General features: G+C 43.5%; 224 protein-coding genes, 11 tRNA genes, 3 rRNA genes, 11 pseudogenes and 3 riboswitches (2 of these 252 running past the window's edge). Of the genes and pseudogenes, 67 read left to right on the top strand and 182 right to left on the bottom strand.

Features of this window, described 5'->3' with window-relative positions; translation table 11 throughout:
- On the top strand, window positions 1-1,887 hold the 3' portion of the coding sequence (locus NSS75_RS03640; RefSeq protein ID WP_339235980.1) for an NB-ARC domain-containing protein. The gene continues 621 nt to the left of window position 1, outside the view; the window shows 1,887 of its 2,508 coding nt (coding positions 622-2,508); the start codon falls outside the window, past its left edge; the stop codon is at window positions 1,885-1,887.
- A gap of 90 nt (window positions 1,888-1,977) precedes the next feature.
- Here NSS75_RS03640 and NSS75_RS03635 read toward each other — a convergent pair whose 3' ends face one another.
- From NSS75_RS03635 to groES, 4 genes and pseudogenes are all read right to left on the bottom strand, one after another.
- A complete protein-coding gene (locus tag NSS75_RS03635) occupies window positions 1,978-2,601 on the bottom strand; it encodes an alpha/beta hydrolase family protein (protein WP_127696914.1) in 624 nt (207 codons plus the stop codon).
- Window positions 2,602-2,811: 210 nt separating this feature from the next.
- Window positions 2,812-3,135, bottom strand: a pseudogene (locus NSS75_RS03630) (abhydrolase domain-containing 18); the annotation flags it as partial.
- Between the two features lie 813 nt (window positions 3,136-3,948).
- Window positions 3,949-5,583, bottom strand: a complete 1,635-nt coding sequence (groL, locus tag NSS75_RS03625; RefSeq protein WP_010333214.1) for a chaperonin GroEL — start codon at window positions 5,581-5,583, stop codon at window positions 3,949-3,951.
- A 46-nt stretch (window positions 5,584-5,629) separates the two neighbouring features.
- Window positions 5,630-5,914 (bottom strand): co-chaperone GroES, encoded by a 285-nt coding sequence (gene groES / locus NSS75_RS03620; RefSeq protein WP_003155970.1) that lies wholly within the window; start codon window positions 5,912-5,914, stop codon window positions 5,630-5,632.
- Between the two features lie 238 nt (window positions 5,915-6,152).
- On the opposite strand from groES, the gene NSS75_RS03615 reads away from it, so the two are divergent.
- A complete protein-coding gene (locus NSS75_RS03615; RefSeq protein WP_024120411.1) occupies window positions 6,153-6,887 on the top strand; it encodes a type II CAAX endopeptidase family protein in 735 nt (244 codons plus the stop codon).
- The gene (locus tag NSS75_RS03610) at window positions 6,884-7,075 is read left to right on the top strand and encodes a DUF4305 domain-containing protein (RefSeq protein WP_024120410.1); all 192 of its coding nucleotides are present in this window, start codon (window positions 6,884-6,886) and stop codon (window positions 7,073-7,075) included. Before NSS75_RS03615 ends, NSS75_RS03610 begins: the two co-directional genes overlap by 4 nt.
- A 44-nt stretch (window positions 7,076-7,119) precedes the next feature.
- On the opposite strand, the gene tatC is transcribed toward NSS75_RS03610, so the two are convergent.
- Genes tatC through moaC form a run of 4 tightly spaced genes read right to left on the bottom strand, consistent with a single transcriptional unit; the run spans window position 7,120 to window position 9,236 of the window.
- Window positions 7,120-7,878, bottom strand: coding sequence for a twin-arginine translocase subunit TatC (tatC, locus tag NSS75_RS03605; RefSeq protein WP_081638244.1), 759 nt, complete (start codon window positions 7,876-7,878; stop codon window positions 7,120-7,122).
- 6 nt (window positions 7,879-7,884) lie between these two features.
- On the bottom strand, window positions 7,885-8,058 hold the full coding sequence (tatAY, locus tag NSS75_RS03600; protein WP_010333210.1) for a sec-independent protein translocase protein TatAY: 174 nt from the start codon (window positions 8,056-8,058) through the stop codon (window positions 7,885-7,887).
- Between the two features lie 21 nt (window positions 8,059-8,079).
- Window positions 8,080-8,727 carry a redox-sensing transcriptional repressor Rex gene (locus NSS75_RS03595; protein WP_010333209.1) on the bottom strand — a complete coding sequence of 216 codons (648 nt, stop codon included), beginning with the start codon at window positions 8,725-8,727 and terminating at the stop codon, window positions 8,080-8,082.
- The gene (gene moaC, locus NSS75_RS03590) at window positions 8,724-9,236 is read right to left on the bottom strand and encodes a cyclic pyranopterin monophosphate synthase MoaC (RefSeq protein WP_010333208.1); all 513 of its coding nucleotides are present in this window, start codon (window positions 9,234-9,236) and stop codon (window positions 8,724-8,726) included. Before moaC ends, NSS75_RS03595 begins: the two co-directional genes overlap by 4 nt.
- A gap of 126 nt (window positions 9,237-9,362) precedes the next feature.
- On the opposite strand from moaC, the gene NSS75_RS03585 reads away from it, so the two are divergent.
- Complete coding sequence (locus NSS75_RS03585; RefSeq protein ID WP_339235977.1) at window positions 9,363-11,291, top strand: ABC-F family ATP-binding cassette domain-containing protein; 1,929 nt, start codon at window positions 9,363-9,365, stop codon at window positions 11,289-11,291.
- Between the two features lie 226 nt (window positions 11,292-11,517).
- Here NSS75_RS03585 and tsaD read toward each other — a convergent pair whose 3' ends face one another.
- From tsaD to NSS75_RS03525, 12 genes are all read right to left on the bottom strand, one after another.
- The gene (tsaD, locus tag NSS75_RS03580; protein ID WP_059335927.1) at window positions 11,518-12,558 is read right to left on the bottom strand and encodes a tRNA (adenosine(37)-N6)-threonylcarbamoyltransferase complex transferase subunit TsaD; all 1,041 of its coding nucleotides are present in this window, start codon (window positions 12,556-12,558) and stop codon (window positions 11,518-11,520) included.
- On the bottom strand, window positions 12,551-13,006 hold the full coding sequence (gene rimI, locus NSS75_RS03575; RefSeq protein WP_024120406.1) for a ribosomal protein S18-alanine N-acetyltransferase: 456 nt from the start codon (window positions 13,004-13,006) through the stop codon (window positions 12,551-12,553). The genes tsaD and rimI overlap by 8 nt, the downstream gene beginning before the upstream one ends.
- A 9-nt stretch (window positions 13,007-13,015) precedes the next feature.
- Complete coding sequence (tsaB, locus tag NSS75_RS03570; RefSeq protein ID WP_024120405.1) at window positions 13,016-13,705, bottom strand: tRNA (adenosine(37)-N6)-threonylcarbamoyltransferase complex dimerization subunit type 1 TsaB; 690 nt, start codon at window positions 13,703-13,705, stop codon at window positions 13,016-13,018.
- Window positions 13,686-14,162: a tRNA (adenosine(37)-N6)-threonylcarbamoyltransferase complex ATPase subunit type 1 TsaE gene (tsaE, locus tag NSS75_RS03565; RefSeq protein WP_044152848.1), complete on the bottom strand. Its 477-nt coding sequence runs from the start codon at window positions 14,160-14,162 to the stop codon at window positions 13,686-13,688. Before tsaE ends, tsaB begins: the two co-directional genes overlap by 20 nt.
- 14 nt (window positions 14,163-14,176) lie before the next feature.
- Window positions 14,177-15,154 (bottom strand): thiamine-phosphate kinase, encoded by a 978-nt coding sequence (gene thiL / locus NSS75_RS03560; protein ID WP_024120403.1) that lies wholly within the window; start codon window positions 15,152-15,154, stop codon window positions 14,177-14,179.
- 180 nt (window positions 15,155-15,334) lie between these two features.
- Window positions 15,335-15,411 (bottom strand) — tRNA-Asp (locus NSS75_RS03555).
- Between the two features lie 9 nt (window positions 15,412-15,420).
- Window positions 15,421-15,497, bottom strand: a tRNA-Met gene (locus NSS75_RS03550).
- A 22-nt stretch (window positions 15,498-15,519) separates the two neighbouring features.
- A 5S ribosomal RNA gene (gene rrf, locus NSS75_RS03545) occupies window positions 15,520-15,635 on the bottom strand.
- Window positions 15,636-15,689: 54 nt separating this feature from the next.
- A 23S ribosomal RNA gene (locus tag NSS75_RS03540) occupies window positions 15,690-18,617 on the bottom strand.
- A 169-nt stretch (window positions 18,618-18,786) separates the two neighbouring features.
- Window positions 18,787-20,336: ribosomal RNA gene (locus NSS75_RS03535) — 16S ribosomal RNA — on the bottom strand.
- The 16S, 23S and 5S rRNA genes sit together here with 4 tRNA genes alongside, the layout of an rRNA operon.
- Window positions 20,337-20,504: 168 nt before the next feature.
- Window positions 20,505-20,578, bottom strand: a tRNA-Gly gene (locus tag NSS75_RS03530).
- Window positions 20,579-20,591: 13 nt separating this feature from the next.
- A tRNA-Arg gene (locus tag NSS75_RS03525) sits at window positions 20,592-20,668 on the bottom strand.
- 335 nt (window positions 20,669-21,003) lie between these two features.
- Here NSS75_RS03525 and NSS75_RS03520 point away from each other — a divergent pair.
- Entirely contained in the window at window positions 21,004-21,858 is an 855-nt protein-coding gene (locus NSS75_RS03520) for a manganese catalase family protein (protein ID WP_024120402.1), read from the top strand.
- A gap of 57 nt (window positions 21,859-21,915) precedes the next feature.
- Here NSS75_RS03520 and NSS75_RS03515 read toward each other — a convergent pair whose 3' ends face one another.
- From NSS75_RS03515 to NSS75_RS03480, 8 genes are all read right to left on the bottom strand, one after another.
- On the bottom strand, window positions 21,916-23,004 hold the full coding sequence (locus NSS75_RS03515) for a glycoside hydrolase family 26 protein (protein ID WP_024120401.1): 1,089 nt from the start codon (window positions 23,002-23,004) through the stop codon (window positions 21,916-21,918).
- A 16-nt stretch (window positions 23,005-23,020) separates the two neighbouring features.
- Window positions 23,021-23,971 carry a mannose-6-phosphate isomerase, class I gene (gene manA / locus NSS75_RS03510; RefSeq protein WP_101861412.1) on the bottom strand — a complete coding sequence of 317 codons (951 nt, stop codon included), beginning with the start codon at window positions 23,969-23,971 and terminating at the stop codon, window positions 23,021-23,023.
- Window positions 23,968-24,867, bottom strand: a complete 900-nt coding sequence (locus NSS75_RS03505; protein ID WP_185848232.1) for an ROK family protein — start codon at window positions 24,865-24,867, stop codon at window positions 23,968-23,970. Before NSS75_RS03505 ends, manA (NSS75_RS03510) begins: the two co-directional genes overlap by 4 nt.
- Window positions 24,868-24,895: 28 nt before the next feature.
- A complete protein-coding gene (gene gmuR / locus NSS75_RS03500) occupies window positions 24,896-25,609 on the bottom strand; it encodes a transcriptional regulator GmuR (RefSeq protein ID WP_024120398.1) in 714 nt (237 codons plus the stop codon).
- Window positions 25,610-25,769: 160 nt separating this feature from the next.
- On the bottom strand, window positions 25,770-27,167 hold the full coding sequence (locus tag NSS75_RS03495; protein ID WP_339235967.1) for a glycoside hydrolase family 1 protein: 1,398 nt from the start codon (window positions 27,165-27,167) through the stop codon (window positions 25,770-25,772).
- A gap of 18 nt (window positions 27,168-27,185) precedes the next feature.
- Window positions 27,186-28,511 (bottom strand): PTS cellobiose transporter subunit IIC, encoded by a 1,326-nt coding sequence (gene celB / locus NSS75_RS03490; protein ID WP_024120396.1) that lies wholly within the window; start codon window positions 28,509-28,511, stop codon window positions 27,186-27,188.
- Window positions 28,512-28,528: 17 nt separating this feature from the next.
- Window positions 28,529-28,861: a PTS lactose/cellobiose transporter subunit IIA gene (locus NSS75_RS03485; protein ID WP_024120395.1), complete on the bottom strand. Its 333-nt coding sequence runs from the start codon at window positions 28,859-28,861 to the stop codon at window positions 28,529-28,531.
- Window positions 28,861-29,172: a PTS sugar transporter subunit IIB gene (locus tag NSS75_RS03480; protein WP_024120394.1), complete on the bottom strand. Its 312-nt coding sequence runs from the start codon at window positions 29,170-29,172 to the stop codon at window positions 28,861-28,863. The genes NSS75_RS03485 and NSS75_RS03480 overlap by 1 nt, the downstream gene beginning before the upstream one ends.
- Before the next feature lie 179 nt (window positions 29,173-29,351).
- A riboswitch (purine riboswitch) is annotated at window positions 29,352-29,451 on the top strand.
- Window positions 29,452-29,505: 54 nt separating this feature from the next.
- Here NSS75_RS03480 and pbuE point away from each other — a divergent pair.
- Complete coding sequence (gene pbuE / locus NSS75_RS03475; RefSeq protein WP_151174784.1) at window positions 29,506-30,672, top strand: purine transporter PbuE; 1,167 nt, start codon at window positions 29,506-29,508, stop codon at window positions 30,670-30,672.
- Between the two features lie 15 nt (window positions 30,673-30,687).
- On the opposite strand, the gene NSS75_RS03470 is transcribed toward pbuE, so the two are convergent.
- Together NSS75_RS03470 and NSS75_RS03465 are read right to left on the bottom strand one after the other, a co-directional pair.
- Complete coding sequence (locus NSS75_RS03470) at window positions 30,688-31,254, bottom strand: YdhK family protein (protein ID WP_216394943.1); 567 nt, start codon at window positions 31,252-31,254, stop codon at window positions 30,688-30,690.
- A gap of 220 nt (window positions 31,255-31,474) precedes the next feature.
- Entirely contained in the window at window positions 31,475-32,452 is a 978-nt protein-coding gene (locus tag NSS75_RS03465) for an HD domain-containing protein (RefSeq protein WP_339235961.1), read from the bottom strand.
- A gap of 322 nt (window positions 32,453-32,774) precedes the next feature.
- On the opposite strand from NSS75_RS03465, the gene phoB reads away from it, so the two are divergent.
- Both phoB and NSS75_RS03455 read left to right on the top strand, forming a co-directional pair.
- The gene (gene phoB / locus NSS75_RS03460) at window positions 32,775-34,163 is read left to right on the top strand and encodes an alkaline phosphatase PhoB (RefSeq protein WP_095714196.1); all 1,389 of its coding nucleotides are present in this window, start codon (window positions 32,775-32,777) and stop codon (window positions 34,161-34,163) included.
- 64 nt (window positions 34,164-34,227) lie between these two features.
- Window positions 34,228-34,935, top strand: coding sequence for a DUF4352 domain-containing protein (locus tag NSS75_RS03455; RefSeq protein ID WP_339235956.1), 708 nt, complete (start codon window positions 34,228-34,230; stop codon window positions 34,933-34,935).
- Window positions 34,936-35,468: 533 nt separating this feature from the next.
- Here NSS75_RS03455 and NSS75_RS03450 read toward each other — a convergent pair.
- The 4 genes from NSS75_RS03450 to NSS75_RS03435 all read right to left on the bottom strand — a co-directional run bounded on the left by NSS75_RS03450 (window position 35,469) and on the right by NSS75_RS03435 (window position 40,921).
- Window positions 35,469-36,797 (bottom strand): collagen-like protein, encoded by a 1,329-nt coding sequence (locus NSS75_RS03450; RefSeq protein ID WP_339235954.1) that lies wholly within the window; start codon window positions 36,795-36,797, stop codon window positions 35,469-35,471.
- Between the two features lie 389 nt (window positions 36,798-37,186).
- Window positions 37,187-38,371: a macrolide family glycosyltransferase gene (locus tag NSS75_RS03445; protein WP_024120385.1), complete on the bottom strand. Its 1,185-nt coding sequence runs from the start codon at window positions 38,369-38,371 to the stop codon at window positions 37,187-37,189.
- Between the two features lie 474 nt (window positions 38,372-38,845).
- On the bottom strand, window positions 38,846-40,108 hold the full coding sequence (locus NSS75_RS03440; RefSeq protein WP_339235949.1) for a glycoside hydrolase family 18 protein: 1,263 nt from the start codon (window positions 40,106-40,108) through the stop codon (window positions 38,846-38,848).
- 138 nt (window positions 40,109-40,246) lie between these two features.
- On the bottom strand, window positions 40,247-40,921 hold the full coding sequence (locus tag NSS75_RS03435; RefSeq protein ID WP_024120383.1) for a GntR family transcriptional regulator: 675 nt from the start codon (window positions 40,919-40,921) through the stop codon (window positions 40,247-40,249).
- Window positions 40,922-41,173: 252 nt separating this feature from the next.
- On the opposite strand from NSS75_RS03435, the gene NSS75_RS03430 reads away from it, so the two are divergent.
- The gene (locus NSS75_RS03430; protein WP_106020855.1) at window positions 41,174-41,911 is read left to right on the top strand and encodes a sulfite exporter TauE/SafE family protein; all 738 of its coding nucleotides are present in this window, start codon (window positions 41,174-41,176) and stop codon (window positions 41,909-41,911) included.
- Window positions 41,912-41,952: 41 nt separating this feature from the next.
- On the opposite strand, the gene NSS75_RS03425 is transcribed toward NSS75_RS03430, so the two are convergent.
- The 3 genes from NSS75_RS03425 to NSS75_RS03415 all read right to left on the bottom strand — a co-directional run bounded on the left by NSS75_RS03425 (window position 41,953) and on the right by NSS75_RS03415 (window position 44,402).
- Window positions 41,953-43,158 (bottom strand): Bcr/CflA family efflux MFS transporter, encoded by a 1,206-nt coding sequence (locus tag NSS75_RS03425; protein WP_024120381.1) that lies wholly within the window; start codon window positions 43,156-43,158, stop codon window positions 41,953-41,955.
- Between the two features lie 198 nt (window positions 43,159-43,356).
- A complete protein-coding gene (locus NSS75_RS03420) occupies window positions 43,357-43,680 on the bottom strand; it encodes an AzlD domain-containing protein (RefSeq protein ID WP_024120379.1) in 324 nt (107 codons plus the stop codon).
- Window positions 43,677-44,402 carry an AzlC family ABC transporter permease gene (locus NSS75_RS03415; protein WP_024120378.1) on the bottom strand — a complete coding sequence of 242 codons (726 nt, stop codon included), beginning with the start codon at window positions 44,400-44,402 and terminating at the stop codon, window positions 43,677-43,679. Before NSS75_RS03415 ends, NSS75_RS03420 begins: the two co-directional genes overlap by 4 nt.
- A gap of 118 nt (window positions 44,403-44,520) precedes the next feature.
- Between NSS75_RS03415 and NSS75_RS03410 the strand changes: the two genes are divergently transcribed.
- The 3 genes and pseudogenes from NSS75_RS03410 to NSS75_RS03400 all read left to right on the top strand — a co-directional run bounded on the left by NSS75_RS03410 (window position 44,521) and on the right by NSS75_RS03400 (window position 46,299).
- Window positions 44,521-45,078, top strand: a complete 558-nt coding sequence (locus tag NSS75_RS03410; RefSeq protein ID WP_044161601.1) for a helix-turn-helix domain-containing protein — start codon at window positions 44,521-44,523, stop codon at window positions 45,076-45,078.
- A gap of 82 nt (window positions 45,079-45,160) precedes the next feature.
- Window positions 45,161-45,654, top strand: a pseudogene (locus tag NSS75_RS03405) (MarR family transcriptional regulator).
- 15 nt (window positions 45,655-45,669) lie between these two features.
- Window positions 45,670-46,299, top strand: a complete 630-nt coding sequence (locus NSS75_RS03400) for a nitroreductase family protein (RefSeq protein ID WP_038954157.1) — start codon at window positions 45,670-45,672, stop codon at window positions 46,297-46,299.
- Between the two features lie 40 nt (window positions 46,300-46,339).
- Here NSS75_RS03400 and NSS75_RS03395 read toward each other — a convergent pair.
- From NSS75_RS03395 to NSS75_RS03385, 3 genes and pseudogenes are all read right to left on the bottom strand, one after another.
- A pseudogene (locus tag NSS75_RS03395) lies at window positions 46,340-46,634 on the bottom strand (SDR family oxidoreductase); the annotation flags it as partial.
- A 37-nt stretch (window positions 46,635-46,671) separates the two neighbouring features.
- Window positions 46,672-49,329: an MMPL family transporter gene (locus NSS75_RS03390; protein WP_213418352.1), complete on the bottom strand. Its 2,658-nt coding sequence runs from the start codon at window positions 49,327-49,329 to the stop codon at window positions 46,672-46,674.
- Complete coding sequence (locus NSS75_RS03385; protein WP_024120373.1) at window positions 49,326-49,784, bottom strand: MarR family transcriptional regulator; 459 nt, start codon at window positions 49,782-49,784, stop codon at window positions 49,326-49,328. The genes NSS75_RS03390 and NSS75_RS03385 overlap by 4 nt, the downstream gene beginning before the upstream one ends.
- Window positions 49,785-49,951: 167 nt before the next feature.
- On the opposite strand from NSS75_RS03385, the gene dinB reads away from it, so the two are divergent.
- From dinB to abc-f, 3 genes are all read left to right on the top strand, one after another.
- Complete coding sequence (dinB, locus tag NSS75_RS03380; RefSeq protein ID WP_339235938.1) at window positions 49,952-50,461, top strand: damage-inducible protein DinB; 510 nt, start codon at window positions 49,952-49,954, stop codon at window positions 50,459-50,461.
- 178 nt (window positions 50,462-50,639) lie between these two features.
- Window positions 50,640-52,019, top strand: a complete 1,380-nt coding sequence (locus NSS75_RS03375; protein WP_095714186.1) for an amino acid permease — start codon at window positions 50,640-50,642, stop codon at window positions 52,017-52,019.
- Window positions 52,020-52,357: 338 nt separating this feature from the next.
- Window positions 52,358-54,007: an ABC-F type ribosomal protection protein gene (gene abc-f, locus NSS75_RS03370; RefSeq protein WP_101860707.1), complete on the top strand. Its 1,650-nt coding sequence runs from the start codon at window positions 52,358-52,360 to the stop codon at window positions 54,005-54,007.
- Window positions 54,008-54,061: 54 nt separating this feature from the next.
- On the opposite strand, the gene NSS75_RS03365 is transcribed toward abc-f, so the two are convergent.
- From NSS75_RS03365 to NSS75_RS03350, 4 genes are all read right to left on the bottom strand, one after another.
- Window positions 54,062-54,883, bottom strand: a complete 822-nt coding sequence (locus tag NSS75_RS03365) for a sugar phosphate isomerase/epimerase family protein (RefSeq protein ID WP_339235930.1) — start codon at window positions 54,881-54,883, stop codon at window positions 54,062-54,064.
- Window positions 54,884-54,898: 15 nt separating this feature from the next.
- Window positions 54,899-56,242, bottom strand: coding sequence for a sugar porter family MFS transporter (locus tag NSS75_RS03360; protein WP_213418349.1), 1,344 nt, complete (start codon window positions 56,240-56,242; stop codon window positions 54,899-54,901).
- Between the two features lie 82 nt (window positions 56,243-56,324).
- The gene (locus NSS75_RS03355) at window positions 56,325-57,329 is read right to left on the bottom strand and encodes a LacI family DNA-binding transcriptional regulator (protein WP_103671992.1); all 1,005 of its coding nucleotides are present in this window, start codon (window positions 57,327-57,329) and stop codon (window positions 56,325-56,327) included.
- 92 nt (window positions 57,330-57,421) lie between these two features.
- Window positions 57,422-58,447: a Gfo/Idh/MocA family oxidoreductase gene (locus NSS75_RS03350; protein WP_106020875.1), complete on the bottom strand. Its 1,026-nt coding sequence runs from the start codon at window positions 58,445-58,447 to the stop codon at window positions 57,422-57,424.
- 427 nt (window positions 58,448-58,874) lie between these two features.
- Between NSS75_RS03350 and NSS75_RS03345 the strand changes: the two genes are divergently transcribed.
- On the top strand, window positions 58,875-58,949 hold the full coding sequence (locus tag NSS75_RS03345) for a hypothetical protein (protein WP_223203925.1): 75 nt from the start codon (window positions 58,875-58,877) through the stop codon (window positions 58,947-58,949).
- Between the two features lie 175 nt (window positions 58,950-59,124).
- Here the strand turns inward: NSS75_RS03345 and NSS75_RS03340 are convergent, their stop codons facing one another.
- The 4 genes from NSS75_RS03340 to NSS75_RS03325 form a co-directional block, all read right to left on the bottom strand.
- A complete protein-coding gene (locus NSS75_RS03340; RefSeq protein ID WP_185848246.1) occupies window positions 59,125-59,598 on the bottom strand; it encodes a GNAT family N-acetyltransferase in 474 nt (157 codons plus the stop codon).
- Between the two features lie 128 nt (window positions 59,599-59,726).
- Entirely contained in the window at window positions 59,727-60,071 is a 345-nt protein-coding gene (locus NSS75_RS03335; protein WP_024120363.1) for a DoxX family protein, read from the bottom strand.
- Window positions 60,068-60,667, bottom strand: coding sequence for a TetR/AcrR family transcriptional regulator (locus NSS75_RS03330; protein ID WP_024120362.1), 600 nt, complete (start codon window positions 60,665-60,667; stop codon window positions 60,068-60,070). Before NSS75_RS03330 ends, NSS75_RS03335 begins: the two co-directional genes overlap by 4 nt.
- A 159-nt stretch (window positions 60,668-60,826) precedes the next feature.
- Window positions 60,827-61,162, bottom strand: a complete 336-nt coding sequence (locus NSS75_RS03325; RefSeq protein ID WP_024120361.1) for a thioredoxin family protein — start codon at window positions 61,160-61,162, stop codon at window positions 60,827-60,829.
- A gap of 329 nt (window positions 61,163-61,491) precedes the next feature.
- On the opposite strand from NSS75_RS03325, the gene NSS75_RS03320 reads away from it, so the two are divergent.
- Window positions 61,492-62,076, top strand: coding sequence for a DUF421 domain-containing protein (locus NSS75_RS03320; RefSeq protein WP_339235922.1), 585 nt, complete (start codon window positions 61,492-61,494; stop codon window positions 62,074-62,076).
- Between the two features lie 291 nt (window positions 62,077-62,367).
- Here NSS75_RS03320 and NSS75_RS03315 read toward each other — a convergent pair whose 3' ends face one another.
- Entirely contained in the window at window positions 62,368-62,787 is a 420-nt protein-coding gene (locus tag NSS75_RS03315) for an Lrp/AsnC family transcriptional regulator (protein WP_024120359.1), read from the bottom strand.
- Window positions 62,788-63,069: 282 nt separating this feature from the next.
- Between NSS75_RS03315 and NSS75_RS03310 the strand changes: the two genes are divergently transcribed.
- Window positions 63,070-63,831, top strand: a complete 762-nt coding sequence (locus NSS75_RS03310; RefSeq protein ID WP_339235918.1) for an MBL fold metallo-hydrolase — start codon at window positions 63,070-63,072, stop codon at window positions 63,829-63,831.
- An 86-nt stretch (window positions 63,832-63,917) separates the two neighbouring features.
- Here the strand turns inward: NSS75_RS03310 and NSS75_RS03305 are convergent, their stop codons facing one another.
- Window positions 63,918-64,691 (bottom strand): GNAT family N-acetyltransferase, encoded by a 774-nt coding sequence (locus NSS75_RS03305; protein ID WP_213418345.1) that lies wholly within the window; start codon window positions 64,689-64,691, stop codon window positions 63,918-63,920.
- Window positions 64,692-65,059: 368 nt separating this feature from the next.
- On the opposite strand from NSS75_RS03305, the gene NSS75_RS03300 reads away from it, so the two are divergent.
- The gene (locus NSS75_RS03300; protein ID WP_216394953.1) at window positions 65,060-65,941 is read left to right on the top strand and encodes an alpha/beta hydrolase; all 882 of its coding nucleotides are present in this window, start codon (window positions 65,060-65,062) and stop codon (window positions 65,939-65,941) included.
- An 83-nt stretch (window positions 65,942-66,024) separates the two neighbouring features.
- Here the strand turns inward: NSS75_RS03300 and NSS75_RS03295 are convergent, their stop codons facing one another.
- Window positions 66,025-67,473 (bottom strand): PLP-dependent aminotransferase family protein, encoded by a 1,449-nt coding sequence (locus tag NSS75_RS03295; protein ID WP_268545320.1) that lies wholly within the window; start codon window positions 67,471-67,473, stop codon window positions 66,025-66,027.
- A gap of 133 nt (window positions 67,474-67,606) precedes the next feature.
- On the opposite strand from NSS75_RS03295, the gene NSS75_RS03290 reads away from it, so the two are divergent.
- The gene (locus tag NSS75_RS03290) at window positions 67,607-68,506 is read left to right on the top strand and encodes an EamA family transporter (RefSeq protein WP_101860714.1); all 900 of its coding nucleotides are present in this window, start codon (window positions 67,607-67,609) and stop codon (window positions 68,504-68,506) included.
- 197 nt (window positions 68,507-68,703) lie between these two features.
- On the opposite strand, the gene NSS75_RS03285 is transcribed toward NSS75_RS03290, so the two are convergent.
- From NSS75_RS03285 to NSS75_RS03270, 4 genes are all read right to left on the bottom strand, one after another.
- Entirely contained in the window at window positions 68,704-69,129 is a 426-nt protein-coding gene (locus NSS75_RS03285; protein WP_024120353.1) for a MaoC family dehydratase, read from the bottom strand.
- Window positions 69,130-69,654: 525 nt separating this feature from the next.
- Window positions 69,655-70,602, bottom strand: a complete 948-nt coding sequence (manA, locus tag NSS75_RS03280; protein ID WP_103671986.1) for a mannose-6-phosphate isomerase, class I — start codon at window positions 70,600-70,602, stop codon at window positions 69,655-69,657.
- 15 nt (window positions 70,603-70,617) lie between these two features.
- Window positions 70,618-72,552: a PTS fructose transporter subunit IIABC gene (locus tag NSS75_RS03275; RefSeq protein ID WP_268545319.1), complete on the bottom strand. Its 1,935-nt coding sequence runs from the start codon at window positions 72,550-72,552 to the stop codon at window positions 70,618-70,620.
- A 148-nt stretch (window positions 72,553-72,700) separates the two neighbouring features.
- Complete coding sequence (locus NSS75_RS03270; protein ID WP_198097673.1) at window positions 72,701-74,653, bottom strand: BglG family transcription antiterminator; 1,953 nt, start codon at window positions 74,651-74,653, stop codon at window positions 72,701-72,703.
- 558 nt (window positions 74,654-75,211) lie between these two features.
- Between NSS75_RS03270 and NSS75_RS03265 the strand changes: the two genes are divergently transcribed.
- A complete protein-coding gene (locus NSS75_RS03265; protein WP_024120349.1) occupies window positions 75,212-75,670 on the top strand; it encodes a GNAT family N-acetyltransferase in 459 nt (152 codons plus the stop codon).
- A gap of 138 nt (window positions 75,671-75,808) precedes the next feature.
- Here NSS75_RS03265 and NSS75_RS03260 read toward each other — a convergent pair whose 3' ends face one another.
- Together NSS75_RS03260 and NSS75_RS03255 are read right to left on the bottom strand one after the other, a co-directional pair.
- Window positions 75,809-76,699 (bottom strand): Virginiamycin B lyase, encoded by an 891-nt coding sequence (locus NSS75_RS03260; RefSeq protein ID WP_198097674.1) that lies wholly within the window; start codon window positions 76,697-76,699, stop codon window positions 75,809-75,811.
- A 219-nt stretch (window positions 76,700-76,918) separates the two neighbouring features.
- Window positions 76,919-77,791 (bottom strand): YitT family protein, encoded by an 873-nt coding sequence (locus tag NSS75_RS03255; RefSeq protein ID WP_024120347.1) that lies wholly within the window; start codon window positions 77,789-77,791, stop codon window positions 76,919-76,921.
- A 382-nt stretch (window positions 77,792-78,173) separates the two neighbouring features.
- On the opposite strand from NSS75_RS03255, the gene NSS75_RS03250 reads away from it, so the two are divergent.
- Both NSS75_RS03250 and NSS75_RS03245 read left to right on the top strand, forming a co-directional pair.
- Window positions 78,174-78,503, top strand: a complete 330-nt coding sequence (locus NSS75_RS03250) for a winged helix-turn-helix transcriptional regulator (RefSeq protein ID WP_024120346.1) — start codon at window positions 78,174-78,176, stop codon at window positions 78,501-78,503.
- Window positions 78,504-78,586: 83 nt separating this feature from the next.
- Window positions 78,587-79,159: an alpha/beta hydrolase gene (locus tag NSS75_RS03245; protein ID WP_339235900.1), complete on the top strand. Its 573-nt coding sequence runs from the start codon at window positions 78,587-78,589 to the stop codon at window positions 79,157-79,159.
- A 59-nt stretch (window positions 79,160-79,218) separates the two neighbouring features.
- Here the strand turns inward: NSS75_RS03245 and NSS75_RS03240 are convergent.
- Window positions 79,219-79,639, bottom strand: a pseudogene (locus NSS75_RS03240) (MaoC family dehydratase).
- Window positions 79,640-79,901: 262 nt separating this feature from the next.
- Complete coding sequence (locus NSS75_RS03235; protein WP_268498531.1) at window positions 79,902-81,293, bottom strand: PLP-dependent aminotransferase family protein; 1,392 nt, start codon at window positions 81,291-81,293, stop codon at window positions 79,902-79,904.
- Window positions 81,294-81,445: 152 nt separating this feature from the next.
- Between NSS75_RS03235 and NSS75_RS03230 the strand changes: the two genes are divergently transcribed.
- Window positions 81,446-82,309 (top strand): DMT family transporter, encoded by an 864-nt coding sequence (locus NSS75_RS03230; RefSeq protein ID WP_268545317.1) that lies wholly within the window; start codon window positions 81,446-81,448, stop codon window positions 82,307-82,309.
- Between the two features lie 442 nt (window positions 82,310-82,751).
- Here the strand turns inward: NSS75_RS03230 and NSS75_RS03225 are convergent, their stop codons facing one another.
- From NSS75_RS03225 to NSS75_RS03205, 5 genes are all read right to left on the bottom strand, one after another.
- The gene (locus NSS75_RS03225; RefSeq protein WP_339235893.1) at window positions 82,752-83,321 is read right to left on the bottom strand and encodes a flavin reductase family protein; all 570 of its coding nucleotides are present in this window, start codon (window positions 83,319-83,321) and stop codon (window positions 82,752-82,754) included.
- Window positions 83,322-83,891: 570 nt separating this feature from the next.
- On the bottom strand, window positions 83,892-84,737 hold the full coding sequence (locus tag NSS75_RS03220; protein WP_095714165.1) for a MerR family DNA-binding transcriptional regulator: 846 nt from the start codon (window positions 84,735-84,737) through the stop codon (window positions 83,892-83,894).
- A 577-nt stretch (window positions 84,738-85,314) separates the two neighbouring features.
- Window positions 85,315-85,932, bottom strand: a complete 618-nt coding sequence (locus tag NSS75_RS03215) for an FMN-binding negative transcriptional regulator (protein ID WP_268498529.1) — start codon at window positions 85,930-85,932, stop codon at window positions 85,315-85,317.
- 23 nt (window positions 85,933-85,955) lie between these two features.
- A complete protein-coding gene (locus NSS75_RS03210; RefSeq protein WP_268498528.1) occupies window positions 85,956-86,480 on the bottom strand; it encodes a GNAT family N-acetyltransferase in 525 nt (174 codons plus the stop codon).
- A gap of 19 nt (window positions 86,481-86,499) precedes the next feature.
- On the bottom strand, window positions 86,500-86,952 hold the full coding sequence (locus tag NSS75_RS03205; protein ID WP_103671974.1) for a MarR family transcriptional regulator: 453 nt from the start codon (window positions 86,950-86,952) through the stop codon (window positions 86,500-86,502).
- Window positions 86,953-87,066: 114 nt separating this feature from the next.
- On the opposite strand from NSS75_RS03205, the gene NSS75_RS03200 reads away from it, so the two are divergent.
- Both NSS75_RS03200 and NSS75_RS03195 read left to right on the top strand, forming a co-directional pair.
- Window positions 87,067-87,711 carry a YitT family protein gene (locus NSS75_RS03200; RefSeq protein WP_339235887.1) on the top strand — a complete coding sequence of 215 codons (645 nt, stop codon included), beginning with the start codon at window positions 87,067-87,069 and terminating at the stop codon, window positions 87,709-87,711.
- Window positions 87,712-88,043: 332 nt separating this feature from the next.
- Complete coding sequence (locus tag NSS75_RS03195; protein WP_339235884.1) at window positions 88,044-88,745, top strand: hypothetical protein; 702 nt, start codon at window positions 88,044-88,046, stop codon at window positions 88,743-88,745.
- 209 nt (window positions 88,746-88,954) lie between these two features.
- Here the strand turns inward: NSS75_RS03195 and NSS75_RS03190 are convergent, their stop codons facing one another.
- Both NSS75_RS03190 and NSS75_RS03185 read right to left on the bottom strand, forming a co-directional pair.
- The gene (locus tag NSS75_RS03190) at window positions 88,955-89,548 is read right to left on the bottom strand and encodes a YdeI family protein (RefSeq protein WP_339235881.1); all 594 of its coding nucleotides are present in this window, start codon (window positions 89,546-89,548) and stop codon (window positions 88,955-88,957) included.
- Window positions 89,549-90,055: 507 nt separating this feature from the next.
- The gene (locus NSS75_RS03185; protein WP_339235878.1) at window positions 90,056-90,529 is read right to left on the bottom strand and encodes a hypothetical protein; all 474 of its coding nucleotides are present in this window, start codon (window positions 90,527-90,529) and stop codon (window positions 90,056-90,058) included.
- A 109-nt stretch (window positions 90,530-90,638) separates the two neighbouring features.
- Between NSS75_RS03185 and NSS75_RS03180 the strand changes: the two are divergent.
- Window positions 90,639-90,816 (top strand): annotated as a pseudogene (locus NSS75_RS03180) (T7SS effector LXG polymorphic toxin); the annotation flags it as partial.
- 65 nt (window positions 90,817-90,881) lie between these two features.
- Here NSS75_RS03180 and NSS75_RS03175 read toward each other — a convergent pair.
- Together NSS75_RS03175 and NSS75_RS03170 are read right to left on the bottom strand one after the other, a co-directional pair.
- Entirely contained in the window at window positions 90,882-91,259 is a 378-nt protein-coding gene (locus NSS75_RS03175) for a hypothetical protein (RefSeq protein WP_339235875.1), read from the bottom strand.
- Between the two features lie 208 nt (window positions 91,260-91,467).
- Window positions 91,468-91,669, bottom strand: a pseudogene (locus NSS75_RS03170) (tetratricopeptide repeat protein); the annotation flags it as partial.
- Between the two features lie 89 nt (window positions 91,670-91,758).
- Between NSS75_RS03170 and NSS75_RS03165 the strand changes: the two are divergent.
- The 4 genes from NSS75_RS03165 to NSS75_RS03150 all read left to right on the top strand — a co-directional run bounded on the left by NSS75_RS03165 (window position 91,759) and on the right by NSS75_RS03150 (window position 93,786).
- Window positions 91,759-92,142: a VOC family protein gene (locus NSS75_RS03165; RefSeq protein WP_339235872.1), complete on the top strand. Its 384-nt coding sequence runs from the start codon at window positions 91,759-91,761 to the stop codon at window positions 92,140-92,142.
- Between the two features lie 130 nt (window positions 92,143-92,272).
- Window positions 92,273-92,611 (top strand): MmcQ/YjbR family DNA-binding protein, encoded by a 339-nt coding sequence (locus NSS75_RS03160; protein WP_024120329.1) that lies wholly within the window; start codon window positions 92,273-92,275, stop codon window positions 92,609-92,611.
- Between the two features lie 229 nt (window positions 92,612-92,840).
- On the top strand, window positions 92,841-93,302 hold the full coding sequence (locus NSS75_RS03155) for a CarD family transcriptional regulator (RefSeq protein ID WP_024120328.1): 462 nt from the start codon (window positions 92,841-92,843) through the stop codon (window positions 93,300-93,302).
- A 343-nt stretch (window positions 93,303-93,645) separates the two neighbouring features.
- Window positions 93,646-93,786 (top strand): BC1881 family protein, encoded by a 141-nt coding sequence (locus tag NSS75_RS03150; RefSeq protein WP_103672005.1) that lies wholly within the window; start codon window positions 93,646-93,648, stop codon window positions 93,784-93,786.
- 421 nt (window positions 93,787-94,207) lie between these two features.
- Here NSS75_RS03150 and cspC (NSS75_RS03145) read toward each other — a convergent pair whose 3' ends face one another.
- Both cspC (NSS75_RS03145) and cspC (NSS75_RS03140) read right to left on the bottom strand, forming a co-directional pair.
- The gene (cspC, locus tag NSS75_RS03145) at window positions 94,208-94,411 is read right to left on the bottom strand and encodes a cold shock protein CspC (RefSeq protein WP_010333137.1); all 204 of its coding nucleotides are present in this window, start codon (window positions 94,409-94,411) and stop codon (window positions 94,208-94,210) included.
- A gap of 806 nt (window positions 94,412-95,217) precedes the next feature.
- Entirely contained in the window at window positions 95,218-95,421 is a 204-nt protein-coding gene (cspC, locus tag NSS75_RS03140) for a cold shock protein CspC (protein WP_010333136.1), read from the bottom strand.
- A 936-nt stretch (window positions 95,422-96,357) separates the two neighbouring features.
- Between cspC (NSS75_RS03140) and NSS75_RS03135 the strand changes: the two genes are divergently transcribed.
- Window positions 96,358-97,386 (top strand): fatty acid desaturase, encoded by a 1,029-nt coding sequence (locus tag NSS75_RS03135; protein WP_339235867.1) that lies wholly within the window; start codon window positions 96,358-96,360, stop codon window positions 97,384-97,386.
- A 443-nt stretch (window positions 97,387-97,829) separates the two neighbouring features.
- Here the strand turns inward: NSS75_RS03135 and NSS75_RS03130 are convergent, their stop codons facing one another.
- The 10 genes and pseudogenes from NSS75_RS03130 to lrpA form a co-directional block, all read right to left on the bottom strand.
- Entirely contained in the window at window positions 97,830-98,183 is a 354-nt protein-coding gene (locus tag NSS75_RS03130) for a hypothetical protein (RefSeq protein WP_024120326.1), read from the bottom strand.
- Complete coding sequence (locus NSS75_RS03125; RefSeq protein WP_003240464.1) at window positions 98,180-98,413, bottom strand: helix-turn-helix transcriptional regulator; 234 nt, start codon at window positions 98,411-98,413, stop codon at window positions 98,180-98,182. The genes NSS75_RS03130 and NSS75_RS03125 overlap by 4 nt, the downstream gene beginning before the upstream one ends.
- A gap of 189 nt (window positions 98,414-98,602) precedes the next feature.
- On the bottom strand, window positions 98,603-99,175 hold the full coding sequence (locus tag NSS75_RS03120; RefSeq protein WP_339235864.1) for a class D sortase: 573 nt from the start codon (window positions 99,173-99,175) through the stop codon (window positions 98,603-98,605).
- A 6-nt stretch (window positions 99,176-99,181) separates the two neighbouring features.
- Window positions 99,182-103,864 carry an isopeptide-forming domain-containing fimbrial protein gene (locus NSS75_RS03115; protein WP_339235862.1) on the bottom strand — a complete coding sequence of 1,561 codons (4,683 nt, stop codon included), beginning with the start codon at window positions 103,862-103,864 and terminating at the stop codon, window positions 99,182-99,184.
- A 784-nt stretch (window positions 103,865-104,648) separates the two neighbouring features.
- Window positions 104,649-105,173 carry an NAD(P)H-dependent oxidoreductase gene (locus NSS75_RS03110; RefSeq protein WP_101860325.1) on the bottom strand — a complete coding sequence of 175 codons (525 nt, stop codon included), beginning with the start codon at window positions 105,171-105,173 and terminating at the stop codon, window positions 104,649-104,651.
- Between the two features lie 197 nt (window positions 105,174-105,370).
- On the bottom strand, window positions 105,371-105,490 hold the full coding sequence (locus NSS75_RS03105; RefSeq protein ID WP_268498518.1) for a phosphatase: 120 nt from the start codon (window positions 105,488-105,490) through the stop codon (window positions 105,371-105,373).
- Window positions 105,447-105,584 (bottom strand): annotated as a pseudogene (locus NSS75_RS03100) (tetratricopeptide repeat protein); the annotation flags it as partial. The pseudogene NSS75_RS03100 and the gene NSS75_RS03105, both read right to left, overlap by 44 nt.
- Window positions 105,585-105,667: 83 nt before the next feature.
- A complete protein-coding gene (locus NSS75_RS03095; RefSeq protein WP_339235851.1) occupies window positions 105,668-106,978 on the bottom strand; it encodes an MFS transporter in 1,311 nt (436 codons plus the stop codon).
- A 225-nt stretch (window positions 106,979-107,203) separates the two neighbouring features.
- Window positions 107,204-107,968: an MBL fold metallo-hydrolase gene (locus NSS75_RS03090; protein WP_339235848.1), complete on the bottom strand. Its 765-nt coding sequence runs from the start codon at window positions 107,966-107,968 to the stop codon at window positions 107,204-107,206.
- A gap of 346 nt (window positions 107,969-108,314) precedes the next feature.
- A complete protein-coding gene (gene lrpA / locus NSS75_RS03085; protein WP_339235845.1) occupies window positions 108,315-108,725 on the bottom strand; it encodes a transcriptional regulator LrpA in 411 nt (136 codons plus the stop codon).
- 262 nt (window positions 108,726-108,987) lie between these two features.
- On the opposite strand from lrpA, the gene NSS75_RS03080 reads away from it, so the two are divergent.
- Together NSS75_RS03080 and NSS75_RS03075 are read left to right on the top strand one after the other, a co-directional pair.
- Window positions 108,988-109,989 (top strand): LLM class flavin-dependent oxidoreductase, encoded by a 1,002-nt coding sequence (locus tag NSS75_RS03080; RefSeq protein ID WP_339235842.1) that lies wholly within the window; start codon window positions 108,988-108,990, stop codon window positions 109,987-109,989.
- Window positions 109,990-110,124: 135 nt separating this feature from the next.
- Window positions 110,125-110,229, top strand: a pseudogene (locus NSS75_RS03075) (hypothetical protein); the annotation flags it as partial.
- Between the two features lie 99 nt (window positions 110,230-110,328).
- Here the strand turns inward: NSS75_RS03075 and NSS75_RS03070 are convergent.
- The 8 genes from NSS75_RS03070 to NSS75_RS03035 all read right to left on the bottom strand — a co-directional run bounded on the left by NSS75_RS03070 (window position 110,329) and on the right by NSS75_RS03035 (window position 111,623).
- A tRNA-Leu gene (locus tag NSS75_RS03070) sits at window positions 110,329-110,412 on the bottom strand.
- 80 nt (window positions 110,413-110,492) lie between these two features.
- Window positions 110,493-110,574: transfer RNA gene (locus NSS75_RS03065), tRNA-Leu, on the bottom strand.
- A gap of 11 nt (window positions 110,575-110,585) precedes the next feature.
- Window positions 110,586-110,661, bottom strand: a tRNA-Lys gene (locus tag NSS75_RS03060).
- 27 nt (window positions 110,662-110,688) lie between these two features.
- Window positions 110,689-110,763, bottom strand: a tRNA-Gln gene (locus NSS75_RS03055).
- A gap of 12 nt (window positions 110,764-110,775) precedes the next feature.
- Window positions 110,776-110,847, bottom strand: a tRNA-Glu gene (locus tag NSS75_RS03050).
- A gap of 29 nt (window positions 110,848-110,876) precedes the next feature.
- Window positions 110,877-110,967, bottom strand: a tRNA-Ser gene (locus NSS75_RS03045).
- A gap of 5 nt (window positions 110,968-110,972) precedes the next feature.
- A tRNA-Asn gene (locus NSS75_RS03040) sits at window positions 110,973-111,047 on the bottom strand.
- Window positions 111,048-111,170: 123 nt separating this feature from the next.
- A complete protein-coding gene (locus tag NSS75_RS03035) occupies window positions 111,171-111,623 on the bottom strand; it encodes a SprT family protein (RefSeq protein ID WP_024120307.1) in 453 nt (150 codons plus the stop codon).
- 103 nt (window positions 111,624-111,726) lie between these two features.
- Here NSS75_RS03035 and cmpA point away from each other — a divergent pair, with 103 nt between their 5' ends.
- On the top strand, window positions 111,727-111,840 hold the full coding sequence (gene cmpA / locus NSS75_RS03030; RefSeq protein ID WP_003225207.1) for a cortex morphogenetic protein CmpA: 114 nt from the start codon (window positions 111,727-111,729) through the stop codon (window positions 111,838-111,840).
- Between the two features lie 9 nt (window positions 111,841-111,849).
- Here the strand turns inward: cmpA and NSS75_RS03025 are convergent, their stop codons facing one another.
- From NSS75_RS03025 to acpS, 17 genes and pseudogenes are all read right to left on the bottom strand, one after another.
- A complete protein-coding gene (locus NSS75_RS03025; protein WP_101860319.1) occupies window positions 111,850-114,009 on the bottom strand; it encodes a Tex family protein in 2,160 nt (719 codons plus the stop codon).
- 93 nt (window positions 114,010-114,102) lie between these two features.
- A complete protein-coding gene (locus NSS75_RS03020) occupies window positions 114,103-114,546 on the bottom strand; it encodes a MarR family transcriptional regulator (protein WP_024120305.1) in 444 nt (147 codons plus the stop codon).
- Window positions 114,530-114,969, bottom strand: a pseudogene (locus tag NSS75_RS03015) (EVE domain-containing protein). Before NSS75_RS03015 ends, NSS75_RS03020 begins: the two are co-directional and overlap by 17 nt.
- Complete coding sequence (locus tag NSS75_RS03010) at window positions 114,966-115,391, bottom strand: hypothetical protein (protein WP_038954149.1); 426 nt, start codon at window positions 115,389-115,391, stop codon at window positions 114,966-114,968. Before NSS75_RS03010 ends, NSS75_RS03015 begins: the two are co-directional and overlap by 4 nt.
- A gap of 110 nt (window positions 115,392-115,501) precedes the next feature.
- Window positions 115,502-116,101 (bottom strand): phosphoserine phosphatase RsbX, encoded by a 600-nt coding sequence (gene rsbX, locus NSS75_RS03005; protein ID WP_024120304.1) that lies wholly within the window; start codon window positions 116,099-116,101, stop codon window positions 115,502-115,504.
- Window positions 116,101-116,889, bottom strand: a complete 789-nt coding sequence (gene sigB / locus NSS75_RS03000; RefSeq protein WP_024120303.1) for an RNA polymerase sigma factor SigB — start codon at window positions 116,887-116,889, stop codon at window positions 116,101-116,103. The genes rsbX and sigB overlap by 1 nt, the downstream gene beginning before the upstream one ends.
- Window positions 116,855-117,337 (bottom strand): anti-sigma B factor RsbW, encoded by a 483-nt coding sequence (gene rsbW, locus NSS75_RS02995; protein WP_024120302.1) that lies wholly within the window; start codon window positions 117,335-117,337, stop codon window positions 116,855-116,857. The genes sigB and rsbW overlap by 35 nt, the downstream gene beginning before the upstream one ends.
- Complete coding sequence (rsbV, locus tag NSS75_RS02990) at window positions 117,334-117,663, bottom strand: anti-sigma factor antagonist RsbV (RefSeq protein ID WP_024120301.1); 330 nt, start codon at window positions 117,661-117,663, stop codon at window positions 117,334-117,336. The genes rsbW and rsbV overlap by 4 nt, the downstream gene beginning before the upstream one ends.
- A gap of 60 nt (window positions 117,664-117,723) precedes the next feature.
- A complete protein-coding gene (gene rsbU, locus NSS75_RS02985; protein WP_339235835.1) occupies window positions 117,724-118,731 on the bottom strand; it encodes a phosphoserine phosphatase RsbU in 1,008 nt (335 codons plus the stop codon).
- Window positions 118,732-118,742: 11 nt separating this feature from the next.
- Window positions 118,743-119,144, bottom strand: coding sequence for a serine/threonine-protein kinase RsbT (gene rsbT, locus NSS75_RS02980; RefSeq protein WP_024120299.1), 402 nt, complete (start codon window positions 119,142-119,144; stop codon window positions 118,743-118,745).
- 3 nt (window positions 119,145-119,147) lie between these two features.
- Entirely contained in the window at window positions 119,148-119,513 is a 366-nt protein-coding gene (gene rsbS / locus NSS75_RS02975; RefSeq protein WP_003225190.1) for an RsbT antagonist protein RsbS, read from the bottom strand.
- Between the two features lie 4 nt (window positions 119,514-119,517).
- Window positions 119,518-120,342 (bottom strand): RsbT co-antagonist protein RsbRA, encoded by an 825-nt coding sequence (gene rsbRA / locus NSS75_RS02970; RefSeq protein ID WP_081638235.1) that lies wholly within the window; start codon window positions 120,340-120,342, stop codon window positions 119,518-119,520.
- Between the two features lie 114 nt (window positions 120,343-120,456).
- Window positions 120,457-120,807 (bottom strand): type II toxin-antitoxin system endoribonuclease NdoA, encoded by a 351-nt coding sequence (gene ndoA / locus NSS75_RS02965; protein WP_003156187.1) that lies wholly within the window; start codon window positions 120,805-120,807, stop codon window positions 120,457-120,459.
- Window positions 120,808-120,811: 4 nt separating this feature from the next.
- Window positions 120,812-121,093 (bottom strand): type II toxin-antitoxin system antitoxin EndoAI, encoded by a 282-nt coding sequence (gene endB / locus NSS75_RS02960; protein WP_003225183.1) that lies wholly within the window; start codon window positions 121,091-121,093, stop codon window positions 120,812-120,814.
- Between the two features lie 117 nt (window positions 121,094-121,210).
- Complete coding sequence (alr, locus tag NSS75_RS02955; protein ID WP_024120297.1) at window positions 121,211-122,380, bottom strand: alanine racemase; 1,170 nt, start codon at window positions 122,378-122,380, stop codon at window positions 121,211-121,213.
- Between the two features lie 116 nt (window positions 122,381-122,496).
- A complete protein-coding gene (locus NSS75_RS02950) occupies window positions 122,497-123,513 on the bottom strand; it encodes an outer membrane lipoprotein carrier protein LolA (RefSeq protein WP_082687822.1) in 1,017 nt (338 codons plus the stop codon).
- A gap of 165 nt (window positions 123,514-123,678) precedes the next feature.
- Window positions 123,679-124,044 carry a holo-ACP synthase gene (gene acpS / locus NSS75_RS02945; RefSeq protein ID WP_024120295.1) on the bottom strand — a complete coding sequence of 122 codons (366 nt, stop codon included), beginning with the start codon at window positions 124,042-124,044 and terminating at the stop codon, window positions 123,679-123,681.
- A gap of 94 nt (window positions 124,045-124,138) precedes the next feature.
- Here acpS and NSS75_RS02940 point away from each other — a divergent pair, with 94 nt between their 5' ends.
- Entirely contained in the window at window positions 124,139-124,738 is a 600-nt protein-coding gene (locus tag NSS75_RS02940) for a rhomboid family intramembrane serine protease (RefSeq protein ID WP_024120294.1), read from the top strand.
- Here the strand turns inward: NSS75_RS02940 and NSS75_RS02935 are convergent.
- From NSS75_RS02935 to NSS75_RS02915, 5 genes are all read right to left on the bottom strand, one after another.
- The gene (locus tag NSS75_RS02935) at window positions 124,735-126,216 is read right to left on the bottom strand and encodes a PH domain-containing protein (RefSeq protein ID WP_024120293.1); all 1,482 of its coding nucleotides are present in this window, start codon (window positions 126,214-126,216) and stop codon (window positions 124,735-124,737) included. The two genes, NSS75_RS02940 and NSS75_RS02935, sit on opposite strands and share 4 nt — an antisense overlap.
- Entirely contained in the window at window positions 126,206-126,685 is a 480-nt protein-coding gene (locus tag NSS75_RS02930) for a PH domain-containing protein (protein WP_024120292.1), read from the bottom strand. The genes NSS75_RS02935 and NSS75_RS02930 overlap by 11 nt, the downstream gene beginning before the upstream one ends.
- A gap of 183 nt (window positions 126,686-126,868) precedes the next feature.
- On the bottom strand, window positions 126,869-128,353 hold the full coding sequence (cshA, locus tag NSS75_RS02925) for an ATP-dependent RNA helicase CshA (RefSeq protein WP_044161742.1): 1,485 nt from the start codon (window positions 128,351-128,353) through the stop codon (window positions 126,869-126,871).
- Between the two features lie 423 nt (window positions 128,354-128,776).
- The gene (murF, locus tag NSS75_RS02920) at window positions 128,777-130,150 is read right to left on the bottom strand and encodes a UDP-N-acetylmuramoyl-tripeptide--D-alanyl-D-alanine ligase (protein ID WP_103671957.1); all 1,374 of its coding nucleotides are present in this window, start codon (window positions 130,148-130,150) and stop codon (window positions 128,777-128,779) included.
- A 74-nt stretch (window positions 130,151-130,224) separates the two neighbouring features.
- The gene (locus NSS75_RS02915) at window positions 130,225-131,310 is read right to left on the bottom strand and encodes a D-alanine--D-alanine ligase (RefSeq protein ID WP_095714122.1); all 1,086 of its coding nucleotides are present in this window, start codon (window positions 131,308-131,310) and stop codon (window positions 130,225-130,227) included.
- A gap of 153 nt (window positions 131,311-131,463) precedes the next feature.
- Here NSS75_RS02915 and NSS75_RS02910 point away from each other — a divergent pair, with 153 nt between their 5' ends.
- Complete coding sequence (locus tag NSS75_RS02910) at window positions 131,464-131,784, top strand: thioredoxin family protein (protein WP_010333104.1); 321 nt, start codon at window positions 131,464-131,466, stop codon at window positions 131,782-131,784.
- 14 nt (window positions 131,785-131,798) lie between these two features.
- On the opposite strand, the gene NSS75_RS02905 is transcribed toward NSS75_RS02910, so the two are convergent.
- Entirely contained in the window at window positions 131,799-132,671 is an 873-nt protein-coding gene (locus tag NSS75_RS02905) for a cation diffusion facilitator family transporter (RefSeq protein WP_024120288.1), read from the bottom strand.
- A 249-nt stretch (window positions 132,672-132,920) separates the two neighbouring features.
- Here NSS75_RS02905 and NSS75_RS02900 point away from each other — a divergent pair.
- Window positions 132,921-133,086: pseudogene (locus tag NSS75_RS02900) on the top strand (Fur-regulated basic protein FbpA).
- Window positions 133,073-133,219, top strand: coding sequence for a Fur-regulated basic protein FbpB (gene fbpB / locus NSS75_RS02895; protein ID WP_010333101.1), 147 nt, complete (start codon window positions 133,073-133,075; stop codon window positions 133,217-133,219). Before NSS75_RS02900 ends, fbpB begins: the two are co-directional and overlap by 14 nt.
- 24 nt (window positions 133,220-133,243) lie before the next feature.
- Here the strand turns inward: fbpB and NSS75_RS02890 are convergent, their stop codons facing one another.
- From NSS75_RS02890 to dctS, 9 genes are all read right to left on the bottom strand, one after another.
- Window positions 133,244-134,389 (bottom strand): acyl-CoA dehydrogenase family protein, encoded by a 1,146-nt coding sequence (locus NSS75_RS02890; RefSeq protein ID WP_339235821.1) that lies wholly within the window; start codon window positions 134,387-134,389, stop codon window positions 133,244-133,246.
- A gap of 128 nt (window positions 134,390-134,517) precedes the next feature.
- Window positions 134,518-134,853 (bottom strand): hypothetical protein, encoded by a 336-nt coding sequence (locus NSS75_RS02885; RefSeq protein ID WP_003225151.1) that lies wholly within the window; start codon window positions 134,851-134,853, stop codon window positions 134,518-134,520.
- Between the two features lie 95 nt (window positions 134,854-134,948).
- On the bottom strand, window positions 134,949-135,716 hold the full coding sequence (locus NSS75_RS02880; RefSeq protein WP_024120284.1) for an ABC transporter permease: 768 nt from the start codon (window positions 135,714-135,716) through the stop codon (window positions 134,949-134,951).
- Window positions 135,709-136,635 (bottom strand): ABC transporter ATP-binding protein, encoded by a 927-nt coding sequence (locus NSS75_RS02875; protein WP_095714118.1) that lies wholly within the window; start codon window positions 136,633-136,635, stop codon window positions 135,709-135,711. Before NSS75_RS02875 ends, NSS75_RS02880 begins: the two co-directional genes overlap by 8 nt.
- Before the next feature lie 90 nt (window positions 136,636-136,725).
- Window positions 136,726-137,964, bottom strand: coding sequence for a dicarboxylate/amino acid:cation symporter (locus tag NSS75_RS02870; protein WP_024120282.1), 1,239 nt, complete (start codon window positions 137,962-137,964; stop codon window positions 136,726-136,728).
- A gap of 72 nt (window positions 137,965-138,036) precedes the next feature.
- A riboswitch (cyclic di-AMP (ydaO/yuaA leader) is annotated at window positions 138,037-138,168 on the bottom strand.
- Window positions 138,169-138,217: 49 nt separating this feature from the next.
- Entirely contained in the window at window positions 138,218-139,270 is a 1,053-nt protein-coding gene (locus NSS75_RS02865) for an AI-2E family transporter (RefSeq protein ID WP_024120281.1), read from the bottom strand.
- A gap of 147 nt (window positions 139,271-139,417) precedes the next feature.
- Window positions 139,418-140,683: a C4-dicarboxylate transporter DctP gene (dctP, locus tag NSS75_RS02860; protein WP_059353128.1), complete on the bottom strand. Its 1,266-nt coding sequence runs from the start codon at window positions 140,681-140,683 to the stop codon at window positions 139,418-139,420.
- 118 nt (window positions 140,684-140,801) lie between these two features.
- Entirely contained in the window at window positions 140,802-141,482 is a 681-nt protein-coding gene (locus tag NSS75_RS02855) for a response regulator (RefSeq protein ID WP_216394877.1), read from the bottom strand.
- Window positions 141,472-143,079: a two-component system sensor histidine kinase DctS gene (dctS, locus tag NSS75_RS02850; RefSeq protein ID WP_339235815.1), complete on the bottom strand. Its 1,608-nt coding sequence runs from the start codon at window positions 143,077-143,079 to the stop codon at window positions 141,472-141,474. Before dctS ends, NSS75_RS02855 begins: the two co-directional genes overlap by 11 nt.
- A gap of 71 nt (window positions 143,080-143,150) precedes the next feature.
- Here dctS and NSS75_RS02845 point away from each other — a divergent pair, with 71 nt between their 5' ends.
- Window positions 143,151-144,203, top strand: coding sequence for a TRAP transporter substrate-binding protein (locus NSS75_RS02845; protein ID WP_339235813.1), 1,053 nt, complete (start codon window positions 143,151-143,153; stop codon window positions 144,201-144,203).
- A gap of 84 nt (window positions 144,204-144,287) precedes the next feature.
- Window positions 144,288-145,109, top strand: a complete 822-nt coding sequence (locus tag NSS75_RS02840; protein ID WP_024120276.1) for a manganese catalase family protein — start codon at window positions 144,288-144,290, stop codon at window positions 145,107-145,109.
- A gap of 39 nt (window positions 145,110-145,148) precedes the next feature.
- Here the strand turns inward: NSS75_RS02840 and NSS75_RS02835 are convergent, their stop codons facing one another.
- From NSS75_RS02835 to NSS75_RS02815, 5 genes are all read right to left on the bottom strand, one after another.
- Window positions 145,149-145,535: a VOC family protein gene (locus tag NSS75_RS02835; RefSeq protein ID WP_024120275.1), complete on the bottom strand. Its 387-nt coding sequence runs from the start codon at window positions 145,533-145,535 to the stop codon at window positions 145,149-145,151.
- Between the two features lie 138 nt (window positions 145,536-145,673).
- Window positions 145,674-146,033, bottom strand: coding sequence for a YdbC family protein (locus tag NSS75_RS02830; protein ID WP_024120274.1), 360 nt, complete (start codon window positions 146,031-146,033; stop codon window positions 145,674-145,676).
- Window positions 146,027-146,368 (bottom strand): cupin domain-containing protein, encoded by a 342-nt coding sequence (locus tag NSS75_RS02825; RefSeq protein WP_024120273.1) that lies wholly within the window; start codon window positions 146,366-146,368, stop codon window positions 146,027-146,029. The genes NSS75_RS02830 and NSS75_RS02825 overlap by 7 nt, the downstream gene beginning before the upstream one ends.
- A 146-nt stretch (window positions 146,369-146,514) precedes the next feature.
- Window positions 146,515-146,886 (bottom strand): glucose starvation-inducible protein GsiB, encoded by a 372-nt coding sequence (gene gsiB, locus NSS75_RS02820; RefSeq protein WP_010333086.1) that lies wholly within the window; start codon window positions 146,884-146,886, stop codon window positions 146,515-146,517.
- Window positions 146,887-147,015: 129 nt separating this feature from the next.
- Window positions 147,016-147,834, bottom strand: a complete 819-nt coding sequence (locus NSS75_RS02815) for an EcsC family protein (protein WP_024120272.1) — start codon at window positions 147,832-147,834, stop codon at window positions 147,016-147,018.
- Between the two features lie 117 nt (window positions 147,835-147,951).
- Between NSS75_RS02815 and NSS75_RS02810 the strand changes: the two genes are divergently transcribed.
- From NSS75_RS02810 to NSS75_RS02795, 4 genes are all read left to right on the top strand, one after another.
- A complete protein-coding gene (locus NSS75_RS02810; protein ID WP_024120271.1) occupies window positions 147,952-148,404 on the top strand; it encodes a DUF2188 domain-containing protein in 453 nt (150 codons plus the stop codon).
- A gap of 77 nt (window positions 148,405-148,481) precedes the next feature.
- A complete protein-coding gene (locus tag NSS75_RS02805; protein WP_010333083.1) occupies window positions 148,482-148,739 on the top strand; it encodes a GlsB/YeaQ/YmgE family stress response membrane protein in 258 nt (85 codons plus the stop codon).
- A gap of 231 nt (window positions 148,740-148,970) precedes the next feature.
- Window positions 148,971-150,248 carry an Nramp family divalent metal transporter gene (locus NSS75_RS02800; RefSeq protein ID WP_049809886.1) on the top strand — a complete coding sequence of 426 codons (1,278 nt, stop codon included), beginning with the start codon at window positions 148,971-148,973 and terminating at the stop codon, window positions 150,246-150,248.
- A 107-nt stretch (window positions 150,249-150,355) separates the two neighbouring features.
- Window positions 150,356-150,625: a hypothetical protein gene (locus NSS75_RS02795; protein ID WP_010333081.1), complete on the top strand. Its 270-nt coding sequence runs from the start codon at window positions 150,356-150,358 to the stop codon at window positions 150,623-150,625.
- Window positions 150,626-150,891: 266 nt separating this feature from the next.
- Here the strand turns inward: NSS75_RS02795 and NSS75_RS02790 are convergent, their stop codons facing one another.
- The 10 genes from NSS75_RS02790 to lrpC form a co-directional block, all read right to left on the bottom strand.
- On the bottom strand, window positions 150,892-152,616 hold the full coding sequence (locus NSS75_RS02790; protein ID WP_095714111.1) for a pyruvate oxidase: 1,725 nt from the start codon (window positions 152,614-152,616) through the stop codon (window positions 150,892-150,894).
- A 62-nt stretch (window positions 152,617-152,678) separates the two neighbouring features.
- Window positions 152,679-153,131 carry an NUDIX domain-containing protein gene (locus tag NSS75_RS02785; protein ID WP_024120268.1) on the bottom strand — a complete coding sequence of 151 codons (453 nt, stop codon included), beginning with the start codon at window positions 153,129-153,131 and terminating at the stop codon, window positions 152,679-152,681.
- A 56-nt stretch (window positions 153,132-153,187) separates the two neighbouring features.
- Window positions 153,188-155,011, bottom strand: coding sequence for a potassium transporter KimA (gene kimA, locus NSS75_RS02780; protein WP_024120267.1), 1,824 nt, complete (start codon window positions 155,009-155,011; stop codon window positions 153,188-153,190).
- Window positions 155,012-155,200: 189 nt separating this feature from the next.
- A riboswitch (cyclic di-AMP (ydaO/yuaA leader) is annotated at window positions 155,201-155,345 on the bottom strand.
- A 135-nt stretch (window positions 155,346-155,480) separates the two neighbouring features.
- Window positions 155,481-157,592 carry a cellulose biosynthesis cyclic di-GMP-binding regulatory protein BcsB gene (locus NSS75_RS02775; protein ID WP_339235801.1) on the bottom strand — a complete coding sequence of 704 codons (2,112 nt, stop codon included), beginning with the start codon at window positions 157,590-157,592 and terminating at the stop codon, window positions 155,481-155,483.
- 5 nt (window positions 157,593-157,597) lie between these two features.
- On the bottom strand, window positions 157,598-158,860 hold the full coding sequence (locus tag NSS75_RS02770; protein WP_003240289.1) for a glycosyltransferase family 2 protein: 1,263 nt from the start codon (window positions 158,858-158,860) through the stop codon (window positions 157,598-157,600).
- Window positions 158,853-160,583: a DUF2334 domain-containing protein gene (locus tag NSS75_RS02765; protein ID WP_339235795.1), complete on the bottom strand. Its 1,731-nt coding sequence runs from the start codon at window positions 160,581-160,583 to the stop codon at window positions 158,853-158,855. The genes NSS75_RS02770 and NSS75_RS02765 overlap by 8 nt, the downstream gene beginning before the upstream one ends.
- Entirely contained in the window at window positions 160,573-161,424 is an 852-nt protein-coding gene (locus NSS75_RS02760; protein WP_103671944.1) for a diguanylate cyclase, read from the bottom strand. Before NSS75_RS02760 ends, NSS75_RS02765 begins: the two co-directional genes overlap by 11 nt.
- A complete protein-coding gene (locus tag NSS75_RS02755) occupies window positions 161,405-162,499 on the bottom strand; it encodes a lipoprotein YdaJ (RefSeq protein ID WP_339235792.1) in 1,095 nt (364 codons plus the stop codon). Before NSS75_RS02755 ends, NSS75_RS02760 begins: the two co-directional genes overlap by 20 nt.
- A 195-nt stretch (window positions 162,500-162,694) precedes the next feature.
- Window positions 162,695-164,878 (bottom strand): DNA topoisomerase III, encoded by a 2,184-nt coding sequence (locus NSS75_RS02750; protein WP_339235789.1) that lies wholly within the window; start codon window positions 164,876-164,878, stop codon window positions 162,695-162,697.
- Between the two features lie 64 nt (window positions 164,879-164,942).
- Complete coding sequence (gene lrpC, locus NSS75_RS02745) at window positions 164,943-165,377, bottom strand: transcriptional regulator LrpC (RefSeq protein WP_010333071.1); 435 nt, start codon at window positions 165,375-165,377, stop codon at window positions 164,943-164,945.
- Window positions 165,378-165,559: 182 nt separating this feature from the next.
- On the opposite strand from lrpC, the gene NSS75_RS02740 reads away from it, so the two are divergent.
- Together NSS75_RS02740 and NSS75_RS02735 are read left to right on the top strand one after the other, a co-directional pair.
- Window positions 165,560-165,850 (top strand): DUF3817 domain-containing protein, encoded by a 291-nt coding sequence (locus NSS75_RS02740; RefSeq protein WP_010333070.1) that lies wholly within the window; start codon window positions 165,560-165,562, stop codon window positions 165,848-165,850.
- A gap of 124 nt (window positions 165,851-165,974) precedes the next feature.
- Window positions 165,975-166,412 (top strand): carboxymuconolactone decarboxylase family protein, encoded by a 438-nt coding sequence (locus NSS75_RS02735; RefSeq protein ID WP_024120261.1) that lies wholly within the window; start codon window positions 165,975-165,977, stop codon window positions 166,410-166,412.
- Window positions 166,413-166,450: 38 nt separating this feature from the next.
- Here NSS75_RS02735 and amj read toward each other — a convergent pair whose 3' ends face one another.
- From amj to NSS75_RS02710, 5 genes are all read right to left on the bottom strand, one after another.
- Complete coding sequence (gene amj / locus NSS75_RS02730) at window positions 166,451-167,260, bottom strand: lipid II flippase Amj (protein ID WP_024120260.1); 810 nt, start codon at window positions 167,258-167,260, stop codon at window positions 166,451-166,453.
- A gap of 511 nt (window positions 167,261-167,771) precedes the next feature.
- Window positions 167,772-168,194 (bottom strand): pyridoxamine 5'-phosphate oxidase family protein, encoded by a 423-nt coding sequence (locus tag NSS75_RS02725; RefSeq protein WP_024120258.1) that lies wholly within the window; start codon window positions 168,192-168,194, stop codon window positions 167,772-167,774.
- A 77-nt stretch (window positions 168,195-168,271) separates the two neighbouring features.
- Window positions 168,272-168,823 carry a GNAT family protein gene (locus NSS75_RS02720; protein ID WP_024120257.1) on the bottom strand — a complete coding sequence of 184 codons (552 nt, stop codon included), beginning with the start codon at window positions 168,821-168,823 and terminating at the stop codon, window positions 168,272-168,274.
- An 89-nt stretch (window positions 168,824-168,912) separates the two neighbouring features.
- A complete protein-coding gene (gene lyxE / locus NSS75_RS02715) occupies window positions 168,913-169,416 on the bottom strand; it encodes a D-lyxose ketol-isomerase (RefSeq protein WP_024120256.1) in 504 nt (167 codons plus the stop codon).
- Window positions 169,417-169,430: 14 nt separating this feature from the next.
- Window positions 169,431-170,291 (bottom strand): SDR family oxidoreductase, encoded by an 861-nt coding sequence (locus NSS75_RS02710; RefSeq protein ID WP_106022297.1) that lies wholly within the window; start codon window positions 170,289-170,291, stop codon window positions 169,431-169,433.
- A gap of 152 nt (window positions 170,292-170,443) precedes the next feature.
- On the opposite strand from NSS75_RS02710, the gene NSS75_RS02705 reads away from it, so the two are divergent.
- Entirely contained in the window at window positions 170,444-171,040 is a 597-nt protein-coding gene (locus tag NSS75_RS02705; RefSeq protein ID WP_024120254.1) for a class I SAM-dependent methyltransferase, read from the top strand.
- Between the two features lie 16 nt (window positions 171,041-171,056).
- On the opposite strand, the gene NSS75_RS02700 is transcribed toward NSS75_RS02705, so the two are convergent.
- From NSS75_RS02700 to NSS75_RS02685, 4 genes are all read right to left on the bottom strand, one after another.
- Window positions 171,057-172,568 (bottom strand): class I adenylate-forming enzyme family protein, encoded by a 1,512-nt coding sequence (locus tag NSS75_RS02700; RefSeq protein WP_185848272.1) that lies wholly within the window; start codon window positions 172,566-172,568, stop codon window positions 171,057-171,059.
- A gap of 210 nt (window positions 172,569-172,778) precedes the next feature.
- Window positions 172,779-174,863: a transcription antiterminator gene (locus NSS75_RS02695; protein ID WP_339235778.1), complete on the bottom strand. Its 2,085-nt coding sequence runs from the start codon at window positions 174,861-174,863 to the stop codon at window positions 172,779-172,781.
- A 190-nt stretch (window positions 174,864-175,053) separates the two neighbouring features.
- Window positions 175,054-175,956: an aldo/keto reductase family oxidoreductase gene (locus tag NSS75_RS02690; RefSeq protein WP_095714100.1), complete on the bottom strand. Its 903-nt coding sequence runs from the start codon at window positions 175,954-175,956 to the stop codon at window positions 175,054-175,056.
- A gap of 97 nt (window positions 175,957-176,053) precedes the next feature.
- Window positions 176,054-178,060, bottom strand: a complete 2,007-nt coding sequence (locus tag NSS75_RS02685; protein WP_339235775.1) for a penicillin-binding transpeptidase domain-containing protein — start codon at window positions 178,058-178,060, stop codon at window positions 176,054-176,056.
- 150 nt (window positions 178,061-178,210) lie between these two features.
- On the opposite strand from NSS75_RS02685, the gene NSS75_RS02680 reads away from it, so the two are divergent.
- Complete coding sequence (locus NSS75_RS02680; RefSeq protein WP_024120249.1) at window positions 178,211-178,501, top strand: antibiotic biosynthesis monooxygenase; 291 nt, start codon at window positions 178,211-178,213, stop codon at window positions 178,499-178,501.
- 2 nt (window positions 178,502-178,503) lie between these two features.
- On the opposite strand, the gene NSS75_RS02675 is transcribed toward NSS75_RS02680, so the two are convergent.
- The 9 genes from NSS75_RS02675 to NSS75_RS02635 form a co-directional block, all read right to left on the bottom strand.
- Window positions 178,504-178,749, bottom strand: a complete 246-nt coding sequence (locus NSS75_RS02675; protein WP_010333057.1) for a YczI family protein — start codon at window positions 178,747-178,749, stop codon at window positions 178,504-178,506.
- 172 nt (window positions 178,750-178,921) lie between these two features.
- Window positions 178,922-179,563: a GDSL-type esterase/lipase family protein gene (locus NSS75_RS02670; protein WP_024120248.1), complete on the bottom strand. Its 642-nt coding sequence runs from the start codon at window positions 179,561-179,563 to the stop codon at window positions 178,922-178,924.
- A gap of 63 nt (window positions 179,564-179,626) precedes the next feature.
- The gene (locus NSS75_RS02665; protein ID WP_339235770.1) at window positions 179,627-180,379 is read right to left on the bottom strand and encodes an IclR family transcriptional regulator; all 753 of its coding nucleotides are present in this window, start codon (window positions 180,377-180,379) and stop codon (window positions 179,627-179,629) included.
- 16 nt (window positions 180,380-180,395) lie between these two features.
- Window positions 180,396-181,403, bottom strand: coding sequence for a biotin-dependent carboxyltransferase family protein (locus tag NSS75_RS02660; RefSeq protein ID WP_326365721.1), 1,008 nt, complete (start codon window positions 181,401-181,403; stop codon window positions 180,396-180,398).
- Window positions 181,404-181,405: 2 nt separating this feature from the next.
- Entirely contained in the window at window positions 181,406-182,128 is a 723-nt protein-coding gene (gene pxpB, locus NSS75_RS02655) for a 5-oxoprolinase subunit PxpB (RefSeq protein ID WP_101860993.1), read from the bottom strand.
- 44 nt (window positions 182,129-182,172) lie between these two features.
- On the bottom strand, window positions 182,173-182,964 hold the full coding sequence (locus NSS75_RS02650) for a putative hydro-lyase (RefSeq protein WP_255004771.1): 792 nt from the start codon (window positions 182,962-182,964) through the stop codon (window positions 182,173-182,175).
- A 5-nt stretch (window positions 182,965-182,969) separates the two neighbouring features.
- The gene (locus tag NSS75_RS02645; RefSeq protein WP_103671939.1) at window positions 182,970-184,184 is read right to left on the bottom strand and encodes an NRAMP family divalent metal transporter; all 1,215 of its coding nucleotides are present in this window, start codon (window positions 184,182-184,184) and stop codon (window positions 182,970-182,972) included.
- Window positions 184,185-184,202: 18 nt separating this feature from the next.
- Window positions 184,203-184,970 (bottom strand): 5-oxoprolinase subunit PpxA, encoded by a 768-nt coding sequence (pxpA, locus tag NSS75_RS02640; RefSeq protein WP_322012379.1) that lies wholly within the window; start codon window positions 184,968-184,970, stop codon window positions 184,203-184,205.
- A 206-nt stretch (window positions 184,971-185,176) separates the two neighbouring features.
- Entirely contained in the window at window positions 185,177-185,926 is a 750-nt protein-coding gene (locus NSS75_RS02635) for a Cof-type HAD-IIB family hydrolase (RefSeq protein ID WP_024120241.1), read from the bottom strand.
- 131 nt (window positions 185,927-186,057) lie between these two features.
- Here NSS75_RS02635 and NSS75_RS02630 point away from each other — a divergent pair, with 131 nt between their 5' ends.
- The gene (locus NSS75_RS02630; RefSeq protein WP_024120240.1) at window positions 186,058-186,222 is read left to right on the top strand and encodes a hypothetical protein; all 165 of its coding nucleotides are present in this window, start codon (window positions 186,058-186,060) and stop codon (window positions 186,220-186,222) included.
- A 35-nt stretch (window positions 186,223-186,257) separates the two neighbouring features.
- Here the strand turns inward: NSS75_RS02630 and NSS75_RS02625 are convergent, their stop codons facing one another.
- The 7 genes from NSS75_RS02625 to NSS75_RS02595 all read right to left on the bottom strand — a co-directional run bounded on the left by NSS75_RS02625 (window position 186,258) and on the right by NSS75_RS02595 (window position 192,078).
- Complete coding sequence (locus NSS75_RS02625) at window positions 186,258-186,650, bottom strand: 3-hydroxyacyl-ACP dehydratase FabZ family protein (protein WP_339235757.1); 393 nt, start codon at window positions 186,648-186,650, stop codon at window positions 186,258-186,260.
- Between the two features lie 56 nt (window positions 186,651-186,706).
- Window positions 186,707-187,267, bottom strand: a complete 561-nt coding sequence (gene lepB, locus NSS75_RS02620; protein ID WP_339235754.1) for a signal peptidase I — start codon at window positions 187,265-187,267, stop codon at window positions 186,707-186,709.
- A 124-nt stretch (window positions 187,268-187,391) separates the two neighbouring features.
- Window positions 187,392-188,456: a tartrate dehydrogenase gene (locus tag NSS75_RS02615; protein ID WP_339235751.1), complete on the bottom strand. Its 1,065-nt coding sequence runs from the start codon at window positions 188,454-188,456 to the stop codon at window positions 187,392-187,394.
- An 88-nt stretch (window positions 188,457-188,544) separates the two neighbouring features.
- The gene (locus NSS75_RS02610) at window positions 188,545-189,666 is read right to left on the bottom strand and encodes a mannitol-1-phosphate 5-dehydrogenase (RefSeq protein ID WP_213418313.1); all 1,122 of its coding nucleotides are present in this window, start codon (window positions 189,664-189,666) and stop codon (window positions 188,545-188,547) included.
- A gap of 1 nt (window position 189,667) precedes the next feature.
- The gene (locus tag NSS75_RS02605; protein ID WP_059291950.1) at window positions 189,668-190,099 is read right to left on the bottom strand and encodes a PTS sugar transporter subunit IIA; all 432 of its coding nucleotides are present in this window, start codon (window positions 190,097-190,099) and stop codon (window positions 189,668-189,670) included.
- Window positions 190,100-190,123: 24 nt separating this feature from the next.
- Window positions 190,124-191,557 (bottom strand): PTS mannitol transporter subunit IICB, encoded by a 1,434-nt coding sequence (locus tag NSS75_RS02600; protein WP_024120234.1) that lies wholly within the window; start codon window positions 191,555-191,557, stop codon window positions 190,124-190,126.
- A 167-nt stretch (window positions 191,558-191,724) separates the two neighbouring features.
- A complete protein-coding gene (locus tag NSS75_RS02595; RefSeq protein ID WP_268497197.1) occupies window positions 191,725-192,078 on the bottom strand; it encodes a hypothetical protein in 354 nt (117 codons plus the stop codon).
- A 162-nt stretch (window positions 192,079-192,240) separates the two neighbouring features.
- Between NSS75_RS02595 and NSS75_RS02590 the strand changes: the two genes are divergently transcribed.
- The 3 genes from NSS75_RS02590 to NSS75_RS02580 are packed head-to-tail and all read left to right on the top strand — an operon-like array spanning window position 192,241 to window position 195,107.
- A complete protein-coding gene (locus NSS75_RS02590; RefSeq protein WP_213418311.1) occupies window positions 192,241-192,813 on the top strand; it encodes a DeoR family transcriptional regulator in 573 nt (190 codons plus the stop codon).
- A gap of 34 nt (window positions 192,814-192,847) precedes the next feature.
- Window positions 192,848-194,473 carry a copper resistance CopC/CopD family protein gene (locus tag NSS75_RS02585; protein ID WP_339235744.1) on the top strand — a complete coding sequence of 542 codons (1,626 nt, stop codon included), beginning with the start codon at window positions 192,848-192,850 and terminating at the stop codon, window positions 194,471-194,473.
- Between the two features lie 13 nt (window positions 194,474-194,486).
- Window positions 194,487-195,107, top strand: coding sequence for a DUF1775 domain-containing protein (locus NSS75_RS02580; protein ID WP_339235741.1), 621 nt, complete (start codon window positions 194,487-194,489; stop codon window positions 195,105-195,107).
- A 43-nt stretch (window positions 195,108-195,150) separates the two neighbouring features.
- Here NSS75_RS02580 and gdh read toward each other — a convergent pair whose 3' ends face one another.
- The 4 genes from gdh to gabT all read right to left on the bottom strand — a co-directional run bounded on the left by gdh (window position 195,151) and on the right by gabT (window position 199,716).
- A complete protein-coding gene (gdh, locus tag NSS75_RS02575) occupies window positions 195,151-195,936 on the bottom strand; it encodes a glucose 1-dehydrogenase (protein WP_044161863.1) in 786 nt (261 codons plus the stop codon).
- Between the two features lie 18 nt (window positions 195,937-195,954).
- Entirely contained in the window at window positions 195,955-196,818 is an 864-nt protein-coding gene (gene glcU, locus NSS75_RS02570) for a glucose uptake protein GlcU (protein ID WP_024120228.1), read from the bottom strand.
- Window positions 196,819-196,943: 125 nt separating this feature from the next.
- The gene (gene gabD / locus NSS75_RS02565; RefSeq protein ID WP_024120227.1) at window positions 196,944-198,332 is read right to left on the bottom strand and encodes a succinate-semialdehyde dehydrogenase; all 1,389 of its coding nucleotides are present in this window, start codon (window positions 198,330-198,332) and stop codon (window positions 196,944-196,946) included.
- Between the two features lie 70 nt (window positions 198,333-198,402).
- Window positions 198,403-199,716: a 4-aminobutyrate--2-oxoglutarate transaminase gene (gene gabT / locus NSS75_RS02560; RefSeq protein WP_339235736.1), complete on the bottom strand. Its 1,314-nt coding sequence runs from the start codon at window positions 199,714-199,716 to the stop codon at window positions 198,403-198,405.
- A gap of 105 nt (window positions 199,717-199,821) precedes the next feature.
- On the opposite strand from gabT, the gene NSS75_RS02555 reads away from it, so the two are divergent.
- Window positions 199,822-201,261, top strand: coding sequence for a PLP-dependent aminotransferase family protein (locus NSS75_RS02555; protein WP_339235733.1), 1,440 nt, complete (start codon window positions 199,822-199,824; stop codon window positions 201,259-201,261).
- Between the two features lies 1 nt (window position 201,262).
- Here NSS75_RS02555 and NSS75_RS02550 read toward each other — a convergent pair whose 3' ends face one another.
- Window positions 201,263-201,577: a metalloregulator ArsR/SmtB family transcription factor gene (locus NSS75_RS02550; RefSeq protein WP_103671931.1), complete on the bottom strand. Its 315-nt coding sequence runs from the start codon at window positions 201,575-201,577 to the stop codon at window positions 201,263-201,265.
- 140 nt (window positions 201,578-201,717) lie between these two features.
- On the opposite strand from NSS75_RS02550, the gene NSS75_RS02545 reads away from it, so the two are divergent.
- From NSS75_RS02545 to NSS75_RS02530, 4 genes are all read left to right on the top strand, one after another.
- Window positions 201,718-202,005 (top strand): putative quinol monooxygenase, encoded by a 288-nt coding sequence (locus tag NSS75_RS02545; protein ID WP_003225015.1) that lies wholly within the window; start codon window positions 201,718-201,720, stop codon window positions 202,003-202,005.
- Between the two features lie 16 nt (window positions 202,006-202,021).
- The gene (locus tag NSS75_RS02540; RefSeq protein WP_010333031.1) at window positions 202,022-202,771 is read left to right on the top strand and encodes an NADPH-dependent oxidoreductase; all 750 of its coding nucleotides are present in this window, start codon (window positions 202,022-202,024) and stop codon (window positions 202,769-202,771) included.
- A gap of 162 nt (window positions 202,772-202,933) precedes the next feature.
- Complete coding sequence (locus NSS75_RS02535; protein WP_103671929.1) at window positions 202,934-203,812, top strand: TetR/AcrR family transcriptional regulator; 879 nt, start codon at window positions 202,934-202,936, stop codon at window positions 203,810-203,812.
- 18 nt (window positions 203,813-203,830) lie between these two features.
- Window positions 203,831-205,249, top strand: a complete 1,419-nt coding sequence (locus NSS75_RS02530) for an MDR family MFS transporter (protein ID WP_095714088.1) — start codon at window positions 203,831-203,833, stop codon at window positions 205,247-205,249.
- A gap of 48 nt (window positions 205,250-205,297) precedes the next feature.
- Here the strand turns inward: NSS75_RS02530 and NSS75_RS02525 are convergent, their stop codons facing one another.
- From NSS75_RS02525 to yclN, 4 genes are read right to left on the bottom strand one after another with little or no spacing between them, the layout of a single operon-like run.
- The gene (locus NSS75_RS02525) at window positions 205,298-206,251 is read right to left on the bottom strand and encodes a siderophore ABC transporter substrate-binding protein (RefSeq protein WP_024120219.1); all 954 of its coding nucleotides are present in this window, start codon (window positions 206,249-206,251) and stop codon (window positions 205,298-205,300) included.
- 21 nt (window positions 206,252-206,272) lie between these two features.
- Window positions 206,273-207,031, bottom strand: coding sequence for a petrobactin ABC transporter ATP-binding protein YclP (yclP, locus tag NSS75_RS02520; protein WP_024120218.1), 759 nt, complete (start codon window positions 207,029-207,031; stop codon window positions 206,273-206,275).
- Window positions 207,025-207,972, bottom strand: a complete 948-nt coding sequence (gene yclO / locus NSS75_RS02515; protein WP_024120217.1) for a petrobactin ABC transporter permease YclO — start codon at window positions 207,970-207,972, stop codon at window positions 207,025-207,027. The genes yclP and yclO overlap by 7 nt, the downstream gene beginning before the upstream one ends.
- Window positions 207,965-208,915 carry a petrobactin ABC transporter permease YclN gene (yclN, locus tag NSS75_RS02510; protein WP_010333025.1) on the bottom strand — a complete coding sequence of 317 codons (951 nt, stop codon included), beginning with the start codon at window positions 208,913-208,915 and terminating at the stop codon, window positions 207,965-207,967. Before yclN ends, yclO begins: the two co-directional genes overlap by 8 nt.
- A 385-nt stretch (window positions 208,916-209,300) precedes the next feature.
- Here yclN and NSS75_RS02505 point away from each other — a divergent pair, with 385 nt between their 5' ends.
- From NSS75_RS02505 to NSS75_RS02495, 3 genes are all read left to right on the top strand, one after another.
- Window positions 209,301-210,665, top strand: a complete 1,365-nt coding sequence (locus NSS75_RS02505; protein ID WP_101860981.1) for an aspartate kinase — start codon at window positions 209,301-209,303, stop codon at window positions 210,663-210,665.
- Between the two features lie 150 nt (window positions 210,666-210,815).
- Complete coding sequence (locus NSS75_RS02500; RefSeq protein WP_024120215.1) at window positions 210,816-210,926, top strand: YjcZ family sporulation protein; 111 nt, start codon at window positions 210,816-210,818, stop codon at window positions 210,924-210,926.
- A gap of 146 nt (window positions 210,927-211,072) precedes the next feature.
- Window positions 211,073-211,165 carry a YjcZ family sporulation protein gene (locus tag NSS75_RS02495; RefSeq protein ID WP_024120214.1) on the top strand — a complete coding sequence of 31 codons (93 nt, stop codon included), beginning with the start codon at window positions 211,073-211,075 and terminating at the stop codon, window positions 211,163-211,165.
- Between the two features lie 104 nt (window positions 211,166-211,269).
- Here the strand turns inward: NSS75_RS02495 and NSS75_RS02490 are convergent, their stop codons facing one another.
- The 4 genes from NSS75_RS02490 to NSS75_RS02475 all read right to left on the bottom strand — a co-directional run bounded on the left by NSS75_RS02490 (window position 211,270) and on the right by NSS75_RS02475 (window position 214,787).
- Window positions 211,270-211,392: a PhrC/PhrF family phosphatase-inhibitory pheromone gene (locus tag NSS75_RS02490; RefSeq protein WP_024120213.1), complete on the bottom strand. Its 123-nt coding sequence runs from the start codon at window positions 211,390-211,392 to the stop codon at window positions 211,270-211,272.
- Window positions 211,376-212,524 (bottom strand): response regulator aspartate phosphatase RapC, encoded by a 1,149-nt coding sequence (rapC, locus tag NSS75_RS02485; protein ID WP_339235722.1) that lies wholly within the window; start codon window positions 212,522-212,524, stop codon window positions 211,376-211,378. Before rapC ends, NSS75_RS02490 begins: the two co-directional genes overlap by 17 nt.
- Window positions 212,525-212,692: 168 nt before the next feature.
- Window positions 212,693-214,117, bottom strand: coding sequence for a HAMP domain-containing sensor histidine kinase (locus NSS75_RS02480; protein ID WP_213418306.1), 1,425 nt, complete (start codon window positions 214,115-214,117; stop codon window positions 212,693-212,695).
- Window positions 214,104-214,787 (bottom strand): response regulator transcription factor, encoded by a 684-nt coding sequence (locus NSS75_RS02475; RefSeq protein ID WP_103671924.1) that lies wholly within the window; start codon window positions 214,785-214,787, stop codon window positions 214,104-214,106. Before NSS75_RS02475 ends, NSS75_RS02480 begins: the two co-directional genes overlap by 14 nt.
- Window positions 214,788-214,999: 212 nt before the next feature.
- On the opposite strand from NSS75_RS02475, the gene NSS75_RS02470 reads away from it, so the two are divergent.
- Both NSS75_RS02470 and NSS75_RS02465 read left to right on the top strand, forming a co-directional pair.
- Window positions 215,000-216,454: an ABC transporter permease gene (locus NSS75_RS02470; protein ID WP_326365678.1), complete on the top strand. Its 1,455-nt coding sequence runs from the start codon at window positions 215,000-215,002 to the stop codon at window positions 216,452-216,454.
- 15 nt (window positions 216,455-216,469) lie between these two features.
- On the top strand, window positions 216,470-217,150 hold the full coding sequence (locus NSS75_RS02465) for an ABC transporter ATP-binding protein (RefSeq protein WP_103671922.1): 681 nt from the start codon (window positions 216,470-216,472) through the stop codon (window positions 217,148-217,150).
- A gap of 102 nt (window positions 217,151-217,252) precedes the next feature.
- On the opposite strand, the gene NSS75_RS02460 is transcribed toward NSS75_RS02465, so the two are convergent.
- From NSS75_RS02460 to gerKA, 3 genes are read right to left on the bottom strand one after another with little or no spacing between them, the layout of a single operon-like run.
- Entirely contained in the window at window positions 217,253-218,377 is a 1,125-nt protein-coding gene (locus NSS75_RS02460) for a spore germination protein (protein WP_101863982.1), read from the bottom strand.
- A gap of 22 nt (window positions 218,378-218,399) precedes the next feature.
- On the bottom strand, window positions 218,400-219,623 hold the full coding sequence (locus NSS75_RS02455; RefSeq protein WP_103671921.1) for a Ger(x)C family spore germination protein: 1,224 nt from the start codon (window positions 219,621-219,623) through the stop codon (window positions 218,400-218,402).
- Entirely contained in the window at window positions 219,613-221,241 is a 1,629-nt protein-coding gene (gene gerKA / locus NSS75_RS02450; protein WP_024120205.1) for a spore germination protein GerKA, read from the bottom strand. Before gerKA ends, NSS75_RS02455 begins: the two co-directional genes overlap by 11 nt.
- 126 nt (window positions 221,242-221,367) lie before the next feature.
- On the opposite strand from gerKA, the gene NSS75_RS02445 reads away from it, so the two are divergent.
- On the top strand, window positions 221,368-221,589 hold the full coding sequence (locus NSS75_RS02445) for a hypothetical protein (protein ID WP_024120204.1): 222 nt from the start codon (window positions 221,368-221,370) through the stop codon (window positions 221,587-221,589).
- 16 nt (window positions 221,590-221,605) lie between these two features.
- Here NSS75_RS02445 and NSS75_RS02440 read toward each other — a convergent pair whose 3' ends face one another.
- On the bottom strand, window positions 221,606-223,360 hold the full coding sequence (locus NSS75_RS02440) for a right-handed parallel beta-helix repeat-containing protein (protein WP_024120203.1): 1,755 nt from the start codon (window positions 223,358-223,360) through the stop codon (window positions 221,606-221,608).
- Between the two features lie 279 nt (window positions 223,361-223,639).
- Between NSS75_RS02440 and NSS75_RS02435 the strand changes: the two genes are divergently transcribed.
- On the top strand, window positions 223,640-225,118 hold the full coding sequence (locus tag NSS75_RS02435; RefSeq protein WP_044161897.1) for a peptide MFS transporter: 1,479 nt from the start codon (window positions 223,640-223,642) through the stop codon (window positions 225,116-225,118).
- Between the two features lie 35 nt (window positions 225,119-225,153).
- Here the strand turns inward: NSS75_RS02435 and NSS75_RS02430 are convergent, their stop codons facing one another.
- The 5 genes and pseudogenes from NSS75_RS02430 to NSS75_RS02410 all read right to left on the bottom strand — a co-directional run bounded on the left by NSS75_RS02430 (window position 225,154) and on the right by NSS75_RS02410 (window position 228,819).
- Window positions 225,154-225,999, bottom strand: coding sequence for an alpha/beta hydrolase (locus NSS75_RS02430; RefSeq protein ID WP_326365675.1), 846 nt, complete (start codon window positions 225,997-225,999; stop codon window positions 225,154-225,156).
- A 74-nt stretch (window positions 226,000-226,073) separates the two neighbouring features.
- Window positions 226,074-226,538 (bottom strand): pyridoxamine 5'-phosphate oxidase family protein, encoded by a 465-nt coding sequence (locus NSS75_RS02425; protein ID WP_326365720.1) that lies wholly within the window; start codon window positions 226,536-226,538, stop codon window positions 226,074-226,076.
- Entirely contained in the window at window positions 226,535-226,762 is a 228-nt protein-coding gene (gene bsdD, locus NSS75_RS02420) for a phenolic acid decarboxylase subunit BsdD (RefSeq protein WP_326323752.1), read from the bottom strand. Before bsdD ends, NSS75_RS02425 begins: the two co-directional genes overlap by 4 nt.
- Window positions 226,763-226,779: 17 nt before the next feature.
- Complete coding sequence (gene bsdC / locus NSS75_RS02415; protein ID WP_024120198.1) at window positions 226,780-228,201, bottom strand: phenolic acid decarboxylase BsdC; 1,422 nt, start codon at window positions 228,199-228,201, stop codon at window positions 226,780-226,782.
- Between the two features lie 2 nt (window positions 228,202-228,203).
- Window positions 228,204-228,819: pseudogene (locus NSS75_RS02410) on the bottom strand (non-oxidative hydroxyarylic acid decarboxylases subunit B).
- 88 nt (window positions 228,820-228,907) lie between these two features.
- Between NSS75_RS02410 and bsdA the strand changes: the two are divergent.
- Window positions 228,908-229,780: a transcriptional regulator BsdA gene (gene bsdA / locus NSS75_RS02405; protein ID WP_095714077.1), complete on the top strand. Its 873-nt coding sequence runs from the start codon at window positions 228,908-228,910 to the stop codon at window positions 229,778-229,780.
- 115 nt (window positions 229,781-229,895) lie between these two features.
- On the top strand, window positions 229,896-230,686 hold the 5' portion of the coding sequence (gene tcyA, locus NSS75_RS02400; RefSeq protein WP_095714076.1) for a cystine ABC transporter substrate-binding lipoprotein TcyA. Its footprint extends 16 nt past the window's final position; 791 of the gene's 807 nt are visible here — the first part of the coding sequence; the start codon lies at window positions 229,896-229,898; its stop codon lies off the right edge, out of view.

The raw sequence follows: 230,686 nt of genomic DNA, 5'->3' as shown, positions 1-230,686 counted from the left end.
ACGACAACTGCTCTAGAAGCAGCCTATTCCTGTATCGGCGATTCCTCAGATTGGCCGGCATTCAACAGCATCATCTGGCTCAGTGCTGATTGGAAAGGATTAAGCTTTAGCGATTTTTTAAATACGATTGCATACCAGCTCGGACGCGCTGAACAAATCGATAAATCAATCAATGAAAAACGATTCGTCGTCCGCAATGCGTTAGCCAATTACACCAGAGAAAAACCGATACTGCTGATCGTGGACAGCATAGACACTGCTGAAAGAGACATTCACGAATTTATCACCAGCCTGCCCCAAGGCGTGAAAGTCCTCCTCACAGCACGTGAAAACTTGAAGCAAACCTATCGGGAAGGCTTCGGAGAAATGGTAACTATCCAGCTGAGCGGCCTTGAACAAACAGATGCCCTGGAATATTTTCATCAAGAAGTGAACCGCTGCCTGCAAATGTGCAACGATCCAACTAAACAAGCAAAGCTAGCGCAGCTGCTGGAACTATCTCCAGAACTGAAGAGCGAGTTCATTTCAGCGACTGCCGGAAACCCGAAAGCCATGGCACTCAGCATCGCCTATATGTCAGACGATGACATGCCCGCTCAGCAGCTGATTCATGAGCTCGGAAAAGCAGGCTACTCACTATTAGATCTGTTTGATTTTCTATTTGGGCGCACATGGCACAGATGCAATGAAGACACCCGGAAGCTATGGCAGGTGCTATGCTTTTTCAGCAAGCCGCCAGATGAAAAAAGCCTGGCGGCAGCAGCCGGATTAGACGCTCGCTGTTTTCATTACGCAGTTGAACAAATGCGATCTTTTGCTCTGATTCAGCCCGAACGAAGCAAAGGAAGTACACAGTACTTAGCCCATCAAACCGTTGTCGCATACGGAGAACAGCACTTATCCGAAAATCAGAAGTATGAAAAAGAAGCCCGCAGCCGCTGGGCGCACTATTATATTGATTATGCCGAAGCCCATTTAAAGCGAGAACAGCCCAACTCTATCTATTGGAGCTATCTGCTGGGACGGAATTTAGATCAAATGAAAAAAGAATGGCCAAACATCTTAAAGGTCATCAAATGGGCAAGCGAAACCGGACAAAATGAAATCCTAAATGAACTCATCACCCGCATCAGCCATTTTCTAAGCAGAATCAACCTGCCCCTGCGAATCGAATACGGACGTAAAGCCGCCGACGCCGCCCATCAATTAGGCCAACACACACGAGAAGCATTCTTCCGAATCGACACAGCAGGCTGGGCACTCATGGAAGTCAATGATTTAGACAGGGCGCTTCAACAAATTGAAGCCGGCCTGAAAACTCTGGAACAATCAGACACTGGAGAGCAAGACGTTCACGATCTAAAGGTATGGGGACTCGCACTGCAATCGAGGCTGTATTTAAAAGCCGGAAGTCATGAAAAAGCAGAAGCGATTTTAACCGAAATCAAAGATGAACCGATTTCCCCTGCGATTCAGCACAGAGTTCTATTGGTTCGCGGAGATCTGAGCTTTGTGAAAGGTCATAATGAAGAAGCCATTCAATTATACGAAGCGGCAAATCAAATCAGCTCCACGTATGGAGGCGAAAAAACGATAGAAGCCTATTTTAATTTAGGTGTGGCTTACGTGAAATGTGATCAGTTTGAGAAAGCGGAAGAAGCTTTTGAGCAGATGCTCTATGATAAACATAACGCGAATCAGGTTGAACTGATTTATTATTATTATGGGATGGCGCAGCTGTTGCATCGTAAAGGAGAGAAAACGAAAGCGATGGAAGCTAATCAGAAAGCGATTCGTTTGATTGATTCGTGGGAGCCTGCTATTGGGATTCGGGGAGACGTGGAAGAACTGGCAATGGTGATTAAAGAAAACGACTATTACTCATAGTTGTTCTGTCAGCAATCTCATGCTGTTTCTTTATTATAAATAGGAAAGGCCAACTGAAGTCGCAGTTGGCCTTTCGTTTCTTATTAAGGTCTACAAATGTACTGAACCAGGTTTTCCCGTATGTATTCTTTCTCGTATAAAGGAAAGCGTATCATTTGCCAGCTTTTTGCGACAAAGAACAATACCGGAATGACCACAATTGTAGACATATCTTGTGGGCTTCCCCCAACTTTCCCATAAATAATCTGCATCTTTTAAGTCAATATATTGATCGTGTTTAGCTGAAATCAGCAGAATGTTATCTTTATTAACTTTTGGCAAGGCTTGACTAGGATCTGTGATATTCCAATATTTCACTAAATCTTCATAGGTCACACTATTTTGTTCTAATTCCTCTCTTATAAATTTACCCGGGATCGTGTTCCATATCGAATAAGAAAGGCGATTGGCATAAAAGATTGATACCACTACATCAATTTGAGAATCTAAGGTAGCAATTAGATTAGTAACCCATCCCCCTAAGCTTACTCCCGCTATGATAACAGGGCCTTTTTTATTTGCTTTTATCCAGTGAATTAACGCCCGTAAATCTACAATAGACTGTCTTGTCGACTCAATTGTACGATCAATGTTTGCACTAATCATCAACTCGCCACTATACAGTGAATTTTCCGGTTCTCTTTCAAAATGGTATGGTAGAGAATAATAATACATGTTCCAGCCTAAATCGTTCATTATACGATTATGAAATATTTTTTTGATTCTATCGAACGAATCCATGCGCCAGCCGTGTACAAAGATAACATTGGGTTGATCTATATCATTTTCATTTAAAAAAACCTCCCCTTTTAAAGTGTCATTAACAGGATTCCCAGATTGCATTAAAGATTCATAGCTAAATGTTCCAACCTTATAATTTTTTCCTGACTCATTCAAATCAATTGAAACATCAGCTATATTTGCACTGTAAAATTCTTCTCTATCATCTATATCGGCTGTAAAAGCAGCAGAAAAATGTTTATCTTTGCTTCTTTTTCTGTGTAAATCATATAAAGCCAAGCGATCTATCATTTTTGAGAAATGCACTATTAAGTCCTCCTTGATAATCAAAAAAACTAATATTAGAGTTGATAATTGGATTGTCTGTCTCCATAGAGTCGGGACGGATTTTATCAAGAATCTAACTTCATCGACAGTGAATTTTTGGGGATCAGATGTCATTATTCTGTCTCTCTTTATTCTTAACAAAAAAGACGAGTTCCTTATTGCAAGGAAAACATCGTCTTTTAGTAGCTAAAAAAAGCAGCACAAATAGACATTTTAACAGGATTTCTCTTTGACAGTGCTTTCCTAGAGGAAACCGTCTAAAAGTGTTGGTGGCACTATTTATCTAGATAACGGGGTCTTTTTTTGTCGTATGAGAGTATACCAATATTGTCTCCTGTCTGCAATAGAGAGAAAGGTAACAGAGGTTGGGACGAATAATTTTCAACCCCATAAGTGAATGGATATAGAAAATGACCAAAAATAAATAACTCAATGCCCTTCCTCTTTGTGGATAAGGGCTCTTATTATTTCAATTACTTATTGTTTCACTTTTATTTTGGTCGGGCTCATAATATCATGGATAAGCCCAGAATAGGCTGGAACCTTCTCGCTGCATTCCAAATAATGCCTCGTGTTATTTTTTGAGACGATGGAATTCAACTCACTTCTGGTTTTCAGCAGTCGAAGACGAGGTCCTGCGCGTCCTTAAAAATCACAAAGTAAATCAAAACAAAGTCAAGATGCAAATAAAGCATGAATTGTATGATGAGAATTTTGTATTTTAGTCGATAGAATAGTCTATATCGGGGTTACATACCGTTTATCAAAACTATTGAGTATCGATATAAAACAGTGCTAAAAAAATCAAACCACAAAAGACAGAAAAAAAGAAGCCTCTCACAAGTTCGGTGAACTCATGAGAAGCCTCGAAAATTTATAAATGGCATCAAAAGGGCATCAAAAATGACGTCCGTTGCCGACAAACCCTTGTTTATCAAGGGTTTTTTGTCGGTGTTACATCATGCCGCCCATACCGCCCATGCCGCCCATATCAGGCATTCCTGCGCCGCCGGCATTTTCTTCCGGTTTGTCAGCGACAACAGCTTCAGTTGTTAAGAGCATTGCTGCTACAGAAGCTGCGTTTTGCAGTGCAGAACGTGTAACTTTTGTTGGGTCAACGATACCTTTTTCAATCATGTTTACCCATTCGCCAGTTGCAGCGTTGAAGCCTACGCCGATTTCTTCGTTTTTGAGGCGCTCAACGATGACAGATCCTTCAAGACCAGCGTTGTGCGCGATTTGACGAATTGGCTCTTCAAGCGCGCGAAGCACGATGTTGATACCTGTTTGCGCATCACCTTCAGCTTCAACTGCAGCCACTTTGTTATATACGTTGACAAGCGCTGTACCACCGCCGGATACGATGCCTTCTTCAACAGCTGCGCGAGTTGAGTTCAGGGCGTCTTCGATGCGAAGTTTACGCTCTTTCAGCTCAGTTTCAGTCGCAGCGCCGACTTTGATGACAGCTACGCCGCCAGCAAGTTTAGCAAGACGCTCTTGTAATTTTTCTCTGTCGAACTCAGAAGTTGTTTCTTCCACTTGAGCGCGGATTTGAGTGACGCGTGCAGAAATTTTATCTGTTTCGCCAGCGCCTTCAACGATTGTTGTGTTTTCTTTTGTAACCACAACTTTAGAAGCGCGTCCCAATTGTCCGATTTCAGTAGATTTCAGATCAAGGCCAAGATCTTCTGTGATGACTTCTCCGCCAGTAAGGACAGCGATGTCTTCAAGCATTGCTTTACGGCGGTCACCAAAGCCAGGAGCTTTAACAGCAACTGCGTTGAATGTGCCGCGAAGTTTGTTCACAACAAGTGTTGCAAGAGCTTCACCTTCAACATCCTCAGCGATCAGAAGCAATGGTTTGCCTTGCTGAACAACCTGCTCAAGCACAGGAAGGATTTCTTGAATGTTTGTGATTTTTTTGTCTGTGATTAAGATGTAAGGATTGTCAAGAACCGCTTCCATCTTATCAGAATCAGTTACCATGTAAGGAGACGCATATCCGCGGTCGAACTGCATACCTTCAACAACTTCAAGCTCAGTTGTGAAGCCTTTAGACTCTTCGATTGTGATAACGCCGTCGTTGCCTACGCGCTCCATTGCTTCAGCGATAAGGCTTCCGACTTCCTCATCAGCAGCAGAGATCGCAGCAACCTGAGCGATAGATTCTTTGCCTTCGATTGGCTTAGAAATTTCTTTCAGATTCTCGATCGCAACGTTTACAGCTTGTTCCATACCTTTACGCACGCCTACAGGGTTAGCGCCTGCTGTTACGTTTTTAAGGCCTTCACGAATCATTGCTTGCGCAAGAACTGTCGCAGTTGTTGTACCGTCACCGGCAACGTCGTTTGTTTTGCTGGCTACTTCAGCTACAAGCTTAGCACCCATATTTTCAAACGCGTCTTCAAGTTCGATTTCTTTAGCGATTGTTACACCGTCATTAGTGATTAACGGAGAACCGAATTTTTTCTCTAGAACCACGTTGCGTCCTTTTGGTCCTAAAGTTACTTTTACAGCATCAGCAAGTGCATCAACACCGCGAAGCATTGCGCGGCGAGCTTCTTCACTAAACTTAATATCTTTTGCCATGTGTACGAAACCTCCTCGAATTTTTAAGTATTTGTTTATTTAAGAATTAGCCGATAACAGCTAAAATGTCGCTTTCACGTAAGATTAAGTATTCAGTACCTTCATATTTCACTTCAGTACCTGCGTATTTTGAGAAGATAATGCGGTCGCCCTCTTTTACTTCTAAAGCAACGCGCTCTCCGCTTTCTAACACGCGACCTGAACCAGCTGCCACGATTTTGCCTTCTTGCGGCTTTTCTTTTGCAGAATCCGGTAACACAATTCCGCTGGCAGTTTTTTCTTCAGATTCTACGAGTTCAATGACAACGCGATCACCTAATGGCTTTAACAATGTAATAACCTCCTCAATAGTATGAATATGTAATTTTAGCACTCAGCACTAAAGAGTGCTAACACAATTCTTATAATAAAGAATCTCACTTCCAATTTCAAGTGATAAGATAAAAAATTTTTCACGCTTACATCATTCTTTTCAGCTCAGATATCCCTTGGCTTTTTCACCCCCGATTCAATTATGTTACAATAGCTGTAGACAAAAGAAACCCATTTAACAAAGGAGTACATACCATTTGAGAAAACAGTATTGGTTTATTATTTTGACATATATCATCATGCAGTTTTCAGCAGTAATCGGGATTCCCTTGTTATTTAAATTCGGTTATGCGGGAGGACAGCCCACAAAAGAAAATCTGCTGTACGCGCAGGGATTATGGTCCGTCATCAGTTTTATTGCCTGTCTGATTGTTGTATTGCTCATTCTCAGAACTGTGCCTAAAACTACGCTGCGAAACGAAAAGAAAGACTCGGTCGGACTTTCGATCCTTTGGGCGATAGCCGGTTTTTTCATAGCCCTTTTCTCTCAAGGAATAGCCGGTTCTATTGAATATTATGTATTTGGCATCGGGAGAGAATCAGAAAATACAAAAGCCATCCTGGATGTGATCCAGGCAGTCCCGCTCATGATTATCGTTTCTTCTATCATCGGGCCTATATTAGAAGAAATCATCTTCAGAAAAATCATTTTCGGCGCGCTGTACGAAAAAACAAATTTCTTTATCGCCGGACTGATCAGCTCCATTATTTTCGGAATTGTTCATGCTGATTTGACGCACCTTCTGCTGTATACGGCAATGGGCTTTACCTTTGCATTTTTATATGCGAGAACCAAACGGATTTGGGTGCCGATTTTCGCCCATGTAATGATGAATACATTCGTCGTCATTATGCAGCTTGAGCCTGTTCAGAAATACCTTGAACAGCAAAGCACACAAATGCAATTGATTATTGGAGGATTATTTTCATGAGAAACCCGATAGTGTGGGGAATGATCTACTTTGCCGTAGGGTGCATCTTTACTTATCTCGCCGCAAGCTCGCCAGGCAGCATGTGGTCATTTTACTCCATCCTGCTGATGGTGTTCGCTGCATACAACATCAGCATTTCTTTTAAGATGTTCGCCTTTTCATTTAAAATAAAGAAGAACCAGAAATAAAGAAAATCCATTTCTCTCTATGAGAAATGGATTTTTTATGTTGGCTAAGAAGAAACGTCCTGATCGGCAGCACTGTTTTTCTGCGCTTTCCGATAGGCAGCCTTCGATATTAAAATACTGATTTCATACAAAATCAAGAGCGGAACAGTCACCATCATATGAGACAAAAGCTCAGGTGGTGTGATCAGAGCAGCAATCACAAGCAGCGTAAAGTACGCATACTTTCTGATTTTCGCTAAGAACATCGGTGTCACAATTCCAAGCCTTGTCAAAAACATAAGGATGACCGGCATTTGAAACAACAGTCCAAACGGAATCGTCAGCTGCAGAAGAAAATGAAAATATTCATTAATTCCAATCACCTGAGTGACATTCAAATCCTGAGATATCCGTTTCATAAAATCGACAACAAAAGGAAATAAAATATAATAGGAAAAAGATAAACCCGCTAAAAACAGCAAAATAGAGATCGGAATGTAGCTGAGCGTTACTTTGCGCTCCTTTTCATAGAGGCCCGGGCTCACAAAAGCCCAAAGCTGATAAAGAATAACCGGCGAAGTCAGGACAATCCCGATGATAAACGCAAACTGCATAAACACATAAAGCGGGTCTGTCAGATTAAACGCATTGAGCGTGAGCTCCTTCGCTTCATCCGTTTCTTGCAGATACACTATAATCGGCTTCGCTAAAAAAAATCCCGCGATAAAGAAAACGACAAACGCCAGCGCCACAACCAGCAATCGTTTTCGAAGCTCCGCAATATGCTCCAGCAGCGACATTTGATTCACTTTCATTTGTGTCATCCTAACTTACTGATTCTCTTTCTTTTTTTCCTCATCATCACTCGCTAATCCTTTAGTAGCGTTTTTGAATTCACGAAGTGTGTCTCCAGCCGCTTTTCCCAACTCAGGCAGCTTTTTGGGGCCAAAGATAATCAGAGCAACGATTGCGATAACAGCAAGGCTTCCAGGACCGATCGGCATATTTGGGCTCCTCCTTTCCGGTTACTCGATTTCCTCTAAAACAGAATAATGCTTCAAGAAATAAACCAGTGACTGAAGCTCTACAGCTAAATCTATATGATGAATTCGAATGTGTTCCGGCACATTCAAACGGGCCGGCGTAAAATTAAGAATACCCTTGATCCCTAACGCAACCAATCTGTCGGTAATCGATTGGGCCGCAACTGCGGGCACTGTCAAAATGGCAACTGATTCGCCTTTTACATGCTTTTCAAGATCATCGAGGTTAAAGACGGGCACACCGCCTACCTCAGTTCCTATTTTACTCTCATTTATATCAAAAGCCATAGAAATTTTTGTGTTATTATTTTTTGTGAAATTATAGTGAAGAAACGCTGTTCCTAAGTTTCCGACACCAATCAGGATAACGTCTGTCATTTCATCCTGATCCAGCGTTTTTCGGAAAAATGACAGCAAATAATCGACATTATATCCGTATCCTTTTTTGCCAAGAGCTCCAAAATAGGAAAAATCCCTGCGAATCGTGGCAGAATCAACCTTTACGGCATCGCTGAGTTCAGCGGATGATACACGCTGTTTTCCTGACGCATGCAGATTCTTTAAAAAGCGATAATAAAGCGGCAGCCGTTTTGCCGTCGCCTGCGGAATTTTTGATTGATCCTTATTCATTTTTGGTCCTCCAAATTATACTCGGATAGTTCTCTTTTAAAGTCACCGTTTTTTCCGCCTGTCTTTTCCAGCAAGCAGGTAGGGCCGATGACCATCCCCTTATCAAGCGCCTTGCACATATCGTAAACAGTAAGGGCACATACCGATGCAGAAGTTAGCGCTTCCATTTCCACACCTGTACTCCCTTTCGTTTTGACCTGTGCTTTTATATGAAGTATAACTTCTGTTTCTTTTATTTTCCAGTCAAACGAAATATCGACCCCGCTCAAGGATAGCGGATGGCACATCGGGATGATATTTGATGTTTGTTTCGCAGCCATAATACCCGCCACCTGAGCGACAGCAAGTACATCTCCTTTGCCGATATCATGGCTTTTTATTTTCTCGTACACTTCACTCTTCATGTGTACGCTTGATACAGCCGCCGCAGTACGGACAGTCGAAGATTTTTCGCTGATATCCACCATCTGGGCTCTGCCCTGTTCATTAAAATGAGAAAATCCATTCATAGTAAAAACTCTCCTTAAACAGATCATACACTATTTTCTTCTCTATGTCTTATTCGGCCAATGTATTGTTTGCTGAGTTCTGGTTCATAAGCTACACTTAACTTATTATAGCAGAGGTGAAATAATATGATGATCTTACAAATTAATCAGCTTTCCAAATCATTTGGTGCTGATACTATTTTAAACAATATAAAGCTGGAAGTCAGAAACCGTGATCGCGTCGCAATTGTAGGAAGAAACGGCGCTGGGAAATCTACACTCCTTAAAATTATCGCAGGTCACCTTTCATATGAAAAGGGTGAAATGATCAAGCCGAAAGATATCACAATGGGCTATTTGGCCCAGCATACCGGCTTGGATTCTAAGCTTACCATAAAAGAAGAGCTGCTGACTGTTTTTGATCACTTAAAAGCAATGGAAAAAGAAATGCGAAACATAGAAGAAAAAATGGCGGCAGCTGACCCAAGTGAACTGGAAAGCATCATGAAAACCTACGACCGCCTTCAGCAGGAATTTAAAGATAAAGGCGGCTATCAATATGAAGCAGATGTCAGATCTGTGCTGCACGGTCTCGGCTTCAGCCATTTTGACGATTCAACACAGGTGCAAAGCCTGAGCGGAGGTCAGAAAACAAGACTTGCCTTGGGTAAGCTTCTGTTAACACAGCCTGACCTTCTCATTCTAGATGAGCCGACCAACCATCTGGACATTGATACGCTGACCTGGCTTGAACATTATTTACAAGGCTATTCAGGCGCGATTCTGATTGTTTCTCACGACCGCTACTTTTTAGACAAAGTGGTGAACCAGGTGTACGAGGTATCAAGATCAGAAAGCAAAAAGTATCACGGCAACTACAGCGCTTATCTAGACCAAAAAGCTGCCCAATATGAAAAGGATCTTAAGCTGTATGAAAAACAGCAGGATGAAATCGCCAAGCTGCAGGACTTTGTAGACCGAAATCTGGCGAGAGCCTCAACGACAAAAAGAGCACAAAGCCGCCGGAAACAGCTTGAACGGATGGACGTCATGTCAAAACCGCTCGGCGACGAAAAATCAGCAAATTTTCATTTCAATATTACAAAACAGAGCGGGAACGAGGTCCTGCGGGTTCAGGATCTGACCATCAGCTATGAAAACCAGCCTCCGCTTCTGACAGATGTGTCGTTTAGGCTTACAAGAGGAGAAAGCGCCGCTCTTGTAGGTCCCAACGGAATCGGAAAATCAACCCTGCTGAAAACATTAATAAACACATTGAAGCCGGATCAAGGAACAATAGCGTACGGTTCAAATGTCAGTGTCGGTTACTATGACCAGGAACAGGCTGAGCTGACTTCCTCTAAACGCGTCATTGATGAGCTGTGGGACGAGTATCCGGAGCTTCAAGAGAAAGAAATTAGAACGTGCCTCGGAAATTTCTTATTCTCCGGGGATGATGTGCTTAAACCCGTCCATTCCCTAAGCGGAGGCGAAAAAGCAAGAGTGGCCCTGGCCAAGCTGATGCTGCAAAAAGCTAACTTTCTCATTCTTGATGAGCCGACGAACCATCTTGACTTAGACAGCAAAGAAGTTCTCGAAAACGCCTTGATCGATTATCCGGGCACATTGTTATTTGTCTCACATGACAGATATTTTATTAACAGAATCGCAACAAGGGTATATGAGCTTTCTCCAAACCATATTGAAGAATATCTCGGAGATTACGATTATTATACAGAGAAAAAAACACAGCAGCTGGAATTGGAGAAAATGAAACAGCAAGAGGAAACTGAAAAAGCCACGGTTGCAATGAAATCCGACTCTAAACGTTCTTATGAGGAAGAAAAAGAATGGAAAAAGAAAGAACGACAACGACTCAGACGCATAGAAGAAATTGAAACGACAGTTCAAACCATAGAAGAAAAAATCAGTCACAATGATGAATTACTTTGTGATCCGGAAGTATATCAGGACCACGAAAAGGTACAAGCCATCCACGCTGACAACGAGAAACTCAATCAAGAATTGGAAAACCTATTATCAGAATGGGAAGAACTATCCACAGAAGAAGATTAAAAAAGTCAAGCACCTCTTTTTTAGAGGTGCTTTTTATCCACAGAAAATACCCTTATAAGCAAACGAAGAAAGCGGTTTATACACAGTATCCACAAAATATTCTGAATTTATCCACTTTATTAACAGCCTCTCAACCTCTTTATCCATCTATATCTCTATAATTGCTCACAGATATGTGGATAAATTGAGAATTATCTGTTAATAACAATAAAAAAGCCTCACGCCATTATGTCGTGAGACCCTGGTAAGAAGTCAGTTCAAGACCAGGCTGGCCATTCATATCATATGATCCGCGAATCCCTTTTTCAAAAGCAATTGTACCGGCCGCAGCAATCATTGCAGCATTATCCGTACATAAGGATAGCGGAGGAATGATGAGCGCCGTCCCCTCATGCTGGGAAAATTCCTTCTGTAACGCAGCTCTGAGTCCTCTGTTTGCAGCTACTCCGCCGGCCAAAAGAACCTGTTTGACACCATATTCTTTTGCAGCGCGTGCCGTTTTTGTCACTAAGACATCAATGACGCTATTCTGAAAACTGGCAGAAAGATCTTCCGGCGCAATTTCCTGTCCTTTTTGAGCCGCGTTATGAAGCGTATTGATCACAGCTGATTTCAGCCCGCTGAAGCTGAAATTATAAGAACCTTCTTCAAGCCATGCGCGAGGCAGAGGAATAGTGTCATTCCCTGATTCCGCAAGCTTGTCAATCTGCGGTCCGCCTGGATACGGGAGACCCATTGTTCTCGCCACTTTGTCATAAGCTTCCCCTGCTGCGTCATCGAGTGTTTCCCCGATTACTTCAAATGAACCGTGTTCTTTCATATAAACCAATTCCGTATGGCCGCCGGAAACGACCAATGCAAGCGCTGGAAAAACAATCTCTTCTACCAAACGGTTTGCGTAGATATGGCCCGCTATATGATGGACTCCAACTAACGGAATATGATGCGCAAAGCTCAATGCTTTAGCGGCGTTTACCCCGATTAGCAGTGCTCCCACCAATCCCGGGCCTTCAGTAACTGCAATCGCATCTATGTCACGATATGTCATGTCTGCTTTACGGAAAGCCTCTTCGATCACTAAAGTGATTTGCTCCACATGATGTCTTGATGCTATTTCCGGCACAACCCCTCCGAATCGTTTATGGCTTTCAATTTGAGAGGCCACAACGTTCGAGACGATTTCTGTTCCGTTTTTGACAATAGCTGCTGCCGTTTCATCGCAGCTCGTTTCGATTCCTAATATATAAAGATCTTTTTGCTCATTCATTTATCGTCACCCACATAATTAACGCATCTTCCCCGTTATCAGTATAATAGTTCTTTCTTATTCCGCCGGGCTGCATCCCGAACTTTTTATATAAACTTTGAGCAGGGTGATTGGAAACCCTCACTTCAAGCGAAAGCCGCCTCGCCTCTTTTTCTTTACAAAGCTCGAGAGCTGAACGAAAAAGTGCTTCTCCTAAAGACTGGCCCCTATACTCTGGTTTAATCGCTATATTTGTGATTTGGGCGTCGTCCATCACAATCCAAATCCCGCAATAACCCGCGATACAATCGTCCTTTTCAATCACGAGATAGTGGGCATACGGATTTTCAAGCAATTCATGATAAAACGAATCCTTCGTCCAGGGAGACGTAAAGGAGGATGTTTCAATTTCGTATACGTGATCAACATCATCAAGCTGCATTTTTCTGACTGCTGCTTTTGTTTTCATCCTATCACCCTACTTTTGACTTTCAATCCATTTCGCTTCAGCTTCTGCAAGCCGCAAATAATCCGGCACAAGCCCGTGAATATCAGCAGCTTCCCTATCCGCACCCAAGTAAGCCAATTCTGAAGGGCGGGGATTATGCTGAACCGCAGACCCTATGATTCCTTTTGTTCCTAATACATCCAGTATCGTCTCCTTGTGTATGGATGTATCATGTCCTAAAAACAAAACAGGGCGATCTTTCTCTTTTAGCATCTCCAGCCACTCTGTCAGCATCACATTTTGATCCGGCACAGCCTGTTCTAAAAGCCCGTTTTTATATTCATAAAGACCTGTATACACCTGTCCGCGTCTCGCATCAAATATAGGGCTGATCAGACCGTCAAAGTGACGTCCATTTGCCGCGAGCGCTTCAAGACTTGAAACAGCAGAAATCGGAATGTTTAAAGACCAGGCAAGTGTTTTGGCAATGGTTACACCGATTCTCACCCCTGTGTACGAGCCAGGACCTTTTGCGACAACAATTTTAGAAAGATCCTGCGGGGTTGTATCACAATCATTCAGCAAAGAATGAACAGCAGGCATCGCTCTCACAGAGTGATTCTTTTTTAAATATGTCATGTATTCTGCTATGACAGTGTTATCCCGAAGCAGCGCTATGCCTAAAGTATAATTCGATGTATCAATTGCTAATATTGTCATGTCTACTTATCTCCTCACAAAGCATTTCATACCGATTCCCCACAGCTGTAAAGGTGATCTCTCTTTCATCATCACCAGCTCTTTTAATGACAATTTGCAGTCGCTCCTGCGGAAGCTGCTCTTCAATTAAATGCGCCCATTCCACTAAGCAGACACCTTGTCCATGAAAATATTCATCAAGTCCTAAATCTTCACTCTCGTCTTCCATTCTGTATACATCCATATGATAAAGAGGAAGTGAACCATCGTTATATTCTTTTATGATCGTAAACGTCGGACTGTTTACAACACGTGTAATTCCGAGTCCTTCAGCAAAACCTTTTGTAAAGGTTGTTTTCCCAGCTCCTAAATCGCCCTCTAATGTCAGGACGTCCCCTGGCTTTGAAAACGATGCAGTCAGCTTAGCAATCGCTTTTGTTTCTTCAGGATTTACAGTTCTCCATTTTAATTGCTTCACACAAGTCACCCGTCTTATTTAAAATGATTATATCCTTTTTTCTCTAAAGTCATTGTTTCTTCATCTGTCTTTAATACGACATTGGATTCTGTCTTTTCACGGACACATCCAATCTTTGTAATTGGCAGTTGAAGTCTGCTGCACTCCTGCTGTAACACTTCCCAGTCTTCCTTTGAGATCGTCCCAGTCAGCTCAAAATCCTCTCCGCCAAACAAAGCCCATTCCTTCCATTTGGAATTTAACTTAGGCAAGTCCGGATGAACTGGAAGAAGGCTCTCGTCAATTTCTATTGAAACAGAGCTGGATTCAGCAATTTCATGCAATTCACTTGCCAATCCGTCACTAATATCATTAAGAGCCACACGCTGAGCGTTCGAGCATAGTCTGCCAACACTCACTCTTGGGTGAGGTCGTTTATGCCTATTGATAAAGTAATCTGTTTCAAATGATGTTTCCGGTTGGGAGGTCTCTTTTAGCAGCAATGAAAGTCCAGCGGCAGAAGAACCGATTTCACCAGTGACAAAGACAATATCATTCGGCTTTGCCAAACTGCGCAAACAGGCACGTCCCTTTTCAACTTCCCCAATCACAGTCACTGTGACGACTAGTTTATCGTTAGTAGAAACTGTATCACCGCCAATCAGGTCCATACAGTATAGTTTCGCCAGTTCATTCATTCCTTCATACATTTCCTTGATTTCTGATGCCGTCCATTTTGAAGGCACCGCAAGAGACACTAAATAAAACTTAGGAATACCTCCCATTGCGGCAATATCACTTATATTTATAGCCAACGCCTTATATCCAATGTCCTCCGGCGAAGAATAGCTCAATTTAAAATGCACGTCCTCTACCATTGTATCGACACAGACAATTTCCTGCACACCGTTTTTCGCTGTGTAAAGAGCCGCATCGTCTCCAATTCCTACATCAACGGAAGAATGGTGAATGGTTCGCGGAGTAATACTATTAATTAAATCAAACTCATCCATTAACCAAACCTCCTTTTGGTCTGATTATGTTTTATATGTACTGTATCTAGTGTATCGGATTATGGTGAAATATCCAAGATGTTGCCGATATAAAGAAAGCTTGGCTATCATACCAAGCAAAAGATGTAATAAAAGAAAACACAAAAAAAACGAAAACATGATCGTTTCGTTTACAATAAATGGCGGTCCGGACGGGACTCGAACCCGCGACCTCCTGCGTGACAGGCAGGCATTCTAACCAACTGAACTACCGGACCATTTTAATTTGGTTGCGGGGGCAGGATTTGAACCTGCGACCTTCGGGTTATGAGCCCGACGAGCTACCGAACTGCTCCACCCCGCGACGATATAATTATGATAAAACTGCTTGGCGGCGTCCTACTCTCACAGGGGGAAACCCCCGACTACCATCGGCGCTGAAGAGCTTAACTTCCGTGTTCGGCATGGGAACGGGTGTGACCTCTTCGCTATCGCCACCAAACAATTTGAGAGTGTTCTCTCAAAACTAGATAACAGGTGTGACATCATTAGAAATTAGGTTAAGTCCTCGATCGATTAGTATCTGTCAGCTCCATGTGTCGCCACACTTCCACCTCAGACCTATCAACCTGATCATCTTTCAGGGATCTTACTTCCTTGCGGAATGGGAAATCTCATCTTGAGGGGGGCTTCATGCTTAGATGCTTTCAGCACTTATCCCGTCCGCACATAGCTACCCAGCGATGCCCTTGGCAGAACAACTGGTACACCAGCGGTGCGTCCATCCCGGTCCTCTCGTACTAAGGACAGCTCCTCTCAAATTTCCTGCGCCCGCGACGGATAGGGACCGAACTGTCTCACGACGTTCTGAACCCAGCTCGCGTACCGCTTTAATGGGCGAACAGCCCAACCCTTGGGACCGACTACAGCCCCAGGATGCGATGAGCCGACATCGAGGTGCCAAACCTCCCCGTCGATGTGGACTCTTGGGGGAGATAAGCCTGTTATCCCCGGGGTAGCTTTTATCCGTTGAGCGATGGCCCTTCCATGCGGAACCACCGGATCACTAAGCCCGACTTTCGTCCCTGCTCGACTTGTAGGTCTCGCAGTCAAGCTCCCTTGTGCCTTTACACTCTGCGAATGATTTCCAACCATTCTGAGGGAACCTTTGGGCGCCTCCGTTACCTTTTAGGAGGCGACCGCCCCAGTCAAACTGCCCACCTGACACTGTCTCCCCGCCCGATAAGGGCGGCGGGTTAGAAGGTCAATACAGCCAGGGTAGTATCCCACCGATGCCTCCACCGAAGCTGGCGCTCCGGTTTCCAAGGCTCCTACCTATCCTGTACAAGCTGTACCAACATTCAATATCAGGCTGCAGTAAAGCTCCACGGGGTCTTTCCGTCCTGTCGCGGGTAACCTGCATCTTCACAGGTACTATAATTTCACCGAGTCTCTCGTTGAGACAGTGCCCAGATCGTTGCGCCTTTCGTGCGGGTCGGAACTTACCCGACAAGGAATTTCGCTACCTTAGGACCGTTATAGTTACGGCCGCCGTTTACTGGGGCTTCAATTCGCACCTTCGCTTACGCTAAGCGCTCCTCTTAACCTTCCAGCACCGGGCAGGCGTCAGCCCCTATACTTCGCCTTACGGCTTCGCAGAGACCTGTGTTTTTGCTAAACAGTCGCCTGGGCCTATTCACTGCGGCTCTCTCGGGCTTGCACCCTAACAGAGCACCCCTTCTCCCGAAGTTACGGGGTCATTTTGCCGAGTTCCTTAACGAGAGTTCTCTCGATCACCTTAGGATTCTCTCCTCGCCTACCTGTGTCGGTTTGCGGTACGGGCACCTCTCACCTCGCTAGAGGCTTTTCTTGGCAGTGTGGAATCAGGAACTTCGCTACTATATTTCGCTCGCCATCACAGCTCAGCCTTATGGGAAACGGATTTGCCTATTTCCCAGCCTAACTGCTTGGACGCGGATATCCAATACCGCGCTTACCCTATCCTCCTGCGTCCCCCCATTGCTCAAATGGTGAGGAGGTGGTACAGGAATATCAACCTGTTGTCCATCGCCTACGCCTTTCGGCCTCGGCTTAGGTCCCGACTAACCCTGAGCGGACGAGCCTTCCTCAGGAAACCTTAGGCATTCGGTGGAGGGGATTCTCACCCCTCTTTCGCTACTCATACCGGCATTCTCACTTCTAAGCGCTCCACCAGTCCTTCCGGTCTGGCTTCACAGCCCTTAGAACGCTCTCCTACCACTGTTCGAAGAACAGTCCGCAGCTTCGGTGATACGTTTAGCCCCGGTACATTTTCGGCGCAGAGTCACTCGACCAGTGAGCTATTACGCACTCTTTAAATGGTGGCTGCTTCTAAGCCAACATCCTGGTTGTCTAAGCAACTCCACATCCTTTTCCACTTAACGTATACTTTGGGACCTTAGCTGGCGGTCTGGGCTGTTTCCCTTTCGACTACGGATCTTATCACTCGCAGTCTGACTCCCAAGGATAAGTCATTGGCATTCGGAGTTTGACTGAATTCGGTAACCCGGTAGGGGCCCCTAGTCCAATCAGTGCTCTACCTCCAAGACTCTTACCTTGAGGCTAGCCCTAAAGCTATTTCGGAGAGAACCAGCTATCTCCAGGTTCGATTGGCATTTCACCCCTACCCACACCTCATCCCCGCACTTTTCAACGTGCGTGGGTTCGGGCCTCCATTCAGTGTTACCTGAACTTCACCCTGGACATGGGTAGATCACCTGGTTTCGGGTCTACGACCACGTACTCATGCGCCCTATTCAGACTCGCTTTCGCTGCGGCTCCGCATCTTCTGCTTAACCTTGCACGGGATCGTAACTCGCCGGTTCATTCTACAAAAGGCACGCCATCACCCGTTAACGGGCTCTGACTACTTGTAGGCACACGGTTTCAGGATCTCTTTCACTCCCCTTCCGGGGTGCTTTTCACCTTTCCCTCACGGTACTGGTTCACTATCGGTCACTAGGGAGTATTTAGCCTTGGGAGATGGTCCTCCCGGATTCCGACGGAATTTCACGTGTTCCGCCGTACTCAGGATCCACTCTGGAGAGAACGAAGTTTTGACTACAGGGCTGTTACCTCCTATGGCGGGCCTTTCCAGACCTCTTCATCTACCTCGTTCCTTTGTAACTCCGTATAGAGTGTCCTACAACCCCAAGAGGCAAGCCTCTTGGTTTGGGCTAATCCCGTTTCGCTCGCCGCTACTCAGGGAATCGCATTTGCTTTCTCTTCCTCCGGGTACTTAGATGTTTCAGTTCCCCGGGTCTGCCTTCTCATATCCTATGAATTCAGATATGGATACCACTCCATTACGAGTGGTGGGTTTCCCCATTCGGAAATCTCCGGATCAAAGCTTGCTTACAGCTCCCCGAAGCATATCGGTGTTCGTCCCGTCCTTCATCGGCTCCTAGTGCCAAGGCATCCACCGTGCGCCCTTTCTAACTTAACCGTTAAAAAGAATCACTATGTGATATCTTGTGTTACTAATTGAATGTGATGTCTACTGTTATCTAGTTTTCAAAGAACACGTTTCGAAGGAATGATCCTTCAAAACTAAACAAGACAGGGAACGTTCTGTTTATAAGACCCAAGGTCTTATATTCCGTAAATATCCTTAGAAAGGAGGTGATCCAGCCGCACCTTCCGATACGGCTACCTTGTTACGACTTCACCCCAATCATCTGTCCCACCTTCGGCGGCTGGCTCCATAAAGGTTACCTCACCGACTTCGGGTGTTACAAACTCTCGTGGTGTGACGGGCGGTGTGTACAAGGCCCGGGAACGTATTCACCGCGGCATGCTGATCCGCGATTACTAGCGATTCCAGCTTCACGCAGTCGAGTTGCAGACTGCGATCCGAACTGAGAACAGATTTGTGGGATTGGCTTAACCTCGCGGTTTCGCTGCCCTTTGTTCTGTCCATTGTAGCACGTGTGTAGCCCAGGTCATAAGGGGCATGATGATTTGACGTCATCCCCACCTTCCTCCGGTTTGTCACCGGCAGTCACCTTAGAGTGCCCAACTGAATGCTGGCAACTAAGATCAAGGGTTGCGCTCGTTGCGGGACTTAACCCAACATCTCACGACACGAGCTGACGACAACCATGCACCACCTGTCACTCTGCCCCCGAAGGGGACGTCCTATCTCTAGGATTGTCAGAGGATGTCAAGACCTGGTAAGGTTCTTCGCGTTGCTTCGAATTAAACCACATGCTCCACCGCTTGTGCGGGCCCCCGTCAATTCCTTTGAGTTTCAGTCTTGCGACCGTACTCCCCAGGCGGAGTGCTTAATGCGTTAGCTGCAGCACTAAGGGGCGGAAACCCCCTAACACTTAGCACTCATCGTTTACGGCGTGGACTACCAGGGTATCTAATCCTGTTCGCTCCCCACGCTTTCGCTCCTCAGCGTCAGTTACAGACCAGAGAGTCGCCTTCGCCACTGGTGTTCCTCCACATCTCTACGCATTTCACCGCTACACGTGGAATTCCACTCTCCTCTTCTGCACTCAAGTTCCCCAGTTTCCAATGACCCTCCCCGGTTGAGCCGGGGGCTTTCACATCAGACTTAAGGAACCGCCTGCGAGCCCTTTACGCCCAATAATTCCGGACAACGCTTGCCACCTACGTATTACCGCGGCTGCTGGCACGTAGTTAGCCGTGGCTTTCTGGTTAGGTACCGTCAAGGTACCGCCCTATTCGAACGGTACTTGTTCTTCCCTAACAACAGAGCTTTACGATCCGAAAACCTTCATCACTCACGCGGCGTTGCTCCGTCAGACTTTCGTCCATTGCGGAAGATTCCCTACTGCTGCCTCCCGTAGGAGTCTGGGCCGTGTCTCAGTCCCAGTGTGGCCGATCACCCTCTCAGGTCGGCTACGCATCGTTGCCTTGGTGAGCCATTACCTCACCAACTAGCTAATGCGCCGCGGGTCCATCTGTAAGTGGTAGCCGAAGCCACCTTTTATGTTTGAACCATGCGGTTCAAACAAGCATCCGGTATTAGCCCCGGTTTCCCGGAGTTATCCCAGTCTTACAGGCAGGTTACCCACGTGTTACTCACCCGTCCGCCGCTAACATCAGGGAGCAAGCTCCCATCTGTCCGCTCGACTTGCATGTATTAGGCACGCCGCCAGCGTTCGTCCTGAGCCAGGATCAAACTCTCCGATAAATGGATCGCAGATTAAGTTCACCACATCCTGTGGCAACATCTGCGTGATCTGCATCGTGCAGACCTCAGTTTGACTGACTACGCACATCGCTGTGCGATTTATAATAAAACTTGAATTAACAGGTACGTTTTGTCTTGTTTAGTTTTCAAAGATCATTCAAGAAATAATGGAGCGGGTGATGAGAATCGAACTCACGACATCAGCTTGGAAGGCTGAGGTTTTACCACTAAACTACACCCGCATGTATATTATATTGGCGCGCCCGAGAGGAGTCGAACCCCTAACCTTTTGATCCGTAGTCAAACGCTCTATCCAATTGAGCTACGGGCGCTTATCGAGCGACTTAACTATCATACTATTAATTGATGTTAAAGTCAAGATGTTTTTTCGAATGTTTTTTCAAATCTTTTTGATTCGACTTTATCTATTATACACATTCTGAAGTGTTTGTAAACACCTCCGAAAAACTTTTTTGTTTTTCATTTTGTTCTGTGCTGTTCATCAGCGACGTTTAATAATATACCATGTGTTTTTTTATCGGTCAACACTTTTCTATGTTTTTGTTTCATTTTTCTCATTTTCTTTTCAGCTGTTGGTTAGTCCGTATAGTTTATCTGATTGTACAGATGATATAAAAAACAAAATAAATAAGAAAAGAGGCGTGTTATGTTTTACTACAAAGAAGAACTAATCAATATCATTAAACCCGATAAGCCAGATCCGGCCGCAGCTAAAGTACTGCAGGAAATATTAGGCGGACATTACGGAGAAATGCGTACAATGATGCAATATTTCTTTCAAAGCTCCAATTTCAGAGGAAAGCAGAAACAATATCGTGATTTGCTGCGCGGTATCTTCTTAGAAGAAATTGCCCATGTAGAGCTTGTGCAAAATACAATCAATGCTTTATTGGATGAATCAGGCGGTGCTGGAGTCGGCAGCCAGGGGATAGACCACGCCCCCCTTGATGAAGCAGTTAAACACGCTAACCCTCATCATTACATTATTGGCGCACAGAGTTCACTCCCGGTTGATGCGGGCGGCAATCCTTGGAACGCATCCTGGGTTTATAATCACGGAAACTTAATCACTGACCTGTTGGATAACTTGTTGCTTGAGTCTACTGGCGTTCTCCAAAAAACAAGAATTTATGAAATGAGCTCTAATCAGACGTTCCGGGAAACACTCGCTTTTCTTATTGTTCGTGACAATGCTCATCAAAATGCTTTCGCTAAAGCGCTTGAGACTTTGGGTGTTGACTGGGCTAAGCTTTTTCCAGTACCGAATTACGACATTAATAAATATCCAGAGTGCAGAAAGTATGTTGAATTAGGCTACCATAATGTACAGTTTAACTTTAGATTAGATGAAACAAGAATTGCAGAGATCTTTCAAGGGAAATCTCCAAGCAGAAATGGCGGCGAGCTGCAAGTAACTGAACCTCCGGCTGGATTTCCTGTTCCGGTTCTTCCGGAAATGCCGAATGAACATAGTCCCGGCTTAGGGGATATGAACGCCTGATGAGCAAAAGGTTCTCAAGGATATCCTTGAGAACCTTTTATTAATGTAAAACGTTTTTTATTCAACTATAGGTGTTAGCGTATCACCGTTCCATACTTCTCCCTTATTTAATGTCCAGCTATCATTGTAGAGAGCAGAAGCGCCTCTGTTCACAGCCGGGCTCCATTCATCATTCCAGGCCAGAAAATAAGTGGTTTTAGGGTATTTTTGTTTTATCGCACTCATAAACAGGCTGTAATCAAAGCTGCCGTTTGCTGTTTGCGGACCAACTTCTGTGAAGGCAAATGGTTTATTAAGAGCTGTCAGCTGGTCGTATCCGCTTATCGAATATGGATCTTGAAAGTATGCATCTAACCCAACTATATCTACGTATGAAGCTCCAGGGTAAAAATCTGTTTTAAAATCTCGATTAGCGTCGGGAGAGTAAACCCACAATAAATGATCCAATCCTCTTTCGTCAGTCATATAATGATAGATTTTGATGTAGAGCTGTTTATATAAGTAGATTCTTTCATCATCCTTTTGATTATATGACGTAAGGCCCCACCAAAACCACTCGCCGTTCATCTCATGCAGCGGCCTGAACAGAACGGGCACGCCTTGCTTTTCCAGCTCTTGAAGTCCGTCAGCAATTTTGCTGAGCATGGCGTTCAGCCGCTTCCCCTCTGTTGTAGAAGAGTCTAACAGTTTTTTATACTGATCGTTGGTAATCGGTGTTTTATAGTGTCCTGACTGATAAGCAGGATTCGCTAGATGCAGACTGATCTGCGGAATCCCTCCGCTTTTCCAATACGAAATTAAATCACTGTTGCAGCTTACGTCTATAGAATCTTCAATGTTTGAGGTTTCAAGCCATCCCCTCGCGTAATCACAGCCGTAAATGGCAGGTGATTGTCCGGCTGAGCTTCGGATTCTTTCTGCTTCGGCCATGGAGAATGTGTCATGACTGTAACCGCCAAACGCACCGGAAAGCACTCTGTTTTCAGAACGATTCGGCAGGTGAGCGAGCCAATTCATCAGATCTTTTGTTGTCTGCTGTGCTTTAGGATTAACAGGTGACACAGTATGTGCTTGGATCGGCTCAGCCAAAACGGCAGGCGCAAATAAAAATAAGATGAACAAACAGATGATAGGTTTCTTTAACACAGAAATTCCTCCGTTCTTATGAAGGATGAGATATGACCAGCTCGCAAGTTCCTTCTATTGAAAACTCGCCAAAATGGGCAGGCAAAATAAAGTGTGAGCCTTTATTGCATTCATACTGCACACCGTTGTTTTCTATTATCCCTGAGCCTTCGACAACACTGCATAGCAAATAGGTTTGAGGAGAAGGAAAAACCGGCTTGCCGCTGACATTCCATTTGTAAACTGAGAAATAATCTGACTGAACATAAGACGTAATCACGGCATCCTTCATTTCTTTCACCGCCGGTATTGGTTCAGAATCCGCATGCGGTATGTTTACGACTTCCATAGCTTTTTCTATATGGAGATCCCTTTTTTGGCCATGGTCATTACAGCGATCATAATCGTATACTCGATATGTGGTATCAGAATTTTGCTGAATTTCAAGGACGAGGGTGCCCTCACACAATGCATGCAGCGTGCCGCTTGGAACATAAAAGAAATCTCCTGGCTTTATGTTGATGCGCCTAAGCAGTCCGTTCCAGTCACCGCTTTCTATAAGCTGTTTGAATTCTTCCTTCGTGCTTGCGTGATGTCCCAAAATCAGTTCTGCCCCTTCTTTGCAATCAATAATATACCAGCACTCTGTTTTTCCGAGGTCTCCGTTTTCGTGCACCATGGCATAATGATCATCAGGATGCACTTGTACAGAGAGGTCCATGTTGGCATCAAGTACTTTCACCAATAATGGAAACACGCTTCTTTGCGGAAAGCCGAAAAACTCCGGGCATTCTTTCCACACTTGATCTAGGGTTTTTCCTGCCAACCGGCCATTTTGAACAGTCGATGATCCATTGGCATGGGCCGAGACAGCCCAGCATTCACCAGTTTTTTCTGAAGGGATGCTATAGCCGAATCTATCACGAAGCGCTGTGCCGCCCCATATCCTTTCTTTAAAAATCGGCTCTAAAAATAAAGGATGCTTCATGATGGAACCTCCCCAGATGCTTCTTCTGCTTTTAATGCCTGATCGGCTAAAACAAACGTTCCGATGATTCCGGCATTTCTGCCTAAATGGGGAGCTACAATATACTCATTTATAATTTCTGATAATTCAGAAAAATTAAAGTAGCTTTTCATTATTTTAGGTACATATTGATATATATAAGGGAACAGCTGACTCTGATTCATGACGCCGCCGCCAAGAATCATTTTTTTTGGTGCCAGGATGAGGATATATTGTGCCAGCGCCTGCGCAATGTAATATCCTTCAAGTTCCCAGACCTCATTAACATGTGATAAATCTGCGGCCTTTTTTCCCCATCGTGACTCTATAGCAGGACCGGAAGCCAGACCCTCGAAGCAATCCTTATGATAAGGGCACTTTCCTTGATACGTGTCATCCGGATGGCGGCGAATATAGATATGGCCCATTTCAGGATGTGATAATCCTTGCAGAAGCCGCCCTTCTATAATCGCGCCTGCACCAATGCCAGTGCCGACCGTGATATATAAGCAGCTGTCGAAGTCTTTAGCTGCGCCGAAAAGAGATTCACTGAGCGCCGCAGCGTTTACATCCGTACTGAATCCGACAGGAATATTCATTTCTTCTTTTATTGTTTTCAAGAATGGATAGTGCCTCCAGCCTGGTTTAGGCGTGGCAGTAATGGTTCCATATGTTTTACTGTTTACATCTAAATCAACGGGACCAAAGGAGCCGATGCCGATTGCCTGTAGCGAGAATTGGCGAAAATATTGAATGACTTTCTCTATCGTTTCATCCGGCATCGCTGTTGGTATTTCTATTCTGTCAATGATCGTTCCATCTTCTGTTCCGACGGCACATACAAATTTTGTGCCGCCTGCTTCAATACCGCCAAGCATGCAGATGGCCTCCTTGTTATCTCCGCGATCAGCGCCTTACATTTACCGAAGTGACGACAAATTTGTCATGCCGATGACGTGAAAAGGAATATTCAAATGGAATACCGTTATCTAAAAAGCCCACGTGCTCAACTTCAAGAATGGGATCATCCTGTTTGCAGCCCAGATGCTGCTGATCCATCTCATCAGATTTACAGGCTCTGATTTTCCGGTGCGTTCCGGCAATCTTTAGCTGAAGCCCGTTTGTAATGTGTTCATAAATAGAGTGGTGCAGCACCTCATCATTAATGCCGGGTATTAAGTGTGTCGGCATATATGTTTTTTCCAATACATATGGCTCGCCTTCCACAATCCGCAGCCGTACAACATAATAAACCGGCGTTTTCTGATCAATTGATAAATGGGCAGCCACTTCCTCAGTGGGAAATTGCACCTCGAACTGAATGACCTTGCTTTTGATTTTTTTGTCTTTTAACAAATTGGTCAGTCCGAGGATTTCATTGCTGACGACATGGACATGTTCATCCTGTATCGCAGATTGGATGATAAAGGTTCCGTGACCGCGTTTTCTGAATAACAGTCCTTCAGCAACTAAATTATCTAGAGCTCTTTTCATCGTCATGCGGCTTGAATTGAACTCTTTTGCAAGAGATACTTCATCGGGAATCGGCTGATCGATGGGATATACATTATTTTTGATTCGTTTTCTCATTTCATTTGCAATGATTTCGTATTTATTCATTGGTATCCTCCGGCAGCTGTAAAAGTAAAAATTTTGATATCGAATAAACAAACTTCTTTACGGATATCATAAGTTCTTTTCCCTGTTTCATCAATGTTATGGCTATTTGTTGTTTCTGTTAGGAATTTTGACCGCCGGAAGACCTTTTAGCTATAGCAACCTAAAAACCATTTTTCTCAGCAAGCTCTTTGAACCATTTTCCGCTCTTTTTGACAGTTCTTTCTCCGTCTTTCTTCAGATTGACTGAAACAAATCCGTATCGGTTTTTATAAGCGTTTGTCCATGACCAATTGTCCATAAACGTCCATAAGTGATAGCCTTTTACGTTTGATCCTTCCTGTATAGCGCGGTGAATCCATTTTAAGTGCTCTTTGATAAATTCAATTCGATAGTCATCTTGAATCATACCCTGCTCGTCTCTGAAACGCTCTTCCCCTTCAACCCCCATGCCGTTTTCAGAAATAAAGCACTCGATATTCCCGTAATTTTCTTTTAATTTGATCAGGATATCATAAACGCCTTTTTCGTAAATCTCCCAGCCTCGGTGGGGATTCATTTTGCGGCCCGGCATGACGTAAGGATCGAAATACCTGTCAGGCAAAAACGGCGCATCCGGATTTGGCAGGTGCTCTTTGGCTTTTACACGTCTCGGCTGATAATAATTCACACCTAATAAGTCAACCGTATGCTGTTTAATGATCTCAAGATCCTCTTTCTCATATTCAGGCATAAAGCCTTCAGTTTTTAAAATGTCTAAGAGTTCTTTTGGAAACTCGCCTTTTACAGAAGGGTCTAAAAAAGATCGGTTAAAGAACGCATCTGCTATTTCACCCGCTTTTACATCCGCCGGGTGGCTGCTTCTCGGATAGGATGGGGTTAAATTTAAGATGATGCCGATTTTTCCATCCTGCTTCATCTCTCTGTAAGTCCGAATGGCCCGGGCGCTCGATAACATGGTGTGAAACCCGACTTGAACGGCTTCTTTAAAATCTACCTTGTTCGGATAATGAAAATCATATAAATATCCGCCTTCTACCGGTACGATCGGCTCGTTATGCGTGAACCATTTTTTCACGCGATCGCCAAACAAACGAAAGCACGTTCCCGCATAGTTTTCATAAGCATCCACCGTTTCTCTGTTTGCCCAGCCGCCGATGTTTTGAAGTTCCATCGGCATATCGAAATGAAACAAATTGACAAAGGGTTCAATTCCATTAGCTATGAACTCATCAATGACGCTGTTATAAAAGTCCGCTGCTTTAGGGTTGATCTCGCCTGTTACGCCCGGTATTAAACGTGACCATGAAATCGACATACGGAACGAGTTGTGGCCAAGCTCCTTCATCAGCCTGATATCCTCTTTATAGTTATCGTAAAATTGCGATGTGGATGCAGGCCCTACATGATCAAAAAAGCGATGAGGCTCTTTTTCAAACCAGTAATCCCAAATATTCTTCCCTTTTCCGTCTCGATCGGAGGCACCCTCCGTTTGTGTCGCTGAAGCGGATGATCCCCACCAAAAATCTTTCGGAAAACGATACTGTTCTGTTTGAGTCAAGTTCTCTCTCTCCTTATGTCACATTTTGATGCTGTTATCATTTTGCTGTGCTGTTTCCTGAACAGCCTGTTCTTTTTCTTTTGCGAGATTTAATTTATCCATTGCTTTTAGGAACGGAAACCATATCACGAAGACAATTAATAGATTAACAAGCTGCATGACGCCACCCATGATTGAGTTCGTCGCCATAATGCCATTAATGAATAATGGAACCGTCCACGGCACCGTCACACCGGTCGGCGGCGGAACGAGCCCTGCTGACATGGCCAGATAGGTGACGAGCGTAACAACCATCGGTGCCAGCACCCAAGGCACGATAATGATTGGATTCATCACAATCGGAAGTCCGAAGATAATCGGTTCGTTTACGTTAAAAATCCCTGGAGCAAGGCCGAGTTTTGATACTTGCTTCATCTGCCTGCTTTTCATGAATATAAGAATCGTAAATACAATCGCCAGCGTCATCCCGGTTCCGCCCATCCCCACTGTATAAATCTCCATAAACGGTTTTGAGATGATGTGCGGCACTTCTTTCCCCGCTGTGTAGGCTGCCAGGTTTTCCACCTGAAGTGTATTCCAAATCGGGTCCATCACAGAGTTGATAATGATTTGCCCATGCAATCCGAAAAACCATAGAATTTGAATGAAAAATACAGCAATCAGCGTCGGAATGATACCGCTTCCAAGTCCGACAAGCGGAGCCTGAATCGCATGATAAATGACATCATGCATGTTGGTTTTGAAAAGCTGGGTGACCAGAACGTTAATCAGCAAAAACACAGTCAGTGTGATAAAAGCCGGAATAAGTGCGGCAAATGATTTTGCTACAGCTGGCGGAACCCCGGCAGGCATTTTGATCGTCAGATTTTTTTGAACGATTCTTCTGTAGATTTCACCAGAAAGAAATGCCGTGATCATACCCAGAAACATTCCTTTGGCACCGAGGCGGTCTACCGGAATGACTCCGGTTATGGCATCTCCTGTTTCCGGCTGAACGATAAAAGGCGTCAGCAGCAAAAAGGAAACCAAAGCGATCGCACCGCCAAACACAGCTTCAACCTGATAGCTTTTTGAGAGATAATAGCCTATACCAAACACGACGAAGACAGACATAATCCCCATGGTCGCCGTAGACGCAATGCCAAAATTGGACTGAAACGATGTGAGCATTGAAGCATTCATGATTTTATTTAAAAACGGCAGGTTCGTTAACACCACAAAAATGGACCCGAATATCGTAAGCGGGAAGGCCAGCATAAACGCATCGCGCAACACCTGCAAATAACGGTTATTATTTAACCTCCCTGCAATTGGAACAAGGAACTGGCTGATTTTCTCGAACACCCTATCCACCCCGATTTTTATATATTCTTTGTTTTAAAGATGCCAAGCAGCTCTTTTACCAATTCTTTCATAGTCAATGTTGACATCAGATGATCTTCCGCGTGCATAAGCAGCAATGAGAAATTGGCTGCCTCGCCGCTTGATTCTTTCTGTATCATTTGAAAGTGAATGTCATGGGCTGCAGATAGAGCATCCTCAGCCTGGGCAATAAGGGCATCTGCCTCCCCCCTGTTTCCTTCCTTGTAGGCGCGCAGTGATTGAATGATGCAGCTGCGGGCATTGCCGCTGTGGAGAATAAGCTGAAAGCTGATTTGTTCGTCTGTTAAATCGGTGATTTTTATCTGCTCCATCATTGTTGCCCCATTAATGACAAAGCCTGTTCATAAGCTTTTTTGCCATCAGCCATTCCGTAAGCCATCATGTCAATGACCTCAACCCGAATGTTGTATTGGTCGGCTTCTTTTTGCAGTTCGCTTTTCAGAAAGCTCATTTGCGGGCCGATTAAAACCGCATCTGCCTTTTGCATATCTTCTTTCGCTTTATCCTGGCCGACTGCCCAGATCTCCGCTTCCTCTCCGATGGATTGCGCGTATTCTTTCATTTTTGTCACCAACAAACTGGTGGACATTCCCGAACTGCACGCCAGTAAAATTTTCTTCAATGGATGACCCCCCTCTTTTATTTAAAACGCTTACAAAATTTATTATAGTCATTTAATTTTAATTGTCTATACTTTTGTAAAAATAAATATACTCATATTTATTCAGTTCAACTATTTATCAAAATTTTCTATGGAAGATTCGCTCACAATATGTTAAACTCATCCTCGGAAACTAAATCAATTAAATAGCTATTTTTACTTGTATAACCTCAATAATATGGATTGAGGGTGTCTACCAGGAACCGTAAAATCCTGATTACAAAAATTGTGTATCACTTTTTTTGTAATCAGGATTTTTTTATTTGTCAAAAAATTTATGTAAAGGAGTTTGTTATGAATTTTAAAGTTTTTCTGCTTGCAGCTTCTACGATTGCAGTCGGATTGGTTGAGTTAATTGTGGGTGGGATTCTTCCTCAAATCGCAAATGATTTACACATTTCCATTGTTTCGGCCGGACAGCTGATCAGTGTGTTTGCGCTGGGATATGCTGTTTCAGGGCCGCTGCTTTTGGCAATGACCGCGAGGGTTGAACGGAAGCGTTTATATTTAATTGCGTTATTTGTTTTCTTTTTAAGTAACCTTGTCGCCTATTTCAGCCCTAACTTTGCGATGCTGATGGTATCAAGGGTATTGGCGGCGATGAGCACAGGACTGATTGTGGTCCTTTCCTTGACAATTGCGCCGAAAATTGTGGCGCCTGAATACAGAGCCCGCGCAATCGGCATCATTTTTATGGGATTCAGTTCTGCCATCGCATTAGGTGTGCCGCTTGGAATATTGATCAGCGATTCCTTCGGATGGCGCATTTTGTTCCTTGGCATCGGCCTGTTGGCGCTGATCTCCATGCTGATTATTTCAATCTTCTTTGAAAGAATACCAGCGGAGAAAATGATTCCTTTCCGGGAACAACTCAAGACAGTCGGTAATCTGAAAATCGCGAGTTCACACCTCGTCACGATGTTTACATTAGCTGGCCATTACACGCTTTACGCTTACTTTGCGCCGTTTTTAGAAGAGACTCTTCACCTGAGCTCTTTCTGGGTCAGCATTTGTTATTTCCTTTTCGGGATATCTGCTGTATGCGGAGGTCCTTTCGGAGGAGCGCTATCTGACCGGCTTGGTTCCTTTAAGAGCATTTTGCTGGTGACCGGTTCCTTTGCCATCATTATGTTCTTACTGCCGCTGTCTACATCGTCTATGATTTTCTTTTTGCCTGTTATGGTGATTTGGGGTCTTCTGAGCTGGAGCCTCGCCCCGGCTCAGCAAAGCTATTTAATTGAAATTGCACCTGATTCGTCTGACATTCAGCAAAGCTTTAACACGTCGGCCCTCCAAGTCGGAATTGCCCTTGGCTCAGCCATTGGCGGTGTTGTTTTGGATCAGACGGGTACTGTGGTGTCAACAGCATGGTGCGGCGGGTCGATTGTGATCATCGCTGTCCTGTTTGCTCTAATTTCTTTAACAAGACCTGTTCAGACAGCAAAAAAATCCTCCTTGTAAAAGGAGGATTTTTTATTATTTAGCTGAAAGCTCATCTTCGGTGACCCATTTGTGGTTTTTCACTTTTTCTCCGCTTGTTTTCGATGTATAGTCCACCATGTATACCGTTGTTTTTTCTGCAGAGTCGATTTCAGCAGTTGCTCCCTTCATGCCTTTCATGTGAGAGGCCTCTAAGATCGCCTGATCTCCGGGGTTGAGGGGTTTATCTCCTGCATCTTTTATCTCTTCTTGGATCACCCATTTGTGATGATCAACTCGCTGTCCTCCGGTTGTCGGTGTATAAGAAACAACATATGCCGTTGTATCGTATGCGCCTGTAACTGTTGCTTCGGCACCCTTCATACCTTTCATATGAGAAGCATTGATGATGACCTGGCTGCCTATTTTATATTTAGGATGTTTCGATTCAGTTAATCCCTCTGGAACTTCAGCAGATCCGGAATGATCCATTTCTTCGTGTGAGCCGGAGTCCGAATGACTTTCATGAGTGCTTTCTTTTTTGCTGTCGCTATTGCCGCATGCTGATAAAACAAAAATAAGTGACATCAATAAAATTCCAAGTGCCTTTTTCGAAATCTTCATGTTCATTCTCCTTTGCTTCATTTTTTGGTGTGAATGTAATCCGCAGAAACAGAATGGCCTTCACATCTGCCTGTCAAACATGATCTTTTCAAGAATACTATACCCCCGGATGGTATGTAAATGCGCTGATATTCTCATAAAATATGCTGCTGTTTGTCCTATTCCCCGTGATCCGCAGAATAAAACGCGGTGGATAAAAGCCGCGGTTGCGCGGCTTCGGTTAGTTTTCGATTACTTTGACATACACGCCTTTTTTTGCTTTCTGATAAGCGGTCTCTCCCATTTTTCTGATGTTTTGAGATACTGATGAGGATGTGATCCATTCATTATGATGGAAAACAGAAGGGTCGATGAGACGCATTTTCTTTTTTCGATGAAAATCGTAATGAATGTCATCCTCTTTTACTTGTATGTGAGGATGTATTTTTTCAAGCAGTCTCCGTACTTCTTCATTTTCTGATGAATGCAGGATGTCTAACACCTCTTGGTCTGTTTTCAGCAAATCTTCGGCGGCGATGACATTGTGCTGCAGCGCAGCCTTCAGCGTTCGCGTTAAGTATTCATATCCATATACATTCACTGGGTGCATAAAGAAATCGATTACTTCCTTGTAATACACTCGCACGAACCATTCGGCTGTTCCGATACTATCTGGAAACACCCTTCCGTTTCTCACAATGAGGCGATCTAAAAAGATTTCTGCTTCGCGGAGCTTGATCTGTCCATATTGATACATGTCACGCAGCGTGTAGTCTATGCGATCAGCACACAGCTCCGGTGCGGGCTGTTCGAGCAGTGTCCATCTTGTATCATTTAATAAAAGATCGTCGGCATCATAACCGTGTTTTTTTAGAATTCCAGGGATCTCGGACTGGTCAATGACTTGTTGAAAAATGTTTTCATGATAATCTTCCGCTTCATTTTCAAATACAAAATCGATTACATGAGAAAATGCTGTGTGCGACACATCGTGGAGAAGACCCGCGATCTGCTCTTCTATGGTTCCCCCCAGCCTTTTGATTAGAAGCATAACGCCAATGGAGTGCTCATACCGGGTCACATTCCACTTTGGATTGACTAAAAAGCTGGCGCCGCCTTGATAAACCCCTTTTAATCTTTGCACGGGCGCGCTTTTTATGAGTTCTTCCAGTACTCCGTCTATTTGATGCCTGCCGTAAAGCACATCGTTTATTTCCATACTGTCACCTCAACATCTATTCTCTTCTTCGGGTGCATTGCCGGTCACATGTTTTCCTTTAATATCCCCTCAGTAAGAAATATTACCTCTAGCAAACTCGATTTCTTTTTGAGTTCTATATCAAGGGATTGATTGACATCTTCTAGTCACATACATAATCACTAGCCGGTCAGATTTGCACATCATATTTACTTTCGGCACTGCCTTTTCATTTCCTTGTTATCTTGTAAATTCAATCTTTAAAATCGATTAATACTAGCTTAACACTTTAAAAATATAATGGGTTTGTCATTGAGGATCATATTTTTAGGAGGTTATTCAGTTGAAAAAATTCCCGAAGAAGCTGCTGCCTATTGCGGTGTTATCATCTATTGCGTTCAGCAGCCTAGTCAGCGGCAGCGTGCCTGAAGCCAGCGCCCAGGAAAAGAAAAAGGGGAATCAAAACGAAATTAAGAATGTCATCGTCCTGATCGGTGATGGGATGGGTGTGTCTTATACGTCCGCTCATCGTTACTTAAAGGATAATAAAAAGACAAAGGTTGTTGAGCCTACAGCTTTTGACCAATACCTTGTCGGCCAGCAGACCACTTACCCTGAAGATCCTGAACAAAATGTAACGGATTCTGCTTCTGCCGCAACGGCTATGTCAGCTGGGGTTAAAACATATAATAATGCAATTGCAGTGGATAATGACGGTTCAGAGGTCAAAACAGTTCTTGAAGCGGCAAAAGAAAAAGGAAAATCGACCGGCCTTGTCGCCACTTCAGAGATTACTCACGCCACTCCGGCTTCTTTCGGCTCACATGATCACAGCCGGAAAAACATGAATTCTATTGCAGACGATTATTTTGATGAAATGGTGAACGGCAAGCACAAAATTGATGTCCTTCTAGGCGGTGGAAAAAGCAATTTTGACCGCAAGGACCGTAATTTGGTAAAGGAATTCAAAAAAGCGGGATACAGCTATGTGGATAACCGCAAGGACATGCTGAAAAACAAGGACAGCCAAGTTCTCGGCCTATTCGCTGACGGCGGCCTGCCTAAAAAGATCGACCGCACGAAGGATATTCCTTCATTAAAAGACATGACAAACACAGCTCTCAAAAAATTAAGCAAGGACAAAGACGGTTTCTTCCTCATGGTTGAAGGAAGCCAGATTGACTGGGCGGGGCATGACAACGATATTGTCGGCGCCATGAGTGAGATGGAAGACTTTGAACAAGCCTACAAGGCAGCGATCGATTTCGCTAAAAAAGACAAGCATACATTGGTTGTCGCAACGGCTGACCACTCAACCGGCGGGTACTCCATCGGTGCGGACGGCATTTACAACTGGTTCAGTGAGCCAATTAAAGCGGCAAAACGCACGCCTGACTTTATGGCAGAAAAAATCGCCGGCGGCGCAGATGTTGAAAAAACATTAAAAACGTATATTGATCAAAAGAAATTAGCTTTAACTGCATCTGAAATTCAATCTGTTGAAAAAGCGGCAAAATCGAAGGAAGTCCTTGATATCGATAATGCGATTGAGGAGATTTTCAATAAACGCTCCCACACAGGATGGACAACAGGCGGACATACCGGCGAGGATGTTCCTGTCTATGCGTACGGACCGTCCAGTGAGAAGTTTTCCGGCCAAATCGATAATACTGAAATCGCCAAAAATGTTTTCGACGCTTTACAATACAACATTAAGATCAAAGATAAGTAAGAGAATACAAGGTGTCCCGTTGCTTGTATAAGGAACGGGCTCTCTTTTTAATGGAGGACTCATGATGAAAATGATTCTATCGATTTTATTTTTTATCGTCATGCTTGCGGGCTGTTCATCAAACGCCGATTCTGAAAAACAAAATACAGCCGGAGAGCAAACAGCAAAAGCCATACCGCAAAGCACTTCGTCTCAAAAGGACAGTATAGATGAGTATCAGCCTAATGCACAGGTAACAGATGACCGGTCATTGCAGAAGGTAAATCAAACGTTTTCTGATGACAAAGGTGAAGCCGTCTTAAAAGATATCAAACAAGTCAATCAAACTTATAAGGTTGGAAACGTAGAGTTAACGGTAAAAGAAATGAAGCTGATCCACTTACGTCCGGATTACAGCATGATTGATTATTTTCATGTATTAACACACGATGAAGAGTTTGATTTCGTTAAAGTTTTCGTTGATATCAAAAACACTTCTTCCGAGAAAGTGAATTTTGCCCCGATTGCATTGATGAAAACAAATACAGGTGAAACCTTTGATTGGAATAAAGATATGTACCTCGAAGAGTTGAATGGTGAATTAGAAGGCGGCGCCGAAAAATCCGGCAATCTCGGCTTTATTGTAAACGCAGCAAGCGGACATGCTCATGATGAACCATCAGCTGAGAAGAAGAAAAAAGAGATCAAATGGATTGAAATCACAACAAGTGACGTTTTTGACCAAAACCATAAGAAAATCACTGATTCTCAAAAGATCAAAATTGCATTTTAATAATTGCCTTCCAACACGGAAGGTTTTTGTATATCGGAGAAGTTAAACAGTCACCTTGTATGCCAATTTGATATGATCTTATTTTTTGCGTAGATAGAATACTTCACCTGTTCATCAAACCCTAACTTTTGAGCTGGCTTTATCGATGCTAAATGGTTAACATCACGATCCTATCTTGGTTATGGCATAACCAAAACCTTTAGCTGCCCCGAATCCTCATATTCTTCATAGTATGCCCCATTAAATAACGACTGTTTGTAATTGTTTCTTCGTTAATTCTCTAGATGCTGTAAACCCTCCGAAGAATCGTTTAACCGATTAAAAGAAAAGGATGTCTGCTCATTTGTTCGATATCGTTTTTTTGTTTTACACATCCTATCCCAGTTATCCCATACAAAATAAATATCTGAGATAAAAAGAACTTGGAGCGTTTGTATGATCACATAAATAGGTCAAAAAAAGCACTGCTGAAATATAAGTACTAGTAAGATCAATAGAGTACTTTTTGTTTGTTCATGACACAGTGCTAATTGTTAATCTAATTTTTTAATTACAATTGAAGCGTTTACGTTAGGTTGTGTGCCTCCTGCCAAAGTCTGGAGAGTCACTGCGGCAGCGGACGTATGATTTCGAAGAGTTAGAACATCGCCGGCTGCTATGGCTATAATAGCCTGACCGTTGTTTTGCTGAGTACCTGCACCTGAACCGTAGACTGTATTCGTAATCGGCGCACCATTTAAAAATAGTGTGAATTGGTTAGGCTCTACTCCCGAAACAGAAAAAGTGACCTCATAGTCTCCCGGAGTGGTAATTGCAATTTGAGAAGTTCCGGGGGCATGTGTAATTCCAGGGGTGGTTATCCCTGTTGAATCAAAAATGACATCAGCCTCTATAGCTACCGTTTGAGCGCTTAAGTTATAAATATACCCGTATTCGGATAACCCAGCTGCTCCTGTGCCTGTGGCTCCCGTGGCTCCCGTCGCTCCCGTGACTCCGGCTGGTCCGGCGTCTCCTGTGGCTCCCGTGGCTCCCGTGGCTCCCGTTGCTCCCGTTGCTCCTGTGGCTCCGGCTGGTCCGGCGTCTCCTGTGGCTCCCGTGGCTCCCGTGGCTCCCGTTGCTCCTGTGGCTCCGGCTGGTCCGGTGTCCCCTGTGGCTCCCGTGGCTCCGGCTGGTCCGGCGTCCCCGGTGGCTCCCGTGGCTCCCGTGGCTCCCGTGACTCCGGCTGGTCCGGCGTCTCCTGTGGCTCCCGTTGCTCCGGCTGGTCCGGTGTCCCCTGTGGCTCCGGCTGGTCCGGCGTCCCCGGTGGCTCCTGTGGCTCCCGTTGCTCCGGTGGCTCCCGTCGCTCCGGTGGCTCCGGTGGCTCCGGCTGGTCCGGCGTCTCCTGTGGCTCCGGTTGCTCCGGCTGGTCCGGCGTCCCCTGTTGCTCCTGTGGCTCCCGTTGCTCCGGTTGCTCCGGCTGGTCCGGCGTCCCCTGTTGCTCCTGTGGCTCCCGTTGCTCCGGTTGCTCCCGTGGCTCCAGCTGGTCCGGCGTCTCCTGTAGCTCCCGTGGCTCCCGTGGCTCCGGCTGGTCCGGCGTCCCCTGTTGCTCCCGTCGCTCCCGTCGCTCCGGCTGGTCCGGCATCCCCGGTAGCTCCGGTGGCTCCCGTCGCTCCTGTGGCTCCGGCTGGTCCGGCGTCTCCTGTGGCTCCCGTAGCCCCGGCCAGTCCTGGTGGTCCTGTGGCCCCTGTTGCTCCGGGCAGCCCTGGCAGCCCCGGTGGTCCTTGTGGTCCTTGTGGTCCTGTGGCTCCAATACTGCCTGGAATACCGCGTAATCCGCGTGGTCCCTGCGGCCCTCTTACTCCCCTTACGCAGCAGCAGCACATACATGAATGTTTAGGCTCAGGATTTTTTTTAGGGCCTACTCTACAACTGGGGCTTGAAGAGTTAGATCCACAGTAAGGGCACCTATGTGACGGCTTTCGAGACATAATTTATATCCACATCCTTTCGATACATAATTTTTCCATACACTTATTCATAATATGAAAAATGATTTTGAGTGTGAATGAATGCGAAAGTATTTCTCCTGCTGCCCTGCCGTTCCCAGAAAATGAGCCCATACAAATTTATAATCCTTTTGCTAAAATCTCTGATCCCGCAAAATGAATCCGGTTATTGTCACAATGCCTGTAAGACCCTATCAGTAAAAAAGAGTGAGACCATTTTCATCTCACTCTTTTTTCTTATATCATCCAAATGTATTTTTTGCTGTTTATTTTCTCTGATCTATAAATTGATCAATCCGCTCCATTACCTCTTCCATATTCATGCAATCCTGAAAGCTTTGATTGATTTTTTGAATTCCTTCCTTATACCGGTCGTTATTCAACACTTCTTCCACTGCATGTTTTAAAGACTGCGCGGTTACATGATCTTTAGATACTGTATAACCTGATTGTAATTCAGTCAGCCGCTGGGCCACCATTGGCTGGTCCTTATCGTGCGGCATTACAACTAGAGGAACGTTAAAATGAATGCCTTCATTTACACTGTTCATTCCTCCGTGAGTGATGAAAACATCTGATTGTTCCAGCACTTCCAATTGAGGCACATATGAAGCAATGATAAAGTTCTCTGGCGCTTGCTTTAATCTTGTCAGATCAGCTTTTTCTCCCGCAGCTATCACGACCTTGCCCTCGACATCAGAAAAAGCATCTATACATAAGTTGAAAAACTCTTCAGTTTCGTCTAATACAGTCCCCATTGAAATATAGATGACTTTCTCATCTTTCAATTTCTCAATTGGGAAATCAGTTTTTTCCGCTCTCTTTGGAAAGCTTGGACCGATAAACAGAAATTCATTGCCGAAACGATGGCTTTCCGGCTGAAAATATCGGCTTGTGTACACTACATTTAATTCACCTTTATTATTCATGAATTGAACCATATTTTCAGGTGATACACCATAATTTTGTTTCATCTCTAATAATAGATCTTCACACTCTTTATCCAATTGTAAAGGCACTTCTGAATCCGGATGCAGAGGCAATACCTTTAAATGCTCTTCATCGAATAAGAAGGAAGCAGATGAAGAGATGCCCGGGATGTTGAGATAATCTCTGACCAGCTCTCCCGCACCGAATTTATCATAATAAACAAAGTCAAACTGAATGCTTTTTGACAACTCTTTTACGACATGTAAAATGTCCAGTGAGGTTTTGATATGTATTTTCAGGAAATCAAGAATGCCATTTGGCGAAGCGACATGAATAGGTGTTGTTCTCAGCAAATCCTGATGAAGGTGGACAGTCGCTCCCACCGCTTCTAATCTTTCTTTATATTTTTCAGTGGATATATAGTGGACATCATATCCTCGATCGGCAAAGGCTTTCGTAATGCCTAATGTAGGATTTACATGGCCTTCAGCTGGGAAATTCAGGATCAATACTTTTTTCATTCTGACAACTTCCTCTCACTCATATTCCGTAAGCGTTCATAAGATGATATGCAATTTGTGCCTGATTAGACTGATGATAGTTCTCACTATCGATCATAATGGGGGAGACTGACGCCATGCAAGTGACAAATGATCGAATTATTCTGCCGCTTTAGGCTGATGCGGTTTTACGGCTATCAATCCGTTACGATAAAGGATATCACCAGCGCTGCCAGCCAGTGAAATGACAATATGTCGGGAACTCAGGGCTGCTCGAGGCACCGCAGTCAAAAAATACGCCTATGTCCTCCTTTGTGTGAGAATGGCATTTATCTGCTTCTTATATTTCAACACCGTGAACGATTATCATCTGATTTTAACAAAGCAGCTTAGAGATAATGCCCGATGGAAGTAACAACGCAAGGAAGGCTGAGACGGTAAAAGCATTCAGCAGCCGCTTAAAACATCACTAAAAAGACAGCGTGCCCGGTGCCCTTAAACCTTTCTGATCGTAAAAAATTTCCGCAGAAGCCACGGAGCTGGTGTGAATCCGAGTGTTAACTGCCAGGCGCCTATTGCTTGTAATCCATATTCGCGGACGATCAGCATCTTTTGGCTCATGCTCCTGACATCTTCAAACCATACCTCATGCGTCCGTCCCTGATCATCTCTGTAGCGAAAAAACGGCGATTGATATTCGTTTGAATATTGAATAGGGGCTTGGTACCTCATCGCTGTTTCAATTGATTTTTGATTTGAGATAGCTGAAGCCACTGTTCCTGGCTGGTAAGGGATAATCCAATTGTAGCCGTAGAGCGGGACTCCGATGATGATTTTTCTCCGCGGCACCTGGGCAATCGCAAATTCAATTGTTCTTCTTATTTCAGTAATCGGCGCAACAGGCCCCGGCTCGCTTCCCGCATGATGCCAGTCATACGCCATGATAAACATATAATTGACAACCGCTCCGATCCCTCCGTAATCATAGCCCCTCAGCCACGGAATATCATCGCTTGTTTTTGCCGGAACCGCTATGGTCAGCACATACCCTCCCGGCTGCAGACGATCTCTCAGCTGACGCAAAAATCCTGTGAACAGATCCCGATCTGCGGCGCTCACTTGTTCAAAATCGATCGTCACGCCGCCATATCCCCTTGTGGACACCAAGTTATAAATATTGTTAACCAGATTGGTTCTGGCAGTTGGATTGTTTAACACTTGGTGTACGAGTTCCGTACTGAAGCCTGCTGAGGTTAGATTTGTTATTGTTGCAAGCGGCGTCACCCGTCTTCTCCATGTGGTTTCAATAGCGGCTGCGTCATTCAATTGGTTTGCAATGTCGCCATTAGGCGCAATATGGTATTCGAAAATGGAAATCGAAGACGAATACGGGGCGTAATCATTGATTAAATCGCGATCTAGATCCGGATTGCGGAGCACGTAAAAGCTTAACGTTCCCGCAATATAGTTTGAGATATTAGGAATCGTCAGTCTCATTCCTGCTTGCAAGGCATTTGGATTTATAGCGGGATTTGCGGCTCTTAGCCGTTCTGCCGGAACAAACGCTTTTGCTGCAATAGCTCCGAGCGTGTCTCCCGGCTGTACTGTATATACATAAAGAGGGATGAGCAGAGCCTGCCCCGGCACGATATTCGTTTCTTCTAAACCATTCACACCACGTATTTGATCAACAGAAGCACCGTATCTTCTGCCTATGGAAAACAAAGAATCACCCGGCCGGACGATATGGATAAACATGTCTAACCCCCATTATTCGTTAGTCAATCATCATAGAATCTTATTAATGGGCTTCCTTATATATGATTTTCAATTTATTAAAGTAATGAGAGCAATAAAAAATACCAAGGACTCATCCTCGGTATCTGTACATGTCATTTAATTTTCTTTTCCTTCTTCAAGCACACGCTTCAAATGTTCTGAATCATGATTGAAATGAGCCATCATATATTCTTTGGCTGCTTCTTTGTTTCTCTTTTTTACTTCTTCAAATATGCTGCGGTGTTCACGCAGGATCGTTTCAGGGCGGTTGTCCCCTTTATAATTAAGGATTCTGCAAAAGTGAATCAGATCGTTTACATGCTCAAGCAAGTTTTTTAAATGCCTGTTATGGCTAAAATCGACAAGCAGCTGGTGAAACTTTTGGTTTAAGCTGATCATTTCAGTTTCTTCCGCTCCGTTACGAATAGCGTTTTCTGTTTCTTCAAGCTGTTTTTCAAGCGTTTGAAGCTCTTCGTCATTCGCTTCGTCTATGACCAATTCGACAGCAAGCAGTTCGAGAGGAATTCTGATTTTATAAATTTCATCTACATCTTTAGCGGTTAAAGAAGCGATTGAAAATCCATTCCGGTCATCTGCTCTTAACAAGCCGTCTTTCTCAAGCAGCCGCATAGCTTCCCGTATCGGAGAGCGGCTGACGCCGAAACTTTTAGCCAGCTGTGTTTCATTGATCCGTTCCCCCGGCTTAAAAGTCCCGTTAAAAATCATTTTTTTCAGCTGGAAATAAAATTGCAGGTAATAAGGAGTCGGCTTGTCTAATTTAAAATCATCCATATAAATAATACCTCTTTTGAATAGATTCAGGGGCTGTTCTTCATCAAAATCATATAACAGATGATAAAGGGAAGCAACAAACTGCCTTGTCAAATTCCAAAATTTGCGGTACGATATTTTTGCTAAACGACGGTCGACAGACTACTGTAAACCAGTGAGATAATCCTCTCATCGGCTGCCGGACACTTCGCCTCAGCTACAATCACTCAGATTCATTACATTTACAGCTCAGAATATAATGGAGGAAAAAATATGCTCATTATTCTTGTTATGTTTCTTCTCGGAATCATTTTAGGCTTTATTGGTGCCGGGGGAGCCGGCTTTGTTATTGCTCTTTTAACCCTGGTTTTTCATATTCCGATTCATACAGCTTTAGGCACTTCCCTCGCCGGTATGGCTTTCACCAGCTTATCAGGGGCCTACAGCCATTACCGGGAAGGCAACATCCAATTGAAAATCGGTTTAACGGTCGGATGCTTTGCTGCCGTCGGGTCATTTTTCGGGGCAAAGCTGACATCTTTTATTCCGGCCGATTTGCTTCATTATTTGACAGCGGGAATGTTATTTTTATCAGCGATTCTCATTTTAATCAGATTATTTATTTTAAAAGAAAAACCTCAAGGGAATCAAAGCAATGTTTCAATGTACACAAAAGCCGTGATTTTAGGAATCGTATCAGGCATACTTTCCGGCACATTCGGCATCGGTTCTGCTCCTTTTATCCAGATCGGTTTAATGATTATGCTGAACCTTTCCATCCGTCATTCTGTCGGAACGACGATGCTTGTCATTATCCCTCTTGCTGCAGGCGGAGGTATAGGGTATATCACGGAAGGATTTGTTGATTATGTGTTGCTGATCAAAGTCTTGATCGGAACCATGTGCGGTGCGTATGTCGGCGCGAAATTCACCAATCTCATGCCAAAGGCCGTCTTGAAATCAGCAATCTTTTTGACTCCGGCCATCGCCGGCCTGCTTTTGCTATTTTAATAAAATCAAAAAAACCTGACATGCCGTCAGGTTTTTTTTGATTAATTCTGCTTCACGCTCTCTTTAGTTAATCTAAAAAAGGCGAGCGAACCGATAACTGCTGTAACAAACATGATCGCTCCCATCGGAACAGCTGTCGTCTCATCAATGCCCACAAGCGGCGAAACAATGGAGCCAAGGAGCAGCGGGAGCATTCCCAGCAGCGCACTTGCACTTCCGGCGCGGTGCCCCTGTTTTTCCATGGCCAGCGTAAATGTGCTCGTCAGAACCATGCCGATCGTAATCATATAGACAAAAATAGAGATGACCAATGCAGCGAGAGGACCGTGAATCATCGTCATCGTTAAAAGCACGGCAGTCGCAATCATAGCTGTAATGACCGCCATGCGGAGCAGGCTTTTTTCATGAATGATTCCGCCAAAGCGCCCGATAATAAAGCTTCCCGTAATAATCGCCAGGCCGTTAATGCCGAATAAAATACTAAATACCTGCGGCGACACCCCGTAAATATCCTGGTACACAAAAGGCGTACCGGATACATAAGCAAAGCTTCCCCCGTGAACAAATCCGACAGTTAACGCGTAGCCCATAAAAGAACGATCCTTCAGCAGGCTCCCCATTGTTCTGACAGATGTTCCAATTGAGCTTGGAATCCGCTTTTCTGGCGGCAATGTTTCTTTTAGCCTCAGCGCAATAATCAGTACAAGCACAAATCCGATGATCGTTAAAAAGTGAAAAATCGTATGCCACGTTGCAAACGGCAGCAATAAAAGAGCACCGCCTGTCATTGGCGCTATCATTGGCGCGACTGCGGTAATCACCATTAACAGTGAGAAAAATTTAGAAAGCTCTCTCCCTGTGAACACATCCCGCACGATTGCCCGAGACAGCACAAGTCCTGCAGAGGCCGTAATCCCCTGTAAAAAACGGGCTGCCACCAGTGTTGTAATGTTTGGTGAAAGCGCACAGAACAGAGAAGATAACGCAAATAAGAAAATACAGATTAATAGCGGTTTCCGTCTTCCCTGCGCATCACTGACCGGCCCGACAATCACCTGGCCGATGGTAAGCCCGATCAGACAGGCTGTTAAACTTAACTGTACAAGCGAGGCACTGGCCGATAAATCATCGGCAATGTCAGGAAAACTAGGCAAATACATATCTATATTAAGCGGGCCCAATATAGCAAGCATGCCGAGCAGAAATGCCAATGCCAAACGCTCTTTTCCAGTTGGATTTTGCAGCATTCTATCAAAACCTTCCCTTCAATCTATTATTTATCTGAAACAGATGTCACTCCAACAATTGATTGAAGCTGTAAAACATTTGTATATTGTACCATAACTTTCAGCCAGTGAAAGCCGCTTAAAGATTGAATCAGAGACACAAAAAATACCAGGGTTTGCTTCCCCCTGATATCGTGAGTTTTGATGTAAGCAGCTGTTTTATACCCATAAGCGCAAGCCGGCCATAAGAACAACACCGCTGATGACTGTCATAGATAAACTTTTTGTTTTCAGTGCAATCAATAGAGTAGGAATCAATACAACTGCTGCCTGCCAATTCAATTTCAGAGAATCATTGGATTGAATCATGCAATCCTTCACAACAAGTGCCGTCAATATACAAACCGGCACATAGGAGAGCCATTTCAGCACAGGCTCCGGCAAGGAAATATTCCGTACAACTAAAAATGGAATCACGCGGGGAATCATTGTGACCAGCGCGCAGCCGATAATCACCATCAGGATGTATGTATTTACGCTCATTTATCTGTCACCACCCCGATTGTCGCTACGATGATCGTTGAAATAATCACAGCGAGATGTGACGGCATAAAGAAAGAGAAAACAATCATCGCAATCACCATATAAATAATGAGAGATACATAGTGTTTAATCTTTGCAGGCACAACATGTTCCATCTGCAAAATCAGCAATGCTAAAAACATAGCCGTCACCGCAAAATCGAGTCCGAACGTTTCCGGATCGGTAATCCATTTACCAAAGACTGCCCCTGCCACACAAGAGAGCACCCAGCACGCATATGCAGTGAGATTTAAACCGAACATCCATCGATCACTAATTGGTTCTTTTTTTACAATCTTATTTGAAGCAACACCGAATGACTCATCTGTCACCATCATGCCGATCCCCACATTTTTCACTAGCGAATACTTTGAAAAGTGAGGAGCAAGCGCGGCACTTAATAGAAAATTGCGTAAATTTACGATAAACGTTGTCAGGATAATAGCGGACATCGGACTATTCGCTGCTAACAAAGCACAGATAACGAACTGGGAGCCGCCGGCAAAAACCAAACCTGACAACAGCGTAATCTCAAGGACGCTTAAATGCGAGGCAATTCCCACGATTCCGGCAGCCAAACCTATACTGATGTAGCCGATCAGCGTCGGGACACAATCTTTAAACCCTTGTAAGAACGATGGCTCGCAAGTTGGGGCATGAGTGATTTCCTTCTCTGATATCATTCTGTTTCTCCTCCTCGTCTAACATATTATACACATATATGTTATAGCTTACAACTGTATGTAATAGCTGATTTTAATATGTTATAATAAAGCGAATATGACGTAAGGAGATACATGTATGGATGATATCCAAGCCATTATCGCAAAGAATCTTGTCAAACTCAGAAAAAGCAGAAACCTGACTCTTGATCAAGTTTCTGAGTTAACGGGCGTCAGCAAAGCGATGCTAGGACAAATTGAGAAAGAAAAATCGACCCCGACTGTCACCACTCTCTGGAAGATCGCAAATGGACTGCAAGTATCTTTTTCTGTTTTTCTGAAAGAAGACAAGCCGAAAGTAAGAAAAATTAATCTTAAAGATATTGAACCTGTTACAGATAATGAAGAAAACTACATTGTTTACCCCTTTTTTCCGTACAACCCTGAAACAAAGTTTGAAATTTATGTTGTCGATCTGAAACCGGGATGCATACATGAAGCAAAAACACATTTAGGAGAAGAATACATTTTAATCAAAGAAGGCGAGTTAACCGTCAATCTGCAGGATCAGGAGCATTCGCTGGTACCAGGAGACGCCATGCAGTTTACGGGATCCACACCGCACAGCTACATCAATTCATCACAGAAAACGGCCAGCTTTTTTCTGCTGATGTTTTATCCTGAGCCGCAAGGATAACAAAAACCTCCCAACTTATATGTTGGGAGGTTTTTCAAATATGCAAAAGGCTTGCAAATTGAAATCAATCGTTGTATATTAATTGACGTGTCAATTATTGATATATCAATTATTTTTTTGACAAGAAAGAAGGGATGGGTTTTGGCATCATTTTGTTCTGAGGAAGCCGAGATTTTATATCAGCTGCAAGGCGTGAACAAAGTGATTGGCGTGAAGTTCGAGGCATGCACGGGCATCAGCCAATCTCGTTTGGAATTGCTGACATTGCTTTATCATGCGGATGAGATCAGTCAAAGCGACCTTCAAAAGAAAGTCAATATCGACAGCGCGGCCGTCACAAGACACCTAAAACAGCTTGAAGCCAAAGGCATGGTATCAAGACGGCGCAAGCCCGAGGACAACCGCATCACCCTTGTTCGGTTAACAGACCAGGGAAGAGAGCGAATTGAGTCTTCTAAGAAGGAAAAGGAGCGTTTCATGAACGAAATGCTCGCAAATGTAAGTGCAGAAGAACGCCGCCTGCTCATTGATGTGCTGGCGCGCATGCGAAACAATATAAATAATATCGAAGCTTAAGAGGAGTGTATCAACATGATCAAAACAAACGATTTTATGGACATTATGAAAGGACGCCGTTCCATTCGCAATTATGATCCGACAGTGAAAATCAGCAAAGAAGAGATGACAGAAATCCTAGAGGAAGCTACAACTGCGCCATCCTCTGTCAACGCGCAGCCATGGCGTTTTCTCGTCATCGACAGCCCGGAAGGAAAAGAGAAGCTCGCGCCGCTAGCAAGCTTTAACCAAACACAGGTCACAACTTCATCTGCCGTCATCGCTGTTTTTGCAGACATGAACAATGCAGACTACTTAGAAGACATTTATTCAAAAGCCGTGGAGCTCGGTTACATGCCGCAGGAGGTAAAAGACAGACAAATCGCTGCCCTGACAGCACATTTTGAAAAGCTTCCGGCTCAGGTGAACCGTGAAACGATCCTGATTGACGGCGGCCTTGTTTCTATGCAGCTTATGCTGACTGCACGCGCGCACGGCTATGACACAAACCCGATCGGCGGCTACGATAAAGAAAACATCGCGGAAGCCTTCGGATTAGACAAAGAGCGTTATGTGCCTGTTATGCTTCTTTCCATCGGAAAAGCTGCGGACGAAGGATACGCTTCCTACCGTCTGCCGATTGATACTATTGCAGAATGGAAATAAAACAAAGCTCCCAAGAATGACTCTTGGGAGCTTTTTCATTTTAAATAAATCCGCCATTCACACGGATCGTCTGGTCTGTGATCCATTGAATTGTTCGCTCGTTAAAAATTCAATCACATTTGCGATATCTTCCGGTACCGCATTAATGGTGATTTGTTTCACGGCTAATTCTTTGGCAAGCTGACGGGTGAATTGCCCAAGCGGCTTTTGTTCCCGCATATGCTGTATGTCGGAAACATTTGACCGACAACAGATGTAGAAAAGTTGATGATTCTCCCCTGTTCCTCCATTGCTTGCTGACAGGTGAAAAACGTGCCTTTTACATTTACAAAAAAGAGTGATGAACAAATGAATTGTCACCACTCTTTTTTTCTATTCTTTATTTTTCTTTCTGCCAAACGGCCACCAGTTTCCTTCTCCAAATGTCACAATGATTGCCGGCATCAAGAGCGGAAGAATGACAAGGCCGTACAGCAGCAGCCCGATAATGACGACACTTGCCACCTGCATCAGCGTATTAACGCCCGATGGCATCATCGCCGCGAATGTACCGGCCAAAATAATAGCCGCGGTGATGATGACAGAGCCCATTTTGCTCATTGACCTGATGACACCTTGATGAATGCCAAGCTGAACCTCTTCTTTAAAGCGGTCAAGCAAAAAGATCGAGTAATCTACCCCTAACGCGATCAATATGACAAAACTGAAGAACGGTACCGCCCAGCTGACTCCATCATTGCCCAAGATATTCACAAAAATCAATTCCGTCATTGATATTGAAGTGTAATACGTAAGCAGCAGTGAAGCGATCATATAAATCGGCATCACCATTGAACGGAACAAGATTGTCAAGACGATAAACAGCCCGAGAATCATGATGACCATCGTTCTGGAGAAATCCGTTGTAGACAGCTCTTTTAAATCGGCATTGACGCTCGTTACCCCGCCGTAAACAATTTGAGTGTCCTCCAGAGGCGTGCCGCCGACTTCGCCGGCTACCGCTTTTTTGATCTGGTTTATGGTCGTAATCGCTTGTTCTGAATATGGGTTTGAATCCAAGACGACGCTTAATTGCACTCCCTTGCCGTCTGCAAAGGAATACCGATCAATTGATTTCTTAAAATCCTTATCTTTCATGACTTGATCAGGAATAAAAATCCCCGTATCCCGAACGGTTGAGCTTTTGCTCATGTCCTCTAACATATCACTGGATGCCGTAAGCCCGTCGGTGATTTTTGTCAGTCCATTATTTGCACTCTTCACACCTTCGGCAAGCTGATTCAGGCTTTCTGTCAGTGTTCCGGCCTGTTTCTGCTGGCCTGAAAGCTGCTCATTTGCTTGCTCAAGGCCGGTTTGAATTTGTCCAAGCTGTCCGCTGATTGCTGTGAGCTGCGGCACCGCCTGTGCGGTATTGCCGGTTTGAGAAAGCTGTTTGCTGACAAGCTGCAGCTGCTCATTGATTTTTCCCAAACCGTCAGCTGCATCTGACAGTGAGCCTCCGGAGCTGCCATTCGCGGCTGTTCCGGTTTGCCCGGACATTTGATTCAGCCCATCTTCAATATCCGTTAACCCGCTTTGGACATCAGCAATTCCCTTTACTGTCTTATCCAGCCCGTCTGACACAGAGCCTAGCTGTTTATCAATATATAAATCTTTGATTTTTTCACCCGTCGGCTGGGTAATGGTCATGACGGAATCAACATGTTCGACTTTCTCAATGGCTTTGCTGATATTTCCAAGATAAGGGATCGTCTCAGCGGTAGTGAGATCCTTGTCTCCTTTTATCACCACATTCACCGGAAATGCTTTTCCTTCACCAAACCCATCCTTAATGGCTTCAAGACCTTTGATGGATTTGTAATCGCTGCTGATTTCCGCCGTTGAATCAAATGAAATCTGGTCATCATAGGTCAAAATGAACGGAAGCGTGATGATGACTGTTATAACGAGAAACAGAAACGGACGGGCAACAGAATGTCTGCCGAGAAACGCCCACAATTTATTGTCATTGTGCGACAGCACTTTCTTAGACGGCCAGAAGAGCTTTTCACCGAGCGTCACCATAAATAAAGGCAGCAGAGTGAAGAGGATGATCATTAAAATGCCAACCCCGACAGCAACTCCCACAGCTGATTGGAAAATGGCGAACTTCGCAAAACCAAGGGCAGAAAACCCGATCAATACCGCAAACCCGCTGATAAACAATGTTTTTCCGCCTGTACGGTAAGCAATAAGGGTTGCCTCTTTTTTGTCATGCCCGTTTGCCAGTTCTTCACGGAAACGAGTCAGAAGAAGAATACAGTAATCTGTTCCAATCCCAAACAGGATGGCAACTAAAAAGGTTTGGGTAAATGTCGAAATAGGAAAATCAACATTATAAACTAAAATGCCCAGTATAGATTGACTGATTACATACGAGAAACCGACAATCACAATCGGGATAAAAGGCGTCACAACAGAGCGGAACACGATCAGCAGCAAGCCGATAATCAAACAGACTGTGATCACTTCCGTTTTCTTAAGCCCATCCTCTGAGCTGTGCGCAAAATCCTGATTGATAAGAGACGCTCCCGTAATATATGCCGTCAAATCATCGGGAACGATTTGATAAATATCATCGGCAATATTTTCCGCTTTCTTATCAGATCCGGTGATCGTTACGGGAATAAGAATGGTTTTCTTATCCTTTGAAATCAATTGATCTTTGATTTCTTTTTCACCTGTCAGCGGAGATGTTACCTCTTCAACACCATCAATCTTTTTGACGTTATCGATCATGCTGCGGAGCTGATCCTCTGTATCTTTATTTAGCGCACGATCTAATGGAAAGACAATGCTTATCGAATTATTGTTTTCTCCGGCTTTTTTCAGAATAGCATTTGCTTTTTCTGAAACGGAATCAGCCGGCAGCTGTGCCTGCCCCTTTTGATTGGCCAGCTCCGTTAAGTTGGGAGAAAATAAATTCAATATAACAGTCAGCGCTAAGATAACCGCCGCAATGGCCCATTTGAATTTGACAATCGATTTCATTCCGGAAGATCCCCTCCTTTAAATTTGCTTTTTAGAATGGTAAATATGTCAATGAATGATTGTAAGTGCTCCTCATCTATATCGTGCATCAGCTCTTTGAGCGCGTTAAAGATAGCTGAATCCAATTCTTCGATAATGCTTTCACCGTTTTCTGAAATTTTGATTCGTTTCGTGCGTTTATCACTTTTTACCGGACAGTCATCCCACTCAACCAATCCCTTTTCCAGCAGCTTCTTCAATCGGTTAGAAATCGCGCTCTTATGCACGTTTTGATACATGGCCAGGCTGCCGGGAGAAGATGGGCCCTTGACTTTTAAAATTTTTAACAGGTCGGCCTGTTCTCTGGAGATGTGTTTGAATACATCCTGATCGACTTCATGATGTACAAACTCTGTACCTTCAAGTAAAACTTCTACGAAAAGATTTATCGCTTGGCATAGCTTCTGTTCATTCAACGTCTTTCCTCCTGCATTTTAGTTTACACCCCTAAACTTTCGATCGATGCTACATAGTTTATCCCTCTAAACTATGTTCTGTCAATACATTTTATTCACAGAAAATCCCCTAAAGAATGTTTGTTCGTATACAATAGAAATGATAAACGCGAAAGGGGAAAATTCACATGTCTGATCTAGCATTACAATTGTATGAATATAACGTATGGGCTCATCAGCAAATGTTTAATCGATTAAAAGAGCTTCCACAGGAGGTTTATCGTCAGGAGATCCAAAGTGTGTTCCCGTCAATATCCCATGTGTTGTCCCATGTTTATCTTTCTGATCTCGGCTGGATTGAAGTGTTTTCCGGAAAAAGTATGAACCATGCTTTGGCATTAGCTGAACAGCTTAAAGACCAGACAGTGGCGAAGGAGCTAGCGGAAATGGAAGCCCTGTTTCTAAAGTTGTCCGAGCGATATACAGCTTTTTTCAAGCAAAAGGAACAGATCCATAAACCCCTTCAGATTGAAAATCCCGCCGGCGGAATCATGAAAACGACTGCTTCTGAACTGGTGCCGCATGTTGTAAATCACGGGACATATCACCGCGGCAACATAACAGCGATGCTGCGTCAGATAGGGTACGCATCTGCTCCGACTGATTATGGGCTTTATCTGTATATGAAAAAATCATAAAATGGCGTAAACAAAAGCGGCTCCCACGATTGAGCCGCTTTTTTCGTATCTTGTGATGAATCGATAAACCTTAAAATTTCCTTCCATATTTCCTGTATAGTAAAAAAGATAGAAATTTTAGTGTTATAATAGTATCTAAAAACATGTTTAAACAATTTTCAATGGAGGAACACACAAAGTGACAGACGACATGACGCAAGATCCTAATATAAATCAGCAGAAACTGTCGAGAGGCCTGAAAAACAGGCACATCCAGCTTATTGCGATCGGCGGAGCCATTGGGACAGGCCTGTTTCTCGGCTCGGGAAAATCGATACACTTTGCAGGACCGTCAATTTTATTTGCTTACATGATCACGGGGATCATTTGCTTTTTAATTATGAGATCGCTTGGAGAACTGCTGTTGTCTAATCTGAACTATCACTCTTTTGTTGATTTTGTTCAGGATTATTTAGGCGATATGGCCGCATTTATCACAGGCTGGACCTACTGGTTCTGCTGGATTTCAATCGCGATGGCCGATTTAACTGCGGTCGGGCTATATACACAGTATTGGCTTCCCGGTGTGCCGCAATGGGTTCCGGGCTTAATCGCTCTTATTATTTTACTGATTATGAACCTGGCTACCGTCAAGCTGTTTGGAGAATTGGAATTCTGGTTTGCATTAATTAAAGTCATTGCCATCTTGGCGCTGATTGTGATCGGTCTTTTTATGATTTTCAAAGGCTTTTCCACAAGTTCAGGTGTTTCCAGTTTCTCAAATCTCTGGAACCACGGAGGCATGTTCCCGAATGGAATACACGGATTTATCCTCTCGTTCCAGATGGTTGTGTTTGCCTTTGTCGGCATTGAACTCGTCGGGCTTACAGCGGGTGAAACAGAAAACCCTGAAAAAGTCATCCCTAAGGCGATCAACAATATCCCTGTAAGGGTGCTGCTTTTCTATATTGGGGCGCTTCTTGTGATTATGAGCATCTATCCATGGGATGTCATCAATCCCAGCGAAAGCCCATTCGTACAGGTCTTTGTTGCAGTCGGCATCGTCGGTGCGGCAAGCATTATCAACTTTGTTGTATTAACGTCAGCTGCCTCAGCCTGCAACAGCGCTGTATTCAGTACAAGCCGCATGGTCTATTCACTGGCGAAAGACAAGAATGCGCCGGAATCAATGGCAAAACTGACACCGCGCAAGGTACCGAGAAATGCATTGTTCTTTTCAGCTATCGTGATTTTAATCGGTGTGACATTGAACTACATCATGCCGGAAGGCGTATTTACCTTGATCACAAGTATTTCCACCGTATGTTTTATCTATATTTGGGGAATTACTGTTATCTGCCATATGAAATACCGTAAAACAAGACCTGAATTGGCGAAAGCAAACAAATTTAAGCTGCCGCTTTATCCATTTACGAATTACTTAATTTTGGCGTTCCTGGCGTTTGTCCTTGTTGTACTGGCATTAGCACAGGATACTCGGGTTTCCTTATTTGTTACACCGGTTTGGTTTATTTTGCTGATTGTGATTTATAAAGTAAGAAAATTAAAGCAGCCATAACCCTTTTAAGCTCCTGCCTCAGAAATGAGAGCAGGAGCTTTTTTGATTGGATATCCAGAGGAATTCCAATTTCCCTTTGCTTTCGAATTAAAAAATATGCTATATTGTTTGTAATAAATTGAGAAGGGATGATGGGTGGACAATGATTAACTAATCTTATTTTTAACGTTTGAAATCGCATATTTCAAATCATAAAAAATAGGATTAGTCTGCCCATTTTCTAAATACGTACGCGCTATTTCTGAAGAATAGCTTATTTAATCATGGCAAAGGCACGGCTAATCCTTCCAAAACATTTGGGAGGATTTTTTTGTTCTCCCTTAAAGCGAGGGATATAGATGAAAGAACAATTAAAACTTATAAACGTCAGCTATGAAGTGAAGGATCTTACCGTTTTTAAAAACATAAATGCCAGCGTTCAGCAAGGCGATATCATTGGGATTATCGGCAAAAACGGGGCTGGAAAATCGACGCTGCTTCACCTGATCAACAAGGACTTAATTCCGTCACAGGGACAAATCCAATGGATGCAGCACGGCTTAAAAACGGTGCTGGTTGAACAGGAGACTGAATCGTATTCCTTTGAGAATCAGACACCTGCCGAAGTGAAACTGCTGGAGAAATGGCACGTGCCAGCCCGTGATTTCAGCCAGTTAAGCGGCGGAGAAAAACTGAAAGCACGGCTGGCAAAAGGGCTATCAGAGGATGCAGACCTTTTCCTGCTAGATGAACCGACAAACCATCTTGATGACATAAGCCTGCAATTTCTCATTCAGCAGCTGAAAAATGTTAGCGGCACTGTCATTCTCGTTTCGCACGATCGGTATTTCTTAGATGAAGCTGCCACGAAAATATGGTCAATCGAGGACCACACGCTGACTGAATACAAAGGGAACTACTCTGGTTACATGAAGTTCCGGAAAGAAAAAAGACTGACACAGCAGCGCGAATATGAAAAACAGCAGAAAATGATTGAACGGATTGAAGCACAAATGACAGAACTCACTTCATGGTCGAAAAAAGCCCACGCACAATCGACGAAAAAGGAAGGGTTTAAAGAATACCATCGTGTAAAAGCAAAGCGCACAGATGCCCAGATCAAATCGAAACAAAAGCGGCTTGAAAAAGAACTCGAAAAAACAAAGGCTGAGCCTGTCGATCCGGAATATACTGTTCGTTTTTCAATTGATACAACTCATAAAACAGGAAAACGGTTTTTGGAGGTTCAACATCTGACGAAGTCATTTGGCGAAAAGACACTGTTTCAAAACGCCCGCTTTACGATTCAGCACGGAGAAAAGGTTGCCATTACAGGCCCGAACGGCAGCGGAAAAACAACCTTATTGAAAGTCATTCTTGGACAGGAAACGGCTGAGGGAAAGGTGTGGATATCACCATCAGCAAAAATCGGTTATTTAACACAGGAAGTATTTGATTTGCCTTTAGAACAAACACCGGAGGAGTTATTTTATCAAGACACGTTCGAGGCGAGAGGAAATGTCCAGAATATCATGACGCGATTGGGATTTACCGCTTCTCAATGGACAGAACCAATTCAACATATGAGTATGGGCGAGCGTGTAAAGTGCAAGCTGATGGCTTATATCTTAGAGGAAAAAGACGTGCTGATATTAGATGAACCGACCAATCACCTCGACCTGCCGTCACGCGAACAGCTGGAAGAAACACTGTCACAATACAGCGGCACACTGATTGTGGTATCGCACGACCGTTATTTTCTCGAGAAAACAACGAACAGCAAACTCGTTATCTCAAACAATGGCATCGAAAAGCAATTGAATGACGTTCCTTCAGAAAGAAATGACCGGGAGGAGCTTCGTTTAAAGCTTGAGACAGAAAGACAAGAAGTGCTGGGAAAGCTCAGTTTTATGACGCCAAATGATAAAGGGTACAAGGAGCTGGATCAGGCCTTCAATGAGCTTACGAAACGGATGAAAGAGCTTGATCATCAAGATAAAAAAAACTGAGCGGGAATGTTCAAGCGGCATTAAAAAGGACAACAGCCGTTGTCCTTTATTTCTTTATATTTTCAAGCCTTCCCATGACCTTAATGTCTCTAATGATGACTTATAATACCCTGCCGCTACTTCCAAATAGGCATTTCCTTTCATCGGAGTAAACGGATCCGGTCCAGCCGCCACCATCTCCATAATTATCGGGCCTTTATAACCGATAAAATTAAGCGCTTCGATTTGCTCTTTGAGATTCGCATGGCCGTTTCCGATCGCCTGGCGATTTGAATCAGCCACGTGATAGACTCCGAGTTTCTGCCCTGCCAATTTAATGGCCTTTACAGGATCAGCTTCTTCTATATTCATATGATACGCATCGAGAAGTACTTCGAGATTGGGGCTGCCGACATCGCGAATGAATTGTAAAGCTTCTTCACAAGTGACCACTTGGTGATTTTCGTATCGGTTCAGTACTTCAAATACCACCTGAATCTGTAATTCCTCCGCTTTAGCCATGATCCTATTAGCGCTTTTGACTAGTAAACTCCAATCCCTTGTATCATCACCGCTCCCTCTCACTTTACCGACATCGCCGTGAATACAGATACGGGGAGCCCCTAAATCCACAGCCCAATCCAGTAAATCTAAGAAATACTGCACAGCCTTTGAACGAACTTCTTCATTCGCACTTGAAATATCCACATTCCTTGGCGTTATCGATAAAACCTTTACTTGATGAGCAGCCAATGTTTCGGCAATGTCTTTCGGATTCAGCGAAATATCCCCTTCGACCTCAACCCCATCTACTCCGATTTCTGCAGCCAGCCGGCATTTTTGTTCAAATGGAATGCTGCCGAAAGTCCATAAGCATAACCCATATTCTCTTCCCATATTGAAATCCTCCTTTTAGAAAGATGAAGCTGTATTCTTTGACATGATTTCTCCTTCAATCTGTTCCAATGATTTGCCTTTTGTCTCTGGCACATATTGATAAACAAAGAGAAAGGCAAGTACACCAATGGCGCCGTACATGAGAAATAAAGCACCTGTACCTATCAGATCTAAAAGCAGCGGGAAGGACAGCGACACTGCAATATTTGCCAGCCACAGACAGGTACTAGCAATTCCCAGCGCCGTTCCCCTGACCTGCAACGGAAAAATTTCAGCCAGCACAACCCAAACGACCATTCCCCAGCTCGCTGAATACGCTACCATAAACAAGCATAAGCAGGATAACAGCAGCCAATCGGGTGCATGAAAGAACAGCGTACTGATGCCCAAAATACCAAGTGCCAAAGACATTCCGACATTGCCGATCAGCATGAGCTTTCTTCGCCCTATCATATCAATCAGCAGCAAGCCGATGATCGTAAATAAGACATTGATAATGCCGATGCCAATGGTTCCTGCAATGGCACTGGAAGCGCCGAACCCCGCATTTTCTAAGATGGTCGGTGTATAATAAATAATCGTATTCGTGCCTATTACTTGCTGAAAGATGGCGACCCCAATACCTAAAAATAAGATCGGCCTGATTGCCGGGGATAATAATGTTGATATGGAAACACGTTCCTTCGTCTTAATCTCCTTCATACTGCGGATCTCAGCATCGATTGTTTTCGGATCTCTCGTCAGAAGCAAAATATGGCGTGCTTCATCCTCACTTCTTTTCTGCAGCACCCATCGCGGGCTTTCAGGCATAAAAAACATGCCAGCCATGAGAATGAAAGAGGGAATCACTGCTAATAGAAGCATCAGATCCCACCTGCCCGAAGATGAAAAAACAAAGTTTACAATATACGCCATGAGAATTCCGAAAGAATTCATCAATGTATTCAATGAAGCGATTCTGCCTCTGATCGCGGCAGGCGCCATTTCTGACAGATACAAAGGAACAATTGCCGAAGCTCCTCCAACTGCTACACCTAATTCCATTCTGAATAGTAATAATATTCCGATATTATGAGCTAAGCCTGTTCCAATGGCTCCAATTGTAAAAAGCACACCTAGCCAGATGATTGTTTTTTTCCTGCCATAGCGGTCGGAAAATCTTCCGCAAAAGGCTGCCCCGGCTAAAGCGCCAATCAGTACTCCGCTGACAACCAATCCTTCTAAAAATGGAGTCAGCTCCATGTCTTCTCTAATAAACAGCAGCGCGCCGGATATTACACCCGTATCGTACCCGAACAGCAAACCTCCTAATGCCCCGAAAAAATAAATAAGACTGATATAGGCCTTTTTGGATGTCATTAAGACACCTCCGACTGATTGTATTTAACGTTTAAGAGGGGATATCCCTTCGTTTAAGAGAAAGATCCCCCAAAATACAGGGTCATAACAGTGACGCCGTTGAATTCCGCACAATTAATGAAGGAGACAGCATCACACGCTGTATCACTTTCTTTTGTTTTGAATCGGCCATGCCGTCCATCAGCAGTTCGATTGCCTTTTCTCCCATTTCTTCAGTCGGCTGTGCGATAGTCGTCAATTGGGGATCACTGATCTTTGCAAGGATGCTGTTGTCAAACCCAACTAGAGAAAGAGATGAAGGAATAGAAATGTGAAGCTGCCTAGCAGCCTGTAAAACGCCTAAAGCAAGCAGCTCAGTCGTCACAAAGACAGCTGTCGGCCTATGTTTTTGATTAAGCAGCTTTAAACTGATGTCTTTACTGGCTGACAAGTCATATGGACAGTCCAGAATGGCTGATTCATCGATTTGGATTCCTGAAACCTGCAGTCCTTCTTTAAAGCCGATGACACGATTTTTGATTGATGTATTGTTAATCTTTTCTGCTATGACAGCTATATTTGCATGCCCTAAATGGGCTAAATGGACAGCTGCCTCGTATCCCCCTTTAAAATCATCCGCCACTACAGTGTCTACAGGCAGATGCGGTATATCTCTCGACAGCATGACAACCGGCATGTCGCTTTCAATCAGCTCGCGTATCGCCTGACTGTTTTTGAGACCCGTCGCCACAATAATGCCGTCTACATGCTTTTGCTTCAGCATGGTGATATATTCTTCTTCTCTCAGCGAATGATTGTCCGTACTGCATATGATGACACTGAAGTCCTTTTTACGGCCGCTGTCCTCCACGGCTCTGGCCAGTTCGGCCATAAACGGATTGGCGATGTCAGGAATGAGCAGCCCGATGGTCTTCATCATTTTTCTGGCTGAAGTCACAACACTTGGCTGATATTGAAGCTCCTCAATCACTTTCCAAATTCTATTTTTCGTTTTTTCACTTATATTGCCGGTGTTATTAAGAACCTTTGAAACCGTAGAGATTGAAACGTTTGCTTCCTTAGCAACATCATAAATGGTTGTTTTCATAAGAAGGCCACCTTTATAAAATAGATCCTCTCTAGTATAAACGAATGCTTACCAGAATTTCTTTTTAAAAAGGAGCTTCTTCTATCAAAAACTCAAACCGTTTGCGGCACTCCGTTTTTTAGTGTAACAGGCCGCTTCGTTTTGCAAGATTCTATACAAGCTGCGGCAATGGCAAGTGCCGCACGCGCATCTTCGCCTGTAACTAAGGTTGGCTTATGATTTCGAACGGCATCCACAAATGATTGTAACTCATCAACATAAGCATCAAATAATAAGTCCTGATCGTAGCGAATCGTGTTGTAGCTGACTCCGTCTTTGTTATACCTTGTCATGTTTGTATGGCGGATATCTCCGATGGTCAGCATGCCTTCAGATCCGAACACTTCTCCGCGGACATCATATCCATAAACGGCTTGGAAATTCGCTTCCGCCGTTGCAATCGCTCCGTTATCAAATTTGATCGTGACAACTGCAGTATCCAAAAATCCTTTGTCTTTAAAATCAGGTCTGACAAGAGCATCGGCCGCGGCATAGACTTCAATTGGCTTTGCATTTGGATTGAGAAAGAGTAAGGTATCAAAATCATGAATCAGCGTCTCTAAAAAAATCGTCCATTGAGGAATTGAAGTCGGATCGCCGAGTGCCGGATCTCTTGTGATGGAACGCATTAACTGTGGTGTGCCGATTTTTCCTGCACGGATTTCTTCATATGCACTGCGAAAGCCTTTAGCGAAACGTCTGTTAAAACCGACCTGGAGCGGAACAGATTCTTCATTTACTGCTCTGATGACCTCATCCGCTTCTTCCAGCGTAACAGCCATCGGTTTCTCGCAAAATACAGCTTTCCCCTTCTTTGCCGCTGCAATAATGTTTGCGGCATGCGTCCTTGCTGGCGACGCAATGATGACCGCATCAATAGCCGGATGCTCCAGCATGTCTAACGGATCCGTAAACGCTTTAATATTTGAGCCGAGCTTTTTTGCAAATGCTTCTGCATTCCCCGGAACCGGATCTGCAACCGCATACAAATCTGCTCCTTTCACACGGAACGCAATACTTTCTCCGTGAAAAGCTCCCATCCGTCCCGCACCTAATAGCCCAACCTGTACATTCCCCATCAGTACCACTCCCATTCTGCGAAAATAAGGAAAGTCTTTCTCTTTAATATCATTATATAATAAAAAATAACCCCTAAAAATATTTCTAAATACGTTTAATATAGGGAAAGTCTTTCCTAATTGGTTTCAATTGTAACCCCTTACATTTTTGAGGTCAATCTTTTTTTGCTGTGTGTAAAGCAGACCTCTCCTTTAGCCGTCGATTAAGCCTACAATGACTAAGGGTTCAGGGGCAAAAAAATACCAAGGGTGTGCGGCCCCTGATCGTTCAGATGGAAACTTCTCATATATAGAAGAGAGGTAATGAAGAAAAGCTGAAGAGAAAATGAAATAAAGTGAGGATGGATCATATGACTGAAGACTTTTACTGTGATGACGTATTTAGCGGCAAAACGAAGCAAATAAGGTATTAGAGGCAGATAACGTATTGGCTTACTATCATACAAACCCTTTTTATCCAGTCCATATTGTGGCTGTCCCGAAGAAACATATCTCCTCATGATCACCCTGGAAGAGAACGACCATGATCTGAATGGGTGTCATTCAAAAGGTCGCTTCCATAGTGACGGAAGAAAAAGGTGCATGCCGTGTGATCACCAACTTAGGAGCTTACCAGGACTCTAAACATCTGCATTGGCATATTGTGTTTGGGAAACCGCTTAAATAAGCAGCTATTATCAGCACAGCTGTTTCCGCATACGTATATTGGTCATGGCATATCCCATCTTCTGATAAAGATAAACGGCTGTCTCGTTATGCGCAAACACATGGAGAGCAAGTCTTTCCGCCCCAAGCTCTCTTGCTCTTTCATCCAGACTTTGAAGCGCCAATTGAGCCAGCCCTTTACCGCGAAAGGCTTCATACAATCCAAAGGAATAGATAAACGCTTCCTTTTGCGGATGAAGCGGATCAGCATACAGCCAGAGCCAGCCCATCCTTTCCCCTTCTTCATTTATGATGTTCCAAAAGAAATGATTGCTGCTGTTTCGTCCATTCGGAATCATTTTCTCATATGCCTGTTCCGATTTCTCAAACGCCTCTTTTTCCGTCCAAGTTCCCGATTGTATGTTTTGTTTCGCATAATTTTGCACGGACATCCCGCGAAATGCTTCGAACTCCTCCACAGTCATGTCTTCCAAAGTTAATGCCATCCTGTATTCCTCCTTTATGAAAAAAAGTCCAGCTGGTGCCGGACGAATAACGTACAAATGAAGATCTATTTTCTATTATTCGATAAGAGAAGGGGGTTTCCTGCAAATTGGTTTGTTAAGTGAATAGCTTACGTGGACTCCCAAATGATTATAATGATAGAAACAATCAAACAGATCATTGCAGGGATCGTCATGAGTACTGATTGGCGCGCTCGAACAATGTGCGCATGAACCGCTCCCGCCATGAGAACGACAAACAGGACGCCTGCCCCAAATGCTGCATACCGATTCCAAATTCCCGCTGTCATAGCAAATGCCCCCGCTATTTCAAGAATACCAGTAACAGTCAGAAACCATAACGGATATTGATAATGCCGCCAATGCTCCACTTGAAAGGGCACGCGGAACACCTTTATGATGCCTCCTGCGAGCATAAAAGCTGCCAAACTGACTTTCATGATCATAGATATCATCTTGCGTCACTCCCTTTTGGAAGCATCCCGTATATTAAGAGATTGACAACCGGCTCGGCGAGACTTGCCGGATCTTTGATTCCGGTTAACAAATATGAATCGGTCAAATGTTCAATCATGCCGATCAAGCATTCCGCCACGGTTTCCATTTCCAATTCGGAACGAAAATAGCCAAGGCGCTGTTCTGCTTCTAAGTTGTCTTTCAAAACCATCGCCACATCTTGTTTCAATTGTTTCGCTTCTGGATTGAGAAAAAAACCGATCCTTGTTAAATCCTTGTCCTCCGCCAGAAACTGAAAAACAGCTGCCACAGCAGAGAGCACTCCGTTTGTTACATCGTTCGCATGTAATCCGGTTTCCAGGAGAAGTGATTCTGTCAGCTTTCTTAAGCGAGAGTGGAAATCGTTGATTAACTCCTCAAAGATGGCTTCTTTACTTTGAAAGTACAGATAAAAGGAAGGCTGCGTCAGTCCAGCTCTTTTCACAATGGCACTTACCTTCGTTTCATGAAATCCCCGAATCGAAAATTCATGTGCAGCAGCTTTGAGCAATCGTTTCCGGCTCTCCTCCCCTTTACGTCCTTTTCTGCTTTTCACATCGGATCAGCCTCCACAAAAAGATACTTTTCAGTAACATTACTTATGAATATTATTTCATGCATTTGGATTTTATGTCAATGAATTTCATATCCATCTGCTTCCTTCATAAAAACATAACGAACATGACTTGAAGCCATGTTCGTTTAGCTGCACATTTTATTCCTCATATAATTGATAAACTCTTTTTAATTTCTGTTCCAGCTGTTCAAAATGCACGAAACGCGCTTCTCTCAGAAATTCAGTACCCTCAATAAATAAAAGAAGAACGGGGACGGTGAAGACCGAAAATCTGCCGGCAACCTCCTCCACACTGTCAGCATTAACGTGTCCTAGTTTGATATGCGGAAACTGCTCCAGCAATTCTCTAAGCTGCGGCAAAACTGCGTGGCATACTGTACAGCTTGGTCTTGATATATAGATAAAACTTAACTGGTGACGGTTTATAAAATTCTCTATTGCATTCAGTGAAAGTAATTCAGTAACCTCTTTCATCCCATTCCTCCTGCTGATTGGTATTTACCTGCCTGAAATATACGGGATCAGACTTAAGAATGTCCATATATCTGCTTTATTTTTATACAACCTGTCCAAAATTGTAAGACAAATCTTTTCACCTGCTCTAAGCCGCTTGGAACGCGAACCGCTGTAAGGCAACTTTATCGCTGTTTATTCTCATGCGGGCAGCTTGGCAACATACAAAGTCATTCATCATGCTGAATGAACAACCAGGCTTTCGGATATATTAACGTTCAAATGGTCAAAGACGCTCTGCACTTAGCCTCCGGCGTTATAATCCTTTACATTACTGGTCAGGTGGTAGGATGAGTTTTACTTGGGAAGCATTTGTCCTCATGATATCTGGGGTGATTTTGCTTAGAATTTCAGGAAGAAAATCAATTGCGCAAATGACCTCGGCACAAACGGTTGTCATGATTTCGATCGGAACCATCATTGTTCAGCCGATCATCGAAAACAGCCTATTAAAAACACTAGTTGCAGCTGTCATTTTTACGCTCTCACTCCTTTTTATGGAATGGATTCAGCTAAAGTCTAATTTGATTGAAAATCTGTTAACCGGGAAAGCGACAATTATCATTGAAGATGGCCAATTACATGTAGACAATTTAAAGAGAATGAGACTGACGTTAGATCAGCTGGAAATGCAATTGAGGCTGCACGGCGTTTCTACTTTACAGGATGTCAAAAAGGCGACGTTAGAAGCAAACGGCCTATTAGGCTTAGAATTAATTGATGAAGCCAAGCCTTTAACAGTCAGGGATTTAAAAAAGATCATTCACCCCGACTTTATCAAAGAAGATGTTCAGCCATCCCATTCAAATAACCGAAATTTATTTGATGAAATCGATCATGAAAATGTAAATCCCAGTCCTAAAAAGCTGCATTAAAAAAGACGCCTGTGATTGGACGTCTTTGTGTGCCTCTTTTCATCAATTGTCGGCCATTCAGTTGAACAGCTGGTGCAGCGCCTCCCTGTTCCAAAGAACCCCACAGATCCAGATGATATTCGTAATTTGTTAATACTAATTGGAATAAGAATGGATTCCAATTACGGATGATTCGCCACAGTCTGATTAAATGTCTTCATCAAACTTCATTATCCTTCCGCCTTATAACAAAAACCAAAGGCTGACACCCTTGGTTTTTTTAGCATTTATATATTCTTACTTTATGCATTTTTATTGTTGCATGTTATTAATAATAATAGACAATTTATAGTTTACATGCTGATTTAAGCCTACCAAAAATTCATCCAGCAATTCGTTAGAGGGAAATCTGCATTCCAGAAGATAACAGCCATCCCCGCTGATTTTATAATTATTGATGACGTATGTCTCTTGCGTTTTGATAAAGGAAAGATAAGGCTGATGATGCGTGCTTTTTGTATAGATATTAATCAAGGCATGGATAGAATATCCCAATTTGTCTTGATTCACTTTAATGGTATAACCCTCAATCACTCCGTTATCTTCTAATTTGGCAACCCTGGATGCAGCGGCTTGGCCCGTCAAATGAACTTTCTCCCCTAATTCTTTCATTGTAATACGGCTGTTTTTAGATAACTCTTCTATTATTTGCATATCCGTGTGATCCAACATCATATCCTATCCTTTCAAAAACAAATGAAAACATCGTATGCGCTAAGTAAATTGGCACCTATGTCCGAGTTCCAAAAATACATTCACTTTTTTAAAACCCGCGTACTATTTTGGTTGTCCGCATTCTCTTCAATCAGGATGCACTCTAGCCCGTTCGATGTTCATGTGTAATAGGTTCTTTCAACATTCAAGTAAAACGGCAAAAAGACTTGATTTCATCCATGTATTTGGCGATTGGTCATAGTATAAGCTATACGTATATCAAAGAAAAGGAGTTTTAATATGTACATTCAACAAATTCGTAATGCCACACTTGTTGTCGAATATACAGGCAAAACGTTTTTAATAGATCCAATGTTAGCAGAAAAGGGCACTTATCCTCCATTCCCAAATTCACCACGACAAGACCAAAAAAATCCTTTAGTCAGCTTGCCGACATCAGCGGATCATATCATCAACAATCTTGATGCAGTCATTGTCACTCATTTGCATTTGGATCACTTTGATGATGCAGCCAAAGACATGTTGCCAAAAGACATAAAAATGTTTGTACAAAATGAAGAAGATGCGAAAGAAGTCAGAAACGCCGGTTTTCAAAATGTCGAGATTCTCACAACCGACACAGACTTTGATGGTATTCAATTAATCAAAACCAAAGGCGAACACGGCAGAGGAGATATTTTAAAACTTGCCGGTCTTGTATGCGGTGTCGTGTTCAAACACCAAAGCGAGAAAACGTTATATGTAGCCGGAGATACAGTTTGGTATGATGCGATACAAGAAGAGATCGATACACACCAGCCAGAAATCATTGTAGTGAACGGAGGAAACAATCAATTCTTTGAGGGCGGCTCTCTCGTCATGGGGAAAGAAGATATCTATGAAACGCATCAAGCTGCCCCTCATGCAAAAATAATCGTGAGCCATATGGAAGCGGTCAACCATTGGGCATTATCCAGAGAAGAATTAAAAGGCTTTATTCATGAAAAAGGCATGTCATCTCATGTACTAGTGCCGGATGATGGCGAATCATATTCATTTTAAATGGCGAAAAGAGTTCATGTGAATAAGCATGATATTCCCCGTCAGCTTGGTGCTCAAGAAAAGGCCCTTCCTTGGAAGGGTCTTTTTTAACCTGATTTTTTAAAAAAGATGGAGTATTTGGTTGATATCTTAAATCCTAGTTTTTTTGCTAAATGAATAGATGATTTGTTGCTGACATCACAATCCCAGCAAGGGCTGACGCCGTTTTCGAGACAATCATTTATAAACTTACTCCCAGCAATATAAGCGAACCCCATCCCTCTATATTCTTCGTGAGTATAGATATCCATTTCTGCACGATCGCCGCCTAGAAATATAGAAGTGCACTCACTGACAACATAATTCTCATACAAAACAGCAAATCCAAATCCGTTTTTTAAAAAATTCGAGACTGAACCCCAATACTCCTCATAATAAGCTTTTTGAAATTCAGTGCTGCTTGAAATGATATCCTCATTTATTCTTTTTAATGTAACCCCCTTTGGAAGCTGAAAAGCCTTTTTGGCAGAAATTTGTTGAGAAAACGAATATCGCATCATTTGATTCAATTCATCATGCAGTACAGTTTTTACTACGCTGTCCCATGAGCGATTGGGAGAAAACAGAGTAAATCTTTTTTTGGATTTAGCTCTCTTATTGTATAATTTGACGATAAATTCATTTACATTTTGATTCCTTTCATCTCCTGCAACATAATAAATTCCTGAGCTGGTTCCTATCAGAAACGATTGATCATCTGCATAAACAACTCCCGGAATTGTTTGTTCTAATATTGAATAAACAAATGTCGGGCAACATGTTTCTTTATGATGTATCAATGTTTTGACTTTACTATATTGTTCTTTTTTTACCTCCTGCAAACTGTACCCTCCTATCATTTTCCCTCTTTTATTCTATCCGTAAAAGAATTCCCCTCTTTTAACGACACTTCTGTAAAGAGCTCTCACCATGATTCAGTATGATACTTCAGCCTGATAAGGTTTGTTCTTAACGTTTCTAAAGGTATTTGTTGCATGTTTGTTAAAGTACTGCGACTTTCTCGGAAACGATTGATTTCTGTTATATGTATTCTTAGACTTCTGTATCAAATTATTTATCCCCAATTTCATTTAGTATTTGATGCAAAACGAAAACTGTATTATATTGTAAATAGTTCTGTTATAATCAATTACTTTACTTTTCTGCACGTAACAATACATTCTTTTAAAAAGGACGGGAGGAAATTTGCATGTCAAACCATTCACCAATGTTTCCCCAATTAAGTGACAATGGCATTCACTATTTTCAAACTTATGATGAAAGCCTTGGTCTTTGGCCAGTTCCCTACAAAGCATATTATGTATCCACTCGTTTCGGTCAAACGCATGTGATTGCAAGCGGACCAGAGAATGCGCCGCCACTCGTATTGCTTCACGGGGCACTATTTAGCTCCACGATGTGGTATCCCAACATTGCGGATTGGAGCAGCAAATACCGAACTTATGCAATCGATATCATAGGTGATAAGAATAAAAGTATTCCTGCAGATTTATGTGGTACAAGAACGGGTTACGCCGATTGGCTTCTTGATGTGTTTGATTATCTAGGGGTCGAAAAGCCTCACATGATCGGACTCTCACTTGGCGGACTTCATACTATGAATTTTATTTTACGTGCGCCAGAGAGAGTAAAAAGTGCAACTCTTCTTAGCCCAGCGGAAACATTTTTACCATTTCATCACGATTTTTATAAATATGCGCTTAGTCTCACAGAACCAAATGGAGTTGAGAGTTTCTTAAAGTGGATGATGATAGATCGCAATGTGTTACATCCACTTTTTGTGAAGCAGTTTCATGCAGGAGTTATGTGGCAGGATGGAGCAAGACAGCAAACCCCTAAAGCCGACGGATTTCCGTATGTTTTCACCGACGAAGAATTAAAATCAGTAAAAGTCCCGATTCTATTATTACTAGGTGAACATGAAGTCATTTATGATCCGCATTCAGCCTTACAGCGCGCATCTTTATTAGTGCCTGGAATTGAAGCAGAAATCATCAAAAATGCGGGCCATGTTTTATCATTGGAACAGTCTGAAACCATAAATGAACGAGTTCTGAGATTTTTAGAATAGCCAGTAAGATGAGGAGACACCCACCACTCTACATATTCATCTTATAATTTCTAAGAACCTATCTATCAACATTGAATGCATTTTTATTTACTGGCCAGTTCCTTAATGATCAAACTTAATTCATAAATTCCCTTTTGGAGATCTTCAAGGGATGCATAAGCGTATGACAAGCGAATGTAATTGCCTTTTTCCTGAGCATAAATACTGCCAAGATTGAGAAGAATCCCTTTTGTTAAGGCTTTTTTATAAAGTAATTTCATAGATATCGAAGGCAATATTTTTAACCAGATAAAGAATCCCCCTTTAGGAATAGTCCAAACAGCTGCATTCTTCATATTGGTTTCTAAAGCGCTCGTAACAAATTGCCTTCTTATCTTTAATTGATGTCTCACCCGTTCTAAATGCAGCTGATATTGGCCAGATGTAAACCATTCCGCCGCTACTCTTTGAGACAACGAACTCGATCCGTAATCTGTCTGCATTTTAATGTCAGATAAACGTTCAATCACTGGCTCTGGCCCGACTATCCATCCAATCCTTAAGCCCGGGCTTAGCGTTTTCGATAAACTTCCTACATATAGCACATGACCGTTTTTATCTATTGTTTTAATAGGATATGGCGGAATGTCATCTATCCACAGCTCACGATATATGTCATCTTCAATAATGGGAAGCTGCGTTTTTTCGCTTGCGGCAAGGATTTCTTTCCGCCGCTCTTCTGACATTAAGATACCAGTCGGATTTTGAAAACAAGGGTTTGTATATAATATGGCTCTTCCCCGTTCCCCCTTTGTCATATGAATATGGTTTGGCAAAAGCCCCTCTTTATCCATAGGAAGTCCGGTCAGATTCATTCCGGCTGATTGAAATACATGTAATGAATAAAGATAAGATGGCTGATCAAGAAAAACAGTTGAACCTCTTTGCAAAAGCCCCATTGATATAAGCTGTAAGGCTTGCAGTGCTCCTGAAACAATAAGAATGGATGAAGGTGAAGCATGAATCCCGATTGTTTTTAAATAATCACTCAATGCCTCTCTTAAAGGCAAGTATCCTTTTGGTTCCTCATATCCGAACGCCTCTATGTTTTGAGATACCTTGCCCATAATCTCTTTCATAGCAGACAAAGGAAAAATCTCATTTGAAAGTTCTCCTTTGCTTAGCTGTATAAGATCAGAATTTGATTCTGATTTATTGATCTCTTGAACAATTCTTCGGCTTGGCTGCTGGATTCCCGAAGTTACATATTTCTCCCAATTGGGTGCAGAATTCTTAGCCAACAGTGTCCAAGTATTGTTGATGACAACTGTCCCTTTGCCCATTCTGCCTTCAATCAACCCATCTGCCATCAATTCCTCTAATGCTGTGATAACCGTGCTTCGATTTACATGAAAGTCTTTTGCAAGCGTTCGCTGGCTTGGAATCTTACTTCCAATCGGCCACTCTCCATTTCCTATTTTCTCTTTTATATAATCAATGATTTGTAAGTACTTAGGAAGCTTTCTAACCGTTTTTTCTTCTGTAAAGCTCATCAAAAGCAGTCTCCTTCAACTAAAGTGGTTGGGTCAAAAATTGTGTAACTGGTTGAAGCCATTTCATCAAATCTCTATTAGTATAAAACACACTAAATAATTGGTTGGTTTTTGTAAAGAAGGAGTGAAGATCATGAAAAAGAAAACTGTGCAACTCATCATATCTTACAGTCTTATGATCGGTTTGTGGGCATCAGCTTTTCCGGGAATTCGTGTAGGTCTGGAATATTACACACCCGAACACCTTGCTTTATTTCGTTTGTTAATCGGATCTATGGCATTGTTGCTTTTTGCTGTGCTGACTAAAATGCGCTTACCTGACATGAAAGATATCCCTGTCATCTTATTATTAGGGTTTTTAGGTTTTGCACTCTATCACATTTTGCTTAATATCGGCGAAAAAACAGTTAGTGCCGGGATTGCAAGCTTACTCGTAACCACAGCACCAATCTTTTCTGCGGTGTTGTCTCGACTGTTTTTTGGTGAACATTTTGGTTTTTCTAAATGGATTGGCTCTATCATTAGTTTATTGGGTGTGTCATTTATTTCATTAGGGACAGGAGATCATACGCTTTCAATGAAAGGGATTCTGTTCATTCTGCTGGCAGCTTTTGCAGAGAGTATTTATTTTGTTTTTCAAGCCCGTTATATAAAAAAGTATGGTTTTATTCCATTTGTAACGTTCACGATTTGGGGTGCATCCTTACCAATGCTTGTTTTTCTTCCAGGCTTATGGGGGGAGTTTGTAAACGCCTCAATGAACTCCACATTGTCTATCGTTTACTTAGGTTTATTCCCGACGGTCATCCCATACTTTGCGCTTGCATATGTAACTTCAATCGTCGGTGCTTCTGAAGCAACGATTTCACTTTATGTAACACCGGCTTTGACGTTGGTGATTTCCTGGGTGTGGATAGGCGAAATGCCTTCACTTATTTCACTGCTAGGCGGAATGGTTACTGTCAGCGGGGTATGTTTCACCTACATAAAAGGAAGCAAAATAAAGATGTTAAAGGAGATGAAAAAGTTCTAATTTCCTTTCTGTCTTGATGCACGGTATCGGTACCCTGCTTCATGTCATTACATGAATGAATAAAAAAACATACCAATCGTATTTGGTATGTTTTTTTCTAAGATGAGCTCTTAACATTGTAAGTCCAAAAAGCATATCTTAATTATACTCTCATCGTTTGATCAATTGGTGATCACAAACCTTTAATGTTACATTATTTATTGCTTAATCAATACTGATAACTCACCTTCGAATACTTTTTCTTCTTTATGATTATAAGTAAATAACAATACAGTAAGTATTCCCGTTCCACTTTTCTTTGGTTTTTTATCCACTACCTCAACAACTGTATGCAATTCATCATCTGGATACACGGGTTTTATGAATTTAATATGATTCATCTCTGTTCCAGCAATAATATCGTCGCCATAGAACCCCTCTTCAATCCAGAGCTTAAATGAAATGGCTAACGTTTGTATGCCAGAAGCGATGATTCCATTAAATCTGCCTTTATTCGCTTTTTCCTCGTCTACATGCATATATTGAGGGTCAAATTCTTCCGCAAACCTCATTACATTTTCTTTTGTTACCCTAAAAGACTTTGTATGAAATACTTGTCCAATCGCAAATTCATCCAACTTCATAAATACACCTCTTATCAAAATATTCTTTCATCAACTATCACATAAAAAATACTTTATCATATTTCATGTAGATCATCCTTTACATTCTTACCTATAAAACTTGTCAGATCAAATGTTCAGTTTGGGGAAAGAAACATTTGAGATAGCGAACGTGACAGCTCAAAGATGATTTTGCCCACGAAATAAAAAAAACTGCGTTTATAATAGGATAGCTTGTTTTTTTACAAACAAATCATTCAGAAACACATTTCGATTTCTTCTCTTTTTATCTATATAAAATTGAAGCAGCTTTTATAGGTTGTCTTTAGCAACGTGATTGTTGTCTACAGTTAATCTGCTGGACAGCATACTCCCAATTGCAGATAAGATAAAAGAAACATCGAAGGGGTGTCATAGTGAGTGAATATGAAAAAAGATACCAGCTGGTATCTTTTTATATTGAAACATTCAATTAGCTCAAAATGAGATCACTTTGGTTCGTTCTTTATATCAATCTTAAAAAATAAACTGGTATAAAGTTTTATTTTACAGATGAGATACGATACACTCCGCATCCCCTGTGAGTTTGAATTCCCCAAACCCGTAAGGCAGCAACATATGATCTCCTTTTTTAAAGTCATATGTACGCTCGCCGGAGATTATCCGGCCTTCTCCTTCGAGGACGCTGACAAGAAGGAATGATTTTTGCTGTTTTAAATTTGCTGATCCTGTTAACTCCCACTTCTCCACTGAAAAATAAGGGCACTCAATCAATACGGCTATGTGCAAATCATCTGTTTGTTTATATTGAACCGTTTGCTGCTCTGGCGCAAATGGTACGTCTATCACTTCTATGCTTTTTTCCAAATGGAGCTCACGCAAATTGCCTTCTGTATCTTTCCGGCCATAATCATACAATCTGTAGGTTGTATCCGAATTCTGCTGCGTCTCTAAAATGAGAATTCCTTTCCCAATCGCATGAACGGTGCCGCTTGGCACATAGAAGAAATCCCCCGGTTTTACCTTTACGCGGCGCAGGAGCTTGTCCCATTTTCCACCTTCTATCATCGAGATGAGTTCTCCCTTTGTTTTTGCGTTGTGGCCATAAACGATTTCTGCATCTTCTTGGCAGTCTATGATATACCAGCATTCTGTTTTTCCGAGCTCTCCTTTTTCACGCGTTTTTGCATACTCATCTTTCGGATGCACCTGAACGGATAAGTCTTGATTGGCATCCAAAATTTTCGTGAGAAGAGGGAAGCGGTCCCCCTTCAGATGTCCGAATAAATGCCGGTAATGTTCCCATAATTCGCTGAGCGTGAGCCCCTTGTATATCCCGTCTTGAACAATACTTTGCCCATTTTGATGTGCTGCAAAAGCCCAGCATTCCGCCGTCCGTTCTGACGGAATGTCATAGCCGAAAGCAGCCAAAGCGGTGCCGCCCCAAATCTTTTCTTTGAAAACAGGCTTGAAAAATAACGGTTCAGTCATCATGAAAATCCCCCCGCTTTATATGATTTCATCCAGGAGTTTGTATGCTTCTTCTTTTGTCTGCACAGAGAGCAGCCTTTCCCTATAGCTGTCATCCATCAGTTTTCGAGATAGCATTTGCAGCAGTTTCAGATGCTGGTTCCCTCCGCTATCTTTCGGTACAGCGATCATAAAGATTAACTTTGCTTCTGATCCATCAAGACTGTTCCAGTCAATGCCTGATCGTTTGATTCCAAACGCTACACTCGGCTTCTTGACGGCATCAGACTTCCCGTGCGGGATCGCGATATTCATGCCAATCGCCGTTGTCCCCTCTTGTTCGCGATTCATGATCGCTTCTTTAAAACCGCTCTCTGAATGCAGCATACCTGCGCGGGACAATTTTTGAATCATTTCATCGATAATGTCATCTCTGGTTTCGCCTGATAATGTTGGTTCAATAAGATCTATACTCATAATGTCTGTCAGCTTGTTAATATCCGTCTTCTGTCTGTTTTCCGCTTCATTGTGCTGTTTGGGAGCGTCATTCGATGCTGCAGCTTCACTCAGCCCGGCGGGTGAAGAAACCGGAATATCTTTTTTTAGTACATTAACTAAAAGAGCGGTGGTAAGAGATCCGGCAATCACTGCAATAAAAAACATCAATACATGATCAACGGCGCCTAGTACTGCCACTATAGGCCCGCCGTGCGCTACTCTGTCTCCGACATTGCCGATCATAGCGATCACAGAACCAATCATAGAACCTGCCATAATCCCCGGAATGACGCGAAGCGGATCTTGTGCCGCGAATGGAATGGCTCCTTCAGTGATGCCGAAGAGTCCCATGGTAAATGATGCTTTTCCCATTTCTCTTTCCGACTCCTGAAATTTCCTTTTTCCAAAAAACGTGGCAATCCCCAGGCCGATCGGCGGTATACAAATGGCGACGGCAATCGGTCCCATAATTTCATAGTTTCCTTCTCCGATCATGGCCGATCCGAACAGGAATGCCACCTTGTTTACGGGGCCTCCCATATCAAATGAAATCATTGCGCCTAAAATCAATGCCAGCAGGATGGAGCTCGAACCTTTCATACCCGCCAGCCATACCGTTAAAGATTCGAAAATTTGGGCTACAGGTGCACCGATCAAAAACACAAACGCCAAACCTACAATTAGTGAAGCGAACACTGGAATAATAATAATCGGCATAATCGGCTGAATCGCTTTTGGAACCTTTAATTTTTTGATCCAAAGGGCAGCATACCCCGCCAAAAAACCGGCGATGATGCCGCCGAGAAAACCGGCGCCGCTTGCACTGCCGTAAAAGCTTCCCGTCGCTGCAATATATCCGCCGATCATTCCTGGTACAAGCCCGGGCTTATCAGCGATGCTGTACGCGATATATCCGGCCAAAATCGGGATCATGAATGAGAATGAGGCACTTCCGATCTGTTCAATCGTTTTCCAAAAAGATTCATCCGGAATGACTAAGCCTTTCGGTGTTTTCTCACCTCCAAGCGTTAATGCAACCGCTATCAATAATCCGCCGACGACGATGAATGGAACCATAAAAGAAACACCGTTCATTAAATGACGGTAAATCGGATTTTGTTTTTTCTCCTGTTGATTGCCGGCTTCCGATTTTGAAGCTGAACGGTAGACCGGCACATCGCCGCTAAGTGCTTTTTGAATCAATTCTTCCGGTTTGCGGATACCATCCTGAACCCCGACAGACAACAGCTTTTTTCCTATAAATCGGTCTTTGTTTACCGAGCGGTCTGCAGCGATAATGATCGCGTCTGCTTCACGAATCTCCTCTTCGGTCAGCTCATTTTCCACCCCGATTCCGCCTTGGGTCTCGACTTTCATTTGAACGCCTAATCTGTCGGCAGCTTTTTGAAGATTTTCCGCCGCCATATATGTATGGGCAATTCCATTCGGACATGATGTAATCGCTAACAGTTTCATACGAGTCCTCCTTTAAAGTATGATTCATAAGGCCTGTAACAACTGTATATCAAAATCATGCTGGTAAAAGCGCTGTTTTTTACCGTTAATTCCGGAAAAACTAGCATTTTTCCATATACAAAAAAAGCAGGGCATCGAAGCCCCGCTTTTAATAATCCAAATAAGATAAAAATGTCATAACATTTGTTTCTTTCGTCAGCTTATGAATAAATGCCGGCTGCTCACTAAGATATGACAGTTCATGGAACAATTGCTTTGTCATGTTTTGATCCTCGTGTTTGACAGCCAGCATAAAGACGAGCGACACTTTTTCAGCACCCCAATCAAGCGGCTCTTTTAATGTGGCAATCGCAATGGCTGATTGTTTAATCAATTTAGAGTTTGCATGAGGAATCGCAATGCCAGCCCCAATGTTTGTCGCCGACATTTTTTCTCTCATCACAGCATGAATGGCATACTCCTTTTCCACATAGCCTTTCTCGTATAAGACCATTGCCATCTGTTCAATCAGCTTGTAGCGATGAACTGACTCTTGCTGCAAAAAAACTAAGAAAGGAGTCGTATTGTTCAGCATCTTAAACGTTTTTTGTGTTTGGCGTTGGGATTCGTCAACCTGATCCATAAATACACTTAGTTTCTTCTCATCAGAAGGCTCCAACAGCGGTGATACAACAATATGAGGAATCGGCACATGTTCCAGCGCTATCGTGGAAATGACAAGATCTATGTCCCCATGCTTTGTTGTGTAATCTGCTAAATCAGCTTTTGCAATACAGGCCTTCACAGCGATTTGATGAAATTTCCGTTCAATTTTTGTCCGCAGCAATTGTGACATTCCAATGCCCATGTGGCAGACGATGATTGCCTTTTTACGCTTCTCGCTGCTGTGGTGCAAACGTTCGACCGCAGCTTGAAAATGCAATGTCAGATAAGCGGCCTCTTCCTCAGGAATAGAAAGAGCAAACGTTTGATTGATGTCTTCCAGAACGTCAATGATCATATGAAACAGATAGGGGTACATTTTTTTTATGTCATTTAGCATTGGATTTGATACAGAAAGATCGTAATTCAGCCGGTTTAGCACTGTGTTAAGATGGATGTTCAATCCATTGACCAAATCCTGATCATTATGAAAATCAAGCATTTTCAGCTCTGACACACGATCGATTAAATACCGCACAACCATGGGAAGTAAGGGATTTTCCAGAACCTTTTTTTCTTCTCCCCGAGATCGAAAACGAACTTTTCCGCCGAGTATATGGAGCGTTAAATACACGGCTTCTTCTCTAGGGAAGCGGATGGCAAAAACCGCTTCCAGCCGTTTTAAACATGTCATTGCCCATTGATATTCTATCTTCTTTTCTACTGCTGCCATTTCTGTTGGCGAAATCGAGATGGGCTGCTTCATTTTGATTCGGCGTATCATCAGCAATGTATGCAATAATAGATTCTCGAACGTTTCATCTGTGAAATAGATAGAATGGTGCTTTTGCAATGTTTTGAATTCATTCGACACACATTTCACTTCATGACTTAAGAACTTGCTTTTGATAAATTGACTTGTAAACTCAGGGTTATCAATCAAATCAGAAATTCTGGCTAAGGCTTTTCTTTTATTTCTTTCATTTCCCTCAATCTTTAAACCGAGCCGCTGCTTTGACACCAATTTGAGATCAAATCGCTTCAGCCACTCTTCAATTTCATGTAAATCCCTTTTGATGGAAGACTTATTCAAAAAATGCTGAGCGGCAATTTCTTTTGCTGAAACATGTTTTGGGTTCATTAATAATTGATAAGCGATTTGCAGAATTCTTTCTTCATCGGACTGGTGCTTTGAGCCAAAATGTTCAGTACCTAATTGTTGAGTTAACCGGGCCCTTTCATGTTCTTCTATATTTAAATAGACACCTAATCCTGGTTTGCGAATGAGCTGAGCAGGAGAATGTTCATGCAGATAACCTTCGATCGTTTTCAGATCGTTCCTGATCGTTTTTTCAGAACACTTTACCCTGTCGGCGAAATCTTGCACGACTAAATAGTCATCAGGTTCAGATAACAACAGATACAAAATGTCTTTTTGTCTAGTATTCATGTATCTCATCTGTTTTTCTATCCTTCCTGTGTTTCACTCAAATGATGTACGATAGTATAAGTATACTACATAGGAAACCGCTTACATTATAAAGTAAAATAACCACGCTAAAAGTTTTGTTTTTTACCGAAACTTCCGGAAAAATTGGATTTATGCCCAGAAAATTCACCTGTTCATTCATTAAAAAGAAGATACTCTCCATAAAAGATTGCACAGGACAAGCTTCAATCAAGATGAATTTCATTTAAGTAAATAAGTACTAATTTATGAACGAGCACGTAGTGTATTGCATGACCTCCCATACAGGTTTACAAAAAAAGACAGCTCCTCAGCTGCCGCGACAAAAATATAAAATTACAAGAATTCTTCTACTGAAAAAGTGATGTTAGATGAGTATCAGGGCTATGAAAAGTATTTAATTAAAGGTTTTGTGCAAATTGTAAAGTAAGGGGATTAACTACAGAACTCATTGTTCCTTACAAGACTACATGATGTGGATGAAAGCGTAACAATTTATCTGAAAAATCTTATATCCTTACCAGAAAAAGAGAAAAAAGGGGAATGACTATGAATATTGAGATAAAGGCGGTAACTGAAGAGAATCGTGAATCTATTCTGTCTCTTCATGTTCACAAAAGCCAAATATCATATATAGAATCAACCAAGCAATGTCTAGAGGATGCATCAGAATGTCAGTATTATAAACCTGCTGGACTTTATTACGAAGGAGAGTTAGTCGGTTTTGCTATGTATGGATGGTTTCCTGAGTTTGATGAAGAAAATAAAAACGGCAGAGTGTGGCTTGACCGATTTTTCATTGACGAGCGTTTTCAAGGTCAAGGATTAGGGAGCATGATGCTTGAAGCTCTTATTCATCACCTTGCTGAGCAATATACATGTAACAGAATTTATTTAAGCATTTTTGAGAACAACATTCATGCTTTGCGCCTGTATCAAAAATTCGGTTTTACATTTAATGGTGAGCTCGATTTTAACGGCGAGAAGGTCATGGTAAAAGAGCTATAAGTACTTAAGCTGTTGAAAAACTATATTGACGAGACTTCGGTTCATGTAACATTATGGCGTTTTATGCAAATGAAAAAGCATACGATGTTCTTGGTATGCTTTTTAAATCCTCTATGTTATTCTTTCAGCACTTTCTCTTTATTTCAGTAAACGCAGCTTTCCGATTTTATTACACTCTAATGCGAACCATACGCAGCCTTCTTTGTCACAGCCAATTCCGTGAGGTTCGCCATTAGGGGTTTGGATTGTATATTCTTCAAAGGTTCTCTCTTTCGTTAACCTTCCTATTTTATTTGCTCCCCATTCAGTGAACCATAAATCCGATTCGACTCCCGCAGCAATAGCATGAGGCCGGGCATTTGGTGTAGGAATATCATATTCCGTTATTTTGCCGGACATCGTGATCCTTCCTATTTTATTTCCCATTATTTCTGTAAACCAAAGGGCACCATCATTTCCGTTTGCAAGACCGACTGGTGCTGCTCCCGGTGTTGGGATTGGGTATTCCGTTATTTCTCCTGACCGGGTTATCTTGCCGATCGCATTGTTTTGGTTTTCAGTGAACCAAAGTGAGTCATCGGGCCCCAACGTAATAAAAGAAGGATATGATTCTTCATTCGGCAGTTCGTATTCATGAATCACCCCTTCTGCTGTCAATCTCCCTATGCGATTTCCATTCATTTCAGTAAACCAAATATCACCGTGAAGACCTTCAGTAATTCCATATGGCGCTGAATTTGGATGGGGTAATGGGTACTCTGTAAATATGCCCTTTTCTGAAAGCCTTCCAATTTTATCAGTCCCATTTTCAGTAAACCAAATATCACCTATTGAAGATATGGTCAAACACAGCACTCGTGCATCAGGAGTTGGAACAATACATTCTTTGATTGTTCCATCTTGATGAAGACAACTGATTTTATTTGCTTTATGTTGAGTAAACCATACATTTCCTTCACGAGAGACCGCTATCCCATAAGGACCAGAATCCGCTTGCAATATATCTATTTCTTGCAGCTCAATATTCAAATAAATCCCTCCATTTAAGCATAACCTGATACAAAAAAGCCTCCTATTCTCATTATACGAGACAGGAGGCAATGGAATTCCAGTACAGACTTTAACATACTGACTTGCTGGTTACCTTATTTTCTGAGCGTGAAGACAAAAACAATTTAATATAAAATTTCTGAGACTTATCATTTTAAAAGCGGTATCTCGCTTTTGGGTTAGAAGTTGTGTTTTTCTCTAATGACTCGTATGTCTTCTAAAATTACTGCCCTTCACTTCAGCTACGTCATATACGGTAACAAAGGCATTTTTATCAATTTCATTAATAATTTCCTTTAGTTTTGTTTCTTCCAGGCGGTTGATGACACATGTGATTTCTTTAAATTTCTCGTGGGAAAAACCGCCATAAGCTTCTTTATAGGTAGCACTTCGACCTAACTGATCACGTATTGTCTCTACCATTAATTCAGGCTGGGTTGAAATAATTTGAAAGGTTTTAGAACCACTTAAGCCTTCCTCAACGATATGTATAACTTTAGACGCAATGTAGTAAGCAATGACTGACAGTAATGCCCCTTGTAAGCCAAATACAATGGATACAAAAATAAACACAAAAAGGTTTAAGAATAAAATGAGATCGCTCGTTCCAAATGGCAATTTTCGAGATAGCAGCACAGCGAGCATATCAATTCCATCCAATGCGCCGCCGTTACGTAACGCTAACCCCATTCCCAATCCAAGGATAATCCCGCCAACAACGGTTATTAACAGGGTATCCCCCTCTATGATGGCTGGCGTGTGGTGGAAAAACATTGTACCAGCGGCAAGTGATACGATTCCGATAATGGATAATAATGCAAAGTCTTTCCCGATTTGTTTATATCCTAACCAGACAAATGGGATATTTAAAGCTGCGATAAGGACCCCTAATGGCAAATCAAATAGCTGTGAACCAACGATACTAAGGCCTGTCACCCCTCCATCAGACACACTGTTTGGAATCAATACGGTTTCCAGTCCATATGCCGCTATAATTCCTCCAATAATAACCATTATGACTTGCAGAATCATTTTCGCTTTAAATTTTTTATGTTTTTTGACTGTATACATACCATTCCTCATTTCTCAAATATTTCGTTATATTTAACTATACCATAATAGATATTTTCAGCTAAAAACATCGTTTTTTTCAAATAAAGTAATTAACAGTAAGATAACCCTCTTTGACTTGGAACATTCAATTTGCCGTGCCGTCTGTCGAACAAATCGCCCTTTCAGTTCAGATCGTGAATCAGGTCACAAATATCATTTGATGCAAGCTCTGACAGATTATGCTTCAACCCTGGCCAATAACTAGCAAGATCCTTGGTTTCATGTTCGCAGCCGAGAGAACGTGAGCCGCCTCAGATTTACCCGCCAGGCCCCTCAAACTTCAACACCGAAATTCCTGATTTATTCTGTTATTATACTTTAAAAAGGAGGTTTGATTACAATGAATAGCCTGTGCCGCAGTAAACAAGCCCCATTTGAATACACCTTATCTCTTATAGGGGGCAAATGGAAAATGAGAATTCTCTATGAGTTAGGGTGTGAAAAAACGATGAGATACGGCGAGCTGAAAAGGGCTATGCCCTTCATCACCCATAAAATGTTAAGCGCACAGCTTAAGGAATTACAAACTGACGGCCTTATTCATCGGTCTGAGGTCTCTCAAGTCCCACTGAAAGTAGAGTATTCGTTATCTGACAGAGGGCGATCTTTGTATCCCCTCATAGATGAAATGTGTAAGTGGGGAAGGGCACAAGGAATGCCTCATATGTAAAAGCTACTTACAAAAAAGTGCGTACTTGTTTCCCAATGAGAGGAATTTTATACTGAATGAAAATACTTCGTTTGGAGGAAAAAATGACAAAACAAGTCTATATCATTCATGGCTACAGAGCCTCCTCAACAAATCATTGGTTCCCTTGGCTGAAAAAACGTCTGCTCGCAGATGGGGTCCAAGCAGACATTTTAAACATGCCTCATCCGCTCGAGCCAAGACTTGAGGATTGGCTGGATACACTCTCTTTTTATCAACACACTTTAGATGAAAATACGTATTTGGTTGCGCACAGCCTAGGGTGCCCCGCCATTTTAAGATTTTTGGAACATATTCAATTACGAAAACAGCTTGGCGGAATCATACTGGTTTCCGGCTTTTCCAAATCATTGCCCACTTTAAAGATGTTAGATGAATTTACACAGGGATCGTTTGATCATCAAAAAATCATCGAGACCGCGAAGCACCGCGCTGTCATTGCTTCTAAGAACGACCAAATTGTTCCATTTTCATGGAGCAAGGAGCTGGCACAACAAATTGACGCTGCGTTATACGAAGTCCAGCACGGGGGTCATTTTTTAGAAAATGAGGGTTTTACTTCTTTGCCTATTGTTTATGATGTGTTAACCTCTTATTTTTCAAAAGAAACTCGCTAAAGTCTTTCACACATCAGCTTATTCAATCGAGCCCGCTTTAGGAAAGCGGGCTTTCTGAGTTATTGCTTCATCAATACCGATAACTCACCTTCAAATACTTTTTCTTCTTTTTGATTATAAGCAGATAACAATACAGTGAGGATTCCCAATTCATTTCTCTTTGGCTGCTTATCAAGCACCTCAACGATTGTATGCAGTTCATCATCTGGAAAAACGGGTTTTATGAATGTAATATGATTCATTTCTGTTCCAGCTATCACATCGTCTCCATACAAACCTTCTTCAATCCAAAGTTTAAAAGAAATGGCCAGTGTTTGTGTGCCAGGAGCGATAATTCCATTAAATCTGCCCTTATTCGCTTTTTCTTCATCTACATGCATATATTGAGGGTCCACTTGCAAACCGCATAATATCATCTTTTGTTAATGTTAAAGATTTCGTTTTGAATACCTGACCGATTGTAAACTCATCTAACTTCATTCTTACACCTCTATTTTGTCATTTGTGTACTTGTTTATTGTAGCACTGACATGAGCAAATAAAAAAATCTCACTTAAAGCTTCATCAATTGCCTATCATCTGAAGTATTTGATGCTGAAGAAGGTTCATATAGGAGTATCCAGTCAAAAAGCATTCAAAACTTATCAGGAGCGGGAGACTGAGGGCCACTTATATCTTCAGTATTTTCATTCATAGCTGGGGATATTTTAAAAGCCATCATCTCCTAATGACTCCTGACCTCTCATATCCTCCAAGCAGCTTTCAGCTTTTTTATGCCTTCTCGTATGTCAACTTCAGAAACCCCTGCAAATCCCAGTGAGACCGTTTTTGCAGGAGGATGTTTTTTATAAGAAAGAGAAACCGGATAAATTTTCACTCCATATTCCTTTGCCTTCTCAATTAACTCTTTTTCACTGAATGGCAAGAAAACGTCTAGTAAGATACGAAGTCCAGAATTTTCCCCGCGAATCCTGACGTGTTTTCCTAATTCCTTTTGCACAGTCTCTAATAAAATGGCCCTTTTTTTTCGATATAGCTTTCTCATTCTGTTGATGTGTTTTTGCCACTCTCCATTTTTTATAAATTGAGCCAGCGTCAGCTGACTGTGGCAGGACACTGTTTGCTTATATAAAGAAGTGATGTCATGGCCTTTTTTTAAAAGAGGCGAAGGGAGAATCATATAGCTGATACGCAGCGAAGGAAGAAGAGATTTCGAAAAGGTGCCCATATAAATGACACGGTTATGCTGGTCAAGCCCTTGCAAGGATGGGACCGGCTGTCCTGTGTATCTGAATTCCCCGTCATAATCGTCCTCTATGATGAATGATTGATTTTCTGCCGCCCATTTGAGAAGCTGCATTCTTCTGTTAATCGTCATGATTGTTCCCAGCGTAAATTGATGAGAAGGTGTGACATATACAAGGTGTGGCTGCTGTTCTTTGATCTTTTGTATACAAATCCCTTCATCGTCGACCGGTATAGGAACGATCTTCATACGATTGGCTTCAAAAATCTTCCGAGCTCTTGGATAACCCGGATCCTCATATCCTATGAAAATATCCGGTTCAAAAACCTGGCACAAGATTTGCAGAAGAAAAGGGTTTCCGGCACCTATGATCACTTGTTCAGGGACACAATGAACTCCACGTGATTGATACAGATACTCTGCAATAAGTGTTCTCAGCTCAAGCTCCCCTAAAGCATTTCCTGGCCGATAAAGCTCGTGGCCATATTGGTCTAAACTATTGACCATACTTTTTCGCCAAGCGGAAAAAGGGAAGTGAGAAGAATCTACATTTCCATAGTGAAAATCAATCCATTGTTCATTTTCTTGCGCTTTTTTTCTCGCTGGTGATGTGCTAAGCATTTTACTATGGACAAAATCAGCATCATTATAATCAGCAAACCATCCGCTTCTTGGCTTGCTCACAATATAGCCTTCAGCAGCAAGCTGTTCATAGGCACGTTCTACAGTCGTGTGACTGATGGAAAGCTGACTCGCCAGGAGCCTCTTTGATGGCAGTTTCATTCCTTTTCGAATACGCCCCTGATGCATGTTTTCTTTGAAATACTGATAAAGCTGCTGATAAAGCGGAATATCCAGATTTCTATTTAAAAAAGGTGTGATATCCATTTGCGCGTTTCCCCTAACTGGTATGCAATTTTTTAAGAAAACTGGCTGTTTTTAAAAGGTCAATTACAGTTTATAGTCATTGTAATCCTTAGATACTGGTTTTGTTAAGAACATCCAGATCATGAAAAAGAAATATATTTGGAGTGATTGCAATGAACAAAACAACAAATGGCTGGATAAATGGTTTTATAGGTGTACTCATTTTCAGCGGATCGCTGCCTGCGACCCGCTTGGCTGTGGCGGACTTCGATCCGTTGTTCCTCACCGTATGCCGCGCAGCGATAGCTGGTGTATTGGCCGGAGCGCTCCTTCTCATCTTCCGGCAGCAGCGACCTGCCAAAGGTGACATAACTGCGCTATTGGTGGTAGCGTTCGGCGTGGTGGTCGGTTTCCCATTGCTGACAGCCTTGGCGCTTCAGTATGTCACATCCGCCCATGCCATTGTTTTCATTGGGCTTCTTCCGCTCGCGACAGCGATCTTCGGCGTACTGCGCGGAGGGGAACGCCCCCGGCCAGCTTTCTGGATTTTCTCCGCTGCAGGCAGCTTACTAGTAGCAGGATTCGCCCTCATCCAAGGCGGAGAATCTTCCTCGGTCGGCGACGCGTACATGCTGGCTTCTATCGTCGTATGCGGGCTCGGTTATGCAGAAGGGGCCCGGCACTCACGGCGCCTGGGAAACTGGCAGGTGATCTCTTGGGCTCTCGTTCTGTCGCTTCCTCTTATGCTGCCATTGTCATTCTATTTTACGCCAGACTCATGGTCGGGCGTCGGCGTTCCTGCACTGCTCAGTCTTGCGTATGTATCCTTATTCAGCATGCTGATTGGCTTCGTGTTCTGGTATCGTGGTCTCGCACAAGGCGGTATTGCGGCGGTTGGACAGCTGCAGCTTCTCCAGCCCTTCTTTGGACTGCTGCTTGCCTCAGTGATTCTGCACGAGAAAGTGGGCTGGGCACTCGTAGCAGTGAATATCGCCGTTATATTGTGCGTGGCAGCTGCTCGGCGATTCGCAAAGTAAGATAGACTCTTCAAAAACGGGGAAAACCTTTGTTTATTCCATTTCACTTTAACGAGTGAAACAAAAAGAAAAAAACTGCAAAACTAAAGAGAACATTAAAAAATACCAGGGGTCTACAACCCTTGGTATCTTTGATGCGGCCGAGAGACTTGAACCTTCATGGATTATTCACCTACTAGACCCCTAAATCAAAGCTGATTTTCTTTACACTCCGTATATTCACTTTCCCATCATTTCTATATGTTTATATGAAATGCGATTTAAAAAATGGAGTCGGTAACGGGTATTTAATCAGTAAAATACGTTTACTGTTACGTCATTTATTGCTTCATCACCTCATCTAAAAGCATATATTGAGGGTCAATTTCTATCGCAAACCGCACATAGTGGTGTTATGAGCATGTATGCCACGTAACAATGAAGGTGGGGGAACCTGAATGTTTCAATCAGTTTTGGAATCAAATGCGTGCTGACGTTCCTCTGCTTTACTATTTAATATTCGGTAGCTGGACTTTCCAATATGAAGCGGAATATCCAACTTTTCTAAATTTGGCATTCCATTTCTTAAGAAAAGCTCTTTATCTCGATATCTCTGTAAAACTTCTCCCACAATCCACTCTTGATCGCCCAAAGTGGACATACTGTGTACTTTACACTCATAAGCAAAATATGCATCATTTAAAATCGGTATCTCAGCTTTTAATCCTTCTTCGTATTGAATATTAAATTCTTCAAACTTATTGATATCTCTGCCACTATGGGTGCCTAAAGCTTGAATTAATTCCGAACATCTCCCTGGAAGAAAATTCACACCGAAAACACCACTTTTCTCAATCATTTTGTACGTATATGTCTCTTTGTTTACTGATATCCCATACATTCCTGGAGAAGATCCGATATACGTATGCCACCCGGAAGCCATTGCGTTTTTTTCGCCTTCATATTGAGCCGTAACTACAGCTACCATTCCAGGGTAGGCGTACCAAATTGGTTCATCTATCGGTGCTCTCATATTCATCGCTCCTTTTTTCAGATTCATTTTTTATTAGGATTTTAGATACGATAAAACGTGTTTCAACGTAAAGCTAAAGCAGCACGTACAGCTCTAATATGATTCACTGCATTGTTAAGAGAAATTTATCTTCCTTCACTACAGCCAGTAGCGATAATAATGAATCAACCCATAACAAAGCAGTATCTCCATCGTATGTTTCGTTTAAGGATGCAAAAGGAGCAAGTTCTGCACCTCGCCGCCAAGAACGATAATACGATCAAGCCTGTGCTTATGAATTAAGCTTTTGGCAGTTCAAGCTCGCTTTAATAAAACACTCCTACCAACAATCCCCTGCTCTTTTTCAAGGCTCGCACCAAAATCGACAGGCACTTCTTCAAATGGACCTTTCGTTTTAAGGTGCAAGCCAGTTAATAAATGGGCTCTCAGTACATGACGGTTGGTTTCCGCCTTGCCATTGCGTCACGAGTAACCGAAGCATCTTGTCATCTTATACATCCTCCCTTTCAAATATTCATAAGAAGATGCACAAATCATAAACCCTATAGCAACTATAGGGTCAAGAATTAGTTATTTTTTTAGCACTCTTAATTCTGTAAGGAAGTTTTCTTCTCTTAATGAGTGAAAGTCGATTGGAAGAGAAACTTGATATACTTTTCCATCTGTTTGGATGCCATGAGATTCAATATATTGATAAAGCTTACGATAATATTCATCATAATTTTTTGCAGACCAATCAAATGCGATACATACATATTCACCGGACGGGATCGTGTCTAGCGTTATGTTTTTTTCTCCTATGTCTATCTCTTTTCCATTGCGAACAGTCGTATAAATACTGTTGCAATAAATTTCACGAGAATCCTTATAGGGCTTGAAAGCATAAATGAATCCATAATAGTTATCTACTACATCTCCTATTTTTTCTACAACATCAGCCAGCTTTCTGTAATACAAATCTGATTGATGATGAGGATTAACTTGAGGCGTCTCCACTTTTATTATTGTTTGTTCATCTATATAACGAAAATAAACGAAACCTTCATCTTTTTTATTGCATATGTCTACTTGTTCATTAAGCTGATTCCTTCTTCTATGAAGTAATTGCCGGGCACGTTCGAGTTTTTCCATTTCTTGCACAATCATGTTTTCTTGCTCCTCAAGAAAGTGTTGCATATGTTCAGGGGTACAAGTATTTGAGCTGAAACGCTTGATTTCTTCCAGAGGTGTTCTAATATATTTTAGATACTTGATAATATCTAAATAAAAGAACTGTTTCACATGGTAATATCGATAGCCATTATCCTGATCTGTATAATGAGGCTTGAAAACTCCGATCCTATCATAATAGCGCAATGTTTGAATTGAAATGTTATTGAGACGGGCTGTTTCTCCAATTGTAAAATATTCCTTCATCCATTATCATCCTTTCTATCTGTTAGCTCTTTAGAAAATCTTTCATTTGTTAACGAGAATAAATCAATCACATTTTCCAAAACGATTAAAGAAAACATCAGCTAAGTAACGTACAAAACAGGGGGAAGCATTTGTTCCCCACTGTTTTGTTTCTTTTGTTTGCAACTTGACCTACTAACCTGACGATTACTGCCATTACTAGTGTCACTTGTACAACCTTTCGAAATATTAAAAGAAGCTGCTATGCGTAAAGTGCATAAAAAAATAATACCAAAGGCAGTTAAACCCTTGGTATCATTGGGATGCGGCCGAGATGACTTGAACCTTCACGGGTTATTCACTAACAAGCCCTCATTCTGAAAGCTTATTTTCATTACACTCCGTATATTCATTTTCCGTCATTTCTATAAGTTTTTATGAATTGTGATTAGAAAACCGAAAGAGCCCACCAGAAGCCTCTGATAAAAACAGCAAGTGGTCCTTGAACTTTCACACAAGTTGAAGGCTCTGCAGAATCAAAAATTTGAGAAGTACCACGCATTCATCCAAAGTTCGGCTAATAAAAGTGGACTGATATTTAATCTTTTAATCTTTTTTCCATCAGTTCTGCCATTTGTTTCGAATTTGGATTTCCTTCATGTCGTAATTGATCAATGATATTCATATAATCCTTTTCATTTCGGTTCTGACTTAATTTATATGAAGCATGAATTTCTTCCACCTTCATCTTAAATCCGACAATACCTTTCAGCTGGCTTTCTAAGAGCTGAGGAGAAAGCTTATCCCATAAAACAGGACTTTCACGGTTCTTCTCGTATTTTTGCAGCAACATTGTCAGGTCATGTTTTAACTCTTCTTCGTTCAAAATGCTGGCTGTACCGTATACATGTACGGCTTGATAGTTCCACGTTGGGACATTTTCCTTTTCATACCAAGAGGAAGAGATATAAGCGTGCGGTCCCTGAAACATAACAAGCACATCTTCACAGGTTTCAAATGTTCTCCATTGAGGATTCCCATAAGCAATATGCCCCGTTATATAGTAAGTATCTCCCTCTTTCATTAACTGCAATGGCAAATGAGTTGCAATTGGTTTCCCTTGTGCTGTTGTGATAATTGTGCCAAATGAGTTGTTTTGAACAAAGTCCCAAATGTCATCTACATTTGTAACCTTATAGTATTTTGGAATATACATATAAACCCGCCTTTCATAAAAAGTTATACGAGTGTTTTGATCATGATAAAGTCTATTTGTTCTTCATCACCCATATAAAAAGAGTGGGCTCCAGTTTGAACAAACCCCATTTTCTCATAAAAAGCAATAGCATTTTCATTTTTTTCCCATACGCCTAGCCAGATTTTCTTTTTATTAGATTCCAGCGCAATTTCCACAGCTTTATTGAACAGATATTTACCAAGGCCATGTTTTTGAAATTTGTTCTTGATATAAATCCTCTCGATTTCTAGTGATTCATCACCCATTTCTTCAGACTGAGCCTCATTGGTATTGACCTTTAAATATCCAGCGACTTCATGATTAAAATAAACAAAAAAGAATTGTGAAGAGATATTAGATAATTCCTTTTCCAACTGGTTAGAATGAAACGCACTTTCCAAATAAGCTTTCATATTTTCAGGTGAATTCTGGTCTTTGAATGTATCATTGAATGTTTCAATACTTATTTCTTGGAGTATTTTTAAATCTTCATGGCTGCACTTTTTTAGTTTTACACTCTTGCTCATATATGCTCCTTTTATAAAATTAATAATCTCTCTTGTTCCCTTTTTTTACATACTCCCAGTCAACTTCTACATTTTTTCTCATTCTTTGAAGAAGGTGAAAAATGGTTTCTGCTTCTTTTTCAGAAAATCCTGCTAATGCAACACTATTCGAATGATCATTTTCTCTTTTTATAACGGGAAACACATCTTTCCCTTTTTCTGTTGGAAAGAGTTTTTTTATCTTTTTGTTACGTTCATCATCCATCTTTTCAATAAAACCGTTTATTTCGAGTTTTTTTATCGCACGAGCTGCGGTTGTTCGGTCTACTTTAATCATTTCAGCTAACTTTTCTTGAATGATTCCTGGGTTTTCACATATTCGGACAAGGTACAAATACTGCCCTTTTGTGAGGTTATATTCTTTAAATTCTATATTGCTTATCGAATCTAATGCCCTGGCAATCATTCCGATTTCGCGAAGAATTTCCTTCATCATGACCTCCTTAGTGCATACCTTTGTTGCAAATACAACAAAAATGACTTATATTGAATATATCTTAACTTTGTTGTATTTGCAATAAAAATAATGAAAAAGAGGTCGAGTAAAGTGAAATATACTTTTTATGTATTAGGAATTTTCATTTTAACTCTTGGTATTTCCTTCACTATCCAATCAGACCTTGGAACTTCACCCTTTGATGCAGTTGTGGTAGGACTGTCTAAAAATGTGGGGCTTACAGTGGGAAGCTGGGAAATCATAATAGCGTTCATATTGATATGCTGTAATTCAATTTTAAATAGACAAAGACCGGAAGTTTTGGGGATGTTAACAGCATTTATAACGGGGATTGGGATTGATATGTGGCTTTTTTTATTGCACAATTTGATAACACCTGACCTATGGTTCAGCAAAGTGATTTGTTTTGGAATCGGCTTAGTCGTTATAGGATTAGGAACTGCAACCTATTTGCACACAAATTTTGCACCAATTCCAGTTGACCGATTAACATTAATCATTAAAGACTTAACTAGAACAAATATCTTTTTTTCGAGAACGTTCATTTATGTCGTATTCTTGATAGTTGCAATGATTTTAAATGGACCAATTGGCGTCGGGACTTTGTTAACCGTTTGTTTAGGAGGAATAATCCTTAATGCCTTTATGCCATTTACAGAACAAATATTAGACCGCATATTCACACACTCTAGTACATCACCACATGATGACAAAAATAAAAAGCATTCAATATAGTCTGCTTCATGTAAAGGGACAGTGTTGACACAAATATGATAGGTGATTCCTCATGAAATCCACCCGTATACAGTGTGGCCATCATTTCAAAAAGCTGTCTAGATTTATTCGATTGAGCTAACATTCGTTACCTCTCCTTAAACAATTTTTTCGAACTTTCATATCTATTCCATGGTAATATTTAGATATAACTAACTGAAAGGATTGGACAATGATGGGATTTGAAGCTAAGTCTTTGTTATCTGAAGCTGAAAACCGAAAAAAAGATTATAAAAAACTGATTAAGCTAAGAAAAGCATGTAAGGCTGTTGATAATGGTGAGGGATGAAATAATGAAGAAACTGAGAAATATTTTTTATTGCAATGTTGTCCTGATGCTGCTCGTCTTATTGCTCGTTGGATGTACGGGCGGTAAGGAAGAAAAATCAAATAATGATTCTGCAATACAATCTGAAGAAAATAATAAAAAGACTGAAGATAGCAATCAAATAGCTAAGGATGAATCAGAGGCAACAACAGGATCAAAAGAATCCGTAACAAAGAATTCAAATGAAAATACTTCAAAAGAATCCTCAACGGATGAATCAAAAGAAACCTCTTCAGAAGGAGCAAAAAACGAGGCGAACAGCGAAAAAGACAATGTATTGGCGGAATATTCTTCTGAGCAAATCGAATATGCCAGAGTTTGGTTGCAGCTTGGAGCAAATCAAGAGATAGATGAACTGAATGTTCGACATATTTCGGCTGGCGAACCAATCAATCCGAATGATGACACCAGTGCTGGCTATCCGGAAGATGTTATCCAGTTAGCAGGCTCTCGTTTAGTGGATGGATCAGTAACTTATAGCGGTAATGGCGATGGCAACATTAAAGTATACAATGTTCCTTTACGCTGGGATTCCTCTGATGATGTAAGTAAAGGCGTAATGCGGGACGTGACTGAGGATATAATAAAAAATGCAAAAACAGTGCACGTTGATACAGGAGACAGTGAAAAAATAAAACGCCTCATTGACATAATGGCTATTCATTAATCAGTAATCGTTTTATTCTAACGAAAATGCCAAACAAAATAAGGGACGGTTCTTTCATGCATTGAACCGCCCCTCTGTATTTTTTTCTGACACAAGAAATACCAAGGGACTCATAATTCTTGGTATCACGGTTGCCTTCACCCTTCAATGCTTCTTTCATGACAGTTTCATAGAAATTCACTTAGCAAAATGCCTTCCTGACGAATATACTAATCCTTTAATCCCTTTCCATCGAGAATTTTCTTCATATATTTTTCAACCCTTGACTCTCGAGTTTTGGATTGTTTGGCTTGAGAAAAATAAAGAATGTATGCTCTTTGCCGTCCCGGGGTCAATGCTTCAAAAGCCGTTTTCAAGGCAGGGATTTCATCGAATTTATGTTGAAGTTCTTCTGGAATGATGTATTCCGTATTCTTTTTAACATTCACTTCCAAACCGGCTTTTTCAACTTCAATGGCTTCATTAATATAAGCTTTCAAGATGGGTTCCATTTCAGCTATTTCCTGAACATTGGTGAACCGAATTTGGCGCGCCGCCTGTACATTCTCCGTTTGTTGGATGAGAATCCCATGAGGATCCTGTAACAAGGCGCCTTTGTGAAACAGAAGCGCACAATATTCTTTAAATCCATGTATTAAAACGACGTTTTTTTTAATAAACGTATAACAAGGATGCATCCACTTAAAATCTTCAGTCAGCTCACAGTCAAGAACGATATTTCTCAACCGCTCATATTCTTCCTTCCACTTTTCAGCTTTACTTACAAATTCATCAACGTTAGGATTCATACTACTATTTGTCATCAGGACCCCCTCTTTTCCAAACAGTTTGCTTTTTCATTACGTTAGATTCACCGGTTTAATCGGCTCTTCGCCCATCACGCTCTTGATTTTTCTTCATCCCCTTCCCCTTAATTGGTATTTTTGACATCACGGTATTTGTTTTATTCTCCTATCAGCAATGATATAGGTTCCGTCTTTATATGTATTCATAGATTAAGCTTAAGACGAAGTTTATGCAACAATAAAAAAAGACTCGGACAAGCTATTATAACAACGACAATAGATGTTTATGTTTCCCCAACAAACAAAGAGAAACTGCTGACCGTTTAAATGACTTACAGGTTAGGTAAGTCCGGCAGTAGACAATTGCAAAACAAGCACAAAAAAAGACCAAGGCAGTCAAAACCCTTGGTATCAACTTAGAAACAACCATCAGTTAAGGTGATAAATTAAGATGAAACAAGAAAAAAGCAAACGCTTTTACTTGATTTAATAATATTTTTCTATTCCTATGAGAGTATTTTAGCTTTATCCTAAACTTAAAATTCTTTTTATTACATTAGGAATAACAAATGACCGTTTGATTTCTTTATTTACTTGTATAATGTCTTTTTGTGTTTTCCCATTCTCTTTCCAAGTAACTTCTACTGTATAATCATTATTCGTATTTGGTGGATCTCCCATTATCGCTACTGCTACTTCTTTAGCATTCTTAGGTTCATCTGTTGCGTCACCTGATGCCTCAACAACACCATTTTCTTTAAACACAACCTCTTTTATTGAAAACTCAGAATCCCTTTTCCATGTAATATGAACCGCCCATAAGCCTTGCCTTGCAAGATCTATGTCTTTTTCAGGAGAATAGATAACACTCCATTTTCCATCTCTTGAATTACCCTTCAATATAGGAGGTTGGTGGATGCCGGCATAAATAAACCAAGCTAAAAAAACTAGCATTGCAGCAAAAAAAATAATTGTTAAAATAAACTTACTTTTTTTCATTTTTAACTCCAATCTTTCTATGTAATAAATAGGATGTAAACTTATTATATTCTAATATGAATAATTAATAGTAACATTAGGATATAAACTCATAGAAAAGATTGGACCAATGAAAGGATTTGAAGCAGATTCTTTGTTATCTGAAGCTTAAAATCGAGCAAAAGATTATAAAGAATTTGAAAAATCAAATGATAAAGCTAAGAAAAGCATTGGAGACTGTTGCTGATTTGCATGACAATGAGTTCTCTGGCAAAGGAGCAACAGCATTTTATCACGATCATGTTGGTGATCAACGGAAGGCCTCTTTCCTCGACATTAGGGATAAAGCTTTTCAATAAAAGCAACTATTCTATTAAGATTTAACTTCTTTATTCCTATCAATTAATAAGGTTACTACAACACTACTTATGCTGACTAACGTTCCTAAAACAGAAACAAGAATGGTCGAAAAGCCATTGGGAATAAGAAATCCAATTGGAATCATCCCCAGAAAAGTGAAAACGATAAAACATTGATATACTCCAGATATTATTCTTACAACCATGTTACCAAAAAAGGACATGGCTAATGGAGGGATGAATAAAAATACAACGATCCCAATGGATATCATTAAGATCATAGGCTCATCAAATGAAATGACATTATCTCCAGGGGAATCTTTAGCAGCCACTAGTATAACAACTATAGATATCATCAGTGTGAGTAAAACCAGAAAAAATCTTTTTAACATCGTTATGACTCCTTTTTTTATAAATGTGACTATAAACGGGTATCCTGCCTTTTTTCATTTTCATAACCATTTTATATATTTAATAAAAAAATATGCAGTCGTCAAAACGCAGCTATCAATAATATTTATCACCACTCACTATTTAGACATAAATTTACATAATAGTAAATAACCACATTATATTCATATGTGACATTGCAATGCTTTACGTTTTTCTTTGCAGCTTCAAAGAATTTAAAAATTGTTCCTAAGCTCTTTCATATTTTCTAAAGAATCGATCAGGTTTCCTGCTACAATATATTGACAACGTGAACAGTTTCGTACACTCTAAAAATTTCGAGTGCACGATTTGCATCATTTATGGAGAAATACGTTTGTTTCATATAATATACATAAGACACTTTGAAAAAAGCCGGAACAGGACTTTTGACAAATGTGTGGATTGTTTTTCTTGCAGCCAGTACCATGCGTCATAAATATCAAAGGAGGCAAAAACAGTATGAAAATCATTGTTACCAGTATATTCGTACAAGACCAAGACAAGGCACTGGAGTTTTATACAGAAAAACTGGGGTTTGTAAAAAAGGAAGACGTTCCTATGGGGAAATTCAGGTGGATAACACTTGTTTCTCAAGATGATCAAGATGGAACCGAACTTTTACTCGAACCAAATGAACATCCTGCCGCTAAGGAGTATCAAAAGAAGATATTCGCCGAGGGCTTCCCAGCAACAATGTTTGGCGTTACAGATATACGAAAAGAGTACACACGATTAATAGAAAAAGGCGTGAAGTTCACTATGGAGCCGACCATAATGGGAGAAGTCACAATAGCTGTCTTCGACGATACATGCGGCAACCTTATTCAGATCATACAGAAGTAACTTCATGACGTTCTTATATTAACACCTAATAGTCAAAACGATTAAAACAGATTTTACTTTGATATATAATGATCTTGGAATCATTGGCTCATTTATCTATACTCATAAATTATAATGGCGGTGGCTTATTATGACTCTGAATGAAATAATTGATTACTGCCTGTCTTATCCAGACACCTATAAAGACTATCCTTTTGGTGAAGGATGGACTGTGATGCGTCACAAAGGTAATAAAAAGTTGTTTGCGCTTATCTTTAATCTAGATGGTCATCTATGCATCAATCTTAAATGCGAACCTGAGCGCGCCAATTTTCTGCGCAGCATCTATAAGGAAGTGAAACCCGGTTATCATATGAATAAAGACCACTGGAATACCATTATTTTAGATGGTGCCCTCTCGAAAGAAACTCTAGGTGATATGGTACAACATAGTTTCGAATTGACAAAGCCGAAGAAGTCTCATAGCTAAAACGAAAAACTGATCTATGTTAATTAGTCGAGGTTTCAGGATATACACGGACCAATTGACCTTTCCTTTATTGGAAATAATACACGTTCCGTATTGTTTTTGCTTGATCTGATTTATTAAAAAAAGTTATTGACAACAAAAATATTATCATGTTATTATTAAATATTTTGATTATCCACCTCCATGTATGGTAAGCTTAAGAAGGTTACCATACATGGAGGTGGATAATATGTTTCAAATTGGCGATAACATTGTTTATCCAATGCACGGAGCAGGTATAATTGAAGCCATAGAAGAAAAAGAATTTTTAGATGAAAAACAACAGTATTATGTCATAAAAATGTCAATCAGTAATATGACAGTTATGATTCCAACACGTAAAATATTGAGTTCAAGTATACGACCAGTTACTGATATACTTGCATTAAAACGCATTATACACATTTTTCAGCATGGAGAATCAGATAGGTTACTGCCGTGGAAACAAAGGTATCAAGTAAACACGAACAAAATAAAAACGGGTGAAATACTCGAAGGTGCTGAAGTCGTACGTGATTTAATGCGTATGAAGAAAGAAAAAACACTTAATTCAAGCGAAAAAAAAATGTTGGATAATGCATATGAATTTTTGATCAGTGAACTGGAAGTAATTAAAGGAATCACTGAAAATCAAATAAAAAGCTTCTGTTAAGGTTGATATTACATTCCAAAAACATTCTGAATTTTTCAGGAATATCATGATTAAAAGTAAATCATTTCAAAGACGTTCAACTTACTTTTAGAACATTAACCTCTTTTGTTATACCTACAATCTAATCCATTTTTATGATTTACATTTCTTCTACGAACATTTGAAGTTTTATCAAAAAATTCGAAAAATAATCGCTTGATTTTTGTACCTGATTCACACTGGCACGGACAAGGAGCCGTAAGGATGGAAGAGAGGTAGGGCTTTCATTGTGTTAGGTATATCTAATTGATTATTTCTAGAAAAAAATCAATCAATCTCCCCTCTTATCTTTAAGAATTTCTATATCCACTGCGACAGTCACGAGTTAAAGAAACCTACTTCTAATAAGGATCCGTCTTATGAAAAAATTGAAGTTGGTGGAATTTTTGTAGATGGACCAGCTGTTATTTTAATTAATCAACAATACATAAAGATTGTTGAATGAACGAAGAAAAGGATGATTCTTTACGAAAAGGAATGATCCTTTTTGTTTACTGCTGGTCATGAATTAAAAAAAGAAGAGTGTCGGAATGATCATGGTTGACTCCCGTTTAGCGTGGCGCTTTTGGCGGTTGGTACACGACACATGTAGAGTTGGCTATTATTTTTAACATTTCGTGAAAGTTTGCTTCCTAATAAGATGTAGGTGTGTTCGAAAAGAAATAAATAACTTATATACATTACCGCATATTGTCAATCCAGTATGTTATACTTGTAAAGAAACCTTTGAAGCGTTAAATCTTTTTCTATTACCTGTACCATCTCCCTACTCGAACGTTGAGTAGGGTTTTTTATTGAGTTTTATACAGAGAACGCAAAAAAACAGGCCCCTATATTAAGAGCCTGTTTTTATCAACGAGTTTAGATTAAGAAGCTTTTTGAACGTTAGCAGCTTGAGCTCCACGAGCACCTTGCTCAACGTCAAACGTTACTTTTTGACCTTCGTCTAACGATTTGAATCCGTCACCTTGGATTGCAGAGAAGTGTACGAATACGTCGTCTCCATTTTCACGTTCGATAAATCCAAAACCTTTTTCTGCATTAAACCATTTAACTGTACCTTGTTCCATTTTTGTTGCCTCCTAGTGTGTTACCACACATTTTAATTACTATCCCTGCCCAAAGTATCATCAAGACGAAAAGTCAATATTCATACTATCCTTTACACGAACAAAAATAATCTTTCTTTATCATAGCACGAAACGGAAATAATGGCAATTATATTATCGTTTTAATCATGGCATATTTGATAAAGGTCTACGGTTTGATCCCCCGTGAAAATGAATCACGAGTGTGTACTTCATTATTGATTGTTAAAAAATTTCTTAAAAAGCTCAGCTGTTTCTTGTTCAAGTGCAAGATATTCTTTTAAAAGCAGGGCTGTTCACTAGTAAAGCTTTGTTTCTACAGACGTCTCCAAACTGTCACTCATTGTTTAGTCCCGTTTGCCAAGAATACTTGGACCACAAATCATCTTCCTTTTCTTCATTACCACTTTCCAAAGCCTTTTAATCATTTTGACACACAACATTCAATCCGTATTTACGGTAGTATTTCCTTACTTGTAATGTTTTGCTCCTCAATCAAGGTTCACGGTCGAAATAAACCGATTCCCACAGGTTAGTGAAAAAAGAATGAATAGTATGTAATTGTATTCGAAAAGAAAAATAAATAATTTATATACATTCCGCATATTGTCAATCCAGTATGTTATACTATAAACAAACCTTTGAAGCGTTAAATCTTTTGCTATTACCTTGTAACATCTCCCTACTCGAACGTTGAGTAGGGTTTTTTATTGAGTTTGATTATTATACAGAGAACGCAAAAAAACAGGCCCTATATTAAGAGCCTGTTTTTCTATAAACGTTTAAGATTAAGCAGCTTTTTGAACGTTAGCAGCTTGAGCTCCACGAGCACCTTGCTCAACGTCAAACGTTACTTTTTGACCTTCGTCTAACGATTTGAATCCGTCACCTTGGATTGCAGAGAAGTGTACGAATACGTCGTCTCCATTTTCACGTTCGATAAATCCAAAACCTTTTTCTGCATTAAACCATTTAACTGTACCTTGTTCCATTTTTGTTGCCTCCTAGTGCGTTACCACACATTTTAATTACTATCCCTGCCCAAAGTATCATCAAGACGAAAAGTCAATATTCATACTATCCTTTACACGAACAAAAATAATTCTTCTTTATCTTAACATGAAACGGAAATAAATGCAAATTAATATTATTGTTTTATTTATGGCATTATTTGTTAAAAATGCAGAATAAGAGGCCTTCATTAACGATGGTTTGAAAACACCTTGAAAATGAATCACGAGTGCCTTCAGCCCTTTTTCTTTGCTTAATCGTACTTCATTATTGATTGTTAAAGATTTCTTTACAAAGCTCAGCTGATTCTTATTTAAGTGCTACAAACAGGGCTGTTCACTGGTAAAGCTTTATTTCTGCAGATGTTTGCAAACGTTACTCATTGTCTCCCCCCATTTGCCAATATGCTCATAAAAAAATAAAACTTGATCTCAAATCATCTTCCTTTTCTTCATTACCACTTTCCAAAGCCTTTTGAATTAAGCAACTAGAAAATTCAAGGTCTTCCAGCTTACTTTATTTTGACTCTCAAAAATCAATCCATATTCTACACTTGTAAAGTTTGTTCCTCAATCAAGGTTCACGGTCTAAATATATCGATTCCCATGGGGGAACAGGAGAGAGTTTGGTCCGATAAAGAGATGGGTATAATCTTTATACGACTTTTGTTTCCTGGCTGTCTCTGCTAATTAAGATTTAATTAAGCTGGAAATCAGTTTCACATTTCCAATCATTTTACAGAGGGATTGGAAAACCGATTCATTTAACAGCTTTTGAAAAGGATCCTTAGCTGGCTGTCGAGTTATAACAAAACCATGATACGTATCATATATGGAGTATGACAGCTGGGACTTCAAAGGGAATAAAACGTTTTCTATACTGAGCTTAAGAACATTAGGAAGGGGAAACTTTAATATATGAGTAAAGAAAACCTAAGGACTTTGAGAAAACTGGTTACCCCTTACGAAAAGTCCGATTTACAAAAAAGTATTTGGCAAATCATTAACACATTGGGACCATTTTTCCTGTTATGGTTTTTGGCATATAAGAGCTTGTCGATTTCTTATTTTCTTACATTAGCAATTTCTGTCGTTGCGGCAGGGTTTTTAGTGAGAACCTTCATCATCTTTCATGATTGCTGCCACTATTCCTTTTTTAAGAACAGAAGGGCGAATCGAATCCTTGGAACAATAACAGGAATTCTGACTCTGCATCCTTTTGATCATTGGGCACACGATCATTCTGTCCATCATGCGACAAGCAGCAACCTGGACAAACGCGGTACAGGCGATATTTGGGTACTGACCGTTGAGGAGTATAAGGAAGCCTCAACCAAGACAAAAATAATGTACCGTTTGTACAGAAATCCGTTTGTCATGTTTATTATTGGGCCGATTTACGTCTTCGGGGTGACCAATCGTTTTAACCGTAAAGGGGCAAAACGCAAAGAACGGATGAATACGTATGTAACGAACCTGGGGATCGTCGTTCTCGCAGCACTTTTATGTTGGGCTATCGGCTGGCAAAACTTCCTGCTGGTTCAAGCACCAATCTTTATGGTATCGGGATCCCTCGGAATTTGGATGTTTTATATCCAGCATACGTTTGAGGATTCTTATTTTGAAGAAGATAAGCATTGGGAATATGTAAAAGCAGCAGTGGAAGGAAGCTCTTTTTATAAGCTGCCAAAAATCATGCAATGGCTAACAGGCAATATCGGTTTCCATCATGTTCATCATTTAAGCCCGAGAGTCCCAAACTATAAGCTTGAAGAAGTACATAACAGCACTGAACCATTGCAAAACGTTCCGACCATTACACTGGCAACAAGTCTGAAGTCGTTAAAGTTCCGCCTATGGGATGAAGAAGGCAAAAAATTTGTTGGTTTTAGCCATTTAAAAAAAGCTCCTAAAAGCCAAGTATCAGTGCGGCTAAAAACGGATTAAATAAACTCCCCTTAATCGAGATAAGGGGCAGTGTATCTTGCAAAATAAAAGTGCAGACTCGCGCAAAGGTTTTGTGCAGAGGTCAGCACTTTTTTAATGCCAGGATACACTTGTAACAAAAAAATAATACCAAAGGTGATTAAACCCTTGGTATTATTGGGATGCGGCCGAGAGGACTTGAACCTCCACGGGTTATTCACCCACTAGCCCCTCAACATAGTAAATCCATATCATTGATTATGAAAGCTTGCTTTCATTACACTTTCTAACTCCACTTTACATCATTTCTATAAGTTTATATAAATATGGTTAATAATTGGTGAGCAAAAAAACACCCTATACTTCCCCACTTCTCCAAATCTCATTATAAATTGATTTCATATTCGTTCCCTCTCCTAAAACAATCAAAACTACAGAGCCACTATCTTTCTCGGTAATTGAATTTACAAAAAATCTTTTTTATATCGAACGGCTAGATAGATTGCTGAAGCGAAGAATGCAATAGAATACTTAAATAAGAAGAAAACTTGCCACATATATTCTTTTGGGAAAATCAAGTCGCACAAAATTAGTGCATATAACATACAGAGGCAACCTTTTAAAGCGATTTGGTTTGTTCTCTCGTCAGTCTTACCCATTTTTTTATGAAATACGATTGTCAGAATCAATCCGACTACAAGCAATACAAATCCGCTGCCAATGAGAATACTCCAATTTCCTTGAGAATGTTCAGCCCAGGACTTTAAAGGGGAAAAAATTGCGTTAGTAATAGTATCTGAGATCGAATTCATTTTCATTTTTGATCATTTCCTTTCTCATAAGTAAAAATCTCGTTTACATCCACATTAAAAAATTCGGCAATTCGAAAAGCTAACAGAAGAGTCGGAACATAATTTCCCTTTTCCATTACAAAGATGGTTTGTTTGGAAACCCCGACTTTCTTTGCTAATTCTTGCTGAGACAATCTGGCAAGTACACGATATTCATAAACCTTATTTGAGATCGAATCACCAAAATCTTTCTTCATGACCATCACCTCTTGAGCCAAATTATAAACTGACGTTATACAAAAGTAAAGTAAACTTATACAAAAATATAAAATACCTTTATGTTTGCCTAAATTACTTTGATTTAACATGAACCAGAATACAGAAAGAACCTGACGAAAAAGGCTGACGAAAATTCGTCAGCCTAATCTTTGATATTCAAGATTACCTCAAATACGTTTTCCATAAATGATATATCGCTTTGGAGCATTTCCAATGTATGAAAATGGATAACACGTAGTTAGAATGAGCTCCTCTTCACTATGCTGCAGCGTAATAATGGAAGTATCATTTTTATCGACAATTTTCATGTTCTCAATCTTATACTGAAAACTTCCATAGGGCAGCTTCACCTTTAATTGATCACCTTTTTTCAGTTCTCCCGTTCGGCGGAAGACGGTATCCCGATGCCCTGATAGAACAATTTGTCCGTTTTCATCTGGATAATAACTGCCTTTGTAGTGGCCGACTCCTTTTTCCAGATCATCCGCATCGGTTCCCTCTACAATCGGAAGCTCTGCGTTGATCTTTGGAATCTCCAAAATGCCAACTGCCTCTCCAAACTTAGGCTTAAATTCTTCTTTATCTGAGCCTACATTATTTCCAGAAGGGCTCTTTAGTGCAAGTTTAGCCTCATCTAAAGTTTGTTCTGTCTTATGACTGATGTCCACCACTTCCCAGACTCCGTAACCTATAAAAACGAGTCCGGCAATAATGATGAATATAGGAAGATATTTCTTCATGCAACATCAGGCATTTCTTTTTCTTCTAAAGTACCAAAATGCAGTTCCTGCTACTAACAATACCAAACCAACAAGGATCAGATTATACGTATTTGTTGCTGTATTTGGAAGCTCATTTCCTGATTCTGTTCCCTGATCTTTGTTTGGATTATTAGGCTTGCTAGGTTTTACAGGTTCCTCTGATTTATCAGACACAGGAGGATCCTTCTGTTCGACAGTAATATCTACTTTAGGCTTATCTGGTTTATCGATACCGCTGCCTTCTACAGTTGCAACGTTTGTAATTGTTTTACCTGAATATTCGGACTCAATTTTCGTCTGGAATGTCACAGTCCGCCACTCAGTGTCAGTGACGTCACCAAAGTTGGCAGTGACTTTACCGTCCTTGATTGTTGCTTTTCCTCCGTTGCTCGCTTTCAAGCTGCCTTCGACATATTTCAATCCTGCCGGAAGTTCATCTGAAATAACCAGATTTTCTACTTTACCGTCGGATACTGTGTTCCGTGTCTTAATCGTGTAAACAACAGTGTCGCCTGCTTCGTATTTCTTTTTGTCTGTGTCGAGATTCTTCGCTGTTTTTTCAGATTCTAAAACAGGATTTCGCGGATATACCTTCACTTCATGGCTCGGTTTGTCAGGAGTCTTGATATTATCGCTGCTGACACTTGCAGTGTTGACGATATCTTTTCCTGCTTGACCAGACTTCACTTTTGCTTCGAATGACACAGAGTGCCACTTCGTATCGGTCACATTGCCAAACTCACCTGACGTCTTACCGTCGGCATAATATCCATGATCATCGTCTTGATCATCACTTACCGCTGTGCCATCTACTTTCAATGTTCCCGAAACATATTCTAATCCTTCTGGAAGAGAATCCGAGATAACAAGATTTTTGACAAGACTGTCTTCAATCGTGTTTCGGGTTTGGATTGTGTAAAGAAGCGTGTCGCCCGATTCCGGGTGGTCCGCATCTTTATTTCCCTCAGCTTTTTCCTTAATGGAAGCTGTTTTCTTCGATTCTAATTTTGGATCTTTCGCATCCACTTTGATGTCTGTTCCGGGTTTATCCGGTGTGTCGATATTGCCGCCGTCAACGGTTGCCACGTTTTTAATCGTTTTTTCCGCATATCCGGACTCAATTTTCGCTTGGAATGTCACAGTATGCCATTCCGTGTCAGTGACGTCCCCAAAATCAGCAGATACCTTACCGTTTTCAAAACTTCCTTTGCCCTCATGGCTTACTTTCAAACTGCCTTCAATGTACTTCAGACCGTCTGGAAGTTCATCTGAAATAACGAGATCAGTTACTTTACTGTCCGCTACTGTATTTCTTGTTTTGATCGTGTAAACAACCGTATCTCCCGCTTCATATTTCTCTTTATCTGAATCGAGATTTTTTACTGACTTTTCTGACTTCAAAACTGGATCTTTCGGAGTAACTTTGACCTCATGGCTTGGTGTATCCGGTTTATCAGTATTGTCACCGCTAATGCTAGCCGTATTGACAATATTTTTACCTGCTTGACCAGCTTTTACTTTCGCTTCAAATGTAACAGTATGCCATTCTGTGTCAGTCACATCGCCAAATTGGCCCGACACTTTGCCTTTAGTCACATCACCTTTATCGTCGTCTTGAGCATCTGTAACCGTTTTATCGTCTACTTTGAGTGTTCCAGAAACATATTCGAGTCCTGCTGGAAGTTCATCAGAGATGACGAGATCAGTAACTTTACTATCCGCTACTGTATTTCTTGTTTTGATCGTGTAAACAACCGTATCTCCTGCTTCATACTTTTCTTTATCAGAATCCAGATTCTTTGCTGTCTTTTCTGATTCTAACACTGGATTTCTTGGATAAACTTTGACCTCATGGCTTGGTTTGTCTGGTTTATCAATATTGTCACCTGTGACGCTGGCAGTATTCACAATTTTCTGATCAGTTTGGCCAGCTTTCACTTTCACTTCAAAAGTAACAGTATGCAATTCCGTATCAGTCACATCACCAATTTGACCCGACACTTTACCTTCTGTCATATCGCCTTTATCATCATCTTGGGCGTCGCTGACTGCTTTATTGTCTACTTTTAAAGTTCCAGAAACATATTCGAGTCCTTCTGGAAGTTCATCTGAGATGCCGAGATTTTTCACCAGACTGTCCTCAACCGTGTTTCTCGTCTGGATTGTATAAAGAAGGGTATCTCCCACTTGTGTCTGATTCTCTTCTTTATTGCCATCTGCTTTCGCTTGAATACTTGCTGTTTTCTTTGACTCTAAGACAGGATTCCTCGGATAAACTTCAACTTCATTTTTCGGTTTATCAGGAGTTTCCATGTTACTTCCAGTAATGCTAGCCATATTTTGAATCGTTTCGCCAGCTTGGCCGGGCTTCACTTTCGCTTCAAATGTAACAGTATGCCATTCAGTGTCAGTCACATCACCAATTTGGCCTGACACTTTGCCAGCTGTCACATCGCCTTTATCATCGTCTTGAGCATCACTGACTGCTGTACCGTCTACTTTTAAAGAACCCGAAACGTACTCTAATCCATCCGGAAGTTCATCTGAGATGACGAGATCTTTCAGCAGACTGTCCTCAATTGTGTTTCTCGTTTCGATTGTATAAAGAAGTGTATCTCCTACTTCCGGATGTTTCTCATCTTTATTGCCCTCCGCTTTTGCCTGAAGGCTTGCGGTTTTCTTCGATTCTACATCCGGTTTTCTTGGATAAATCTCGGTATCATTGCTCGGCTTATCTGGTGTGTCGATGTTACTGCCAGTAACGGTAGCCGTGTTCTTAATCGTTTCACCCGCTTGGCCGGCTTTTACTTTTGCTTCAAAGGTCACGTTATGCCATTCCATGTCAGTCACATCGCCAATTTGGCCTGACACTTTGCCATCTGTCACATCACCTTTGTCATCGTCTTGAGCATCACTGACTGCTGTACCGTCTACTTTCAGGGTGCCTGGAACATACTCCAGTCCATCCGGTATCGCATCTGAGATCGTAAGGTTTTTCGCCTCACTGTCTTCTTCAGTATTTCGAGTTTGTATTGTGTAAAGGAGTGTGTCTCCAACTTCAGGGTGATTTGGGTACTTGTTTCCTTCCACTTTTTCCTTAATTTCTGACGTTTTCTTTGACTCTAAGGCAGGGTTCCTAGGATAAACTTTGACTTCACTACTCGGTGTATCCGGAGTGACAATATTATCTCCTGAAATGCTTGCCGTATTGATAATATTCTTTCCTGCTTGGCCAGACTTCACTTTAGCTTCAAAAGTAACGCTGTGCCATTCAGAATCGGTCACATTCCCAATCTTGCCTGATACTTTGCTGTCAGTATATTGCCCTTTATCATCATCTTGAGCATCACTAACTGATGCACCGTCTACTTGTAAAGTGCCCGGAACATATTCTAAGCCTTCTGGCACCGCATCTGAAATGGTAAGGTTTTTCACCTGGCTGTCTTCAACGGTATTCCGCGTTTGTATCGTGTAAAGAAGTGTATCTCCCACTTCTGGGTGATCCGCATCTTGGTTTCCATCCGCTTTTGCCTTAATAGCAGACGTTTTTTTTGATTCTAGTACAGGATCTTTAAAAACAACCGGAGTTTTTACTTCATTCGATTCGGTTTGTTTATTCGTATTCGTTAATAAACTGTCATAGTTTATTTGCGCTTTGTTAGAAATTTCCTTACCGGCATAACCTGCCTTGGCTTTCACTTTAAACTGTACATTCATCCCATTAGGCAAGTCGTTCGTGTTAGGTAAATCTCCTAATGTAATATTTACTTTATTGCCATCAAAGTTGCCTTCATCACCATCGGATGCATCAGTTAAATTCTTTGTTGTCGAACCATTAATTAATTTTAATGATCCCGGCACATATTCAGTTCCCTCTGGAATTGCATCGGAAAAGCTTGCATCAGCAGCAACGTCTCCGCCTTGGTTTTTGACTTGAACTGCATATGTTAATTCATCTCCGGGATGCACCTCACCCTGTGGAGAGACCGACTTATTTGCCGTCACACATGGTTCTGTACCCAGGAAAATATCATCTAAAAAGTTTCCGTTTCCTATGCTTCCACTGGCTGAACTCACCGCTTCAAAACCGAACCGGGTTGTAGTCTGTCCTGCTGGTACAGTATAAGAACCTGTGTGAGTTCCCCATCCTGTTTTCCCATCAGACATTTGTTTTTGGGCGACAGTATCGTACGGGTTCTTAGTCGCTGCTCCAATGCGAACCTGCATGGTGTCAACCCCTGCCCGCCCCATGTGGGATAGACGCCAATAAATGGTTTGTCCTGGCGTTGTCTTCACATCTTGATACAACATCCCGTTTTCCGTGGCGTTTAATTCCGCCCACCGCTTTCCATCAGGAGGTGCAGAATAATACTTTGCACCAGAAGGAAGATTCTGAGCATGGTTCCATATTTCAATTACTTTATAGCCAGATGCATCATCAGTCGTCTTCCAGCCAGGAACCTCGGATTCGTAATAATAGATACCCGAACCATTGACTGCAGATCCTCTCGCAGCACCTTGCTCAAAGCTTCCATTAATCAATGTGACTGGAGCTGGACAAGTAGTATCTGCACTTTGAGTTACTTCTGGATTTTCTTCAGCATGAATATGATTTGGCAAAACTGTCAATACATTGCCAGTAACCAATAGCAAAACTGCAAAAATCACCAGGGTTTTCCTAAGATTCAGTATGTAAGTTTTAGGCACAAAGCCCTTTCTCATAGACTCCCACTCCCACTATTTAATTGTTTTATGAATCTATCCCCCGATAAATTTTCATAAATCGGAATATTCGTTCTTTATATGACCTCCTCTCGAATTAAATATATATAACAAATAAATCTTTTACAATGTGACAAAATATTCATATATTTGTCATAAAATAAGGTTATATTGCAAAAAACATCAAGTATTTGTAGTAATTTGTAAAGATTATTTTGTCCTTTTTTGTGTAAATTTGTCTAATTTCCTAGATATAAGTGATTTGTGTATATAACTCTCATATAAGTCACATCGTGATTGTTAAAAAACAGGAGGTATGAAGAACACATCATCAATATAGAAAGATTTAATAACTCTGATGCAAAAAAAAAGAAGATACCAATATAGTTTGGTATCTTCTTTGTTAGTTCGATTCCCTCAACATAGTAAAAACATATCATGAGTTACAAAAGCTTTTATTCAAAGCATCTGTTTATTTTATTTATACTTATTTTCATCATTTTTCATGAATTCTGGGCACAAATTGGGCACCTATTAGAGACCAAGGAACTCTACATATCATCAAGAAATATGTACTCATTGCCCTGCTGTCATTAATGTTAAGCCCTCGCTCTATGCCCCCCTGCATTCAGTATTCGATGTAACTTTGAAATAAAGTTTGATTAAAATCTATTACAAACCCTATTTTCACAACACATAATTTGTTTCAGCTTCCCTCGCGAATACCGGATCAATGCTCAGCTTTAAGATAGTCAACCAATTTCTCCGCACTGTTCTTAACATCTTCTTTTGAAAGGTGAAGTGTCCCATATTGTGTAAACGCAGGAAGAAAACGCATTCCTATATAGTTAGCAGTGACTTGAAACGGTCTGATAAGCTCGCTGATCGTGATATTATAGTCTCCGCCTGCTTGATAATCAGATTCCTGTGCGCCTAGGGAGATAGCTAAGAGTAGTTCTTTTCCATGCAATTTCGTTCCTCCAGTTCCAAAAGCCCAGCCATGTGTTAACACATCATCTTCCCATTGTTTGAGTAACGCGGGACTGCTGTACCAATACATTGGGAACTGAAAAACGATACGCTCATGATCTAACAGGAGCTGCTGCTCTTTTTCTACATCAATGATAAAATTAGGGTATTCACCGTACAGGTCATGAACCGTAATGTCATTCTCTTGCTTTAAACGATTCATCCAGGTTTTGTTGACAACAGACGTTTCCAAATTAGGGTGTATAACGATAACTAATGTTTTCATTTGACTGATCATCCTTTCTTCGCCGATTAGTTATTATTGCTTTTACGATAATGAATTGATTCTAATTTTAAAATAGCCACTTTATTTACACTTATTTTATCATTTTTCATGAATTCAGGGCACTAATTGGGCACCGATTACATTTATAGTCCAAAAAAGCTTAATCTTTTAAAAAAGATTAAGCCTTTTTAGTACCCTCATGCGCCTACCCTATCTGCAGCCACTTTGACTTCTGTACTATGATCATTTTGCAAATAAGTTATTGAAAATACACTACTTAAAATCACTGCTGCCAATAGAATCCGGCTGATTTTCATTAATAATCTCCCCTTTTTTAATTTTTCGTCTTGCTTCAATGCTCATACGATAATATTCATTAGAGAGCATTAAATTTCCTTGTTCATGAAAATAAAGAATCAATCAGGTTTCCTGCTACAATAAATTGACAACGTGTCTACTTAGGTTCTTTAAATGTATAGCAAGTTATATAAAGCTTATGCTTTTTCCTGATTCCCTTTAAAATACCAAATAACTACTGGAATAAGTAACAATGATAAAACGGCTCCAGAAATTGATAGTATTGTATAACTAGAATGTGCAACAACCATTCCTGACAAGACTCCACCCGCTGCTCCTGATAGTGCTACTAAGACATCGAATGTTCCTTGTATTTTTGCACGTAGAGATGGATGTGTTGAATCTATAATGAGAGCAGTTCCCGTTAGTAAACCAAAGTTCCAACCTACCCCTAGTAATACTAGAGCTAGGATTAGTAATGATAATGCGTCTGCCGGTGCAATAGCTGCCACCAATCCAGCGGCAAGAAGTGTAGCACCTGAAGCAATAGCCATAGTAGTCCGACCAAACTTATCTACTAATAAACCAGTCAATGGTGAAGGAAGATACATCGCTGCAATATGGAGCCCTATAACTAATCCCACTTCGCTCAAACCATGACCGTGATGTCCCATGTGAACTGGTGTCATTGTCATAATAGCTGTCATGATTAGTTGAGCTAAAATCATAATTACAGCCCCTACCATTATTCCTTTTTTGTTTATGGCACGATTTTTTAGACTTCCTCCTATCTGTACTTTATCGTCTTTTTTCTCAGCATTCGCAATAGCTGTTGATACAAACAGCGGATCTGGACGAAGAAAAATTAAGAGAATAAATCCAGCAATTATAAAAGCTGCTCCTGACATGATGAACGGACCAGCTAAATTGGGAACACCAATTGAATCTGCAAATTCCCCCATTGTATTAACTAAGTTAGGACCTACTACAGCTCCTAAAGTAGTAGAAACCAAGGCCATACTTGCAGCAGTTCCCCGTTGTTTCTCATTTGCAAGGTCTGTCCCAGCATACCGAACTTGAAGATTAGAAGCCATACCTGCTCCATAAATAAGAAGGGCAACAAATAATAGGGCAACGCTGTTGATTAAAGCCGCAATTATTACACCTATAGCCCCTAATCCACCTATAAGGAAACCCCCTGCAAGTCCGGCTCTACGGCCAAAACGTTGTGAGGATGCTCCTATAAGTAGGGCAGCTACGGCAGATCCAAAAGTAAAGAGGGCAGTTGGAATTCCTGCTACATTTTCCGATCCTATCATATCTTGTGCAAGAAGCGCCCCAACTGTTATCCCAGCACCAAGTCCTGCTCCCCCAAAGATTTGAGAAAAAATCAAGATTTTTAATGTTTTTTTATAAAGTTGGTTTTGTTTTTCTGGTGAATCAATATAACCTTGTAACCAAACTGGCTGCTGAGTTGATATATTTGTATCTTTTTTTGTCATTACCATGAATTCTACCTCCTAACGACATATCTTTGTTGCTTTTCAAGTTTTTTTGTCATCATTGGAACATTCCATTTTTGTTATTCCGTATATTTTGGATTTTCCATATATTTAAAATTTAATTATATTCATCATTAGAAGAAGCTCATGATTAGTTTTTATAATTATGAGCTTCTTCTATTTCTTATTTTTAAATATGAAACAAGACAATATTATTTGTCGGTGTTCATATTAAAATGTGTAAGACTCGCCATCTTCTGGTACTAAAATATTTCTTGAGAATCCTTTTTCTTTACTAAAGTTTTTTAATTCTTCTCTAGATAGTGTCCAATGGTTAACAGCTTCCATATGAACAGATATAATCTTAGCATGAGGAGCAGCCTTGTGAACTTCATAGATGTCTTCTTTTCCCATGATGAGTGAACCTAAATCTAATCTTTGATTGTCTCCACCATTAACCACAATGATTTCTGGTTGATGTGTATGAATCTCGTCTTCGATCGCATCATACCAAACTGTATCCCCAGCTACATATAAAACTTTTTCACTTGGATGCTTGAATACTAATCCACAAACTTCACCCATTAAGTTTAATAACTCTTCTCCTCTGCCATGTTCACCTTTTGTTTTTACTAATTGGATCCCTTCAAAAACAGTGTCTTGTTGTAGTACTTCTACATTTTTGAAACCACTTGCTTTTACTTCTTTTGCATCTGCTTCATTTTGAACAAACATTTTGATGTTTTTTGGCAATACGTTTTTTGCCACATCATCAAAGTGATCTAGGTGTAGATGAGTAACAATGACTGCATCTACGCCATCCAGAATGTTATCAATTGATGTTGGCAAACTCACCAAAGGATTATATAGATCTTGTCTGATCGTTTCAGGGAAAGTAGCGTACGTACCTTTCTCTGCTAACATAGGATCTATTAAAAATTTTTTATTTGCGTAATTTACAACAATTGTTGCATTTCGAATTTGTGTAATATTCATATTTACAACTCACTTTCTTTTTTATTTGTCTTACTTCGACAGAGTTAAGTGTATAATATCAGCAGTGTTCAAATACATAGATAAAAAAAAGTGTTTTAACTCTTTGACTTTATTTTCGAAAGGAATTAACGTTCAAATACAGATAAAAAATTATAGAGAAAGTATGTCATAATTGCCAAATTACAATGAAGTTCTGGGAGAGAGTACATTTAACATAGCCAGCAGCTGCAGTTCCATATGTATAAAAAAAGCCCTAGCTTGGTAAATTTCATATCCAAACTAGGGCTTTTTTAGAGCAGATATATATCATGTTATATGACCACACATCTCCGTTTTATAAAGTTAACTATTTACCAATAACAATCGACACTTTATAGTTTGCATGTTTGTTTAAATCATTTAAAAATTGATCTAATACCTCGTTTGAGGGAAATTTACATTCAAGCAAATAGCAACCATCTCCACTAACTTTATAATTGTTTATGACATAGTTACCTTGTGCTTCTATAAAAGCTAAATAAGGTTGATGATGGATTTTTTCGATATAAATATTAAGAAAAGCATGTATAGAGAAGCCTAATTTCACTTGGTTCACTTCAATACTACATCCTTTTATTATGCCATTGTCTAATAACTTTACAACTCTTGATGCGGTTGCTGGTGCAGTGAGATGTACTTTTTCCCCTAATTTTTTCATTGTAAGGCGACTATTTTTAGACAGCTCATCAAGTATTTTTTTATCTGTTTCATCAATCATTTTCTTGTATCCTTTCTGAAAAAATAAGATGTATTTTTACATAGTTTGTTCGCTGTACAATTTTTTATGTTTGCTTAAAACTTTATAAATAAAGTGAAATTGTGAAATCACTTTATTTTTCCTATGTATTGATCGATTGAGAAAGTATATATTTATTTGCATACAAATCAAAAGAGGAATGTACACCATTTAATATGAGACATTTATTTAAAATGTTTTTCCATTGAGTTTGTATAAGTTCATTATTTTTAGAGGTGAAATTATGAAAAAATTTGATATATCTGTTTTATCAGTTGCTCCATTAAGACAAGGAGAAACAATGAAACAAGGGATTGATTCTGCAGTATTATTAGCTAAAGCTGTAGATCATATGGGCTATAAACGGATTTGGTTTGCAGAGCATCATAATCACGACGCTTATGCAAGTGCAGCAACCGGATCAATTGTACAACATATATTAGCAAATACAAAGGACATTCGCGTAGGTTCAGGAGGTATTATGTTGCCAAATAATTCCCCATTAATCGTAGCGGAACAATTTGGAACACTTGAAACATTATATCCAAATCGTGTAGATTTGGCATTAGGACGCGCACCTGGAACGGATCAAAAAACGGCCGATGTGATTCGTCGTTCCAACCATAATGGAGTGTTTTTCTTTGAAAGAGAAGTAAATGATATTTTGCGTTTTGTTGGGGATAAGAGTATGCAGGGAGAGGTTCGCGCTTATCCGGGTATTGGAACGCATGTGCCTGTTTTTGTGTTAGGATCCTCAACGGATTCAGCAGAAATTGCCGCAAAGCTTGGTTTGCCCTATGCATTTGGCGCTCAATTTTCACCTCATGCGATGGAAGAAGCACTCGCTATTTATCGAGAACATTTCCAACCGTCTTCTTATTTACAAGAGCCTTATGTGATCGCTTGTATTAATGTGATTGCAGCAGAATCTATGGAAGAGGCATCTTTTATTTCTGCAAGTCATTTGCAGGTGTATATTGATATCTACACAAATAATTTAAGTAAGCTTATTCCACCCACTGAAAACTTCCTAGAATCGTTATCACAGTTTGAATTAGAAATTCTCCATAGCCGACTGGGGTATACAATCATGGGTGATTCAGAAACAATTCGTCGCGAAATAATTGAATTCCAACAAATGTATCAAGCAGATGAATTAATTGTGTTGTCTAATATTTACGAATTGAGCAAGGAAATTCAGTCTTACGAGATTTTAAAACATGTTGTGGATGAGTTGTTTGAATAAAGAATGGAGCAACTTTAGAAGTCGAGTCAGTTGTATTAGCTTATGTTCTTCAACAATCGGGTGCAATTGTTGAACAAGAAAGAAATGGGTAATGCATATTAGTCATATATAATATGTGTCACCCTTTATTTTTTTGAACGATTAGGACATAGTTCCGTTTCTTTTACAATGAATACTTACGGACATCTTTTTCCTAATAAACAGAAGGAAACTGCCGACCGTTTGGATGACTTACTTTAAGTAACTGGTGAGTTTTGGTGAGCAATTCTTCTTCCATAGTCTTATTTTCCGCATAAAAAAAATAATACCAAAGGTGTTAAACCCTTGGTATTATTGAGATGCGGCCGAGAGGACTTGAACCTCCACGGGTTATTCACCCACTAGGCCCTCAACCTAGCGCGTCTGCCATTCCGCCACGACCGCGTGATAATGAAATTGTGTTTGTGCTGGTTATTAGGCTCTTAACCTAGTAAAACCTATTTGCGTTCACTTTGTAAATAAAGTGCGGGTGAAGGGACTCGAACCCCCACGTCGTAAGACACTAGATCCTAAGTCTAGCGCGTCTGCCAATTCCGCCACACCCGCAAAAAGAGAAATGGTGAGCCATGAAGGACTCGAACCTTCGACCCTCTGATTAAAAGTCAGATGCTCTACCAACTGAGCTAATGGCTCTTACTATTTAATTTCATAAAATAAAAATGGCTGGGCTAGCTGGATTCGAACCAACGCATGACGGAGTCAAAGTCCGTTGCCTTACCGCTTGGCTATAGCCCAACGAAAATGGAATGACCCGTACGGGATTCGAACCCGTGTTACCGCCGTGAAAGGGCGGTGTCTTAACCGCTTGACCAACGGGCCGATGGTTGAGAACTTATATCGCAATCTTATGGCGGAGAAGGAGGGATTTGAACCCTCGCGCCGCTTACGCGACCTACACCCTTAGCAGGGGCGCCTCTTCAGCCACTTGAGTACTTCTCCAAATATGGCTCCACAGGCAGGATTCGAACCTGCGACCGATCGGTTAACAGCCGATAGCTCTACCACTGAGCTACTGTGGAATAATGAGACAAGATTCATTATATCAGGTTTGTCATTCAGAGTCAAGAGGTAAATATTTTTTATTTATCTCTCGTGACGACTTTTATAATGTAACATAGGCTTGCCAGTTTCGTCAACCTTTTTTACGAAAAAATTCTTTTTATTTTCCCGCGGCATTTTCCGCATCTGTATCTGTCAGGATTCATGGCGCGTCTCTTTATATACTGTTGGCCGCAAGCCGTACATATATACCTATATGTTTTGTTGCTTTCTGTTTTTTTCTTTAGAGGCGTACAGAAGCGAGGCGCATTGACTTGCTGGAGAAGCGCTCTGAAATCTTTGTCCCTGTGCTTGTATCCTTTTCCTTCAAGGTGAAGATGATAATGGCAGAGCTCGTGCTTAATAATGCCAATCAGTTCCTCCCTCCCATGTTCAATCAAATATTTTCTGTTCAATTCGATGTTATGAGAGGTTAACAGGTATCTTCCGCCAGTCGTTTTGAGTCTGTCGTTGAAAACAGCCTGATGGCGAAACGGCTTTTTGAAATATGTGTTAGAAATATCCTCTGTAAGCTTTTGCAGCTCTTTGTTATCCATGGTGCACCTCACTAAAAAAACATTGAACGGGACAATTCACTGTTCGCATACAATAGGGTAATCACCGCCCCTCTTATGATAAAAGCTGAGGAGGAATGAGCCTATGCCAAATTGGCTGAAAAAGCAGATGCAAAAAGCGTTCCTTGAAAAAGATAATTACCAAATTAAACTGCTGAATCAATGCTGGTATTTCTATAGGAAAAAACACTGCTCGTAAGCAGTGCTTTTATTTTACCATAGACAGTGACACTCTGCCTTTTTGTACATCGACACCGTCAACCCAAACCGTCACGATGTCACCGACGGATACAACATCAAGCGGATGCTTGACGAATTGATTGCTGAGTTTTGAAATGTGCACAAGCCCGTCCTGTTTGACTCCGATATCAACAAACGCTCCGAAGTCCACTACATTGCGCACGGTGCCCTGCAGCTCCATTCCTTCTTTCAGATCCTCCAGCTGAAGAACGTCTGTTTTCAGCAGAGGCTTAGGCACCTCATCACGCGGATCACGTTCAGGTCTTGTCAGCTGTTCACAAATGTCTTTCAGCGTAATTTCACCGATTCCCAGTTCTTTTGCTGTTTCAGAAAGCTCCAGTTTGTTGATTTTGTCCTTCAATTCCGCTGTGCCGATTTGCTCTGTTGAAACACCAAGCTTTTTCAAAAGCGTTTTTGTTTCTTTATAGCTTTCCGGGTGGATTCCTGTTCTATCCAAAGGCTCTGTCCCTTCCTGCACTCTTAAAAAGCCGATACATTGTTCATAGGTTTTCGCGCCGAGCCTTGGAATATCTTTCAGTTCTTTTCGATTCGAAAATTTACCGAGCTCTTCCCGCTTTTTGACAATGTTGCCCGCTACGGACTTTGATAATCCCGCTACATACTGAAGCAGCGCCGCGGAAGCTGTGTTGACATTTACTCCTACCTGGTTTACGACTGTCTCGACAACAAAGCGCAGGGATTCATTTAAGCGTTTTTGGCTGACGTCATGCTGATACTGCCCCACTCCTACAGATTTTGGGTCGATTTTGACGAGTTCCGCAAGCGGATCTTGAAGTCTCCGTGCGATGGATACTGCACTGCGTTCCTCGACCTGAAGCTCAGGGAATTCTTCTCTGGCAAGCTCAGAAGCCGAATAGACGCTTGCCCCCGCTTCATTGACAATCACATAATAAATATCACGCGGCGTGTCCTTCAGCACATTCACAATGAATTGCTCTGTCTCCCTGGAGGCCGTGCCGTTTCCAATCGCCACCATTTCCACTTGATACTTTTCAAGAATCGCTTTCACTTTCTCATGAGCTTCCTTCGTTTTTTTGACAGGTGCATGCGGGTAAATCACATCAATTTTTAAGACTTTCCCGGTTTCATCTGACACTGCCAGCTTACAGCCTGTTCGGAAAGCCGGATCTACACCGAGAACCGTCTTGCCTTTCATCGGCGGCTGAAGGAGAAGCTTTCTGAGGTTCTCAGAGAAAATATGAATCGCCTGTTCATCCGCTTTTTCCGACAGCTCTTTTCTGATTTCACGTTCAATGGCAGGCTGAATCAGTCTTTTGTAGCTGTCTTCAATCGTTTCCTGCAAGATTTCTTTTACAGACGTTGAACGGTTTTTGATGATTTGCTTTTCTAAGTAAGCCTTAATGTGATCTGCTGGCGGTTCGATAGACACCTTTAAAATGTCTTCTTTTTCGCCGCGGTTCATGGCAAGCACTCTGTGCGGAACGACCTTTGCGATTGGCTCTTCATACTCGTAGTACATTTCGTACACGTTTTTTTCATCTGTGTCTGCTGATTTTCCGGCAGCTGACTTGATCGTTCCTTTTTTAAAGGTTTCCTGGCGAATCCATTTTCTGAAATTCGGTTCGTCTGAAATTTGTTCCGCAATAATGTGCTTGGCGCCTTCAATGGCTTCTTCTCTGGTGAACACTTCTTTTTCTTCACTGATATATTGGTCTGCTGTTTCTGCAAGGCGGTTATCTTGCGGAAGGGTCATAATATAGTCGGCAAGCGGCTCAAGGCCTTTGCTTTTGGCGACTGTCGCTTTCGTTTTGCGCTTTTGTTTATACGGACGGTAGAGGTCTTCTACTTCCTGAAGTTTTACGGATTGGTCAATTTTGCGTTTTAATTCATCTGTTAGTTTATCCTGCTCGGCGATTAGCCTGATGACTTCTTCTTTTCGCTGATTCAGGTTTTGTATGTATTGCCATCGTTCAGAAATGGTCTGAATCTGAACCTCGTCCATTGAACCCGTCTGCTCTTTTCGATATCTGGCGATGAACGGAACTGTGTTGCCGTCCTCAAGCAGGCGGATGACGCTTTCAACATGTTTTTGTGATAAACCTATTTCTTTCGCAATTTGCTGTTTCAAAAGGGCTGACGTTTCCATGTAACCATAGCCTCCAATTTTGTCGTTCTTTCTCTAGTGTATCAAAAACAGAAAAAAACACATAAAAAAAGACAGCTGCCGCTGCCCGTATTTTTATTCATTTTTCAAGAGTTCCTGTAAGCCGCTTAGAAAGTTCTCTTTTATCATGGCTGCTTCAAAAAAAGATTGGTCAATCCGCTCGACAATCGGCAGAGCAGAGGTTACTCTTTCCTCTCCTGTTTCTGTTAATGACAGAAGAACTTCCCTTTTATCCTGAGGATTTTTGCTTCTTTGGATAAATCCCTTTTTCTCAAGCGTCCGCACAACCTCTGATACCATCATGATATTGGTCTGGCTGAAGCCTGCGAGTTTTTTTTGCGTGACGGTTTCTCCATGAGCAATCATATACTTGCATGAGGTAAGGAGAACAAATTGAACGTGGGTAAGGTCATGCTCAGCCAATGCTTTCCCTACTTTCCGCTGCCAGCTTTGTGTGACCTGCCATAATAAAAAACCTGGACTTGTGTTCGGTCCGCTAAATTCAGAGTGCCATTTCACTTATATTACTCCCATCGCTTGTGATATTGTCAAAAAATCATTTTTGCTGATTTCAAAGTGCCCTCTTCGAAATAAAAGCCCGAGATGATTTGTTTCCTGAACAAATTCCAACTGAGATTTAATATCGTAAAAACCTATTTTTTCACACGGAAAGTAATCAATGTCTAACCGGTATGGGATAAAGTCCGGAGCCATTTGATATTGATAGACGTTTCCGCTCTTCACTTTTCCGATAGCGGTAAAACATCGCAGCAGCCTGCCGTCCGGATATGCATCTCGCGGAGAATAATAAATAAGCCAATCATTCTCTTTCATCCTGGCAAGAGGCGCTTTTTTACCGTGGCATACTTGGGCAAATCCGCCGGCGGTCCCTTTTAAAACATGCTGCTCTGACACGACGCCAATCCAATATTTTGTGTTCATTTTAGCATTCCTTTGCAAAGACGGACAAGGCAGTTGACTGACTCTGGGATGTCTTTAGACAGTTCCTGCCCGATTTTTTCTCCCCATTTTTTTGCTTCTGCGCCTTCCAATACAACCCCATGCGTGATGTTTAGTCCCTCTTGTCGCTTTTGCAGTACATGATAAAATTCCATTTTTACATTTGTATTCGGAAGGTGGGATATGACAGAAAATGATTGATGCTTCTCCACATGTTCAAGCCAAAATGGAACTGTATTTCCTCGCAAAAGCAATGCTCCTTCCGTTTCATTTTGAAACGGCCCTTTCAGAGAAGCTGATGTGATGCCCGCATCCCACTGTTTCCAGGATTCTGGGTGCTGATAATATTTCCAGATTTCTTCTGGTGCCGCATCTGATATTGCAGTGTATTCATATTTCCACATTTGTAATCCCCCTAAATAATAAGTACACTTATCAATTATAATAAGTTCACTTACTAATAGTCAATCACAAAAAAAGAAGCCGGCTTTCCCGGCTTCTTTTTTCTGCTCTTCTAGGACAGCTGCCCAAGAATATATGTCAGATCGTCTTTTCTTGATGTCGTGTACATTTTCAGTGAATTCGATATGTCTTCTACCGATTGGCCTTTTTTCAAATGGGAGCGGATATCGGGTACGTTGAGTCCATCTGTATGTATAATGAACTTAGAACCCTTTTCATAGGTAGCGGTGTGCGTTTTGTATTTTTGCGGCTTGCCTGATAAATAGCCTGAAATCGGCAGAGGATAAAAGCTTTCACCAGACGGGGAATGCAGGATAAAACGTACATTTCCGACGGAGCAGTACGTAAACTGCCTTTGTTCAAAGTTGATTTTTAAGATAGAAGCTGTCGCCCCTCTTTTGTTTCTCATCGCCTGATTACAGCGTTCGATAATGCTTTGTACGTCTTCGTTCGCATAGTTTTCCACTAAGTCTTTGATTGCTGAAGAAGATTCGTTGGCAAGCGATCCGCTTCCAAGACCGTCAGCTACCGCACAAATCAATTCTTTATCATCAGCTTTCATAAAAAAGCTGTCGCCGCAAATGGATTTTCCTTCTTTATTCAGTTGGTATACAAGGGTTTGAATATGCTGGTTTTCTTCAACCTGGATCATTACATTAACTCCATGGAGGGATCTTCAATCAAGGCCTCTCTGAGCTTCTTCACAGCTTTGCGCTGCAGACGCGAGACGTGCATTTGAGATATACCGAGAATGTCCCCAGTTTCTTTTTGGCTTTTGTTTTGAATGTACGTTAGGTCTATGATTTGTTTTTCACGGTCTGAAAGGACATGAAGCACGCTTTGCAGCATCATTTGCTGGTTCACCCGTTCATATCCATCCTCCTGTGATCCGACGATATCGAGAATGGTAACAGTGCTTCCGTCCGCATCTGCTTCAATGCTGTGATCGACAGATAAGGCTTGATAGCTTTTGCCCATCTCCATGGTTTCAAGAACCTCTTCCTCTGATACATCGAGGAATTCAGCAATCTCTTCCACTTTCGGCGACCTTTGTGTTTCTGTCGTCAGCTGGTCGACCGCCATTTTGATTCTCGGCCCCAGTTCTTTGATTCGTCTCGGAACATGAACGCTCCACGTCTTATCTCTAAGGAAACGTTTAATCTCCCCGATAATTGTCGGGATCGCAAAAGCTTCAAACGATTTGCCCACCACGGGATCGTAGCGTTTTATTGCGCCGAGAAGCCCGATCATGCCGACCTGGCGGAGATCTTCGTGGAAGCTTTTGCCTTTTGAGTATTTCTTCGCAAGCATATCAACCAGATTTGTATACACCTGCACAAGCGTTTCCTGTGCCTGTTCATCTTGTTTTGTTTGGTAATCGCTTATGAGCCGATCGACTTCATCCTTAGTTAGTTTCGTAGTTTTTGATGGTTGTGTCATGATCAACTCGCTCCCCATTTAAATACTTTGTCATCGCTACGGTGACGCCGGAGTTGTTTTGCACTCTGACTTCATCCATGAGCGTTTCCATTAAATATAGACCGAGCCCTCCTTCTGATAATTGATCGACTGTGTGTGAAGGTGTGTACGGTCCAAGATCCTGCTGCTTTTCATCAAAATCAAAGCTGTCGCCTTCATCCGCCACAATGACCTCTAAACGATCCTCGAACACACCGAATCGGATTGACACTTCCCCGTTTTTGTCTTCTTTATATGCGTGCTGAACCGCATTTGTACACGCTTCACTCACTGCGATTTTCAAATCTTCAATCTCATCGTACGTATAGCCCATTCTGCTAGCGACGCCTGACAGAGTCAGCCGTATAATCCCTACGTATTCAGGCTGGGCCGGCACTTTCATTTCGATGTAATCAGCTTTGTTCTTCATTGCACTCCACCTTCTGACTTTGCAGAAATATCAATGATGTCCTTTAGACCTGTAATTTCAAACAGACGGATCAGGCGGTCAGACAGATTTTCAAGCTTGAGCGAACCGCCTTGTTTTTTCACTGTTTTAAATACACCTACAAAGACGCCAAGCCCGGTACTGTCCATGTAGCTGACATCCTTCAGGCAAATCCTTAAGTCAGCGCCTTGTTCTGCCAGAGGAACGAGTTTTTCTCTGAGAACCGGAGCTGAATACACATCAATTTCTCCTGCAATGTTTACTTGTATATCATTTACATTCTGTCGCACATCAACATTTATATTCATTCATATCACCTCAAAGTATCCTTTAAATCATAGTTGTTGTATACCCTCGGCTGGCAAACGCTAAACCTTTCTTCTTAAAACAATTAACGTAAAATCATCGTGAAGCTGAAAATCCTGCAATTTGAGGAGGCTGTCATATATGTTTTTGACCATTTCCTGCGCAGAGCAACACATATGTTCCTCAATGAGCTTCTGTATATCAAAACGCTCCAAGAAACCGTTTTCTGTCCTGCATTCTGTAACGCCGTCAGAAAATAAAACAATCATATCTCCCTTTTCGAGATACTGGTCAAATTGCCGGTAGTCATAATCCTGCGAGATCCCGAGAACCAGCCCTTTAGCTTCTAAATCGTAAAATGCATTGTCTTTTTGAGAATAGTAGAATCCCGGTTCATGTCCCGCTGAAGCATATGTAAATCGATGACTGTCCGTATTGTAATTGGCATAAAACATCGTAATAAACATACTGGCATCAACGTTTTGTTCAACAACACGATTCAAGTTTTTCAGCACCTGTGAAGGGTGAATGCCCGTTTCCGGCAAAGAATCCATCGCGTATTTAATCATAGACATACATAAAGCTGCCGGAATTCCTTTGCCGATGACGTCAGCAATGGCAATATTAATGGACTCTTTGTCTTTTACAAAATGGTAATAATCACCGCTCATCTGTTTGGCGGGCACACTGATCGCGCCGATGTCCAGCGCTTCTTCCTCCGGAATTTTTGTTCCCAGAAGCGTCTGCTGTACATTAGCTGCGATTTCAATTTCTGATTTAATTTCCTGCTGTATCCCTCTGAGGGTTTGATGCTCTTGATAAGCCATTCCATACCCAATCATGACTTCTATTAAAAAATCCAGCGAATGAAAAACATCTTCCGGGAGACTCGGATACAGCTCCTTCAGCACTTTTCGGTGAATACTGATGATTTCTTCCGGCGGAATTTGATGCTCGATTGTTTTTCGGCTGAATTTTTGGGCTTGATATAAAGATGTTTCTGTTAATTCGGCTATATATCGGTTAAGCAGCTGATGGTACCGCTGCTCAATAACCTCCCTAAAATCCACTTTCTAACCTCCTACCGAAGCCATTTTATGGCTTGTATCTCTGTTCCTTCCCCCGCTACGGAATTTAAGCTAAATTCATCCATCAGCCTTTTCACGCCGGGAAGTCCCGCTCCCAGTCCGCCTGACGTTGAAAACCCGTCTTCCATGACTTTTCGGATATCAGGAATCCCCGGCCCTTTGTCTTCCGCTATAATTTTCAGGCCCTTTTTTCCTCTGTCTGTGACCTGTTCAATTCCAATCTGGCCTTTGCCGGCATATAAATAAATGTTCCTGGCTAATTCTGATATAGCCGTTGTGATCCTTGCCTGGTCTACAGTGCCGAAACCCAGCTCTTTTGCAACGTTTCGCCCAAGCTGTCTGGCGGCCACGATATCCCATTCTGTCATGATCTTTACACAGGATTGGTCGTTCATTCGCTATTCCCCCAATTCCCGCTTCAATGTCTCAAGCCCTTGCTCTAAGTCGAGCGCCGTTTCGATTTCCTCAAGCGCGATTCCAAGTTCAATCAGCGTCACCGCAACGGCGGGCTGAATGCCGGTTAAGACAACTTTTGCGCCCATTAACTTTGACATTGTGATGACATCACCCAGCACTTTGGCGATAAATGAATCAATCATATCCACAGATGTCAGGTCAATGACGACCCCGTTTGCACCTGTTTCGTATATTTTATTTAATAAGTCTTCTTGAAAGGTTAATGCGGTTTGATCATCTAGTTCCCATTGAATAGATACTAATAAGCAATTATACAGTTTCAAGATCGGGATTTTCGGATGTCTCACAATATTATTCCCCCAATGAAACGATTTTTCGATCCGTCATTTCCAATGCTGTTTGAATTCCTTTTTGCAGGGTATTCTTAGTAATAACTTGGGATAAATCAATCCCAAGGTTAACGATCGTCTGGGCGATTTCCGGACGGATTCCAGCAAGCAGGCATTTCGCTCCGACAAGCCTTACCGCTTCAGACGCCTGAATAATATGATGGGCAACCATCGTATCGACGACAGGCACACCGGTAATATCGATCAGCACGACTTGGGAACGGTGTTTGACAACGCCGTTAAGCAGATTCTCCATAATTCGTTTTGCGCGTTCCGTATCAATCGTTCCGACCAGCGGCATGACCGTTATATTTTCAAAAACCGGGATCAGCGGCGCAGAAAGCTCCTGCAGTGCGATTTTTTGCAGGGATACTGTTTTTTCCCATGAGATGGAGTACTGATTAAAAATTTCTGTATTAATCGGACTGAAGAAGCGGTCAATCTGCCAGATTAATTCCGTACTCTCTTGATCTGGCAATCTCTTATCGTTCATCTTCGTGTAGAGACGCTTCCAGAATTCAGCAAGCGCCGTAGCCAGAAACTTCAAAGAAAGTCCGATTTGGACGGCTCTCAGCGCCAGTTCGCTGATTTGGCTTTCAGCAGCGCTCTCATCATTAACAGATGAAAGCAGAATGTCGATATATTCTTTAGATATATTTTCATAAACTTGGTCAGTCAGCTGATATGATTCTTGTTCACTTAATTCTTTTAGTGTGTCAGTCCACAATTGAAGCAGTTCATTTTGATTCTCGGCTATGAACTGATAGACAGTCTGATTCGACATCAAATTCGCTTACCTCCCGATAAAAAACAACATATTTTTTCTTATTCCACTATTATATCGTTAATGTTTTTTGAAAACAAAAAAAGTTGCTCTATTTGAGCAACCAGGTAAATATTACTAAAAATCAATGAGTGCCAAACTGATCTGTAAGGCTTCATCAACCTTATCCATCATTTCATCATCCAGATGAGTAATCTTATCCGTTAACCTTTGCTTGTCAATCGTCCGAATTTGCTCCAGCAAAATAACGGAATCTCTTTCAAAACCGTAGCGTTTTGCATCAATTTCGACGTGGGTTGGTAATTTCGCTTTCTGTATTTGGGCTGTTATGGCTGCAACAATAGCAGTTGGGCTGAAGCGATTTCCGATGTCATTTTGGATCACTAAAACCGGGCGCACCCCGCCTTGCTCTGAGCCAACAACAGGAGATAAATCAGCAAAATAAACATCGCCGCGTTTCACAATCAAATGATTATCCTCCGCTGACTAAGCGCTCAACTGTCGTTTCAGCCTCGCACTCCGCAAAGTGAGCCTCGGAAGAAATGTTCAGGTTGATTTTCGCCATTTCCATATAGCCGCGTCTCATCAAATCACGGTTGTGACGAGTTGTTCGTTCGCTGACATAGGCTCTCACTGCTTGTGATATCAGTTCGTTTCTGCTTCGTTTCTCCCGCATCGCTACACCATCCAATTCAGCTACTAGGTTTTCGGGCAAGCTGATTTTCATTTCGGTTCTTGCGCTGGATTCAGACAAAAAACATACACCTCCACCAAACTTACGGATACGACTCTTTTATCCATCCAGTGATAATGATACCATTATTCACTCTTCAAGCAAAGCTGTTTTAAAAATTCTCTATCGTGATATGAGCTATTCGCTTGCATTCCCCTGCAATAAAGGGTTTCTTACTTCCATTATACTCCCATTTTCCAAAAACATACGGGGAACGCGGGAACTTATTGTACAAGCCACCTCGTAGTTAATGGTTTCGAGCCTGCCTGCGACCTCATCCATGGAAATATATTCATCCCCCTGGCAGCCGATCAATGTGACTTTTGAGCCCGGCGGATATTCCTGATCCAGCTCCACCATAAATTGGTCCATGCAGATTCGGCCGGCGATTTTCAGCCGTTTTCCTTTCACGAGTATCTCTGTTCCCTTTAATTGGCGGAGCCAGCCGTCCGCATAGCCAACAGGTACCGTTCCGATCCATGTGTCTTTTTCCGCTGTGTATTCCGCCCCGTAACTGACACTTTCCCCTTTATGTACCTTTTTGACATGCGACAGGGTCGAATGCAGGGTGAATGCGGGACGCAGTTTAAACGGGATTTCATCGGTAATTTCCGCTGACGGACGCAGGCCGTACATGCCGATGCCAAATCTGACCGCGTTAAAAAAGCCTTTTTTCAGACGCAGGCCGGCGGCGCTGTTGGCGCAGTGAACCATCATTTTCTTTAAAGGCAGAGGAGCAATCAATTCTTTAAAGCGTTCAAACTGCATCAGAAAGTAGTCTCTTTGTTTTTCATCAGCAGTCGCAAAATGAGTGAAGACCCCTTTGCATTTTAAGCCCGGGTTGCGCTCCAGAATTTTCATCACGTGATGAATCTCTTCTTCTGTTTTCACACCGAGCCTGTTCATTCCCGTATCGACTTTCAGATGAAAATGAAGGGAAGCTTTCTTGAGGTGGCGCGCAGCTTCCTGAAGCCATTCAACAGAATAACCCGTTAACGTCACATCGTATTCCGCCGCGATTTTCACATACTCCGGAGGAACCGCGCCGAGCACCAATATAGGCGCTTTCAGGCCCCGCTGGCGAAGAGAAATCGCTTCATCCAAGATCGCCACGGCTAAGCATGAAGCACCTGACTCAAGAGCCGCCTTCGCTACTTCTGCATCCCCATGTCCATAGGCATTTGCTTTCACAACCGCCATCAGGTGGACATGTTCACCGATGTGTTTTTTCATATTACTTACATTTTCTTTAATCGCGGACAGATCAATTTCCGCCCACGTGTCTCTGTAAAAAGGTTTTGTGCTCATTTATGACACTTCCTAGCGTTTATTCAATATCATTTACATATCATACTAAAATTATAGGGCAAAGTGAAATTCTGCCTGACGAAAAAAAGGCCAAATTTGATTCGGCCTTTAGGAGATTATTTGGATGATTGTCCCTTCATGCTTTTGGCGACTGTCACCATCTCCTCTTGTGAAAGATCTTTTGATGACAGAAGATAATCCACGCCTTCGTAAGTCCATGTTAGCGAAGCATCTGACAAAGCGCCGATTGTGTAGCCGAGATTCACCGGTTCCGCGTTCAGCGTGACTGAGGAGGACGCTTTCGCAACCTGGGCTTTTTCCTGAATTAAGGTAAACGATTTTTCTCCGCCGTAAGTCATGATGACGCGCTTGCCATCTTCCGTTGAAATATCTTTTTCTTCAAGCAGTTTTACGCCTAGCGGCAGTTCAAGCGGCGTTTTGACGGCAAAAGAGTCGGAAGGTTTCGCGCTAGTGGCGACATCCATTTGAGAAAGGGTCATATTTTTCTTTTCATCAAAGGACTCTTTGTCGAATTGCTTATTGAATTGGAAGCTGCTGAACTCTACTTTCACCATCACTTTTCGGTCGGTATCCATGACTTTGACAGATAGCGGGCTCATGTCCTTCTTGTTAAATGTGATTTCTTGTGTCGGAAGCATTTTGTTATGCTGATAGTTGGTTTTTGTTTCAAATACGTATTCTGATTCTTTTGAAGTGAAGACTGCATCCGAATCGTTTTGAATATCCTTTACAAGCGATTCAAACAAATAGACTTGGCTGCTGTTGTTTGGCCAGTCGCTTTGAAACCTGAAGCTCTTATTTAAAGACGGTGTGAGAACAAATACTCCGTTTTCATTTCGTAAAATGACTTGGTTTTGGTCTTTTTTCGGATTTTCCAGATAGACCCGGTACAGAGACGGTTTTTTGTGCCAGATTTCCACATTGTATACTTGCGGGTCACTCCCTGTCTCAATGGTCATTTTTGCTTTTGCTTTGTACGAGGTATATTCTTTCGCCTTCTCGTCCAGCCCGGTAACGACATCTTCCTGTGATTTTTGTCCGCAGGCAGAAAGAATAAGGACAGCCAGCAGTCCCGTTAAAAGCAAAACAAAGCTTTTTCTCACCTTTTTCAACCCCTTTTTCTCAATTGATGTAAAAGGAAGAAATCGCTTGTTTGACTTTAACGGTACGCTCGGTACACGGTTAAACAGAACAGAGGCGTACCATAAAAGCCTCAAACAACTCGTCTCCCTTAATGCATTATCAAATATATGAGAGGGGTGTCCCTAATATGCAGACTAGCTTGACAACCTTTCAATAACAACCTGTGCAGCCGCATATTCCTTCGTATGAGTGATTGACACATGAACGGCGGCTTGGCTCAGCTTTGCGCAAACAATAAAAGGCTTGCCATTCGAATCTTTTGTCACTTCAATGTCTTGAAAGCTTAGATTCTTGCCTATTCCTGTGCCGAATGCTTTCGAAAAAGCTTCTTTTGCCGCAAATCTTCCTGCGAGAAATTCAATTTTTCTTTTCTCAGAAAGCTCATGATACTGAGCAAGTTCGCCGCCTGTTAAAATACGCTCGGCAAATCGTTTCTGGCGATCGGCCATTGAAGCGATCCGCTTAAGCTCAACGATGTCTAATCCTATACCGTAAATCATGTTTTACACCCTCCTTTGCGCTTGTACTATTTGAATGGTTTGTCTCATAAACGTGTTACTATAGAAATACCAAAATGATGAAATGGGGCTCAGCATGTTTATACGGACTGAAAACTTTCAAACCTTTATCAGGCTTTATCCCGTCGTCACCTTTATATTGGCTGCTCAGGCCGTTCTCTGGCTGTTCTTTTCACTTCCTGTTCCTTCAGTCGTGTTGTGGAGAGACGCTGTCACAGGCTATAACCTTGGCGTCGCTAACGGTGAATGGTGGCGGCTGGTCACGCCGATTTTTCTTCACGCAGGGTTTACCCATTTGCTGTTTAATTCAATGTCCATCTTTTTATTTGCGCCGGCTCTGGAACGAATGCTCGGAAAAGCGCGTTTCCTTCTTGTGTATGCAGGTTCCGGAATGATCGGAAACATCGGCACGTATTTTACAGAACCGCTTGATTATGTGCATGTCGGAGCTTCCGGCGCGATCTTCGGGCTGTTCGGCGTTTATCTGTTTATGGTTCTTTATCGTAAAGAGCTGATCGGGCAGGACAACTCCAAAATGATTATCACATTGCTTGCCTTTGCCGTTCTCATGTCGTTTATCAACTCCAATATTAACATGATGGCCCACCTGTTTGGACTTTGCGGCGGGTTTCTCCTGTCTTTTTTATGTGTGCAAAAAAAAGAGCGGCGGTATTAACCGTCCGCTTTTTCATATGAGTACCAATTTAAAATGAAATCTGCATCCTCTTCTCCCACATCTCTCACCGTTAATTCTTCCATATGGCTTGACGATTTTACCGAAGTGGAAATGGTATACAGCTTCCCCTTCTTTTGAAAATAAGATTGGCTCGCTTTGCATACCTGCATTCGCTTTCTCAACACAATTGCAGTCGTTCTGCCGATAAATCTCGATGTCAGCTGGAGACGGTCTCCGCTGATCACCCAGGCCGCATCTTTATAAGCAAGATACCCGAAAAACAATTCAATCGGCAGCAGGACAATCGAGAGATAACCCCATGGCTGAAAGAAAATACACAGCGGAATGATGAAAAAGATGGAGAAAATGGTTGAGCGGAATAAGTACCGCTTCAATGCGCGCCGCGGCAGATGGCGGCGATTTTCTTCCAGCGTGTATTCCGGCGTAAAAGTACGCAGCATGCCAGGAAGCTTTTTTTTGTGGATCATCGGAAACAGAATGGTCGAAGCGCCCTCTGCTTTTTCCGGGTCTCCTCCGCCGCCCGCGCTGACGATTGACACCGTCGCAAAACCGAAAAGCTGGCGGATGATGTTTTCTTTTATTTTGATGGCTTGTATTTTGCGAAGCGGTATGGTGACTTGGTGTTTTTCAATAATACCTCTTGAGATCACCAATTCCTGCTCTTTTTTCATGATTTGAAAGTTAGCATATTTGAACATCATGCCGGCTATGCTGAGAATCCAGGTGATAAATAAACCAATAAATATAAGTACGGCGTATATGCCTATATTGGCGTGCTGCAGAAAGGAGAATTTTTTGAAGAGCCAATCCATCGGCAGCACCTCATCCAGCTGAGAAATGAGCGCAAATACAGCAGAGATAATCACGCCGATTCCTCCGGATGTTGAAGCGGCCATAAGTAATTCTTTTGCATTCATGCTGTAGTTCACCTGCGGCTCCGCATCCGGGAGCGCCTCTTTATCTTCTGACAGGCCTTCATCGGTATCGATTGGATTTCTTTCTGCTTTTTTCTTAAATACAGCTTCTTTGATTCTTTCAGCTTCTTCAACTGAAATAGCCGACAATACCGCTTCCGCCTCTTTGCCGCCGCCAGCCGTTTCAATTTGCAGTTTGACAAGCTTGAAAATTTGCTGGACCACACCCGCACTCGTATTCATCGTTTGAATTCGGTCAATCGATATATACCTCTTTTTCGTCACAAACAAGCCTTCTTCGATTCTGAATTCATCATCTTCGATTCGATAGGAAAACTTTCTCCATTTGATGATGCTTGCTGCCACGAGCCAGATGAACAAAACGCCGAGCGCGATGGCTCCGTAAAAACGGACAGTGTGATTAGAGTTGACGATATACACAAAAAAGAATGGCAGAATAATATTTTTTATCGTTTGAATAATGGTATGGGATAAATTCAAAATGACTGCCGCCGGGTGAAGGCGTTTCGGTTCAGACATCATCGTCAGTCACCCTTGCCAGGCGCGAAATGGAGTCTCTCAGCTGATCCGCTTCCTCCATCTCTAAAGCAGGAATCGAATGCACAGTTGCCGCCGTGAAGATTTTCACTGTCGCCAGATTGTATTTTCTTAATAACGGCCCTTGCGAGGTGTCTACGTGCTGAACCCTGACCATCGGCACGATCACGCGTGTCACAACAAAGATACCTGATTGAATATCTATTTCGTTTTCATGAACTTCATAACGCCACACTTTGTGCCGGATCTTTGGAATCAGATAAATCGTCACAACCGAACCCAGCAGCCAAACTGCGCCGAGCACGCCGCTGATCCAGTACGGCCAATGGAAAAAATAACTTAACACTGCAACTGCTATGACAATAAGCAAGCAGACAGCGGATATGATTATCTCTTGAAGTCGCCAAACCTTTAATCCGTCTGGACTGATTTGGTTTTTTGGCTGCTCTCTCAAAATACCTACCTCCCGTTTTTATCATCGTTACTTATACGCACTTATGCAGAAAAAGTTTCATCTTTAAGCATACATAGAAAAAACGGTGCCGTCAGCTGAAAGTTTGCTTAATGGCCATGAATTTTTGGACATAAAAAAAGCCCAAAACAACTCATGTTTTAGGCTCTTAAATTCTTTACAGAATTAGTATGATTTTTTCTGGCGTCTGTCACCTGAAGAACGGCGATCGTTTGAACGCTTTTTATCATAGGAAGAACGGTTGTTGCTTTTCCCTTTACCGCCGCGGTAGCCGCCGCCTTGTCCGTCTCTGCGTTTGGAAGTGCGTTGGTTTTTGTAGCGTTTGCCGATCATCGGCGCTTCGTCTGTTAAGCGAACAGGTGTGCTATCCGGCTCTTTTGTAGCCATTTTGATAGCCGCTGCAACCACTGTCACTGCATCATGATCTTCAAGCAGCTCAGCTGCCGCTGTCATGTAGAAGTTCAAGTTGTTTTCGCTGATTGTCGTACGAAGACGATCAACTGTAACCTGCTGCTGGCCTTCTAACGCTTCATCAAGTGTCGGCTCTTTCATGCGGTCCATTTTGCGTTTCGTTGTTTGTTCAATTGCACGAAGCATGCTTTTCTCACGCGGTGTGATAAACGTCATCGCCATACCTGTTTTACCTGCGCGGCCTGTTCTTCCGATACGGTGAACATAGCTTTCAGGATCTTGAGGCACGTCGAAGTTGTACACGTGTGTAACACCTGAGATATCGAGTCCGCGAGCTGCAACATCAGTTGCAACAAGTACTTCGATTGCACCTTCTTTAAATTTGCGAAGCGCAACCATACGTTTCGCCTGCGTTAAATCACCATGAATTCCTTCAGCTGCATATCCGCGAAGGTTCAGGGCTTCTGCCAGTTCATCAACACGGCGTTTTGTACGTCCGAATACAATCGCAAGCTCAGGAGACTGAATGTCAAGAAGACGAGTCAGTGTGTCGAACTTTTTACGTTCCTGTACTTCCAAATAGAACTGCTGAATGTTAGAAACAGTCATTTCTTTTGCTTTCACTTTTACGTGTTCAGGCTCAGTCATGAAACGCTCTGCAATGCGTTTGATCGGCGCTGGCATTGTAGCTGAGAACAGAAGCGTCTGATGCTCGCTCGGCACATTTGAAAGAATAGATTCGATGTCGTCGATAAACCCCATATTCAGCATTTCATCCGCTTCATCCATTACAACAGTATTTACATTGTTTAAACGAATCGTGCGGCGGTTAATGTGGTCAAGAAGACGTCCCGGTGTTCCGACAATGATATGCGGATTTTTCTTTAACGCCCGGATTTGTCGTCCAATATCCTGCCCACCGTAAATAGGAAGAACTTTCGCACGTTTATCTTGTCCGATTTTATATAATTCTTCAGATACTTGAATGGCTAGTTCACGGGTTGGTGCGATTACGATTGCTTGAATATTAGGAGACTCGGGGTTAATTTTCTCAACAAGGGGTATACCAAACGCAGCTGTTTTACCTGTACCTGTTTGCGCTTGTCCAATGACATCTTTATTTGAAAGTCCGAGCGGAATCGTTTGTGCCTGAATCGGCGTTGCTTCTTCAAATCCCATACGGTTAATTGCCTTCATGAGATCAGAACTTAATTGAAAATCTTGAAACGTTATAGTCAAATTATTCAAACTCCTTCTAATTGCTGTTTCAGTAATGTCGTGATTTACCACTTAAAAACTGCCCTCCATGGAAAAAGGACAGGATCCTTACGTATACAAAGCCCGAATTACTTTAAGTTTTATCTTACCATTACACTACTTGTTTTTCAATAACGCGGTAAGCAGATCAGCATTTTGAATGCGCTCGCTGACCTGCTAACCAAATATGCCGGACGATGCCCAATCCCGCTCCTTGTGTCCGCGGAAAACCTAAGGTCAGCGGATGGCGGTCCGTATACATATTTTCGTATCGCGAAATAAACCTGTCATTATTGTACCATAGCCTCAGCCGGTCATACATAAATTATTTCGGGCCGGCATACATTAGTGTCTGCACATCATTTTTATTTTATGATTGCAATCTGCTTTTTTCCGCAGGATTTTTTAAGAAAACGGGCTCTCCATTAAATCTTTAACGATTTCTTCAAGCTTCATACCTCTTGACGCCTTGAATAAAATCAAATCTCCCTTTGCCGCTTTATTCTTCAGGGCCTGAGTGAGATCTTTTTTGTCGCTGAAGTGGCTGATGCGTTCTTCGCTAAAATGTTCCATCGCACCTTCCGCGATAAATGCCCCCAGTTTTCCATACGTAAAGACGTGGTCAATTTTGTCCGGGCTGATCACAGCGCCGCATTCCTTATGGAACGTTTCTTCAAGATCGCCGAGTTCAAGCATGTCTCCGAGCACGACCATTTTCTTCCCGTATCCTTCAAGGCTTTCTGTCAGTTGGATTGCAGCCTTCATCGACGTCGGGCTCGCGTTATAAGCGTCATTAATAATAGAAATGCCGCTGTCTGTTTTCATCAATTCAAGTCTCATGCCGGTGACCTTCAGGCCGCTTAATCCTTTTGCCGCATCCTCAGGCGTGATGCCGAAATAAGCCGCTGCGGCGATTGCCGCCATGGCGTTCATCACATTATGTTTGCCCAGTATAGGGATAAAAAACGTTTTTTCTATGCCTTTGATCGTAAAATGGGTTCCCGCTTCACTCTGGCTGACATCCCGCAGCTGATAATCGTTTTCCGCCCCAGTACCATACGTTTTCGTTTGGCAGCTGTAGTCCTTTTGCAAGAGCGGTTCGTCTCCGATATAAATCAGCACACCGTCTTCTTTGAGGCCGTTGATAATTTCCAGTTTCGCTTCCGCAATGCCTTCTCTTGAACCAAGATCCTGCATGTGGGATTCGCCGATATTCGTTATCACTGCCGCATCCGGATTTGCCAGGCGGCTCAGGAGGTCAATTTCTCCTTTTGCGCTCATTCCCATTTCCAGTACGGCAATTTCTGTATCTTCTGGCATCGCTAACACTGTAAGCGGCAGCCCGATATGGTTGTTGAAGTTTCCTCCTGTTTTATGGACGCGGTACCGCGTTTGCAGGACAGTGTGAATCATGTCTTTGGTCGTCGTTTTGCCGTTGCTTCCTGTTACCCCGATGACACGTGTGCCCAGCTCCTGTAAATAAGCTTTTGCAAGCTGCTGGAGAGCAGACAATGTATCTTCCACCAGTATCACAGCTTGATTCTCGGGCGGATTAGGTTCCGAGCGGTTCCACAGAACGGCAGACACACCAGCTTCAAAAGCCTGCGGCACAAAAGTGTGGCCGTTAAAATGTTCCCCTTTCAGCGGGATGAAAAGCTGATTGCTTTCCAGCTTTCTTGTATCTGTAGCAACTCCATGAATGACTGTATTTTCATATTGCGGGTTTGTCAGTGTGCCTTTGACCATTTCGGCAATTTTTTTTACGGTTCGCTTAATCAACTAAGGTCCCTCTCTTTCTTTTGGTGATATACGGGAAAAGACACTGCCCTTTTACCGGCAGTGTCCGTCTTCATTTAGAATGTATGTTTAATCAATTGTTTTTCAGCGTGGCGTTCTTTAGCCAGCTCTACAAGCTGTTCAATGAGGTCAGCGTATTCAACTCCGGCTTCTTTCCAGAGAAGCGGGAACATGCTGAACGGTGTAAAACCAGGCATCGTGTTTACTTCATTGATCAGCACTTCGCCGTCAGCTGTCAGGAAAAAGTCCGCTCTGACAAGTCCTGAACCGTCAATTGATTTAAACGCTCTGATCGCCATGTCACTGATTTTCGCGTATTCCTCATCTGTTACAGCCGCAGGAATAATCAGGTCAGTGTCTCCATCCTCGTATTTCGCTTTGTAATCGTAGAAATCTGTCTTAGGTGCGATTTCTCCAACTGCAGAGCATTTAGGATCATCATTTCCGAGAACGCCGATTTCAATTTCGCGGCCGTTGATGCCTTCTTCGACTACGACTTTCCGGTCATATTGGAACGCCAGCTCAAACGCTTTTTGCAGTTCTTCACGGTTTCGGCATTTGCTGATTCCGACGCTTGAGCCAAGGTTGGCCGGCTTCACGAAGCAAGGGTAGCCCAATTCTTGTTCTACTTGCTCGCAGCTTTCTTCTGGAGAACGAGTCCAGTCTTTTTTAAGGAAGGCTGTGTATTTCGCCTGTGCAAGGCCGGCTTGCGCAAACAAATGCTTCATGACAACTTTATCCATACCAGCTGAGGAAGCGAGCACACCGTTGCCGACATAAGGAATATTTAAAAGTTCAAGCATTCCCTGAATCGTTCCATCCTCTCCGTTCGGGCCGTGCAGGAGCGGGAAGACGACATCAATTGCTTCATTTTGTTGTGACACTTCCTGCGGAAACATCTCCTGGTTGAGAGCAGATGGAGAAAAAGCAGTTCCGCCCTGCTCAAGCTGAAGCATTTTTACGTTGGAAACAGGCTCTGTTAAACGTGCGCCTCTTATCCATTCGCCTTTTTCAGTTATATAAATTGGATGTATATCAAACTTCTCAGTATTTAGCGCTTTTGTTACAGCCAGAGCTGTCTGAAGCGAAACATTATGTTCGGCTGACTTACCGCCGTACACTAATCCTAGACTTGTTTTCAATGGATACTCCCCCCACTACAATTCATCTTTACTATCTTATCACTTTCACAAGAAAATGATCTAATTATTTTTGGGCATGCTGAAGCTGAATGCATTTGTATGTAATTCCTTTTTATTTTATATTAAAATGGCATTGAAAAGGAGATGTGACATATGAAAAAAATCACAACAAAAGAACAATTTAATGAATTGATTCAATCTGATAAAGAAATCATTGTAAAGTTTTATGCTGATTGGTGCCCTGACTGCACACGCATGAATATGTTCATCGGCGATATTTTGGAAACGTACAATCAAAACGATTGGTACGAGCTGAATAAGGACGAGCTTCCTGAACTAGCTGAAACATATCAGGTAATGGGTATTCCAAGCCTGCTCATTTTCAAAAATGGAGAAAAAACAGGCCATCTTCACAGCGCCAATGCCAAAACGCCTGAAGAAGTGACTGAATTCTTATCAGAACATATAAGCTAATTCGATAAGCAGCCCTATTTTATGTCGTCGGGCTCTACGTGAACATGAACATGAGTGACATCGTGTTCATGTTTTATTTTGTTTTCTACCTCATCTGCGACCCCATGGCCTTCCTCTACTGTCAGCTTCGGATCCACTGTAATGACCATCTCTATATGTACTGTGCTGCCCAAGTATCGCGCTTTCACGTCCTTAAGACGATGCACATTTTCTATCCGGCCGACAGTCTGTTTATAAGGTTCAAGATCTTTCAAATGGAACCCGTCCGTTAATGAATGCGAAGCGTCTTTGAAGATATCCCAGGCTGTCTTGCAAATGATGATTCCAATAATAAAAGCCGTAACCGGATCTATCCAGGCCAGCTGCAGCTGGGAAGAAAAAACACCGATAAACGCTCCGGCACTGACAAATGCGTCTGACCTGCTGTCCTTCGCCGCCGCCATAAGTGCAGAGCTTTTAATGGATGCTGCGAGTCTTTTGTTATATAAATAGATGCCGTACATAAACACTGCACTGCCTAAAGCCGTCCACGCCGCGATAAGGCTTGGCGTTTCTGATGTGCCGCCCGCAATCGCTTTTCCTCCGCCGATTAACACTTCAATTCCAACAGCCATCATAATAAAAGACGCAATAAGGGACGAAATTGTTTCAGCCCGATAATGGCCATATGGATGGTCACTGTCAGCCGGCCTTTGGGAAATACGCAGTCCGATCAGCACCGCTATTGACGCTACAATATCTGTCCCATTGTTTAACCCGTCTGCTCTCAGCGCTTCAGAATGATACAGTATTCCGATTGTCAGCTTTACTGCAGCAAGAATGATATATGCCAAAATATTGAGGAGTGCTCCTTTTTCTCCCTTTTTAAGATTATCTGTCCTCCCCATTGAATACCAGCCTCCATTCTATTACATAGTATGGTTAAAAACATGAAAAATAGCAGCAGCGATTCTCAACGGGGAGGGAAATTTCGACAGCAAATTATTGCCCGGGAAACTTTTTGTCGATATGTTGAAGGTTTGCTTACTTACGAAAGAATAGGACTGTTTTCACCTTTACAGGCTGTGGCGGACATTGTATACTGAGGTTAATTGATAATGATTATCAATATCGTTTGATTGGAGGTTGGTGACACAATGACACCTCAGTCTGCAGAAATCAGAAAAAAGCATCTCATTCATCTGTTAATACAGAATGGTATATACAAAAAGTCAAAGCGTCATTTGTATGAATTGTCGCTGATGGAGCTGGAAAGTGAATACAAAACATTGTCAGGAGGCGCCAGGGCATGCCAAAGCGTAAAATAAAAACCTACCAACAGCTGATCCAGGAAAACAAAGAGGCGATCATGGGCAATCCAAAGCTGATGAACGTCATTTACGACAGAATTGACCGCAAGCATCAGAAGAATCTTCAGGAACAAAACAATACATAAAAAAGAGCCGGCAAAGGCTCTTTTTTATGTATTGAAAGCTTCTGCGGCCAGCTTTTGAATGACCGCGTCGTCCATCGGCGGGTTATGGAGACCGGCGCGCACATCCCGGTAATAGCGCTGAAGCGGATTGGTGCGTTCGAGGCTTTTGGCCCCTGCAATTCTCATCGCTTTGTCTACAACAGAAAGCGCGGCGTTTGTGACGATATGTTTTGCCGCACCGAGCTCACTCTTCAAGTAAGGGCGGCGCTCCGGATCGTCATACAATTCAGCCGCATGAAAAAGAAAGTGTCTGGCATTCAGCAGTTCAAGCTCCATTTCGCCTGTTCTTTGCTGAACGGCCGGAACATCCTTGATCGGCCCCTTCAAACTATTTGGAGAATAATCGGAGGCAAAGCGCACCGCATAGTCTCTAGCAGCTTGAGCCACGCCAAGATAAACCGCCGGAATATGGAGCAGCCAGCCATTTGGCTTTGCTCCCCGCGGCCCTTGAAGCAGCTCCACCAGTTTATTGTCCTCCAGCGTTACCTCGTTTAATACAAGATCATGGCTGCCCGTAGCCCGCATCGCCATCATATCCCATGTTTCTTCAATTGATACACCAGGATCATTTTTATGAACCAACACGACACCTGTTGTTTGTTTTTCTTCAATCCATGCCGTCACTAAAAAATAATCAAGCGCTTGCGACATTGTCGTAAACGTTTTTCTTCCATTCACCACCCATTTGCCGTCCTTTTTGACGGCGGCAGTCCCGGGGCGTCCTCCCCTGGTCGGGCTCCCGGTTTTCGCTTCTGTCGCTGCTCTATTGATCACGGCGCCGTTTTGGACTTCCTTTGCGATAAACGCAAACACATCTTCATCCCAGCTGTTTCCTTCTCCGAGCTCTCCCATCACGCTTAAATGCCAGCCGATGCTCAGAGCTGCAGGAGCATCTCCCCGTGCAAGCCGCTCTTGAAAAAGCAGCATGTCGTAAACAGACATTCCTGCTCCTCCATGGGATTTTGGCACGGTTATCGCCGTATATCCCGAATCACGCAGTTTTTGTATTTTTTCGGCAGGAAATCGTCCCTGTTCATCATCCTCAGCGGCTGTTTGCTGAAATTCATCCGCTAGCTGTTCTATTTTCTCTATCCATTGCCGCTGTTTTTCGTTCCGTACAAATAATGACATCCGGCAGCCCTCCATTTTTTCAATTCCGATAAATTTAATATGTATTATAGATTTCCAGCCATGATTCCGCAACTGTTAACAATTTGTCCACGATAGAAAAACACGCCGTTCCCGAGGGAACAGCGTGTTTAAACCGGATTTGCATCCCGGTCTTGTTTCATACCGAGATAAATGAGCATATAAGTCAGGTAACCCATTGTCATGACCAATCCGCCGAAGAAAAAGCTTGAGAAAATCGGCTCTTCAAAGGCAGTAACTGCCGCAAGCACAATCCAGCTTGCATACAGATATATGATAAAATAACGGATACCCGTCTTCATTTTATATATCATGTACAGCCCCACGAGAGAAAACAACCCCAGCGCGAGCCTGAAATATACAAGATGTTCAAACTGAAACATGAATGACACAAATGAGAATCCAAGCAGCAATACAATCGGTAAAGCGGTAATAAAGTTCCTCAATTCGAGACACCTCCGTCAGTACCTTTATTATAAACCAAAACATCGAATGATATTGATTTACGTGAGCTTTTTCACAAAAATGTCATTCCTTGCCTTTAGATTCGAACATCCCGTTTGCAGAAACTCCACCAGGCAACGGCAATGAAGAAAACAGCATGAATCACAATAATCCCTACAGAGAACAATGGCGTCATGCCTGAAAACAGAGCCGTTTGTCCGCTTTTGTATTGAGTGAAGTCCGTGTTTGCAAAAAGCAAAAAGCTTCCCCATTTGTTTTCAAACAGCTTCATGATTTGCACAAGTGAACTTGCTCCATATAAAACAACAAAAGAAACAACAACTGAAATGGCACTGTTGCGGAACAGTGATGAACAAAGCAAACCGAATAATCCCATCAGCACCGCTTCAAGCCAGTTTGTGCCGATTAGCTCCAATGTGTTGATGAACAATGTTTTTGATTCAGATGTCACGGACGTGCCAAAAAAGACAAGACCGAATAATAAAGCCAGAATGTAGTATGCCAGATAAAGATAGAAGCTGACCATTACAACTGTCATTAGTTTCGACCAAAAGACCTTTTGCCGCTTGACCGGGCGAATAAGCAGAAATTTGATTGTCTTTTTATCAAATTCATTAGAAATAATCGTCGCTGCAATGACAATGGTTAACGCCTGCAGCAAGATATTCAGGCTCGGTGTATAGGAAAAGTAGCCGATGAAGTTTTCGTCAGTTCCGGCACTGATAACGATCCGTTTAATGATCAGCGCCATGAAAAATTGAAATACGGCCATCAATATAAGCGAAACAAATGTGACTTTCCGATTAAAGAGTTTCATATGTTCATTCCATATTAATTTAGACAAGCTCTTCTCCCTCCTCTTGATGAGCGGTTGTCGCTTTTATAAATTCGTCTTCCAGTGACTGCGTATAAGGCATAATTGAAAATACGTTCAGTCCTTGTCCGACTAGCGAGCGGTTCAGCTCTGGTATATTTTCTTTCGCTATATCCACCACGATGGAGCCGTCTTTACGTTCAGCTGTGTATCCATTGCCCGTCAGCCAATCGAGCGCTTTTTGCGCCGGTTGCACTTCAATAACGGCTTTTTCCGTTTTCTGACCGGCTCCATTCAGGCTCACTTCTGCTTTGATCTCGCCTTTTTGTATGATGATCACACGGTCACACAGGTCTTCAACTTCACGCAATAAATGAGTGGCGAATAAAACCGCTGTTCCTTCCTCTTCGGCGAGCTCCTTAATATGGTCGCGAAAATCCTTCATACCGGCAGGATCAAGACCGTTTGTCGGCTCATCTAAAATGAGAAGCTTCGGCCGGTGAAGAATCGCCTGAGCAATGCCGAGACGCTGGCGCATGCCGAGGGAGTAGGTTTTCACTTTATCATCAATTGCTGATGTCAGCCCGACTCGTTCCACCACTTCGTCCAGTCTTTCATCAGTTATCTTTTTGTGCATATTTGCAAAGTGTTTAAGGTTTTCCCAGCCTGACAGGTACGGGTAAAACTCAGGATTTTCAACGATCGCGCCGACAGCTTCCATCGCTTGTTCGAACTCAGTATCATGCTTGAATCCGTTGATGGCCACACTTCCGCTGTTTTGTTTTAACAGCCCGACGATGATACGAATGAGTGTCGTTTTTCCGGAACCGTTCGGACCGAGAAGACCGATAATCTCTCCCTGCCTGACGTCCATGCTGATCTGTTTTAAAATCTGTTTAGACCCTATTTTTTTATCAAGGCCTTCAATATGTAAAATCGGCTCAGCCATAAAGCCTTCCTCCTTTTTTCGACAAAAATAAACAGTGCCTAAAAATAGGCACTGTTTGTATTATAGCATTTGTTGCTTCCAAATGTTTGGTTAAACCGATAGAGTCGGTGCTTGCTCCGGCTGTTTGTTCTTTTCTGTTTCTGTAATGATGACGGCACAGGCCGCGTCTCCTGTTGTGTTGACCACTGTGCGAAGCATATCGAGCAAGCGGTCTATTCCGAGGATCAATCCGATACCCTCAACAGGCAAGCCGACTGATTGAAGCACCATAGCGAGCATAATCAAACCCACTCCCGGAACACCCGCAGTTCCCACACTTGCTAATACAGCCGTCAATATCACCATCAGCAATTGCGTAAATGTAAGATCATGTCCGAATACCTGTGCAATGAAGATGGTGGCCACCCCTTGCATAATGGCTGTCCCGTCCATGTTAATCGTCGCCCCGAGCGGCTGAACGAAGCTGCTGATCGGCTCAGGCACTTTTAGTTTTTTCTGGGCTACATCCATTGATACCGGAAGTGTTGCATTGCTGCTTGAGGTACTGAACGCAACGACCATAACTTCTGAGAAATCTTTAAAGAATGTAATCGGATTTCTTTTTGCTAAAAGAGCCACTGTTGAACCGTATGTGACGATTGCATGTATGACAAGAGACAGTGTAACAACAATCATGTACAGCCCCATCGCTTTTATTGCACTGAATCCCTGGCTGCCGATAGCTGTCGCAATGAGACCAAACGTGCCGTATGGCGCAAACTTCATGACCAGGTTGACCAGATACATCATCAGTTCATTGCCCTGCTCCACGACTTTCAAAAGCATATCCGCTTTTTTGCCTAGCATCGTAATCCCGAGTCCGACAAAAATGGAAAACACGATAATCTGGAGCATATTCCCTTCGGTCATCGCTTGAACGGGATTGGCCGGAATCATGTTCAGAAGTGTGTCAGCAACACTCGGCGCTTCTTCTGCCTCGAATTTAGCGGATGAGACATCATAAGTGCCGAACTCACCCGGCTTAATGACAAGCGCCAGTATAAGCCCGATCGTAATCGCCACCGCTGTCGTGATGAGAAAATAAGAAATGGCCTTCACACCGATTCTGCCAAGCTTTTTAGGATCGCCAAGCCCGGCAACTCCTAATGTAAGAGAGAAAAAAACAATCGGTACGACAAGCATTTTAATGAGATTTAAAAAGATGGTGCCAAGAGGACCGAATACAAACTTATTCAAATTTTCAAATAATTCAGGTGATGTTACGTTAAGAATAATCCCCGTGACGGCACCCAGAACCAATGCAATGATGATCTTTCTTGCCAGTTTCATCCGCATTCCTCCTTTTTTGAAAAAAAGCCCGCGAGAGACTCCCGCGGGCTTTGGCTGTATCATAAAACCACAGGATTCTCTCTTCACGCTGATGAGGTTAGCTGCCGGGTTCGGACGAAGAGATGTCCGTTTTTCAGATGAAAAATGAACCCCAAACGATTGGGTCCCCCACTCCTTTTAAAAAGGATTAAGCGTGTGGCTTACTTTTGTATGATGTAGTTTTATTTATACAGAAAATATCCAATTTTGTAAACTATTTTTTGTTACTTTTCTCTCGAGGTCTTTTAGGCCTATTTTCCTTGTTGGTTACATCAAGAATATCAAGGAGAAATACAAAGATCGGAATCCCGATAATTAAGCCCCAAATGCCGAGAAAGTGTTCAGAAAAAATCAGGACTGTAAATGTGAAAAAGATCGGCAGCTCTGTTTTCGCTGACATCAGCTTCGGATTGAGGAAATATGTCTCAATCGCATGAATGGCGAAAATGACAAGCACAATGTAAAGCACATACATTCCGCCGCCTGTGCTGTATGCAATAATGCTAAGCGGGATCAGGGAGATGACAACGCCTGCTACTGGGATCAATCCGAGAAAGAAAACCATGATGGACAGCCCCAACAGCTGAGGGAAGTGCATAATCCAGAGCGCAATAAAAGTCAGTATGCAGTTCACGAGCGCAATGATAAATTGTGCCTCAAGCACCTTGCCGAACGTTCTCGCGAATTTACCTCCGAAAAAAGCAATCTCATTATAAAAAACAGCAAGCTTGCTCGTTTTAAACTGCTCCATAAATTCAGACAGCCGTTTTTTCTCAAATAAGAAGAACATGCTGAGAATGAGCGCCATCACGATCTGCAAGCCGAATGTGCTGATATCGGCCAGATACGTATAAAGTACATTGAAACCCTCTTTGACATACGAACTGATATTAATATCTCCGAAAACACTTGTGATCTCATCAAAGAAAGGAATGCTGCTTGGATGATACGCAATATGTTTAATCTGCTTGATCAGCTGCTGAATCTGTGCGGCAACGACCGGATAAAACACAAACCCTCCGACTGTAAGCAGCACGGCCAGCAAAATGTAGAGAAACGTAATGACAACCCGCTGGCTCACGCGGAAGAACCGGCTTAAAAACTGCCGGACGACAAGCTCCAAACGATCCATAAGAAATGTGAAAATGAAGGTAAGCAATATTAAGTTGATCATGCTCTTAAATAGATATAACACACCAGTTAACACGACAAAGATGGAAAAACGCCTTACTCCCGGGTGCTGAAAAAATTTTACTAAAGCGGCCATTTATACACTCCTGTTAGGACAAACGTCCTTCATTCAATATAGTATCCATTTGTAAATTATATAACAAAAAAATGCTGAGGTCTCTGTCCTCACCTTAATTATTCTTAAACAATTAAAAAAACGGCCCCATAATGGGCCGTTTTTTTTTCAGACTGCTGTTTTCATTTTTTTCATGCCTTCCACAGCCTCCACGCTTTTTGCTTCATCGAATTCTTTTTCGCTTTTTGCAACGATGATTGTGGCGATTCCGTTTCCGATCAGGTTCACAATCGCTCTTCCTTCACTCATGAAACGGTCGACACCAAGCAGAAGCGCAAGACCCTCAAGCGGAATGACCTGAAGTGCTGACAGCGTTGACGCAAGAACGATAAATCCGCTTCCTGTCACACCGGCTGCCCCCTTCGAAGTCAGCATCAGAACGAGGATAATCGTAATTTGCTGGCCGATGCTGAGATCCACTCCAAACACTTGAGCCAAAAAGACAGTCGCCATTGATAAATAAATGGATGTTCCGTCAAGGTTAAACGAATAGCCAGTCGGAATAACAAGCCCGACGACTGATTTTGAACAGCCGTAGCGTTCCATTTTATCCATCATTCTCGGAAGAACCGATTCTGAAGAGCTTGTGCCGAGCACGATGAGAAGCTCATCTTTGATGAAGCGCAGGTAATTCCACAGGCTGAATCCGTATAGCTTGCAGATGATATTTAAAACAACAAACACGAACAGGAACATTGTGATATACACGGACAGCATTAAGCTGGCAAGCGGCTTGATGGAATCGAGTCCGAAGTGCCCGATCGTATACGCCATCGCTCCGAATGCACCGATTGGAGCGGCACGCATAACATAGCCGATAATTTTGAAAAAGACATGTGAAACTTTATCAAAGAAATCAATGACGCTTTTCCCTTTTTCACCTAATGCCGCTAGACCGACTCCGAAAAGAATGGAAAAGAATAAGACCTGCAAAATATCCCCTTTTGCGAAGGCATCAACCATGTTGGACGGTACGATGTGTGTGACAAATTCAACCCAGTCGATCCCCTGACCGCCATTTTGGGTGTATTGTGAGACATCTCCCTTTTCAAGCTTGCTGTAATCGAGGCCCGCACCCGGCTTCATAATATTGACGACAAATAAACCGATAATGAGTGCAAGGGTCGTAACAACCTCGAAATAGATAAATGCTTTTCCCCCTACTTTTCCAACCTTCTTCATATCGCCCATTTTTGCAATCCCGAGAACGATTGTGAAGAAAATGATTGGAGCGATCACCATTTTCACAGCGTTGATAAAGGTATCGCCAAGCGGTTTCATTTCTTTCCCGACATCCGGCCAAACCAATCCGACAATGACCCCGATGATGACCGCGGTTATGACTTGAACTGTTAAATTTTTAAACAGTTTCATATTCTCCCTCCCCTGTCCTAGTCGCCTTTGTGTCTTTCTTACTAGAATGATAGCGTTTTCATTAGAGACGGGGAAGTTTATGTTCATAACGGACATTTTGGTCTTTTTGGTCTCGGGTTTACACTTTAAATATGTAGCGGTTGACGGGGCGTCCGACTCCTCCGTACTGAACATCAAGCTGAATCGTTCCGTTCTTTTCGAGATAATCAAGATAGCGTCTCGCTGTCACTCTGGCGATGCCGAGAGCCTTGGCAACCTCTTCAGCAGAAAGAGGCGACGTTTGCTGCTTCAAAAAAGCAATGAGCTCATTCATCGTAAAATGATTCAACCCCTTCGGCAGATCCTGTACGGCCTGCTGCGGGATATTGAGGATGGCATCGAGCTGATCTTGGGACAGCGTGTCGTTTTCCTCTATTTTTTGTTTATACCGCTTATATTTCTCAAGCGCCTGTCTCATCCGTTCGAGCTTAAACGGTTTTAAGATATAGTCAACTGCCCCATTTTGCAGCATAAGAGAAATTGTTTCCTTGTCTTTTGCAGCGGATACGACGATGACATCTACCTCAAGCTTTTGCTTTCTGATCTCCTGCAAGGTTTTGATCCCGTCTTTTTTTGGCATGTATACATCCAGAACCACGAGTTCGGGCTGCTGTTCTTTGATCAGCTTGATGCCTTCGTCCCCGTTTCCCGCTTGCGCACAGACGGTAAAGCCTTTAACGGTTGTTATGAAATCCTTATTGACTTCCTGAACCATCGGATCGTCTTCAATGAGCAGAACCTTGATTTCCTTACGAGCCATGCTGCGCTTCCTCCCCCTTCATCGGAAAAACGATTGAAAAAGACGTTCCCTGTCCCGGGTGTGAATCGACCTCTATCGCACCCGATCCTTTGTCTGTTATTTGCTTGACTAAATAGAGGCCATAGCCTGTGCCGCCTGTTTTATTCACTGTAAATCCTTTTTCATAAAGGTACGGCATATGTGTGTGTTGAATCCCGCATCCGTTGTCTTCTATTAAAATCGCAAGGATATCCTCCGTTTGTTCAATGCTGATGTCAATTCGTTTGTCATCAGACTGAACGGTTTCAAACGAGCCGAAGGCATTTTCAATCAGGTTGCCGAGAAGCACGACGATATCATGCTGGTCAACATGCTCGGGAAATTGCTGCAGGCTGCTGTTTTCATCAATATGCACAGCAATGCCGAGCTCTTTTCCCCTTCTGATTTTACTTAACAACAGCCCTGCCGCGGCGTCATTTTGAATGGAGCGATGCAGAAACTCAGTGACGTTTTCCTGCTCGGTTGAAGTCTGAAACGCCAGCTGCAGCGCTTTTTCAGATTTCCCGAGCTGGATCAGGCCTGCGATGGTATGTAGCTTGTTCATATGCTCATGATTTTGGACGCGGAGCGCTTCGACAAAGTTTTTGACACCCGTCAATTCCTCAGCCATCTTGGCCGCTTCCGTTCTGTCCTGAAAAATCGCGACGGCGCCGATGACTTTTTTCTTCATGACGATCGGAATCCTGCTGCTCATGATGACCTTTCCGCTGACACGAATTTCTTCATTATAAACCGCCTTGTTCCGTTCCACGATTTCGGGCAGACGCGAATCCTTGAGTACATCCCAAATCACCTTCCCGACCAGATGGCCCTGCACCTCAAAAATCTGTTTGGCTTTTTCATTAAATATTGTGATGATATGCTGGTTGTCAATGGCGATGACGCCTTCGTTCATAGAGTGAAAGGTAGCGGTTCGCTCTTCATACATTCTGACAATTTCATGGGGCTCGAGCTGAAACATTTGTTTTTTGATATGACGGGCCAGCAGGAACGAACCCGCCAGGCCGAACCCGAGTGTCAGCACTACGATGAAGGCGATATCCCTTCTTAAATGAAACAATATATCAGCCATCCCCGGCAGTGTTTTTCCGACGAGTACTACGCCGACCTGGTTCAAATCCTGATCCTTTACCGGATAAAAGGCCCGGACAGCCGTCCCGATCTCGCCTGTTGCTTCTGAGAAATAAATGTGCTCCGCAAACGCTGCTTCTTCATCTGCACCCTTTGACTTTTTTCCGATGTTTGTGGTGACAGGATGAGTATAGCGAATGTGATCCATATCCATGACGACAATATAGTCTGCTTCATTGATCATACGGATCTCTTCAACCGCATGACGTACGGCTTCTGTTTGTTCTTTTCGCGATAATGCCTCTTTCACTTCGGTCATCTCCGACACCGTCCGAGCCGTATTCATCAGCCGTTTTTTCAGCTCCCTTTCCTCTGTATGCTGAATATTGCCTATGAGCACAATGCCGCCAATCAAAAAGGAGAAAATGACGAGTATATAGGAGAGGATCGTGATTTTCCAGCGGATTGAGAGCTTTTTTTTCTTCATCAGCTTCTCCTTTCAGGTCTTTACGAATCACATCAGCCCCATTATTCTTAACATAAGGGAGGGGGCTTTTCATGAAGAGTTTGTTTGCATGTCTCGGTCTGATGATCGCCGGAATTGCAACCGCTTTATTTATCGGATTCCATGACCGTTCAAACGGCGAGGAGATTGTGTATGATGACGATCAGGAAGGCTTACAGGAGCAAATCGTATTCAAATTCAGCCACGTTGTTGCTGAAAACACGCCAAAAGGGCTGGCCGCCAACAAATTCGCCGAGCTCGTAAACGAGAAATCAGGCGGGAAAATGAAAATTGAAGTGTTCCCGAATGGAAGCCTGTATTCGGACATTGAAGAAATCGAAGCATTGCAAAATGGCGACGTGCAATTTATCGCCCCCTCCACATCGAAGCTCGGTATGCTCTCTCCTGAATGGGGAGTTCTTGATCTTCCGTATGCGTTTACAGACTATGATGCCGTTAAAAAAGGGCTGCACGGAACAATTGGAACACAGCTGTTTGATTCCTTAAAGAAAAACCAATTAAAGGGCCTGGCGTACTGGACAAACGGCTTTAAGCAAATCACCACGAATCAAGGCCCGGTCAAAACACCCGATGATTTAAAAGGACAAGATCTGCGCATTATGCAAAGTAATGTGATAGAGGACCAGTTCAAGCTGCTTGGTGCAGCACCCCACCAGGAATCTTTCAATTCTACTTTTCAGCTGTTAGAAAACAATATAGTAGATGGCGAGGAAAATACAATCTCAAACATCTATTCTAAAAAATTTTATAATGTTCAAGACTATTTGACAATAAGCAACCACGGTTATCTCGGCTATGCTGTCATGACTGATGAGCATTTCTGGAACGCGCAAACACCGGAAACAAGGCGTATTTTGACTGAAGCGATGAAGGAAACAACGGAGTGGAATGAAACGTATGCCGAAAAAATGAACAAGGAGCAGCTGGAAGAAATCAAAAAACATTCTTCTATTAAAATCTACGAGCTGTCAGATAAAGAGAAAAAAGATTGGATGAAGCGCCTTGATCCTGTTTACCGGCAGTACGAGCCCATCTTCGGCCGGAAGCTGATTCAGGAGCTTTTGGAGCTGCGAAAGGATTCGTAATCCCCATCTCGATACGCTGCTTCTCGTTTATCTTTCAAACGATCGGAAATATAAAAAGAGATAAACGAAAAAGGAGATGGGAACATGTTTAAGCATACGAAAAAGCTGCAGCATCCTGCTAAGCCAGATCGTCCAGATCCATTATTCGCTAAAAAAATGCAAGAAATTTTAGGCGGGCAATTCGGAGAAATTTCAGTTGCCATGCAGTACTTATTTCAAGGCTGGAATACAAGAGGAAATGAAAAATACAAGGATTTGCTGATGGATACGGCAACTGAAGAAATCGGGCACGTTGAAATGATCGCTACCATGATCGCCAGACTTCTTGAGGATGCCCCGCTTGATGAACAGGAAAAAGCGGCTGATGATCCAGTCATCGGTTCCATCATGGGAGGCATGAATCCTCACCATGCCATTGTATCAGGACTAGGCGCCATGCCCGAAAGCAGTACAGGCGTACCATGGAGCGGAGGCTACATCGTAGCGAGCGGAAACCTGCTGGCAGACTTCCGCGCCAATCTGAATGCGGAATCACAAGGCCGTCTACAGGTTGCACGCCTGTTTGAAATGACGGATGACAAAGGTGTCAAGGACATGCTCAGCTTCCTGCTAGCGCGTGACACAATGCACCAAAACCAATGGCTGGCCGCTATTAAAGAATTAGAAGCACAGGAAGGTCCGGTTGTGCCGGGTACATTCCCGAAAGCGCTTGAGAAACAGGAATTCTCTCATCAGCTTATCAATTTCTCTGAAGGTGAAGAAAGCGCCGAGCAAAACTGGCTGAAGGAGAAAGCCCCGGACGGAGAAGCGTTTGAATATGTGAACGAAGCAAAAGCTTTTGGAGAAAAGCCGGAATTGAAGCCTGCTCCTCCTTTTGTTCATAATACGCTTCCTGGGCGTGAGTAAGAGGCTATCATAAAAAGGATAGATCACTCCAGCGGTGATCTATCTTTTTTTGTGCGTTTTCTGCCGCTCAAGCATCTCCAGACGATTGCCAAATGGATCTGAAATATAGAATCTGTCCGCTCCCGGAAGTTTATTGTCCTCAACTATTCCAATTCCATTGCATTTCAAATGTTCTTTTAAACCTTCTATATTCATAACCTCAAAGGCAGGGTGTGCTTTTTTAGCGGGGACAAAAGGTTCTTCTATCCCGATATGCAATTGTCTATTCCCAAAAGTGAACCAGACTCCGCCCCGAGCTTTTAAATCATCAGGTTTTTCAATTTCCCGAAAGCCTAATATGCCGCCGTAAAATTGTCTTGCAATAGTTTCACAGCCTTTAGGAGCCGCAAGCTGAATATGATCAATTTCATTAAAATGAAAAGTCATCTGAATCAATCCCCCTGATTTCACAATTGAATGCCACTTTCTTCATTCTAATTCAATCAAAATAACAGGAGAATATCTTTATTGTTATTATGAGTGATAAAATCAGCTAATCATCTTTTTTAGGACAACTTCTCTTCACTAAGCTTTTGCCACAGTCCATCCAGGCTCGTATTCAATGTCCCTGCTGTCAAATAAACAAACGGCCTCCTCTGCATCCACCTGAGACAGCGTCACTTCAATAGAGAGAATCGTGCCCTTTTGCTCGATTTCTTTATAGATGATGTCGTGTTCGTTCTCCATAAAAGCATCATAAGCTTCTCTGTTCTCCCAAACGCTGGTGATTTCTGCGGTGAACAGCCCATCCGCTGTTTTCCGCCATCCGCCGGTCTGTTTGAAGAAGCCATTTACATGTGATAATGCTCCCCACTGTGACTGCGCGTTTGAAAATGCTTCAGCGTTTGTCGCGTCCACCCCACATACAATCTTTTTGATCAGCATTTTGATTCCTCTGTTATGACCGTTTCCGCATGAATGTGCTCGACGCAGAGATTCACGGTCCTGACGTAAGAGCGCGTGCGGTGAACCGTTCCTTTTGGGATCAGCAGGCTGTCATTTGCTTTGAGTACCGCGGTTTCTTTGTTCTTAAAATCAATAAGCAGCTCACCTTCAAGAACAATGAATAATTCATCTGAGTCAGGGTGATGGTGCCAGTCGTATTCTCCTGTAAACACAGCGAGCCGTACACAATGGTCATTGACCTCTGAAATGGAGAAATTAGCGTGCTTTTCTTTGACTTCATTAGCGATGGCGAGCAGGTTTTGCATCTCAGGCATAAGTGAAAACTCCTTTTTCACCTATTTTACCGCAGAAGCGTCATTGGGAAGGTATATTTTTTTCCATTTCATCATAAAAAGCGATCCAGCTGCTGCGCCGGATCGCTTTTTATCTACAGGTTGTCTGCCTTTTATGCTTTACTTAGTTAGTCGTTGTCGCGGGCGTTTCCGCCTTTTGAGCCAATTTCTTGATAGAATTCTTTATCATGATTTTTGCTTGTCGCTTCTCCGCCTTTACGGCCGATTTCTTGATAGAATTCTTTATCATGATTTTCGCTAGTGGCTTCTCCGCCTTTTTCACCGATTTCTTGATAGAACTCTTTGTCATGGTTCTTGCTAGTGGCTTCTCCGCCTTTTTCGCCGATTTCCTGATAGAATTCTTTGTCATGGTTTTTGCTAGTGGCTTCTCCGCCTTTTTGACCAATCTCTTGATAGAATTCTTTATCATGGTTTTTGCTAGTCGTTTCTCCGCCTTTTCTACCTGCTTCTTCTCTGCTCATTTTGTTATCTTGTGCCATTTTGAATTCCTCCTTTAATTGGTGTTGGTTGTTGTATTCCCGCTGTCATTTCTTTTAAACAAACAAAACACATTGAGTGTGTTTTAACTGAAAAAAGCAGACGGAATGCGGTGCCCGTCTGCTTTTCTTCTATTCATGATTCTGTTCTGTTTCTATGAGCCGCTCAAGGATGCGCCGCTTTTTATAAAGCATCATGGCTGTTTCGGTAATGTCATTTAAGGTCGAGCGATTGGCCGCCGCGCCAAAGACCATTCCCGCGACCGGCACCATTTGAAAAAGCTTTTTCCAGCCAAAGGTGTCACGGTAGCCTAAAACCACTTCCCTCCAGCCTTGGATTTGGGAAGCGACATTCTTATATGTACGGTCCTGATCATAATCTTTTAATTCTTTCAGAATGGATTTTTTACCGACAACATCTGCTGAAGTAAGCTGCAAACATTTTACGATAAAGACCCGCTCTTTTTTCTCCTTTGGATCATAGCCATAGGCCACTGCGATATCCTGCAGTGTTTTTAATGATAAACCGAGCACAGCCGGAATGTCTGCCGCCAGTGTAAATACGCCGCCCACACCCGTGGTCGCTCCCTGAACGGTTGCAGCGTTGATTCGGTTTTTGCCCATCGCTTCAGCAACATCATCCATAACAGCCAGAGGCGCTTTCTGTACGTCCTCCAGTGATTCAAAGGTTTGCTCGGGCAGTTTCTTTTGAAACGTTTTGATAATCTGTTTTTCCGATGTCAGGTACTGTCCTCCAGTTTGAACAAAGCTGCCCACCTCATCCAAAAGCTTGCCGATCTTTTTCTGGATGAATTCCGGCGTCAGCTTGTCCAGCAGCTGAAACGGGAGACGGCTGAGTTTTTCCCAAAACCAGACTTTTTGCTGCTCCTTTTCCCATTTCTCTATTTCTTTTAATTGCTGATGTAAGTCTTCTTTTCGTTCTGTTGTCACCCAACTCGCACTTCCCTTCCGTTTTTCTACTATATAGTATACCTTCATTTTTCTCTAAAACGTTTTTATTTTCCACCTGCGGGTACCATTTTTATAAAAGCAGAAGGAGTGATGGATATGCCTTGGTCTATGAAGGATTACCCCGCTTCACTGAAAAATCTCGAGAAGCCTGTGAAGAAAAAGGCGATTGAAATTGCGAATGCCATGATTGATGAAGGCTATGAGGACGGACGCGCCATTCCGATTGCGACGAGCAAAGCAAAGGAATGGGCGGAAAACGCCTCAAAAAAGGAAATTGACGACTTCCTCAAACATGATGATGAAACAGAACGCGATGAGGAGGCAAACGATGACGCCAGACCTGAGCTAATGAATAAAGCGGAGCATGTCATCAAACATAAAAGTGGCTGGGCCGTCAAAGCTGAGGATGCCAAACGTGTATCTGAAATCAAGGATACGAAAAAGGAAGCGATTGAACGGGCGAAGGAAATTGCGGAACATAAAGGCACAGAAGTAATTGTTCATTTGGCTGACGGCAGTGTGCAGAGAAAGATAAAAACAGGATCATAACCAAATATGCTTTTGTACGTTTCGGATCTGTCTAGAACGGTAATTGATATATAAATCATTAAGGAGAGGTGAATATGATGCTTAGCTTTTTGGTTTCATTAGTTATTGCTATCTTAATTGGACTAATCGGAAGCGCCATCGTCGGCAATCGCATGCCTGGAGGAATCTTCGGTTCGATGATTGCAGGGCTGATCGGCGCATGGATCGGGCATGGCTTACTCGGAACTTGGGGACCAAGCCTTGCAGGATTTGCCATTATTCCGGCAATTATCGGGGCAGCGATCTTCGTATTCTTACTGAGCCTCGTATTCCGCGGACTGCGCAAGGAAGCCTAGATATTAGATGATTCAGGAGGCATCGTTTCATACAGAAACGATGTCTTTTTATGTATGGACCTTATCAGATGCCCTACATATCATGTTACATAACAGGGAAAAATTTGAGTGTCATTTTTGAACATCATTGGTTGACAAGAAATCGTGATGGTCATATGATGTAGATAAAATAATTTGGTTTAAGGAAACTCTTTGTTGTATGGCAAAAACAATTAGAATTCAGGTGAGTACATGATGAATAAGGACATCACAGCACAATCTCCCCGTTCCAAAGCAGTCCAAGATGCGCTTGACGGGAAAAGCAGAGGATTCAGAGGACTGCTGCCTTTTTTAGGCCCGGCGTTTATTGCAGCCATTGCCTATATCGATCCCGGTAACTTCGCAACAAATATATCAGCAGGTTCTAAATATGGATATATGCTGCTATGGGTGATTTTATTTTCTAATATCATGGCGCTCTTGATCCAATCACTCTCCGCCAAACTCGGTATCGCGACAGGCAAAAACCTGCCTGAGGTCGCTCGTGAGGAATTTCCTAAGCCTGTCTCTATCGGCTTATGGATTCAAGGCGAGCTCGTCATTATCGCGACTGATCTGGCGGAATTTATCGGAGCGGCATTGGGACTGTATTTGCTGTTCGGCATCCCGATGCTCGAAGCGTCTATTATTGCGGCGATCGGCTCTTTCGCGATTTTGGAGCTTCAGCGCCGCGGTTATCGCTCACTTGAAGCCGGTATTGCCGGCATGCTGTTTGTAGTGGTCATCGCCTTTGCGCTGCAGACCTTTTTTGCAAAGCCTGATGCCGTCTCAGTGATGAAAGGACTTTTCGTGCCGACATTTCATGGCACCGACAGCGTGCTTCTTGCAGCAGGTATTCTCGGCGCAACCGTTATGCCGCACGCCATTTATTTACACTCTGCCCTCACACAGCGGCGGGTGGTCGGCAAAACAGATGCTGAACGGAAGAAAATTTTCAGATTCGAATTTATTGATATTTTAATAGCGATGCTGATTGCAGGGGCTATTAATGCGAGTATGCTGATTGTGGCTGCCGCATTATTCTTCAAAAACGGGCTGTTTGTCGAGGACCTTGATGTCGCGTTTCAGCAGTTCGGTCATCTTGTCAGTCCTGTTTCAGCCGCGTTATTCGGAATCGGCCTGCTGGTTGCGGGCCTGTCCAGCTCGTCTGTCGGAACACTTTCAGGCGATGTGATTATGCAGGGATTTATCAACTACCGCATCCCGCTGTATGTACGGCGGTTCATCACCATCATTCCGCCGATCTTGATCATCGCATCAGGCGTCAATCCGACGTCGGCTCTTGTGCTGAGCCAGGTGGTTCTTTCCTTCGGCATTGCCTTTGCCTTAATCCCGCTTATTATGTTCACAAGCAATAAGCGGATTATGGGTTCGCTGATCAATGCCAAATGGGTAACAGTGGTTTCTTGGCTGATCGCTGTGCTGATTGTTGCTTTGAATGTGTTTTTGATCGTCGATACGTTCCGTTAGAAAAAAACCGGCTGAAAGAGCCGGTTTTTTATTTTGGCTTAAAAGCTCATTGATATCATTTTTTACAGAAATTTGTTATGATAGAAGAAAAAATCGGAGTTTTGATAATGTCAGTATTTATTCTGTTTTATTTATGGATTGTCCCTATTGTTATCGGAATTTTATGTTCTGTTATCGCTTATAAATCAACAGGTAAAAAAATGCGAATCGCGCCCGGCATCGCCATGGTGGTGCTCAGTATCATTTCCTTGATTACCGCTTTTACGGCCGGAGGCGCTAATTTTCACGTGTTTATCGGCGGAATGTTTTTATTCGGCACTTTATTAGTTGGTTCTGCTTTTCCTTTCTTTTTCGGACTTTCGAAAAAAGGGAAATAAGCTTATAAAGACATTCATTTTGTAAGATTTGATAAGAATAAACAGATGAAACAGACAAGGACAAATGCGCTGATCTTTCTGCTTTGAAAGAAGATGCATTTGTCCTTGTGTCTGTTTTGGGCACGGCGAAAATCATGACAGGCTGCATAGATCATTCCTGCTGATCCCAATAAATATACGAGTCATTTTAAAGGTTCAAACAACCGATTTTATGACTCACCCTCCGTAAAATCAAAAAACAGGAGCCTTCACGGGCCCCTGTTTTTTTAGAATAACCGTTTTAAGCTTTGTTTCAAAGACGGCATTTCAATTTTTTGGTTTTCGAAGAAGTTTTTCAGCATATATTTGCTGAAGCCTTTTGCCTGTCCGTAGGTGATTTTGCCGGGCAGCGGCGGTTCGTTTCCGATCATGACGTCGACAACGACCGGCTGATCGGAGTGAAGCGCCTCATGGAAAGCCGGTGCAAGTTCTTCCGCTCTCGTCACCTTGATGCCTTTTGCTCCGCAGCTTTCTGCAAATGCGGCATAGTCGACATTCTGAAGTTTTGTGACATAGTCGATGTTCCCTTTGACCTGCTGTTCATATTCAATCATGCCGAGATTTTCATTGTTTAAAATGACAACAGTAATCGGGAGCTTATATTTGACTGCGGTCGGGAGATCCTGCATGACCATGGAAAAGCCCCCGTCACCGCAGACTGCGATGGCTTGGCGCTCCGGTTCAGACAAGCTCGCCGCTATAGCTCCCGGCAGGCCGCATCCCATTGTCGCAAGCCAGCTGGAAACGATGAAATCCTGGTTGACGTTCATTTTGAAATGCCGTGCCATCCAGACGGTGACAGTGCCGACATCTACAGACAGCACCGCGTCTTCCGCTGCTGCCTCCTGAAGACGTGCGATGACCTGCTGAGGTTTAAGCGGTGTTGTCGCCTCAGTTTCATCTTTTTCGATTTCATTCCACCAATGCTGCATATGTTCAGTGCAGGCATTTAGGAATCTTCTGTCTTCCTTCCGTTCAATATACTCCGTCAATTCGCGCAGACCGAGAGCCGAGTCACAGACAAGCCCCGCTGTTACCGGATAGCGTTTGCCGATTTTCGCCGGGTCTGAATCAAGCTGGATGGCCGGTGTGTCTTCCGGCAAGTAATCACGATACGGGAACGAGGTGCCAAGCATAATTAACAAATCGCATTCTTCCATTGCCTCATAGGCCGGCTTTGTCCCAATCTGTCCAAGGTTGCCGAGAAAGTGCGGGTGCTTATCGGGAACAACGCCTTTTGCGGGGAGCGTGACGACGATCGGCGCCGCTGCTTTATCCGCAAATTCCAGCAGCTCCCGCTTCGCCTTCTTCATTCCCTGTCCCGCCAAAATGATCGGCTTTTTCGCATTGTTAATATATTGCGCGCATGTCACAAGCTGTTCTTTTTTCGGTTCAAGATTCCCTTCAATATACAACGGTGATGTATAAACGGGTTCCCGTTTGATTTTCTCCGCAAACAAATCATCTGACACACTTAATACCGCAACGCCTTTTTTGCTGTAGGCAGTGCGGATCGCCTGATTCAACAGATCCGGCAGTGACTCCGCGCTATGTACCTCCCTGTTAAACACTGCCACGTCTTCAAACATTTGCTCAAGCTTAATCTCCTGAAAGTAGTCCCGCCCGACTTCGCCTGAGGAAACCTGACCTGCAATCGCAAGCACAGGGGCGCCGTCCGCTTTTGCATCGTATAAACCGTTCAATAAGTGCACCGCACCCGGCCCTGCAATTGACAGGCAGACACCGATCTTGCCGGTGAGTTTTGCCTCAGCCGCGGCTGCCAGCGCTGCCACCTCTTCATGGCGGGTTTGGATGAATTCCAATTGATTTCTTTCGTGTCTCAGTTCCTCAATAAATTCGTTAATGCTGTCTCCGGGGATGCCGTAAACATGATCAACTCCCCAATGTTCAAGCAGTTCTGTCATTGTTTGTCCTGCTGTTTTGTGTGCCATGCCGTATCCTCCTTTTTCCTTTTTCAATACCACAGGGGGAGGCGTTTAAAACCCGGAGGCAACTATCGCTTGCTGTATTTCCTTCTGAACAGGTCTAGGGCCGCCAAAAAGCTGTTGTCCTTGACGGTAATCCGGATGCCCGCAGCGCCGTTTAGAAAATCTCTGATTTGCATTTTCCGGTTTGGCACCATCAAAAGCGGCAATCGCTCCGGCGAAAACCACTTCAGCCCGGCCGTTTCCATGCCGTTTTCTATCGCTTGTCCGCCTGTTATGTTCCCTGCAAACACATGCTGTTCGTCTTGAAACTTAGGTCTTTGATAGACACCCAATTTCCCGGAAAGCTCTATCAGATATCCCGTTTCTTCCATTACCTCCCGGACCGCCGCTGCCTCCGGGGTTTCTCCTGATTCAACCCGTCCGCCCGGCAAATCCCATAAAGGAACGTCTTTTCGTTTGACCAGCAGAATCTGCCGTTTTGTGTTTGTCACTATGACAAATGCCCCTTCCGTATACATCGCCATCTCCCCTTTATTTAAAAAAGACCAAGGAGATGTCCCTTGGTCTGAGCTGCTTACTTTTTAAAATGATACGGCAATGTGGCAACGATTATGTCCTTCTTCCAGAACAGCCGGACTCTGAGCAGGAAGGCTGACTGGTTGTGCAGAATGGTGTGCCAGCGTTTTTTTGTGATAAATTGCGGGAACAGCACCATGACAGAAAACTGTTTCTTCTTCGCTTTTGCTTCAACAGTTTCCAAAAACTTATCAAACGGATGGACCAGGCTTCTGTACGAAGAGTGAAGCGTGACGAGACGCACTCCATTATTCAGCTCTTCCCAGCGTTTTTCCACTTTCTTTTCCTGTTCTCTGTCAAACGACACGTGAACGGCAATGACCTGATCTGACAGTGATTTCGCATATTGAATGGATTTTTGCACGACGGTTGTGACGCCGGCTACAGGCACAATCACGACCGTACCTTTGATTTCTTCCGGCTGTTTGTTTACGATACGAAGCTGTTCACCCACAGCCGTATAGTGATTTTTAATCGCAAAAAACAAAAAAACGACGATCGGCATAAAGATTAAAACAGGCCATACGACATTAAACTTCGTGACAAACAGGATGGACAGAACCATAAACGATATCAATGCGCCGCAGGCGTTGATCAGCATTTTTCCAATCCAGCCTTTTGGTTTTTGTTTGATCCATTTGATGCACATCCCTGTTTGTGAAAGGGTAAATGGAATAAACACACCGACCGCGTATAGCGGGATTAAGTGCTCCGTCTGCCCTCCAAATAACAGAATCAGCACAATTGAGGCAACACCTAAAAAGATAATCCCGTTTGAGAAGCCTAAGCGGTCGCCTCTTACTGTAAACATGCGCGGCATGTATTGGTCTCTCGCCAAGTTGAAGGCAAGCTGCGGGAAGGCTGAAAAGCCCGTATTCGCCGCAAGGACCAAAATTAACGATGTCACACCCTGAATGACATAGTAAAACACATTTCTGCCGAAGGTATCCGACGCGATTTGTGAAATGACCGTTTCATTCGGTTTCGGAGCCGTCCCGTAACCGTATGCAAGTACCGTAATGCCGGCAAACAGAACCGCAAGCAAGATCCCCATCATAGCCAACGTTCTCGCCGCGTTTCGCGCAGGCGGGTTTTTGAAGGCTGGAATCGCGTTGGAGATCGCTTCAACTCCGGTGAGCGCGGAACAGCCGGATGAAAAAGCCTTAAGCAGCAAAAACAGCGTAATGCCGGCTACCGGTGTGCCGATCGGTGTATGATGGACTGGCTGATCAATTTGTCCTGTCATAAGCTTAAAAAGACCGACGGCAATCAGAATGAAAAGCGCCGCCACAAACAGATAGACCGGGTAAGCAAGAATCGATGCTGATTCTGACAGCCCCCGCAGATTTAAAATCATAATCACTAAAACAAGTAAAACAGCAATCGGTATATGGTAATCATGCAGTGCCGGGAACGCCGACGTGATGGCGTCCGTCCCTGCGGAAATACTTACTGCTACAGTTAATATATAATCGACAAGCAATGAACCGCCTGCAATCAGCCCGGGCTTTTCGCCGAGGTTTTCTTTTGATACAACATACGCCCCGCCGCCCTGCGGATAAGCGTAAATAATTTGCCTGTATGAGAGAATCAGCGCGAGCAGCAAAATGAGTACGCCGACCGCTATCGGAATGGAATACCAAAATGCAGCAGCGCTTACCGCCGCCAATATGATAAGAATTTGTTCCGTTCCGTAAGCGACAGATGATAAAGCATCTGAGGAGAGCATGGCAAGCGCCTTTAATTTCGTCAGTTTTTGTTCTCCTGCTGCTTGTGATTTTAACGGTTTCCCAATCAAAAAACGTTTGATTGAATGATACATCGATGTCTTCCCCTTTTAATTTCATTTTTCATTAAAACAATAAAACATCCGCATCTGCTCTCACATTTTGTAATAGTCCTTTCTGCTATGATGTCTCTGTATGCGATTTACATCCTGAAAATTGAACAGCAAAAAACACAGAGGCAAACGGATGCCCCTGTGCCTTAACATCGAACACAGGTTTCATTCATCTCCTCTCATGAACGCTTACGAGGTTAGCTGACGGATTCGGGCATATGAGAGTTTGCCCTACCTAAAAAGGATTCACCCCGAGCGGCAAAATGCCGCCAAAATGGGTCCCCCGCTCTGTTTACAGATTAAGCGATTTGTTTTCTAAAAGAGATCATACTCCCGTTTACGTATGTTGTAAAGAGGCTTATCGGCCGGGAGAAAAAAATAAAATGACAGGTTCCACAAATGGAAAATTTAAACCAAAAATAAAAAACAGAGGCTGATAACAGCCTCTGCCTTATTCTCTGTCTGTCTTTCTCTTTCTTCGTCTAACGGTTACCCAAATGAAGGCTGCCGCAATTACCATCATGAGAGCCAGCACGCCGATATACAGCAGTTGTTGCGCATGATCTTGTGCTGTTTTTTCTGTTTCAGAACTGTTTGTTTCCGATTTGAGCTGCTGGTGGTTTGTAAACACCTGCTGGCTGTTTGTTTCATTGATGACGGTCGCCGTGTCATCATTGCTGTTCAAAAAGCTGATGATTTCTTTTGTGACGGCCGCGCCATTTCCTTTCAGCGGCGCAAAAACAGCCATCGTATAATTTGAATCCCATAAAGACGCTTGGGTAAATGCCACTTGTTTCGTCGTCTCGTTCAGCATTTCAAAGCCCGACACGTCAAACGAGCCGTTTTTCGCTTGAGGCACGAGCAGATCAGAAGATTTCTCTTTCAAAAGAGAGAACTGGCTGATGCCGCCGATGAAAATTAAGTTCCGGCCTTTCGCGTCCTCCGCTTTAACTTCAGATGCTTTCCTTACTGTGAAAGATTGCTGGGCTTCGCTTCCAAAGGAATCAGTAACGAGAGAAAGCTCCTTAAGCTTGGGTTTGCTCACGCTGTCAGGTAGCACAATCAGTGTTGCCTGTTCCTGATTTCCGGCGTATGGAAGCGGCCATTCTAGAAAATCGGCTGACGGAGATGTGCCTTTGATTGTGTAAGACAATGTGCTGCTTTTATCAATAAAGACCCATTTCTCTTCGTCCGTTGTGTTGCAAGGGTTGTTTTCCTTTAAGCCCGTGGTGATAAACTGTATATCAATGTAGCGGTTTTTCTGCAGCAGCTCCGGGTCTACTTTCAGCGTGACATGATAGTATCCGTTTTTATCTTCTTTCCCTAATTCATCAAGGCGAACTGAATGCGGCTGACCGTTGATGAGGACCTTCAGCTCTGCTGCTTGAGAGGCTGAACCGCTTTCTGCCGCGGCTGCTTGAATCGTTTCCGATTTCTTTAGTTTAAGCGACAGCTTGGCTGATTGATTTTGGTCTATCATCGCAGAAGCCGGATAAAAATAATGTGCTGAAGATGTTTTGTCAGCTCCGATTGTCATATCTTCTGCCCCGAATTTCTCAAGGGTCAGCTTATTGCTTACCTGCTTTTCAGCCTTCTGAAGCTTGCCAATTGAAAGTGTTTCCCCGCTTAGCTGGCCGGTGTAAGTCTGATCGGCGATGACGCTGATTTTTTCTGAGAGCACATCATCAGATGCCGCTTGTGCAAACAGAACCGGCTGCTGCTTGCCCTGTGCTTTCAGCACGCGCTCCGCAAGCAAAAGTTTTTCTCCTTTTGCCTGTAAGCCGGCTTGTTTGATCAGCTTCTTCACCTTGCCGTTCCAATGCTTATCCACTCCGATGAAAATGGTCGGCTTGTCGATTTGCTTCACTTCAGATTCCTTCACAAACGAAATGCTGACACTGCTGTCCGCAGTTGTCAGGTAGCCTTCTGTTTTGACAGCCGCTTCAATTTCTGCCGAGCTCGGGTTATCCGGAATGACAATAGCAGTCTCTTCCGCTGTATTTCCCGATTGGGCAAATGGGTATGGGTAATGTTCAAGTGACGTTCCCTTCGCTTCGCTGCTGTCCGCCAGTGTCAGGCGGCTGTCCGGATAAATTTTGATCCAGTTGCCGGACGTATCCTGTCTGACGCAGACGCCCTCTTTCATGACGCCGTAAAATTTCAGTGATACGCTGTGATAGCCTGGAGCGGACTGGCTTTTGTTCAAGTTCAGCTTCAGTGTTTTCCGTTTTGAATCGCCGTTTAGCTTTAACGTTTTTACCGGTTCATTGTCAATTACAGCCGTTAACGATGAAGGAGAAATTAAAAGATCCGATGCCTCATATTCAATCACCAATTGCTGGCTGCCGGAAGAGGCGCCTGCCGGAATCTGATACGTCAGTTCCGCGCTGTCTTTTGATCCGTACAATGTCATAAGATCGTTTGTCAGCACCTGCTGTTTGGCTTGTTCACGGCTGCTTTTGCCTAGAAGCGAGCCATCAACCTGCATCTCTTGGGCAAAGGCCGATTGTCCGGTCATTGCCAGCAGCAGAAAGCTTGTAAGAAAAATAAATAGTTGTTTCAAAAAGGTCACCCGCTTTTATGTTGATTGTATCGTTCTGTTTTGTACCATTTGACCTCTTGCTTGAATAAACGGTGCTTGATTTCTACGAATAAAGAATAGATCACGAGCACAATCCATGCCTGCGAGTACGTAAAGTACATAAGAAATACGATAAAGAAGTTTTGCCTGTTCATTTCTGTTTTTTCGATGCTTAACGTAATCATGACCTCCGTCATAAATAAGAAAAACGCCAAAATCCAAAGGATCATTGCCAAAAACCCGACCGACAAATGCAAATCATAAAACAGATTGACCACAAATATCGTGTTTGACATGATCACGCCAAAGAAAAACAGGAAATACGTAAAGAAAAAGTAAAACAAGTCAAAGATAATCCGTTTTCGTTTCAGTTTGAAAAACTGCGCCAAAAACTTCAGGACGACATATTGGTTGCCGCGCGCCCATCTCGTCCGCTGGCGCCACCACACCTTCCACGTTTCCGGCTCCTGCTCCCAAGTAATAGCTGCCGGGAAAAAGCGGATGTGATAGCCGAGGTTATACACCCGGATGGTCAGCTCGGTATCTTCAGCCAGCGCTTTATCATCCCAGCCCCCGAGCTTTTCAATAATACTTCTGCGGATCGCGAAGTTGGTTCCGGGAATGGTAGCGATTTTGAACCACTTCCATCTGCCTCCCTGCGCCATCCACTGAAAACAGATCGTTTCAATATTGATAAACTTCGTCAGCAGCGTTTTTGCCGCATTGATGACGCGGAATTTCCCCACCACTGCGCCTGCCTTCTCGTCATTCATCAGACCGAGAACAAGATAATACACGGCCATTTTTTCAGGCGTGTTGTCGGCGTCATATACACAAATGACATCGCCGTTCGATTCAGCAAAACCGGAGTTGAGCGCCGAGGATTTGCCTTTTCCGGCGTTAGGCGGTTTTGTGATTACCATTTTGATAAAATCGTATTTCTCGGAAAATTCATTGACGATATCACCCGTCCGGTCTGAAGAATTATCGTTTACCACAATAATCTCCAGCCGGTCCTTCGGATAATAAAGATTCACCATTGCCTTCAGCGTCTGCCGAATGACAACTTCTTCATTATGAGCCGGGATGAGCACACTGACCTTCGGCAGCTCCTTCATATTTTCTCTCCACTTCGGAATATTCCGCTCGAAGGTCATGTAGTGGCGGAATCCGCCTTGCATGAGAAACATGTGATAGAGAAGCATCACCCATATTAAACTTAGCGAGATAAAGAACAGCGTATTACCCAAGGCTTCTTCTCTCCTTAAACATTCGTTTTTTCAATGTGGCTCTCAAGTAAAACGTATAGCTGACAAACATCACGACAAACAAGAGCACAACGGCGGAGAGAATCCATAACGCCTTTTCCAGCGGGGTTTGCCGATGGTGGTCGAAAAACTCGCCAATGGCACTTACATTGTTTTTTACGTGAACCGTTCCGTCACCGCTTGTATGGATTTCCACTTTGTCCGTTTTGACAGTTTGCTGCGTTTTCTTCAAATCAAGCCATTCACTGTCCGGAATGCGTTCCATCTGGTCAACAAGCTCCGGCAAATATTTCATCCCGAGATACGGGTGATAAAACCCTCCGGCCACTCCGCCTTCAAAATCAATCATCTGGGAAATGTGTTCCGCCATATCGCCGAGCGGGTTTTGCTTTGATGTATCGACAAAACCGATTGTTTCCGGATACAGCGTCATCCCATGCAGCATAGCTGGTTTGGTCAAAAAAGGGGATGCGCCGGAAGTCTTCCATGTTGTATCGCTGAGCTGCACCTGCCCGAAAATGCTTGAGAAATACTGTGAAGCCATTTGATAGCCGTACTCAGACATCGTATAGTGCGGGGCTTCAAATGCCAGCGGATAAAGCCCTGCCGAGGTTAAATCCTCAATGGCGTGCGTCAGCTTTTGCCTTGTATATGTTTCTTCCTTTTCCTGAAACGGCTTCAAATAGCTCTTATAGGCCTGTTCGTTCGGAAAAGCATGTTCCTTTTCCAAAATGGACGGGGTGTCATCAGCATTTTCCGAAGTGATCGGCTGGTCCGCCTTGGCATCCCAAAATTCGAAACCCTCTCCTGTTTCACTGTGGCGATAGGCGTGTGTGTAGCCGTGAACAATGATACTGCCGCCCATGCTTTGCAGTTTTTTCAATACCTTGACCATCTTCGGTTTATCAGACAAATACACTTTATCGCCTGTTTCCGGATTCAGATACACAGGAATGACTGACAGGATAAAAGGCACATGTCTCTTGTACAGATATGTACCGGCTTGAAGCAGCAATGTTTCATCAGATATCGGGCTGATATCCTCCAGCCGCAAATATAAAAGCGCGGTTCCGGCCTTCTCTCCAAATGCTGCTCGAAGCTCTTTCGCCACAATCAGATTGTCATTTAACAGATTTGTTAAGCCGATGTACACATTTGATTTATCCGTTTTCCATATAAACGGACTCGTTTTGCCGTCACCAGATGTAAAGGTATACAGCCCCTTTCCTTTCAGGCCTGATACGCTCAGCACGTTAAGCCCGCTCTCTAAGGAGACATCGTTTTTTTCCGTGCTGCTGTGAATCTGATAGACATGTTCTTTTCGGGTTAAGGAAAGACCGGAAAATTGGCTGATTTGTCCGGCGTTATAGCCGATGGCGACGACGGGTTTTTTTACGCCGCTGATAAGAGACACCAGTTTTTTGCTGAGCTTTCTTTTCGTTTGCCCGTAATAGATGACATGTTCTTTGCCTTTCACATCAGATGCTGTAACATCCGAATCTTTTCTGACCGTGACATGAGTTGCAAAATGGCCGGCCAATAAATCGAGCATTTTGACTTGAGGCGACTCTTTGCCGTCCAAGGTTGAATAGATGATGAGAATGCCGTCATCCTTCTCCTTCGCTTGGGCAGAAATAGGAAAAGAAGCAATAGCTGTCAGCATCAGAACGGACACGCAGAGTAGCGTTATTCTTTTAAAGTTCATTCATCATCATCTCGTTTTCCAGTTCTTCTAAAAATTGATCAGCTGTCCTTATATCTCTTCGATAAGGTAAATAACAGACATGGAACGTAAGCGACACATACTTTCCGTTTGTCAGCTGATACGTGTCCAGCTGTTTTTTCAGCTTTGTCAGGACGGCCGGCATATGTTCAGCCGGCGTGTGTGTCAGCACAATGCCGAAGCGCTCATCAGAGGGGCGGAATTTTTTATCCGTTTCCCGGACGCTTGACCTGATTTGCCGGCTGACGAATTGAAAGAGAAGGTCGGTCTCTTTCTCCCCGTACAAAGACTTAAATTCCTTGAAATAATGCATATGAAGCAGCAAAAAGACAAAGGAATTGCCGTAGCGCTCCGCCCGTTTGATTTCCTCTGACAGTTCCAGTTTCATTCTTTGCTTATTATCAAAGCCCGTCACTCTATCGACAGCCACGAAGCTTTTGATTTCAGATTGAAGACGTTTGACTGAATGGCGCAGCTCTGCTGCGATATCATGAATTCTTCCTGATATAAAGGAAAACAGCAAAAGCGCAATTCCCCACACGATAAGCATGCGCAGCCCGTCTTCAGCCGAAAACATCACAGCCTGTCCAGTCTGAAAAAACATCATGAGCGTGCCGAGAACAAAGAGAACGATTAAGGTGACCGCCAGCGCGTAAATCGGACCGAACCAAATGCCGGCCCCGATCACGACAAATGTAATGCAAATGATCAGAAAGCCCTCCGACTGCTCGGCGGACACATAAAAAATAAACAGAGACAGGGCTGCGATGAGCCCTGAAAGATAAGCATATAATTTTTGTGATTCATTGAATGATCGTTTCATTAAAAAGCTTCCTTTCGGCTAACAGCGGCAGCAGATTGTCGAACGAGTGCGTGTCGGAGCCGCTCATGTAACCCCCATAATACGGTTTCGCCGGATCAAGAATTTCAAAGTCATTCATTCTATCATAAATCGCTTTGATGACCGAGCTGTCTTCATGCTGTTTTGTTAAAAATAAAACAGCTAACGCGTATACGGACGGCGACTCATATTGGACGGCAGGCTCCTTCGTATCTGCCGAATATCGTCCGTACAGCTTTCCGTTTGCCTGAAATTCCTTTTTGACCCACTCTGCTATCACAGCGGCTTTTTCATCCCCTTCCGGCAAATGCCACGCGGCGTACAGCTGGTCAATGACGTTTACTTCACTGTCATATTTGTACTGCTTCGACTCTGCGCTGTACGTCTTTGGCAGGAAACCATTCTTTAAAGGGGCTAGATAGAGAACATCGGCATTTCGCTGTTCTGTTTCTTCGTCTATGACTCCATACTTTTTCAAAACAGCTAGTGCATCGGGCATGACATACGAAAGCGTCACGTCCTTTGAAGCGGCATGAGAGGCTGAATCGTAAAAGTCTGTAAACATCCCGTTGTACATGTTGTATGTCTTTAAAGCCGTGCCAATATCACGGGCAGTTTTTTCATATTGGCTGCTCCCCCAAAGAGCAGCTGCCTGATCGAGAGACACCATGATTCTCATATCATCAATCAGCGCGTTTGTCCCGCTCGCTTGACCGTTTTGTATCTTCCATGTCACCAACTGATGATTCAGAAGAAAAGAATCCCTCAGATGCTGATATTGCTCCTGAAAATGCGAGGCATCTTGTCTGCTGACCAAAAACTCCATCCACAGGCCAATCGATTCTGATAAATAGGAGGGCTGATCTGAGAAATCCGTTTTGATAAGCCCTTGGTCATTCATAAGATTGTGATAGATGAAATACTCCGCCGGCTGAAGCGGGCGGGTATTCATATCTGCCTCAGACTGATATAGGGTTTTATTCCCAGCTTCAGCACACCCTGCGGAAAGTCCGATAGATAAGCAAAATAAGATAGCAGCGACCAACACATGCCGCACAGGCAAGTCCCCCTTTGTCGTCCGAAGCGAATCAGACGCACCAATATATGACGAAATTATTACTGCCATGTTACAAATTATATTAACTATAAAAGAAAAAAACGAAGATTACTAGCTTTTTTTTCCCTTTTTGAACTTTCAAAAAACAGGACCTAAGTCCAATAAAAAACCTGTGCGAATCGCACAGGTTTCTTTTTATTGATCCAAACCGAGTTTCTTCAGCTGTTCCGCCAGCGCATTGTTAATCGGTTCGTCTTTATTTTGTTTTTTCATATAAGAAGAGACGTCCCGCTTTGTAGCGCGCCCTTTGTCTTTGTTTTTCCGTTTTTCAAATACAGAAAGCTTCTCACGGTGCCCGCAAACACACGCGAAGGTCTGGCCTTCTCCTTGGCCGCGAAGCTCCATTCTTTTATGGCAGTTCGGGCAGCGCGCGTTTGTTTTTCTGGCGATCGTTTTTCTGCTTCCGCATTCCCGGTCTTGGCACACGAGCATGGTGCCGCGCTTGCCGTTGACCTTCAGCATCATTTTGCCACACTCCGGACATGCCGTTCCCGTGATGTTATCATGTCTGAAGGTTTGGCTGCTGTTTTTGATTTCTGTTACCGTTTGCTTAGCATAAGCCTTCATGTCTTTAATAAAGACAGCGGATTTTAATTTTCCGGCCGCAATGGCGGACAGCTTTTGTTCCCACTCTGCCGTTAAGGCAGGTGATTTCAAATCCTCAGGAACGAGCTGCAGGAGCTGTTTTCCTTTTGAGGTGATAAAAATGTCTTTGTCTTTTTTCTCAATTAAAAAGCTGTTGAACAGTTTTTCGATAATATCGGCACGCGTTGCAACCGTGCCGAGACCGCCTGTTTCGCCAAGCGTTTTGACAAGGCCTTTTTCTTCTCCCTGCATAAAGGCGCTTGGGTTCTCCATAGCTGACAGCAGCGTCCCTTCATTAAAACGGGCCGGCGGTTTGGTTTGGCCGCTTGTTTCAGTTAATGTGCGAACAGTGAGCGAGGCGCCTTTTTGCAGAGCCGGCAGCGTCTGATCTCTGTCGTCCTCCTGCTCGTCATCCTCGTCAGCCATATCATAAACAGCTTTCCAGCCTTGTAACTGTACGGTTTTTCCCTTCGCCGTAAAGGTTTCTCCGCCGATTTCTGCCATGACCTTTGTTTCTTCATATTCGAAAGCCGGCATCAGCACAGCCAAGAAACGTTTGGCAATCAGGTCATACAGCTTGCGTTCTTTATCGCTGAGACTGCTGAGAACAAGCGGCTCTTCAGTCGGGATAATCGCATGGTGGTCTGACACCTTAGCATCATTGACGTAGCCTTTGTGCGATTTGATGCCGCGCTTTTTAATTTGAGTGACATATTGGGCATACGGTTTCACTTCCATGCCCTCCAGCCGGTCTTTTAAGGTTGGGACAATGTCACTGGATAAAAACCGTGAGTCTGTCCGCGGATATGTGACAAGCTTGTGCTGCTCATACAGCTTCTGCAGAACTGAGAGCGTTTCTTTGGCGGAAAATCCGAAGCGTTTGTGGGCGTCCCGCTGGAGTTCCGTCAAGTCGTAAAGCGCAGGAGCAAAGCTTTTTTTCGCTGTTTTTTTCAGTTCAGCGACCACCGCCTGTTTTCCATCAAGTTCTTTTAGCAAACGGCTTGTCACGCCTTGATCGAATGTTCTCGTCTGCTTCGATTTTTTGTCCTGCCACGTCAGCGTCATTCCATCGACTGCTGCGCGAATGCCGTAATACGGAACAGGCTTAAAGGCTTGGATGTCCGCTTCGCGCTTGGCAATCATGGCTAGCGTCGGCGTCTGCACACGTCCGCATGAAAGCTGGGCATTGAATTTTGTGGTGAGCGCACGGGTCGCGTTAATGCCGACAATCCAATCCGCTTCTGCTCTGGCAACGGCTGAGTGGTACAGATTTTCATACTCTTTGCCGCTGCGCAGCTTTTGAAAACCTTCCTTGATCGCTTTGTCCGTTACAGATGAAATCCACAGCCGTTTGATCGGTTTGCGGACGTTCGCTTTTTCAATGATCCAGCGTGCGACGAGCTCACCTTCCCGGCCGGCATCAGTGGCGATGACGATCTGATTGACATCTTTGCGGGTAAGCTGCGCTTTCACCGCATTGAACTGCTTTCCGGTTTTTTTGATAACAACAAGCTTTAGCGGTTCGGGGATAATCGGCAGATCCTCAAGCCGCCATGATTGAAATTCTTTTCCGTAGCCTTCCGGATCAGCAAGTGTCACCAAATGGCCTAAAGCCCATGTGACAATATATTGATCTCCTTCGAGATAACCGTTCCCTTTTTTATGGCACTTCAGCACTCGGGCCAAATCGCGGCCGACTGAAGGTTTTTCAGCTAATACAACTGTTTTTGACATGCTTGATCACTTCTCTTTCTTTCACGCTCATCCTTTTATTATAACAGACTTGAACAAGCACTCTCTAACCGCGCCCGTTTTTCGTGTCAATTTCTGAGAAAATGACGTGAGTGACGGTTTGGGCGTAAGGCGTTGTTTTGTTGATGAAAGCTTCTACTGCTTCAAGGCTCTCCGCGTTGATTTTCAGTATATAGCAGGCCGCTCCCGCAATCCGGTAGCAAAATTCAATATTCGGCAGCGTTTGAATGTAGCTTTTGAATCGATCGTAATCCCCGTTTTTGACGGTTGCCTCGACAATACAGGAAACCGGAAGGCCAAGTTTTTTCTGATCAACCTCCAGCGTATATTGCTTAATGATGCCAAACGATTCCAGCTGTCTCACCCGTTCGGTGACCGATGGCGGGGACAGCTTAATTTTCCTTCCTAACTCCCTCATGGACAAACGGCTGTCTTTTTTCAGTTCCGCAATGATATTCAAATCAATTTGGTCAAGTTTCATATCAAAATCCTTCTTTTATTTTTGTTCACATTATCTCGGGAATTTGTGTAAATGACAAGACTGAGGCCCAAGATAGATTTTTTAAATATGAATGTTTTCCGAACATTTTCTCAAACTTGTCATATGTGCCCGCCGGATTGTTTATAGTATAGATGAAAACGTGTCCACAAGGAGGGCGATTTATGCTGCAAACGCCGATCGGAAGACTTCGCACGATGGGTTTTATTGAAGGAATGTCACTCTTAATCCTGCTTTTCGTCGCCATGCCGCTCAAATATTGGGCAGGCCTTTCGCTTGCGGTAACAATTGTCGGTTCTGTTCACGGCGGATTGTTTATTTTGTATTTGCTTGTGTTGGCCTATGTGACGTTCTCTGTGAAATGGTCGCTGAAATGGTCAGCCGCCGGTTTCGTCGCCGCATTCGTCCCATTCGGAAACTTTCTGTACGACCGCGGATTAAGAAACTTTAAATAAACGATAAAGCGGCATGTTGTGCGCCGCACTGTTAAGAAAAACAGCTTGGATCTGCTTCAGGCTGTTTTCTTTTTTAACCCAATCATCATGTAATAATGATACAGCAGTGAAAGGAGATGGAATGATGACGAAGAGGATTCCCTACGACCAAATAGCACCTGATGGGTTACATATCATGATGAATATGGAGGCATACACGAAAACATCAGGCATTAACCGGACAACAAGAGAGCTAATGAAAATAAGAGCATCACAATTGAACGGCTGCGCCTACTGCATTAACATTCATACGAAAGATGCCCGAAAAATGGGAGAAACCGAACAGCGCATTTACGGATTAAACGCTTGGGAAGAGTGCAGTTTTTATACACCTGAAGAAAAAGCAGCATTATTGCTGACGGAGCATGTCACTTTTATTTCTAACAAGCGTATGCCTGATGATGTTTATCAGGAGGTGCGTAAATTTTATAATGAAAAAGAATATGTTGATCTCATCCTCATCATTAATCAGATTAACAGCTGGAACCGAATCGCCATCTCTATGGGCAACATCGCCGAATAAATAAAAAGCTGACCTTTTACCAGGTCAGCTTTTCGCTATCAAAACCATTTTGTCAGCCACGCGATATAATATGCGCCAGGGATAAACATAAGCTGGGCAAGAAGCGTGCCCGCCACCCTTGACGTCACCATTGTCACAGAGGTCCATTTCAAATAAACGTAGCTTCGTTTTCCTTTTGCCACATCATCGGCAAGAACTGACACTTTCGGGTCAACAAAAATGGCCAGCAGCATCGTCGCAATCCCGTTGATTAAGCCTGATGCCATAACCGCCGTCGTGCTTCGCTCGGGTGCTAGCAGCCCTGCGTACAATGCGGAGAGCACGCCAATTGTATAAATGGACGTAATCAGCATGTTGATGACAAACAGCCGTTTTGGAATCAAGCGCATGTGAAATCCCTTCAAATACGAAGCAGACGGCAGACGCAAATAGGAGCAGGCATTTTTAAATCCATTCTTAGAAAATCCTTTCCGAAAAACTTGTAAAACGGAGCCGCCCCCGCCCGCCAAGTGGATGATCGCACGTGAAAACAGGGCGACAAACGACGGGAGCAGGATAATGCCCACAATAGTCCCAACCGTCGAGCCAAAGATCAGGAACCGGAATTGCTCGCCTACGAGCGCCAGCGCGTTTTTTCCGGCATCGTCAATTAAGCGCCCCGTGAAGGGCTGCTGCACCATGTTCGACATTCTTGACACGATTACCATGACATTAAATAAGGAAAGCGCGGATGCGATAAACCCTACCCGGGCCCCTGAAAGCCTTGTGGCATAGGCAAGGGTCTCTATTGAGTGAATCAATAACAAAAAACAGAAAATAAAAACGACTTGTGTTGTAATGACATGCACAGTATTCTTTCCTCCAGTTTCATCCTAGTGATAAGACTGAAGGAAACAACGAGAAGTTTCATGTGTGATTTGTTTTTTTCACAATAAAAAACCGCCGGCTTACGCCGAGCGGTTTGTCTTATTCTTTTCTATACGCAAATAAAGATTATATTATCCGCCGATTCGGGCGGGTTCGATTCATGTAGCATTGTTCCGAAGAATCATTCTGGAAAGTAAACACCATGGAAATTTCTTGAACACAAGACAACGAAAGCCCTACCTCTCAATCGTCACTGCGGCTCCGAAGCCGCGCCGGTGTGAATTGTAAAACAAAAAAGTCTTTTTTCCATCTCATCGTTAGGGGCGATTTGTTATGAAGGAAAAGAATAAGGGCAGCTGGTTTGCTGCTTGTGAAGCGGTAAAAGCTTCTCTCTCAAAACAGAAAAAAGAAGTTTACTTTCTTTTTTATTTGCTTATTTTTCTTGCTTAGCTATTCATGATAACATATCGCCCCTGCAAATACAAACTTTTATTATAATTCGAGTGAGACTGGTGTTTTCTCTCCCGCATTCATTAGCCTGATATCTTCCGGTTCGATTTCAAGAATCACCAGATTCGGGTCATCCTTGCCGTCGAACCAGCGCTCCAATTTAGAACTCCAGATTTTGTCTTTCAATTCTGATGAATTGTTTATTTTTGCTTTTCCTGTGACTTCGACATACGCATCGCCAAAGCCTTCACAATCATAACCTAATAAAATGTGCACATTAGGGTTATTCTCAATTTCTTCAGCTTTATGAGTTTCTTTGCTTGTCGGTGTATAAATCGTCAGCCCGTCATGGAAGAAAGTCATGTAGCGGGAATGAGGTTTGCCCTTTTGAACCGTTGCGAGCGAACCTACTTTATGGTGATCTAGAACATCAAGCACTTTTTGTTTAATATCTTGCTGATTCATCTCGAATCACTCCTTTTTAACGTCTCCGCTGTTACTTTTCCACATCCGGGAACGATTTAAACAAGAAAATGCGCTCTTTATTTTTCTGCTTCCCATTCACGCTTTAACAAACTGTAATAGACGAGGTCGTGGAACTTGCCTTTAATGAATATGCCTTCCCTTGCTGTTCTTTCCTCTTGAAAGCCGAGACGCTCCGGGATCGCTCTGCTTTTGTGATTTCCGACAGCCGCGCAGATGGCAACCCGATTCAATTTCAGATCCTGAAAAGCATATGTGATGAGTGCCCGGCAGGCGGCAGTAATAATGCCTTTTCCTTCGTATTCCCCGTCAATCCAATAGCCAATCTCCGCTTTTTTATTCACTTGGTCAAGGTTATGCAGGCCAATCATACCGCACAAGCTGCCGTCATACAGAATCCCCGCTTCGATTCCGTTCATGTCAGCATACTGACGCCGCCAATCGGGAATGAGGGTTTCCCTGTACGTTTCGGCATCACTTGGATTTTCAGCCCAGAATAGCCATTCACTGATTCGCTGTTGGTTCTCATGAATAATCGCTGCCAGCCGATCCGCATCCTTTGGCTCTAATAACCGGATGGTAATGTGCTCGTTTACACTGCAGGTGAACATCTCCCTCGCCCTCTTTCCTTTTTTACCCATTATAACGGTGTTTCCGTTTTTTTCAATATAAAAAAGGATGGGCTTTTTAAGCCTCATCCTTAAATTCTAGGGTCGGTAAAGATATCGTGTTTGTCTGTGCTAGTCGAAGACATTTCCGTTACGACTGCGCCTTCCTCCCCGGCCTGGAACCAATGCTTCGTGTTCGGCGGAATTGTATATTGCCCGCCGGGTTCAAGCTCGATCTCATGCCAGACTGTATAGTATTCTCTATCCTCTTGAGGAGGAAGAACCTTTGGAAGCTGCGTTTTTTCTCCTTCAACATAAAGATACACTTTTCCGTAGCGGCAGCGGAAGGTCTCCTGCTTGCCTTCCTGCCCGTCAACCGGCGGATGGCGATGCTCCGGGCAAGTCTGTCCCGGAAACAGCACCAGTTCCTTTGAACAATAACGGTCTGTATTCACATAGACAAAGAGCTGGAGCCCGGATTTTCGTTCTTTTCCCAAGCCGTAGTCCATGAGCTGAATTTGTTCTACTTCATCATCCGTTAAGACAATACCGGCTTTTTGATAGTAGCTGTTTACTTCTTCTTTCGTGATGCTCATTTCCTCACTCCCTCTTACGTCGTCACAAAGTCTCCGCCATTTACATGCAGCGTTTGTCCTGTCATATAGGATGATTCATCTGATGCCAGCAGCACATAGCAGCCGACATGCTCAACAGGCTGACCCGGACGGCCCATCGGCGTATTTTGCCCAAATTGAGCGACTGTATCTTCTGAGAATGTAGACGGAATTAACGGTGTCCAGATTGGTCCCGGCGCTACCGCATTTACACGGATGCCGTCTTTGACAAGTGCCTGCGCCATTGTTCTTGTAAAGGCATTGATCGCGCCTTTCGTTGCCGTATAATCAATCAGCGTCGGATTACCGCGATAAGGGTTAATGGAAGTCGTATTGATGATCGCGCTGCCTGGTTTCATATAATCAATTGCTTTTTTAGTCAAATAAAATTGTGAATAAAAGTTTGTTTTGAATGTGCGGTGAAGCTGTTCGCTTGAAATATCTTTGATGCTTTCCTTCGGATGCTGCTCACCGGCATTGTTCACAAGGATATCCAGACGGCCGAGTTCATTGACTGTTTTTTCAACCGCTTCATTACAGAACTCCTCTTCGCCCACATCTCCGGAGATTAAGAGACATTTCACGCCCTCTTGTTCCACGCGTTTTTTGGTATCTTCAGCATCTCCGTGCTCATCCTTATATACAATGGCGATGTCAGCGCCTTCCTTTGCGTAAGCGACAGATACCGCACGTCCGATTCCGCTGTCACCGCCTGTAATGAGTGCGACTTTTCCTTTTAGTTTATCCGCACCTTTATAATGCTCGTACTCATATACCGGACTTGGGTTCATTTCGCTTTCGATTCCCGGCTGGCGATTTTGGGTTTGTGCCGGCAGTTCTTTTGGATAGTTTGCCATGATGATTCTCCTCCTTTGTTTTTCATGTCTATTTGTTGTGTACCTCGTGCATTCTCTGGGTAAACATGGATGAGCACCTTCGGAATGCTTTATCAGAAAAATGTTTCACATGAAACGCAAGGAGGAAAATGATGTGAAAAGGAGGTTGCTGAATGATTAACATGCTTTCTAAAAAATTCAGCAGACCGAAGGGGATGTTCGGCATACTTGCCGGATACATCATGGCTGCTGAAAATAAAACACTGAATCAGTGGACAATAGATCAGCTTGGATTAACACGCGGAGACCGCATTCTAGAAGTCGGTTTTGGACCAGGATACTGCATGAAGCAGATGCTGAAACGCGAAAAGAGTGTGCATATCCATGGGATTGATGTATCAGAGGCTATGCTGAAGCTGGCTGCACACAGATTAAAAACAGACCGTGTTCGCCTGATACAGGGCAGCATTGAAACGTTCCCCCTCCCCGCCGCGTATTACGATAAAGTCATTTCCGTTAACAACTACACGATTTGGAAAGACCAGCAAGAAGGCATCAAACAGATTTTTCAAGCATTAAAACCTGGCGGCAAAGCAGCCATTACGATGCAGCCCCGGGAAGCAGATGCCGGTCCCGAGAAAACTGAATCGTTCGGTAAACAGATGCTCGCTGACCTGAAAGCGGCAGGCTTCAAAGACATTGATATCCAATATAAAGACATTAAACCTGAGCTTTCAGTCTGTGCAACCGCAAAAAAGCCCGTCACATAAATGACGGGCTTTTCTTTTATGAATGTACGGCTTGCTTGCGCAAGACATCTTTTTTCACTTTGCCGAGATTATTTTTCGGAAGTTCCTTTACGAATTCGATTTCAGGAATTTTGTAAGCGGACAAGCGTTCTTTACAGAATGCAATGACATCCGCTTCTGTTATTTCCTGAGTGCCGTTAGTGACGATAAAGGCTTTTGGTTTTTCTCCGTACAGCGGGTCTGGTATCCCGACCACTGCTGTTTCAAGGATGCCCGGGATCTGCTGGATGACTTCTTCAACCTGATCAGGATAGACATTGTCGCCTCCGTAAATAATGACATCCTTGTAGCGTCCGGTGATGAAGATAAAGCCGTCCTCATCCACGTAGCCTGAATCTCCGGTTCTGAACCAGCCGTTTTGCAGCACTTTTGCTGTCGCTTCAGGGTTTTCCTCATAGCCTTTAAATAAGAATGGGCTGTGCACCACGATTTCTCCGATTTCACCTTGCGGCAGCTCTTCTCTCGTCTCAGGATCTTCTACCTTGACTTGAACATCAGCAACGGGTTTACCGGCAGAGGCCGCTTTATCCATTCCCATTTCAGGAACCCATGTGCTGATTCCCCAAGCTTCTGTGCTTCCGTAACCGTGAGCGAGCTGGATGCCGATATCAAGATACCGCTGAATCAGGCTGCTAGGCACTTTTGTTCCGCCTGTCATCAAAATGATGAGCGAGGACAGATCGGTTTGATGTTCTTCCCACGCCTCAAGCAAATATGTGTAAAACACAGGAAGGGCCATAATGGTTTGAATTTTTTCTTCTTCAATGACCTTCAGCATACAAACGGGATCTTGATCCTTTGTAAAAATAAACGTGGTTCCCGCAAACGTTCCAAGCATGATACAAATAAGCGCGCTTGTATGATAAATCGGGTGGCACGCAAGAAAACGCAGATTTTTCATTCGTGCGCTTGAGCTATTTGACTTTGATACGTAATTGTATATACCGCCATGGGTGATCATGCATCTTTTCGGATTTCCTGTTGTCCCTGACGTAAACATCAGAAGCGCTGTATCATCCGGAGAAACTGTTTCTGCTTCCGGCAAATGATCAGGTCCTGCAAAAAGCGCTTCAAACACTGGAGACGTCTCATACGCTGTTCCTGTTTCCATGATCAAACGCACAGAAGACAGCTCAGGCAGCACTTCATCCATTATCTCTTTAAATTCCGTTCCGTAAAACAATGCTTTCGGTTCACTTGCTTTTAAAATGCCTGTCATCTCGTATGGTTTCAGCTGCCAGCTGACGGGCACTACAACGGCCCCGATTTCAAGTGCGGCAAACATAATGGTTGATGCGGGGTGGCCATTTTTGCAAAGCAATGCCACACGGTCGCCTTTTTGAATTCCTTTTTGAAGCAGAGCATTCGCCAGCTGATTGATCCGTTTGTGATATGCTGCATATGTCAGTGTGTGGGCTCCGCTTTTTACAGCTTCTATTTCTTCGCTATTCGGCATGTCATGCAGAATCAGATGCTGTAATGTTTCCATATTGTCATCTCCTATATTCTCTTGAATCTTCAATAATTTGTTAGATTATCTTCCTTACCTCACCCATTTTAACCCAAAAAAGATAACTTGTAAAACTATTTCATTTTGGAATTATTCCATTACAGAATGATAAAATAGTCCCGCATTTTTTTATTTTGTGCTGCATCCATACAAAAACACACGCCTTTTTTTGGCGTGTGAAATAGATGATTACGGGATGTTTTTTTCTTTCATCCATGTGAAAAAGATGCGGTTTAAACGCTGATACAGTTCTCGTTCCCCTTCCTCCTGAAAGCCCGCCATGCTTTCTCCGCTTTCAATAATGGCAGAGCTGATCGCACTCAAAATCTCTGAGCCTTCAGCTGATAATGTGGCCGGCGCCATCATGACGAGAATTCTTGTCATATCGAGGGTATTTCCGTCCATGCCATTAACTTCAAAAGATGTGCTGAGGTCATACATTTTGAAAAAAGGCAGGACGATATGATCATTTTTGAGATGATAAAGCGCCATGTTTGTACCCGGTATGCCCAATCCCCCTTGTTTTTCGCGTTCTGCAAGGCAATCCGCCGCTTTTTTCGGATCTCGGATGAGGCCATCCTTTTTCAGCTGTTGAAAAAGCTCAAACAGCAGCATGCCGTGATCCGGCTTTGTTTTCATTTCAGTGAGTGAAAAATGGCGCAAGACGTCTTGAATCACCGCCATGTATCGTCCCACGCTTTCCGCCGCTGCCAGCATGTCAGGGATGTCGGCTTGCCGCGTCTCTTCCTTCGGGCTTCTTTTTTTCTCAAGAATGAGCGGGATTTTCCGCTTGATATACTGCTTTACCTGGTTTGCGTCTTCCTCATTTAAAAGCGGGCTGACCATAATATAGTCGATGTTTTGATAAGGGATCGGCACAGTGGACACAATCATATCATAGGCATGAGTGTCGCGGTCCTTCAGCTCGATCAGTGATGACATATCAAACGATTCAATTTCAGGCAGCTCTTTCTTCAATCTCGAAGCAAGCATTTTCGAAGAACCGATTCCGCTTGAGCAGACAACAAGCGCTTTCACTTTTGCTTCTTCTTTTTTGATTTCAAGTGCTGAACCGAAGTGAAGAACGATAAAGGCGATTTCATCATCAGAAAAGGACATGTCCGGGAAGAATTTTTCCACGCCCTCTTCTATCGCCATATACAGCAGAAAATAATCACGCTTGATCTGTTCCTTCATTGGATTATAGATGTCGATGTTTTCTTTCATGCGGCTGATGGCCGGCTCCAAATGGGCAATCAAACCTTCATATAAAGAGTAGTTTTTCGTCAGATCCATTCTGATTTTTTCTGAAATAAAAGCGATCAGCCGTTTTGTTTGCAAGGCTGTTTCAAGCTCTATTTCCTGCGCTCTGTATTCTGTTTTGTATTTGCGGTTGGCGCTTCGCAGATGGATCGTAATATAGCCGACCTCCGCTTCCGGGATCGTTACGCCGAAAGCACGTTCAAGCTCGCCCGCGATTTCCAGAGCGGAGCTGTATTCTTTTGCACTCTTGAGTTCATCAAGCTCGCTCTCTTCCATGCTGATCGTCTCGCCAAGTTTAATGCGTTCGATCGCAAACGTCAGATGAACGACAAGCGCTATATAGGAGCTGTCAGATAGAGAAAATGCGATTTTTTCTTTCAGCTGGAATAAAATCCGCTCCATTTTTAACAGCTCGCCTTTGCTGACAACCCCGAACATCTTCTCGGAGGAATCGGCTATTCCTTTAATGTTTAATTCAACCGCTTCCAAAAACATTTGGATATCGAGGCGGTTCACAATCAGATTGCCGACAATTTTTCGTTTCGCGTTCTCTGGCCCCATGAGCTGGATGCCAAAGCCTCTTTTTCGGATCAGTGTTAACCCGAACGGAGAAATCCATTTCTCCAGCTCATCTAAATCGTAGCTGACCGTAGCATTGGTGACCTGCAGATCATGAGCGAGCGTGTACAGCTTCACCGGTTCTTGGGACTCCAATAGCGAACAGAGAATCAGCAGTTTTCGTTCGTCGGCGCTGTATTCATGCTGTTCATGTGACAGCTCGGTGAGCAGCTTTTGTTTATCTTCGGGATTTCCTACCGCCTTCAAGCCTTTGCCGGGCTGTTTATCGAGCTTAAGCCCCATAGTCTCCATCAGCGGCTTGATTGATTTCAGCTCCCTGTGAATGGTTCTGGTGCTCACTTCCATCAGCTCAGCCAGCTCCGTTACGGTTACATATCGGTTCAGTAGTAATAAATGCTTTAAAAGCTTTTGTTCTCTTGCAGTCATATACATAAAAAGGCCTCCAGGCATTAATGATGTGCGGATGAAGTCGCATGGAGATATAGGAAGAGGAAAAAAAGAGGGTTTCTATATTAATATAAAACGCTTTCAAACAGAATTCAATCACTTATAAATGGGAATTTGGCACTAAGCGGTGTGACAATATTGAAAAAGCATCAGCCGTTATGCTGATGCTTTTTCTTTATGGTATATCGTGGCCTTGTACGGCTGTATAAATACGGAACCACTGATCCTGATCAAGCTTATACGCCAAGGCGTTTACCGCGGCGGAAATACGCTCGCGTTTTCCGCTTCCGACAATCGGCATGATGCCGGCCGGATGCGTGAACAGCCATGCGTACATCACCTCGTCCAATGAGGCAGCACCGATTTCAGCCTGAACAGTTTCAAGCGCCGTGCGAATGCGCCGATCTTTTTCCGTGTTTCCGGCGAATACTTTACCGCCTGCAAGCGGCGACCAGGCCATCGGAGAAATCCGTTTTTCCTGACACAGGTTCAATGTGCCGTCCTGAATATTTTCTAATTCATATGCGGAAAGCTCAATCTGATTGGTGACAAGCTTTTCAGGCAGATACGATTCAAGCATCCGATATTGATGGCCTTTAAAGTTCGACACACCGAAATATCTGACCTTCCCGGAGCTTTTCAGCGCATGAAACGCCTCAGCTACTCCTTCCGGGTCCATGAGCGGGTCCGGTCTGTGAATCAGCAGCACATCGATATAATCCGTTCTGAGATTCAAAAGCGACTGTTCAACAGACGCGAGAATGTGTGTTTTGCTTGTATTATAATGGTGCGATCTGTGAGCAGGGCGTTCAGGTGATTCAAGAACGATGCCGCATTTTGTGACCAGCTCTATGTTTTCCCTTAATCCGGGTGAAAGAGCAAGAGCATTTCCAAACCCTTTTTCGCACGTGTAGCCCCCGTAAATATCCGCATGATCAAAGGTAGTGATGCCTTGATCGACACACCACTCAATGAGACTGAGCAGCTCAGCGTCTGAATAGTTCCATTCATTCAGACGCCAAAGCCCGTGTATCACTCTTGAAAATTGAAGATCCTCCGCCAAATGAATACGCTGCATGCAAAATCCCTCTTTTCTTTATAAACCGGGTTTTTGCCCCTTACTAGATCATTCGGCCTCAGACGCCCTTTTTCCTTTCACTCCCGTTAAAAAGGTTTTATTTCGATTGAAATTGCTTTTTTGCTTTTTCGACTACGTAGTGGCTGCCGCCGTGATCTTGAACATTTTGAATCATCATCGCCACAAGCAGGTCTTTGTTTTTATAGTCATAGCCGACGAACCAGCCATTTTCGGTGCCGTCTTTATCATCCTTTGATTTTTTCAGCTCGGCTGTTCCCGTTTTTCCAGCCACAGTGATTCCTTTTACGACAGGCTGATACGCTGACCCGCGCTCATCTTCGACTACGCCTTTCAACCCTTTTGTAATATCGGCGGCTCCTTCTTTTGTGAGCACTTGTTTGTGCCAGACATCAGCGGTTTGTGAGTCTTTCTTGATAAGCGTCGGTTTCACGAGGTCTCCATTATCGACAAATGGCGTGTAAGCTGCCGCTAGGTGAAGCGGAGACATCTGCATTTGTCCCTGTCCGTAGCCTGTATCCGCAAGCAAAATGTCTGAGTCAAGCTTGTCGTTTGCGATTGACGATTGCTGGACTGGGAATTCAAATGGAATATCCTCTGCAAACCCAAATGTTTTCATGCCTTTTGTAAAGGTGTCCGCTCCCATATCAAGCGCGTTTTGCGCAAAGTAAATATTGTCTGACGTGATCAGGGCATGTTCCAAATCCACTTGCTCTAAGCTGTCAGACACTCGTGTAACAGAATAGCCGCCCCAGCTTGAATCTTTCTGCCACTGTTTCCCTTTGATAGTTTTCTTCTCTGCGGCTTTAAGCGTGCCGTTTTTCAGGCCGATAGCAGCAGCGATCGGTTTAATCGTGGATCCTGGTGCATATGTTTTGTTGAATTTCGCCGAAAACGGATTGTTTTTGTCTTCGTTTAGTTTTTTCCATTCTTTATCGCTCCATCCGAAGATAAATCCGTTTGGATCGTAAGAAGGCGCGCTGACAAGAGCCAGTGTTTCACCTGTCTGCGGCTGCAGTGCGACTGCCGCCCCGCTGTCATCCTTCAGCTCGTCATAAAGCTTTGTTTGCGTTTTGATATCAATTGTGAGATGTAAATCCTCACCGTCTTTCGCTTTCGTTTCAGCGATGACTTCGCCGGTTTGCGGAACGTAGATTTTCCATCCTGTTGTGCCTCTGAGCTTATCTTCATACACATTTTCAAGACCTGCGATTCCGATGTTTGACGTATCGCTGTATGTTCCGTCTTTCTTTTTCTTCAGTTCTTCCGCCGTAATCGCGCGAACGTAGCCTGTCAGATGAGCTGTTTTTTCGCCATACGGATAATAGCGCGAGCTGACATTTGTTCTTGTGACGCCTTTTAATGACGTCACTTCAGACACTAACTTTTCTTCGTCCGGTTTTACTTTTTTGACCGGCACGAATGAATCATCTTTGACCCAGCTTTGTTTCAGCTTCTGGTTGATGTCATCTTCAGTTACATCCAGTTTTTTCGCGAGCTCTTTTATGACTTTCTCTTTTTTATCGCCAAGTTCTCCGGGAATAATTCCGATTTCCGGAACATCTGTGTTGACGGCTAAGCCTTTCCCGTTTTTATCGTAGATTTGGCCGCGTTTCGGTTCAATGCTGGCGATTTGAACGGTTTTGTCATCAGCCAGCTGCTTGAAAATAAACGATGGGTCCCAATCTATATTCCATGACTCCTCATCATCTGTTTTTTCTTTTTTCAGCACAGCGGTATTTTTAAAGCTGACGTTGCCCGCATTTGTGTCCATGCTGACTTTGTATGGGATGTGCTTCATCGTTTTATTGTCTTTATCATCCTCGTCCACTTTTCCCGCAGTGACTTTCAGATTTTTTACGCCTGCCTGCTCATAGATGGTTTTATATCTGCTGACGAAATCCTTTTTGGAGATTTCTTTTTTTACATCTTTGGTCAGGCTTTGATACATGTCATCGAATTGCTGATCGTTCCACTGTTTTACGAATGCTTCCATTCGGTCCTCTGGTGAATCTGTTTTGGAGCATCCGATTAATCCGATCAGCCCGATACATAGAAATAATAGTAGAATACACTTTTTACACATGACTTTCCCCTGCCTTCCACTTGTTATTTTCTCTTAAATGAATTAGTACGTGCAAGATTTTTTTGAAAATGAAGGAAAAGGTTCATCGTTTTTGCAGAAATCTCCTTTCGTTTCCTGTAAACTATTTGAAAAGAGGAAAGAAGGGATCACATGGTCAGAGAAGCAGCTATGCTTCATATTAAAGAGGGGCTTGAACAAGAATTTGAGGACGCGTTCCGGCTGGCGGCGCCGATCATTGCCGGAATGAAGGGCTATATCACACATTCTTTATCAAAATGTATGGAAGAAACACATAAGTACCTGCTGCTCGTAGAGTGGGAAACGCTTGAGGACCACACTGAAGGCTTTCGCGGGTCTTCCGAGTACAAAGAGTGGAAAGCCTTGCTGCATCGGTTCTATACGCCGTTCCCGACGGTTGAGCATTTTCTGGATGTATCATAGATTTATATCATATAAAGCGTAAAACCGATGAGAGAAACAGACCAAACGAAAACGGCAGTATAGATGTTAAATGCTCCTGAGCTGTCGTTTTCTTTTTTGCGTTCTTCAAGCCCCTGAATAAACATGACAGCGCCCAGGAAAACGAGCATGACAGATTGGATAACAGAGGTGTGTTCCGTATAGTTAAAAGCGATAAGCGCCAGTATGATAATGATAACCGCAAAAGACATTTTAAAAATGCGAAACAAAAGGACCATCCTTCCTTATATACGAAATATTGAGCGTTATTCCTATATTTGCCTTTGCCCTCCATTATTCTAGCGCACTTTTTTTGTATATAGAACATGAGACGGGGAAATTTAAGTTTCTTTTAATATTTGAATTCATATAAAAAAACGCGCCAGTGATCAGGCGCGTTTTCTATGAAACTGATAATTCTCGATAACCTATTCCTCGGAGCACTTCGGCCATTGCCTGATAGCCGCTGCTATTCGGATGGACACCGTCGAAAGACAGGTATTCCTGCTCTTTCCCTTTAAAGACACTGTAAACGTCAGCGATTTTAACATGAGGTGCTGTTGCCAGCGTTTTCAAATGCGAATTAAATGAAGTAATCCATTGATCAGCAATGCCAATGCTGGGAAACGGGTTGTATAAATTAAAAACACGGATGGCGTAAGGTGATGGATCTGACCCTTTGATATTGGCGATTTGGGCAATCATCTTTTCAAAATTCTCATGACAATGCGCGGACGCACGGCTGAAAATCGTTTCATCCTGAGAAGATTCATAGGATAATACAGATTCAATGAGATCATTTCCGCACCCTGTGATCGTAATCATATCAGCGGCTTGAATTTGTTTTTGCACATAGGGATATGACAGGAGCCCGAGGATTTCCTCTGTATCAAGACCGGATTTGGCGAAAACCGATACGGCTGTTTTTGATTTCAGATCGGCTTCCATCATGTCTCTGAAGCGCTGGACAAATCCTGCAGAAAACAGCCCAGAGCCTCTCCCCGTCGTTAAAGAATCTCCGAGCGCTGTATACTGAAGCACCATGATCTTTCCTCCACTCATGAACGTCGATACGTTAATGTACGCAGCAGAGAAAAGATCGGCTACTTATGGATACCCTATTTTTCTGGAAATCTGCAAAGCGGCTTGTTTCACCTTTTCCGTTAAGTACGGCAGCCTGTCTTCTGTAAATCTCGCTTCAAACCCTGCAATACTGATGCCGGCCGCCACCTGGTGATGATGGTTAAAAATCGGCGCGCCAATAGCGGCCGTATAGTTTTCGAGTTCTGAATAGCTGACGGTATAGCCGTTTTGCACCGAGGCCTCAATGGCCTCAAGAAGCTTTGACGGATCTGTAATGGTCCCTGAACCGATCGGAATGAGCTCTGTCTGTTTGATGTACGCTTCAATTTCTTCACGGGGCAGAAAGGACAAAATGCTCCGGGCACATGCCCCGGCGTACAGAGGAGAACGCCGGCCGATTGCAGTGTAGAGGCGAACGGTTTGTGTCCCTTCAATCTTCTCCACGTAGATCGCTTCATTTCCGTCCCTCATGATCAAATGAACGGCTTCATCTACTTCACGGCAAAGCTCTTCCATCACAGGCTTGGCTATTTTTCTGATATCGAGTCTGTCCGCGACAAGCTGTCCGAATTCCAAAAACACCAGTCCAAGCGTATAAACGCCGGATGGGTCTCGATTGATGAACCCCATTTCTTCCAGTGAGCTGACCATACGGTGAACAGAGGTTTTCGGCATTCCTGACAGGGAAACGAGTTCGCTTAAAGTAAGGCTTGGTTCATGCAAAAACAAATTGAGCAGCGCCATAGATTTCACTACGGTTTTGTTTTTATTCTGCATCATTCCATCCCCTTTGTTATGTCAGCCATTCCATTTTCATTCTTGTTTTCAGTTCTTTTAGATGCACTTCCCGTTCAATGAAAAGCGCTTCCGCTTCCTGAAGGGATACAGGCTCAAATTGGACGTGCTCACCCGGCATGATTTGCGAGGCAATCGGAAGATCAGCTGAAATGATGTGAGCGATCCTCGGATAACCTCCCGTCGTCTGCCGGTCTGCAAGCAGGATAATCGGATTGCCGTCAGGCGGCACCTGAACTGTCCCAAATGTAACCGCCTCTGACACCATCTCAAGCGGCGCCTTCAATTCAAGCGGTTCCCCTTTGAGCCTGTAGCCCATACGATCGGACTGCGGAGTGACACGAAACGTTTCTTCATAAAACCGCGTTTTCGATTCTTCTGTGAAAAAAGAGAATTGTTTTCCTTCCAGCACTCGGATCACCGGATTCTTTTTTAACGGCAGAAATCTGTATCGGCTGACTGACCAGTTCGGCGCCGCAAATCCTCGCTGGCCAAGGTGTTGGCTCAAGCGGGAGACGATGGTTTTCGAAAGAGATGACATCTCTCCGATCGGCAGTTCATCTTCCTTCTGAAGCGCTCTTCCGTGAAATCCGCCGATGCCCGCTCTGACATACGTGCTTTTGCTTTCCATCACAGCAGGTACATTGAAGCCGCCGGCTGTCGCCAAATAAGCGCGGCTGCCGAGTTTGCAGGGGCCGAAGGTGACCGTGCTGTTTCCCTTAACGAGCACAGGTTTCCAAAGAGGCGCTTCCTCATCATTCACACGCAGGGTAAAGTCCGCTCCTGTTACGGCAATCAGCATTGGTTCTGACACATAAAGCGACGGGCCGGGACCCATCAGCGTAATTTCAAGGCCGGCTTCTTTTTCGCTGTTTCCGATCAGCAGATTTGCGATTCGAAGCGATACCGTGTCCATGGCGCCGCTTGCCAGCACGCCGTATTTTTGATACCCCGTTCTGCCTATATCCTGAACCGTTGTGAGCAGTCCGGGCTTTAACACTTTCATGCTCAATTGGACTCCTCCTTATAGGCGTGATAGTCATCCTCTGAGATGCGGACAAATGTAACAATATCTCCTGCTCTTAATAACGTTGGCGGGTTTTCCTGCGGCCGGAATAGAGCCAGCGGCGTTTTGCCAATCAGCTGCCAGCCGCCCGGTGTCGAAATCGGATAAACGCCTGTTTGCAGTCCCGCAATTCCGACTGAACCGGCGGGAATCGATGGTCTTGGCGATGATTTCCTTGGAGCTGCAATGCGTTTGGACATCCCGCCTAAGAAAGGAAACCCCGGTGCAAAGCCCAGCATATACACCACATATTCACCGCCTGTATGAATCTCAATGACCTCTTCGGGTGTGAGATGATTGATCTTCGCCACCTCTTCTAAATCAGGCCCGAATTCACCGCCATAGCAGACGGGAATTTCAACGATGCGACGGCTGCTTTCATAATCAGCCGTTAATTCTCCGAGCCGCTCATGAATATCGCGTTTCACCTTCTCAAAAGGCGAGCTGATGCCTTGAGGCAAATGCTTATACACTTCATACATATCATAAAATACGGTAAGACTCGTAAAAGCCGGGATACATTCAATGAATCCCGGAAACGGCTGTTCTTCTATATAAGCGGCAGCGGCATGGACAAGACCGTTTACTTGCTCGCTAATTTCTTCTCCAAATCGGATCATCATTGCAGAATCACCGAGCTGTTCGATTTGTAATCGTTCAGTCATCTTTCTCACCTCGTTTATTTCTCGTTCATCAGGAGGACGAGAGGTTACAGCACCGCAAGCGACTCGTCTCGAATATCTGTGATGAGCATATGCCCCGGCGCATGTGTGATGACCATTTCAGGTTTTACATTCATAGCCACAGCTTGCGGAGTTACCCCGCATGCCCAAAATAGAGGAACCTCGCCTTCACGAACAGAAACGGCATCTCCGAAATCTGGATTGCTCAAATCCTGTATGCCGATCGCTTTTGGATTGCCGATATGAATCGGTCCTCCATGCACAGCCGGAAAACGCGAGGTTACCTGTGCGGCGCGTACAGCGAGCCGTTCAGGAACCGGTCTCATACTGACAACCATCTGTCCATGAAACGGCCCCGCCGGAACACAATCTATATTCGTTTTGTACATTGGAACGTTCGTCCCCTCGTCGATATGTCTGACGGGTATTCCATGATTGATCAGCGCTTGTTCAAAAGAGAAACTGCATCCGATCAGAAAGCCGACAAAATCGTCCTCCCAGTATGGCGTAATATCAGATACCTCATCTGTCAAAACACCGTGCCTGTATACACGGTATTTTGGAAAATCCGTTCTGATATCCGCATCTGGCGCTGCAAGCGACGGCACAGGCGAACCGGATTCCGTCACATCCAGCACCGGACAGGGTTTTGGATTCCGCTGGCAAAACAGCAGAAAGTCAAATGCCAGATCTTTTTTCAAAATCACAAGGTTCGCTTGAGCATAGCCGCCGGACATTCCGGCGGTCGGCCCGTTTATTTTCCCCTCTCGTATAAGCGCGCGCACATCTCTTGGCGCCATCTTGTTCAAATGATCCACTCTTATCAGCTCCACAATTGAGGAAGTTGTGTAAATAACGTGTAGACGCCCATAATCGCCATGACGATGACAACCAGCGCACCTGAGCCTGTCAGCCAAAGCGGATGCTTATAATCACCGACAATGTTTTTCTTATATGCGGCAATAAGCAGCGTTCCAAGCGCAATCGGCAGAATCAAACCGTTCAGAGATCCGACAAGCACGAGAATTTTTGCCGGCTGTCCGATGGTGACGAAGGCTAATGTAGAAACGACAATAAATCCGATAATAATGCCGCGTGAATTCTTTTCAATTTTTGGAGAAAAGGTTTTAAAAAACGAAACAGATGTATAAGCGGCTCCGATAACAGACGTAATGGCCGCTGACCACATGATCAATCCGAAAATTTTATAACCGACATTTCCCGCTGCCAGCTGGAACACAGAGGCCGCCGGGTTGCTTTCGTCAATGTGCAGGCCTTTTGAAACAACGCCGAGCACAGCTAAGAAAAGGGCGATCCGCATGATGGATGTAATTAAAATGCCGATAACTGAGCTTTTTGTCACCTGGGGGATGGATTCCTTGCCTTTAATCCCTGCATCAAGCAAACGATGTCCGCCGGCAAATGTGATATATCCCCCGACGGTTCCGCCGACTAATGTGACAATTGCAAATATACTGATATGTTCAGGGACAAACGTGTTAGCCACAGCCTGTCCGACCGGCGGCGCTGTGGTGACCGCAACAAAGACAGTTAAAATAATCATGACAAAACCCGCGATTTGCGTAAAACGGTCCATCGCTTTTCCTGCTTCCTTGATGACAAAAATCAGAATTGCGATGACGGCGCTGATTAAGGCGCCTGTTTCTGGTGTAATGCCGAACAAGACTTGAAGTCCGAGCCCAGCCCCTCCGATATTCCCGATATTAAAGGCAAGTCCGCCAAGCACGACGAGAATTGCGATGACATATCCCAGTCCGGGAAGCACCATATTCGCAATCTCCTGGCCCCTTTTTCCTGAGACCGCAATGATGCGCCATACGTTGGTTTGAGCGAAGATATCCAAAATAATAGAAATTAAAATAACAAAACCGAAGCTTGCTGCGAGTGTGTTTGTGAATGTTGCGGTTTGTGTCAGGAATCCCGGGCCGATTGCTGATGTCGCCATTAAGAAGGCGGCCCCCATCAGCAATGACCAGCTGCCCGTTTTTTTTCCTGCTGTTTTTTTCTGCTGCTCCATCTATTTTCCTCCTTCTGATTACTTCTGCGCTGAAATAGCAGTCACTTCAATTCCGGCCGCTTTGAGCTCTTTTCTGATTTTTTGCGCAAATGTCAGCGCGTGGGCTCCATCTCCATGAATGCAAACTGTATCTGCTTTTAATGACACATCATGTCCTTGCTGAGATTTGACCGTCCCTTCTTTCACCATTTTGATCACCTGAGTGACGGCGGCATCATCGCTTTCAATGAGTGCGTCCGGCTGGGAGCGCGGCGTGAGCGTCCCGTCCGCTTGGTATGTTCTGTCGGCGAACACTTCACTTGCTGTTTGAAGCCCGATCCGTTCTCCCGCTTTTACAAGCTCGCTCTCAGCAAGGCCGAAAAGAATCAGTCCTGGATCGACCTTGTAGACAGCTTTTGCAATGGCGTCCGATAGCTTCTGATCGACTGCGGCCATATTGTACAAAGCGCCGTGCGGCTTGACGTGCTGCATGTGAAGTCCTTCCGCTTTTAAAAACCCTGACAAGGCGCCAATTTGATAAACCACAAGATCATATGCTTCCTCTGGAGAAATCGCTATATTTCGGCGGCCGAAGCCGAGCAAATCCGGGAGTCCCGGGTGAGCGCCGATTTTCACGCCTTTTTCAGCAGCAAGGGCAACTGTTTTCCGCATGACACTTGGATCCCCTGCATGAAATCCGCATGCGACATTCGCTGAAGTAACAAACGCTAAAATATCTTGATCAAGACCTATCGTATAGGCTCCGAAGCTTTCCCCTAAATCACAATTTAAATCAACTTGAAACACAGAATCCCTCCTGCCAAGCAAACGATTGCTTTATGTATTTTATTGTTCCGAAATTCGGAACGACTATTCCGAATTTTTGAACTTTATTTCATTATATTCAATCATATCAGTTTGTGAAATAACTTTGTTAGAAAACCTACCATGGTCCTAGAAGAAAATCTCCCTGATAAAAAAAAGAAAAGAGTCCTTATCTCAGGACTCTTTTCTTATAGTACCCAATGACGTATCGCTTTAGCGACGCCATCTTCTATATTTGTATCAGTGATCCAATCAGCCGTTTCCTTCACGACGTCTTGGGCATTGCCCATCGCTACGCCCAGCCCGGCTTCTTTGATCATCGCGATATCATTCAGGCTGTCGCCCATCGCCATGACATTTTCCATCGTAAAGCCGAGTTTTTCAGAAACCTTCGCAAGGGCTGCGGCTTTGTTGATGCCGAGCGCGTTGACCTCGATGTTTGTCGGGCTTGAGTTTGTGATTTCGAGCTCTTTATTTTTTCTGAGCTCCGCCAGCACTTCGTTTCGGATGTCGTCATCCTCTATGTCAAATCCGAATTTAAGCCATTCATGATCAGTGATGTTTTCCGGGAACTCGCCTCTCCACACTTTGTTAACAGTTGAAGCCCAGAAATTAGTGTTGTGCTTATTCCGCAAATCCCACATCATTTTGATGTGATCCGTGTGGAGCAGCTTGCGTTCCACTAAATTAAAATTCGAGTCCCAGATTTCACTTCCGTTAGCCGTGATTAAAAAAGACGACAGCTTCAGCGACTCAGCCAGCTCCCGGCACGTCATCAGCGTCCGGCCCGTACTGATGACCACGTAAACACCTTTATCCTCCGCCTCACGAATCGCGTTGCGGTTTTCGTCTGAAATCAGCTGCTCGTCATTCAGCAGTGTTCCGTCCATATCAATAGCAATCAGCTTGATATTCACATCTTCTCTTTGAACAGACATATATGTACCTCTCTTTATCTTTTAGTTGTTCTGGTTCTATTCTAATACATTATACCCAGCGGAACAAAACAGCCATTTCACATGTTTCAAGTGGAGACATTAGAGGAAAACAAATGGTGAGGTGATAAAACATGAAAGAGAGAAAACAGCAGAACCGCCCTAATGAAAACCCCGAACATAATGACTTGACCGATCCGATACCGAATGAAGAGCTGAAGGAAAACATGAATGATGAAAAACAGAAGCGGCAGCAACGAGATGACTCACAAAGCGAACGGGATTACGATACGAAATAATAGAACCCCTCACAAATCATAGTGAAGGGTTTTTTTCATTTTTCAATATAGATGCCGATTTCCGCTTCAGCAACAGGCTGCCCGCCCACTGACGCCTTGGCATGTCCAAACACAAACCCGCGCCGGTTGCGCGTGACTTCAAACGTAAGATCAAGCCGGTCACCGGGTATGGCCGCGCCCAGCTTTTCCGCTTTCTTCACGGAAGACAATAAGCCCAAGCTGTTTTCATCTGTAATTCCTGTAAAAGCCGCGGTTTGCGCAAGTGCTTCAATCACAAGTGAAAACGGCATTTCTGTTTGCGTGTCAGTGATAAACCAGTCGTTCTCACTGACCAGCTTATAAGCAACTGCATGCTTGCCGGGCTCGCTTTCCGTCACGCCGTCAATCAATAAAAATGGGTAGCGGTGAGGCAGCATATATGGTTTCATCGTTCTCCACCCTTTCTTTCATTTCATCAAGCATTATCTCTTTTTTGCGTATGTATTCATTTTGCTACTCTTATCTCACTGAACGGATAAAAGACTAGAGACTCCGTACCAATGATATCTTCATCAGAAGGCATTCCCATTCCATTTCTGCTGTCCACCGAATTGAGACGGTTATCTCCCATTACAAAATATTTGCCGGCAGGAACATCAGCTTCAAAATCACTCGTGAGATTTTCCCCTGACGCTTGCATTTCTTGTTTATGTTCCTTTAGATACGGTTCGTCGACTTTCTTACCGTTTATGTATAGCTGATCATCCTTCATGATAATTGAGTCGCCTGGCAAACCGATTAACCGTTTTATAAATGAACGGCCGCTCTTTTCGTAATGAATCACGATGATGTCGCCTCTATGAAACCCGCCTGTATATTTGGCTGCTTTGTCAACCAACATTCGTTCTGAGTCTTTTAGCGTCGGAGCCATTGATGAACCTTCAACCAGATAGGGTATATAAAACGCCATTCTGATCATGAAAATGAAAGCTAGAATACATGCAGTACTGAGTACAATCCATTTGGTTTTTGATTTTTTCTTTAATGTGATCGTTTTTGCGTTCAACTTCTTCCACCTGATACCTTCCTAAGAATTCCATGTCATTATACAGCATTTGGATCTTCTTGGTTAGTGATCTGTTGAAATTTTTGTAAACGGCCGGGGCAACCATTCGTCCCGGCCTGCATGTTTATAAGTTTCTTAAACGCACACAAATTTCGTCAGTGACCTCTTCCGTCGTGCTTTGTCCGCCAATGTCGCGTGTTTTAATGCCGTCAGCCGTGACTCGTTCCATCACATTGAGGATCTTTGCCCCCAGTTCTTCCTCTCCAAAATGGTCAAGCATCAGCTTCGCTGTCCAAATCTGGCCGATTGGGTTGGCAAGGCCTTTGCCGGCAATATCCGGAGCTGAGCCATGAACCGGTTCGAACATGGATGGGTACTTGCCGGACGGGTTAATGTTCGCAGACGGCGCAATGCCAATGCTTCCCATCAGGCTCGAGCTGATGTCGGTTAAAATATCACCGAACAGGTTGCTCGCCACAATGACATCAAACGTTTCCGGACGCGTCACAAAAAAAGCGGCCAACGCATCAATATGCTGGGATGACGTTTCGATTCCGCTGTAATCAGCCGCAGTCTGCTGAAAGACTTCATCCCAAAACGGCATCGCGTGATAAATTCCGTTGGATTTTGTCGCACTTGTCACATGACCGCGCCGTTTTTTCGCCAATTCGAAGGCAAAGCGCATGACACGTTCTGTCGCTTTTCTCGTAAACACGGCATTCTGGATGGCGATTTCTTCGTCACCCCTGTGAATGCGTCCGCCGACTTCACTGTATTCACCTTCACTGTTCTCGCGAATCACCACTAGATCAAAATCGTTCGGATGCCGCAGCGGCGACGTGATGCCGGCCATTTGTTTGGCTGGTCTCATATTAATGGAAAGCTCAAGCTCTCTCCGGATCTTCAGCAGCAGCCCCCATAGGGAAATATGGTCTGGAACCAGTTTCGGATTTCCGACCGCCCCCAAGAAAACCGCTTCAAATTGAGTGAGCGTATGTATCCCGTTCTCAGGCATCATTTCGCCGTGCTCCATATAATAGTCACAGCTCCATGGAAATGACGTAAATGAGAATGACAAACCTCCGTGAACCTCAGCTGCTGTGTGAAGCACTTTCTCAGCAGCGGCTACAACTTCTTTTCCTACTCCGTCTCCCGGTATTGCCGCAATCTCGAATTGTTTCATCGTCATTCTCCTCCCCCTGTTATCGTAAGCGTTTTCTATTATACTAGATTGCGAGATGGTAAAAAAAGCCCGTGACGTATAGTCACGGGTCCGGTTATTGATTCAGTTTTTTTAAAACGGTGGCATGCAGCGGTTCATGAGACGGAATACCGCACACCTCGTGAAGCACTCCGCTGTATCCTTTTTCCGCGATCAGCGCTTGCAGCTCGACCGCTTCCGGATCACCGGCAAAGTCGAATCGCAGTGCCGCAGCAATGCCTTCAGCCAGCGCATTCGGCTCTTTGATTTTCTTCGCCGGACATACAAGCCTGTCATTTTCTCCAAGCTTTCTGAGCGGCGATCTCGCCACACGGGTTACATCGTCGGTGATAAATTCATTTTCAAAGCGGCCAATGATTTTTTTAATATATTGCTCGTGTTCTGATTGCTTAAAATGATACGTTTTGATGAGATAATCACCGGTTTCAAGCAGCGCTGAGTGAACAACACGGCGGATTTCCGGATGATCGATCGCTTCTTTTATCGTTTTTAATCCGCGCTGATAGCCGACATAGGCCGTTACAGCATGGCCGGTATTAACGGTAAACAGCTTTCGTTCGATGTACGGCGTTAAATCATCAACAAACAGCGCCCCTTTTATTGCCGGTGTTTCCCCTATAAAGCCTGATTTGTCGATGACCCATTCAAAGAACGGCTCAACCGACACTTTGAGCGGATCTTCATGATGCTGAATCGGCACGATCCGGTCAACCGCGGAATTCGGGAATCCGACAGTGTTGCCGACAGCCTCCTGCTCCGCCTCTGTTAAGTGGCTGTATACTTCTTTTTTTAAGAAACTGCTTCCGCCAATCATATTTTCACAGGCAATGATATTCAGTGTGTCGGCAGAGCTTCTTCGTCTTAAGCCTTCTGCGATAGACGGGGCAATCAGCTTCAATACATTCGGGCCGACAGCCGTCGTGATGAGCGCCGCCTCATTGATCAGCCGATACAGCTCCTCCGGCTGGCTGCCGCTGTTGATGGCGCTGACCGGGCCGATCACCTCTGATGAACGCCCTTCTTCTGCGAGTTCAACTGTGTATGCCCGTTTTTCATTAAGGAGGCCGACCATCGTGTCATTTACATCCGCAAACACCACTTCATAGCCGGAGTGGTGAAGCAGCGCACCGATAAAGCCCCTCCCGATATTTCCCGCACCGAAATGTAAGGCAATCATGCTAGTTCACCTCGTTAAAAATCGCGATCAAATCTTCTTCGCTTTTCGCAGAAATCAGGCGTTCAATGTTTTCTTCTTCTGAGCAGATGATGGCGATGTTAGACAAAATGTCTAAATGCTCGTTATTTTTTCCGGCAATGCCGAATACGACTTTGGCTGTATTTCCTTCTCCATACTCTACTCCGCCAGGAATTTGAATGATTGAAATCCCTGAGTGAAGCACTTCGCTTTTGGCATCTTCTGTGCCGTGGGGGATGGCTATAAAATTCCCCATAAAGGTAGAAGATGTTTCTTCCCGTTCAAACATTTTTTCAATATAATCGTCTGTCACGTAGCCGTTGTCAATCAGCGTTTGGCCCGCCAATCTGATCGCTTCTTCTTTTGTTGCAACCGTTTGATTGAGTTTGATGTTTTCTTTTGCGAGTACTTGCATGAGTATCACTCTCTTTCTATGAGATTACTTTTTTAGCTTTTCAATAAGCTCGTCATATTTCGGACTGTTTAAGAAGTTCTCCACTGATATGTGCGTCGCATTTGGCAGCTTTGCCTTTGCTCGATCTGTTAAGTCTTTGTGGGTAATGACAATATCCGCATCGCTCGGCAGATTGTTAATCGCCGTGTTGGTCACACTGATATCCAGGTCTGCTTTTTTGACTTTGTTTCTTAAAATCGAGGCCCCCATCGCGCTTGAGCCCATTCCGGCGTCACATGCGAAAATAATTTTATTGACGCTTTCAGGAGACAGCTCAGACGCTTCCTCAGCTTTTGCTTGTTCTGCCTCTAAAGCAGCGGCAGCTTGGCTTTTCTTCCCCTTCATGGACTGCATTTTTTCTGTTGCCGCTGCGAGATCTTCTTCGCTTGCTTTCGAAGACTTCAGGATCACAGCTGACACGATAAACGAAACGGCTGCAGCGACCAATACGCCTGCCAGCACGCCGAAGTATCCGCCTCTTGGCGTCATGGCCATCAATGCGATAATGCTGCCTGGTGACGATGCTGCAACTAGACCGGCGTTAAAGATAGAGAACGTTAGGAGTCCGCTTGCTCCGCCTGCAATCGCTGCCAGAATCAATGCCGGCTTCATTAAAATGTACGGGAAGTAAATTTCGTGAATCCCCCCGAAGAAATGAATGATTGCCGCTCCAGGAGCCGTTGATTTTGAAGATCCTTTTCCAAAGAACATATACGCGAGCAAAATGCCGAGCCCCGGTCCAGGGTTTGCTTCTACTAAAAACAGAATTGACTTTCCGGTATTGGCTGCCTGCTCGATTCCAATCGGGCTTAAGATACCGTGGTTGATCGCGTTATTTAGGAACAAGACCTTCGCCGGTTCCACGAAAACGCTTGCAACAGGCAGTAAGTTAGCGTGTACAATGACCTCTACACCGGCTGCCAGTAATTTATTTAACGTCAGAACGACTGGGCCGATCGCATAAAACGCGAGAATCGTTAAAGCCGCGCCGACAATTCCTGCCGTAAAGTTGTTAATCAGCATCTCAAAGCCTTGTTTTACTTTGTCCTTGAATAATTTATCAGTTTGCTTAATGAGATATCCGCCCAGCGGCCCCATTATCATCGCGCCTAGAAACATCGGAATATCCGACCCGACAATTACCCCGATTGCCGCCGTCGCACCGACGACTCCGCCGCGGTGGTCGTAAATCATTTTTCCGCCTGTATACGCTATCAAAAGCGGCAGTAAATACGTAATCATCGGGCTGACCAGCGTATTCAGCTGCTCATTCGGAAACCATCCCGCCGGAATAAACAAAGCAGTAATGATGCCCCACGCGATAAACGCGCCGATATTCGGCATGATCATTCCGCTCAAATAACTGCCAAAGCGCTGAACTTTCACTTTCATGCCGCCTTGCTGCTGTTCTTGCTGCATATATAAACCCTCCCTGTTTTGTTTGTCGCTAAAAGAATGATAATGTCAGAGAATAATGCTTCCCTTTGACTCTATATTAAAACGCTTACAGTGTGTGCACAATTGAAAGTAAAGAGGACTTTGGCACATGGGTGTGACAATTTTTTAAAAATAAAAAGGCTCCTGTTTTAGAAGCCTTTTCTCTTTCCTCTATAAATAATCTTGCCGTTTTGAATCACATACTTCGCGATCATCCGTTCACTCACAATAAATACAGGATAGGCGCACACAAGCGCAAAAACTGCCATCGGCACATGCTGAACGGCCGGAATCATTGAGCCTGCCGCATTGCGAAGGAGCATCAAAAGATAAATAAGCAGCACGATGAGTGCCAAAGACACAATCATAATCGGAGCTGATACTTTATATTCGTAAAGCCGTTCCCGGCAGTGACCGCAGCGAAATTGGCACGGGACATTTGACGATCTGACCATGTCGCCTGTCAAAGGTTTGCCGCAGTTCGGGCATACTGTTTCTTTCATATGGTATTTTCACTCTCCATTCATATGTCCATTATACCAGAGACCATTCTGTTTCGTTTTGTTACTGTTCAACACATTTTCACATTTTTTATCATCAGCATACTTGTCTCGGTCTTTGAAATCCTCTACGCTTAAGAAGATCTTATTGAAGGGGATGTATGAATGCTTCCGATTAATAGACAGCAGCACATACTTGAGTGGCTGAAAAAAGAAGGCGCGCTCAGAATTTCTGATATCAGTCAGCGGTTCGGTGTGTCAGAAATGACAGTATACAGAGATGTGAATCAGCTTGTCCAATCAAACCAGGTGATAAAAACGGCCGGCGGCATCACGCTCCCAGTCCGTGCGCCTCAGGCTGATCACATGTGCAGCTATTGCCTAAAGCCGGCCAATCAGGCTTATTCGGTCCAGCTGATCACGGCGACACAAGACATTGAACAGCTGTGCTGCGCACATTGCGCGTTTTTGCGGTATGCAGATAAAACGGAAGAGGTTTCTCATTTGATTTGCAAAGACTTTCTGTTACAAACTACGGTCAGTGCCGCTTCGGCTTATTTTGTTGTAAACGCTGAATTAAATCTGCACTGCTGCCAGCCGCAGGCCATACCGTTTGCGACTCTTGACCATGCTGAACGTTTTCAAAAAGGCTTTGGCGGAGCCGTCCGCACCTTCGATCAAGCGCTGGAAGACATGCTGAGAGACAGAAAAAAGCGCTGCACCTGCACCAAGAAATAACACAATATAATTAGCGGAAGGTGGTGTCTGAGTAATGCAACGAAACAGATGGTGGATCATACTTCTGCTTTTTCTTATTTTCCTGCCGAAAACAAGCTTTGCTCACGCCTATATTGTCAAATCTTCACCCGGAGAAAACAGTGAATTAAAAAGCGCTCCCGCACAGGTGGAAATTGAATTTAATGAACCGGTTGAAGAGGGCTTTCACTACATTAAAGTCTATAATTCAGACGGCGACCGGGTGGATACGGACAAAACAGAAATCAAAAAAGACAACAATCACATCATGACCGTGAAGCTGAAAAAGAATCTGCCTCATGACGTGTACAGAGCGGAATGGAATGCCGTTTCGGCAGACGGGCACCCTGTTTCCGGCGTCATCCCGTTCAGCATCGGAAAAGCGGATGGAGGGTTCAGCAGCCAGAAAACATCAGGCTCAGCCCTGAATCCGGGAACAGCAGCAGACCGCGCCATTCTGTATACAGCCTTTTCTCTGTTTATCGGGACCGTTTTCTTCCATCTCTTCTGGTATAAAGGGGACGGAAAAAAACTCGCCAAACGGACGAAGCGTTTGCTTGTCATCTCAGTCACTGTGCTGGGGCTGGCGCTCCTGCTTCAGCTTCCGATACAGACAAAAGCGAATGCAGGCGGCGGCTGGAGCAATGCCTTTCAGCCGGGGTACATGAAGGAGACGCTGTTTGAAACCGCGGGAGGCACAATTTGGATGATTCAGGCCGTGCTGTATGTACTCCTTGTCCTGTCTGCCATCCCAGTGTTACGCAAAAAGCGTTTTGCGTCCTTCGCATATTGGACGGCGCCGCTCATTTTCTTTTTCGGTCTCCTGCTTGCCAAAGCGTTTACCGGACATGCCGCTGTTGTTGAAGAAAAGACAGTCGGTATCCTGATGGATTTCCTTCATTTATCGGCCGCCTCCATCTGGATCGGCGGAATAGCGGCCATCGTTTTACTGCTGTCACAGGAGTGGAGACAGCCGGACAAAACGCTTGCTTGGGAGACGGTGAAACGGTTCTCTCCATGGGCGCTCACAGCAGTCGGTGTCATTTTGTTCTCGGGCTTGCTCAATGGATTTTTCATCATTCGGTCAATGGATTCACTGTTCCATACGGCGTATGGCCAAGCCTTGTTAGTCAAAAGCGGACTGTTTGTTTTGATGCTGATTCTGGGCGGTATTCATTTTCTGCTCACCAGAAAACGGCAGGGGTCCAAAATCACCCGCACGCTAAAAGCGGAATGGGCAATCGGCATCGCTGTCCTGATCACAGCTGCCGTATTTACAAGTCTGCCAAGTCCGCCTGAGCCTGCACCCGAACCGTTTTATCAAACGAAAGCGATTGAAAACGGGCAAAATGTTTCTCTCAGCATCAGCCCGAACCAGCCCGGCAAAAACGTGTTTGAACTCAGGGTTACCGATCATAACAGAGACCCTGTAAAAAACATTCAGCAAATCACCTTGACCGTTTATAAAACGGGACTGTCAGGCAATAAAAACAAAAGCACGTTTCAATTGAAGGAAAAAACAGATGGCATCTTCCAGACTGAAAACCTGTCCATTAATGAAAAGGGAAACTGGAAGATCAAAGTCCACGGACTGACCGGCGACTTTAACGAAATCAATATCATGTTTACAAAGACAAATTAAAGGAGTGTTTGAGTTGTTGAAAAAAATCGCATTCACACTATGCCCAGCTGTTATCGGCTCTCTTTTATTCTTTACGGCGCCTGCCAGCGCGCACGTGTCTGTAAAACCGGCTGAATCCGCCGCAGGCTCATGGGAGACCTACACAATGAAGGTTCCTTCCGAAAAAAATCAGCCGACAACAAAGGTTGTTTTAAAAATGCCAAAGAATGTTGAGTTCCAGCAATACGAACCGGTTCCGGGCTGGAAGGTGTCTACTGCCAAACACGACGACAAATCAGTGTCCGTAACGTGGGAAGCCACTGACGGAGGCATTCAGGAAGGCCAGTTCCAGCGATTTACCTTTGTTGCCAAAAACCCTGATAAAGCGGAGGAAGCCGCTTGGGATGCCTATCAATATTACAAAGACGGCAGCATAGTTGAATGGACAGGCGATGAAGATGCGGATACGCCTCATACCATTACAAAAATCACCGCAGCAAAAGAAGTAACAGATGAGCATGGCGCCACTCAAACGAAAGATGATTCTGCTTCTGCAGACTCAGGTTCATCGGCTCTTGATATCACAGCGATTGTGCTGTCTGCGGCAGCCATTATTTTATCTGTTGCAGCTCTAGTAAAGAAAAAGCGCGACTAAACAAAAAGCGATCCAGATGAGTTCTGGGTCGCTTTTTTTTGATTTATCCGCGTCCTGCCTGGAAGGAAGGGTATTGTGTCATACCGCCGTCCGCGAATAACGTAATGCCTGTGACGTAGCTGGCTTCCTTCGAAGCAAGCCATGCTGCCACTGCCGCAATTTCCTCCGGTTCACCGATATATCCCATCGGAATCATGCTTTCTACATCTGCTCTCTGCTTAGGATCAGCAAATTTTTCAGCATTGATTGGCGTGTTGATCGCGCCTGGCCCGATATTGTTGACACGAATGCCTTTCGGCGCATATTCCAGCGCCAATGTTTCCGTCATCAGCTTGATTCCGCCTTTACTTGCCGCATAGTGAACAAATAATGGCCACGGAATCACTTCATGTACGCTCGACATATTAATGACATTTCCTTTTATATCGTTTTCAACAAAATATTTAATCGCTTCACGGCTTCCTAAAAAGGCGCCCGTTAAGTTCGTGCTGATGACTTTTTCCCAATCCTTGAGCGGCATTTCATGAGACGGCACGGGATTTTCAAGACCGGCATTATTAATCATAATATCGAGTGTGCCGAACTCTTTAATCGCTGTTTGAACGATGTTTTTTACATCTTCCTCTTTCGTTACGTCTCCTTGGACGACAATGGCTTCACCGCCCGCCTTGATGACCTCTTCTTTTACTTCGTTTGGATCCTGTTTATTACTGTAATAGTTGATGACCACTTTCGCCTGCTCCTTGCCGAAGCGAATGGCCATTGCCTTTCCTAATCCTGAAGCAGCTCCTGTAATAGCAACGACTTTTCCTTTTAAATCCGGATACATATTCATCCTCCTTAACTATTATGAATTCGTTTTGGCGATCCCTAAAAATACGGCAGCCGCAATAATCAGTGCAATCCCGATCGCAATCGCAATCAGCTGGCGTTTTGATTTCTTTTCACGCAGGATGAAAATACCGCCAAGCGTCGAGATGACAATTCCCATTTGAGAGAGAGAAAAGCTTGTGGCAACGCCGACTTTCGGCTGAGAAATAAACAAAAACATATTTCCCCCTGCCCAGATTAAGCCCGGGAGAATATTTCGGATGGCATACTTATTGAAGGGCTTGTGCTTATAGGTTAAAATGACCCCTCCAATGACCATCCCGATCGCCTGCGGCAACAGGGCGGACCATCCAGATACATTAAATAATCTTGCGACAACGACATAAATCAAATAACCCAATGTCGAGACCAGAAGGATTAAAATACCCTTTTTTAAGTTGCTCGGCTCTCCATCTTTTTTGTCTTTCTTATCTTCTAATGACGTAAGAACGATACCGACAATAATAAAGATAAGAGCGAGGACTCCAAGTGTAATCGAAATCGGTGTTGACCACTCTCGGAAAACAATGACGCCGAACAGTGAGGTGGAAACAAGCTGCATCCCTGTGGAAATCGGCATCGTTTTGGACACACCCATTAACTGAATGCTTTTGAGCTGGTTGCTCTGCCCAAGTGACCAAAATAAGCCGGATATAATTCCAACGATAAAAATGCGCATGGACAAGACGGGTTGGACAAACAAATAAATAACGATAGAAACAATTAACGCCCCGATCGTCGTTCCCAGTGTTTGGCTGTACGGCCCGCCGCCTAATTTAACATTGAAGAGAACAATGCTCCCCCAAAACAAAGCCGGGAGAAGAGCCAAAAATAAATCCATTGTTGGGGAACCTTCTTTCAAAATGTATTTGCTGTTATTTTGGCTGGAATTGATGTGTTTATTCGCTGAAACAAAAAAAGAGCTGCCGGATCTTCCGGCAGCTCTTCAGGAGCATATCGTTTCGTTTATAAACCGATGGACATATATTTTGTTTCAAGGTATGGTTCGATACCTTCTGAACCGCCTTCACGGCCGATTCCGCTTTCTTTCATTCCGCCGAAAGGAGCTTGAACCGCGGACGGTCCTCCGTCATTCCAGCCGATAATTCCGTACTCAAGGTTCTCGGAAATATAAATGCCGCGGCGGTAATTTTCTGTGAAGAAGTAAGCAGCCAAGCCGTACGGTGTATCGTTGGCAAGCTCAATTGCTTCATCAATATCTGTAAAAGTGACGATTGGCGCAACAGGGCCGAATGTTTCCTCGTGCATGATATTCATGGACGTATCGACATCAGCGAGCACTGTCGGATTGACAAAGTAGCAGCCTTTATCATCGTTTCGTTCATAAGTGCCCCCAGCGACAACCTTCGCTCCTTTTTCAACCGCATCATCAATTTGGCTGACGATTTTTTCAAAGCCCCTTTTGTTGATAATCGGACCGACGTTTACACCTTCCTCAAGTCCGTTTCCTACCTTCAGCTTCGATACTTGCTCGCTCAGTTTCGCAGCAAATTCATCTTTGATGGATTCATGGACGATGAGCCGGTTGGCGCATACGCAAGTCTGACCCGCGTTTCGGTATTTAGACACCATTGCCTGTTCAACAGCAAGATCAATGTTTGCATCTTCATCCACAATCAGCGGGGCATGTCCGCCGAGCTCCATGGATACGTGTTTCACAGTATCGGCGCTGTTTTTCATCAGGATTTTCCCTACAGGTGTTGATCCTGTAAAGGTGATTTTGCGGATTTTCGGACTGCTTGTAAAAACGTTTCCGATCTCCTCGCCATCACCGATGACAACCTGAAGCACGTCTTTTGGAATACCTGCTTCGTATGCGAGGCGTGCAAGTTCATAGGCTGACAGCGGTGTATCAGGCGCCGGCTTGATAATAAACGTACAGCCGGCAGCAAGAGCAGGCGCCGCTTTACGTGTAATCATCGCATTTGGGAAATTCCAAGGCGTAATCGCGGCAACTGGGCCGACTGCCTGGCGCGTCACGACAATTCGTTTTCCGGTTGTCGGAGCCGGAACGGTTCTTCCGTATACACGCTTCGCTTCCTCTGCGAACCATTCGATATAACCGGCGCCGTACAGCACCTCTCCGACAGCTTCCTGGTACGGTTTTCCGTTTTCCTTCGTAATTAAATCTGCAAGTTCTTCTTTATGTTCAACGATTAGCTCATACCACTTTTTCAAAAGAGACGCTCTTTCGTTCGCTGATGTTTTAGACCATGATTTAAACGCTTGATATGAACGTTCAATGGCTTCTTCTACTTCTTTGGCTGATTGCTGAGGAATCGTTTTGATCGCCTCGCCTGTAGCCGGGTTGTAGACCGTTAATTGATCTGGCATATTGAACATTCCTTTCTATTCTTGGATTTACTTAAAATGATAGCAGACCCGTGTGCGGTCTTTCCAATGATTAAGCTCGCAGACCTGCTTCCACAATGTGGAGCCCTTCATTCAGAAGGTCATCTGAAATAACCAGCGGCGTCAGGAAGCGGATGATATTGCCGTTGATTCCGGCTGTCAGCAGCAGCAATCCGTTTTGATTCGCGTACGCTGCGATGGCTGCCGCTTTTTCTTTATCAGGTTCACGTGTTTCAGGATCTTTCACGATCTCGATGGCTGCCATCGCCCCAAGTCTGCGGATGTCACCGATAAACGGGTATTCTGTTTGCCATTCAAGCGCTTTTTCTTCAATGATCCTGCCGATTTCCTCAGAACGTTCATTCAGGCCTTCTTCTTCAATAATGTCCAAAACAGCCAATGCCGCCGCGCACCCAAGGGGACTTCCCGCATACGTGCCGCCGAGCTCTCCGGGCGCCGCCGCATCAAGCATTTCCGCGCGTCCGATCACACCGCTTAACGGCAGCCCAGCCGCAAGAGATTTCGAAACCGTGATCAGGTCTGGCACGACATCAAAGTGCTCGATCGCGAAATAAGTGCCCGTTCTGGCAAATCCGGTTTGAATTTCATCGGCTACAAAGACGATGCCGTGTTCTTTACAGAAGGAAGCGACGTGCTGCACAAACCGTTTAGAAGGAATAATGAATCCGCCTTCTCCCTGCACCGGCTCCATCACAACACACGCTACCGTTTCAGGAGCAACTGCTGCGATAAAGAAGTCATTGAACGCTTGAATGACCATATCGTCATATGCATCATCACTCAGTCCGGCAGGCTTCTGATAATAATACGGAAACGGCGCCTGGTATACCTCTGATGCAAATGGGCCGAAACCGAATTTGTACGGCTTTACCTTGCTTGTCATGCTCATTGTCATATTCGTGCGTCCGTGGAACCCGCGTGTAAACGAGACAACGCCTTGGCGCTTGGTATACTTTCTGGCGATTTTCACAGCGTTTTCCACCGCTTCCGCTCCGGAATTGAGGAAAATCGCTTTTTTCTCATGAGTGCCAGGCGCAATGCCGCAAAGCTTTTCAGCTAATTCAATATAAGACGGATACATCATGACGTTAAAGCCCGGATGGATCAGCTCCTCCGCCTGCCGCTTCACAGCTTCTACCACCTTCGGATGCGAGTGTCCGACGTTTAAAGTTCCAATAGCGCCCGCAAAATCAATAAATTTCCGGCCGTCCAAATCATACAGCTCTGCTCCCTCTCCTTTTACCGCCAGGCTGCGGTTTCCGTTGCTCACACCTTTTGAGACAAATTGGTCCCGTTTTTGCTGCCACTCTGCTGTAGTGAAAGTTGATGCCGTTGTTTGACTCATGTAAATTCCCCCACTGTCATTATTTTCTTACCATTCTGACTTCTTTTTGGTATGATGAAAAGTACCAATTATAACTTTTTGATGGTACCAGAAGGAGACACCGCAATGGACATCACAATCACTCTCGATCGCTCAGAAAAAGCGGATTATATCTATCAGCAGATTTATCAAAAGCTGAAAAACGAAATCCTCAGCCATAATCTGCTGCCCCACTCGAAGGTTCCCTCCAAACGAGAGCTGGCTGAAAAGCTGAAGGTCAGCGTAAACTCTGTGAATTCAGCCTATCAGCAGCTGCTCGCCGAAGGGTATTTGTACGCTGAAGAAAGAAAGGGTTTTTTCGTCGAACAGCTGGACACATTTCCCTCTGAGGAACAGCCCTCATCTTCACTGCCGGATGATCTGAAAGAGGTTCATATCGATCAAAGCGATTGGATATCTTTTTCACATATGAGTGCCGATACAGATCATTTTCCAATGAAAAGCTGGTTTCGCTGTGAGCAAAAAGCGGCTGCCCGCTCATACCGCACGCTCGGCGACATGTCTCATCCGCAAGGCATATATGAGGTAAGAGCCGCCATTACAAGGCTTATCTCTCTGACGCGGGGCGTGAAATGCCGGCCGGAACAAATCGTCATCGGGGCGGGCACTCAGGTGCTGATGCAGCTGCTGACTGAGCTTTTGCCCCAAGATGCGGTGTATGCGATGGAGGAGCCTGGCTACAGGCGAATGTACCAGCTTTTGCAACATGCCGGAAAACAGGTGAAGACGATTATGCTTGATGAAAAAGGGATCTCCATTTCTGAAATCATCAGACAGAAGCCTGATGTATTAATCACTACCCCTTCACACCAATTCCCGGCCGGAACAATTATGCCTGTATCCCGGAGAATTCAGCTGCTGAACTGGGCAGCGGAGCAGCCGAGCCGCTATATTATTGAGGATGATTATGACAGCGAATTTAAATATGATGTAGACAGTATCCCGGCGCTCCAAAGCCTCGACCGCTTTCAAAACGTCATCTATATGGGCACCTTTTCAAAATCACTTCTCCCCGGATTGCGGATCAGCTACATGGTTCTGCCGCCGAAGCTGTTACGGGTATACAAAAAGCGGGGCTATGACCTGCAGACCTGCTCGTCGCTCACACAGCTCGCCCTGCAGGAATTTATCGAGTCCGGAGAATATCAGAAGCATATTAAAAAAATGAAGCAGCATTATAAAGAAAAGAGAGAACGCCTCATCAGTGCATTAGAATCAGAGTTTGGAGGGGGGATTACGGTAAAAGGGGCAAATGCGGGACTGCATTTCGTCACCGAATTTTATACCTGCCGCACGGAACAAGAGATACTCGCGCATGCCGCCGCCCAGCAGCTTGAAATCTTCGGGATGAGCCGGTTTCGCTTAAAAGAAAGCCGTCCGCAGCCGGACAAGCCCGCGCTTATTATCGGCTTTGCACGGCTGGGGGAAGAGGACATTCAGGAAGGTGTGCAAAGACTTCGCCGCGCTGTTAATGGACATAAAAAAATCCCCGGTTCAGGGGATTGATTTACCAGCGCTCCTGGTCCACGTTCAGCACTGCTTCAAGCAGGCCCGGAAATGCCCTTTCAAGATCTTCTGTGCGAAGCGAATAATAACGGCGCTTTCCTTCTATGCGTACTTGAGCGATGCCCGATTCTCTTAATACTTTAAAATGGTGGGACAAGGTCGACTTTGCAACCTGTACATCAGCACAGGTGCCGCACGTTTTCTCTTTTGCTTCGGCCAATTGCTTCACCAGCTCTAAACGAAGCGGATCACTCAGTGCGTGAAGAACCTTTGTCAGCTGCAATGTTTCTGTTTCTGGATGGTTTGGAATGTTCATGACACAAATGTATCACACAACAATTAGAATGACAATTTTACTATTTGAGGGTTTTTCCTTTACCTGATTTTGATTACATGGTACATTTAGTTCGATCAAATTCGAACAATAAATTTTAAAGACAAATGGAGGAGATTTACATGATCGTATTACAAGCTTATATCAAAGTAAAACCCGAAAAACGCGAAGAATTCTTGAGCGAGGCACAATCACTGGTTCAACATTCAAGAGCCGAGGAAGGCAACGCCCAATACGACCTTTTTGAAAAAGTAGGCGAAGAAAATACATTTGTGATGCTTGAACAATGGAAAGATGAAGCGGCGATGAAATCTCACAATGAAACTGCGCATTTCCAAGGATTTGTAGCAAAAGGCAAAGAACTGCTGAGCGCTCCTCTTGATGTTGTCCGCACAGAGCTCAGTGAGTAAAGAAAGGATGTCTCACATGAACGAAGTAATCAAATCATTAACAGACCACCGCTCCATCCGCAGCTATACGGATGAGCCAGTGTCAGAAGAGCAGCTAGACCATATTATACAAGCGGTGCAATCAGCCCCTACTTCTATCAATGGGCAGCAAGTGACCGTCATCGCAATTCAGGATAAAGAGCGGAAAAAGAAAATCTCCGAACTGGCGGGCGGACAGCCTTGGATTGACCAAGCTCCGGTTTTCTTGCTTTTCTGCGCAGACTTCAACCGGGCAAAAATTGCGCTTGAAGATCTGCATGACTTCAACATGGAAATCACAAACGGTTTAGAATCCGTTCTTGTCGGCGCTGTAGATGCCGGCATCGCACTTGGCACGGCGACTGCGGCAGCTGAATCACTCGGTCTTGGCACTGTTCCGATCGGCGCAGTTCGCGGAAACCCAAATGAATTGATCGAGCTGCTTCAGCTTCCGAAATACGTGTTCCCTGTATCAGGTCTTGTCATCGGCCATCCTGCTGATCGTTCAGCGAAAAAACCTCGTCTTCCAAAGGCAGCAGTTTATCATAAAGAAACGTATTTGCAGCAGGACGAGCTGACATCACACATTCAGTCATATGATGAACAAATGGCCGAATACATGAAAAACCGGACCAACGGAAAAGAAACACGAAACTGGTCACAAGGGATCGCCTCATACTATGAGCGCCTGTACTATCCGCATATTCGTGAAATGCTCGAAAAACAAGGGTTTAAAGTTGAAAAATAAGCCTCACCCGGCCTGTCGGAATTCCGGCAGGCCTTTTTATTTGTCCGGATAAAATCCATTGACTTTCATTTTGTTTATTTGGTAAAATTTTATCAATGTTACTCATTGGTTTTCTGTGAACCAATGGGTTTTCTATTGTTCAAGAAAGAAGGAAGCCATGAGATGCTTGATAAAAAAACAGAAATCTTGTTAGCCGCGCGGAAGCTTTTTTCTGAAAAGGATTTTACGTCGGTTTCCATGCAGGCAATCGCAGAAGAATGTAAGATATCAAAAGCTTCGATATATAAGCTGTTTCAGTCGAAGGAAGATTTGCTTTTGGAGCTGCTGACGTTTAACCAGAAGCAAATGGTGGCCGCGGCATCAAGACTGCAGGAAAATACCGCACTGACACCGGAGGAGCGTTTGATTCAAAAGGTCAAAATGGAGCTGGAAGGATTCAGGCGGAATCAGCAGTTTTTTAATATGCTGACCTACGGAAACCCCAAGCTGCACAATGACCGTGTAAAACAGCATATCCATCAGACCAGATCAACGATTATCTGCTGGCACCGCGATTCGCTGATCCAGGCGTATGGAGAAACCATTCTCCCGTTTGTATGGGATTTAGTGATCATTCTTCACGGCATGATGCGTGAGTTTTTAATGCTGATCAAAATAGAGGAAAAACCGCTTGAGCTTGACCCGATCGCAGCGTTTATCATCAGCACCCTCAATCAGATTGTCAAAAACAGAGAAACACGGCAGTCCCTGCTTCCGCCTGAGACCATCGAGCTTTATATCCAATCGGCGTCCTCCTACCAGCCAAAGGATAAATCACTCCTGTTATCAGAAAGCCTGAAAGAATTACATAAAGGCATCTCTTCCCTGCCCGCCGCGGATTATGATATCGATGAGCTGACATCCGCTGCAGCCATGCTGGAAGAGGAAGCAAAAAAGGAAGAGCCCCGCGCCTTTTTACTGAAATCACTGATTGGCTATCTGGAACAAACCGGTGTTTTAACACAGCAAATTTCTATGTTAAAAACACTGTTAATTACTTAAAGAAAAGAAGGGATCTTATTGGACACAAGTATTGAAAAAAAACCGTTTAACCGTTCTGTCATTGTCGGCATTTTGTTAGCCGGGGCGTTTGTCGCCATTTTGAACCAGACACTGTTAATTACCGCTCTCCCCCATATCATGAGGGATTTTCATATAGATGCAAACCAAGCCCAATGGCTGACGACTTCATTTATGTTAACGAACGGTATTTTAATTCCGATTACTGCGTTTTTAATTGAAAAATTCACGAGCCGTACGCTTCTCATTACGGCGATGAGTATTTTCACTGCCGGAACAATCGTCGGCACGTTTGCCCCGAACTTTCCGGTTCTGCTGGCGGCCCGTATCATTCAGGCAGCCGGAGCCGGCATTATGATGCCGCTCATGCAGACAGTATTTTTAACGATCTTTCCGATTGAAAAGCGCGGCCAGGCTATGGGTATGGTCGGATTGGTCATCTCCTTCGCGCCTGCGATCGGACCGACTCTTTCAGGATGGGCAGTAGAAGCTTTCTCATGGAGATCATTGTTTTATATCATTCTTCCGTTTGCCGTGATCGATTTGCTTCTCGCTATCATTCTTATGAAAAACGTGACGACATTAAGAAAAACACAGATTGATATTTTATCAGTTATCCTGTCGACACTTGGATTTGGCGGACTGCTCTATGGCTTCTCAAGCGTCGGCTCTTACGGATGGACCAGCTCAACGGTTCTGATTTCACTGCTAGTGGGCGTGATCGCGCTGCTCTTATTTATTACAAGACAGATGAAGCTTGAAAAACCGATGCTGGAATTCCGCGTATTTACGTTTGGTATCTTCAGCTTAACAACCCTGCTGGGAACCCTTGTCTTTGCATTATTAATTGGTACAGAAACAATTCTGCCGCTGTATACACAAAACGTCAGAGACGTCACAGCCTTTGATACAGGGCTTATGCTTCTTCCGGGAGCCATTGTAATGGGCTTCATGTCACCGATTATCGGAAGAATTTTTGACCGTGTCGGCGGAAGAGGCCTGGCGATTGCAGGTTTCTGTATCATCTTCCTGACATCACTTCCGTTTATGCAGCTGACTGACCATACGTCACTGGCTTGGATTGTCGTTTTATATACCGTTCGTCTCTTAGGGACAGCGATGATTATGATGCCTGTGACAACAGCCGGAATCAATGCGCTGCCGCGCCACCTGATTCCGCACGGAACAGCGATGAACAATACGGTTCGCCAAGTCGGCGGCTCCATCGGAACTGCTCTCCTGGTATCCGTGATGAGCAACCAGGCGGCACATGCAGGAACCACAAATGTGAAACACGCCGCTCTGCACGGCATGAACGCCGCTTTTATCGTGGCAGCCTGCATCGCGCTTGCCGGCTTACTTCTATCCTTTACATTAAAGAAACCTCAGCGCCCTGCCGAACAGCAGCCGGCACGCTGATCCTATAAAAAAAGAGCCCCGCTTTGAGAGCGGAGGCTCTTTTTGGTTTTACTTCTCTAACCCGTCTTTCACTTCTTTAATCATTTGCGTCATTGACTCAAGTCCGCCTCCTGATAAGTACCAAGTAGCTGAATCAAGGTAAACGACATGATTATTTTTCACGGCGTTTACGTTTTTCACATAGTCGTTTTCAACGACTTGTTTTGTAGATGATGTTTCTCCGATTGCTGTACCGCGGTCAATAACAAACAGGTAATCAGGGTTTGTTTTTGAAATATACTCATATGAAACGCTTTGTCCGTGAGTAGATGCTTTGATATTTTTATCAGCCGGTGTCACGCCGAATACGTCGTGGATCAGCCCGTATCTTGATTTAGATCCGAACGCGCTGATTTTTCCGTCGTTCGCCATAATCACAAGGCCGTTTTTGTTTTTCTTTTCAGCTGTTTTCTTAAGATCCGCAATTGAGTTATCAATTGTTGCGAGCTCGTCTTTTACTTCATCTTCTTTATCAAAGATTTTACCGATTGTTTGTGCATCTGATTTAAATGATTCCATGTAGTTCGCTGTATCTACGCCAAGGTAAATGGTCGGTGCAATATTAGAGAATTCTTTGTAGGACTCAGATTGTCTGCCAGAGATAATGATCAGGTCAGGCTCTAAATCCGCTACTTTTTCAAAGTCTGGCTCTTTTAAGCTTCCGACATCAGCATATTTATCATCTTTGAATTTGGACAGATATTTAGGAAGGGCTTGTTTCGGCAGGCCCGCTACTTTATCATCAAGACCTAATTTATCTAATGTATCTAAGCTTCCTAAATCAAATACAACGACTTTTTTAGGGTTCTTTGTCACTTTTGTGCCGTTTTTGTCCAGCTGGTGTTTCACCGTCATTTGTTCTTTCTTCGTGTCAGAACCTTTGCTGCTTGAGCTTTGGTTTCCGCAAGCGGAAATGACAACAGCCGTCACCAATGCGATGAATAGAATTGCAAACTTTTTCATGCTCTTCACCTCTTCTGTATATTAAGAAAAATAAACACCTATTCTTTGGTTATCAATCGTCTGAATCGGGATGGTCATATCGTAGATTTCTTCAAGCACAGAGGTTTCAATCATCTCCTCCGGCGGCCCCTCTTTTACGATTCGGCCGTTTTTCAAAGCAACAATATGATCGGAGTAGACGGAAGCAAAGTTGATATCGTGAATTACGATCACGATTGTTTTTCCAAGCTCCTCTACCAGCCTCTTCAGAAGCTTCATAATTTCAACTGAATGTTTCATATCCAGGTTGTTCAGCGGCTCATCCAGAAAAATGTAGTCCGTGTCCTGGGCAATGACCATTGCGATAAAAGCCCTTTGGCACTGTCCGCCGCTCAGCTGATCCAAGTACTTATCCTGAATCTCCTCCAGCTTCATATAACTGAGCGCCTGGTTGATATGAACCCAGTCTTCCTCTGTCAGCCGGCCCTGTGAATAAGGGAATCTGCCGAAACTGACAAGGTCTTTGATGGTCAGTCTGATATTGATTTGGTTCGCCTGCTTTAAAATACTCATTTTTTTGGCAAGCTCTTTGCTGTCGCAGGTTCCGATCTCTTCTCCGTCTATGAAAATCTCACCGGAATCCTTTTTGGTCAGGCGGCTCATAATAGACAGCAGCGTACTTTTGCCGGCGCCGTTAGGACCGATAAACGAGGTGATTTTGCCTTTTTGAATCGTGACTGACGTCTCTTCAAGGACAACTTTCCCTCCATATTGTTTGCTAACATTTTTGACCTCTACCATGATTTATTCTCCTTTAACAGCAAGTAGATAAAATAAATCCCGCCGGCAAAATTAATAATAACGCTCAGCGTCGTTGAGAAGGTGAATACTTTCTCAACCACAAACTGTCCCCCGACTAACGCAATAATGCTGATTAAAACAGAACCTGCGATTAAGTACGAATGCTTATATGTTTTCAGAAATTCTCTCGCCAGGTTGACAACGAGAAGCCCCAAGAACATAATCGGGCCGACAAGCGCTGTAGAAACAGAAACAAGGATCGCGATCACGATCAGCATCTGTTTGACAACTTTGTCGTAGTTAATGCCCAAATTGACGGCGTGTTCACGGCCGAGTGACAGCACGTCAAAAAATTTCGTGAAACGCCAGACATAGATACCGGTCAGCAGGAAGATGATGAAGGCGAGCCATAACAAATCAGTGTTGATGTTGTTAAAGCTGGCAAACATTTTGTCCTGCACAACCTGAAACTCATTCGGATCAATCAGCATCTGCATAAAGGAAGACAGGCTGCTGAACAGCGTGCCGAACACGATTCCGATGAGCAGAAGAAAGAAGATATTTTTCCCCTCACCTTTGAACATGATCTGATAGAGAACAAAAGAAAACAGCACCATCAGCAAAACAGAGATGATGAAGTTGATGTTTTTATTCATGATTACGATATTCATAGAACCGAACAAAAAGATGATGACGGTCTGAATCAGCATATAGAGAGAATCAAGGCCTAAAATGCTGGGCGTCAGGATGCGGTTATTCGAGATGGTTTGGAAGATCATCGTCGAAAACGCAATCGCTCCGCCTGTCAGCATAATGGCAGCGACTTTTTTGATTCTTCTTGGCAGTGTGTAATCCCAATTGCCTAAGTCATAAAACAGAAACAAACCGATACATACAACGGCTATACCAACGAGCAACGCAATTTTCATCTGGTTACGCATACGCTTTTCTCCTTAACAGCATAAACAGGAAAATGCCGCTGCCGATGATTCCGACCATCAGACCAATCGAGATTTCATATGGGAAGATAATGACTCTGCCCAATATATCGCAAAACAGAACAAAAACCGCTCCCAGCAGCGCAGTGTGCGGCAGGCTGTTTTTCAGGTTGTCTCCTCTGTAGATCGATACAATGTTCGGGATGATTAAACCGAGAAACGGAAGCATACCGACAGTCAAAATGACAAGTGACGTAATCAGGGATACGATAATGAGCCCGATGTTCACAACCCGTTTATACTTGAGGCCGAGGTTGACAGAAAAGCTTTCTCCCATACCCGCCACTGTAAATTTATCCGCATAAACATAGGCAATGATGACAAGCGGAATACTCAGATAAAGAAGCTCGTATCTCCCTTTCACAACTAAGGAGAAATCCCCCTGAAGCCATGATGACACGTTCTGGATCAGGTCATATTTATACGCGATAAACGTCGCGATTGAGCTGACGATATTCCCGAGCATTAAACCGACTAGCGGAATAAAGATGGTGTCGTTAAACTTGATTCTTTCAAGAATTTTCATAAACAGAAAATTGCCGACTAAAGCAAAGACAAAAGCAATCAGCATTTTCATTAAAGGACTTGCCGATGTAAACAGAAGCAAGGATATTAAGATTCCCAGCCTCGCCCAGTCCATCGTGCCGGCCGTTGTCGGTGACACGAATTTGTTTCTGGTGATCTGCTGCATAATCAGTCCGCAGATGCTCATGCTCATGCCCGCGATTAGAATGCTGATCAGCCGCGGCAAACGGCTGGCAAAGAGCGTTGACGCCTCTTCTTTGCTTAAATCAAAGAGATCAAGCGGCGACAGATCTTCTACGCCGATAAATACAGAAGTGACTGCTAATATGATAAGTAGAAAAAATAAGTAACGTAGCTTCATGCTGCCTCCTTACATCCTCACAGCAAAAAGAACGTATCTCCTACTCCGCAAGGACTCAAAACAATATAGCCATATAGTAATTGATTATCATTATCATTTACATATTACCATTTTTCTAGTGTTAGTCAATATTCTTTAAAAATATTAACTTCGTTATCTATTCAATTTTACTAATCATTCAAACCATTTCCCATCACAAATCGTTAGTCTGTTTACCATATTTATCTTCACTATGCATCAGCTTCGTCATCAGACCTGACATAATTCCTCCCTATAAATACAAATGTTCATTCCACAAAGAAATTTCTCCTTGATTTACAGAACTGAAAGAGGGATAATAAATACTAAATTTGTGTGAAAATTTTAAACATTAGGAGATGTAAACATGAAGGTCGTTAAATTCGGAGGCAGTTCACTCGCTTCAGGCGCACAGCTTGAAAAGGTGTTTCAAATCGTAACCTCAGATCCCGCACGCAAAGCTGTAGTGGTTTCGGCTCCGGGCAAACGCTATTCCGAGGATACGAAAGTGACTGATCTCTTAATCGCATGTGCTGAACAGTATTTATCATCCGGCAGCGCCCCTGAACTGGCGGAAGCAGTCATTGAACGGTATGCTCTGATCGCAAATGAGCTTCAGCTTGAGCCGTGTATTATAGAAAAAATCCGTGATGATTTGTTTACGCTTTTAGAAGGAGATAAAAGCAATCCCGTACAATATTTGGACGCAGTCAAAGCAAGCGGTGAGGATAACAACGCTAAGCTGATTGCCGCTTATTTCCGCCACAAAGGCGTGAAAGCGGAATATGTGAACCCGAAGGATGCCGGCCTTTTTGTAACAAACGAACCCGGCAACGCGCAGGTGCTGCCTGAATCGTATCAAAATCTCTTTCAGCTGAGAGAGCGTGAAGGCCTCATCATATTCCCCGGCTTTTTCGGGTTCAGCAAGGATGGCGATGTGATGACATTCTCACGGAGCGGTTCTGATATTACAGGCTCCATTTTGGCCAACGGTCTTCAGGCCGATCTGTACGAAAACTTTACTGATGTAGATGCCGTGTACTCTGTTAATCCTTCCATTGTTGAGAACCCGAAGGAAATCCACGAGCTGACATACAGAGAGATGCGCGAGCTGTCGTACGCAGGCTTTTCAGTGTTTCATGATGAAGCGCTCATTCCGGCCTTCAGAGCGGGCATTCCCGTACAGATCAAAAATACGAACAACCCGTCGGCGAACGGAACACGCGTCGTCAGCAAACGTGATAACACTAACGGTCCTGTCGTCGGCATTGCCAGCGATACCGGCTTTTGCAGCATTTATATCAGCAAGTATTTAATGAACAGAGAAATCGGGTTTGGCCGCAGAGCCCTTCAAATCCTAGAAGAACACGGTTTGACGTATGAGCATGTTCCATCGGGAATTGATGACATGACGATCATCTTAAGACAGGGCCAAATGGATGCTTCGGCCGAACGAAGCGTAATGAAGCAGATTAAAGAGAACCTTCATGCCGATGAAGTCATTGTCGAGCACAATCTGGCGCTGATTATGGTTGTAGGAGAAGCAATGCGCCATAATGTCGGCACAACGGCAAGAGCGGCCAAAGCCTTATCAGAGGCGAAAGTAAATATCGAAATGATTAACCAAGGATCTTCTGAAGTGAGCATGATGTTCGGCGTAAAGGAAGCCGAAGCAAGAAAAGCCGTCCAAGCATTATACCGGGAGTTTTTCGCGGGTGTGCTGGTCTCTTAATCTATACATAAAAGCGGGCGGCAGGGCCCGCTTTTTATATTGCCCGCCGCGATAGCCTCATTGTTCATTTTTTGCCTTGTCACTATTATCCCTATCAATCCGGCCATGTCCGCATATTTTGTAGTATCCATCATAGGGAGGTGAAGCCTTATGTCAGGATACGCTAACGGCGGCGGTTACGGCATCGGTTCTTTCGCTTTGATCGTTGTATTGTTTATTCTATTGATTATCGTAGGTACTGCATTTACAAGAGGCTTCTAAGTCTGCAGTACAGCGCCGTAAGACAATATCATTGTCATGCGGCGTTTTTTAGTTGTTTTCTTTATTTTTCAATCTATATCCTGAAAGCCCTGTCCGCCGCGTTTATGCAGCATATCATAAAGTAATCTCACAAGGAGGTGGCACAGATGTCTGGTTACGGAAACTCTTTTGCTTTGATTGTTGTGTTATTTATCCTCTTAATTATCGTGGGAACTGCGTTTTTTAACGGAGGCTACTAAGAAAAAGGAATCTCCATGAATCAGGCGGCGCCGTAAGGTCCATATCCTGCGTTGCTGTTTCTTTAAAAGAAAACCCCTTCTCGTATTGAGAAGGGGCCTGGTTCTTACGTCATTCCTCTTTCTGTGACATGAAAGTCGGATGCTTCAGCATGTTCAGAGACGCCAACCGCTGTAAAAACAGCTGCTGCAGCCAAACAAATAACAAATAACTTAGATTTCAATTTCATACAAACCTTCACTCCTTTGTATTTGTTTTCTTGCCTCTTCAACTCTAAGAAAGTAGGAAGCAGACAGTTCAAACCATTTTTGTTCATAGTAATATTTTGCTACTTCTAGGCCTAAATCCTCTATATCAGCATACATATTTTTATTTTTTAAATATCGGAAACATCGTTCGATTCCTTCTGTATTGGGCTGTGCCTGATATAGGGATTGTAAAAACTCAAATTTTACCGCGTAATCTGCATCGTCTGTTTCTTTAGCATATTCATAGCCCCTCCTGTGATATTCCGAGGCCTTCTCATGTTTTCCGCGTTTATAATAAATAAGTGTTATTAAAAAATATGCTTGAGGCAGAGAATTGGTGATTCTGCTGGTTTCAAAAGTGGAAACCGCTTTCTCAAAATGTTCAATGGCAGGGTCGAGGAGGTCTTGATTGTAATAACACAGCCCTAAATTATAAAATGCTCTTCCGACCAATTGGGCTTTTTGTTCCGCTTCCGCCATCTCCAGCGCCAATTTGAAATGCCGTGCGGCTTGTTCAAAATTTCTCTCATCCATAAGGTTAACCCCGAACACGAAATGGCATTGGATAATCCGAACATTGTAGGTTTCCTGCTCTACATAAATTTCATATGCATTTTTGATATGAATCAATGAAAAGTACGTTTGCTTCATATAATAATAAGCTTCCGCGATTTTAAAATAAAATTCAGCCCGTTCAATATGATCGGAAACAAAAGAAAGTTTTTTCTCCGCCTGTTTGTAATATGTAATGGCAGAAATAAATTCCCGCTTATCAAACTCATACATTCCGCGGAAAAAATTCACATAATAATCGAGAAGCCCTTTCAGATCAGCTTGGTTGCTGTCTATATTTCGTGATAATTCAGACAGGCTTGGCTGGTCTTCGATATTTAATTTCTCCAGCGGCTCGAGATAATCAAGCATAAGCTGGTGGCGAAATTCCATTAGTGAGTAATATAACAGCAAGTTGGAATCATGCTGCATGTGTTTCAGTTCCTGCTGGATTTCAGCTTTTAGCACCTCGGCATCCGGCACGCTGAAGGTCCGGATATATTTGTACCACTCGTTAATTTTTTGACCGACCGCTGAAGAAGGAATTACCCCGCTCTTCATTCCTTCACCCTCTCCCATCAAAAACTGTTTATGTCATATTTTATCATGTTTACAGACTGTCCTAACCCGAAAAACACGCAATCTTTATTTCGGGAGCACGCAATTAAAATAGGAATACCGAAGCGATATTAGAAAGAAGGCGGCAGCATCTGACGATATGCCGCCGCCTTACATGATTGATTGCTGTTTTGCAGGTAAAGGAAGGCGGATAATGAATGTTGTGCCTTTCCCTTGTTCACTCTTAATGTCTATTGTACCTTGATGCATTTCAACAAGCTGCTTGACGATGGAGAGGCCGAGGCCGTATTCTCCGTACGCCGTGTTCGTTCTTGAAATATCAGCTTTGTAGAACCGCTCCCAAATATGCTCGATATCCTCTTTTGAAATGCCGATTCCCGTATCTTCAATTTCGATAATGGTCTCTTTATATCCTTCTGTTCCCCGCAGCCAAATGTCACCTTGCTGCGTAAATTGGATGCTGTTTTTTGTAATGTTCACGAGGATTTGAATTAACCGGTCATAGTCGGCATGAACGATCACGCTGTCCTCCACCTGAATCATCAGCTTATTTTGCTTTTCTTCCGCCTGCTGTTCAAGGTGCTCTTTCATGATTTCGAATACTTCAATCAGCGGAACGTCAAGCTTGTTCAGAGTGATTTGCTGTGATCTGATTTTTTCGTAATCGAGATTTTCTTTTACGAGACGCAGCATTCGCTTCGTTTCCTCACTGATGAGCGAGAAGCATTTTTCTTTATTCTCCTCTGGAATCGTATTGCTGTCCAGCCCTTCAACCAAACCGTTAATGGTTGTCAGCGGCGTTCTTAATTCATGGGATACATCGGCAATAAACTGCCTTCTCCGCTTCTCAAGCCGATCGATTTCATCCCTCGACTGCTTTAATTTTTTCGCCATGATATTAAAGTCAGACGCCAGCACCCCGATTTCATCCCGGTAGCCGTTTTCCAAGTGGATGTCATAGTCGCCGGAAGCCACTTTATCCGTTGCTTCTCTCAGCTTTTGAATGCGTTTCACATGGAATTTGGAAAGCAGCCAGCTGACGAGAATGGTAATGACAAGCGTGCTGATTATCGCGTAAAACATATAGAGGTTGACCTGGTTAATCATTTGCTCTACGCCGCTGATTGGAGAAATCAGCAGTACCGCGCCTTTAAATTCATTGTTAACAAAAATCGGCTGTGCAACAAGGGAAACCTCATCGTTAAAACGGCCATCCGCTTTGTTCATGACCACCTGCCCTTTTTTCAGCTTCTCCCACTCCGCTTTCTTCAGCTTTTCCCGTGGGTGAAAGTCTTCAGGGTGAAAATAAGGCTGCTGTGCTTCATTAAAGATGATAAACTGTGTCTTTCTTGTGCGTAATATATCCTGATATGGGTACAGCCGGCGCATATCAACCTGGCCGGTTTGAAATTCGCTTGCAATCTGCACCGCATATGACGTCAGTTCCTCTACTTTATTTTGGTAGGCAAACTCTTTCACAAAGTGAGAAAAAAGAGAAATAATGATAACAAATGCTAAAATTAATATGCTGACATGGCTCAGCAGCAGCTGATATAAATATTTAATCCTCATCAAATTTATACCCTACTCCCCATACAGTATATAGGAAAGGCCTTTCCTCACTTGCAAGCTTTTTCCGCAGCCGTTTAATATGAACATCGACAGTCCGTTCGTCTCCGTAGAACTGATAGCCCCATACCTGCTCAAGCAGCTGCTCTCTGGAAAACACCTGCCGCGGGTTCTGCACAAGGTAATAAAGCAGGTCAAATTCCTTAGGCGTGAGGTTTACAACAGGCTCCCCATTTAAAAATACTTCTCTCGTCTTTTTATTAATTTTAAAGCATTCCGATTCAATCGTATCTTCTTCCGCTGCCGCCTTGCCCGTCGCCTGATATCTTCTGTTCACGGCTTTGATGCGGGCAACCAATGTCAGCGGGCTGAATGGCTTCGTCACATAATCGTCCGCACCCATCTCAAAGCCGATCACCTGATCTGATTCGGTGTCTCTGGCAGTCAGCATGATAATCGGAACCGTGCTTGTCTCTCTTATTTTTCTGCAGATGGTTACGCCGTCCATAGACGGAAGCATAATATCCAGAATCACCAAATCCCAATTCTCTTCAGCAAAGCGCTGATACCCCTCTAAACCGTCATGAACAAATTCAGCTTCAAAACCTTCTTTAAAAAAGAACATCTCTGTCATCGTACAAACACTTACGTTATCTTCTATCATTAAAATTTTCATTGGATCCTCCGATTGTTTTGATGCTTTTCTATATAATAGCACCATTTTATACAGAGAATTTTGGGTTTCACAATTGTTAGTTTTTATTTCATCAACTAGAAATAGATTGTTCATATTTTTTTCATACCTTTGGACTACTATAAATTTATCAACAAGCGGGCCTGCCTCACAGGCGGTCTTATCTATAAAAATACCTATACGGAGGAACATAAATGAATTTTATCAAACGGGCTTTTTGGAACATGAAGGCCAAAAAAGGAAAAACGTTTTTGCAGTTATTTGTGTTTACAGTGATTTGTATATTTGTTCTGTCTGGCCTCACGATCCAGTCAGCAGCTCAAAAATCCAGCGACCTTGCCAGACAGGAGCTGGGCGGAAGCGTTACGCTTCAAGTTGACCGCCAAAAACAAATGGAGAAGCAGCAGGACAGCGGTGAAAAACGCAGCTTCGAATCTACACCGATAAAAGTGTCTGATGCCAATAAGCTGACAGCGCTTGATCATGTGAAGAGCTACAACTTCATTACATCAGCTTCAGCCAACGCCGGAAACTTCGATGCGATTGAAAGCTCAAGCTCTAGTGATTCGAGCACAGACTCAAGCTCAAGCGATACAAAAGGCGCTCCAATGCAAGGCGGAAAACAAATGGTTCAAGCCGATCTTTCGATTGAAGGCGTCATCAGCACGTCGCTGTTAGAGGAATTCTCTGACGGAGATTCAAAAATCACAGACGGCCGCGCGATTACAAAATCTGATGTCGGCAAAAACGTCACAGTGATCAATGAAACATTAGCAGAAGAAAATGATGTAAGCGTTGGAGATTCCATCACAATAGAATCAGCAACAGACGAAGATACAACACTCAAACTGAAGATTGTCGGTATTTATAAAACAACGTCTTCAGGCGATGACCAAGCCCAGAATTTCTCATTCTTAAATCCTTACAATAAGCTTTACACACCTTACACAGCAACAGCGGCTCTGAAAGGTGACGATTATAAAAACACGATTGATTCAGCTGTTTATGATATGGACGATGCTGAACATATTGATGCATTCGTTAAAGCAGCGAAGAAAACGTCAATCGACTTTGATACGTTTACTTTAAATACAAACGATCAGCTTTACCAGCAAATGGTCGGCCCGATCGAAAATGTAGCTTCTTTCTCTAAAAACGTTGTGTACCTTGTATCAGTGGCAGGCGCTGTCATTCTTGGCCTCATTGTCATGATGTCAATCAGAGAGCGCAAATATGAGATGGGTGTGTTAATGGCTATCGGTGAAAAACGGTGGAAGCTGATTGGCCAGTTCTTAACTGAGATTCTGATCGTGGCAGTTGTGGCCATCGGCATTGCATCAGTGACTGGAAATCTGGTCGCCAACCAGCTCGGCAATCAGCTCTTATCCCAGCAGATCAGTTCATCAACTGATTCAACACAAACCGCAAGCGGCCAAATGCCCGGCGGCGGGGGCGGCATGGGCCACGGAATGTTCGGCCAAAGCTCTTCAAACGCGGACGTCATTGATTCACTGAATGTGGCAGTTTCGATGAACGATATGCTTGTTCTCGGCGGAATCGGAATGTTAATCGCTGTCATTGCAACGCTGCTGCCGTCTATTTCAGTACTGCGGCTCCACCCGAAAACGATATTGACAAAACAGGAATAGAAAGAGGCGAAACGAATGAGCTTATTAGAATTTCAACAAGTCGGCTACTGGTATAAAGACAAAAGCCAGCCCTTGTTTCAGGATATTAATATCAGCTTTGAAAAAGGTAAATTTTATACAATCGTCGGCACCTCAGGGACAGGAAAAACGACCTTCCTGTCTCTGGCAGGCGGACTTGACGCACCTAAAGAAGGACATATCCTTTATGGCGGAAAAGCTGTTTCTAAAATCGGATTGACGAATTTCAGAAATAAATACGTATCAATTGTCTTTCAGGCGTACAACCTGCTTCCATATATGACAGCTCTTCAAAATGTGACAACCGCCATGGAAATCACAGGTTCAAAGGAAAAGAATAAAGAAGCATATGCGTTGGAGATGCTGGAGAAGGTCGGCATCAATGAAAAACAAGCCCGGCAAAAGGTGCTGACATTAAGCGGCGGACAGCAGCAGCGTGTTTCCATTACAAGAGCGTTTTGCTGTGACACGGACTTGATCGTAGCCGATGAACCGACCGGAAACCTTGACGAGGATACGTCAAAAGAAATTGTGCGGCTCTTTCAGGATTTGGCGCACAAAGAAAATAAATGCATCATCATGGTGACGCATGATGAACAAATTGCAAAGGTATCTGACATTACCATCAGACTTTCACGAGGAAGCTTTACTGTGACGGAAAACGCCGCAGTCGTATAACAAAAACGCGCCTCTGCCAGTGCAGACAGGGGCGCAACCTATATCCCCCTTTTATATAGAAGTGAATGTAAAAAGAGCGGCGGCTGCATCCCCCCGCTCTTTTTATTGTTTCTGTTTTTCAGCCTGCTTTGATTTCTCTCTTCTCTTCTTTTTCCAAACAGCGAGGATAAACAGAAATAATGGAAACAGCACTTGAAAGGGCAAATGAATGTACAGCGGCACTACTTTCAGCCCTTCATTTAAATGCTCTGAAAAGTTGGTGGCAATTGCGATAGAGAGGATGAGTATGCCCAGTCCCATTGGATATGCCAACTGTGAAGGATTTTTTTCCTTAAAAAGAGTGGACGCACCCACCACCACCGCATACAGATAGAGGCTGACTTTGAAGAAGCCGCCGATAATCAGTGCCAGCATAAAAAAGATATCAAGCCGATCCAGAAATTCTTCCACTTTGATTGTCTGAATCGTACTTAAAAGCGGAAACTGCGATCGCAATGTCAGATCAACATCAAGCACACTGATATTAATCGCTACAGTAAGCGCCACAACCAATCCGCTGATGACCATAGCGAGCATCCCCACTTTTTTGACATTCTTGCGATCATTGAGATTAGGGAAAATCATTACAAATAAAACAATTTCACCGAACGGAACGTACATGGTTTGTGTGAAAACAGAATGAATAACAGGGAAAATCCCGTCTGCTAAAACCGGTTTTAAATTTTTCAGATCTATGGAACCCGATACAATGATCAGCACGAGACCGAGCGCACCCAATAGATACATTGCCCCGAAGAGAAGCTCACCCGCCCGCGCCAGCACTTCAATTCCTTTTCTGACGGCATATATGCTGACCACCATTAGTAAAGCATTCACGATGATAATCGGAGTATCATGGTAAGCAAACGTCAGCAGCATTTCTCCGAAATCACGCAGCACCCGGGCGGCAATATATGCAAAATACAAGATATAAAGAAACGAAAAGAACCAGCTCAGCTTTTTGCCGAGCATATCATCCATGTATTCTTTCGGGGAGAACTCCGGATAGCATTGATAGATCCCCTGATACAAGTAAAAAAGAAATAAACCAACTGCACAGCCTAATAGCACTGCTATCCAGGCATCCCGGCCCGCCATCGTTCCCGGTGTAATCAATAAGGAGCTGCCCAGCTCAAAAATGATCATCATGACAAACAGCTGCCTAATGCTGATTTTGGCTTTTTCCATCTGTCACTACTCCTTTCTTGACCTATTTATGATTAAGCTGGTTTCTGAGCGGATTATTTCGCAGCCCCGTTCTTCTGATATACGTCTCCGCCTTTACATCGACAGGCAGATCAGGCAAATATTCTTTGTCCCATGTATCCCTCATTTTTTTCCACTGCTTCGGATACCTCCTGTATATCGTGTCTCCGAATCCGATAAAGTCGATTTTATGTTCCTTTATCTTTTCAACTGCATGGCTGATTTCCTTTTCCAGCTGTTTATTGAGTGCTTTTTCGATATCGGCTAACACCTTTGGGTCAGACAAATGAAATGGATACTTTACTGCGTCTATTATGCCTTCAACCGTCACGTGAACATGTATGCGGGGACGGCCGTTTCGTATTTCCGGGTTAAGCTTTGTTGTCTGATGCGTGACCTGTAAGCTTACCGCATCTTTTGTCTTCTTCCAATCGGCATTAATAAACGTATGCTGGATTTGATTCTTAAGCCAGACAACCCCAACTTTGTCCTTATCTTCAATCCAATATTTTAAATGGCCTCTTTTATCGAATACCGCCAATCCGTCCGCCTGAAGAATGGCTTGCGGGTCAGTCGCCTGTGTGTTTTCCAGGCTGACTCCTTTTTTATCGTCCCCGATCATCCTGTATCCGGGGATCACCGGCGCTTCTGTGGTGAGGGCAAGTGTTTTCAAGACATCCTGGATATTGGTTTTAATCACCCGCCCATATTGCGCTTGCGTGAAGTCGAGTGTTTTATTGACTTTATTGGACGGTATTTTATCAATCGGCGTAAGCGTTTTGACGATATTTTCGGCTTTCGTTTTATGGGCGATGACAATCGTTGCCGTGGTCCTGAATTCCGTATCGCGGTCAAGGTTATCTAACACAAAATTCAAACCTTCCTCTCTCGCCAGCTTTTCACTGATCACGACCAGGTTGGTATGGGCAAAATAAAGCCGCCTGGATACTTTCATAGAGGCTTTTCTGAGCGCTTCCGTCATGTTGTCGCCTACTATGGAATAGACGGATACAGGCGGCCTGTCTCCCGCGCCGCCGCCCTGAAGCCCCCCGGCGACGTTTCCGGGATTAATAATCTGAAAGTGCAGTACGTAATTCCCTTCATTTGTCCGATCAATGCCGATTGCCGAAATAATCGCAAGATCTGTCAGCTCACGCTTATCCCAGCAGCCGGGCAGCACAATGATGCTCAAAAGCATGATAACGGCTAGTACACGTTTACGTATCATTCTGATCTCCTTCTCTCAACTCTTTGTTCACCATCCCGCGTGAACCATCCGGCTGAGGACGCTGGTCTTTCCCCTGACGGACCTTATCTTTTTTGCTGATGGATTCGGGTCTTTTCTGGTCGGCCCACCAAGGAACACGGAACAGCGTGTCCTTCACGCCTTGTGAAGAAAAAGGCGCAAGCGGCGACATATAAGGAACACCAAATGAACGCAGACTGCATAAATGAACAAACATCATAATAATCCCTAAAACCAGCCCGTAAAAACCCATTACGGCAGAAGCAATGATAAACATAAACCGAATGAGGCGGGCAGATATCGCCATGGCAAACGCCGGTGTTGCGAAGCTGGCAATGGCCGTTATGGCAACGATGATGACCATAGCCGGAGACACGATACCAGCCTGAACAGCAGCTTGGCCGATAACAAGCGCGCCTACAATGGAAACAGCCGATCCTACAACCCTCGGCAGTCTGACCCCAGCTTCCCTGAGAATCTCAAAAGCAACCTCCATTGTGATGGCTTCAACAACGGCCGGAAAAGGAACGATTTCCCGCTGGGCAGCAATGACGATTAACAGCTGTGTCGGAATCATTTCCTGATGAAACGTCGTGGCTGCCACATAAACAGCCGGTGCGACAAGTGAAATAAAAAAGATAAATATCCGCAGAATCCGTATACTTGTCGCAATGTCAAAGCGTGAATAATAATCTTCAACCGACTGAAAAAATTGAATAAATAAGGCTGGGGCAATCAGAACAAACGGTGTTCCGTCCACAACGATTGCAAATCTTCCTTCTAATAGATTTCCTGCGACGACGTCAGGGCGTTCCGTGTGATACATGGTCGGAAACGTCGTAAACGTTTCGTCTTCGATCAGCTGCTCGATGTATCCGGATTCTAAAATACTGTCAATGTCTATTTTTTTCAGGCGCTGCCTCACTTCCTTCAGCACCTTTTCATCACAAATGCCGTGAATGTACATCAGCGCGATATCCGTATTTGTCACAGAACCGATTTTCATTTTTTCGACCCATACATTGGGATTTTTAATGTATCGCCGAATCATGGAAATATTGGTTTGCAAAGACTCTGTAAACCCTTGGCGCGGGCCCCGGAATGACACCTGGGTGCTCGGCTCTTGTATGGAACGGTGCTCTCCCCCCTGGGTGCTGCAGATAAGCGCCTCATCAGAACCGTCCGCAAAAACCAGCGCATTTCCAAGCATCAATTCAGTGAACAGCTTGTCCCAGCTCTTTTCAGCTTTTACTCCGCCCAGCGGAAGCGTTTTTTCAAGGATCTGCTTTATCGCATGGGCGTTTTGGATGGTTTGATCCTGAATCAAAGGCTCGATTAACGATTCATGTATCGTGTTATTATCGACCAAACCCGCGATATAAATAATGGCCAGGTGAACTTCATCCTGTTCCCCTGCTTTCACTTCCCGAATAATGACATCAGAGCTGCTTCCGACTTTCTTCTTCATGTCCGCCACATTTTTCGCCAAACTTGAAGAAGCCAGAATCGGCCCTTCTTCTTTCTTCTGCTGATTCTTATCTTCTTGTTTCTGGCTGTCTTTCGTTTCGGTATTTTTCTTTTGCTTAAAAAATGACGGCATACACAAAATACCTTTCCTTATCGTTTTCTCATATTCTTCCTGTTACCCTTAAGATTATGCATGTGACTGGCGAGCTGGTATAACTCTCTCATAAAGATAGACACTAAAAGAGGAGGGTGATGAAGGATGAAAATATTAGGCATAACGGCTGTTTTATTAATTTGTTTGTTGGTGATTTCAGTTTTCATGGACATGCTTCAAGGATTCAGTTTAGGAAAAGCCATCTATAATAATATGTCCAGCTTCAAGATGACATCGTTTGCGGAATGGATGATGCTGTTATTTTTTGTTTTGTTATTGGTGAGAGAGATATTCGTGATCTATAAATCGAACAAAAAAAGCCCCTAGAGCGAGGCGCTTTTGTTCAGACGATCATATTGCCGTTTACCTTATCTCCGCTGTTGTTGGTGATGGTTCCTTTGATGATTCGATTTCCGATGATGGTGGAATTGGTTGAGGTGTCCGTTTGAATGGCCACCGCCGTGCTTGCGGAGAGGTTATTGATGGTGTTTCCTGAAATGATAGAGCCTGAGGAGCCGTTGAGGTAAATCACAATCGGTCTGCCGGCTGTTCTATTGACTGAAAGGGTGTTATCAAAAATGTCATGAACACCGGTGCTGATATAGATGGTCACTAAAAGAGGAGATCTTTCAAAGTGGTTTCCGATAATAGAGGTTTTTGCACTTGTCGTACAGTAAATCGGGTAATTTTTAAAGTTTTTAAATGTATTGTTTTTAATAATTGCGCCAGCATTGTTTGTGACAGAAACGGCATACGATTCAAGGGCCGCTTCAAACGCGTCGGGGTTAAGCGTATTTCCTTCGATCAACGCGCTTCCTTGAGCGATCCAAATGCCGCGGCTGAATTTTCTCAGCACATTGTCTTTAATGATCATATCGCCTCCTGAAATGTTCACCCCGTCGATGACTTGAATAAGACAGTTATTCAGAAATGCGGTATCATCAGACAGCACCGCTCGAAGGCCGGTACTGCGCCTTGTTTCAGACAGTCCGTTTTGAATCTGGTTGCCGTCTACCTTTACGTCGGAAGACTGATAAACCAATATCCCTGTGTTTTCAAAATTGCTGATTTTGTTGTTCGTGACAAGAACGCTCTTTCCTCTGACATCAATTCCGGTTGAAAATCCGGTAATGAGGTTGCCGGCGATCACTGCATCACTGCTTTCTTTGCCTTGTGAAACACCCAATCCGGTAATCCCGACTCTAGGCGCCGCAGCCGCGTCTTCCGCCCTTCTGAGAATATTCCCCTTAATGACCGTTTGAGTGCCATACCCATAGCTGATCGTATTGTCTGAGTGGTTTCCTTCTATTGAAATGCCGTACCCATTAAAATTGGTCACAGAACTTGAAACGTTTCCATTAAAATAGTTATTTCGAATTGAGACATTGAGCGGTTCCTCATAATCAATATTTCCTTCACCATAGCCTTCAATGTCAATTCCGAATTTCGGCGCTGTTCCATTTCCCGTTCCGGCATCTTCAATCACGCAGCCCTCCACCGTAACTGTGTCACATCCGGTAATCGAAATGTTATTTCTCCTCGATCGCCGAACCTTACAGCGGCGGATGGTAATGTGCTCTGATGTTCGATAATCGTTATTTGTCTTTAAGCCCCGCGGACTGATAATGATCCCATCTCCAGTAAAATCAGAAATGTTGACATCATCAATAACAACATTCGAACACCCTTCAATACAAATGCCGAAGCCCCATTCATGGGTTGACCTTATCCCCGCGGACGCATACGTATGCTCGTCGCGCTCGCCGATAATTTGTCCACCCGAAATGGTTATATTCTCTTGCTTGCCTACATAAAATGCAGAATACCCCCAGGAGCTGTTCGGAATGACTTTGATGATACACTCAGGGTCCATGACGATATTAAGATTGCCGGGAACAATAATCCCAGCGTTGCGAAACACCTGGTTCGCATCCCCTCCAAGCGTCCCGTCAATTAAATATGTTCCTTTCGGGAACCAGACTGTATGGTACCCCTTTGAAGCAGCCGCGCTTAGGCATTGATTAATCAGTTCTGTCGAATCCGTTTTTCCGTCCCCTGAAATACCGAAATCTGCTGCATTCAAGATGAATTCAGCCAATGATCCAACCTCCTCCCGCATGATTGTTACCATGATATTCGCGGCAGCCCGATCTGCTTGTACATTTCTCTAAAATTTTATTAAAAAAGTATAAAGAAATACTATCGTTAGAAAATGTAACAAAACGAGACATAAGAAACAGGAAAAACTCACTACTTTCTGCCTTTATAGTTTTTCCATTCTGGAACTTCTTGAAATGAGTATAATTTATATTGACACAAGTATTATATAAGAATATGATTTTTATAATACACTTTTTTAAGAAAGGGTTTGGCTGACATGGCTTCGATTGATAACGAAAGTATCATTAAAAGCGTCCCGCAAAAAGGGTTCTTTGGTCACCCGCGAGGACTATTTACACTATTTTTCACCGAATTTTGGGAGCGTTTCTCTTACTATGGAATGAGAGCAATCTTGCTTTACTATTTGTATACAGAGACGGTAAACGGAGGGCTTGGCTTTGACAAAGGCACTGCGGTTGCCATTATGTCGATTTACGGATCACTCGTATACATGTCCACTATTATTGGCGGATGGCTCGCTGATCGGGTATTCGGTACCGCAAACACCGTGTTTTACGGCGGGATATTTATTATGTTCGGCCATATTGCACTCGCCTATCCGGGCAGCGCGATAGCATTCTATATCAGCATGGTGCTTATCATTATCGGAACAGGCTTATTAAAACCAAACGTTTCGAGCGTCGTTGGAGATCTTTACACGAAAGAAGACCCGCGCCGCGACTCAGGTTTCAGTATTTTCTACATGGGGATTAACCTCGGCGGTTTACTCGCGCCGTTAATTGTCGGAACACTCGGACAGAAGTACAACTATCATCTCGGCTTCGGAGCTGCCGCGGTCGGAATGCTTCTTGGACTTATCGTATTTGCTTTGACAAGAAAGAAAAACCTCGGACCTGCAGGTTCAAATGTCCCGAATCCGCTGTCTAAAAAATCTGCAATTGGCACCGGAATCGGTGTTATCATTGTGGCGATCGCAGTGATGATCTCTGTACAAACAGGCGTGCTGACGATCAACCGTTTCATCGACCTTGTAAGTATTCTCGGTATTTTGATTCCTGTTATTTATTTCATCATCATGTTTACAAGCAAAAAAGCGGACAAAACAGAAAAATCTCGTCTTGCCGCTTACGTTCCTTTGTTTATCGGTGCTGTCATGTTCTGGGCCATTCAGGAACAAGGAGCGACCATTCTTGCGGTATACGCTGATGAACGCATAAGACTTTCATTGGGCGGAATAGAACTTCAGTCATCTTGGTTCCAATCATTAAACCCCTTGTTTATCGTCATTTTCGCACCAATTTTCGCATGGCTTTGGATGAAGCTTGGCAAACGCCAGCCGTCTACACCAGTTAAATTCTCAATCGGGATTATTTTAGCCGGATTGTCATTTATCATTATGGTATTCCCGGCTATGCAAGGGAAAGAAGCACTCGTAAGCCCGCTGTGGCTCGTTCTCAGCTTCCTGCTTGTCGTACTGGGAGAGCTGTGCCTGTCTCCAGTCGGTTTATCCGTTACAACAAAACTGGCGCCAGCTGCATTCTCCGCACAGACAATGAGTATGTGGTTTCTGACTAACGCAGCAGCCCAAGCGATCAATGCCCAAGTAGCCGGATTGTTTGATAAAATACCTGAAACAACTTACTTCGGCACCATAGGCTTGATTTCTATCATACTCGGCGGCATTCTGCTGCTGATCTCACCGATCATCAAACGTGCGATGAAAGGTATCTTATAATAAAGAAAATCCCGCAGATTCGCTCTGCGGGATTTTTATTTGTCTATCCATTCCATTAAGCTTTGCCCGAAGGTCTGCGGTTCCTCCAGCATCGGCTGGTGCCCGCTCTTTTCAAAGATGACCTTCTTCACATACGGATATATACCGTCAACGGCATCCCACAACGATACGGGAGCAACCAAATAGTCATATCTGCCTAAACCGATATAGACAGGAACATGAACGTCTGCTAACCGCTGTATGAGGTTCATCTGCGCGAATGTATGTCCCCATAATTCATCTATAATCGGCATATTGGTGTCAACACCTTCCCATAAAGCTGCTGCATTCGGCCTCTCTTTATAAAAGCTTTTCGCTTCAGCGCGAATGCACATGTGCACGAAACGCCTTTCAGGATCTTTTTCTATGTCACCTGCTAAACTTGCAATATCTTTTTCGAAACGTTTCTTTCTCTCAGGGCTGGCTGTTTCCCTAAAAAACGCTTCACTGTCCCGCTGTCTCTTTTGACTGTTATCAGGCGCTGAATTGAGGAGCACGGCCTTTCGCACATGCTCAGGGTACTTTCTGGCGTATTCTAATGCCATAAACGCATGCCCCGAATGCCCCATGATGATAAAATCCTTAAGCTGAAGATGGCGTCTTATCGCTTCAATATCGCCCAAAACTGCATCCAGGCTTTGATCTTTCGGCCGCAGCGCCCGCGCCGGCTTGGCAAAACCCCTGTGATCGGCAAATATCCATTGATATTTCTGTTTGATATCCTGATAAAATAGACGCGGGTAGTAAACCGCACTGCCGATCACGAGAATCGGCGCGCCCTCTCCTTCAATACAATAAGATAAATCAAAACCGTCTGAATGACAGATCCCCTTTGTGACCATTCCTCACGCCCCCTTTGTCTTTATATGGTTCATTATACTAATAAAAGCCTGACGCATGGCGTCAGGCTTTTTATTTATCGTTTTAATTCCTCCAGCGTTGCTTCCCATCTGTTCAGCACCTCTTCAGCATTGTGAAGCTGTATCCTGACACCGGAAGTTATATCAGCGTACTTTGCAACATCCTCCTTAGCTGAAGCGATACGGCAGGCAAAGCGTTCCCTGTCATAAACCGCATCGTTCAGCGGCGGGAGCGGCTCACATTGCAGTTTTACGTAATGAGCGGCTCCTTTCCACCATGCAGTAAGCTGGGCTTGTCCCGTTCGAAGGATATTTCCCGCGGTCTCTGTGTTTTTCCACAGGGCGATCCGGATATCCGTCCGATTCAGGGCGATGATTTCTCCGGCGCTGATCATAGCGGCATGCGGCCAGCCGTCCTCCGATACCGTTTGCAGAACGAAGGCTTCATGCTGCTTTTCTTTCAGACGTTCCCTGTCAAGCAGCTCAAAGAGACGGTCTGATAGTCGGTTCACGCCGATCAGGCCTTTCGTTCCGGAACAGCGGGAACTTCAACCGCTGTTTCTGTTTCTTTTGGATCGATTTTAAAGGCCGGATTATATTTTTCCGGATTTGTAATACTTTCCGGTTCACATGATCTCCATGTAAAAAAACATGTTTGGCATTGATAGACTTCCCATGCTCCTTCTACAGGCGATTTGCTCATGACTTCTCCTTTTTTTGTATCGCATCGAGGACATGTATGCATGTCGAATCATCCTTTCCTTATTTATTCATCAAGTCCATTAGTTTTTGTTCCCATTCTTTTGTTGTTAATGGAGAATCAAGCGGCTGTGAATAATGGCCTCTTGTTTCCGGCGCAACAGGTGTTGTGGCATCAAGAATCATTTTGTGCGTGATTCCTGATGGATTTGATCCCGGGTCAAGCGGCAGGACAGATAAATCCGGTATAATGACCGCATCGTGTTTCGGGTGCATTTTTGTAGAGAGCGCCCACATGACCTGCGGCAGGTTGAATGGATCGACATCCTCGTCGACAACGATAACCATTTTGCAGTAGCCTAGTCCGTGCGGGGTTGTGAGCGCGCGCATGCCGACCGCTTTCGCAAATCCGCCGTAGCGGTTTTTTGTTGATACAATCGCGATTAAACCGTGTGTGTACATGGCGTTCACAGCCACAATTTCATTCGGATACGCTTCTTTTAGCTGCTGATACAGCGGCACACAAGTATTAATGCCGATCATGTAATCACATTCTGTCCACGGCATGCCTAAGTATAAATGTTCAAAAATCGGGTTGTTTCTGTGATACACGCGGTTAATTTTGATAATCGGCATGCTGCGTCCGCCGGAATAGTGCCCTGTAAATTCACCGAATGGCCCTTCATATTCACGTTCTCCGGCAATGATTTCTCCCTCGAGCACAACTTCTGCTCCCCATGGAATATCAAGGTCAGACAGCTTTGATTTTACGATGCGGTACGGTTCTCCTTGGATTGCTCCCGCCATTTCGTATTCGGATTGATCATAGAGAAGCGGAGTGGATGCCGCGGTTGTAATGACCGGTTCACATCCGAGCGCAATGGTGACCGGAAGATTGATGCCGCGTTCTTCGGCTTGGCGCAGATGGATCGCAATATCGTGCTGCGGCACAGGCTGAATGCCGAGGCGGTCTTTTCCCTTTACCTGCATTCTGTATATGCCGACATTTTGTTTGCCGAAGTTGTCAGGGTCCTCAAGGTCGCGGGAGATGACGCATGCTTTGTCTAAATAGTAACCGCCGTCTCCTTGGTTAATTCTGAAAAGAGGCAGGATATCGAACAAATTGATGTCCTCTGTGATTTCATTTTCATGAAACGGCGCTGTTTCTTCGCGTTTGACCGGCATCGGAAACTGTTCATATCGCTTCGCAAATTCAAAAAACTGCTCTTTCACCGGTGTATCTTTCGGCAGTCCCAGCATCATCGCGTGGTTCGGCCAAGAGCCGATGACATTCATCGCGATTTGCGCATTGTTGTAGCCGTAAATATTGTTAAATAGCAGTGCAGGGCTTTTATCGCCAAGGTTGCTGGCTGCCCGTGCAGCTGCTCCCAGATCAGGCTCAGGCTTTACCTCTTCATTCACCGTTAACAATTGTCCCTCTTTTTCAAGGGCAGCGAGAAATTCTCTGAAATCTTGATAAGCCATCATCAAGCTCCTCCTTTTTGTTTTTCAATTCCATTCCAGCGCTTTGCCTCAGAAAGGCGCAGGCCGAATTGGTCCAACGTTCTGAATACAATATGGTCGACCATTTCTTCTAAGCTGCTCGGCTGATTATAAAACGCCGGCATCGGCGGAAGAATAATCGTCCCCATTTTTGTGAGTGCAAGCATATTTTCGAGATGAATCTGGTTCAAAGGTGTCTCTCTTGTTAAGAGAACGAGCTTTTTCCGCTCTTTCAGCATGACATCCGCCGAGCGAGTCAGCAGATTATCCGCCATCCCGGTGCGGATGCTCGCAAGCGATTTCATACTGCACGGCGCCACAATCATGCCATCGGTATCAAACGAGCCGCTGGAGATGGCCGCCGCCTGATCCTTATGCGAGTATGTGTATGTGGCCATCTTTTCAACTTCTTTTAACGTGTAGCCTGTTTCATGTTTGATGGTAACGTTAGCCCAAGGAGACACAACGAGATGGGTTTCCACTTCCGCTGCCTTCAGCCATTCTAATAGCCTGACACCGAAGATAGCCCCAGTTGCCCCTGTCATTCCGACAACGAGTTTCAAATTTTGCCCCTCCTTTACGCTTGAATTCTGTCTTCATTTCAATCATACTCCTGATATATCCATATGAAAAATATTCGTTAAATCTATAATCAATACCTAAAAGGTATATAAAAGGAGGCCCTTCTTTGGACATCCGTCAGCTGCGATATTTCATTACCATTGCCCAAGAACAAAAGATCACCTCTGCCGCCAAAAAGCTCCATATGGCGCAGCCGCCGTTAAGCAGGCAGCTCAAACAGCTTGAGGATGAGCTGGGTGTTGTATTGTTTGACCGCAATAAGAAAAAACAAATGACCCTTACATATGAAGGAAGCATTTTTCTCAAAAGAGCCAAAGAGATTCTGCACAGGTTTGAAGATGCAGTCATAGAGGTGCAAGAGCTCAGGGAGGAGGTTGCCGGCACGCTGGCTGTGGGTTCGACGATTTATTGCGCGGCTCTAATGCTTGAGAAAGTGACGCAAATGAAAGAAAGATATCCGCACCTCACCTTTAATATTTGGGAAAACGAGCCGGCAACGCTGTTAGAGCTGCTGGAAAGCCGGCAAATCGACGCCGCTGTCACGACAACCATGATAAAAAGCGATACCGTACAATTTAAAAAGCTTGACGACATTCCATGTGTGCTCGTTCTTTCTGATGATGCCGGGTATACATGCGGAGACACCATCCAAATGGAGGATATCCCTTCTTTCCCGCTGATTCTGCTGCGGCCTGTGAACGGAAAAGGTGTTTATAATCAGGTCATGAATGAATTTCACCGTCTTCAGCTGGAGCCGCGTATTGTTTGTGAATGCCACGACTCAGCAACACTGCTCAGTCTCGTCTCATCAGGATTTGGTGCGTCCATATTGCCCGTCACCATGATTCCTGTTCATATGAGAAACCATATTCACACAGTTAAAATTAAAAACAATCCCTTCGTTATGACACCGGCTGTCATGTGGAGAACTGACAGTTATTTGCCAAAACCGGTGCAGCAATTTTTGAATTTATTTTAAGTGTTTTTGCCTCATGAAAACCAAATACTTGACTCATACTAAAAAAAAGTTATCCTTTAGATTTGTAAGCTATTTTTTTATTTCAATAAAATTAATCAGAAAAGTGGGGAATAGAATGAAAAAAGCACTTTTAGCTTTATTCATGGTCGTAAGCATTGCAGTTCTCGCAGCTTGCGGAGCAGGAAATGACAATCAGTCAAAAGATAACGGAAAAAACGGCGATCTTTGGGCTTCAATTAAGAAAAAAGGCGTACTGACAGTCGGTACAGAAGGAACGTACGAACCGTTCACTTATCATGACAAAGACACTGACAAGCTGACTGGCTATGACGTGGAAGTCATCACAGAAGTCGCAAAACGCCTTGGACTGAAAGCCGAATTCAAGGAAACACAGTGGGACAGTATGTTTGCCGGCCTGAATTCCAAACGGTTTGACGTCGTTGCCAACCAAGTAGGAAAAACAGATCGTGAAAACCAATATGACTTCTCAGACAAATACACAACATCAAGAGCCGTTGTCGTGACGAAAAAAGACAACAACGATATTAAGTCTGAAAAAGACGTAAAAGGAAAAACGTCAGCTCAATCACTGACAAGCAACTATAACAAACTAGCTGCAAATGCCGGCGCGAAAGTAGAAGGCGTTGAAGGCATGGCGCAGGCCCTTCAAATGATCCAGCAAGGCCGCGTCGACATGACGTACAACGATAAGCTTGCCGTATTAAACTATTTAAAAACATCAGGCAACAAAAACGTAAAAATCGCGTTCGAAACAGGCGACCCTCAGGAAACGTATTTCACGTTCCGTAAAGGAAGCGGCGAGGTTGTCGACCAAGTCAACAAAGCATTAAAAGAAATGAAAGAGGACGGGACTCTTTCTAAAATCTCTAAAAAATGGTTCGGCGA

The organism is Bacillus sp. FSL K6-1012 (genome assembly GCF_037964915.1).
Taxonomy (GTDB): domain Bacteria; phylum Bacillota; class Bacilli; order Bacillales; family Bacillaceae; genus Bacillus; species Bacillus halotolerans.
This window is presented reverse-complemented; position numbering and strand designations above follow the sequence as displayed.

What these genes read in the sequence shown, in the direction of transcription:
- NSS75_RS02700 (WP_185848272.1), bottom strand. Translation starts at nt 172,568, where the DNA reads ATGGAAACATTACAGCATCTGATTCTGCATGACATGCCGAATAGCGAA.
- NSS75_RS03225 (WP_339235893.1), bottom strand. Translation starts at nt 83,321, where the DNA reads ATGAGAGCACCGATAGATGAACCAATTTGGTACGCCTACCCTGGAATG.
- NSS75_RS03315 (WP_024120359.1), bottom strand. Translation starts at nt 62,787, where the DNA reads ATGTTGGATCACACGGATATGCAAATAATAGAAGAGTTATCTAAAAAC.
- NSS75_RS02595 (WP_268497197.1), bottom strand. Translation starts at nt 192,078, where the DNA reads ATGAAAGAAACAGTATGCCCGAACTGCGGCAAACCTTTGACAGGCGAC.
- bsdC (WP_024120198.1), bottom strand. Translation starts at nt 228,201, where the DNA reads ATGGCTTATCAAGATTTCAGAGAATTTCTCGCTGCCCTTGAAAAAGAG.
- NSS75_RS03210 (WP_268498528.1), bottom strand. Translation starts at nt 86,480, where the DNA reads ATGAGCAAGAGTGTAAAACTAAAAAAGTGCAGCCATGAAGATTTAAAA.
- yclO (WP_024120217.1), bottom strand. Translation starts at nt 207,972, where the DNA reads ATGCGTAACCAGATGAAAATTGCGTTGCTCGTTGGTATAGCCGTTGTA.
- NSS75_RS02545 (WP_003225015.1), top strand. Translation starts at nt 201,718, where the DNA reads ATGATCGTATTACAAGCTTATATCAAAGTAAAACCCGAAAAACGCGAA.
- cmpA (WP_003225207.1), top strand. Translation starts at nt 111,727, where the DNA reads ATGCCAAATTGGCTGAAAAAGCAGATGCAAAAAGCGTTCCTTGAAAAA.
- NSS75_RS03135 (WP_339235867.1), top strand. Translation starts at nt 96,358, where the DNA reads ATGAGTAAAGAAAACCTAAGGACTTTGAGAAAACTGGTTACCCCTTAC.
- NSS75_RS03325 (WP_024120361.1), bottom strand. Translation starts at nt 61,162, where the DNA reads ATGAAAGAGGTTACTGAATTACTTTCACTGAATGCAATAGAGAATTTT.
- NSS75_RS02600 (WP_024120234.1), bottom strand. Translation starts at nt 191,557, where the DNA reads ATGCAGCAAGAACAGCAGCAAGGCGGCATGAAAGTGAAAGTTCAGCGC.
- NSS75_RS03300 (WP_216394953.1), top strand. Translation starts at nt 65,060, where the DNA reads ATGTCAAACCATTCACCAATGTTTCCCCAATTAAGTGACAATGGCATT.
- dinB (WP_339235938.1), top strand. Translation starts at nt 49,952, where the DNA reads ATGTCTGATCTAGCATTACAATTGTATGAATATAACGTATGGGCTCAT.
- NSS75_RS03455 (WP_339235956.1), top strand. Translation starts at nt 34,228, where the DNA reads ATGAAAATGATTCTATCGATTTTATTTTTTATCGTCATGCTTGCGGGC.
- NSS75_RS02740 (WP_010333070.1), top strand. Translation starts at nt 165,560, where the DNA reads ATGCTGCAAACGCCGATCGGAAGACTTCGCACGATGGGTTTTATTGAA.
- NSS75_RS02475 (WP_103671924.1), bottom strand. Translation starts at nt 214,787, where the DNA reads ATGAAAATTTTAATGATAGAAGATAACGTAAGTGTTTGTACGATGACA.
- NSS75_RS02615 (WP_339235751.1), bottom strand. Translation starts at nt 188,456, where the DNA reads ATGACGATGAAACAATTCGAGATTGCGGCAATACCGGGAGACGGAGTA.
- NSS75_RS03110 (WP_101860325.1), bottom strand. Translation starts at nt 105,173, where the DNA reads ATGAAAACATTAGTTATCGTTATACACCCTAATTTGGAAACGTCTGTT.
- NSS75_RS03120 (WP_339235864.1), bottom strand. Translation starts at nt 99,175, where the DNA reads ATGAAGAAATATCTTCCTATATTCATCATTATTGCCGGACTCGTTTTT.
- NSS75_RS03610 (WP_024120410.1), top strand. Translation starts at nt 6,884, where the DNA reads ATGAGAAACCCGATAGTGTGGGGAATGATCTACTTTGCCGTAGGGTGC.
- tsaD (WP_059335927.1), bottom strand. Translation starts at nt 12,558, where the DNA reads ATGAATGAGCAAAAAGATCTTTATATATTAGGAATCGAAACGAGCTGC.
- abc-f (WP_101860707.1), top strand. Translation starts at nt 52,358, where the DNA reads ATGAAAGAACAATTAAAACTTATAAACGTCAGCTATGAAGTGAAGGAT.
- NSS75_RS02890 (WP_339235821.1), bottom strand. Translation starts at nt 134,389, where the DNA reads ATGTCATTATTTGTACGGAACGAAAAACAGCGGCAATGGATAGAGAAA.
- NSS75_RS02810 (WP_024120271.1), top strand. Translation starts at nt 147,952, where the DNA reads ATGCCTTGGTCTATGAAGGATTACCCCGCTTCACTGAAAAATCTCGAG.
- NSS75_RS02835 (WP_024120275.1), bottom strand. Translation starts at nt 145,535, where the DNA reads ATGACTTTTCATTTTAATGAAATTGATCATATTCAGCTTGCGGCTCCT.
- rimI (WP_024120406.1), bottom strand. Translation starts at nt 13,006, where the DNA reads ATGAAAACAAAAGCAGCAGTCAGAAAAATGCAGCTTGATGATGTTGAT.
- NSS75_RS02720 (WP_024120257.1), bottom strand. Translation starts at nt 168,823, where the DNA reads ATGTTCACCTGCAGTGTAAACGAGCACATTACCATCCGGTTATTAGAG.
- NSS75_RS02940 (WP_024120294.1), top strand. Translation starts at nt 124,139, where the DNA reads ATGTTTATACGGACTGAAAACTTTCAAACCTTTATCAGGCTTTATCCC.
- NSS75_RS03295 (WP_268545320.1), bottom strand. Translation starts at nt 67,473, where the DNA reads ATGAGCTTTACAGAAGAAAAAACGGTTAGAAAGCTTCCTAAGTACTTA.
- NSS75_RS02490 (WP_024120213.1), bottom strand. Translation starts at nt 211,392, where the DNA reads ATGAAATTGAAATCTAAGTTATTTGTTATTTGTTTGGCTGCAGCAGCT.
- cspC (WP_010333136.1), bottom strand. Translation starts at nt 95,421, where the DNA reads ATGGAACAAGGTACAGTTAAATGGTTTAATGCAGAAAAAGGTTTTGGA.
- cspC (WP_010333137.1), bottom strand. Translation starts at nt 94,411, where the DNA reads ATGGAACAAGGTACAGTTAAATGGTTTAATGCAGAAAAAGGTTTTGGA.
- tsaB (WP_024120405.1), bottom strand. Translation starts at nt 13,705, where the DNA reads ATGACAATATTAGCAATTGATACATCGAATTATACTTTAGGCATAGCG.
- NSS75_RS02505 (WP_101860981.1), top strand. Translation starts at nt 209,301, where the DNA reads ATGAAGGTCGTTAAATTCGGAGGCAGTTCACTCGCTTCAGGCGCACAG.
- NSS75_RS02905 (WP_024120288.1), bottom strand. Translation starts at nt 132,671, where the DNA reads ATGGGGAGGACAGATAATCTTAAAAAGGGAGAAAAAGGAGCACTCCTC.
- tatAY (WP_010333210.1), bottom strand. Translation starts at nt 8,058, where the DNA reads ATGCCGATCGGTCCTGGAAGCCTTGCTGTTATCGCAATCGTTGCTCTG.
- NSS75_RS03035 (WP_024120307.1), bottom strand. Translation starts at nt 111,623, where the DNA reads ATGGATAACAAAGAGCTGCAAAAGCTTACAGAGGATATTTCTAACACA.
- NSS75_RS02845 (WP_339235813.1), top strand. Translation starts at nt 143,151, where the DNA reads ATGAAGAGTTTGTTTGCATGTCTCGGTCTGATGATCGCCGGAATTGCA.
- tatC (WP_081638244.1), bottom strand. Translation starts at nt 7,878, where the DNA reads ATGACACAAATGAAAGTGAATCAAATGTCGCTGCTGGAGCATATTGCG.
- NSS75_RS02500 (WP_024120215.1), top strand. Translation starts at nt 210,816, where the DNA reads ATGTCAGGATACGCTAACGGCGGCGGTTACGGCATCGGTTCTTTCGCT.
- NSS75_RS02750 (WP_339235789.1), bottom strand. Translation starts at nt 164,878, where the DNA reads ATGTCAAAAACAGTTGTATTAGCTGAAAAACCTTCAGTCGGCCGCGAT.
- NSS75_RS03095 (WP_339235851.1), bottom strand. Translation starts at nt 106,978, where the DNA reads ATGGTAATGACAAAAAAAGATACAAATATATCAACTCAGCAGCCAGTT.
- NSS75_RS02875 (WP_095714118.1), bottom strand. Translation starts at nt 136,635, where the DNA reads ATGGCTGAGCCGATTTTACATATTGAAGGCCTTGATAAAAAAATAGGG.
- NSS75_RS03270 (WP_198097673.1), bottom strand. Translation starts at nt 74,653, where the DNA reads ATGAGATACATGAATACTAGACAAAAAGACATTTTGTATCTGTTGTTA.
- NSS75_RS03635 (WP_127696914.1), bottom strand. Translation starts at nt 2,601, where the DNA reads ATGTATTATTATTCTCTACCATACCATTTTGAAAGAGAACCGGAAAAT.
- NSS75_RS02630 (WP_024120240.1), top strand. Translation starts at nt 186,058, where the DNA reads ATGAAAGAGAGAAAACAGCAGAACCGCCCTAATGAAAACCCCGAACAT.
- NSS75_RS02935 (WP_024120293.1), bottom strand. Translation starts at nt 126,216, where the DNA reads ATGATGTCTGAACCGAAACGCCTTCACCCGGCGGCAGTCATTTTGAAT.
- NSS75_RS02695 (WP_339235778.1), bottom strand. Translation starts at nt 174,863, where the DNA reads ATGTATATGACTGCAAGAGAACAAAAGCTTTTAAAGCATTTATTACTA.
- sigB (WP_024120303.1), bottom strand. Translation starts at nt 116,889, where the DNA reads ATGACACAACCATCAAAAACTACGAAACTAACTAAGGATGAAGTCGAT.
- NSS75_RS03190 (WP_339235881.1), bottom strand. Translation starts at nt 89,548, where the DNA reads ATGACAAATAGTAGTATGAATCCTAACGTTGATGAATTTGTAAGTAAA.
- NSS75_RS03155 (WP_024120328.1), top strand. Translation starts at nt 92,841, where the DNA reads ATGTTTCAAATTGGCGATAACATTGTTTATCCAATGCACGGAGCAGGT.
- NSS75_RS03185 (WP_339235878.1), bottom strand. Translation starts at nt 90,529, where the DNA reads ATGAAAAAAAGTAAGTTTATTTTAACAATTATTTTTTTTGCTGCAATG.
- NSS75_RS03430 (WP_106020855.1), top strand. Translation starts at nt 41,174, where the DNA reads ATGCTCATTATTCTTGTTATGTTTCTTCTCGGAATCATTTTAGGCTTT.
- NSS75_RS03365 (WP_339235930.1), bottom strand. Translation starts at nt 54,883, where the DNA reads ATGGGAAGAGAATATGGGTTATGCTTATGGACTTTCGGCAGCATTCCA.
- NSS75_RS03310 (WP_339235918.1), top strand. Translation starts at nt 63,070, where the DNA reads ATGTACATTCAACAAATTCGTAATGCCACACTTGTTGTCGAATATACA.
- NSS75_RS03350 (WP_106020875.1), bottom strand. Translation starts at nt 58,447, where the DNA reads ATGGGGAATGTACAGGTTGGGCTATTAGGTGCGGGACGGATGGGAGCT.
- rapC (WP_339235722.1), bottom strand. Translation starts at nt 212,524, where the DNA reads ATGAAGAGCGGGGTAATTCCTTCTTCAGCGGTCGGTCAAAAAATTAAC.
- NSS75_RS03205 (WP_103671974.1), bottom strand. Translation starts at nt 86,952, where the DNA reads ATGAAGGAAATTCTTCGCGAAATCGGAATGATTGCCAGGGCATTAGAT.
- NSS75_RS03275 (WP_268545319.1), bottom strand. Translation starts at nt 72,552, where the DNA reads ATGAAACTGTTAGCGATTACATCATGTCCGAATGGAATTGCCCATACA.
- NSS75_RS03420 (WP_024120379.1), bottom strand. Translation starts at nt 43,680, where the DNA reads ATGAGCGTAAATACATACATCCTGATGGTGATTATCGGCTGCGCGCTG.
- NSS75_RS03025 (WP_101860319.1), bottom strand. Translation starts at nt 114,009, where the DNA reads ATGGAAACGTCAGCCCTTTTGAAACAGCAAATTGCGAAAGAAATAGGT.
- pxpB (WP_101860993.1), bottom strand. Translation starts at nt 182,128, where the DNA reads ATGACTGAACGATTACAAATCGAACAGCTCGGTGATTCTGCAATGATG.
- NSS75_RS02495 (WP_024120214.1), top strand. Translation starts at nt 211,073, where the DNA reads ATGTCTGGTTACGGAAACTCTTTTGCTTTGATTGTTGTGTTATTTATC.
- NSS75_RS02795 (WP_010333081.1), top strand. Translation starts at nt 150,356, where the DNA reads ATGTCAGTATTTATTCTGTTTTATTTATGGATTGTCCCTATTGTTATC.
- NSS75_RS03285 (WP_024120353.1), bottom strand. Translation starts at nt 69,129, where the DNA reads ATGAAGTTGGATGAATTTGCGATTGGACAAGTATTTCATACAAAGTCT.
- NSS75_RS02445 (WP_024120204.1), top strand. Translation starts at nt 221,368, where the DNA reads ATGAAAATATTAGGCATAACGGCTGTTTTATTAATTTGTTTGTTGGTG.
- gsiB (WP_010333086.1), bottom strand. Translation starts at nt 146,886, where the DNA reads ATGGCACAAGATAACAAAATGAGCAGAGAAGAAGCAGGTAGAAAAGGC.
- NSS75_RS02705 (WP_024120254.1), top strand. Translation starts at nt 170,444, where the DNA reads ATGATTAACATGCTTTCTAAAAAATTCAGCAGACCGAAGGGGATGTTC.
- NSS75_RS03340 (WP_185848246.1), bottom strand. Translation starts at nt 59,598, where the DNA reads ATGGCATTAACTTTGGAAGACATGACTGTGGAGGAGTTCGAAGCATTT.
- rsbW (WP_024120302.1), bottom strand. Translation starts at nt 117,337, where the DNA reads ATGAAGAACAAAGCTGATTACATCGAAATGAAAGTGCCGGCCCAGCCT.
- NSS75_RS02840 (WP_024120276.1), top strand. Translation starts at nt 144,288, where the DNA reads ATGTTTAAGCATACGAAAAAGCTGCAGCATCCTGCTAAGCCAGATCGT.
- NSS75_RS02710 (WP_106022297.1), bottom strand. Translation starts at nt 170,291, where the DNA reads ATGGCAAACTATCCAAAAGAACTGCCGGCACAAACCCAAAATCGCCAG.
- yclP (WP_024120218.1), bottom strand. Translation starts at nt 207,031, where the DNA reads ATGGTAGAGGTCAAAAATGTTAGCAAACAATATGGAGGGAAAGTTGTC.
- NSS75_RS02585 (WP_339235744.1), top strand. Translation starts at nt 192,848, where the DNA reads ATGCAACGAAACAGATGGTGGATCATACTTCTGCTTTTTCTTATTTTC.
- NSS75_RS03410 (WP_044161601.1), top strand. Translation starts at nt 44,521, where the DNA reads ATGGATGATATCCAAGCCATTATCGCAAAGAATCTTGTCAAACTCAGA.
- NSS75_RS02870 (WP_024120282.1), bottom strand. Translation starts at nt 137,964, where the DNA reads ATGAAACTGGCAAGAAAGATCATCATTGCATTGGTTCTGGGTGCCGTC.
- NSS75_RS02525 (WP_024120219.1), bottom strand. Translation starts at nt 206,251, where the DNA reads ATGAAAAAGTTTGCAATTCTATTCATCGCATTGGTGACGGCTGTTGTC.
- NSS75_RS03595 (WP_010333209.1), bottom strand. Translation starts at nt 8,727, where the DNA reads ATGAATAAGGATCAATCAAAAATTCCGCAGGCGACGGCAAAACGGCTG.
- kimA (WP_024120267.1), bottom strand. Translation starts at nt 155,011, where the DNA reads ATGTATCATTCAATCAAACGTTTTTTGATTGGGAAACCGTTAAAATCA.
- NSS75_RS03235 (WP_268498531.1), bottom strand. Translation starts at nt 81,293, where the DNA reads ATGGATATCACACCTTTTTTAAATAGAAATCTGGATATTCCGCTTTAT.
- NSS75_RS03415 (WP_024120378.1), bottom strand. Translation starts at nt 44,402, where the DNA reads ATGATATCAGAGAAGGAAATCACTCATGCCCCAACTTGCGAGCCATCG.
- NSS75_RS03090 (WP_339235848.1), bottom strand. Translation starts at nt 107,968, where the DNA reads ATGAATATTACACAAATTCGAAATGCAACAATTGTTGTAAATTACGCA.
- NSS75_RS02590 (WP_213418311.1), top strand. Translation starts at nt 192,241, where the DNA reads ATGCTTCCGATTAATAGACAGCAGCACATACTTGAGTGGCTGAAAAAA.
- NSS75_RS02800 (WP_049809886.1), top strand. Translation starts at nt 148,971, where the DNA reads ATGATGAATAAGGACATCACAGCACAATCTCCCCGTTCCAAAGCAGTC.
- NSS75_RS03425 (WP_024120381.1), bottom strand. Translation starts at nt 43,158, where the DNA reads ATGCTGCAAAATCCAACTGGAAAAGAGCGTTTGGCATTGGCATTTCTG.
- NSS75_RS02805 (WP_010333083.1), top strand. Translation starts at nt 148,482, where the DNA reads ATGCTTAGCTTTTTGGTTTCATTAGTTATTGCTATCTTAATTGGACTA.
- NSS75_RS03450 (WP_339235954.1), bottom strand. Translation starts at nt 36,797, where the DNA reads ATGTGCTGCTGCTGCGTAAGGGGAGTAAGAGGGCCGCAGGGACCACGC.
- NSS75_RS02540 (WP_010333031.1), top strand. Translation starts at nt 202,022, where the DNA reads ATGAACGAAGTAATCAAATCATTAACAGACCACCGCTCCATCCGCAGC.
- NSS75_RS02680 (WP_024120249.1), top strand. Translation starts at nt 178,211, where the DNA reads ATGGTCAGAGAAGCAGCTATGCTTCATATTAAAGAGGGGCTTGAACAA.
- dctS (WP_339235815.1), bottom strand. Translation starts at nt 143,079, where the DNA reads ATGAAGAAAAAAAAGCTCTCAATCCGCTGGAAAATCACGATCCTCTCC.
- rsbT (WP_024120299.1), bottom strand. Translation starts at nt 119,144, where the DNA reads ATGAACGACCAATCCTGTGTAAAGATCATGACAGAATGGGATATCGTG.
- NSS75_RS03220 (WP_095714165.1), bottom strand. Translation starts at nt 84,737, where the DNA reads ATGAAGGAATATTTTACAATTGGAGAAACAGCCCGTCTCAATAACATT.
- NSS75_RS03290 (WP_101860714.1), top strand. Translation starts at nt 67,607, where the DNA reads ATGAAAAAGAAAACTGTGCAACTCATCATATCTTACAGTCTTATGATC.
- NSS75_RS03355 (WP_103671992.1), bottom strand. Translation starts at nt 57,329, where the DNA reads ATGAAAACAACCATTTATGATGTTGCTAAGGAAGCAAACGTTTCAATC.
- NSS75_RS03230 (WP_268545317.1), top strand. Translation starts at nt 81,446, where the DNA reads ATGAACAAAACAACAAATGGCTGGATAAATGGTTTTATAGGTGTACTC.
- NSS75_RS02460 (WP_101863982.1), bottom strand. Translation starts at nt 218,377, where the DNA reads ATGGAAAAAGCCAAAATCAGCATTAGGCAGCTGTTTGTCATGATGATC.
- NSS75_RS02535 (WP_103671929.1), top strand. Translation starts at nt 202,934, where the DNA reads ATGCTTGATAAAAAAACAGAAATCTTGTTAGCCGCGCGGAAGCTTTTT.
- dctP (WP_059353128.1), bottom strand. Translation starts at nt 140,683, where the DNA reads ATGAAACTGTTTAAAAATTTAACAGTTCAAGTCATAACCGCGGTCATC.
- NSS75_RS03165 (WP_339235872.1), top strand. Translation starts at nt 91,759, where the DNA reads ATGAAAATCATTGTTACCAGTATATTCGTACAAGACCAAGACAAGGCA.
- lyxE (WP_024120256.1), bottom strand. Translation starts at nt 169,416, where the DNA reads ATGAGCATCACGAAAGAAGAAGTAAACAGCTACTATCAAAAAGCCGGT.
- NSS75_RS02465 (WP_103671922.1), top strand. Translation starts at nt 216,470, where the DNA reads ATGAGCTTATTAGAATTTCAACAAGTCGGCTACTGGTATAAAGACAAA.
- NSS75_RS02645 (WP_103671939.1), bottom strand. Translation starts at nt 184,184, where the DNA reads ATGGAGCAGCAGAAAAAAACAGCAGGAAAAAAAACGGGCAGCTGGTCA.
- NSS75_RS03105 (WP_268498518.1), bottom strand. Translation starts at nt 105,490, where the DNA reads ATGAAAATCAGCCGGATTCTATTGGCAGCAGTGATTTTAAGTAGTGTA.
- NSS75_RS02685 (WP_339235775.1), bottom strand. Translation starts at nt 178,060, where the DNA reads ATGTGTAAAAAGTGTATTCTACTATTATTTCTATGTATCGGGCTGATC.
- rsbX (WP_024120304.1), bottom strand. Translation starts at nt 116,101, where the DNA reads ATGATCCAGGTTGAAGAAAACCAGCATATTCAAACCCTTGTATACCAA.
- NSS75_RS03445 (WP_024120385.1), bottom strand. Translation starts at nt 38,371, where the DNA reads ATGAAAAAAGTATTGATCCTGAATTTCCCAGCTGAAGGCCATGTAAAT.
- moaC (WP_010333208.1), bottom strand. Translation starts at nt 9,236, where the DNA reads ATGAATGGATTTTCTCATTTTAATGAACAGGGCAGAGCCCAGATGGTG.
- NSS75_RS02855 (WP_216394877.1), bottom strand. Translation starts at nt 141,482, where the DNA reads ATGGCTCGTAAGGAAATCAAGGTTCTGCTCATTGAAGACGATCCGATG.
- acpS (WP_024120295.1), bottom strand. Translation starts at nt 124,044, where the DNA reads ATGATTTACGGTATAGGATTAGACATCGTTGAGCTTAAGCGGATCGCT.
- NSS75_RS03245 (WP_339235900.1), top strand. Translation starts at nt 78,587, where the DNA reads ATGACAAAACAAGTCTATATCATTCATGGCTACAGAGCCTCCTCAACA.
- yclN (WP_010333025.1), bottom strand. Translation starts at nt 208,915, where the DNA reads ATGAAGCTACGTTACTTATTTTTTCTACTTATCATATTAGCAGTCACT.
- manA (WP_103671986.1), bottom strand. Translation starts at nt 70,602, where the DNA reads ATGATGACTGAACCGTTATTTTTCAAGCCTGTTTTCAAAGAAAAGATT.
- NSS75_RS02605 (WP_059291950.1), bottom strand. Translation starts at nt 190,099, where the DNA reads ATGCAAGTACTCGCAAAAGAAAACATCAAACTCAATCAAACGGTTGCA.
- NSS75_RS03195 (WP_339235884.1), top strand. Translation starts at nt 88,044, where the DNA reads ATGAAGAAACTGAGAAATATTTTTTATTGCAATGTTGTCCTGATGCTG.
- lrpC (WP_010333071.1), bottom strand. Translation starts at nt 165,377, where the DNA reads ATGAAACTTGACCAAATTGATTTGAATATCATTGCGGAACTGAAAAAA.
- NSS75_RS03265 (WP_024120349.1), top strand. Translation starts at nt 75,212, where the DNA reads ATGAATATTGAGATAAAGGCGGTAACTGAAGAGAATCGTGAATCTATT.
- lrpA (WP_339235845.1), bottom strand. Translation starts at nt 108,725, where the DNA reads ATGATTGATGAAACAGATAAAAAAATACTTGATGAGCTGTCTAAAAAT.
- groL (WP_010333214.1), bottom strand. Translation starts at nt 5,583, where the DNA reads ATGGCAAAAGATATTAAGTTTAGTGAAGAAGCTCGCCGCGCAATGCTT.
- NSS75_RS03400 (WP_038954157.1), top strand. Translation starts at nt 45,670, where the DNA reads ATGATCAAAACAAACGATTTTATGGACATTATGAAAGGACGCCGTTCC.
- manA (WP_101861412.1), bottom strand. Translation starts at nt 23,971, where the DNA reads ATGAAGCATCCTTTATTTTTAGAGCCGATTTTTAAAGAAAGGATATGG.
- NSS75_RS03080 (WP_339235842.1), top strand. Translation starts at nt 108,988, where the DNA reads ATGAAAAAATTTGATATATCTGTTTTATCAGTTGCTCCATTAAGACAA.
- NSS75_RS02635 (WP_024120241.1), bottom strand. Translation starts at nt 185,926, where the DNA reads ATGTCTGTTCAAAGAGAAGATGTGAATATCAAGCTGATTGCTATTGAT.
- NSS75_RS02610 (WP_213418313.1), bottom strand. Translation starts at nt 189,666, where the DNA reads ATGATTGCCTTACATTTCGGTGCGGGAAATATCGGGAGGGGCTTTATC.
- NSS75_RS02455 (WP_103671921.1), bottom strand. Translation starts at nt 219,623, where the DNA reads ATGATACGTAAACGTGTACTAGCCGTTATCATGCTTTTGAGCATCATT.
- NSS75_RS02785 (WP_024120268.1), bottom strand. Translation starts at nt 153,131, where the DNA reads ATGTATACGGAAGGGGCATTTGTCATAGTGACAAACACAAAACGGCAG.
- gmuR (WP_024120398.1), bottom strand. Translation starts at nt 25,609, where the DNA reads ATGAATAAATACGAAATCATTGCAAATGAAATGAGAAAACGAATCAAA.
- NSS75_RS03465 (WP_339235961.1), bottom strand. Translation starts at nt 32,452, where the DNA reads ATGGAAATAAACGATGTGCTTTACGGCAGGCATCAAATAGACGGAGTA.
- NSS75_RS03360 (WP_213418349.1), bottom strand. Translation starts at nt 56,242, where the DNA reads ATGACATCCAAAAAGGCCTATATCAGTCTTATTTATTTTTTCGGGGCA.
- NSS75_RS03585 (WP_339235977.1), top strand. Translation starts at nt 9,363, where the DNA reads ATGATGATCTTACAAATTAATCAGCTTTCCAAATCATTTGGTGCTGAT.
- NSS75_RS02470 (WP_326365678.1), top strand. Translation starts at nt 215,000, where the DNA reads ATGAATTTTATCAAACGGGCTTTTTGGAACATGAAGGCCAAAAAAGGA.
- alr (WP_024120297.1), bottom strand. Translation starts at nt 122,380, where the DNA reads ATGAGCACAAAACCTTTTTACAGAGACACGTGGGCGGAAATTGATCTG.
- NSS75_RS03010 (WP_038954149.1), bottom strand. Translation starts at nt 115,391, where the DNA reads ATGTGGAAATATGAATACACTGCAATATCAGATGCGGCACCAGAAGAA.
- NSS75_RS03435 (WP_024120383.1), bottom strand. Translation starts at nt 40,921, where the DNA reads ATGGATGATTTTAAATTAGACAAGCCGACTCCTTATTACCTGCAATTT.
- gerKA (WP_024120205.1), bottom strand. Translation starts at nt 221,241, where the DNA reads ATGCCGTCATTTTTTAAGCAAAAGAAAAATACCGAAACGAAAGACAGC.
- NSS75_RS02725 (WP_024120258.1), bottom strand. Translation starts at nt 168,194, where the DNA reads ATGAATCAGCAAGATATTAAACAAAAAGTGCTTGATGTTCTAGATCAC.
- NSS75_RS02760 (WP_103671944.1), bottom strand. Translation starts at nt 161,424, where the DNA reads ATGAAACGATCATTCAATGAATCACAAAAATTATATGCTTATCTTTCA.
- bsdD (WP_326323752.1), bottom strand. Translation starts at nt 226,762, where the DNA reads ATGCATACATGTCCTCGATGCGATACAAAAAAAGGAGAAGTCATGAGC.
- gabT (WP_339235736.1), bottom strand. Translation starts at nt 199,716, where the DNA reads ATGAGTCAAACAACGGCATCAACTTTCACTACAGCAGAGTGGCAGCAA.
- NSS75_RS02690 (WP_095714100.1), bottom strand. Translation starts at nt 175,956, where the DNA reads ATGCAGCGTATTCATTTGGCGGAGGATCTTCAATTTTCAAGAGTGATA.
- NSS75_RS03175 (WP_339235875.1), bottom strand. Translation starts at nt 91,259, where the DNA reads ATGTTAAAAAGATTTTTTCTGGTTTTACTCACACTGATGATATCTATA.
- NSS75_RS02430 (WP_326365675.1), bottom strand. Translation starts at nt 225,999, where the DNA reads ATGGTCACAAAGGGGATCTGTCATTCAGACGGTTTTGATTTATCTTAT.
- NSS75_RS02665 (WP_339235770.1), bottom strand. Translation starts at nt 180,379, where the DNA reads ATGCAGAATAAAAACAAAACCGTAGTGAAATCTATGGCGCTGCTCAAT.
- NSS75_RS03470 (WP_216394943.1), bottom strand. Translation starts at nt 31,254, where the DNA reads ATGAAGATTTCGAAAAAGGCACTTGGAATTTTATTGATGTCACTTATT.
- NSS75_RS02625 (WP_339235757.1), bottom strand. Translation starts at nt 186,650, where the DNA reads ATGAAACCATATATGCTGCCTCACCGCTACCCATTTTTATTGATTGAC.
- NSS75_RS03215 (WP_268498529.1), bottom strand. Translation starts at nt 85,932, where the DNA reads ATGTATATTCCAAAATACTATAAGGTTACAAATGTAGATGACATTTGG.
- NSS75_RS03390 (WP_213418352.1), bottom strand. Translation starts at nt 49,329, where the DNA reads ATGAAATCGATTGTCAAATTCAAATGGGCCATTGCGGCGGTTATCTTA.
- NSS75_RS03255 (WP_024120347.1), bottom strand. Translation starts at nt 77,791, where the DNA reads ATGTATACAGTCAAAAAACATAAAAAATTTAAAGCGAAAATGATTCTG.
- NSS75_RS03440 (WP_339235949.1), bottom strand. Translation starts at nt 40,108, where the DNA reads ATGTTTATCCATATCGTCCGGCCGGGTGATTCTTTGTTTTCCATAGGC.
- thiL (WP_024120403.1), bottom strand. Translation starts at nt 15,154, where the DNA reads ATGGATGAGTTTGATTTAATTAATAGTATTACTCCGCGAACCATTCAC.
- fbpB (WP_010333101.1), top strand. Translation starts at nt 133,073, where the DNA reads ATGCCAAAGCGTAAAATAAAAACCTACCAACAGCTGATCCAGGAAAAC.
- NSS75_RS03250 (WP_024120346.1), top strand. Translation starts at nt 78,174, where the DNA reads ATGAATAGCCTGTGCCGCAGTAAACAAGCCCCATTTGAATACACCTTA.
- NSS75_RS02555 (WP_339235733.1), top strand. Translation starts at nt 199,822, where the DNA reads ATGGACATCACAATCACTCTCGATCGCTCAGAAAAAGCGGATTATATC.
- NSS75_RS03485 (WP_024120395.1), bottom strand. Translation starts at nt 28,861, where the DNA reads ATGGAGCAGATAAAAATCACCGATTTAACAGACGAACAAATCAGCTTT.
- NSS75_RS02670 (WP_024120248.1), bottom strand. Translation starts at nt 179,563, where the DNA reads ATGGTGCTTCAGTATACAGCGCTCGGAGATTCTTTAACGACGGGGAGA.
- NSS75_RS02765 (WP_339235795.1), bottom strand. Translation starts at nt 160,583, where the DNA reads ATGAACTTTAAAAGAATAACGCTACTCTGCGTGTCCGTTCTGATGCTG.
- gabD (WP_024120227.1), bottom strand. Translation starts at nt 198,332, where the DNA reads ATGCCAGATCAATTAACGGTCTACAACCCGGCTACAGGCGAGGCGATC.
- NSS75_RS02550 (WP_103671931.1), bottom strand. Translation starts at nt 201,577, where the DNA reads ATGAACATTCCAAACCATCCAGAAACAGAAACATTGCAGCTGACAAAG.
- NSS75_RS03320 (WP_339235922.1), top strand. Translation starts at nt 61,492, where the DNA reads ATGAGTTTTACTTGGGAAGCATTTGTCCTCATGATATCTGGGGTGATT.
- NSS75_RS02825 (WP_024120273.1), bottom strand. Translation starts at nt 146,368, where the DNA reads ATGCCTGAGATGCAAAACCTGCTCGCCATCGCTAATGAAGTCAAAGAA.
- NSS75_RS02865 (WP_024120281.1), bottom strand. Translation starts at nt 139,270, where the DNA reads ATGGCCGCTTTAGTAAAATTTTTTCAGCACCCGGGAGTAAGGCGTTTT.
- glcU (WP_024120228.1), bottom strand. Translation starts at nt 196,818, where the DNA reads ATGGATTTATTTTTGGCTCTTCTCCCGGCTTTGTTTTGGGGGAGCATT.
- NSS75_RS02830 (WP_024120274.1), bottom strand. Translation starts at nt 146,033, where the DNA reads ATGCTGATCAAAAAGATTGTATGTGGGGTGGACGCGACAAACGCTGAA.
- rsbV (WP_024120301.1), bottom strand. Translation starts at nt 117,663, where the DNA reads ATGAATATAAATGTTGATGTGCGACAGAATGTAAATGATATACAAGTA.
- NSS75_RS03520 (WP_024120402.1), top strand. Translation starts at nt 21,004, where the DNA reads ATGTTTTACTACAAAGAAGAACTAATCAATATCATTAAACCCGATAAG.
- NSS75_RS03125 (WP_003240464.1), bottom strand. Translation starts at nt 98,413, where the DNA reads ATGAAGAAAGATTTTGGTGATTCGATCTCAAATAAGGTTTATGAATAT.
- NSS75_RS03505 (WP_185848232.1), bottom strand. Translation starts at nt 24,867, where the DNA reads ATGCTTGGCGGTATTGAAGCAGGCGGCACAAAATTTGTATGTGCCGTC.
- NSS75_RS03335 (WP_024120363.1), bottom strand. Translation starts at nt 60,071, where the DNA reads ATGATATCTATGATCATGAAAGTCAGTTTGGCAGCTTTTATGCTCGCA.
- NSS75_RS03160 (WP_024120329.1), top strand. Translation starts at nt 92,273, where the DNA reads ATGACTCTGAATGAAATAATTGATTACTGCCTGTCTTATCCAGACACC.
- NSS75_RS02790 (WP_095714111.1), bottom strand. Translation starts at nt 152,616, where the DNA reads ATGGCACACAAAACAGCAGGACAAACAATGACAGAACTGCTTGAACAT.
- NSS75_RS02735 (WP_024120261.1), top strand. Translation starts at nt 165,975, where the DNA reads ATGACGAAGAGGATTCCCTACGACCAAATAGCACCTGATGGGTTACAT.
- pbuE (WP_151174784.1), top strand. Translation starts at nt 29,506, where the DNA reads ATGAATTTTAAAGTTTTTCTGCTTGCAGCTTCTACGATTGCAGTCGGA.
- NSS75_RS02435 (WP_044161897.1), top strand. Translation starts at nt 223,640, where the DNA reads ATGGCTTCGATTGATAACGAAAGTATCATTAAAAGCGTCCCGCAAAAA.
- NSS75_RS03130 (WP_024120326.1), bottom strand. Translation starts at nt 98,183, where the DNA reads ATGAAAATGAATTCGATCTCAGATACTATTACTAACGCAATTTTTTCC.
- gdh (WP_044161863.1), bottom strand. Translation starts at nt 195,936, where the DNA reads ATGTATCCGGATTTAAAAGGAAAAGTCGTTGCTATTACAGGAGCTGCT.
- NSS75_RS02910 (WP_010333104.1), top strand. Translation starts at nt 131,464, where the DNA reads ATGAAAAAAATCACAACAAAAGAACAATTTAATGAATTGATTCAATCT.
- NSS75_RS02660 (WP_326365721.1), bottom strand. Translation starts at nt 181,403, where the DNA reads ATGAAAGTGTTAAAGCCCGGACTGCTCACAACGGTTCAGGATATAGGC.